The 230,686-nt window shown below is 68.5% G+C and carries 178 protein-coding genes, 1 other RNA gene and 16 pseudogenes; 111 read left to right on the forward strand and 84 right to left on the reverse strand.

Features of this window, described 5'->3' with window-relative positions:
* Positions 1–141: 141 nt before the first annotated feature.
* From P2L57_RS18315 to P2L57_RS18345, 7 genes are all read right to left on the reverse strand, one after another.
* Positions 142–585, reverse strand: a complete 444-nt coding sequence (locus P2L57_RS18315) for a hypothetical protein (protein ID WP_275815788.1) — start codon at positions 583–585, stop codon at positions 142–144.
* Between the two features lie 34 nt (positions 586–619).
* Positions 620–1,483 carry an ECF transporter S component gene (locus P2L57_RS18320; protein WP_275815790.1) on the reverse strand — a complete coding sequence of 288 codons (864 nt, stop codon included), beginning with the start codon at positions 1,481–1,483 and terminating at the stop codon, positions 620–622.
* Positions 1,480–3,099 (reverse strand): ABC transporter ATP-binding protein, encoded by a 1,620-nt coding sequence (locus tag P2L57_RS18325; protein WP_275815792.1) that lies wholly within the window; start codon positions 3,097–3,099, stop codon positions 1,480–1,482. The genes P2L57_RS18320 and P2L57_RS18325 overlap by 4 nt, the downstream gene beginning before the upstream one ends.
* On the reverse strand, positions 3,096–4,289 hold the full coding sequence (locus P2L57_RS18330) for an energy-coupling factor transporter transmembrane component T (protein ID WP_372515752.1): 1,194 nt from the start codon (positions 4,287–4,289) through the stop codon (positions 3,096–3,098). Before P2L57_RS18330 ends, P2L57_RS18325 begins: the two co-directional genes overlap by 4 nt.
* Positions 4,290–4,311: 22 nt before the next feature.
* Positions 4,312–5,028, reverse strand: a complete 717-nt coding sequence (locus tag P2L57_RS18335) for an SCO2322 family protein (protein ID WP_275815794.1) — start codon at positions 5,026–5,028, stop codon at positions 4,312–4,314.
* A complete protein-coding gene (locus tag P2L57_RS18340; RefSeq protein ID WP_275815796.1) occupies positions 5,028–6,323 on the reverse strand; it encodes an SCO2321 family membrane protein in 1,296 nt (431 codons plus the stop codon). Before P2L57_RS18340 ends, P2L57_RS18335 begins: the two co-directional genes overlap by 1 nt.
* A gap of 295 nt (positions 6,324–6,618) precedes the next feature.
* On the reverse strand, positions 6,619–7,671 hold the full coding sequence (locus P2L57_RS18345; protein ID WP_275815798.1) for a Strvi_7410 family MBL fold metallo-hydrolase: 1,053 nt from the start codon (positions 7,669–7,671) through the stop codon (positions 6,619–6,621).
* Between the two features lie 894 nt (positions 7,672–8,565).
* Between P2L57_RS18345 and P2L57_RS18350 the strand changes: the two genes are divergently transcribed.
* The 7 genes and pseudogenes from P2L57_RS18350 to P2L57_RS18380 form a co-directional block, all read left to right on the forward strand.
* Positions 8,566–10,062, forward strand: a complete 1,497-nt coding sequence (locus P2L57_RS18350; protein ID WP_275815800.1) for an FAD-binding oxidoreductase — start codon at positions 8,566–8,568, stop codon at positions 10,060–10,062.
* A gap of 389 nt (positions 10,063–10,451) precedes the next feature.
* Positions 10,452–11,909 (forward strand): aldehyde dehydrogenase, encoded by a 1,458-nt coding sequence (locus tag P2L57_RS18355; protein WP_275815802.1) that lies wholly within the window; start codon positions 10,452–10,454, stop codon positions 11,907–11,909.
* A 5-nt stretch (positions 11,910–11,914) separates the two neighbouring features.
* The gene (locus tag P2L57_RS18360; protein ID WP_275815805.1) at positions 11,915–12,148 is read left to right on the forward strand and encodes a ferredoxin; all 234 of its coding nucleotides are present in this window, start codon (positions 11,915–11,917) and stop codon (positions 12,146–12,148) included.
* Positions 12,149–12,297: 149 nt separating this feature from the next.
* Positions 12,298–14,889 (forward strand): class III lanthionine synthetase LanKC, encoded by a 2,592-nt coding sequence (gene lanKC / locus P2L57_RS18365; RefSeq protein ID WP_275815807.1) that lies wholly within the window; start codon positions 12,298–12,300, stop codon positions 14,887–14,889.
* 65 nt (positions 14,890–14,954) lie between these two features.
* Positions 14,955–15,071, forward strand: a complete 117-nt coding sequence (locus P2L57_RS18370) for a SapB/AmfS family lanthipeptide (protein ID WP_275815809.1) — start codon at positions 14,955–14,957, stop codon at positions 15,069–15,071.
* A 76-nt stretch (positions 15,072–15,147) separates the two neighbouring features.
* Entirely contained in the window at positions 15,148–16,881 is a 1,734-nt protein-coding gene (locus tag P2L57_RS18375; protein ID WP_372515772.1) for an ABC transporter ATP-binding protein, read from the forward strand.
* A gap of 910 nt (positions 16,882–17,791) precedes the next feature.
* Positions 17,792–18,373: pseudogene (locus P2L57_RS18380) on the forward strand (ATP-binding cassette domain-containing protein); the annotation flags it as partial.
* A gap of 237 nt (positions 18,374–18,610) precedes the next feature.
* Here P2L57_RS18380 and P2L57_RS18385 read toward each other — a convergent pair.
* Together P2L57_RS18385 and P2L57_RS18390 are read right to left on the reverse strand one after the other, a co-directional pair.
* Positions 18,611–19,228: a LuxR C-terminal-related transcriptional regulator gene (locus P2L57_RS18385; protein WP_275815813.1), complete on the reverse strand. Its 618-nt coding sequence runs from the start codon at positions 19,226–19,228 to the stop codon at positions 18,611–18,613.
* Positions 19,229–19,619: 391 nt separating this feature from the next.
* Positions 19,620–20,225, reverse strand: a complete 606-nt coding sequence (locus tag P2L57_RS18390) for a TetR family transcriptional regulator (RefSeq protein ID WP_275815815.1) — start codon at positions 20,223–20,225, stop codon at positions 19,620–19,622.
* A gap of 223 nt (positions 20,226–20,448) precedes the next feature.
* Here P2L57_RS18390 and P2L57_RS18395 point away from each other — a divergent pair, with 223 nt between their 5' ends.
* From P2L57_RS18395 to P2L57_RS18410, 4 genes are all read left to right on the forward strand, one after another.
* Positions 20,449–21,846 carry a glycosyltransferase family 4 protein gene (locus P2L57_RS18395; protein WP_372515756.1) on the forward strand — a complete coding sequence of 466 codons (1,398 nt, stop codon included), beginning with the start codon at positions 20,449–20,451 and terminating at the stop codon, positions 21,844–21,846.
* Between the two features lie 13 nt (positions 21,847–21,859).
* On the forward strand, positions 21,860–22,717 hold the full coding sequence (locus P2L57_RS18400) for a class I SAM-dependent methyltransferase (RefSeq protein ID WP_275815817.1): 858 nt from the start codon (positions 21,860–21,862) through the stop codon (positions 22,715–22,717).
* Positions 22,714–23,781, forward strand: coding sequence for a prenyltransferase (locus tag P2L57_RS18405; protein ID WP_275815819.1), 1,068 nt, complete (start codon positions 22,714–22,716; stop codon positions 23,779–23,781). The genes P2L57_RS18400 and P2L57_RS18405 overlap by 4 nt, the downstream gene beginning before the upstream one ends.
* A gap of 62 nt (positions 23,782–23,843) precedes the next feature.
* On the forward strand, positions 23,844–24,629 hold the full coding sequence (locus P2L57_RS18410; protein WP_275815821.1) for a maleylpyruvate isomerase family mycothiol-dependent enzyme: 786 nt from the start codon (positions 23,844–23,846) through the stop codon (positions 24,627–24,629).
* A gap of 17 nt (positions 24,630–24,646) precedes the next feature.
* On the opposite strand, the gene P2L57_RS18415 is transcribed toward P2L57_RS18410, so the two are convergent.
* From P2L57_RS18415 to P2L57_RS18425, 3 genes are all read right to left on the reverse strand, one after another.
* Complete coding sequence (locus P2L57_RS18415) at positions 24,647–25,657, reverse strand: LLM class F420-dependent oxidoreductase (RefSeq protein WP_275815823.1); 1,011 nt, start codon at positions 25,655–25,657, stop codon at positions 24,647–24,649.
* 123 nt (positions 25,658–25,780) lie between these two features.
* Positions 25,781–26,632 carry a DUF5336 domain-containing protein gene (locus tag P2L57_RS18420; RefSeq protein ID WP_275815825.1) on the reverse strand — a complete coding sequence of 284 codons (852 nt, stop codon included), beginning with the start codon at positions 26,630–26,632 and terminating at the stop codon, positions 25,781–25,783.
* A 209-nt stretch (positions 26,633–26,841) separates the two neighbouring features.
* Positions 26,842–27,570, reverse strand: coding sequence for a class I SAM-dependent methyltransferase (locus P2L57_RS18425; protein ID WP_372515758.1), 729 nt, complete (start codon positions 27,568–27,570; stop codon positions 26,842–26,844).
* A 309-nt stretch (positions 27,571–27,879) separates the two neighbouring features.
* On the opposite strand from P2L57_RS18425, the gene P2L57_RS18430 reads away from it, so the two are divergent.
* Positions 27,880–28,734 carry a CRISPR-associated endonuclease Cas1 gene (locus P2L57_RS18430; RefSeq protein ID WP_275815827.1) on the forward strand — a complete coding sequence of 285 codons (855 nt, stop codon included), beginning with the start codon at positions 27,880–27,882 and terminating at the stop codon, positions 28,732–28,734.
* A 51-nt stretch (positions 28,735–28,785) separates the two neighbouring features.
* Here P2L57_RS18430 and P2L57_RS18435 read toward each other — a convergent pair.
* Both P2L57_RS18435 and P2L57_RS41125 read right to left on the reverse strand, forming a co-directional pair.
* Positions 28,786–29,310, reverse strand: a pseudogene (locus tag P2L57_RS18435) (DUF5753 domain-containing protein); the annotation flags it as partial.
* 114 nt (positions 29,311–29,424) lie between these two features.
* Positions 29,425–29,523, reverse strand: coding sequence for a helix-turn-helix domain-containing protein (locus P2L57_RS41125; RefSeq protein WP_275815829.1), 99 nt, complete (start codon positions 29,521–29,523; stop codon positions 29,425–29,427).
* 163 nt (positions 29,524–29,686) lie between these two features.
* Here P2L57_RS41125 and P2L57_RS18445 point away from each other — a divergent pair, with 163 nt between their 5' ends.
* The 4 genes from P2L57_RS18445 (at position 29,687) to P2L57_RS18455 (ending at position 31,807) form a co-directional block, all read left to right on the forward strand.
* On the forward strand, positions 29,687–29,920 hold the full coding sequence (locus P2L57_RS18445; protein WP_275815831.1) for a hypothetical protein: 234 nt from the start codon (positions 29,687–29,689) through the stop codon (positions 29,918–29,920).
* Positions 29,917–30,105 carry a hypothetical protein gene (locus P2L57_RS18450; RefSeq protein ID WP_275815833.1) on the forward strand — a complete coding sequence of 63 codons (189 nt, stop codon included), beginning with the start codon at positions 29,917–29,919 and terminating at the stop codon, positions 30,103–30,105. Before P2L57_RS18445 ends, P2L57_RS18450 begins: the two co-directional genes overlap by 4 nt.
* Before the next feature lie 184 nt (positions 30,106–30,289).
* Positions 30,290–30,541: a DUF7848 domain-containing protein gene (locus P2L57_RS41130; protein ID WP_443732075.1), complete on the forward strand. Its 252-nt coding sequence runs from the start codon at positions 30,290–30,292 to the stop codon at positions 30,539–30,541.
* 486 nt (positions 30,542–31,027) lie between these two features.
* Entirely contained in the window at positions 31,028–31,807 is a 780-nt protein-coding gene (locus P2L57_RS18455) for a phosphotransferase (protein WP_275815836.1), read from the forward strand.
* An 876-nt stretch (positions 31,808–32,683) separates the two neighbouring features.
* Here the strand turns inward: P2L57_RS18455 and P2L57_RS18460 are convergent.
* From P2L57_RS18460 to P2L57_RS18470, 3 genes and pseudogenes are all read right to left on the reverse strand, one after another.
* Positions 32,684–32,866, reverse strand: a pseudogene (locus tag P2L57_RS18460) (response regulator); the annotation flags it as partial.
* A gap of 1 nt (position 32,867) precedes the next feature.
* The gene (locus P2L57_RS18465; RefSeq protein ID WP_275815837.1) at positions 32,868–33,944 is read right to left on the reverse strand and encodes a sensor histidine kinase; all 1,077 of its coding nucleotides are present in this window, start codon (positions 33,942–33,944) and stop codon (positions 32,868–32,870) included.
* A gap of 6 nt (positions 33,945–33,950) precedes the next feature.
* A complete protein-coding gene (locus P2L57_RS18470; RefSeq protein ID WP_275815839.1) occupies positions 33,951–34,148 on the reverse strand; it encodes a hypothetical protein in 198 nt (65 codons plus the stop codon).
* 350 nt (positions 34,149–34,498) lie between these two features.
* Between P2L57_RS18470 and chsH3 the strand changes: the two genes are divergently transcribed.
* From chsH3 to P2L57_RS18485, 3 genes are read left to right on the forward strand one after another with little or no spacing between them, the layout of a single operon-like run.
* On the forward strand, positions 34,499–35,353 hold the full coding sequence (chsH3, locus tag P2L57_RS18475) for an enoyl-CoA hydratase ChsH3 (RefSeq protein ID WP_275815841.1): 855 nt from the start codon (positions 34,499–34,501) through the stop codon (positions 35,351–35,353).
* Between the two features lie 14 nt (positions 35,354–35,367).
* On the forward strand, positions 35,368–36,444 hold the full coding sequence (locus P2L57_RS18480) for a Zn-dependent alcohol dehydrogenase (protein WP_275815843.1): 1,077 nt from the start codon (positions 35,368–35,370) through the stop codon (positions 36,442–36,444).
* A gap of 57 nt (positions 36,445–36,501) precedes the next feature.
* A complete protein-coding gene (locus tag P2L57_RS18485) occupies positions 36,502–37,446 on the forward strand; it encodes a 3-oxoacyl-ACP reductase (protein WP_275815845.1) in 945 nt (314 codons plus the stop codon).
* Positions 37,447–37,511: 65 nt separating this feature from the next.
* Here P2L57_RS18485 and P2L57_RS18490 read toward each other — a convergent pair whose 3' ends face one another.
* Positions 37,512–37,670: a hypothetical protein gene (locus P2L57_RS18490; RefSeq protein ID WP_275815847.1), complete on the reverse strand. Its 159-nt coding sequence runs from the start codon at positions 37,668–37,670 to the stop codon at positions 37,512–37,514.
* Between the two features lie 174 nt (positions 37,671–37,844).
* Positions 37,845–39,008 (reverse strand): hypothetical protein, encoded by a 1,164-nt coding sequence (locus P2L57_RS18495; protein WP_275815849.1) that lies wholly within the window; start codon positions 39,006–39,008, stop codon positions 37,845–37,847.
* Positions 39,009–39,259: 251 nt separating this feature from the next.
* Between P2L57_RS18495 and P2L57_RS18500 the strand changes: the two genes are divergently transcribed.
* Genes P2L57_RS18500 through P2L57_RS18510 form a run of 3 tightly spaced genes read left to right on the forward strand, consistent with a single transcriptional unit; the run spans position 39,260 to position 42,062 of the window.
* Positions 39,260–40,126 carry a Nif3-like dinuclear metal center hexameric protein gene (locus P2L57_RS18500; RefSeq protein ID WP_275815851.1) on the forward strand — a complete coding sequence of 289 codons (867 nt, stop codon included), beginning with the start codon at positions 39,260–39,262 and terminating at the stop codon, positions 40,124–40,126.
* Positions 40,123–40,866: a zinc ribbon domain-containing protein gene (locus tag P2L57_RS18505; RefSeq protein ID WP_275815853.1), complete on the forward strand. Its 744-nt coding sequence runs from the start codon at positions 40,123–40,125 to the stop codon at positions 40,864–40,866. Before P2L57_RS18500 ends, P2L57_RS18505 begins: the two co-directional genes overlap by 4 nt.
* Positions 40,867–40,874: 8 nt before the next feature.
* A complete protein-coding gene (locus tag P2L57_RS18510) occupies positions 40,875–42,062 on the forward strand; it encodes a bifunctional RNase H/acid phosphatase (RefSeq protein ID WP_275816119.1) in 1,188 nt (395 codons plus the stop codon).
* Here P2L57_RS18510 and eda read toward each other — a convergent pair.
* Positions 42,059–42,633 (reverse strand): annotated as a pseudogene (eda, locus tag P2L57_RS18515) (bifunctional 4-hydroxy-2-oxoglutarate aldolase/2-dehydro-3-deoxy-phosphogluconate aldolase). The gene P2L57_RS18510 and the pseudogene eda overlap by 4 nt on opposite strands.
* Between eda and P2L57_RS18520 the strand changes: the two are divergent.
* On the forward strand, positions 42,557–42,745 hold the full coding sequence (locus P2L57_RS18520; RefSeq protein ID WP_275816147.1) for a hypothetical protein: 189 nt from the start codon (positions 42,557–42,559) through the stop codon (positions 42,743–42,745). The pseudogene eda and the gene P2L57_RS18520 overlap by 77 nt on opposite strands.
* Here the strand turns inward: P2L57_RS18520 and yaaA are convergent.
* A complete protein-coding gene (gene yaaA / locus P2L57_RS18525; RefSeq protein WP_275815855.1) occupies positions 42,732–43,511 on the reverse strand; it encodes a peroxide stress protein YaaA in 780 nt (259 codons plus the stop codon). The genes P2L57_RS18520 and yaaA overlap by 14 nt on opposite strands.
* 101 nt (positions 43,512–43,612) lie before the next feature.
* On the opposite strand from yaaA, the gene rnpB reads away from it, so the two are divergent.
* The 5 genes from rnpB (at position 43,613) to P2L57_RS18550 (ending at position 51,044) form a co-directional block, all read left to right on the forward strand.
* Positions 43,613–44,019: RNase P RNA component class A (gene rnpB, locus P2L57_RS18530), an RNA gene on the forward strand.
* Positions 44,020–44,868: 849 nt separating this feature from the next.
* On the forward strand, positions 44,869–46,206 hold the full coding sequence (locus tag P2L57_RS18535; RefSeq protein ID WP_275815857.1) for an AAA family ATPase: 1,338 nt from the start codon (positions 44,869–44,871) through the stop codon (positions 46,204–46,206).
* Positions 46,203–47,042, forward strand: a complete 840-nt coding sequence (locus tag P2L57_RS18540) for an RloB family protein (protein ID WP_275815859.1) — start codon at positions 46,203–46,205, stop codon at positions 47,040–47,042. The genes P2L57_RS18535 and P2L57_RS18540 overlap by 4 nt, the downstream gene beginning before the upstream one ends.
* Before the next feature lie 83 nt (positions 47,043–47,125).
* Positions 47,126–49,726, forward strand: a complete 2,601-nt coding sequence (locus P2L57_RS18545) for a type I restriction-modification system subunit M (RefSeq protein WP_275815861.1) — start codon at positions 47,126–47,128, stop codon at positions 49,724–49,726.
* Entirely contained in the window at positions 49,716–51,044 is a 1,329-nt protein-coding gene (locus P2L57_RS18550) for a restriction endonuclease subunit S (RefSeq protein WP_275815863.1), read from the forward strand. Before P2L57_RS18545 ends, P2L57_RS18550 begins: the two co-directional genes overlap by 11 nt.
* On the opposite strand, the gene P2L57_RS40780 is transcribed toward P2L57_RS18550, so the two are convergent.
* A complete protein-coding gene (locus P2L57_RS40780; protein ID WP_372515759.1) occupies positions 51,031–51,129 on the reverse strand; it encodes a DUF397 domain-containing protein in 99 nt (32 codons plus the stop codon). The genes P2L57_RS18550 and P2L57_RS40780 overlap by 14 nt on opposite strands.
* Before the next feature lie 684 nt (positions 51,130–51,813).
* On the opposite strand from P2L57_RS40780, the gene P2L57_RS18555 reads away from it, so the two are divergent.
* The 3 genes from P2L57_RS18555 (at position 51,814) to P2L57_RS18565 (ending at position 57,517) form a co-directional block, all read left to right on the forward strand.
* On the forward strand, positions 51,814–55,452 hold the full coding sequence (locus P2L57_RS18555; protein ID WP_275815865.1) for a type I restriction endonuclease subunit R: 3,639 nt from the start codon (positions 51,814–51,816) through the stop codon (positions 55,450–55,452).
* A gap of 43 nt (positions 55,453–55,495) precedes the next feature.
* A complete protein-coding gene (locus tag P2L57_RS18560) occupies positions 55,496–56,230 on the forward strand; it encodes a M48 family metallopeptidase (RefSeq protein ID WP_275815867.1) in 735 nt (244 codons plus the stop codon).
* Positions 56,231–56,428: 198 nt separating this feature from the next.
* Positions 56,429–57,517, forward strand: a complete 1,089-nt coding sequence (locus P2L57_RS18565) for a hypothetical protein (RefSeq protein ID WP_275815869.1) — start codon at positions 56,429–56,431, stop codon at positions 57,515–57,517.
* A 492-nt stretch (positions 57,518–58,009) separates the two neighbouring features.
* Here P2L57_RS18565 and haaN read toward each other — a convergent pair whose 3' ends face one another.
* From haaN to P2L57_RS18595, 6 genes are all read right to left on the reverse strand, one after another.
* Positions 58,010–58,483: a cyclophane-containing RiPP N-acetyltransferase HaaN gene (gene haaN / locus P2L57_RS18570; protein WP_275815872.1), complete on the reverse strand. Its 474-nt coding sequence runs from the start codon at positions 58,481–58,483 to the stop codon at positions 58,010–58,012.
* Between the two features lie 75 nt (positions 58,484–58,558).
* Complete coding sequence (locus P2L57_RS18575) at positions 58,559–59,719, reverse strand: FxsB family cyclophane-forming radical SAM/SPASM peptide maturase (protein ID WP_275815874.1); 1,161 nt, start codon at positions 59,717–59,719, stop codon at positions 58,559–58,561.
* A 13-nt stretch (positions 59,720–59,732) separates the two neighbouring features.
* Complete coding sequence (gene haaA, locus P2L57_RS18580; RefSeq protein ID WP_275815876.1) at positions 59,733–59,933, reverse strand: HaaA family cyclophane-containing RiPP peptide; 201 nt, start codon at positions 59,931–59,933, stop codon at positions 59,733–59,735.
* A gap of 130 nt (positions 59,934–60,063) precedes the next feature.
* Positions 60,064–62,844, reverse strand: coding sequence for a cyclophane-containing RiPP biosynthesis TPR protein HaaT (haaT, locus tag P2L57_RS18585; protein WP_275815878.1), 2,781 nt, complete (start codon positions 62,842–62,844; stop codon positions 60,064–60,066).
* The gene (locus P2L57_RS18590) at positions 62,841–62,981 is read right to left on the reverse strand and encodes a hypothetical protein (RefSeq protein WP_275815880.1); all 141 of its coding nucleotides are present in this window, start codon (positions 62,979–62,981) and stop codon (positions 62,841–62,843) included. The genes haaT and P2L57_RS18590 overlap by 4 nt, the downstream gene beginning before the upstream one ends.
* A 107-nt stretch (positions 62,982–63,088) precedes the next feature.
* A complete protein-coding gene (locus tag P2L57_RS18595; protein ID WP_275815882.1) occupies positions 63,089–64,519 on the reverse strand; it encodes a DUF6177 family protein in 1,431 nt (476 codons plus the stop codon).
* A 148-nt stretch (positions 64,520–64,667) separates the two neighbouring features.
* On the opposite strand from P2L57_RS18595, the gene P2L57_RS18600 reads away from it, so the two are divergent.
* Complete coding sequence (locus P2L57_RS18600; RefSeq protein WP_275815884.1) at positions 64,668–65,522, forward strand: hypothetical protein; 855 nt, start codon at positions 64,668–64,670, stop codon at positions 65,520–65,522.
* A 184-nt stretch (positions 65,523–65,706) separates the two neighbouring features.
* Here P2L57_RS18600 and P2L57_RS18605 read toward each other — a convergent pair whose 3' ends face one another.
* The 7 genes from P2L57_RS18605 to P2L57_RS18635 form a co-directional block, all read right to left on the reverse strand.
* Positions 65,707–66,156, reverse strand: coding sequence for an HD domain-containing protein (locus P2L57_RS18605; RefSeq protein ID WP_275815887.1), 450 nt, complete (start codon positions 66,154–66,156; stop codon positions 65,707–65,709).
* A 15-nt stretch (positions 66,157–66,171) separates the two neighbouring features.
* A complete protein-coding gene (locus P2L57_RS18610; RefSeq protein ID WP_275815889.1) occupies positions 66,172–66,810 on the reverse strand; it encodes a hypothetical protein in 639 nt (212 codons plus the stop codon).
* Positions 66,811–66,824: 14 nt separating this feature from the next.
* Positions 66,825–69,728, reverse strand: coding sequence for a DUF8616 domain-containing protein (locus P2L57_RS18615; protein ID WP_275815891.1), 2,904 nt, complete (start codon positions 69,726–69,728; stop codon positions 66,825–66,827).
* Complete coding sequence (locus P2L57_RS18620) at positions 69,725–70,111, reverse strand: DUF6507 family protein (RefSeq protein ID WP_275815893.1); 387 nt, start codon at positions 70,109–70,111, stop codon at positions 69,725–69,727. Before P2L57_RS18620 ends, P2L57_RS18615 begins: the two co-directional genes overlap by 4 nt.
* 68 nt (positions 70,112–70,179) lie before the next feature.
* The gene (locus tag P2L57_RS18625) at positions 70,180–70,488 is read right to left on the reverse strand and encodes a pore-forming ESAT-6 family protein (RefSeq protein WP_275815895.1); all 309 of its coding nucleotides are present in this window, start codon (positions 70,486–70,488) and stop codon (positions 70,180–70,182) included.
* 20 nt (positions 70,489–70,508) lie between these two features.
* Positions 70,509–70,841 (reverse strand): hypothetical protein, encoded by a 333-nt coding sequence (locus P2L57_RS18630; RefSeq protein ID WP_275815897.1) that lies wholly within the window; start codon positions 70,839–70,841, stop codon positions 70,509–70,511.
* Positions 70,842–71,108: 267 nt separating this feature from the next.
* Entirely contained in the window at positions 71,109–71,552 is a 444-nt protein-coding gene (locus P2L57_RS18635) for a hypothetical protein (RefSeq protein WP_275815899.1), read from the reverse strand.
* Positions 71,553–71,726: 174 nt separating this feature from the next.
* Between P2L57_RS18635 and murC the strand changes: the two genes are divergently transcribed.
* Positions 71,727–73,199, forward strand: coding sequence for a UDP-N-acetylmuramate--L-alanine ligase (murC, locus tag P2L57_RS18640; RefSeq protein WP_275815901.1), 1,473 nt, complete (start codon positions 71,727–71,729; stop codon positions 73,197–73,199).
* Here the strand turns inward: murC and P2L57_RS18645 are convergent.
* The 5 genes from P2L57_RS18645 to P2L57_RS18665 form a co-directional block, all read right to left on the reverse strand.
* The gene (locus P2L57_RS18645; protein ID WP_275815902.1) at positions 73,196–74,590 is read right to left on the reverse strand and encodes a UDP-N-acetylmuramoyl-tripeptide--D-alanyl-D-alanine ligase; all 1,395 of its coding nucleotides are present in this window, start codon (positions 74,588–74,590) and stop codon (positions 73,196–73,198) included. The two genes, murC and P2L57_RS18645, sit on opposite strands and share 4 nt — an antisense overlap.
* Positions 74,591–74,638: 48 nt before the next feature.
* Positions 74,639–75,298 carry a cysteine peptidase family C39 domain-containing protein gene (locus P2L57_RS18650; RefSeq protein WP_275815904.1) on the reverse strand — a complete coding sequence of 220 codons (660 nt, stop codon included), beginning with the start codon at positions 75,296–75,298 and terminating at the stop codon, positions 74,639–74,641.
* Between the two features lie 4 nt (positions 75,299–75,302).
* Positions 75,303–76,337 carry a threonine ammonia-lyase gene (locus P2L57_RS18655; RefSeq protein WP_275815906.1) on the reverse strand — a complete coding sequence of 345 codons (1,035 nt, stop codon included), beginning with the start codon at positions 76,335–76,337 and terminating at the stop codon, positions 75,303–75,305.
* A 33-nt stretch (positions 76,338–76,370) separates the two neighbouring features.
* Positions 76,371–77,354 (reverse strand): D-alanine--D-alanine ligase family protein, encoded by a 984-nt coding sequence (locus P2L57_RS18660; protein ID WP_275815908.1) that lies wholly within the window; start codon positions 77,352–77,354, stop codon positions 76,371–76,373.
* Positions 77,355–78,110: 756 nt separating this feature from the next.
* On the reverse strand, positions 78,111–78,539 hold the full coding sequence (locus tag P2L57_RS18665; RefSeq protein ID WP_275815910.1) for an ATP-binding protein: 429 nt from the start codon (positions 78,537–78,539) through the stop codon (positions 78,111–78,113).
* A 232-nt stretch (positions 78,540–78,771) separates the two neighbouring features.
* Here P2L57_RS18665 and P2L57_RS18670 point away from each other — a divergent pair, with 232 nt between their 5' ends.
* From P2L57_RS18670 to P2L57_RS18785, 24 genes are all read left to right on the forward strand, one after another.
* Entirely contained in the window at positions 78,772–80,253 is a 1,482-nt protein-coding gene (locus tag P2L57_RS18670) for an NsdA family TPR-like regulatory protein (protein WP_275815912.1), read from the forward strand.
* A gap of 31 nt (positions 80,254–80,284) precedes the next feature.
* A complete protein-coding gene (locus P2L57_RS18675; protein ID WP_275815914.1) occupies positions 80,285–81,184 on the forward strand; it encodes a phosphotransferase in 900 nt (299 codons plus the stop codon).
* Positions 81,185–81,579: 395 nt separating this feature from the next.
* Positions 81,580–82,089: an ATP-binding protein gene (locus P2L57_RS18680; protein ID WP_275815916.1), complete on the forward strand. Its 510-nt coding sequence runs from the start codon at positions 81,580–81,582 to the stop codon at positions 82,087–82,089.
* 300 nt (positions 82,090–82,389) lie between these two features.
* Entirely contained in the window at positions 82,390–82,917 is a 528-nt protein-coding gene (locus P2L57_RS18685; protein ID WP_275815918.1) for a hypothetical protein, read from the forward strand.
* 1,109 nt (positions 82,918–84,026) lie between these two features.
* On the forward strand, positions 84,027–84,605 hold the full coding sequence (locus P2L57_RS18690; RefSeq protein WP_275815920.1) for an SAF domain-containing protein: 579 nt from the start codon (positions 84,027–84,029) through the stop codon (positions 84,603–84,605).
* Complete coding sequence (locus P2L57_RS18695; protein ID WP_275815922.1) at positions 84,602–85,435, forward strand: CpaE/TadZ family protein; 834 nt, start codon at positions 84,602–84,604, stop codon at positions 85,433–85,435. Before P2L57_RS18690 ends, P2L57_RS18695 begins: the two co-directional genes overlap by 4 nt.
* A 74-nt stretch (positions 85,436–85,509) precedes the next feature.
* Positions 85,510–86,796: a TadA family conjugal transfer-associated ATPase gene (locus P2L57_RS18700; protein WP_275816121.1), complete on the forward strand. Its 1,287-nt coding sequence runs from the start codon at positions 85,510–85,512 to the stop codon at positions 86,794–86,796.
* Positions 86,793–87,695, forward strand: coding sequence for a type II secretion system F family protein (locus tag P2L57_RS18705; protein WP_275815923.1), 903 nt, complete (start codon positions 86,793–86,795; stop codon positions 87,693–87,695). The genes P2L57_RS18700 and P2L57_RS18705 overlap by 4 nt, the downstream gene beginning before the upstream one ends.
* A gap of 5 nt (positions 87,696–87,700) precedes the next feature.
* Positions 87,701–88,594 (forward strand): type II secretion system F family protein, encoded by an 894-nt coding sequence (locus P2L57_RS18710; RefSeq protein ID WP_303656454.1) that lies wholly within the window; start codon positions 87,701–87,703, stop codon positions 88,592–88,594.
* A gap of 34 nt (positions 88,595–88,628) precedes the next feature.
* A complete protein-coding gene (locus tag P2L57_RS18715) occupies positions 88,629–88,826 on the forward strand; it encodes a hypothetical protein (protein ID WP_275815927.1) in 198 nt (65 codons plus the stop codon).
* Between the two features lie 53 nt (positions 88,827–88,879).
* Positions 88,880–89,275, forward strand: coding sequence for a TadE/TadG family type IV pilus assembly protein (locus P2L57_RS18720; RefSeq protein WP_275816123.1), 396 nt, complete (start codon positions 88,880–88,882; stop codon positions 89,273–89,275).
* The gene (locus P2L57_RS18725; protein WP_308292486.1) at positions 89,248–89,763 is read left to right on the forward strand and encodes a TadE/TadG family type IV pilus assembly protein; all 516 of its coding nucleotides are present in this window, start codon (positions 89,248–89,250) and stop codon (positions 89,761–89,763) included. The genes P2L57_RS18720 and P2L57_RS18725 overlap by 28 nt, the downstream gene beginning before the upstream one ends.
* Entirely contained in the window at positions 89,760–90,239 is a 480-nt protein-coding gene (locus P2L57_RS18730) for a hypothetical protein (protein WP_275815929.1), read from the forward strand. The genes P2L57_RS18725 and P2L57_RS18730 overlap by 4 nt, the downstream gene beginning before the upstream one ends.
* Positions 90,236–92,974: an AfsR/SARP family transcriptional regulator gene (locus P2L57_RS18735; protein ID WP_275815931.1), complete on the forward strand. Its 2,739-nt coding sequence runs from the start codon at positions 90,236–90,238 to the stop codon at positions 92,972–92,974. The genes P2L57_RS18730 and P2L57_RS18735 overlap by 4 nt, the downstream gene beginning before the upstream one ends.
* A gap of 788 nt (positions 92,975–93,762) precedes the next feature.
* Entirely contained in the window at positions 93,763–94,227 is a 465-nt protein-coding gene (locus tag P2L57_RS18740) for a hypothetical protein (RefSeq protein WP_275815933.1), read from the forward strand.
* A 7-nt stretch (positions 94,228–94,234) separates the two neighbouring features.
* Positions 94,235–94,417, forward strand: a complete 183-nt coding sequence (locus tag P2L57_RS18745; protein WP_275815936.1) for a hypothetical protein — start codon at positions 94,235–94,237, stop codon at positions 94,415–94,417.
* Between the two features lie 305 nt (positions 94,418–94,722).
* A complete protein-coding gene (locus tag P2L57_RS18750; protein ID WP_372515764.1) occupies positions 94,723–95,880 on the forward strand; it encodes an AAA family ATPase in 1,158 nt (385 codons plus the stop codon).
* A gap of 63 nt (positions 95,881–95,943) precedes the next feature.
* The gene (locus tag P2L57_RS18755) at positions 95,944–97,761 is read left to right on the forward strand and encodes a VWA domain-containing protein (protein WP_275815938.1); all 1,818 of its coding nucleotides are present in this window, start codon (positions 95,944–95,946) and stop codon (positions 97,759–97,761) included.
* Between the two features lie 61 nt (positions 97,762–97,822).
* Positions 97,823–98,002: a hypothetical protein gene (locus tag P2L57_RS18760; protein WP_275815940.1), complete on the forward strand. Its 180-nt coding sequence runs from the start codon at positions 97,823–97,825 to the stop codon at positions 98,000–98,002.
* 234 nt (positions 98,003–98,236) lie between these two features.
* On the forward strand, positions 98,237–98,986 hold the full coding sequence (locus P2L57_RS18765) for an SPDY domain-containing protein (protein ID WP_275815942.1): 750 nt from the start codon (positions 98,237–98,239) through the stop codon (positions 98,984–98,986).
* 98 nt (positions 98,987–99,084) lie between these two features.
* The gene (locus P2L57_RS18770; protein WP_275815944.1) at positions 99,085–99,792 is read left to right on the forward strand and encodes an SPDY domain-containing protein; all 708 of its coding nucleotides are present in this window, start codon (positions 99,085–99,087) and stop codon (positions 99,790–99,792) included.
* A gap of 143 nt (positions 99,793–99,935) precedes the next feature.
* Positions 99,936–100,190 carry a hypothetical protein gene (locus tag P2L57_RS18775; protein ID WP_275815946.1) on the forward strand — a complete coding sequence of 85 codons (255 nt, stop codon included), beginning with the start codon at positions 99,936–99,938 and terminating at the stop codon, positions 100,188–100,190.
* Positions 100,191–100,735: 545 nt separating this feature from the next.
* Complete coding sequence (locus P2L57_RS18780; RefSeq protein ID WP_372515765.1) at positions 100,736–101,176, forward strand: transposase; 441 nt, start codon at positions 100,736–100,738, stop codon at positions 101,174–101,176.
* Positions 101,177–101,269: 93 nt separating this feature from the next.
* Positions 101,270–102,181 carry an alpha/beta fold hydrolase gene (locus P2L57_RS18785; protein ID WP_275815947.1) on the forward strand — a complete coding sequence of 304 codons (912 nt, stop codon included), beginning with the start codon at positions 101,270–101,272 and terminating at the stop codon, positions 102,179–102,181.
* Positions 102,182–102,460: 279 nt separating this feature from the next.
* On the opposite strand, the gene P2L57_RS18790 is transcribed toward P2L57_RS18785, so the two are convergent.
* Positions 102,461–103,003 carry a GNAT family N-acetyltransferase gene (locus P2L57_RS18790; protein WP_275815949.1) on the reverse strand — a complete coding sequence of 181 codons (543 nt, stop codon included), beginning with the start codon at positions 103,001–103,003 and terminating at the stop codon, positions 102,461–102,463.
* A gap of 241 nt (positions 103,004–103,244) precedes the next feature.
* On the opposite strand from P2L57_RS18790, the gene P2L57_RS18795 reads away from it, so the two are divergent.
* On the forward strand, positions 103,245–103,775 hold the full coding sequence (locus tag P2L57_RS18795; protein WP_275815951.1) for a hypothetical protein: 531 nt from the start codon (positions 103,245–103,247) through the stop codon (positions 103,773–103,775).
* 496 nt (positions 103,776–104,271) lie between these two features.
* Here P2L57_RS18795 and P2L57_RS18800 read toward each other — a convergent pair whose 3' ends face one another.
* The 12 genes from P2L57_RS18800 to P2L57_RS18855 all read right to left on the reverse strand — a co-directional run bounded on the left by P2L57_RS18800 (position 104,272) and on the right by P2L57_RS18855 (position 118,115).
* Positions 104,272–105,141 carry an SCO4651 family lipoprotein gene (locus tag P2L57_RS18800; protein ID WP_275815953.1) on the reverse strand — a complete coding sequence of 290 codons (870 nt, stop codon included), beginning with the start codon at positions 105,139–105,141 and terminating at the stop codon, positions 104,272–104,274.
* Between the two features lie 320 nt (positions 105,142–105,461).
* Positions 105,462–105,656, reverse strand: coding sequence for a DUF4314 domain-containing protein (locus P2L57_RS18805; RefSeq protein WP_275815955.1), 195 nt, complete (start codon positions 105,654–105,656; stop codon positions 105,462–105,464).
* Positions 105,657–105,786: 130 nt separating this feature from the next.
* Complete coding sequence (locus tag P2L57_RS18810) at positions 105,787–106,569, reverse strand: helix-turn-helix domain-containing protein (protein ID WP_275815957.1); 783 nt, start codon at positions 106,567–106,569, stop codon at positions 105,787–105,789.
* Positions 106,570–106,734: 165 nt separating this feature from the next.
* Complete coding sequence (locus tag P2L57_RS18815; protein WP_275815959.1) at positions 106,735–107,670, reverse strand: hypothetical protein; 936 nt, start codon at positions 107,668–107,670, stop codon at positions 106,735–106,737.
* A complete protein-coding gene (locus P2L57_RS18820; RefSeq protein WP_275815961.1) occupies positions 107,667–108,629 on the reverse strand; it encodes a C40 family peptidase in 963 nt (320 codons plus the stop codon). Before P2L57_RS18820 ends, P2L57_RS18815 begins: the two co-directional genes overlap by 4 nt.
* Positions 108,629–109,648 (reverse strand): replication-relaxation family protein, encoded by a 1,020-nt coding sequence (locus tag P2L57_RS18825; protein ID WP_275815963.1) that lies wholly within the window; start codon positions 109,646–109,648, stop codon positions 108,629–108,631. Before P2L57_RS18825 ends, P2L57_RS18820 begins: the two co-directional genes overlap by 1 nt.
* A gap of 40 nt (positions 109,649–109,688) precedes the next feature.
* Positions 109,689–112,091, reverse strand: coding sequence for a type IV secretory system conjugative DNA transfer family protein (locus P2L57_RS18830; RefSeq protein ID WP_275815965.1), 2,403 nt, complete (start codon positions 112,089–112,091; stop codon positions 109,689–109,691).
* Complete coding sequence (locus tag P2L57_RS18835) at positions 112,088–113,947, reverse strand: VirB4 family type IV secretion system protein (RefSeq protein ID WP_275815967.1); 1,860 nt, start codon at positions 113,945–113,947, stop codon at positions 112,088–112,090. Before P2L57_RS18835 ends, P2L57_RS18830 begins: the two co-directional genes overlap by 4 nt.
* Positions 113,929–114,900 (reverse strand): PrgI family protein, encoded by a 972-nt coding sequence (locus P2L57_RS18840; protein WP_275815969.1) that lies wholly within the window; start codon positions 114,898–114,900, stop codon positions 113,929–113,931. The genes P2L57_RS18835 and P2L57_RS18840 overlap by 19 nt, the downstream gene beginning before the upstream one ends.
* 4 nt (positions 114,901–114,904) lie before the next feature.
* The gene (locus P2L57_RS18845) at positions 114,905–116,368 is read right to left on the reverse strand and encodes a TrbL/VirB6 family protein (protein ID WP_275815971.1); all 1,464 of its coding nucleotides are present in this window, start codon (positions 116,366–116,368) and stop codon (positions 114,905–114,907) included.
* A gap of 359 nt (positions 116,369–116,727) precedes the next feature.
* Positions 116,728–117,000 carry a pilin gene (locus P2L57_RS18850; RefSeq protein ID WP_372515767.1) on the reverse strand — a complete coding sequence of 91 codons (273 nt, stop codon included), beginning with the start codon at positions 116,998–117,000 and terminating at the stop codon, positions 116,728–116,730.
* 347 nt (positions 117,001–117,347) lie between these two features.
* Positions 117,348–118,115, reverse strand: a complete 768-nt coding sequence (locus P2L57_RS18855) for a hypothetical protein (protein WP_275815975.1) — start codon at positions 118,113–118,115, stop codon at positions 117,348–117,350.
* Positions 118,116–118,844: 729 nt separating this feature from the next.
* On the opposite strand from P2L57_RS18855, the gene P2L57_RS18860 reads away from it, so the two are divergent.
* The 4 genes from P2L57_RS18860 to P2L57_RS18875 all read left to right on the forward strand — a co-directional run bounded on the left by P2L57_RS18860 (position 118,845) and on the right by P2L57_RS18875 (position 122,713).
* Positions 118,845–119,582, forward strand: a complete 738-nt coding sequence (locus P2L57_RS18860) for a hypothetical protein (RefSeq protein WP_275815977.1) — start codon at positions 118,845–118,847, stop codon at positions 119,580–119,582.
* A 51-nt stretch (positions 119,583–119,633) separates the two neighbouring features.
* A complete protein-coding gene (locus tag P2L57_RS18865) occupies positions 119,634–120,563 on the forward strand; it encodes a TRM11 family SAM-dependent methyltransferase (protein WP_275815979.1) in 930 nt (309 codons plus the stop codon).
* 522 nt (positions 120,564–121,085) lie between these two features.
* Positions 121,086–121,301, forward strand: coding sequence for a helix-turn-helix transcriptional regulator (locus P2L57_RS18870; protein WP_275815981.1), 216 nt, complete (start codon positions 121,086–121,088; stop codon positions 121,299–121,301).
* A 323-nt stretch (positions 121,302–121,624) separates the two neighbouring features.
* Positions 121,625–122,713, forward strand: a complete 1,089-nt coding sequence (locus tag P2L57_RS18875; protein WP_275815983.1) for a tyrosine-type recombinase/integrase — start codon at positions 121,625–121,627, stop codon at positions 122,711–122,713.
* Positions 122,714–123,229: 516 nt separating this feature from the next.
* On the opposite strand, the gene P2L57_RS18880 is transcribed toward P2L57_RS18875, so the two are convergent.
* Complete coding sequence (locus P2L57_RS18880; protein ID WP_275815985.1) at positions 123,230–125,962, reverse strand: hypothetical protein; 2,733 nt, start codon at positions 125,960–125,962, stop codon at positions 123,230–123,232.
* A gap of 639 nt (positions 125,963–126,601) precedes the next feature.
* Between P2L57_RS18880 and P2L57_RS18885 the strand changes: the two genes are divergently transcribed.
* A complete protein-coding gene (locus P2L57_RS18885; RefSeq protein WP_275815987.1) occupies positions 126,602–126,928 on the forward strand; it encodes a hypothetical protein in 327 nt (108 codons plus the stop codon).
* A 741-nt stretch (positions 126,929–127,669) separates the two neighbouring features.
* Here P2L57_RS18885 and P2L57_RS18895 read toward each other — a convergent pair.
* From P2L57_RS18895 to P2L57_RS18905, 3 genes are all read right to left on the reverse strand, one after another.
* A complete protein-coding gene (locus P2L57_RS18895) occupies positions 127,670–128,860 on the reverse strand; it encodes a PDDEXK-like family protein (protein WP_275815990.1) in 1,191 nt (396 codons plus the stop codon).
* Positions 128,861–129,399: 539 nt separating this feature from the next.
* Entirely contained in the window at positions 129,400–129,627 is a 228-nt protein-coding gene (locus P2L57_RS18900) for a helix-turn-helix domain-containing protein (RefSeq protein ID WP_275815992.1), read from the reverse strand.
* 1,551 nt (positions 129,628–131,178) lie between these two features.
* Positions 131,179–131,835, reverse strand: a complete 657-nt coding sequence (locus P2L57_RS18905) for an HAD-IA family hydrolase (RefSeq protein WP_275815994.1) — start codon at positions 131,833–131,835, stop codon at positions 131,179–131,181.
* A gap of 660 nt (positions 131,836–132,495) precedes the next feature.
* On the opposite strand from P2L57_RS18905, the gene P2L57_RS18910 reads away from it, so the two are divergent.
* Together P2L57_RS18910 and P2L57_RS18915 are read left to right on the forward strand one after the other, a co-directional pair.
* Positions 132,496–133,062, forward strand: coding sequence for an ImmA/IrrE family metallo-endopeptidase (locus P2L57_RS18910; protein WP_275816129.1), 567 nt, complete (start codon positions 132,496–132,498; stop codon positions 133,060–133,062).
* A gap of 12 nt (positions 133,063–133,074) precedes the next feature.
* Positions 133,075–134,301 carry an MAB_1171c family putative transporter gene (locus tag P2L57_RS18915; protein ID WP_275815996.1) on the forward strand — a complete coding sequence of 409 codons (1,227 nt, stop codon included), beginning with the start codon at positions 133,075–133,077 and terminating at the stop codon, positions 134,299–134,301.
* A gap of 77 nt (positions 134,302–134,378) precedes the next feature.
* Here P2L57_RS18915 and P2L57_RS18920 read toward each other — a convergent pair whose 3' ends face one another.
* Positions 134,379–135,242: a helix-turn-helix domain-containing protein gene (locus tag P2L57_RS18920; RefSeq protein WP_275815998.1), complete on the reverse strand. Its 864-nt coding sequence runs from the start codon at positions 135,240–135,242 to the stop codon at positions 134,379–134,381.
* A 522-nt stretch (positions 135,243–135,764) separates the two neighbouring features.
* Here P2L57_RS18920 and P2L57_RS18925 point away from each other — a divergent pair.
* The 3 genes and pseudogenes from P2L57_RS18925 to P2L57_RS18935 all read left to right on the forward strand — a co-directional run.
* Positions 135,765–136,574, forward strand: coding sequence for a ParB/RepB/Spo0J family partition protein (locus tag P2L57_RS18925; RefSeq protein WP_443732076.1), 810 nt, complete (start codon positions 135,765–135,767; stop codon positions 136,572–136,574).
* Between the two features lie 390 nt (positions 136,575–136,964).
* Positions 136,965–137,546, forward strand: a complete 582-nt coding sequence (locus P2L57_RS18930; protein WP_275816000.1) for an IS110 family transposase — start codon at positions 136,965–136,967, stop codon at positions 137,544–137,546.
* Positions 137,547–137,723: 177 nt separating this feature from the next.
* A pseudogene (locus P2L57_RS18935) lies at positions 137,724–137,963 on the forward strand (IS110 family transposase); the annotation flags it as partial.
* Between the two features lie 21 nt (positions 137,964–137,984).
* On the opposite strand, the pseudogene P2L57_RS18940 reads toward P2L57_RS18935, so the two are convergent.
* Positions 137,985–138,343, reverse strand: a pseudogene (locus P2L57_RS18940) (IS5/IS1182 family transposase); the annotation flags it as partial.
* Here P2L57_RS18940 and tnpC point away from each other — a divergent pair.
* Positions 138,341–139,420 (forward strand): annotated as a pseudogene (gene tnpC / locus P2L57_RS18945) (IS66 family transposase); the annotation flags it as partial. The pseudogenes P2L57_RS18940 and tnpC overlap by 3 nt on opposite strands.
* A 112-nt stretch (positions 139,421–139,532) precedes the next feature.
* Positions 139,533–139,580: pseudogene (locus tag P2L57_RS40790) on the forward strand (hypothetical protein); the annotation flags it as partial.
* Between the two features lie 230 nt (positions 139,581–139,810).
* Here P2L57_RS40790 and P2L57_RS18950 read toward each other — a convergent pair.
* Together P2L57_RS18950 and P2L57_RS18955 are read right to left on the reverse strand one after the other, a co-directional pair.
* Positions 139,811–140,950 (reverse strand): cytochrome P450, encoded by a 1,140-nt coding sequence (locus P2L57_RS18950; RefSeq protein ID WP_275816003.1) that lies wholly within the window; start codon positions 140,948–140,950, stop codon positions 139,811–139,813.
* A gap of 61 nt (positions 140,951–141,011) precedes the next feature.
* Positions 141,012–142,151, reverse strand: coding sequence for a helix-turn-helix transcriptional regulator (locus P2L57_RS18955; RefSeq protein ID WP_308292487.1), 1,140 nt, complete (start codon positions 142,149–142,151; stop codon positions 141,012–141,014).
* Positions 142,152–142,197: 46 nt separating this feature from the next.
* Here P2L57_RS18955 and P2L57_RS18960 point away from each other — a divergent pair, with 46 nt between their 5' ends.
* The 13 genes and pseudogenes from P2L57_RS18960 to P2L57_RS19020 all read left to right on the forward strand — a co-directional run bounded on the left by P2L57_RS18960 (position 142,198) and on the right by P2L57_RS19020 (position 155,194).
* Positions 142,198–142,533 carry a hypothetical protein gene (locus tag P2L57_RS18960; protein ID WP_275816005.1) on the forward strand — a complete coding sequence of 112 codons (336 nt, stop codon included), beginning with the start codon at positions 142,198–142,200 and terminating at the stop codon, positions 142,531–142,533.
* 425 nt (positions 142,534–142,958) lie between these two features.
* Positions 142,959–143,978 (forward strand): amino acid--tRNA ligase-related protein, encoded by a 1,020-nt coding sequence (locus P2L57_RS18965; protein ID WP_372515768.1) that lies wholly within the window; start codon positions 142,959–142,961, stop codon positions 143,976–143,978.
* A gap of 74 nt (positions 143,979–144,052) precedes the next feature.
* Positions 144,053–144,898, forward strand: coding sequence for a class I SAM-dependent methyltransferase (locus tag P2L57_RS18970; protein ID WP_275816009.1), 846 nt, complete (start codon positions 144,053–144,055; stop codon positions 144,896–144,898).
* A gap of 17 nt (positions 144,899–144,915) precedes the next feature.
* Positions 144,916–145,674 (forward strand): class I SAM-dependent DNA methyltransferase, encoded by a 759-nt coding sequence (locus P2L57_RS18975; RefSeq protein WP_275816011.1) that lies wholly within the window; start codon positions 144,916–144,918, stop codon positions 145,672–145,674.
* 15 nt (positions 145,675–145,689) lie between these two features.
* Positions 145,690–146,778, forward strand: a complete 1,089-nt coding sequence (locus P2L57_RS18980) for a S66 peptidase family protein (RefSeq protein ID WP_275816013.1) — start codon at positions 145,690–145,692, stop codon at positions 146,776–146,778.
* 2 nt (positions 146,779–146,780) lie between these two features.
* Entirely contained in the window at positions 146,781–147,545 is a 765-nt protein-coding gene (locus P2L57_RS18985; protein WP_275816015.1) for an SDR family oxidoreductase, read from the forward strand.
* The gene (locus P2L57_RS18990; protein ID WP_275816017.1) at positions 147,542–148,852 is read left to right on the forward strand and encodes a phytanoyl-CoA dioxygenase family protein; all 1,311 of its coding nucleotides are present in this window, start codon (positions 147,542–147,544) and stop codon (positions 148,850–148,852) included. Before P2L57_RS18985 ends, P2L57_RS18990 begins: the two co-directional genes overlap by 4 nt.
* 47 nt (positions 148,853–148,899) lie before the next feature.
* Entirely contained in the window at positions 148,900–149,349 is a 450-nt protein-coding gene (locus tag P2L57_RS18995; RefSeq protein ID WP_275816019.1) for a hypothetical protein, read from the forward strand.
* Positions 149,346–150,596 (forward strand): hypothetical protein, encoded by a 1,251-nt coding sequence (locus P2L57_RS19000; protein WP_275816021.1) that lies wholly within the window; start codon positions 149,346–149,348, stop codon positions 150,594–150,596. Before P2L57_RS18995 ends, P2L57_RS19000 begins: the two co-directional genes overlap by 4 nt.
* A 1-nt stretch (position 150,597) precedes the next feature.
* The gene (locus tag P2L57_RS19005) at positions 150,598–151,572 is read left to right on the forward strand and encodes a phosphotransferase family protein (RefSeq protein WP_275816023.1); all 975 of its coding nucleotides are present in this window, start codon (positions 150,598–150,600) and stop codon (positions 151,570–151,572) included.
* Between the two features lie 241 nt (positions 151,573–151,813).
* The gene (gene metG, locus P2L57_RS19010) at positions 151,814–153,430 is read left to right on the forward strand and encodes a methionine--tRNA ligase (RefSeq protein ID WP_275816025.1); all 1,617 of its coding nucleotides are present in this window, start codon (positions 151,814–151,816) and stop codon (positions 153,428–153,430) included.
* Positions 153,431–153,550: 120 nt separating this feature from the next.
* A pseudogene (locus P2L57_RS19015) lies at positions 153,551–154,589 on the forward strand (transposase); the annotation flags it as partial.
* A gap of 131 nt (positions 154,590–154,720) precedes the next feature.
* Positions 154,721–155,194: a transposase family protein gene (locus P2L57_RS19020; RefSeq protein ID WP_275816027.1), complete on the forward strand. Its 474-nt coding sequence runs from the start codon at positions 154,721–154,723 to the stop codon at positions 155,192–155,194.
* Between the two features lie 53 nt (positions 155,195–155,247).
* Here the strand turns inward: P2L57_RS19020 and P2L57_RS19025 are convergent, their stop codons facing one another.
* Together P2L57_RS19025 and P2L57_RS19030 are read right to left on the reverse strand one after the other, a co-directional pair.
* A complete protein-coding gene (locus tag P2L57_RS19025; protein WP_275816029.1) occupies positions 155,248–156,045 on the reverse strand; it encodes an SDR family oxidoreductase in 798 nt (265 codons plus the stop codon).
* Complete coding sequence (locus P2L57_RS19030; protein WP_275816032.1) at positions 156,045–156,272, reverse strand: hypothetical protein; 228 nt, start codon at positions 156,270–156,272, stop codon at positions 156,045–156,047. The genes P2L57_RS19025 and P2L57_RS19030 overlap by 1 nt, the downstream gene beginning before the upstream one ends.
* 919 nt (positions 156,273–157,191) lie before the next feature.
* On the opposite strand from P2L57_RS19030, the gene P2L57_RS19035 reads away from it, so the two are divergent.
* The 18 genes and pseudogenes from P2L57_RS19035 (at position 157,192) to P2L57_RS40240 (ending at position 184,675) form a co-directional block, all read left to right on the forward strand.
* Positions 157,192–162,606 carry a type I polyketide synthase gene (locus tag P2L57_RS19035; RefSeq protein ID WP_275816034.1) on the forward strand — a complete coding sequence of 1,805 codons (5,415 nt, stop codon included), beginning with the start codon at positions 157,192–157,194 and terminating at the stop codon, positions 162,604–162,606.
* A gap of 424 nt (positions 162,607–163,030) precedes the next feature.
* Positions 163,031–163,990 (forward strand): ABC transporter ATP-binding protein, encoded by a 960-nt coding sequence (locus tag P2L57_RS19040; RefSeq protein ID WP_275816036.1) that lies wholly within the window; start codon positions 163,031–163,033, stop codon positions 163,988–163,990.
* A complete protein-coding gene (locus tag P2L57_RS19045; protein ID WP_275816038.1) occupies positions 163,987–164,760 on the forward strand; it encodes an ABC transporter permease in 774 nt (257 codons plus the stop codon). Before P2L57_RS19040 ends, P2L57_RS19045 begins: the two co-directional genes overlap by 4 nt.
* Before the next feature lie 5 nt (positions 164,761–164,765).
* Positions 164,766–165,584 carry an ABC transporter permease gene (locus tag P2L57_RS19050; protein ID WP_275816040.1) on the forward strand — a complete coding sequence of 273 codons (819 nt, stop codon included), beginning with the start codon at positions 164,766–164,768 and terminating at the stop codon, positions 165,582–165,584.
* Positions 165,585–165,620: 36 nt separating this feature from the next.
* Positions 165,621–167,957 (forward strand): amino acid adenylation domain-containing protein, encoded by a 2,337-nt coding sequence (locus P2L57_RS19055; protein WP_275816042.1) that lies wholly within the window; start codon positions 165,621–165,623, stop codon positions 167,955–167,957.
* Complete coding sequence (locus tag P2L57_RS19060) at positions 167,954–171,415, forward strand: condensation domain-containing protein (protein WP_275816044.1); 3,462 nt, start codon at positions 167,954–167,956, stop codon at positions 171,413–171,415. The genes P2L57_RS19055 and P2L57_RS19060 overlap by 4 nt, the downstream gene beginning before the upstream one ends.
* 172 nt (positions 171,416–171,587) lie before the next feature.
* Positions 171,588–172,965: pseudogene (locus P2L57_RS19065) on the forward strand (IS1380 family transposase).
* Positions 172,966–173,372: 407 nt separating this feature from the next.
* A pseudogene (locus P2L57_RS19070) lies at positions 173,373–174,065 on the forward strand (IS5 family transposase); the annotation flags it as partial.
* A gap of 536 nt (positions 174,066–174,601) precedes the next feature.
* Positions 174,602–176,383 (forward strand): reverse transcriptase/maturase family protein, encoded by a 1,782-nt coding sequence (locus P2L57_RS19075; protein ID WP_275816046.1) that lies wholly within the window; start codon positions 174,602–174,604, stop codon positions 176,381–176,383.
* Positions 176,384–176,490: 107 nt separating this feature from the next.
* Positions 176,491–176,664: pseudogene (locus P2L57_RS19080) on the forward strand (IS5 family transposase); the annotation flags it as partial.
* A 59-nt stretch (positions 176,665–176,723) separates the two neighbouring features.
* Positions 176,724–177,132, forward strand: a pseudogene (locus P2L57_RS19085) (ISAzo13-like element transposase-related protein); the annotation flags it as partial.
* 150 nt (positions 177,133–177,282) lie between these two features.
* A pseudogene (locus P2L57_RS19090) lies at positions 177,283–177,684 on the forward strand (IS30 family transposase); the annotation flags it as partial.
* A 359-nt stretch (positions 177,685–178,043) separates the two neighbouring features.
* The gene (locus P2L57_RS19095; RefSeq protein ID WP_275816048.1) at positions 178,044–178,295 is read left to right on the forward strand and encodes an acyl carrier protein; all 252 of its coding nucleotides are present in this window, start codon (positions 178,044–178,046) and stop codon (positions 178,293–178,295) included.
* A 172-nt stretch (positions 178,296–178,467) separates the two neighbouring features.
* On the forward strand, positions 178,468–179,538 hold the full coding sequence (locus tag P2L57_RS19100; protein ID WP_275816050.1) for a serine hydrolase domain-containing protein: 1,071 nt from the start codon (positions 178,468–178,470) through the stop codon (positions 179,536–179,538).
* A gap of 5 nt (positions 179,539–179,543) precedes the next feature.
* Positions 179,544–180,308: a thioesterase II family protein gene (locus tag P2L57_RS19105; protein WP_275816052.1), complete on the forward strand. Its 765-nt coding sequence runs from the start codon at positions 179,544–179,546 to the stop codon at positions 180,306–180,308.
* Between the two features lie 590 nt (positions 180,309–180,898).
* Positions 180,899–181,654 (forward strand): TauD/TfdA family dioxygenase, encoded by a 756-nt coding sequence (locus tag P2L57_RS19110; RefSeq protein WP_275816054.1) that lies wholly within the window; start codon positions 180,899–180,901, stop codon positions 181,652–181,654.
* 543 nt (positions 181,655–182,197) lie between these two features.
* Complete coding sequence (locus P2L57_RS19115) at positions 182,198–183,235, forward strand: cytochrome P450 (protein WP_275816056.1); 1,038 nt, start codon at positions 182,198–182,200, stop codon at positions 183,233–183,235.
* Between the two features lie 12 nt (positions 183,236–183,247).
* Positions 183,248–184,675: an arsenate reductase/protein-tyrosine-phosphatase family protein gene (locus P2L57_RS40240; protein ID WP_308292488.1), complete on the forward strand. Its 1,428-nt coding sequence runs from the start codon at positions 183,248–183,250 to the stop codon at positions 184,673–184,675.
* A 33-nt stretch (positions 184,676–184,708) separates the two neighbouring features.
* On the opposite strand, the gene P2L57_RS19130 is transcribed toward P2L57_RS40240, so the two are convergent.
* Positions 184,709–184,963: an integrase core domain-containing protein gene (locus tag P2L57_RS19130; RefSeq protein ID WP_308292490.1), complete on the reverse strand. Its 255-nt coding sequence runs from the start codon at positions 184,961–184,963 to the stop codon at positions 184,709–184,711.
* Here P2L57_RS19130 and P2L57_RS19135 point away from each other — a divergent pair.
* Complete coding sequence (locus tag P2L57_RS19135) at positions 184,847–185,203, forward strand: hypothetical protein (protein WP_275816058.1); 357 nt, start codon at positions 184,847–184,849, stop codon at positions 185,201–185,203. The genes P2L57_RS19130 and P2L57_RS19135 overlap by 117 nt on opposite strands.
* Positions 185,204–185,223: 20 nt before the next feature.
* Here the strand turns inward: P2L57_RS19135 and P2L57_RS19140 are convergent, their stop codons facing one another.
* Together P2L57_RS19140 and P2L57_RS19145 are read right to left on the reverse strand one after the other, a co-directional pair.
* The gene (locus P2L57_RS19140) at positions 185,224–185,364 is read right to left on the reverse strand and encodes a hypothetical protein (protein ID WP_275816060.1); all 141 of its coding nucleotides are present in this window, start codon (positions 185,362–185,364) and stop codon (positions 185,224–185,226) included.
* A 30-nt stretch (positions 185,365–185,394) separates the two neighbouring features.
* Positions 185,395–185,838, reverse strand: coding sequence for an integrase core domain-containing protein (locus P2L57_RS19145; RefSeq protein WP_275816062.1), 444 nt, complete (start codon positions 185,836–185,838; stop codon positions 185,395–185,397).
* 330 nt (positions 185,839–186,168) lie between these two features.
* Between P2L57_RS19145 and P2L57_RS19150 the strand changes: the two are divergent.
* Both P2L57_RS19150 and P2L57_RS40795 read left to right on the forward strand, forming a co-directional pair.
* A pseudogene (locus tag P2L57_RS19150) lies at positions 186,169–187,421 on the forward strand (IS110 family RNA-guided transposase).
* A 1,004-nt stretch (positions 187,422–188,425) separates the two neighbouring features.
* Positions 188,426–189,106 (forward strand): IS3 family transposase, encoded by a 681-nt coding sequence (locus P2L57_RS40795; RefSeq protein ID WP_372515770.1) that lies wholly within the window; start codon positions 188,426–188,428, stop codon positions 189,104–189,106.
* Positions 189,107–189,309: 203 nt separating this feature from the next.
* Here the strand turns inward: P2L57_RS40795 and P2L57_RS19170 are convergent, their stop codons facing one another.
* The 14 genes from P2L57_RS19170 to P2L57_RS19235 all read right to left on the reverse strand — a co-directional run bounded on the left by P2L57_RS19170 (position 189,310) and on the right by P2L57_RS19235 (position 218,522).
* A complete protein-coding gene (locus P2L57_RS19170; RefSeq protein ID WP_275816064.1) occupies positions 189,310–190,857 on the reverse strand; it encodes an MFS transporter in 1,548 nt (515 codons plus the stop codon).
* Positions 190,858–190,971: 114 nt separating this feature from the next.
* Positions 190,972–192,231 (reverse strand): metal-dependent hydrolase family protein, encoded by a 1,260-nt coding sequence (locus P2L57_RS19175; protein WP_275816066.1) that lies wholly within the window; start codon positions 192,229–192,231, stop codon positions 190,972–190,974.
* Between the two features lie 2 nt (positions 192,232–192,233).
* The gene (locus tag P2L57_RS19180; RefSeq protein WP_275816068.1) at positions 192,234–193,265 is read right to left on the reverse strand and encodes a methyltransferase; all 1,032 of its coding nucleotides are present in this window, start codon (positions 193,263–193,265) and stop codon (positions 192,234–192,236) included.
* Positions 193,262–194,032, reverse strand: coding sequence for a thioesterase II family protein (locus tag P2L57_RS19185; protein WP_275816070.1), 771 nt, complete (start codon positions 194,030–194,032; stop codon positions 193,262–193,264). The genes P2L57_RS19180 and P2L57_RS19185 overlap by 4 nt, the downstream gene beginning before the upstream one ends.
* Complete coding sequence (locus P2L57_RS19190) at positions 194,029–195,213, reverse strand: acyl-CoA dehydrogenase family protein (RefSeq protein WP_275816072.1); 1,185 nt, start codon at positions 195,211–195,213, stop codon at positions 194,029–194,031. The genes P2L57_RS19185 and P2L57_RS19190 overlap by 4 nt, the downstream gene beginning before the upstream one ends.
* On the reverse strand, positions 195,203–196,393 hold the full coding sequence (locus P2L57_RS19195; RefSeq protein ID WP_275816074.1) for an FAD-dependent monooxygenase: 1,191 nt from the start codon (positions 196,391–196,393) through the stop codon (positions 195,203–195,205). The genes P2L57_RS19190 and P2L57_RS19195 overlap by 11 nt, the downstream gene beginning before the upstream one ends.
* On the reverse strand, positions 196,386–199,502 hold the full coding sequence (locus tag P2L57_RS19200) for a non-ribosomal peptide synthetase (protein WP_275816076.1): 3,117 nt from the start codon (positions 199,500–199,502) through the stop codon (positions 196,386–196,388). Before P2L57_RS19200 ends, P2L57_RS19195 begins: the two co-directional genes overlap by 8 nt.
* A gap of 19 nt (positions 199,503–199,521) precedes the next feature.
* Positions 199,522–206,976: a hybrid non-ribosomal peptide synthetase/type I polyketide synthase gene (locus P2L57_RS19205; RefSeq protein WP_275816078.1), complete on the reverse strand. Its 7,455-nt coding sequence runs from the start codon at positions 206,974–206,976 to the stop codon at positions 199,522–199,524.
* A gap of 2 nt (positions 206,977–206,978) precedes the next feature.
* Positions 206,979–211,286, reverse strand: a complete 4,308-nt coding sequence (locus P2L57_RS19210) for a non-ribosomal peptide synthetase (RefSeq protein ID WP_275816080.1) — start codon at positions 211,284–211,286, stop codon at positions 206,979–206,981.
* 219 nt (positions 211,287–211,505) lie between these two features.
* Positions 211,506–212,555, reverse strand: a complete 1,050-nt coding sequence (locus tag P2L57_RS19215) for a ketoacyl-ACP synthase III family protein (protein WP_275816082.1) — start codon at positions 212,553–212,555, stop codon at positions 211,506–211,508.
* Between the two features lie 17 nt (positions 212,556–212,572).
* Complete coding sequence (locus P2L57_RS19220) at positions 212,573–215,383, reverse strand: ATP-binding protein (RefSeq protein WP_275816084.1); 2,811 nt, start codon at positions 215,381–215,383, stop codon at positions 212,573–212,575.
* A gap of 99 nt (positions 215,384–215,482) precedes the next feature.
* Positions 215,483–216,142 (reverse strand): O-methyltransferase, encoded by a 660-nt coding sequence (locus P2L57_RS19225; RefSeq protein ID WP_275816086.1) that lies wholly within the window; start codon positions 216,140–216,142, stop codon positions 215,483–215,485.
* A 92-nt stretch (positions 216,143–216,234) separates the two neighbouring features.
* A complete protein-coding gene (locus P2L57_RS19230) occupies positions 216,235–218,019 on the reverse strand; it encodes an FAD-dependent oxidoreductase (protein ID WP_275816088.1) in 1,785 nt (594 codons plus the stop codon).
* Between the two features lie 86 nt (positions 218,020–218,105).
* On the reverse strand, positions 218,106–218,522 hold the full coding sequence (locus P2L57_RS19235) for a MerR family transcriptional regulator (protein ID WP_275816090.1): 417 nt from the start codon (positions 218,520–218,522) through the stop codon (positions 218,106–218,108).
* 266 nt (positions 218,523–218,788) lie between these two features.
* Between P2L57_RS19235 and P2L57_RS19240 the strand changes: the two genes are divergently transcribed.
* From P2L57_RS19240 to P2L57_RS19260, 5 genes are all read left to right on the forward strand, one after another.
* Positions 218,789–218,935: a hypothetical protein gene (locus tag P2L57_RS19240; protein WP_275816092.1), complete on the forward strand. Its 147-nt coding sequence runs from the start codon at positions 218,789–218,791 to the stop codon at positions 218,933–218,935.
* Positions 218,936–220,258: 1,323 nt separating this feature from the next.
* Complete coding sequence (locus tag P2L57_RS19245; protein ID WP_275816094.1) at positions 220,259–222,412, forward strand: hypothetical protein; 2,154 nt, start codon at positions 220,259–220,261, stop codon at positions 222,410–222,412.
* Between the two features lie 23 nt (positions 222,413–222,435).
* Positions 222,436–223,350, forward strand: coding sequence for a helix-turn-helix domain-containing protein (locus P2L57_RS40245; RefSeq protein WP_275816096.1), 915 nt, complete (start codon positions 222,436–222,438; stop codon positions 223,348–223,350).
* A gap of 124 nt (positions 223,351–223,474) precedes the next feature.
* Complete coding sequence (locus P2L57_RS40250; protein WP_275816098.1) at positions 223,475–223,747, forward strand: hypothetical protein; 273 nt, start codon at positions 223,475–223,477, stop codon at positions 223,745–223,747.
* Complete coding sequence (locus P2L57_RS19260; protein WP_275816099.1) at positions 223,696–224,433, forward strand: Tn3 family transposase; 738 nt, start codon at positions 223,696–223,698, stop codon at positions 224,431–224,433. Before P2L57_RS40250 ends, P2L57_RS19260 begins: the two co-directional genes overlap by 52 nt.
* A gap of 33 nt (positions 224,434–224,466) precedes the next feature.
* On the opposite strand, the gene P2L57_RS19265 is transcribed toward P2L57_RS19260, so the two are convergent.
* From P2L57_RS19265 to P2L57_RS19280, 4 genes are all read right to left on the reverse strand, one after another.
* Positions 224,467–225,981, reverse strand: a complete 1,515-nt coding sequence (locus P2L57_RS19265) for a carboxylesterase/lipase family protein (RefSeq protein ID WP_275816101.1) — start codon at positions 225,979–225,981, stop codon at positions 224,467–224,469.
* 32 nt (positions 225,982–226,013) lie between these two features.
* Positions 226,014–226,910, reverse strand: coding sequence for an MBL fold metallo-hydrolase (locus P2L57_RS19270; RefSeq protein ID WP_275816145.1), 897 nt, complete (start codon positions 226,908–226,910; stop codon positions 226,014–226,016).
* A 128-nt stretch (positions 226,911–227,038) separates the two neighbouring features.
* Entirely contained in the window at positions 227,039–228,001 is a 963-nt protein-coding gene (locus P2L57_RS19275; RefSeq protein ID WP_275816103.1) for a hypothetical protein, read from the reverse strand.
* Between the two features lie 121 nt (positions 228,002–228,122).
* Entirely contained in the window at positions 228,123–229,007 is an 885-nt protein-coding gene (locus P2L57_RS19280; protein WP_275816105.1) for a helix-turn-helix domain-containing protein, read from the reverse strand.
* Between the two features lie 133 nt (positions 229,008–229,140).
* Here P2L57_RS19280 and P2L57_RS19285 point away from each other — a divergent pair, with 133 nt between their 5' ends.
* Together P2L57_RS19285 and P2L57_RS19290 are read left to right on the forward strand one after the other, a co-directional pair.
* Positions 229,141–229,665: an SRPBCC family protein gene (locus P2L57_RS19285; RefSeq protein WP_275816107.1), complete on the forward strand. Its 525-nt coding sequence runs from the start codon at positions 229,141–229,143 to the stop codon at positions 229,663–229,665.
* Between the two features lie 117 nt (positions 229,666–229,782).
* Positions 229,783–230,493, forward strand: a pseudogene (locus P2L57_RS19290) (IS30 family transposase); the annotation flags it as partial.
* Between the last annotated feature and the right edge of the window lie 193 nt (positions 230,494–230,686).

A 230,686-nucleotide genomic window follows, 5' to 3' on the forward strand; every position in this document is an offset into this window, starting at 1 on the left:
GCAGTCGACAACGCGGGCGGAGAGAGGAGACACCCCGGCGCGCCCCGACCCAAAGACAGCAGAGCGCAACGGCAAGCGAAAGGCCGACGGTAATCGGGCGGGCGGGTGGGAAAAACGCCGAACCCCAGCGGGAGCGAACCCTCACTCGCCGAGTACGGCCCGGAACGCCTCGATGTTGCGGCGGCGGAACGTCATGAACGCCAGCCAGGAGCCGTCCGCGTAGTGGACCCGGAAGCGGGCCATGAGCTGGAGGCGGGGTCGGCGTTCCACGCGGGCGACCCAGTTCCGGGGAACCTCCCATATCGGGGTGCCGTCCAGGCTGTTCACCAGGCCCACGCGTTGGTCGGTGACCCGTAGCACGAGACCGCGTGAGACGTCCGGGCAGGAGGCGGCGATGCTGCCGTGGCCGCCGCCTTGGGCGCCTACGTTCCGCATGATGGCGTTGCCGATCATGCCCCCGACATTCACGCTCACGCCGCGGGCGTTCTTCACCGGAACGACGAGAGCGTGGGAGAGCAGCCGCTCTCCGGGCGCCAACTGGCTTCCGGCGGCGCGCTCCCGCGCGGATGTGCCAGGCGTGGACATGGGATTCCCCCTGCTCGAATCGAACGACGAGGGATCATAGCGTCGGCCGGTCCACCTCGGAGAACGCCACCGGCGCCGCGAACGCCGCGCGGCGGGTGGCCCGGCGCAGGGCCTTGAGGATGGGGGAGCCCAGGGCCAGGGTGAGTACGGCGGTGACGGCGGCGCGCGGGAGGTCCCAGCCGAGTGACGTCGCCAGGCAGTACGCGGTGAAGTGGGCGAGGTTCTCCGGCAGCGGCGCACCGGGGACGTAGCCGATCCCCGAGGACAGGCCGCCGATGTACGGCCAGCCCTGGAGGTTCATGATCGTGCCGTAGAGAACGGAGGAGACGACCCCGTACCCCGCCAGCATCGTCAACTCGGCCCGGCCACGGGGCCGTTCGGGCAGCAGACCCGAGCCCATGCCGACCCAGCCCATGCTGAGCATCTGGAACGGCATCCACGGGCCGACCCCGCCGGTCAGCAGCGCGGAGGCGAACATCGCGAGCGCGCCGAGCACGAAGCCGAAGCCGGGGCCGAGGACCCGGCCCGCCAGCACGATCAGGAAGAACATCGGCTCGATGCCCGCCGTTCCCGCACCCAGTGGGCGCAGCGCCGCGCCCGCCGCCGCGAGTACGCCGAGCATCGCTATCGCCTTGGCGTCCAGGCCGGTGTCGGCGATCGTCGCGACGACCACCGCCAGCAGCAACGGCAGCAGCCCGGCGAACAGCCACGGCGCGTCGGCGCTGTGCGCCAGCCCGGAGCCGGGGTCGGCCAGCAGCGGCCAGCCGAAGGCGGCCAGGCCGATCGCCGAGAGGAGAGCGAGGGCGGCCGTCGACCGTGGACCGAGCCGAATCGGCCGCACCGGGCGGGTTGCCGACTCCGGCGGGGGCACGGGTCCGGTGCGCTCGGCGCCCCTCATGCCCTTGCCCCTTCCCCGAGCGCCGTCGCGACCTGCGGGACCGTCAGCCACGGGCCCGGCTGGAGGATCTTCGCCACCTGCGGGGCGAAGGCGGGCGAGGAGACGACCACCTCCGCCGTGCGGCCGTCGGCGACGATCTCACCGTCGGCGAGGATGACCACCCGGTGCGCGAGCTCCGCCGCCAACTCCACGTCATGCGTGGCCAGCACGATCGCATGGCCGTCCGCCGCGAGCGCGCGCAGATGCGCGACCAGCCGGGACTTGGCCGCGTAGTCCAGGCCGCGGGTCGGCTCGTCGAGCAGCAGGAGCGGCGGCCGGGCGGCCAGGACGACGGCCAGCGCCAGCGTCAGCCGCTGGCCCTCGGACAGATCACTCGGATGGGTATCGTCCGGTACGCCCGGCAGCAGCTCCGCGACCAGTGCCCGGCAGCTGCCCGGCGCGGCGCCCGCGTCCTCGTCGGCCGCCGCGCACTCGGCCGCGACCGTGTCCGCGTACAGCAGATCGCGCGGCTCCTGCGGTACCAGGCCCACGCAGCGCACCAGTTCGCGCGGCGGCGTCCGGTGCGGGAGCAGCCCGCCGACCCGTACGGTGCCGGAGGCGGGCTCGTGCAGACCGGTGAGCGTGCCCAACAGGGTTGACTTACCCGCCCCGTTGCGGCCCATCAGCGCGAGCGTCTCGCCAGGGCGGACGGTCAGGTCCACCGCGCGCAGCGCCTCGATACGGCCTCGTCGGACCGACAGCCCCGATGCCTCGGCGATCGCGGCGGTCTTCTGCGGCGGGAGCGCGGGCGTCGGCCTCCTGTCCGCCAGCCGCTCGCGCAACGGGCGCGCCGCACGCCGGGCGTCCCGTACCGACAGCGGCAGCGGTGACCAGCCCGCCAGCTTGCCGAGGCCGACGACCGGTGGGAAGACCGGGGAGGCCGCCATGATCGCGGCGGGGTCGCCGACCACCGGCGGCGCGCCGGGTTCGGGCAGCAGGATGACCTGGTCCGCGTACTGCACCACCCGCTCCAGGCGGTGCTCGGCGAGCAGGACCGTCGTACCCAGGTCGTGGACCAGGCGTTGCAGTACGGCGAGCACCTCCTCGGCGGCGCCCGGGTCGAGGGCCGAGGTGGGTTCGTCGAGGACCAGCACCTTGGGGTGGACGGTGAGCACCGAGCCGATCGCGACGCGCTGCCGCTGGCCGCCGGAGAGCGTGGCGATCGGCCGGTCCCGCAGCTCCGCCAGGCCCAGCAGGTCGAGTGTCTCCTCTACTCGCCGCCGCATCACATCGGACGGGACGCCCAACGACTCCATGCCGTAGGCGAGTTCGTCCTCGACAGTGTCGGTGACGAAGTGCGCCAGCGGGTCCTGGCCCACCGTGCCGACGACATCGGCGAGTTCACGCGGCTTGTGGACGTGGGTGTGGCGGCCCGCCACGGTGACGCGGCCGTGCAGTGTCCCGCCGGTGAAGTGCGGTACGAGACCGCTGACCGCGCCCAGCAGAGTCGACTTGCCGACACCGGACGGGCCGACCAGCAGGCACAGCTCGCCCTCGGGGACGGTCAGGTCGACACCGCGCAGGGCGGGTGCGGCCGCGCCCGGGTAGGTGACGGAGACGTTGTCGAAGCGGATCACCGCTCGGCTCCCTTCGAGTTCCGCGGGGCACTCCGGTGGGGCGCCGGGGCTGGGCCCGGTGCTGGTGCTGGGGTGGGTGCCGGTGCCGCGAACGCGGGCAGCAGGCCGAGCAGCACCGACACCGCCGGCCACAGCGGCAGCGTCGGCGCGCGCAGCGGTACGGCGGGCGGCGTCAGCGCACCAGGGTCGCTGACCGCCGCATGGATCATCAGCGCCGCGACCGCGACCCCCGAACCGGCGACCAGCCAGGCCCGCACCCCCCACCGGTCCGGCCGGTAGCGGGTGCGTACGCTGCGCCTGCCGCCCAGCCACAGCCCGGCGAGCGCCGCCGCGAGCCCCAACGCGAGCACCGGCAGGCCGAAGCCCGCGCCCTCGGCCGCCAGCAGCCCGTACGTCCCCGCGCACACCCCGAGCAACCCGCCGAGCGTGAGCGCGGCGGTCAACCGCCGTACGCCCGGCGGGACTTCGGCGGTACGGCCGTAGCCGCGCGCGTCCATCGCGGCCGCCAACGCCACCGACCGCTCCAACGCGCCCTCCAGCACCGGCAGTCCGACCTGGATCAGGGCGCGCACGCCCCGGTCACTGCGGCCGCGCATCCGCCGCGCGGTACGCAGCCGCTGTACATCGGCGACCAGATTCGGTGCGAACGTCATCGCCACGACCACCGCCACCCCGGCCTCGTAGAGCGCTCCGGGCAGCGACTTGAGCAGCCGGGCCGGGTTGGCCAGCGCATTCGCCGCACCCACGCAGACGAGCAGTGCGGCCAGCTTCAACCCGTCGCACAGGGCGAACACCACTCCCTCGGCCCCGACCGGCCCGCCGAGCCGCACGCCCTGCGCCCAGTGCGGCAACGGGAGTTCAGGCAGCCGGAACAGCACATGGGTGCCCGGGATCGGCGAGCCGAGCAGCACCGCGAAGACCAGCCGGAGGGCCAGCACCAGCAGCCCGAGCTTGAGGAACGCACCGTAAGAGCGCGCCCACGGCGCCTCGGTCCGGCGGGCCGCCACCACATAGCCCGCCACCGCGACCAGCAGCAGTAGCAGCAGCGGATTGCTGGTCCGCGACGCGGCCGTCGCCAGCCCCAGCGCCCAAAGCCACCACGCGCCCGCGTGCAGCGCGTTGGAGCGGCTGGCCGCCGGTTGCCGGATCCGGCCGCGCAGGCCGCCCCGCTCGCGCGCCCGAGCTGTCACCGAGCGCCCACCGGAAACCTCATCACCGCGATCGCCGCCTGCGGGTCTGCCAAAGCGCTGCCGCGCCCAGTACGACGACCGCGGCGATGCCCGCGAACACGCCGAGCGACGGGCCGTTGCCCGACTCACTCGGCTGGGCGGAAGCGGAAGGCGCTGGTGTGCGCCGGGAGTTCCCGCCGGAGGTGACCTGCTCGCCGCAACCCGACTGCGGGTAGCCGGCGATGGCGCACACCATTCCCGCCGAGTTGTAGCGCAGCGGCTTGGCCACCGCGGCCAGCGCGTCGGCGGCGCTGGCATCCTGCGGGACCTGTGCGCACGCGGTGTGCGCGGGCGGCGGGGTGCCGCCGCTCGGAGCGTCACCCTGGGTACCGAAGTCCAGTACCAGCGCGATGCGCTTCATGCCGTCCTTGGTCTCGGTGTTGGCGCAGATCCTGCTGAACTCCGCGTCGCCACGCGGCTTCGCCGCGCTCGCCGAGTCCGCGCTGACCGCGAACCGCCAGCCCTCGATATCGCCGTCGGACGGCTTGGTCGTCGCGGGCCCGGTCTGCGCATAGGTCCACTCGCTCCCGTCGCGCCCCCAGAACGACCAGTACCGGTAGCCATCCGCCTGCGCCGGGCCCGCGGTGAGCAGGACCGTCGCCGCGAGCAACGGCACGGCGAGCAGCGCCCACGCACGGGACTGCGGTGAGCCGGAGCCGGACGATCCGGCCACCGCCCGCCGTAGGGCGTACGCCGTCATCAGACCCGCTTCTTGTTGCGCATGCTGAACGCCCAGCCGATGCCGATGCCCGCGATCAGTCCGGCGCCGACGATCCACCACACCGACATACCGCCGCCGTCGTCCTTGTGGTCGGCGGACGGTGACGGTGTCGCGGTCTCGTCCGGGCGCGGACCGGTGTTGACCAGTTGCTGGACCAGGTCGGCGCCCGCGAAGTCATGCGGGTTGGCACCGGCCGCGCCGGACGCCAGGATGAGTGAACCCAGCGCGGCCGGGTCGCCCTTGGCCCAGCCGCCGGCGTTCTTCGTCAGCCACTGGTACGGCTTCTTCGCCGCATCCGCGTGACCGCCCGCGGCCAGGGCCAGTACCGCGTCGGCTGTGGTCCCGTAGTCCGGGGTCTTCTGCGACGAGCCGGGCTGGGCGGTGGTCAGATGGTCGCCGCCAGCGGAGAGCGTGGCGGCGAGGTATGCGGAGGCCGCGGCGGCGGCCGTGGTCGGATCGTTCGCCTTCTGCGTCGCCGAGCAGTCAAACGCCTTCGGGTCGGTGTTCTTCGCGGGCGCGCCGATCACATATCCCTTGCCGAGCGCCGCGAAGGCGGCGTCCGCGGTCGCCTTGTCGTTGGCGGTGAGCGTGCCGGACTTGTCCGGTTGATAGGCGAACGCCCCGCGCTGTGCGTCCTGCACACCCTTGGTTCCGCAGCCGAGCTGGAGCGAAAGCAGGGCGTCGTAGGGCGACTTGCCGCCCCTCGTCACGCTCGCCACGTCCTCGCCGGGAGCGGCCAGTGCGCCGATCGCCACGGCCGTGGAGTTGGCGTCGCTCGGCGTGTACGGCTGGTAGCCCCAGCCGCCGTCGCTGTTCTGCACCGACTTCAGCCAGTGCACGGCCTTGCTCACGGTGGTCCCGTGCCCGCCGACGGCCGCCAGCGCCTGGACGGCGACGGCCACCGAGTTGGTGTCCTCGGTCTTCGGCGCGCAGGCCTTGTCGGGATTGGCGCGGTAGGTGGTGAAGCCGCCGTCGGCGCACTGCTGCCCGACCAGCCAGTCCACCGCCTCCCTTGCCGGGGCGACCTTGACCGAGCTCAGCGCGAGCAGTGCGGTCGACTGCCGCCACACCCCGTTGTACGTGGGGTCCGCGGTGCCGTAGAGCCCGACGGGCAGGTTGGACGGCGACGGGGAGGGGGAGGCCGCGCTGGCGGTGGGGCCTGCGACCGCGCCGAGAAGTGTGACGGCGGCCAGCGCGGCGGCGCGTCGTGTCGCCGTGGCCGGGCGGTCGCGCAGCGGTCTTGAGGGGCGGTGGCCGAGTGGCGGGCGGGCCATGTGAGTCGGTTGCCTTTCGGTGAGCGGAGGGCAGCCGGGCGCACCGTCGCGTGCCCGGGCGTCAGGCGCGGGCACGGCACCGGGCTCCGGCTCCGTATACCTCGACGGTGCCGGTGATCGCACGGAGCGCCACCACCGGGAGCCGCTCGCGTACGAAAGGGTGCTCCGACTGATCCGGTGCCGTAGCGCCACCGGAATCACGGTTGCGGGTCAGTGCCGGAATTGCACCGGCTTTCCCCGTTCGTACGCGGATGGAATTGTCGCGGACACTTTACGCGGTGCGCGCCAGGCCTGTTCAGACGGCCGTGTACGCGACCGGGCGCGAGCCGGGCAGCGGTTCCGCGAGGCCCAGTTTGACGAGATGGCGCAGATGGGCCTCGGCCTCGGAGACCGCGATGTTGCGGGAGCGGTACGGAAGGTCCGCCCACGGCCGGTTCCACTTCATGGTCTCGGCCAACTGCCAGGGGGTCAGCGGCCGGGCGGCGACCAGGGCCCGCAGATCCGCCAGCCGGTCCGCGTGGTGCGCCAGCAGCTCCCGTACCCGGCCGGGTGCGTCGGTGAAGGCGTGCTGGTGGGCGGGGAGCACCTCGGCCGGGTCCAGGCGGGCGATGCGCTCCAGCGAGTCGAGGTAGTCACCGAGGGGGTCACCCCGGTCGAGCGGGTTCAACGCCGCGGGACCGTCGCCGGTGTTCTGCTGCTCGGGGTCCTCGTAGAGGCCGATGTGCGGGGTGATGCCGGGCAGCAGGTGGTCGCCGGAGAACAGTCGGCGGCTCTCCTCCAGGTGCAGGCAGACATGGCCCGGTGTGTGGCCCGGTGTCCAGATCGCACGCAGCCGTCGTCCTGGCACTTCGGTGAGTTCGCCGGGGACGATGTCCCGGTCCGGGAGCGCGGCGCGGGTGCCGGGGAGGACGCGTCCGCGTCCGGCGGCGCGCGCGGTGTGCAGCGGTGCGAGGTGGTCGTCGGGGGCGCCGGCCGCGGCGAGCTTGTCTATCAGGTAGTCAAGCCAGAGCTGGGGTGCGGCCTCACGGGTGCGCTGGACGACGGCGGTGTCCGCCGGATGCATCGCCAGCCATGCTCCGGACACCTCGCGCACCCGACCGGACAGCCCGTGGTGATCGGGGTGGTGGTGGGTGATCAGCACGCCGTGCACCTCGGCCGCGGAGGTGCCGCACTCGGCGAGACCGTTCACGAGTGCGTCCCAGGAGCCGGGATCGTCCCAGCCGGTGTCGATCAGCACCGGGCCGCGGTCGGTCTCCAGAACGTGGACGAGGGTGTGGCCGAGCGGGTTGTCCGGGATGGGGACGGGAATGCTCCACACTCCGCCGCCGTGAGCGGTGACTCGCGTCATGCGTCGATCCCCTCTCCGGTTGGGGGCGCCCTTCTTCGCCTGCGGCGGGACTTGGGCGCCCCAGGGGTTCGGTGGCTGAGCCCCCGAGAACGGGCGGGCGGGTGGGCGCACCCGCATTGCTCACTATAACTAGAACTGGTACTAGTTCCAGCCCTCAACGTACCCCCGGCGAACCACTGTTGAGGTGGCGGCGCGGCGTTCCGGGTGCCGTTGTCGGCGCAACGGGAGCTGGACAGACGTCGTCCCGATCGAACGACGCGGCCCGACCGTTACGTGACCCCCTGCGGCGCTGTCAGCCTGGGAAGCTGCGATCGTTCTTGGCCTGTTCCGGCGCTGACGTCGTTCCTTGCAGACCTGCGTGCTGGAAGCCTGGAGAAATTCCGTCACCACAGGGTAAAAGGCACCTTCTCGCTTTCGGAGATATTATCCACAGGCGTCAAGTTGGTGGATTCAGGCTAAAAAGATGGAAACGCTTCCGAGTTTCTGCTTAAGAGTATGCCTGGGACCGGGTGTGGAAGTGGCTGAGCGCGGACTTCACGGTCAAAACCGGGATCGAAGTGTACTGCTGCGACCCGCACTCACTCTGGCGGCGTGGCAGAGTCCAGCGCACGCATCGCGGTATCCGAAGCCACGACAGGATGACTACCACCGCTGACAACACGAATAACAAGCGCCGCTGGATCCACTCGGCTGGGCTAATTCATGCCCACCCGCATATTTCATCCTGCAGCATGTCGTCATCGTCCTCGATTGGCGTGTCGGGCAACACCGCCACGGTCGCTTCTGTTAGTCTCCGGGCCCAGTAATAGTCCACAGAGGAATGAATGCGCCAGCTGGCAAACAGAATTCGCCTCAGCTGAATACTGGCGTATCCCGGTCGAGAGGATACGGACCATGAATGATTTTTCCCGTCGTGGCCTGCTCAAGGCGACGGCGGCCGCTGGCGCCAGTGCGGTCGTTGTCCCGGGCGTCACGGCCGTAGGCGCTGCGAGCGCGAGTGCGGCGAGCAATGAGCCCAAAAGCGTGGATCACCAGCCGACGCAGCTGACCGGCCGCATCGTCCGCCCCAACGACCCCGGGTACACGGATGCGCGCCTCGGCTGGGACCAGCTCTTCTCTCACTATCCGCTGGTCATCGTCTTCGCCCAGAACACCCAGGACGTGGTCAACGCCCTCACATGGGCGCGGCAGAACAACGTCGCGCTGCGGGTGCGGAGCGGCCGCCACGCCCTTGAGGGCTGGTCGAACGTGGACAACGGCCTCGTGATCGACATCAGCGAGTTGAAGTCGGTCGACATCGACACCGCCTCTCATATCGCGACAGTCGGCTCCGGGCTCAACCAGTTGGAAGCGGTGACCACGCTCGCGAAGCAGGACCTCGCGGTGACGACGGGAACGGAGGGCAGCGTAGGCCTGGCCGGTGCGACGCTCGGCGGCGGCTTCGGCTTCCTCACCCGCTGGCTTGGCATGGCCTGCGACCGCCTTGTCGGGGCTGAGATCGTCGTCCCGTCGGGTAGCGATTGCGCCAAGGTGATCAGGGCGGACCTGAAGGACAACTCGGACCTGCTGTGGGCACTCCGCGGGGCGGGAAACGGCAATTTCGGGATCGTCACGTCACTCACCTACAAAGTGGCTCCGCTGAAGAGCGTCACTTATTTGCAAGCGACCTGGAACGGTCTCGGAGACCTGGAGGGGATCTTCGACGCATGGCAGCGTACGGCACCGTTCGCCGACGACCGGCTCGGAACCCAGCTTGAGATCCACAGAAAGCAGATCGTGCTGTTCGCGGTTCTCGCGGAAGGGACGCCGGAAGAGGCAAAGCAGATGCTGGCCCCGATCCTGTCGATCGACAGCCCCCAGGTATCGGCGCAGGTCGGCAACTGGGGCGACATTTATGCGGGATTCCAGACTCCGATCCAGAACGAACCTGCGAACTGGAAGTTCAACTCCCAGTTCACCAACAAGCCGTTCCCGAAGAAGGCGATCAGCGTGATCGCCTCGTTCATGCAAGACGCCCCCACGGATGACAGCAATTTCTTCACCCAGGCCTTCGGCGGGGCGGTCAGGAGGAGCCCCCGCGGCGGCACAGCGTTCCCGCATCGCAACGCGCTCTTCTACTCCGAGCCCGGCGCCGGCTGGGGGACTCGTGGAACACAACCAGGCGTCTGCGACCCGCTCACCTCGCAAGCCCAGGCCTGGATCGCCGAGTTCGCACAGGCGCTGCTGCCCTACGGCAACGGGGCCTACGTCAATGTGCCGAACGTCGGAATGCAGGAGTGGGAAACCGCCTACTGGGGATCCAACTTCGACCGGCTGCGCAGGATCAAGGCGAAGTACGACCCCCAGAACGTCTTCCAGTACGACCAGAGCATCCCGCCCGCGTCATGCTGACCGGCATTCACCCTCGGGAACCCGGTGCGCGTTGGGGCACGAGCGCGCGTGACCTACGTCAGCCCGGAGGCACAGTTCTGACCTGAGCCACCGAAAGTCAGCCACGATGGCGGGTGCGCCGACTGCGCACCCGTCACGTGCGTTTCCAGCCGCACCTGATGCCCAGCGGCGAGAGCCGCACCCGGAAAGCGGTCGACGGCACGCACCAGGGGGCCGGTGAAGGGCAGGACGGCCCAGAGACGGCCCAGGCGGCATGGCAAGGGCCCCCACCGGCGGAAAAACCGCTGGTGGGGGCCCACTTGTGTCGATCGCTGGCTTAGTTTGACCAGAACTGGTACTAGTCCTGAAACAGTGTCAGGAAATTGCCGACCCGCTGGAGGCATCAGGCGATGACCGACCTCATCGAGCACGGACAGCTGTTCATCGGCGGCGAGTTGGTGGCACCGCTGGGCACCGCGACCATCGACGTGATATCCCCGCACACCGAACAGCTCATCGGGCGCGTGCCGCACGCCTCGCGGGGTGATGTGGACCGGGCGGTCGCCGCCGCCCGTAAGGCGTTCGACGAGGGGCCCTGGCCGCGTACCCCGCTTGACGAGCGGATCGCGGTCGTCAGCCGGATCAAGGACGCGATCGCCGCGCGGCACGAGGAGATGGCCCGCCTCATCAGTGTGCAGAACGGCTCCCCGTATTCCTGGAGCGTGCTCGCGCAGGCGCTCGGCGCGATGATGGTCTGGGACGCGGCGATCACCGTCGCCCGCGACTTCCGCTACGAGGAGCGGCGCGCGGGTGTGCTGGGGCCGCTGCTGGTGCGCCGTGAGCCCGTTGGAGTGGTCGCCGCCGTCGTGCCGTGGAACGTTCCGCAGTTCGTGGCCGCCGCCAAGCTCGGCCCGGCGCTGCTCAGCGGCTGTACGGCCATCCTCAAGCCGTCCCCTGAATCACCGCTGGACGCCTACCTGTTGGCCGGGATCGCGGCCGAGGCGGGACTGCCCGAAGGGGTGCTGTCCGTGCTCCCGGCCGACCGCGAGGTCAGCGAGTACCTCGTCGGGCACCCCGGTGTCGACAAGGTCTCCTTCACCGGGTCGGTCGCCGCGGGCAAGCGGGTGATGGAGGTCGCCGCCCGCCATCTCACCCGCGTCACCCTGGAGTTGGGCGGAAAGTCGGCGGCCGTGATCCTGCCGGACGCGGATCTGGAGGCCGCCGTGGCCGGGATCGTTCCCAACGCCTGGATGAACAACGGCCAGGCGTGTGTGGCCCAGACCCGGATCCTCGCGCCCCGCGAGCACTACGACGAGATCGCCGAGCGCCTCGCGGCCGCGGCCGGCGCGCTCGTGGTCGGTGATCCGCTCGACCCCGGCACGCAGGTCGGACCGCTGGTCGCGCGACGCCAGCAGCAGCGCTCCCTCGACTACATCGCCCTCGGCCAGCGGGAGGGCGCCAAGGTGCTGACCGGCGGCGGCCGTCCGGCGTCGCAGCAGCACGGCTGGTACGTCGAGCCGACCCTCTTCGGCGAGGTCGGCAACACCATGCGCATCGCCCGCGAGGAGATCTTCGGTCCGGTCGTCTGCCTGCTGCCGTACACGGACGAGGACGACGCGGTACGCATCGCCAACGACTCCGACTACGGCCTGTCCGGCAGCGTATGGACCTCCGACGTGGCGCACGGCATCGACATCGCCCGCCGGGTGCGCACCGGTACGTACTCGGTGAACACCTTCAGCCTCGACATGCTGGGCCCGTTCGGCGGCTACAAGGACTCCGGCCTGGGACGGGAGTTCGGGCCCGAGGGGTACTCGGAGTACCTGGAGCACAAGATGATCCACCTTCCGGCCGGCTGGGAGGGGTGAGCGCGATGGGGCAGCGCTGGCACGTGGAGGTGGACCGCTCGGTGTGCATCGGCTCGGGCCTGTGCGCGGGCGCGGCGCCCGCCGGATTCGCCCTTGACGAGGCTCGGCAGTCCCATCCGGTGGCGGCCGAGACCGACGCCGACGAGTCGGTGCTGGCGGCGGCCGAGAGCTGTCCGGTGGAGGCGATCACTCTCACCCTCGCCGGGACCGGGCAGCCGGTCTTCCCACCGGAGGAGTAGCCCGCCGCCGGGTGCGCCGCGGGCGCAGGCGAATCGCCCCCTACCGTTGGTTACCCGTGTATTCCTCACGGCCGCTTCATGACAGACGTGACTGTCGCGGCCCTTGGTTCGCGTGGAAATCTCAACCCCACGCGGACCAAGGGGGAGTGATGGACAAGCGGTACGAGGTCTTCTGTCTCGCCGACAGACATTTCTACGAGACCACCGCCCGCCTGGCCAGCGACAGCACCGACACCGCCGCGCGCTTCGAGCCCGCCCAGCGCCCGGCACCGCGGGGCTGGCGGAGCTCCTTCCACGGAGACTGGCTCCATCTGCGCCCGGTGGACGCCGAAACCCCTGCGCAGGGATGGAAGATCCACGTCTCCGCCTGTCTGGACAACGCGGAGAAGACCGCCGCCAAGGTCTGGGAGTACTGCGTCCCCAGAGCGATCCCGTTCAAGTTCATACCGAGCAGACCGCAGCTGTTCCTGCGCAACTCCAAGTACGCCGCACGTGGCTCAAGCGGCAAGTTCGTCACCATCTACCCGGTCGACGAGGACCAACTCCGCACCGTGTTATCCGAGTTGGGCGACCTGCTGGCCGGTGAGCCGGGCCCGTACATCCTCACCGACCTGCGGTGGAACGACGGTCCGCTGTACGTGCGGTACGGAGGCTTCGCGCCCCGCTACTGTCCGGACCCGAACGGCACCCTCGTACCGGCGATCGAGAACGCCGAGGGGCAGCTCGTCCCCGACCCGAAGGACCCGGTCTTCCAGGTCCCGGAGTGGGTGACGCTCCCCGCCTTCCTGGAACCGCAGCTCGCCGCCCGATCCGCGACCACCACCACCGACCTGCCCTACCGCATCGACAGCGCCCTGCACTTCTCCAACGGCGGCGGGGTCTACCTGGGCACCGACAGCAGAACCGGCGAACAGGTAGTGCTGAAGGAGGCCCGCCCGCACGCCGGGCTCGCGGCCGACGGCGCCGACGCGGTCACCCGTCTGGAGCGTGAGAAGAAGGCACTGGAACAGGTGGCGGGACTGGGCGTCGCGCCAGAAGTACGCGACTGGTTCACCCTCGGCGACCACCAGTTCCTGGTGATGGACTTCCTGCCGGGACGCACCCTCAACTCCTTCTTCGCCGAGCGCCATCCGCTGATCGGCGCGCAACCCGACCCAGCCGCGCTCGCCGACTACACCCGCTGGGCGCTGCGCGTACACCGCGCCGTCGAGGAGGCGGTCGCCGCCGTACACAGCCGGGGCGTGGTCTTCAACGACCTGCACATGTTCAACATCATGGTCGGCCCGGACGAACAGTCCGTGGCGCTGCTGGACTTCGAGGCCGCCGCCCATGTCGACGAGCACCGGCGGCAGGTCGTCGCGCACCCCGGCTTCGTCGCCCCGGCCGACCGTACCGGCTTCGACATCGACCGCTACGCACTGGCCTGTCTGCGGCTGGCCCTGTTCATCCCGTTGACCACGCTGCTGGCCGTCGACCGGGACAAGGCCGCGCACCTGGCACGGACCGCCGCCGAGCAGTTCCCCGACCTGCCGGCGGAGTTCCTCGACGAGGCGGTCGCCGAGATCGTGGGCCGCGACCGGCCATCCCCGGCCGCGCCCCGCCCTGTCCCCGTCCCCGTGACGGTGGACGACTGGCCGCGCGGCCGCGCGTCGATGACCGCCGCCATCCTCGCCTCCGCGACCCCGGACCGCGCGGACCGGCTCTTCCCCGGCGACATCGCGCAGTTCGACGACGGCGGCGGCCTCGGCCTCGCGCACGGCGCGGCCGGTGTGCTGTACGCCCTCGCCGAGACCGGCGCCGACCGCTACGAAGAGGGCGAGCACTGGCTGCTGCGGCACGCCGCCGCACCCCCGCACGGCACACCGCCGGGCCTGTACGACGGGCTGCTGGGCGTCGCCTACGTGCTGGACCGGCTTGGACACACCGGGCCCGCGCTCGACCTCACCGGGCGGGTGCTCAGTGAGCAGTGGCAGCGCATCGGCCTCGGGCTGTACGGCGGACTCGCCGGAGTCGGCCTGGTCCTCGACCACCTCGCACACACCACCGGCGAGCGGGCGCTGCTCGCGCAGGCCATGAACGCCTCCCGGCTCGCCGCGCAGCGCCTGACCGAGCTCTCGCGCACCGTGCCACGTCGCGCCGGACTGCTGTACGGCGCCACCGGACCCGCACTGCTGTTCCTGCGGCTGTACGAGCGCACCGGCGAGACGGCGCTGCTCGATCTGGCCGCCGCCGCGCTCCGGCTCGACCTGGCGCGGTGCGTGCAGCGGGCGGACGGCACGCTGGCGGTCGACGACGGCCCCCGCACCCTGCCGTACGTCGGTGCCGGAAGCGTGGGCATCGCCATGGTGCTCGACGACTACCTCGCGCACCGCGCGGACCCGGAGTTCGAACGGGCCAGGGCCGCCATCCTGCCCGCCGCGCACTCCCGCTTCTACGCGCAGCCCGGCCTGTTCCGCGGGCGCGCGGGCATGCTGCTGCACCTCAGCCGCACCACGGCGCCGCAGGCCGATGCCGCGCAGCTGACCGCCCAGATCGCCGGCCTCGACTGGTACGCGATGGCCTACCGTGGTCAACTCGCCTTCCCCGGCGAGCAGATGATGCGGCTGTCCATGGACCTGGCCACCGGCACCGCGGGCTGTCTGCTGGCGCTCGGCGCGGCCCTGCACACCGAGCCCGTCGGGCTCCCCTTCCTGCCGCCGACGCGGCGGGACCACAAGCCGGCCCCGATCCAGGGGCCGTAGCGAGATATCTCGTGAATCCCGTCCCCACGGATGTTGCGGACGACTCTGAAGGAAAGGACATCACCATGGCACTGCTTGACCTGCAGAAGATGGAGACCCCCGAGCACGAGAACCACGGCGGCGGCAGCGAGGCCAGCCTGCTGCTGTGCGACAGCACGGCCAGCGTTCTGCTCTGCCTCTGACGATACGTCAGGTATTGGTGGCCCCGGGACGGCGTCGACTCGTCCCGGGGCCACCCCCTACCGGGAGGCCGTGAGCGTGCGCACCGACACCGCCCGTACCGCCAACCGGCTGCTGCTGGCCGCCGTACGGCACAGCGCTCCGCGTACCGCGGTCCTGTGTCTCACCAGCGCCGCCGGCTCCGCCGCCGCGCTGCTGCTGCCCACCGCCCTCGGCCGCGCACTCGACCTGCTCCTGAGGCACGGCACCGCAGCCCAGGCGGCCCGCTGGACGCTGCTGTGCGCGGCGCTGCTCGCCGCGTCCGTCGCTCTCGACGCGGCGCAGACACTGCTGTCCGGCACCACCGACGCCAGGACCACGGCATGGCTGCGCGACCGCCTGCTGCACCGCATCCTCGGCATCGGGCCGGACGCCGCCGCCCGGTTCACCCCCGGCGACCTGGTCGCCCGCTGCACCGGCAACGCCGCGACCGCGGGCACCGCGGCCACCGCGGTCGCCTCGCTGGTCGCCACGCTGATCACGCCGGTCGGCGCGCTGGTCGCGCTCACCCTCATCGACCCCTGGCTGTCCGCCGTCTTCCTCGCCGGAGGCCCGCTCCTCGCCCTGCTGCTGCGGACCTTCGCCCATGCCTCGTCCGACTGCGTCGCCCGCTACCAGCGCGCCCAAGGTGCGATGGCCGGACGGCTGGTGGAGGCGCTGACCGGCGCCCGGACCATCGCCGCGGCCGGTACCGCCGAATGGGAGGCCGCGCGGGTGCTGGAACCGCTGCCGGAGCTGAGCCGCCAGGGCCACCGGATGTGGCAGGTGCAGGGCCGGGCGACCGGACAGGCGGCAGTCCTCGTTCCGCTGCTGCAGACGGCCGTGCTCGCGGTCGGCGGCGTACGGCTGGGCACCGGGCACCTGAGCGTCGGAGAGCTGCTGGCCGCGTCGCGGTACGCGGTGCTGGCGACCGGCGTCGGCGTGTTCGTCGGCCGCCTGGCCGCCCTGGTGAGTGCCAGGGCCGCTGTCGCGCGGGCCGCGGAGGTGCTGGCCGTCCCGGCCATGCCGTACGGAGACCGAAAACCGCCGGGCGGGGACGGCGAGTTGGAACTGCGCGGGGTGACCGTGGTACGGGGTGGCGTGCCGGTGCTGGACGGGCTCGACCTAAGAGTCCCGGGCGGCAGCTCGGTCGCCGTGGTGGGCCGCTCCGGCGCGGGCAAGTCCGTACTGGCCGCGGTGGCCGGGCGGTTGACCGACCCGGACGCGGGAACGGTGCTGCTGGACGGTGTGCCGCTGCCGCGGATCGCCCGGCAGGAACTGCGGCGCGAGGTCGGCTACGCCTTCGAACGCCCGGCACTGTTCGGCACCACCATCGCCGACGCCATCGGCTACGGCGTCGACCGGCCCGCGCCCGAGCGGTGCGTGGCGGCGGCCCGGGCGGCGCACGCCGACGACTTCGTGCGGCTGCTGCCGGGCGCCTACCAGACCGAGCGCGCGCGGGCGCCGCTGTCCGGTGGCGAGATCCAACGCCTCGGCCTGGCCCGGGCGTTCGCCCACTGCGGACGGCTGCTGATCCTGGACGACGCCACCTCAAGCCTCGACTCGGTCACCGAGCTGCGGATCAGCGAGGCACTGGCACACCACGTGCCCGCCCGCACCCGGCTGCTGATCGCGCATCGCGCCTCCACCGCGGCCCGCGCGGACCTCGTCGTGTGGCTGGAGGACGGCAGGGTACGGGCGGTTGGACCGCATGGGCGGCTGTGGAAACTGGCCGAATACCGAGCCGTGTTCGGCGGTTCGCGGTCGGAGGGAGCGGCCGATGACGGGAGTTGAACTCGCCGCCCAGGGGCTGCGGTTCCTGCGGCGCCGGGTCCGGGTGCTGATCGCGCTCACCGGATGGTCGCTGCTGGAGGCCGGGCAGACCTTCCTCGGCGGGTACGCCTTCGCGCGGGCGCTGGACGACGGGTTCCTCGCGCACCGCACCGCGGTGGGCCTGTGGTGGCTGGCCGCTGGCGCCGTCGGCATCGCGGTCGGCGCGATCGGCACCGGCCGGTCCTTCCGGGGCGTCGCCGGGCTCGCCGAGCCACTACGGGACGCGCTGGTCAGACGGGTGGTGGTGGGCAGCCTGCGGGATGCCGTGGCGCATCCGCACCGGGCGGACACCGCGGTCGTCTCCCGGCTCACCCAGCAGGTGGAGATCGCCAGGGACAGTTTCGCGGGCCTGGTGATGGTCGCTCGGTCCTTCGCCTTCACGGCGTTGGGCGCGCTGGCCGGACTGCTCTCCCTCTCCGGTGCGCTGCTGCTCGTCGTCGGCCCGCCGCTCCTGCTGGGGCTGGCCGTCTTCGCGCTGTCGCTGCGCCCGCTGGCACGTGGGCAGCGGGCGTTCCTCGCCGCCGACGAGGCGTTCGCCGAGACGGTGGGGCAGACCGCGGCAGGACTGCGGGACGTTGTCGCGTGCGGCGCAGAGGATTACGCGGGCCGGCGGGTGCGGGCGCGCATCGATGCCGAGTACGCGGCGGCCCGGGTGCTGGCCCGCTGGGGCATGGTGCGCGTCGCGGCACTGGGCGTGGGCGGACGGCTGCCGGTCCTGCTGCTGCTGGTGCTGGCGCCCTGGCTGCTGGACCACGGGGTGACCGCGGGCGCGCTGGTGGGCGCGATGACGTATGTGACGCAGTCGCTGCTGCCCGCGCTGCAGAGCCTGGTGCAGGGCTTCGGCGGCGCCGGGACGCGCCTGACGGTGGTCATGCGGCGCCTGGCGGGAGACGGCGACGGGCAGGGGAGCGGGAAGCGGGCCGTTGACGGCCGCGCTGACAGCCTCGTGCGCGGCGAACCGACCACACCGGCCGTGGAACTGCGCGCGGTCACCTTCGGATACGGGGAGACCAGCCGCCCCGTCGTGCACGACCTCGACCTGGTGCTGCCCATGGGGTCCCACCTGGCCGTGGTGGGCCCGAGCGGCATCGGCAAGTCCACGCTGGCAGGGCTGATCTGCGGTCTGCTGAAGCCGCGCTCCGGCGAGGTACGGGTAGGCGGTGAGCCCGTGTCCGAGCGGGAACCCGGGCAACTGAACCGGCTGCGGGTACTCATCCCGCAGGAGGCGTACGTCTTCTCCGGCACCGTTGGCGACAACCTGCGCTATCTGTGTGCGGAGCCGGTGCCGGACGACGAGGTGTGGCGGGCGGCCGACGCGGTGGGGGCGGCCCAACTCGTCGGCCGGATCGGCGGGTTGGACGCGGTGGTCGACCCGGCCGCGCTGTCCGCGGGCGAGCGGCAGTTGCTGGCGCTGGCCCGCGCGTATGTGTCCCCGGCGCGGGTCGTACTGCTGGACGAGGCGACCTGCCACCTGGACGCGGCGGCCGAGGCCCGCGCCGAGCGGGCCTTCGCGGCACGGCCCGGCGGCACACTGGTGGTGATCGCACACCGCATCAGCTCGGCCCGCCGGGCGGAGCGGGTGCTGGTGATGGACGGTGCGCGGGCGCTGTGCGGCCGCCACGAGGAACTGCTGGAGCACTCCGGGCTCTACCGCGACCTGGTGGGCCACTGGGAGGCCGTCGGGCCCTCGTCACAGCCAGCCCGCGCCCTGCGATATCCGGATGGCGTCAACGCGGTTGCGGGCCCCGGTCTTGCGGTTGATCGCGGCCATGTAGTTGCGCACCGTGCCGTGACACAGATGCAGCCGGCGGGCGATCTCGGGCACCGAGGCGCCCTCGGCGGCGAGTGACAGCACGCTCAACTCCCGCCCGGTCAGTGGGATGTCGGCGGCCTGGAGGAAGTCCAGGGCGAGCGTGCTGTCGACGAAACGTTCCCCCTGAGCGACCTGCCGGATCGCCCGCAGCAGACTCTCCGGCGAGCCGTCCTTGTTGACGTACCCCCGGGCGCGGGCCTGCGACGCCCGGCGCAGCAGACCCGGCTTGCTGGCGGTGGCCAGCACCACTAACGCCGACAGGTCCGGCAGGCCGGGCCCGGTACACGAGCGGGCGGTACCGGCCGTCGTGGTGAGCGCGGCGGAGCCGGGGCAGTCCACGTCGACCACGCACACCTGTGGCAACGAGGTGCGGGCCACGGTTCTGAAGTCCGACCAACTCGTCGTCGTGACATCCAGATCGCCGTCCCGGCTGAGCAGTGCGGCGAGCGCCGACCGGAACAGGTGAGTGTCGTGCACCAGAAGAACGCGAATCACGGATTCCCCTCCCAAACGCCCGCGTCGGTACCCGCCCGGAAGCAACACCCGTCACCGAGCTCCGGGGCAGCCCCGGGATCCGGTCACCGTGCTGTCCGGGGGCAACGCCTGGTCCCCCGGCCACTGTGTGTCCCCGGGGGACACCCGCCGGGCCCCCGTGTCGAACGTGTGCGCCTCCCTCACGGCCGAACTTCTGCCCCCCAGCCGAAGCAGCACCCATTAGTACCGGGCATGGCTGCCGGCTTGGGTATGCGATTCGGCCAAGGCGAAGCGCCCCCGGCGCACGCTGCGCGCGCGAGCGCTCCCGCTGCGCTCCGCGCGGCTTCAGCGCGGGCTTCCCGCGTCGAGGAAACCGGGCTTCAGACGGTTGCCCCAGACTCGCCGGACGGGCTCAGGCGCGGCCGGTCAGGTCGATCAGACGGCAGACCATCTCGATGTCGATCTTCACCTGGGCGATGGACGCCCGCCCCGACAGCCAGGTGACCAGCGCCGAGTGCCAGGTGTGCTCGATGACCCGTACCGCCGAGAGTTGCTCGGCCGTCGCCGGACCCGGCAGCCGCATCGCGTCGAGGATGATCGCGGTGGTGAGCCGTGAGACGGTGTCCACCTCGGGGCTCACCGAGCGGTCGGCGAAGGTCAGCGCCCTGAGCATGGCGTCGGCCAACTGGGGCTCGCGCTGCAGTGCGCGGAAGGCCCGCATCAGCGTCTCGGCGACCCGTGCGGACGGGGCTTCCGCGGCGGGCGGGCGCTTGCGCAGCGTCTCGTGCATCTGCTGCAACTGGTCCTGCATGGTCGCGACCAGCAGGTGAACCTTGGACGGGAAGTAGCGGTACAGCGTGCCAAGTGCCACCTGGGAGTTCTCGGCGACCTCCCGCATCTGTACGGCGTCGAAGCCGCCCCGGCTGGCGAGTTGGGCGCTGGCGTGCAGTATGCGGCGACGGCGGGCTTCCTGACGTTCGGTCAGGGGCGGAGAGGCCGGCTTCGGTTCTGTGGCCATTTGTCCCATTCCGTGGAATCCGTCCGCGAGGCGCGGTGCACTGGGGTGGTGTGCGCATGATGGCAGCAGGCCGAGCCGTGGCGCGAATCACCTGATCCGCCCCTGGCGGTCGTACATGCTGCCGGTAGATTCGGGGTTCGTTGGACGAGTGGGTCTGAAACTTGTTCTAGATTAGCGCGACCGGTTACGCTCCGGCTGAACTGCAGTGAGAAGGGGGCCGTGAGTGACGACTGAGGCCACTCGGATAGTCGGGCCTGCGCCGCTTGCACCTCTCGCGCGGACCGCTGTCGAGGTCCCGCCCGCCACCCGCCACCGCCCTTCCACGGAAGCGCCGCACGCCCCAGACACCCTGCGGATCGCGCTGCTCACCTACAAGGGCAACCCCTTCTGCGGCGGCCAGGGCGTCTACGTACGCCATCTGTCCCGTGAGCTCGCCCGCCTCGGCCACACCGTCGAGGTCATCGGCGCGCAGCCGTACCCCGTACTCGACGAGGGCGTCACCCTCACCGAGCTCCCCAGCCTGGACCTCTACCGGCAGCCGGACCCGTTCCGCACCCCCAAGCGCGACGAGATGCGCGACTGGATCGACGCCCTTGAGGTCGGCACCATGTGGACCGGCGGGTTCCCCGAGCCGCTGACCTTCTCGCTGCGGGCGCGGCGTCATCTGGCCGCCCGCCGCGGCGATTTCGACGTCGTCCACGACAACCAGACGCTGGGTTACGGCCTGTTGGGCATGGAGCGGATCGGCGTTCCGCTGGTCACCACCATCCACCACCCGATCACCGTCGACCGCCGTCTGGAGCTGGCCGCCGCACAGACCTGGAAGCGGCGGCTGTCGGTCAGACGCTGGTACGGGTTCACCCAGATGCAGAAACGTGTCGCCCGGCGGCTGCCGTCCGTGGTCACCGTCTCCGGCTCCTCCCGCCGGGAGATCATCGACGACCTCGGGGTCGGCGAGGACCGCATCCATGTGGTGCCCATCGGCGCCGACACCCGGCTGTTCTCGCCGGATCCGTCCGTGCCCGAGATCCCCGGCCGCATCGTCACCACCTCCAGCGCCGACGTGCCGCTCAAGGGCCTGGTCCACCTCGTCGAGGCGCTCGCCACCGTCCGCCGCGAGCACCAGCACGCCCACCTCGTCGTCGTCGGCAAGCGCCCGGAGAAGGGCCCGGTGGCCGCCGCCATCGAGCGGCACGGGCTGGGCGGCGCCGTGGAGTTCGTCAAGGGCATCAGCGACGCCGAGCTGGTCGACCTGGTGCGCGGAGCGCAGGTGTCCTGTGTGCCCTCGCTCTACGAGGGGTTCTCGCTACCCGCCGCCGAGGCGATGGCCACCGGCACCCCGCTGGTCGCCACCACCGGCGGCGCGATCCCCGAGGTGGCCGGTACCGACGGAGAGACCTGCCTCGCCGTACCGCCCGGCGACGCGGACGCGCTGGCCGGTGCGCTGGCCAGACTGCTGGGCGACGCGCAACTGCGCGCACGTCTCGGCGCGGCCGGGCGAGAACGCGTGCTCGCCCGGTTCACCTGGGAACAGGCGGCGCGCGGCACGGTGGAGCGCTACCGCGCGGCGATCTCCCAAAGCAGGAGTTTTTCGGGGGCAAGTCCCCGTACCCCCAAGTGAAAGCAGAGTCCTCGTGCTGACCGTCGACTTCTCCCGCTTCCCGCTCGCCCCTGGCGACCGGGTACTCGATCTCGGATGCGGCGCGGGACGCCATGCCTTCGAGTGCTATCGGCGTGGCGCCGATGTCGTCGCCCTCGACCGCAACGGCGAGGAGATCCGCGAGGTCGCCAAGTGGTTCGCGGCCATGAAGGAGGCCGGAGAGGCACCGGCCGGCGCCTCGGCCGTCGCCATGGAGGGCGACGCGCTGCAACTGCCGTTCCCCGACGACAGTTTCGACGTCGTGATCATCTCCGAGGTCATGGAGCACATCCCGGACGACAAGGGCGTGCTCGCCGAGATGGTCCGGGTGCTGCGCCCCGGCGGCCGGATAGCCGTCACGGTGCCGCGCTGGCTGCCGGAGAAGATCTGCTGGGCGCTGTCCGACGCCTACCACGAGGTGGAGGGCGGACACATCCGCATCTACCGAGGCGACGAACTGCTGGACAAGATGCGCGAGGCCGGTCTCAAGCCGTACGGCACCCACCACGCGCACGGCCTGCACAGCCCGTACTGGTGGCTCAAGTGCGCGTTCGGCGTGGACAACGACCAGGCGCTGCCGGTCAAGGCGTACCACAAGCTGCTGGTCTGGGACATCATGAAGAAGCCGCTGGCCACCCGGCTCGCCGAACAGGCGCTCAACCCGCTGATCGGCAAGAGCTTCGTGGCCTACGCGACCAAGCCGCAGGCGCCGCGCGGTGCGTTGACCGATGACGGTGTGGTCCCGGCCGCCGGATCCCAAGCGGACGCGGTGGACGCCGAGGGCGTGAGCGGTGCCCAAAGCCGCCGCGCCAAGACCCGCTCCCGTACCGCTCCCCGCGAGGGGCAGGCGTGACGAGCCCTGGGCGCACCGAGCACCTGGTCCTGCCGGGTGTGCTCTCCGCCGAACAGGCTGCGCAGACGGTGGCCGGGATCCTCGCGGTCCAACGGCCGGACGGTTCCATACCGTGGTTCACCGGGGGACATCTGGACCCCTGGGACCACGTCGAGGCCGCCATGGCCCTGGACGCGGCAGGGGAACACACCAGCGCCGCCGCCGCGTACCGCTGGCTGGCCGACAACCAGAACTCCGACGGCTCCTGGTACGCCGCCTACGTCGACGGCAGTCCCACGGACCGCGGCCGGGAGACGAACTTCTGCGCCTACCTGGCGGTGGGCGTCTGGCACCACTACCTGACCACCGGCGACGAGGCGTTCCTCGACGAGATATGGCCGAACCTGTTCGCGGCTGTCGAGTTCGTGCTGGCGCTGCAGCTTCCCGGCGGCCAGATCGCGTGGCGGCGCGACGAGGACGGCAGCCATCCGCACGAGGCGCTGCTCACCGGCTGCTCGTCCATCTACCAGGCGTTGCGCTGCGCCCTCGCGGTGGCCGAACTACGCGAAGACCCGCAGCCCGACTGGGAGTTGGCGACCGGGCGGCTGGCGCACGCGATCCAGCACCACCCCGAGCGGTTCTTGGACAAGAACCACTACTCGATGGACTGGTACTACCCCATCCTGGGCGGCGCGGTGCGCGGCCCGGCCGCCAAGGAGCGGATCGAGGCCCGCTGGGACGACTTCGTGGTCCCGGGCCTCGGCGTGCGCTGCGTACTGCCCAATCCGTGGGTGACCGGTGGCGAGAGCGCCGAACTTGCCCTGGCCCTGTGGGCGATGGGGGAGTCCGACCGGGCGGTGGAGATCCTCAGGTCCATCCAGCATCTGCGCGCCGAGGACGGTATGTACTGGACCGGCTACGTCTTCCAGGACTCGGCGGTCTGGCCGGAGGAGAAGACCGCCTGGACCGCCGGGGCGCTGCTGCTCGCGGTGGCCGCGCTCGGCGGGGACGAGGCCACCACCGCGGTCTTCGACGGAGAAAGGCTTCCGGCCGGCTTCACCGAGCCCTCGGACGGCTGCTGCTGACGGGTCGATAGGCTGGTACCGCACTTGAGAACTCCGCGGACCTTCGAGAACGGGGCAGGCGCATGGCCGTACTGGACCACGAGACCTACTGTTCGCACATCATCGGCGAGACCGACCGGCTGCGGCAGACGCTGCACGGTGCCGATCTGGACGCCAACGTGCCGACGTGTCCTGAGTGGACGCTGCGGAAGCTGGTCGAACACCTCAGCGGCGCGCACCGCCTCGCGGAGGAGGTGGTGCGCACCCGGGTCGTCGAGCGCGACATCCAGCAGGTGATGTCCCGCAGCCACTCCGCTCCGGAGAGCGCCGAGGAGTTGGGCGACTGGCTCGGCGAGGGCGCCGAGCTGCTGGTGGCGGCGCTGCGAGAGGCGGGTGCCGACACCAAGGTGTGGACCTGGACCGCGCACCAGCGGTCCGGCTTCTGGGCCCGGCGGATGGCGTGCGAGACCCTGGTACACCGCGCGGACGCCTCGATCGCCGTCGGCGGTCCGTACCAGGCGTCGCCGGAACTGGCCGCCGACGCCGTCGACGAGTTCCTGGAAATCATCACCTCACCGGCGGCCATCGCCTTCCGCCCGGAGCTGGCCAAACTGCGCGGCAACGGTCAGACGATCCATCTGCACGCCACCGACACCCCTGCCGAGGTGGCCGCCGAGTGGCTGATCGAGCGGAAGCCGGACGGCGTCGTCTGGCGGCGCGAGCACGGCAAGGGCGATGTCGCGCTGCGCGGCCCGCTCACCGAGGTGCTGCTCGCGTACTACCGGCGGCTGCCGCTGGACGACGAGCGGCTTGAGGTGGTCGGCGACAGGGCGCTGCTCACCGACTGGCTGGAGTACACCGCCATCTGAGTCCGGAGCCTGCGGGCTCAGGAGTTCAACTCCGCGAGCACTTCGAGCGTCATGGGGTCCGGCGCCGTCACCAGCAGGTCGGTGACCGGACCCTTGCGCCACAACTCCAGCCGTTCGGCGATCCGTTGCCTCGGCCCGATGAGCGAGATCTCGTCGGCGAACACGTCCGGCACGGCCGCCACCGCTTCCTCGCGCCGCCCGGCGAGGAACAGCTCCTGGATCCGGCGGGCCTCCTCCTCGAAGCCCATGCGCGCCATCAAGTCGGCGTGGAAGTTGCGGGACTTGGCGCCCATGCCGCCGATGTAGAAGCCGAGCGCCAGCTTGACGGCGGCCAGTGCCTCCGCCGGGTCGTCGCAGACCTGGGCCCGCACCATCGGGGCGATCAGGAACCCCTCGGGTGCGTCCGCCAGCGAGCCCTGGTAGACGTCCGTACGCAGCGGCGACCAGTACAGCGGCAGCCAACCGTCCGCGATCCGTGCGGTCTGCGCGATGTTCTTCGGGCCCTCGGCGCCGAGCAGTACGGGCAGATCCGCGCGCAGCGGATGGGTGATGGACCGCAGCGGTCTCCCGAGACCGGTACCGTCCGGACCGCCGTAGGGGTGGCTGTGGTAGTCGCCGGCCAGTTCAACGGGGGCTTCGCGGCGCAGCACTTGGCGGATGACGTCGACGTACTCCCGGGTCGCGGTCAGTGGACTGCGCGGAAACGGGCGCCCGTACCATCCCTCGACCACCTGCGGACCGGACAGTCCGAGCCCCAGCATCATCCGGCCGCCCGACAGATGGTCCAGGGTGAGCGCGTGCATCGCGGTCGCGGTGGGGGAGCGGGCGGCCATCTGCGCCACCGCCGTGCCCAGTTTGATACGCGTGGTGCGGGCGGCTATCCAGGTGAGCGGGGTGAAGGCGTCCGAGCCCCAGGACTCCGCGGTCCACACCGAGTGGTAGCCGAGCCGCTCGGCCGCCACGGCGAGGTCCACATGCTGCGGGTTGGGGCCGCGCCCCCAGTAGCCGAGCGCCAGGCCGAGCCGCATCGCGGATTCTCCCTTTCCCGTATCTGACGTGGAGTCAGCCACGGTAAGGGCCGGGCACCGGACAGCGCAACGGCCCCTGCCGAACCGGAAGTTCGGCAGGGGCCGTTCGCTCGCGGAAGCGTTTCAGCCGCGCTGGATGCCCGTGGTGTCCTGGAGCACCCCGCGCCGGCCGTCCTGGGTCTGCGCGACCAGCGACGAACCGCGCTGGTCCACCGCGAGATACCAGGTGCCCGGCGTCAGTTCGGCGATCGGGTTCGGCGAACCGTCCTCCGGGTAGATCGGGCGCGGCACCGGCACCGCGAACCAGAACGGAGCGAAGTCCGCGGCACCGCCGACCGGCGCCTGCGCGGCGGCCGGGCCGGACGCCGCGGGGTGCGTGGCGCCACCGAGCGGAGCGCCCGGCTGCTGCGGCTGCGCGCCGTACGGCTGCTGTCCGCCGGGGTAGCCGTAACCGCTCCCGGGCTGCTCCGTGCCGTACGGCTGGGCGCCGTACGGCTGACCGCCGTAGGGCTGGGCCTGCACCGGCTTGGGGGCGCTGACCAGGGCGGCCTTCAGAGCCGGGACGCGGGGGGTGAGGATCGCGACGGCGGCCATCGCCACGGTGGCGACGAAGCCGAGGATGGCGCCGATGCCCGGGCTCACGCCCTGGCCGCCACCCATCAACGACCACAGCGAGCTCCACGCGGCGAACACCGCGAGAGCGGTCCCCCACTGGTCCAGGGTGAGCCCGGCGGCCTTACGGCCCTCGGGCAGGAAGCGCGCGCCGACGGTCAGGCCCGCGGCGATGATTCCGGCCAGGAAGATCGAAGGAAGCACGGGGAACAGTGACGACTTCCATGCGCTCGGCATGGTGACCTGGCCACAGAAGTTGCCGCAGTCGCTGGCCGAGTGGAAATCGAGGAATGACGCGATGAGCAGCAGCACCGCTGCACCGATCACCGCGCCGTCGCCTCGGGTGAGGGAGCGGATGTTCACGTAGTGGTCCTTTGTCAGTTCGGTGGACGTCGTCGCTGTCGCCGGTACGCGCAGCGCGCTCCGCTCAGCGGGGCGGAGTGCGGGGGTGGGCACCCATCGTACGGGTGTGAACGGCGGCGGGTGAGCCGGGTGGGACGGAATCCCTACCCTCCGGAACCCTCCGGGTATGTGCGGATGCCGTCCTGGATGCCCTGGCCCGCGACGTGTTGTCAGACGTGGGTCAACCCGCTGTGAACACCGCGTACCGCTCCTTGACTACCCACGCCGGTACGCCGTAGCACCCGCAGCGAGCCGGTCACCGAGATTTCGGTGAACGCGCCCGATTCCAGGGCGCGTTGGTGGATCCGGTACGGGGCCTGTCCGCCGTCGGCCGGGTCGGGGAACACATCGTGGATGACGAGCAGTCCGCCGGGGGCGACATGTGGCGCCCAGCCCTCGTAGTCCGCTGTGGCGTGCTCGTCGGTGTGACCGCCGTCGATGAAGACCAGCCCGAGGGGCGAGCGCCACAGCGCGGCCACCCGCGGTGAGCGGCCGACGACCGCGACCACATGCTCCTCCAGGCCCGCCGCGTGCAGTGTGCGGCGGAACGAGGGGAGGGTGTCCATCGCCTTGACCTCGGGGTCGACCAGCTCGGGGTCGTGGTACTCCCAGCCGGGCTGCTGCTCCTCGCTACCGCGGTGGTGGTCGACGGTCACCGCGGTGAGCCCGGCGTCGCGGGCCACGGCGGCGAGCAGGATCGTGGAGCGGCCGCAGTACGTGCCGATCTCCAGCAGCGGCAGGCCGAGCGCGGCGGCCTCGGTCGCGGCGGCGTGCAGGGCCAGGCCCTCGTCGAGCGGCATGAAGCCCTTGGCCGCCTCGAACGCGGCGATCGTTTCGGCCGGCGGGGGCGCCTGCGGGGGCGCCTGCGGCTGGGCGGGGGGTGGTGGGGCGGCGGTCATGGGGGCCATCGTGCACTATCGCCTGCGGCGGGCTTTGGGTGGGGGCTTGTCCTTCGCCTGCGGCGGGCGGGGGTTTTTGTCTTTCCACCCGCCCACCCTTTTTGTTCGCATCTGCATCCGTCTCGGTATCGTCCGCCGGTTCCGTGCGCGGATTCTTTGCCGATAAATTCTCGTGAGTTCACGGTGTGCTCTTCTCACGCGTGCTGGGTGTCTTCTCTGCGCGCCATCGCTACGGCATCGCTACACCTTGAAACAACCTTCGGGCCGCCCGGGTAATTCGGAGCACTCCCTACCCCTGACGCTCGGATCGTGCGCGCACAGGCCCTGTGCGGCGAAGGCAAGCCCCGCGAAGAGACCGGACTCGCCATCACCAAAACGTTGTTGGCTGTCAAGCTGTCTGGGCAGGCCGACATCGCCGAAACCCTCCTCCACCAGCCGACCCGCGCCGCCGCCATCCGCGCATGCGCCACCGCCGTGAACGCCGCCGACACCATCGCCACCGCCCGGGGATTCGAGGGCAAGGCGGCTGAGGAGTACTGGACCGCGTGGACCGGAACCGTCGAGATGGAATTCACCGGGAAGCGCGCCGCCACGCTCCCGGCCGAGTGGTCAGTGTTCATCGGCAGAGAATCCCGCATCGGCCGATCCCCGCGCCGCGCCACCGAACCGATCAACGCCCTGCTGAACTACGCCTACCGCGTCGCGGAATCCGCATGCGTCAGCGCCTGCCGCGCCTACGGCATCGATCCCGGCATGGGCATCTCCCACGCTGATAAGGACGGCCGCGACTCCTTCGCCCTGGACCTGTTGAAGGCCGTCCGCCCGACCGTGGACCCCCGCCGACGACTTCACCCAGACCCGCGACGGCATGTGCCGAGTGCTGGCGCCCCTCACCCACGAGATCGCCGAGCGGCTCTCCGACTGGTTCGCCGACGCAGCCCAGCACGCTGCCCACGTGCGCCGTACGCTGGCCGCCATCGCAACCGGCGACGTACCCGCCACACCCCGCCCGACCGGTCCCATCGGCCGCAGCCTGCCCACCGCAGCGCGAGGCCCCCGCCGCACCACCGCACCGCATCCCGCACGGCCCGCCAGCACGAGCAAGCCCGTGCGTGCGACGGTCGCGGCAACGTGCCCAACCGAGGGGTTGCCAGGGGGACTTGAACGGGCATCACGGCCCGCCTGCCTACCCGAGCACGCCAACAGGGCGTCAGCGCTTAGCCGGTCGTACGCCGCTCGTGCCTCGGCAACGGCTTCCGTCGAGTCGTGCACCTGCCCTTGCTCGTAAGTCTCCTCGTACAGGACTTCGGTTCCGTCCTGCCGTCTGATTACGATAAACGGAGTTGCACGCGCCTGGGATCCACTGAACGGGAACACCTGAACCGTGACGCGCGGATGCTCGGCTACCGCCACAAGGTGCCGAAGCTGGCTACGCATGATGTCCGGACCACCCACGCCGGACCATAGCGCCGCCTCATGCAGGATCACCCACAGCGATGGGGGGTTTGGTCCGTCGAGCAGTTCCCGGCGCGTCATGCGCTCTTCCACATGGGCCTTGATCTCGTCCGCTGAGTCTTGCGGGCGGGCGGACTGGTAGACGGCCGCAGCGTACGAGGGGGTTTGCAGGATGCCCGCAACCAAGGCGGGCGAGTAGTCACAGATGGCCGCTGCCTCGCGCTCCAACTGGAGGTACGGGATCATCCACGCGGGATTGCCCGCATCGGCGGCCCGCTGGCGCATGCGTGCGTAGACCCCCGGCGTACCAAACACCCGGTCGCAGCCTTCGGCAAACTGGGCGCTCGGTAGCTGCTGCCCCGTCTCCACCTTGCTGACGTAAGGCTGCTGACAACACAGCTAGTCCGCCAGCTCTGTTTGCGACCAGCCACGCGACTCCCGGGCGCGCTTGATCTCGTGGCCGAACTGAGCGGCGGGGGACTGCGGTTCCTCGCTCATGCGTTCAACTCCCCATATTCCAATGAGGTTTGGAATGGCCTAGCACCTGTTCAGCGTACGCGCGGAGGGCAACGCTGTGGAGACGCGCAGTAACAACGCGCAGACCCCGGCGACCGCCTGACACGGCCCCGGGGCATGGTCAACGCTGGTTAGGAGCGTCAACGTGGCACACACTATCGCCCGTTGGGGGCTTACCGGAGCCCGTCCACCAGGGCGTCACTCACGCAAGTACTTCGAACTGCCCGCCCATGTCCGGGCAGCCATGGGAGCACGCATCACCCCGCTTCACGATCTCCGCGCCATGAGCGACGCGGAACAGCACGTCCGCTTGCGCACCGTCCTGCAGGGGCTCATCGCGGTAGATCCCAGCATCAACGGGCACGGGGCGATCTGGTGAGCACCCCAGAGGTACGCGTCCCTGCCCTTGAGCCGGTGCCCGTCGAGGGCTGCCGGATCTGTGCTGCGGCGGCTCGACGGCGCGAAACGGCGCGCAAGACGGCCAGCGTGATCAGCGTTCGGGCGTGCGGCATCACCATCAGCCAGCACCCGCACGAGAACGCGCCGGAAAAGGGGGCCGCATGACTGCGGAACTCCCTGAAGGTGCTGACCCTGCGCCCTGCTCAGGGCTCACCTACCCGCCGTGTGAGTGCCCCGAGCACAGCCGGGCGGGCGACGCGGACGACAGCCCGATCCTTGCGCGACTTCGTGAGCGCGTACGGAAAGAGTCCTCAAAGCGGCGCGAGTTCGGCCAGTTGGGAAGGCTGCTATGAGCGCGTGGACGACCGTCCAATACCCAACTTCACGCATTTACGAGGCGGAATGCACCACCGATGGCCTTGATTGCACGGCTGCATCCGGCTCAATGCGCAGCATTGGCGACGTGGGGGCATGGACGAAGGCACACTGCCAAGAGACCGGCCACACCCGCTTTCTGAGGATCTTCTCTGATCACGCAATCGTGCAGTGCGAGGGTCACCCCTTGAGCCCGCGAAGCGCCGCCCGCACCTTACAGCAGTGAAGGACAACTGACATGCACTTACTCGGTCGCTTCGCGGACCCGCTGATGCTGGGTGTCATCTGGTTTGCTTGCGGCGTGATTGTCACGCTTGGTGCAACCGGCCATCTCTGAGGCTCCCGTCCCTGCCGGACAGAGTCAAACGGGCGTCCCACTGTTCGAGATCCCGGCAGGGGCAGGGTTGAACGCCCGTTCGTCTCACGTCCGCGAGTCGGACGGGTAAGCCCGCCCCGGTTGTTGGTACGGGATTCACGGGCCGGGGCGGGTCCTGCAAGGTTCATCAACTACATGAAGGGAAGTGCGGCCATGCGACCCAAGATCACGGCGCACATTGTGGGGAACGGCACTTGCCCAGCGGGCGGAGACCACCAGTACCAGATGTGGAGTTCCAAGGTGCGCTGCGTCAAGTGCGGTGCCACGCAGGGCTGATCACGTGAGTCTGGGGGGAACTCGGACGGGTTCCCTCCCTTTCGCCGAAGGGATCGAGGCATGGAACCTCACGTCAGCTGGAACGAACTTCCCGAAACCCTACGGACGGTAGTTGAGAAACGCGTGGGCAAGGTGCTCTCTGCCAGGACCGTACCGGAAGGGATCACCTGCCGAACGGCACTGGTCCTCTCAACAGCGACCGCAACGCTGTTTCTGAAAGGTGCGCCCGTCGCCGACCGCAGCAGCATGGAGGCACAGCGCACCGAAGCGGAGATCAATGAAGCGGTTCGTAAGGTCAGCCCGGCAATGCGCTGGGAAGCCGTCGCCGACGGGTGGCACCTAATCGCATTCGATTATGTGGACGGCCGACACGCTGATCTCACGCCCCAGTCGCGAGACGCGGCGATCGTTGCCGACGCGCTCAAACGCGCTCGTTCTTGCCGTGTGCCTACAGGCGGACTTGTCCCGCCACTGGCCGAACGGTACCGCCAGGTTCTTCGCCCCGGGGACTCCGAAACGCTCGAAGGCTCATCGCTGTTGCACACTGACACCAACCCTCACAACCTCTTGATTGCGTCTAAGCGCGGCTACCTTGTCGATTGGGCTATGCCCGCCACCGGCCCAGCGTGGGTGGACGCTGCACAGACGGCAGTTCGGCTCATGGGGTACGGCTGGAAGCCTCGGGACGCCCGTGCGTGGCTCAGCAGCTTTCCAGAGTGGGAGCATGCCAACGGGGCCGCCAAGGCTGTGTTCGTACGCGTGGTTAGCGATGACGCCACGGCCCATTTCGGCTCGTACGCCGAGGAAGAAAACGCCCGCTTCCACGCACTTTTGGAGTGATCGTCTTCTTTGAACGGCTCGGCCCCTACAGTCCACCAAAGCGGGCCCCGACTCCTGTGGGACGACCTGGCGCGTGTCCGTCGGCGTTGGGAGAGCGCAGGCAGGTTCCGCTACACCGGTTGGCCGTAAAGCTCACGCCAGGCAGCAGTACGCTCACTGCCCCGAACGGTTGGACGTTCAGAATCTGAGCAGCGCAGGCGGGGTGTTCGGTCTGTGGGCCTACCCGTGATGCAATACGGAGTCACCGCGTCCGTGCGCCAAACACCGAGGGTGCACGGGCGATAGCGGAAGCCCCGTTCGCATACCCACGCCGGGCGCGCGGACGGGGCTTTCCGCTGTCTAAGTCCTATCTTGGGCACGCTGCGCAGAGCTTCCCGAAGCGCCTCAAAAGCTGGTTGCTGGGCGCGCGAGAAAACCACCGCGTACGGATCGGTGTGTGCAGCCTGAGCACGTCTACGGTGCACGCGTGGCGGAGGAGTGCCAGGCCCCACAAACCGGATCCACCCGACGGCCAGCAGCCCCGCACCCGCCACCGCACAGACGCCCCGCACCCGACACCACCCGAAGACACCGAACCCCCGACACACAGCGTCGGGGGTTCCGTGCATCCAGCACACCACCGCCCCAGGCAGCAGAACAGCGCAACCGAACGAGAAAGACCACCGACACCCCCGCTCCCAGACCACCAGCCAACCCAGGGGCAACCACCCAGACCAGTCACCCCGAGTAGCGAGGACGCACGGACAGCATTTCTGAGTGTGCGTCAGGTCGGCTTGGATCAGTAATCGGGGCCTTCTCTCTTTACCCGCTGCGCCCCGGGCCCCCGTTTGGGGCTGCGCCCCGGGCCCCCGTTCGGGGCTGCGCCCCGGGCCCCCCGAGCAGGGCGACATCGGGCTGCGCCTCCTTCGCGGCGGGCACGATCGCGTCGCCGTCCGAGACCTGCGCGACGACCTCCATGTCGTCCTCACGTCCCAGCAGCAGCGCCAACGCACCACGCATCATGCGCTGATCCTCGGTGAGGAGGACTCTGGTCAGCTGGGCGTCCCGCGCCGCGGTCATGTCACCGCTCCTCTTCCACCGGCAGTTCAGCCGTCAGCTGGAACCCGCGCCGGGGTGCGGGACCGGCGGTCAGTGAGCCGCCCGCCATGGACATCCGCTCGGCCAGCCCCTTCAGACCGGTGCCCCCCGCCCGCCATCCGCCGCCCTGGGCGCAGGCGCCGGAACCCGCGCCGCTGCCGTCCCCGTCATCGGTGATCCGCAGAACGGCCCGGTCGCCATCGGTGTCCAGCTCTATCCGGCAGGACGATGCCCCGCTGTGCCGTACCACGTTCGTCACGCCTTCCCGTACCACCCATCCCACCAGGGCCTCGGTCTGCGACGCCAACGGCGGACCTGACTCCTGGACGGTCACCGCTATGCCGGAGGCGTCCAGCACGGAACGGGCGCGCTCCAACTCGGCCGTCAGGCTGCCGTTCCGGTAGCCGGAGACGGCCTCCCGTATCTCGGTGAGCGCCTGGCGGCTGACCGACTCGATGTCGGACGCGTGGCTCAGCGCGGCATCCAGGTCGCGGGGGGCCAGGCGGCGTACCGCCTCCGCTTTCACGGCCACGACGGACATGGTGTGCCCGAGGAGGTCATGAAGATCACGTGAGAAGCGTAGCCGTTCCTGGCTGACCGGGGCGCGGGCCAACTTCTGCCGGGTGGGCCGTAGTTGGCTGATGAGCTGGTGCAACGAAAGGATCGCGGCGGTCACCAGGCCGGACAGGAAGGTTCCGTACGCGGTGGCGGCCGAGGCCCAGACGCCTCCGCCGTGGAACCCGGAGATCGCCCCGTCCGATGAGGACAGCAGCAACAGGACGATGGCCAGCTGCTTGCCGCCGAGCAGTGCCCCGCAGGCCAGCGAGAGCAGGATGAACAGCAGGATCCAACTGTGGCCGAACGCGATGTTGGTCGCGTAGGTGAGCGCGGCGAGCGCCAGCAGCAGGTAGCGCGGTTGTCGGCCGTCCCTGAGGCTCTCGTCGAACTCCGCCCTGACCGTCATCACATAGATCACGCCGAAGGCGGCGAGCGCGGAACAGGCCAGCCATGCCGGTCCGACCCGGCCATGCGCCACATCGGCGCCCGGCGCCATCAGCATCGACAGTCAGGGCATCATCGCCTTGGCGGTGGGCGCCTTGAGCTTCTCTATGTACGTGTCCAGTTCGGCGCCGCGCAACTGTCGCATCTCATGCGCGTCGAGCAACCCCCGCTCGCGGCGGGCCTTGCCGCAGCGCCGTCGTTCCATGGCGGCCTGAAACCCTTCGGTGCCCCATGTCTCCTGCATCCCCCGTGCCCCCGTCATGCCTCTCGTCCGTTCGATCGTGCTGGTCGTGGTCCATCATGCGGTGCGCGGGGGCGGGCGGCCATCGAGGGATCGGCGGCCGATGGGCGCCGGTTGGCTGATCCGCGTCTCATCCGCGGAGCCGTCGAGGATCCACCGATCAGCTGACTATGCGTCAGCTATTCCCTGTGGCAGGGTGATGCGTTATACAAGGCCCATCGACTAGAACGCGTTCTACGTGCCGCTAGCGATTGCCCTGATCGACCCCGGCGCGGCCGACGGTGCGGACGGTCGCGTCGGGGTCCCGGCGTGACCGTCCGCGTTTCCTCCCGGAGGCGCTGCCCCCGGACCACCGACAAGGAGCCGTGCAGATGCCGATCGACGTCGCCAGGGCCATCGCCGCCGAAGCCCGCAGCACCGAACTGAGTTGGGGGCACAAGGACATCCAGCTCTACCACCTGGGAATCGGCGCGGGCGTCCCCGCCACGGACTCCGACGAACTGCGCTACACCCTGGAGAGCAGGCTGCACGTACTGCCCAGCTTCGCGACCGTCGCGGGCGGCGGAATGGCGGTCGCCGGAGGCATGTCCGCACCCGGTATCGACGTCGATCTGGCCGCCGTGCTGCACGGCGGCCAGCGCGTAGAGCTGCACCGGCCCATCCCGGTGACCGGCCGGGCCACCCAGAGCTCGAAGGTCGCCGCGGTGTACGACAAGGGGAAGGCCGCGATCATCGTGCTGCGCTCCGACGTGGCGGACCAGGACGGTCCGCTGTGGACGTGCGACACCCAGATCTTCGTCCGCGGCGAGGGCGGCTTCGGCGGCGACCGCGGCCCGTCCCCCCGCCTTGACCTGCCGCAACGTGCACCTGACCGGGTCGTCGAGCGTGCCACCAGAGAGGAGCAGGCGCTGCTCTACCGGCTGTCCGGCGACTGGAACCCGCTGCACGCCGACCCGGAGTTCGCCAAGCCGGCGGGCTTCGACCGGCCGATCCTGCACGGGCTGTGCTCCTACGGCATCGTGCTCAAGGCCGTCGTGGACACCGTGCTCGGCGGAGAGGTGGCCCGGGTGAACGCCTACTCCACCCGGTTCGCCGGGATCTTCTTCCCCGGCGAGACGCTGCGCATCCAGATGTGGACCGATGACGGACACGTCCAGGTCTCGGCCACCGCCGTGGAGCGGGACGACGCCCCGGTACTCGCCGACACCGTCATCCAGCACTCGTAGCGAAGGGACGCGTCATGCGCGCAGCCGTACAGCGGGAGATCGGGCAGGACAAGCTCGAAGTCGTGGACGACGCCCAGGCGGTGGGGTTCGGCCCGGGCAAGGTACGGCTGCGGATCAAGGCCACCGGGCTGTGCCACTCCGACCTGTCGGCGATGAACGGGGTGCTGCCGCAGCCCGCCCCGTTCGTCCCCGGACATGAGGGAGCGGGCGAGGTCGTGGAGGTCGGTGCGGAGGTCGGCCGACTCAAGTCCGGGGACCGGGTGCTGGTGTGCTGGCTGCCCGCCTGCGGCCAGTGTCCGTCCTGCAAGCGCGGTCAGACCCACCTGTGCCTGACCGGATTCCTGAACGCCGGAACCCCCAACTACCGCTGTGCCTCCGGCGATGTGTTCGGCTTCGCCGGGACCGGTACCTTCGCCGAGGAACTCGTGGTCGACGCCGCGTGCGCGGTGCCGATCCCGGACGACGTGCCGTACGAGATCGCCGCGCTGATCGGCTGCGGTGTCACCACCGGCATCGGCGCCGCGCTGAACACTGCGAAGGTGGCGGCCGGTTCGTCGGTCGCGGTGATCGGCTGTGGCGGCGTCGGCATCTCCGTCATCCAGGGCGCGCGGGCCGCCGGCGCCGCCGAGATCGTCGCCGTCGACCCGGTCGAGTCGCGCCGCGAGGCCGCTACGCGGTTCGGTGCCAGCGACGCGGTGTCCCCCGAGGAGCTGGCCGACGCCAAGAACCGGCTCACCGGTGGCGAGGGCTTCGACTACGTCTTCGAGGTCGTGGGCCGCTCGGACACCGCCCGTACCGCCTATGAGGCCACCCGGCGCGGCGGCACGCTGTGCGTTGTCGGGGCCGGTGCGATGGACGACTTCCTGAAGATCAACATGTTTGAGCTGTTCTTCGACGAGAAGCGGGTGCTGCCGTCGCTGTACGGGGGCGGCGATGTGCTGCGCTCCTACGAGCGGGTGATCAAGCTCTGGAGGGCCGGGCGCATCGATCTGGAGGGGCTGATCACCCATCGGGTGCGGCTGGAGGAGATCAACGACGCGGTGCACCAGATGCGCAGCGGCGAGGCACTCAGGACGTCCATCACCGTGTGAGCGGGACCGTCCCGCCCAACCGCCCCATTCGTTCAGCGCACATCGGAGGGTAGAGGTATGTCCGCGTTGCACGGCAGGACCGCGATCGTCACCGGTGCCGGGCGTGGTCTCGGCCGCGTCGAAGCGCTGGAGTTGGCCAGGCTCGGCGCCAGTGTCGTGGTCAACGACTTCGGCCAGCCCGGCCGGGACGGCACGGGCGAGGCCTCGCCGACCCCCGCGGAGGAGGTCGCCGCCGAGATCGTCGCGGCGGGCGGCGCGGCGGTGGCGCACCATGGCGATGTGGCCGACTTCGAGCAGGCCCGCGGACTGGTCCAACTCGCGCTCGACACCTATGGATCGCTGGACATCCTCGTCAACAACGCGGGCATTCTGCGGGACCGCATGGTCTTCTCGATGTCCGAGGACGAGTGGGACTCCGTGCTCAGGGTCCACCTCAAGGGCCACTTCAACACCACCCGCTTCGCGGCAGCGCACTGGCGGGAGCGCGCCAAGTCATCGGGCGGCCCGGTGTACGGGCGGATCGTGAACACCTCGTCGGAGGCCTTCGTGGCGGGGTCGGCCGGACAGCCCAACTACGCGGCCGCCAAGGGCGGCATCGTCGGGCTGACGACGTCGACCGCGCTCGCCCTGCGCAAGTACGGGGTGACGGCCAACGCGATCTGCCCGCGCGCCCGTACCCGGATGACGCGGGACGTGTTCGAGGGGTTCGCCGCCCCGGCCGAGGGGCTGGATCCGCTGGCACCGGAGCATGTCGCTCCGCTGGTCGGCTATCTGGCCGCCCCCGCCGCCGCACAGGTCAACGGCCAGGTGCTGGTGGTGCACGGCGGCATGGTCGCGGTCCTCGACCGGCCGCGGATCGCCGCGCAGTTCGACACCGCCAAGGAGGCCTTCGGCTACGAGGAGTTGGACGAGTTGCTCACCCCGTACTTCGCGGGGCGGGGCCCGAACGAGACGTTCGCCGCGACGGAGGTCCTCGGCCTCAAGCGCGCCCACCGGCCCTGACGGTCGACAAAGCGAACGGCGGCCACGGGGACGATTCCCGTGGCCGCCGTCGTACGCGGTGCCGCTCAGCGGTTGTCCTGCTCCGGTCGGCGGTGCTTGCCGTGCGCCGGAGTTCCGTCGTCTTCGAAGGCGGAGGCGGAACCGCGGTGCTTTCCCACCTCGGCGCCCAGGGCGGCCGCTTGCTGGGCGCGGTCGTCAGTGGTGTCGGTACGGGTCTCGGGCATCACAGGTCTCTCCGTCGGGATCGCTTGTGGGGATGGCGAATCGGGGCGGAGCGCGCATAACACGCCAATCGCGGCCGCCCGTTCACCTCCTGCTACCCATAGGTGGCCGGGTCGTCACGGCCGCGTGGCCCCTGATCAAGTCTAACGGCGAACAAGATCCGTGGGCCAAGGCCCCTACCGCACGCCCGCGAGCGGCGCCTGCCGTAGCGGGAGCACCCGGCTGACAGGTGTCATCGGCCGCGGCACGGACGGCGCGCCGACTGCTGGCCCCGGTGTACGCGTCGCCCGCGGGACCGGGTCGCTCAGCGCCGCGGATGTGATGTCACGCACCCCGTACGGCTGTTCAGGACGCGCGTACGGCAACCGCAGCGTGCCGTCCGCCGACCACCATGCGCTGCCGACCAGCCAGCCGGGCGGGGTGGGCAGCGGCCACAGTCCCCGGGCCGACGGCCGCCACAGCACCGCACGGCGGCCGATCCGCAGCACCACCGCGCAGGACTCCGGCATCAGCAACTGCCCCGGCTGGATGGCCAGCGGTTCGATCTGCGGTGCGGACGGTGTGGCGGCGTCGCTGCCGCCCGGCTCTCGCAGGCAGTCGGGGAACCGCACCGGCCGCCTGCTGTCCAGTACGCCCCAGCCCAGCCGGTGGGTGCCCGGTGCGTTGCTGCGGACCAGCAGCAGTTTGCTGTCCGGATCGGCGAGCAGCAGCCGGTCGTCGCTCTCCTCGGTGATCTGCAGCAGCGGGCTCGTCGCCCCCGTGCACAGGTCCACCGCGATGGTCTTGGTGCGTCCTTCGTGTTCGCGGTCGAGGGCGAGGAGCCGACCGGCGCGGTCCAGCCACACTCCGCCCGTGCAGCGGCCGTCGATCTCGGCGCGCTGCTCCAGGCCGGGTCCGCCGTGCACCAGCCAGACGGTGGATCTGCCGTTCGCGTAGCCCAGCGCGTAGGCGGTACCGCAGGGCAGCGCGGGCAGCAGCCGTACGGACTCGCCGTGCAGGAAGCCCACCGGCAGTTCGCCGGTGCCGGGGCCGGTCGGGTAGAGCAGCGCCAGATCATGGCGGTCGGCGGACCGGCGGCGGATCAGGACCCGGCCGTCCGGCAGCGGCAGGACCTGGGCGTCCACTGCCTCGGGCTGCCGCCCGGGCAGCGGCACCGTGTAGGGCTCGGGGCCGCTCAGCGTCCAGCGCTCCGGGTACCAGCCGGTGTCGTGCACGCTCCCGGTCGGCGGGCTTGCGCCCTGGGTGAGACAGGCGGCGTAGGAGCCGTCCGCCGCGATGCTGAATCCCGAGCGCCGTGCGGTACCGGACGCTGCTGCGGTCTTCGTGGCGCAGGCCGTCATGTTCCGCGTCACCTCCGGCTCAGAAGCTAGTTTTCGTACTTCCAGCCGAACAACGCGAGTTGAAATGCTTCACACGTAAGGGTGGCCGTCTTCCGGTTTGCTGGAGATCGTGGACTGTTGTGTGCTGCGTCCCGCGATGGCGTTAAGGTTAGGTTCCCCTTATTTCGTCGTGGGTCAGCCCCGGCGAAGCAGCAGATGAACGGACCCCTCGGGGGATCCGGGGAGCACGAGCGGGAGGTAACCTTCCACCCGTGCCCAAACTGTCCGATGTGATCGACGCCCTCGACGCCCTCTGGCCCCCGCAGCGGGCCGAGCAGTGGGACGCCGTGGGCCTGGTCTGCGGGGACCCGGACGCCGAGATACGACGGGTGCTGTTCGCCGTCGACCCGGTCCAGGAGGTCGCCGACGAGGCGGTACGCATCGGCGCCGACCTGCTGGTCACCCACCACCCGCTCTATCTGCGCGGCACCACGACGGTCGCCGCCACCGGGTTCAAGGGGCGTGTGGTACACGGCCTGATCAAGAACGACATCGCGCTGCACGTCGCGCACACCAACGCCGACCGGGCCGACCCCGGCGTCTCCGACGCGCTCGCCGCGGCCATCGGGCTGCACATCACCGGGCCGCTGGTCCCCGACCCCGAGGACCCGGCAGGCCGCCGGGGTCTCGGCCGGATCGGCGAGCTGCCGGGACCGCTGCCGCTGGCAGAATTCGCCGAACAGGCCGCCCGCGCGCTGCCCGGCACCGCCACCGGACTGCGGGTGGCCGGTGACCCGAAACGGGAGATCCGCACCGTCGCGGTCTGCGGCGGTTCCGGCGACAGCCTCTTCGACGAGGTCCGGCGCGCCGGAGTCGACGCCTACCTCACCGCCGACCTGCGTCACCACCCCGCCTCCGAAGCCCAACAGCACGGCGGGCCGGCGCTGTTGGACGCCGCGCACTGGGCCACCGAGTGGCCCTGGTGCGAGCAGGCCGCCGCGGAGCTCGACGAGATCTCCGACCGGCACGGCTGGGCGCTGCGTACGCATGTATCGCGCCAGGTCACCGACCCGTGGACGCTCCACGCGCCAAGCACTGACCCGACGTCCCCTATCACTAGCCCAGGAGCTTCCGCTTGAAAGCCGCGCCCGCCGACCAGATTCGACTTCTCGAAGTCCAGGCCCTCGACGCACGTCTCGGGCGGCTGGACCACAAGCGCAAGAACCTCCCAGAGCACGCCGAGATCGAGCGGCTGAGCGCCGACGCCGCGCAGGTACGCGACCTGCTCGTCGCCGCTCGGACCGAGGAGAGCGACACCGCACGCGAACAGGTCAAGGCCGAGCAGGACGTGGACCAGGTACGCCAGCGCGCCACCCGCGACCAGCAGCGCCTGGACTCCGGCGCGGTCACCTCGCCCAAGGACCTGGAGAACCTCCAGCGCGAGATCGCCTCGCTGGCCAAGCGCCAGGGCGACCTGGAGGACGTGGTGCTGGAGGTCATGGAGCGCCGCGAGGGTGCGCAGGCGCGGGCCGCCGAACTGGAGCAGCGACTGGCGGCCGTGCAGACCAAGGTCACCGAGGCGGAGGCGCGCCGCAACAGCACGCTGGAGGAGATCGACGCCGAGGGCTTCACGGCCGCCAAGGAGCGCGAGATCCTGGCCGGTTCCGTCCCCGGCGAGCTGCTGAAGCTCTACGACAAGCTGCGGGGCCAGTTCGCCGGCGTCGGTGCGGCCAAGCTCTACCAGAAGCGCTGCGAGGGCTGCCGCTTGGAGCTCAACATCACCGAGTTGAACGAGGTGCGGTCCGCCCCGGCCGACGAGGTCGTACGGTGCGAGAACTGCCGCCGGATCCTGGTGCGTACCCCGGATTCCGGTCTGTGACGGCCGAGATGGCCACGTTCATCGTCGAGGCCGACGGCGGGTCGCGGGGCAACCCGGGGCCCGCGGGCTACGGGGCGGTGGTCATCGACGCGGCCACCGGCGAGACGCTGGCCGAGCGGGCCGAGTACCTGGGCACCGCCACCAACAACGTCGCCGAGTACCGCGGTCTGATCGCGGGGCTGCGCGCCGCACGGGAGTTGGACCCCGAGGCGACGGTACGGGTACGGATGGACTCCAAGCTCGTCGTCGAGCAGATGTCGGGCCGCTGGCAGGTCAAGCACCCCGACATGCGCCCGCTCGCGGCGGAGGCCCGGACGATCTTCCCGCCCGACCGGGTGGCCTACGAGTGGATCCCCCGCTCGCAGAACAAGCGCGCGGACCGGCTCGCCAACGAGGCGATGGACGCGGGCAAGTCGGGCAGGCAGTGGGAGCCGAAGCCCTCGGCCGTGGGCACGCCCGCCCCGGTGGCGGGCACGTCCGCCGCTGCCGTGGGCGCCGCCGTGTCGGACGGGGAGCGTGCCGAAACCGCGGCGGCGGCCAAGCCGACGGTCGGCTGGTCCGCTGATCTCGGTACACCCACCACCTTCGTCCTGCTGCGGCACGGGGAGACCCCGCTCACCCCGGAGAAGCGGTTCTCCGGCAGCGGCGGCGCGGACCCGGAGCTGTCGGACAAGGGCCGCTGGCAGGCGGAGCGCTGCGCCGAGGCGCTGGCCGCGCGCGGCAGCATCCAGGCCGTCGTCACCTCGCCGTTGACCCGCGCCCGGCAGACCGCCGAGGTGGTGGCGGGCACGCTCGGTCTCGACGTACGGGTCGAGGAGGGGCTGCGCGAGGCCGACTTCGGGGCGTGGGAGGGCCTGACGTTCGGCGAGGCGCAGGAGCGCTATCCGGACGACCTCAACGCCTGGTTGGCCTCCACCAAGGCCCAACCGACCGGCGGCGGTGAGAGTTTCGCGACCGTGGCCCGCCGGGTGTCGGCCACCCGTGACCGGCTGATCGCCCGTTACCCGGGACGGACCGTACTGCTCGTCACCCATGTCACGCCGGTCAAGACGCTGGTGCGGCTGGCCCTCGGCGCCCCGCCGGAATCGCTGTTCCGGATGGAGCTGTCAGCGGCGTCGCTGTCCGCCGTGGCGTACTACTCGGACGGCAACGCCTCGGTGCGACTCCTCAACGACACGGGGCACCTGCGCGGTTAGGTGTTCCCGGCGCCACCCGGCACCTCGGTGCCCTGGAGGCGCACCGCCTCCAGGGCCAGACGCTCGATGCGTGCCCAGTCCTTCATCCGCAGAGCATCCGGCGGAATCATCCCAGTGCCGCCCGCACAGCCGACGTTGGGCAGCGCGAGATAGCGCGGGGCACGCTCGGCGTCGATACCCCCGGTCGGGCAGAAGCGGGCCCCGGGAAACGGTCGGCCAGCGACTTCAGATACGCGGCGCCCCCGGCCACCTCCGCGGGGAAGAACTTCATCTCGGTCACCCCGCGCTCCAGCAGCGCCACCACCTCTGACGTGGTGGACACCCCCGGCAGACACGGCACCCCCGGCTCCCGCAGGGCGGTCAGCAGCAGGTCGGTCCAGCCCGGGCTGACCAGAAAGCGTGCTCCGGCGGCCACCGCCGCTATGACGTGTTCCGGGGTGACAACGGTCCCCGCGCCGACCGTGGCCTCCGGCACCTCGGCGGCGATGTGCCGAATGGCCCGCAGCGCGGCGGTGCTCGCGGAGACCATCGAACGCGAGGACGCCGAGGTCGCGACCAGGATCGCGGAGATCCCCGGCGGCCTGGAGCGCATCAACATCGTGGAGTACGACTACCTGCGGACCATGCGCGCCGCCGAACTGGCCTGGCTACCGGACCTGATCGACGAACTCACACCTCGGTGACCAGCACGTCCAGCTTGCCCGGGGCCGGAGTCTCCACCGTGAACCCCAAATCCCGCAGCGCGACAGCGAGTTCCGCGGGATCGCGCGGCACCCCGCCGTCGGTGAGCAGCGCCCGGACCAGCCGCCCCTTCGTCGCCTTGTTGAAGTGGCTCACCACGCTTCGCTTCTCCACCCCGTCCACGGTGCGTACCTGAAGCACCCGGACGGTCGCCGTTCGCTTGGCCACCTCGCCCTTCGGCTTCCACGCGGCCGCGTACGCGGCGGAGCGCAGGTCGAGCACCAGCCCGTCGCCCGCCGCCTCCGGCATCACCTCGGCCATCGGGCCACGCCAGTACGCGCCCAGCGCACCGAGCGCGGGCAACTTCACGCCCATGGAGCAGCGGTATGACGGGATCCGGTCATCGAGCCGCACCGCACCCCACAGCCCAGAGGAGATCAACAACGTGCCGCGCGCCCGCAGCGCCGCGTCCGCGTCCAGAGTGGCCAGCCCCAGGGCGTCGTAGAGCACCCCGGTGTACAACTTCCCGGCGGGCAGCGTCGGGGCGGACCACAGCCCCGCGTTCTTCCCCACCTCACCGCGCAGCGTCTCGCCGAGACCCAGCACGTCCAGCGCCTTCTGCGGACTCCCCGAGCAGAGCCCGACCAGCTCGTCGAGCACCGTCCGCCGCGCCTCGCTCAGCCCCGGCAGCGACAACGACCCCAGCTCCAGCGCGGCTCCGGAGCCGTCCTGGGCCTTCCCCTCGGACGGCGGCAGCAGGACGAGCACGGTATTTCTCCCTCGTACGTCACGACGTCACATCCCGGTGCAGCATAAGCGCCCCTGGTCGGCGGCCCGGCCGTGCTCGACTACCATGTGGGTACGGCAGACGAGCCGAGCGGGCGGTCGCGTCGGAACCCCTTGGGGTTCCGCCGAGGAACGTCCGGGCTCCACAGGGCAAGGTGGTGGGTAACGCCCACCCGGGGTGACCCGCGGGACAGTGCCACAGAAAACAGACCGCCGGGAGCCGAAAGGCACCTGGTAAGGGTGAAACGGTGGTGTAAGAGACCACCAGCGTCCAGGGTGACCTGGACGGCTAGGTAAACCCCACCTGGAGCAAGGTCAAGATGGAGCCGCCGCCAGGCGGCTCTGCGCGGATGTTCGAGGGCGGCCCGCCCGAGTCCGCGGGTAGACCGCACGAGGCCGACGGCAACGCCGGCCCTAGATGGATGACCGCCTCCCGGCGGGCCGCGAGGCCCACCGGAGACAGAACCCGGCGTACAGCTCGACTCGTCTGCCGCTCGGGCCCTGACCTGGGCGTTTGGCCTGGTCTGGGCCCTTGGTCGTCTCGGCGGGGTCCCCACGTTTTCCTGCGGGTTCTCGGGAGTTCCGGCGCGGGTGTGCACTGGGTGTGCACGCGGTGCACGGGTGGGGACGGCGTTGGAGGCGCGGTAGGGGCGACGTCCGGAGCCTTGGTGGCTGGGGTCACCTGGCCGGGAGCTGCTGTATTCGAAGGACAGTGGACGGGCTGGCCTAGCACGACGCTCCCCGCTGCGCCGTAGCCGCAGGTTCGTGCCCCCGGCAGGAGCAGCAGAACATGGGAAGCCGGATCATCACGTGTCTACGCGGGGGCGCTGGTTGTCACTACGACCGTGTCGTCTTGAACTCAGAGTCCGTCGGGTGGTCGGGGGCGCTGCGCAGGTTCGAGCCCTCGGCGGAAGCAGCAAAGCATGGCTGGTTGTGCCGACGACGCTGAACTGGTCATTCGTGGCCGTGTGGCGGTGAAGGGGCGGGCGCGTCTGGTGCCGCTTCCTCATTGCGGGTGATGCGTGCCGCGGTGCGCAGGTTCGAATGTCCGACCGGGGCCCTTCGGCTCCGGCGGTGCGCTGATATGTGTGGACGATCGCGTGGTCGACCACGAGCGCTCAGTCTAGGTCGTCTTCGGTGCCCGCTTGGCCGAGCAGAGCGATGAAGACCCGCCCCGACGTGCGATCGATTGCCTAGCTCCTCAGCCGGTTGCAGGCGAATGCGCTGTCCTGGGCGCTGGCGCATCTCCTCGAGAGGTTCTAGGGTGTTTGGTACGGATTACCTGCACGAAAATGCCTAAGGCGGCGGTCCGCTAGCCCGCCTCATTGGGAGGTCGGTCATGCTGCTCAGTTTCCGGGTGGCCAATCACAGGTCGATCCGTGATGAGCAAGAGCTTTCGCTTGTGGCCACCGAGTTCAACGAGGGAACAGGGCGAGAGACCGGCACCCGCTCGGAAGGCAAGCCGGTACGTGTACTTCCGGCAATCGGCATCTTCGGTGCCAACGCTTCCGGCAAATCCAATGTTCTGTCGGCCATGCGCTTCATGCGCGAGGCGGTCATCGAGTCCCTTGCGACATGGGGAAAGGGCCAGGGCGTGCCCCGGCAGCCCTTCGAGCTCGCCGACGAGGCATCGGCGGACACCAGCCTGTTCGAGGTTGAGCTGCTGCTCGGCCGGGCGGATAACAAGACCAGGTACACGTACGGCTTCGAACTGTCAGACGACAGGGTCGAGAGCGAGTGGCTCCACGCCTATCCGTCTGGCCGCCGACAGGTGTGGTTCGAGAGGGAAGCCAACCGGCCGGAGACGGAAGGAGGCGAATTCCGATTCCCCGGCACAGGACTCAGTGGCCGCAAGGACCTCAAAGACCTCTTGGTCACCACTACCCGCTCCAACGCTCTCTTTTTGACGGTCGGGGCTGCCCTCAACCACCCCCAGCTCTCCGCCATTCACCGTTGGTTCCAGGACAACCTGTGGCTGGTCACCAGCGGCAGCGACGTGGAGGCCCGGACGGCTTGGACCCGAGAGCTACTGACCCGCAAAGAGGCGAAGGAGATGCGGGATCGGCTCGTCACCATGCTCGCTTCGGCCGACCTCGGCGTCACGGACGTCGACGTGGACGCGGAGAGCGGAGAGGTCCAGCTCTTGCACCGAGGCGCGGACGGCTCCTCCCGCCGGCTGGACTTCTGGGAGCAGGAGTCTCTAGGCACTCACGCTTGGTTTGCCTTCCTTGGCCCGTTGCTCCACCTGTTGGGCAGGAGGGGCGGCGGCGTGCTGCTCGCCGACGAGCTCGACTCCAGCCTGCATCCGGTCCTGGCGGCCGAGGTCGTGCGTTTCTTCCAGGACGCAGAAGCCAACCCCGAGCTCGCCCAACTGATCTTCACCACTCACGATGCCACGCTGCTCGGACCCTCCGTTGTGGAGCGTCCACTTGACCGTGACCAGGTGTGGCTCACGGTCAAGCAGAGAGAAGGGGAGTCGGCTCTCTATCCCCTCCTCGCGGCCCGCAAGGCCCGCAACGACGAGAACCTGGAGCGGCGGTACCTGCGGGGCTACTACGGCGGCGTGCCGCGCCTAACCACCGGGGAGGTGGCCCGCCAGCTCGCCGCGCTGGAACGGCGCCTGGAGGCGCAGCGGACGGAATCGGACCCGGAGCCGAAGGCAACGACGACAGCGTGAGTAGACCACCCGCGGAGAGCCGGCGCGTTAACCGGCGCAAGAACCGGCACGACACGCCCCGGCCCCTGCGGCGCGGCCTCGACTCGTACCCGGACGAGTCGTGCCGGGTCGTCTACATCGCGGCAGAAGGCGAGAAGACTGAGCCCGACTACGTCAATCTCCTCAACGACACCTACGGCCAGCGCCCCGGGCGGAAGTTCTTCCTGCACTTCTGCCATGCGGGCGAGGGGCTGCGGCCCAGCGAGGTGGTCAGCCATGTGATCGCCGCCGCGCCAAGCCCGAAGGACGAGAAGTGGGCTCTATTCGACCGGGACACAGCAGACAACCGTGATGACGACATCCGCGCCGCCATGCGTAAGGCGGCCAGGGAGGGGGTGCAAGTCGCCCTCTCACACCCCTCCTTCGAGCTGTGGCTGCTCCTCCATTTCCAGCCGTTCACCAGCCAGGAGGACGGCCTCAGCGACATGATCAAGGATCGGCTGCGCAAGCATCCAGGGGCCAAGGGCTTCGCCGAGTACGACAAGAAGTCGGGCGACCGGGGCAAGGGGCTGGTCGGTCAGCGAGGCCAGTCCCTGTTGGGCAAGGAGAAAGCCGCGGTCGATCACGCGCGCAACCTTGTTGCGAACTGCCCGTACGGCGGATGCTCGACGAAGGAGCTCAGCTTCGACAAGATCCCCGGGCCACGCACCGAGTCGTACGAGGAGTGGAACCGCCGGTCCGGGCACGTAGACGGCTGTGATCCGCTGAAGCGAGACCCGTCCACCGACGTGTGGCGGCTGCTCTACATGCTGGAGATCGGCACGGAACCATCCGGCTCGTCTGGCCACCGCCCCTGACCCGACGGTTTCCGTCAGGAGTGCCTCCCCGACTACGCTGCCGGAGTTCTCTCAAAACTCCATGGCGTACGAAGGACCGGTGCGTGGCCCGTCTCACACTGCCCCAGCTAGAGCGGCATCTCTTCTCGGCCGCCGACATCCTGCGTGGTCGGATGGACGCCTCGGAGTACCGTGACTACATCTTTGGAATGCTGTTCCTGAAGCGGTCCTCCGATGAGTTTCAGCCTGAATGGGAGCGCGTTCACAAGGATGCCCTGGAGCGGACCGGTGATCCGGCCAAGGCCTTGGCGCGAGCCAACGACCCGGACAAGTACCCCCGGATCTTCTACGTCCCGCCGCGCGCCCGCTGGTGGAAGGGCCCCCATGAGAACCTGGAGCAGCCGGACCATCCGCTCCCGGGACTGTCCATGCTCGTAGACCGCGTGGGTGAGAGCCTGGACCAGGCCCTCATGGCCCTCCAAGGAAGCCACAGCCGCCTCGCGGGTGTCGCCTCGCACATCTCCTTCAACGAGATCGTCGGCACCAAGCCCCGATTCACTAACGCCGAGTTGCGCTCGCTCATCCGCCATTTCAGTCTCTACCGGCTGCGCAACGAGGACTTCGAGTTCCCCGACATGCTGGGGGCGGCGTACGAATACTTGCTGGCCCGATTCGCCGACTCGGCAGGCCAGCGAGGCGGCGAGTTCTACACCCCGCGCGAGGTGGTCCGAATGATGGTCCGCCTCGTCGACCCGCAGCCCGGGGACAGCGTCTACGACCCCTGCGCCGGCTCCGGTGGCATGCTGATCGCAGCCCACGAGTACGTGGAGGAGCACGGCGGATCGCCTGACGACCTTTCCATCAACGGCCAGGACAAGAATGGCCCCTCCTGGTCCATGGCCAGCATGAACATGGTCCTTCACGGCATCCGCGAGTTCGATCTCCATCACGGCGACACGCTCACCGAGCCTCTGCATCTCACCCCGGCCGGCCGGCTGCGCACCTTTACCAAGGTCCTGTCGAACCCACCCTTCTCGCTGAACTACGACGCCGAGTTGGTCGAACTCGCCGATGGGAAACACGGCTGGCGCATGAAGTGGGGCGCCACTCCCGAGAATGGCAAAAAGGCGGACCTGATGTTCGTCCAGCACATGATCTCCGTGCTGGAGGCGCGGGGTGTGGCGGCCACAGTCATGCCGCACGGTGTGCTCTTCCGTAGCGGCAAGGAGCGCGACATCCGCTTCAAGCTGCTGGAGGACGATTGCATCGAGGCCGTGATCGGCCTAGGCCCCAATCTCTTCTACGGGACGGGCATCCCGGCCTGCATCCTGGTGCTGCGGCCGCCGCACCGCAAGCGAGGGCCGCGGGAAAAGTACGTCCTCTTCATCAACGCGGATCGAGACTTCCGGGCTGCCCGCAACCAGAACGAACTTGGCCCCGAGCACGTCGAGAAGATCGCCACGGTCTTTCGGCACTGGAGGCAGCAGCCGGGCTACTCGCGCGCGGTGAGTGTCAAGGAGCTTCTGGCCGCCGACGCCAACCTGAACATCCGCCGCTGGGTGGACAACTCGCCGCCAGCCGAACCGCAGGACGTACGGGCGCACCTGTACGGCGGAGTACCGAAGGCCGAGATCGAAGCGAAGGCAAAGCTGTTCGAGGCGTACGGCGTTGACGCCTCGGCTCTCTTCGCGCCGCGTGACGGAGACCCGGAGTACGTGGACTTCCTCCCGGAGGGCCCCGAGACGATGGCCGCCCGCGTGCCGGAGCTGGCGGCCGCGAAGGAAGCGGAGCTGCGTGAGACGTACGAGAAATGGTGGGCCGACCAGGCCGCCCACTTCACGGCACTCGCCGACAATCACCGTTTGATGGATCTGCGCGAGCACCTTGTGTCCGGTTTCACGGAGGCCGTGGGCTCGACAGGAGTCCTGGACGAATACACGAGTGCCGGGATCATGGCCGACTGGTGGACGGTGACGAGGTACGACCTCAAGGCCCTCGCGGCGGGCGGGTACGAGCGGGTTCTCGAAGGCTGGGTCGACTCGGTCGAGACGATGGTCGAACCGGTGGTCCCGGACACGGACGAGCCGGGTACCGGCTCAGGCTCCGAGCGTGGCAGGACTCGGACGAAGTCCTCCACAACGGCCGCCGACCGCCGCCGCGCGATGGACCAGCCGGTAGTCCGGGCGCTGATCCCGGACTTCGTGGCGGAGGTCGCCCGCGCAGACGAGGCGTATGCGGCGGCCGACGCCGCGTACAAGGCGGCCGTGGAGGAACTGGCCGCCGCGCAGCCGACCGCGCCAGGCGCGGTCGGGGACTCCGAGGAGGACTCCGAGGAGCGAACGCCTGTTGCGCCGGAGGACCTGGCCCGTCTGGAAGCGAAGGTCACTCGCCGCCGCAAGGAGCGCACGGCAGTATCGAAGAAGCGCTCGGCCTTGGACGCGCGTTTCCTACCGGAGCTGCACGCCTACTCCGAGCTGGCGAAGGCGGCGGATGGCGGTGCGCAGCGTGTTGTGCTGACCGTCCTGGACGAGGCTCTGTCCACCCGCCTGGACGCTGCGGTCGCTGCGGGGTGCCGCGAACTGGTGGCGTCCGTGCAGCGCTGGGCCGAGAAGTACGCGGTCTCGCTGGAGGAGCTGGAGGCGGAAGGTGCGGACGCGGCAGGGGAGTTCCGGGACTGGCTGAAGGAGCTCGGCTATGCACGGTGAGGCTCTGATGGCGCACCGGTCATCCTGGCCGACCGACTGGCGCAGGGTGGCGCTGTCGGATGTCGGTAAATGGCTGTCCGGTGGCACGCCCAGCACGTCCAACGATGCGTATTGGGACGGCGATATCCCGTGGATCAGCGCGGCAAGCCTGAAGACTTTTCGTCTCGCCGAGTCAGATCGGCGCGTAACAGCGCTCGGCGCGGAGAACGGATCACGTCTCGTTGGAGCGGGAACGGTGCTATTCGTTGTCCGAGGCATGAGTCTGAAGTCGGAGTTCCGGATCGGCGTCACCCAGCGGACAGTCGCCTTTGGCCAGGACTGCAAGGCTGTGCTTCCTGCCGAGGACATTGACCCGTACTTCTTGGCCTACGCGATCCAGACGAAGACACCAGAGATCCTGGCCATGGTCGAGGAAACCAGCCATGGGACGGGCCGTCTCGATACGATCCGGCTACAAGAGTTGGAGATCGGCGTGCCGCCGCTGCCTGAGCAGCGTCGAATCGTGGCCGCCTGCGAGGCGATCGAGCGTCGTATCGCCGCCATCAAGCGTGTGCGAGCCAAGCTTGCAGTGTTGAGGCGCACCGTGGTTGACGACTTGGTGACAGGCCCGCCGCTGGCACTGGGTACCCTGCTCGAACATCGGCCACGGAATGGCTTCTCACCGCTTGAGGTGCCTGAATGGACCGGATTGCTGACGCTCGGTCTCGGCTGTCTGACAACAGACGGATTTCGCCCGCGTCAGATGAAGCGCATTCCGGACAGTGACTCGGCACGACGCTTTCTGCTCGCGGACGGTGACCTTCTGATGAGCCGGGCCAATACCCGGGAACTCGTCGGGCTGGTAGGCATGTACAGGGACGTAGGCTACCCATGCATCTATCCGGATCTGATGATGAGGTTGCGTCCTGACCCCGGAAAGTGCCTACCGGAGTACCTGGCGCTGGTGCTCAGCACCCCCAGCGTTCGGCGCGCCATTCAGGCGGGTGCGCGTGGGACGAGCGAGTCCATGGTGAAGATCAGCGCAGAGTTCGCAGAGTCGCTTGATGTACCCCTACCGTCGGTCGAAGCGCAACGGCGTGCGGTGCTGGCAGTTGCCGCCGTCGACTCACGCATCGCCCAGCAGGGGGCGGTGATTGACAAACTCCGGTTGGTTCAGCGGGCGGTGACCGAAGACCTACTGGTGGGAAAAGCAGGCGTGGATGTCCTCCGCCATACGGTCCGTCAGCGGAGCGTGCCGCCGAGCGTAACTGTCCTTACCCCGGAGAGGAATGCTGCCAACGCGGCGGGGCTCCGACCCTCACCACTCAGTGAGGGATGAAGCTGTCTCGGATGCCTACGCCGTCAGGCTGTACGGGGACTTCCACACAGTCGTTGCCGCCCTCCTCCGTGTAGGACGCCTTCACCCATCACTTCGGGCAGCACTCAGCGCCTCTACAGATCTCGGGCGATGCGATAGGGCAGAACATGGCTCGCGCGTAGCCCTCCGTCAGAAACAGGCCCAGCGCGCCCCGGCAGGATGCGCCGTCTGTACCGTGCGCAACCACGGGGCGTCGTTTTTGAGCACGGAGACCGCGAGGAAGCTTGGCGGGGTCTTCCCCTGGTACTCATCCCACCAATGGGCTTTGCGCCCGCTGGCTATCCTCGGCCAGAGCATCGATGGGCGCCGTGTCCTCGCACTCGTAAATGCTCTTCAGGCGACTTTGCCGCTCCTCCTAATCCTGAAGCGTCCAGCTTCGATGTTCGAGATAGCCGTCTGGTCGGCGCCGAGCAAGGTTGCGGCGGTAGGTGCGGACATGCCTGCCGATTCAAGGAATCGGCGAAGCTCGGTGCCAAACCGGCGCTTACGGGTTGTCTGTGCGAACCTCGGGGCTCGTGCCACGAGCGGCTGTTCGAGACTGACGGCGAGCCCAGCGGCTTCGAACTGAAAGCGACCTGCGGCGGGCCGAGACACCTCCTCTAGCCCCCGGCCGACGCTCGCCGCCTGACTCCGCAGACCGGCCCCCTCCACGCCCGTGGGTAGAGTTGCCCTCACCTCTGTTCGATGGGGGGACGGGCGCGACGTACGGCTACGGGCGGGGAGTTCGGGGATGGGGCAGCCGGAATACGAGAAGGTCGAGAGGCCGCTCATCGACCAGCTGGTCGCCATGGGATGGCGACACCACGTCGGTGCGCCTCCCGCAGAGCCCGCAACTGACTCCGCGAAGCAGCACGGCGATGATCCGGCTCATGCTGGCCAGACAGCAGTTGCGGCTGTGTTCGCGGACCGGTTCCGTACTGCCGTTGCCCGTATCAACCCCGGTGCCGATGGCAATCCCTGGCTCACTGGCGATCAGCTGGAGTATCTCCTCGCGCTGCTTCTCGGCACCGTGGCGGGCCGAGGCCCGGCCGACCGCGGGGTCGCCGAGAATCTCCGCGTCACCAAGCTCCTGCGCGATGGGGTCAACGCGCGCACGCTCCCGGGATGGGCCAAGGGGGATCCCGAACACGTCCGGTTGGTCGACTGGGAAGTGGCGGATGGGCCGTTCGCCGAGCTCGGTGAGGCCGGGACCGGCAACGATCTGCTCGCCGTATCCCAGTTCAAGGCGGAACGCAGCAGTGGCGGTACTGCGATCCCCGACCTGGTGCTGTTCGTCAACGGCCTGCCCTGGGTGGTCATCGAGTGCAAGGCGCCCTTGTCGCGAGGTGGCGAGAAGCGATTCGCCATCGACTGGGCGGTCGAGGACGTCATCGGCTATACCGGCGCCGAAGCCGACGACCCGGTCCCCGAGTTAGTACGGTTCGCGCAGCTGCTCGTGGCCACTGACAGGGACCACGCGGAGCTCGGCACGGTTAGCTCGGAGGCCGAGCACTTCGCGCCCTGGCGTACCGTCTACCCGGCAGCCCGGGACAAGGTCCGGGGAGAGGCCGGGGTCCCCGAGCACCGGCAAGAACTTTACGCCCAGGAGACCTTGGTCGGCGGTGTACTCCGGCCCGCGCATCTGCTGACGCTCGTACGGGACTTCACCACCGCGGCCGGACGCGGCCCCCGTACGGTCAAGGTGGTCGGGCGGTACCAGCAGTTTAGGGCCGTACACAAGATCGCCAAGCGCCTGCGCGACCGCCGCGAGACGCAGGCCGCGGGCCAGGACGTCGATCAGCGCGGCGGTGTCACCTGGCACACCCAGGGTTCTGGCAAGTCCCTGACCATGGCCTTCCTCGTCCGCCACCTGCGCAGCAGCAGGGACCTGAAGGGACATAAGGTCGTCGTCGTAACCGACCGCAAGGATCTGGAGAGGCAGATCCGCACCAGCATGGCGGCGGCCGACGAGACGATCCACCGGGCGCCGTCGGTGCGCCACGCCCGCCGATTTCTGGGCCTGGACGTCCCGGACGTCGTGCTGGTCATGCTCCAGAAGGCCCGCCGGGACGACGCGGCGGACGATGGCCGTGACGAGCTGCTCGCGACCTCTCCCGACCATCGGGACCACGTCCATAACCGTGTGGCGAACGCGAGTTCCGACATCGTCGTCCTCGTCGACGAAGCGCACCGGGGGCAGAGCGCCTGGCAGCACGCCCGCCTGCGCGCCATGCTGCCCAATTCTGCCATGGTGGGCTTCACCGGCACCCCCATCCTCAGTGGGGCCCGCAAGACCACCGAGGATATCTTCGGCTCATACGCCGACACCTACACGCTGAAGGACGCCGAGCGCGACGGCTCTGTCGTCCCCGTGCGGTACGAGGCCCACCAGGCGGACCTGGAGATCATCGAAAAGGCGCATCTCGATGCCGGATTCGACGAGAAGGTACCCAGCGACCCCGAGAAGCGGACGCGTGTCCTCCGCAAGTTCGGGCGCAAGAAGGAAGTCCTCGAATCGCCGTCGGTGATCGCCTGGAAAGCCGATCACATGGTGCGCCACTGGGCACAGACCGCTCTACCGGACGGATTCGGCGCCCAAGTCGTCGCGGTCTCACGACGCGCCGCCGTGGCGTATCGCGACGCCCTGCGGAAGGCCCTGGCCGGGCTGGTGGCGGAACTGGACGCGCTCGGCGGCGACGCGCACGACCCGGCCGCGGGTCCCGCCCCCGACGGGCAGGTCGACCTGGTGAGCCTGCTGCGTTACCGCGATGTCCTCGCCTCGGTCGACGCGGCCGTGGTCATCTCGAAGTCTCAGAAGAAGGGGGAGAGCAAGGGGGCTAAAACTAACGATCCTAAGGAGTGGGATGCGTGGACTCGCCCGGGGAGCCAGATGGCGCACATCGAACGATTCCGGCGCGGCGTGCCCGTCCCCGATCCCTTCGAGGTGAGTGAGGATCCCTCGTGGGCCGCCCGGATCCACGGTCGGCCGCAAGGTGGTCCCCAGCCAGGGACAGAGGTCTCGGTTCATGATCCCTGGCACCGGGAGACCGCAGCCCAGCGCCACAAGGCTGCAGACCGGCCGGATGCCAAGAAGAACGAGCGCCCGCTCGGGTTCCTCGTCGTCACCAACATGCTGCTCACCGGTTTCGACGCCCCCGTCGAACAGGTCATGTACCTCGACCGTCCGATGTTCGGCGCCGGCCTGCTCCAGGCTATCGCCCGCACCAACCGCCCGTACCACAAGAAGCAGTGGGGGCAGGTGGTCGACTACGTGGGGATCGGCCCCGACCTGGCCAAGTCGATGAACGCGTACGAGGACGCGCACCTGCGCGCCGTACTTGGCTATGAGGACGTCTCCTTCGACCACCTTGACCCCGAAAGCGGAGCACCGCGGCCCGTCCGGGACCGGATGTGGCTCCAGACTGACGCGGCGGCCGACGCCCTCCTCGCCGACCTTTACAAGCGGCTTGGCGACTTCCTGGCGGAGCAGGGGATCAGTACGCTCACTGAGGAGTCGCAGCGGGAGGATCTGCTCGCCGCACTGGAGGATCCGCTGCTGCGGGGCGAGTTCGACGAACTGGCGCGGGATTTCCTCAACGCGCTCAACGCGGTCCTGCCCCGCCCAGGCGCACTCGTGTACGAGACGTTCGCCGCTCTGCTCGGCGAGGTGCAGTACCTGGCACGGGTGCGCTATCTCGACGGCCGGGATCAGTTCAGCCCGCGCCGCTACGGGGCCAAGGTGCGCGCGCTGATCGCCGCGCATCTGCGGGTGATCGACATCGTGGAACGGGTGCCGGGGATCGAGCTCGGTGCCCCCGACTTCATGGACCGGGTCAATGCCAACGCCGATGCGCGCGCCCGGATCTCATACCTCACCAGCCGTATCCATACGCACATCACGACGCGGCTGGATGGCGACCGCGATCGGTACGGGACGTTCAGCGAGCGCCTGGAGGCGGTCATCCAGCGGATGAACGCGGACTTCGACGCGGCTGCCGCAGCACTCGCGCGCCTTGCCGCCGACATCGTCGCCGCGGAGCGCGACGGGGGCCCGGAGGCCGAGGCCGGGCTGGAACCGTGGACCGAACGACCGGTGTACGCGGTGCTCGCCGGCCGGGTGACCGGAGCCGGCCCCGTTGTTCCCGCGGGAGTCGACCTGCACCAGGCGGCGCGCGACCTCACGTGGACTATCTCCGGACTCGTGCGTTCCCCGAACTTCACCACGTTGCCTGACGCCCGGGAGCGCGTGCGTAGGGAGCTGCGGAACCACTTGGAGGCTGAGCTGTTCATCGACTGGGGTGAGACGGGGCCGATCGCCAGCGTGCTGGTCGACCTCGCGTTTCACCGGCATAGCGACTTCCTGCACTATGCCGAACGTGGTGAACCCTGAGCTGTTCCGCCGGGCTGTCCGAGCCGGGTGGTAGGAATGCCGGGTGAGTACCACGGTTCAGCAGGCGATCGCCGCGCTGCCCCTTCCTGAGGGTTGGCGATGGCGCGTCGACTGTCGGCCCCGGCGCCGGACCCTGGGCATCGAGGTGACACCGGACGGTGAAGTGGTGTTCGCGGTCCCCATGAACGCCGATCCCGGGACGGTCGCCGCTGCGGTCCGCCGTAGGCTTCCTCGGCTCGGGGCCGTAGTGCGCCGTCGTACCACTCGGCCTGGAGAGCCGGTCAAGGAGCTCGTCGTTGGGAGCAGCTTTGCCTATCTCGGCCGACGGTACCGGCTCCGGCTGGTAGAGGCCGGCCCCCACTCCCGGGTCCGGCTGCGGGCTGGATGGCTGGAACTCCCCGAGCCCTCCTCACCGGTCGCTGGGGTGGCCAGCCTCGTGGGCTGGTATACCGAACGGGGGCGGCGTTGGCTTGCCGCCCGTACAGACTCTGTCGAAACGCGCATAGGCGTGCGATCCGAAGGAGTCACCGTGGGTGATCTGGGAGTGCGCTGGGGATCCTGCACCGCTGACGGCTCCATCTCCCTTCACTGGGCCGTCATGCAGCTCCCCCCCGACTTGATTGAATATGTTCTGGTTCACGAGCTCTGCCACTTGAAGGAGCCCGGGCATGGCCCTGCGTTCCGTCGGGAAATGACGCTAGCCCTCCCTGACTTCGCCCGGCGCGAGACGTGGTTCGAGCAAGAAGAACCATTCATGTGGCGCGGAAGCGTCAGGTAGCAATGGAGGGATGCCGTGCTCGCGCAGCGAAACCCGCAGGCCGGAATGATGTGCATCGAGAGACTGGCGTCTGGCCCTGGGAAGGTTTGCTGTGTGAGGGAGCGGGGTACCGTCGCAGCAATTGACGCTATACCGCACGGGGTGCGCCGGACGCAAATGCGTAGCCATTGATCCGCTGTCAGGGGAAAATCCCTGTGCATGAGCGAAGAAGCATCACCCGGCCGCCGCTTCGGCACGGAGTTCGTCCGTGCGCAGCGGGCTCAGCATGGAAAGAAGACTCCGGAACAGCGCGAGCTGTCGTACGACATCGCCGTCAATGACGAGTATGCGCCGTGGCGAGACTGGCTGGACGAGCAGCTTGCTCTTCTGTCGAAAGCCGAAGCGGACGCCTTGGCCGGAAAGCTTTGGTACGACGAGCACTTCTGGGCTGTCATCAACGAGCTTGCGGTCGGCTGCGGGCTTCGAGCCGCAGGCCTGGAGATCGTCTACGAGCAGCGTTGGGGGACCCAGACGCCGGATTGGACAGTGCTGGCACCGGATGGCCAACCGGCATGCCTAGTTGAGGTCCACACGGACAGCCCGACAAAAGAGACGTACGGTCAGATGCGGGCGTGGTCCGGTCTGGCGATGCGGCTGCGGACGATCCCGGTGCCGATAGTGTTGACGCTCGCCCCCATGGACACGCCGCCAGTGCCGCCGAGCCCACAGGAGGCAAAGAAGATAGCCCAGTACGTACGCCGGGAGATCATGCAGCCGTGGCGCCGGAATTACTTCACCTGCCTCAGCTACACCTTCCTGGTCATGGGCGACCGGCGGACCGGCAGCCTGGCGCAGTCCCCGCTGGGGATGGCGGCATGCTTCGAGCCGCCGAGTTGCCTGGCTGGCGAGGTGAGTGCGCATCGGGCTGCAGAGAAGGCCGAGGAGAAGGCCAAGAAGTACCGAACGCTTCAACAGGAGACAGGCCTGCCGCTGGTTGCCGCGATTGGTGCCCACCGCTTCACTGGCCTGGGTCTAGAGCAGCTCGATAACCTGCTGGCAGGTAATCCCACGATGACGCTCCAGTTCAATGCAGGAGATGCCTACCTCGGCAAGCCGATCCAGATTGACCTGAACAAGCCGCGGAAATGGCAGATGCCGTCGGATCTTGCGGGGGTGCTATGGGTTGGTAACCAGTTCCCGTTCGGCGACCTGGCCTGGCGCCCTAACCCGCGCGCTGTGCAGCGGGTGCCCGAGGCGATGAGCCAGCTATGGTTGTCGCGCGAGCGGCAGGCACCGAAGACTCCGTAAGGCAGCTCCAGTGTCCGCCCTGTTGGAGTCGACCTCGCATTGCTAGGCGTCGTCGTCGGGCAGAGGCGGAACCTGGTGGCGCTGCCGAGGGAATTCAAGTTCTTGTGAGACCTCGGGGCTTGCATCACCCCGACAACGTCGCCTGGCCCTCCTCGCACCGTCGTGTCGCCTGCCTTGCGGTGTTGCCTTCTACGACGATGGCTGTGTAGTTGTTACTCAGGCGGGTCCCAGAGCCCGGGCGGCGGGTCAGGTATCCAGCCCCAACGCGGGGCCCTCACGAACTCTTCGGTCACGCGGGTACAAGCCCCTGGTACGTGCGCGTACCGCGTGGGTGAGATCAGGGTCGTGTCTGCGGGGAAGCGCTGCCATTCCCGCCTCGGCCGTGACGTACGAAGTGCCTTCGACGTGGAGCCGTCGGTTGGGCGGTTACACCCGAGTCCAACGATGCGGCTGCATCTTGCGCAGCGCTCTTCTTCGCTACCGCGTTCATCATCATGCCGTATTGGTGTCGATGCGGTAGACGATCTTTCCGTCGAACTCGGCGAATCCGAGGGATCGGTAGAAGGATCGTGCGTCTGGGTTGTCGTGGTCGGTCATCCACTCGATACGGCTGCAGCCGGGGCGTGCGGCGGCGAGGGTGCGGAGTTGGTTCATGAGTTGGGCGCCGATGCCTTGTCGGCGGAGGGTGTCGCGGACGTAGAGCTCTTTGAGGAAGAGGGAGTGGGAGGAGCCTGCTGCTGGCCAGAGGAAGGAGTAGGCGGCGAGGCCGACGAGGTCGCCGGCTTCGTCTTCGACCAGGAGAGCGGATGCGAGCGGCGGTGATCCGAAGAGGGCTTCTTCCACTTGGGGCCGGCGTTCTTCGAGTGGCTGGATTTCGGTCGATCCGTAGAACCGTTCGATCTCCTCGATCAGTTCGGCCACGGCGAGGATGTCCCGCTTGTCGGCGGGGCGGATCGTCACGGTCATCGTCGTCTCCTGTCGTTCTCCGGTCGCTTTACTCGCTTGCTCCAACGCGTGATCCCCTGTGGGGGTGCGGCGTGGCTAGGGGGACGGTGCGGAGGGTGCGTGCGGATTCCAGCCGTGCTGCCGCAGGGAGTTGTGGACGTGGCGTATGAGGTGCTCGAGGTCACGGCAGTAGACGGAGGGATTCTGGTAGCCGCGGGTGGTGCTGAAGCGATGGGGGAGGTAGCCGCCGCCGCACACGTCCACGAGCGCGCAGCGCTGACATTTCTCGGCCAGCGCGGTAATGCCGTGTTCCCGGTGCTGAAGCTTGGGATGGCGAAGGGCGTCGTCGAAGGGGTGGTTGGCGACGTTGAGGCCTAGCCAGGAGGCGCCTTCCTCGACGGATCGCAGGGTGTCCACGCCTTCGATTGTTCCGTCGGACTCGATTACGACGCTGGTTGGCGGGGCGAGGCCGAGGGTTTCCACTGAGCCGTGTACGCCGGAGCTGAGCGCGACGATGTCTTCCAGCATTCGGACGCTGTGCCGGTGGTCGGGCCGGGCGAGCCAGGTGTCGTAGACGCGGCTCATCCACAGCCCGTATTCGGGCACGGTTGGGTCGTTGCGGTGGGGCGGTTGGTCGTGCGTTCCGTGTGGCAGGTTGAAGTCGATCACTGGGGGGTCGAATGATCCCAGGTAGTCGTGGACCTGCACCGGGTCGTTGGCCAGGTCTACGACGGCGAGCAGTCCGGCGAACAGGTGCGGTCGGGACCGCAGGAGTTCGATGCCGTGTACGGCTGAGGCGGCGCTCGATCGCGAGGCGTGAGTGAGCCGGTGTCGGTCGTTCGCGGCTGGTGGCCCGTCGAGGCTGACGCCCACGGCCACCTCGTACTGCTCGAAGAGGTTGAGCCACGCCGTCGTGAGGAGCGTCCCGTTGGTCTGGAGCTCGAAGCGGACTGCCGTATCCGCGGGTATCCCGTGACGGACAGTGCTGAGCAGGTTGGCCATGTGGCGGGGACCGGCGAGCAGTGGTTCGCCACCGTGCAGCACGATATGCACCGTAGGCAGGGCGTGCGCCGTGATGTGCTCACTGATCCGTCGACCTGCCGCTCGGGCTACGTCCAGGCTCATGCGGGCGGGAAGGTGCCGCCACGCCTGGTCCGTGGAGTTGAAGACGTAGCAGTAGTCGCAATCGATGTTGCAGCGGTTCGCGACCTTGAGGATGAACGTCTGAAAGGGTGCGGTGTCTTCCAGCGGTGTCATCGAGCGGTAGCGCTCACAGTGGCCAGGGCAAGATGATCGAGGCTGCGTGGGAGCCGTCGCCGACGCGGTTCGTCGCGGCCTGCTCGGCCGCTAGCCGCTGCCGGACACGGGCAGCGACACGGTCCAAGACCGCCGTGCCCTGTGCCGCCTGCGCGGGCTCGGGGCCGACGGTAGCCGAGGCCTGTGGCGCGGGAGCAGACGTGGGTGACGGCATTCAGCGCTCCTCGTGATGGGCACACCGTGGCAGACCGGCACAGTGCGACGGCGGTGGAGACGACAGCTGAGCTGGCAACGTAACAGCCGTACCGCCCGCGGCGGCATACGGAAACCGGTCACATGCCTGGCTATCCGGGCTGCGATGCCAGCAGTCGCTCGATGCCCTCGGCCGCCGGGCCTGCGCCCAACCTCCGGTATGTGGCCAGTGCTTCACGCAGCGAGCCTGCGGCCTGAATGGGCCTGTCGACCGCCCAGTCGCAGCGGCCGATGCCTTCCAGCGCCCGTGCTTCCTCCAGCGGGCAGCGGATGTCGCGGGCCACAGTCAGCGCTCGCTCGAAGTGTTCGCGGGCGGCGGTCTGGTCACCGCAGGTGCGCAGCAGCGATCCCCAGTGGTTCAACACCTCAGCTTCGCCGTACCGGTCACCCAACTCGCTGAGGATCTCCAGGCTGCGCTGGAACGCCTCCACAGCGCCGTCGCGCTCTCCGATGTTTCCGAGAGCCGCTCCAAGCTCGCTCAGCGAGGCGGCCTCGCCCCCGCGACTGCCCAGATCGCGATACGCGTCCAGGGCTTCTTCCAGCAGCCGGATCGCCTCCGTGGCGTTATGGGAGACGCGCTCCAGTGCCCCGAGATGACGGATGCTGTTCGTCCGCCCGAACCGGTCGCCGAACTCGGTGAAGAGCTCGAGTGCCTGGGCGTGGGCGTCCCGGGCACCGGCGAGATCACCGGTCAGTCGCCGCACCACGCCCAACTCGTTGAGGGCGTAGGCCTGGTGGTGCCGGTCGTCGAGCTCCCGGTAGATGTCGAGCGCTTCGCGGTGTTGTCGGGCGGCTCGGTCGTACTCGCCCAAGAAGCAGTGCACCGCGCCGAGGTCCCGCAGCGAGTTGGCCTCCCCGTAGCGGTCGTTCAGCTCGCGGTAGATTGACAGGGCTTCGCTTTGCGCCTCCACGGCTGCGTCGAACTGACTTGTTTGTCGGCGCACCATGCCGAGGTCCGCGAGGGCGTTGGCTTGGCCGAGCCGGTCGCCGAGCTCGCGGTAGATGGCGAGGGCCTCGCTCTGGGCTCGGGCCGCGGCCTCGTTGTCCGCGGTCAGGTACCAGACAATGCCCGCCTGGTTCAGGGCGTCCGCCTTTCCGCGCCGGTCGCCGACCGTCTCGTACTGTGTCACTGCCTCGTTTAGGGCTTCGGTCGCTTCGGGGTAGGCGGCCATGCAGCGTCGTACGACTCCGAGTTCGGCCAGCGCGCCGGCGAGGGCCCGCCGGTCGCCGGTGTGCCGAGCGGCTTCGGCTGCCGTCCGGTGCAGGCCGACGGCTTGGTCCCAGGGGCCGGCCTGCCGCAGGAAGGGAGCCATGGCCGCGGCCAGGCGGATCACCAGGTCGTGCAGGGCGAGGCTGTTCGCCCGCCGGATGCAGGACAGAATGTTGGGTCGCTCGTTCTCCAGCCAATTCAGCGCCGCTGTACGCGTCTGGATGGGTGGGGTCTCTACCGGCGAGGCGTTGTCTAGCGCGGGCGGAGTGACCGCGTCGCCGCGGGCGATGTGGTTGTTCGCTGCGGCGAGCGCGGCCAGGTAGTAGGTGCACACACGCTGGACGGCCTGAACGTGGTCCATGCTGGCTCCCTCGTCGGCGAAACCGCGGGCGTAGTCGCGTAAGAGATCATGAAGCCGGTAGCGGCTCCCTGGGTGTTCGTCGATCAGGTGGGCGTCGTAGAGCGCGTCGAGGTGGCTACGGGCCGCTGCCACCGGAACCAAGCCGAGCGCGGCCCCGACGTACGCGTCGAGGTCCGTACCAGGGTAGAAGCCGAGAGACTGGAAGAAACGTTGACGCTCTGGCGTGAGATCCCGAAAGGACAGATCGAACGTCGCGGTGACCGCGCGCTCCCCGGCGCGCAGTTCCCCCAGCCGATCCCGGGCCGCCACCAGCCGCTCCCGTAGGTCCTCGGCACTCCAGGACGGATGGTGCCGCAGTCGTGCCGCGAGCAGCGACACCCCCAGCGGCAGGTATCCGCACAGCCGCACCAACTCTTCCAGCACGCCCCGGTCGAGGGTGTCGGCCGACCGCCCGCTGAGCCGTACGAACAGGTTGACCGCGTCGTCCGGCGGCAGCGCATCCACCGGCAAGACCACCTCCTCGTGCGCCGCCAGCCGTTTACGACTGGTCACCAGCACCAGACAGCCACCGCCACCTGGAAGCAGGGGCTCCAGCTGCCGGTAGCTGGCCGCGTTGTCGAGGATGAGCAGCGCCTTCTTGTCCGCGAGCCGACTCCGCCATATGGCGGCCCGCGCCTCCGTGACCGCGTCCACGTCATCGCCGACCGGGATCTGCTGAGTCGGCACACCGGCAGCCGCCAGCAGCGAGGCCAGCGCTTCGACAGCCTGCACTGGGCTGCGCCCCGGCGTGTGCCCGTTGAGGTTCACAAAGAGCTGACCATCTGGAAACCGCTCCGAGAGCACATGCCCGGCGTGGACCGCGAAGCTGGTCTTCCCAACCCCTGCCATCCCGTCGATCACATGAACGGGCAGCGCCTCGCCCCTCTCCTGCGACGCCCGCACCGACACCTCCAGCCGCTCCAGCTCGGCGGACCGATCAGTGAACGCCGCAGAGTCGCGCGGCAGCGACCGCAGCACCAGCGCGGCACCTGGAGGACCCGAGTCATCCTTCGGTCGAGGCAACTGCTCGGGGCTCAGCGTCGGCCCACGGCTCTCGGACAACGCGGCGAGCAACGCGGTTAACCCGACTGTCGCCACGCCCAGCATGACGAACGAGAGCCAAGGGTGCCGCTGTATCCATCCCAGCCATCCGGGCCAACGCGACTGGCTGGACACCGCGTTCGTGACGAGCCCTACGAGCATTGTCGTCAGCGCGCCACCACCGGCGACGACGGCGATAGTGATGCCCTGGCGGAGCCTCATGCGCGCGCCGCCACGATGGTCACGAGCCTGTACATGTCCGCCTGGCCGCCGTCTGCCCGAAACAGCGCACGCAGATCCGATTTGATCACGAAGGCCACCCCCCAGTCCGACAAGTCGACTCCCAAGCGGAGCAGCATTCGCGGACCGTGGTCAAGGTCGACACCCAGGCAGGCCGCCGCTCGACACACCGTTCTGCACCAAGGGCCACGGCGCCAACAACAGGATGCTGCGTCGGATCAGCAGATCATCGGCCTTGCGTTTCGTTTGCGGGACGAAGATGGCGCATGAGCTGTTGCAGTGCTGTCCAGCTGGAGACGGACGGGCTCTCGCTGAGCGGGTAGTACAGGCCGGGGAGCTCGGCGCAGCCGAGCACCTGCACGGCGACCGGCACGGGCGCGTGGCGGGCGTGGTGGAAGCCGACTTCCTGGACTGGCTTGGGGCCGATGGCGAAGGCGAGGGGGATGGGAAGGTCTTCGAAGTGTCCGGGGGCAGTGAGGTCCCGGCGAGCTGCGCGGCGTTGCGCGAGCAGGGAGTGCAAGTTGTGCTCGGTGGCCAGTTGGGCAGCCAGGTCTGGTAGTCGGTCGAAGGGCGGCTGTTCTCCTTCGGCGTAGCCGAGGGCGATGGTGACGTCTTCTTCGACGCCTGCGGTGGTGCGGGCGATGCGCATGGTGGCGATGGCAGGGCGGTCGGGCGTTCCGACGGCGACGATCCAGGTGCCGTCGGGGACGCGCCTGCGGGCGAGGCGGGTGATGTCGGGGCGGGACCAGGGCAGGTTGGCGGGTTCAGCGGTGGCCCAACCCGATGGGGGCGTACCAGTCAGGGTGCGCCAAGCGGTCTCTAGTCCACCGCCGAGCAGGAGTTGTTCGTCGGCCGGGTGGCAGGTGCGGAGCGAGAGGAGGAGTTGGCTGTCCGCTGTGACGTCGACGTCGCAGAAGGCACGAGCTACTGGCACCTCTCCCGGTGGGTTCCCAACGGGTGTGAAGGCGCCATCGTGCCAGTGGAGTTCGGTTCCGAACAGTCCGTCGTAGTAGCCGCCCGCAGGGTTGCGTACCACCCAGCGGTTCGGTGGGCCCATGAGGGCGGTCCGGGTCGGCAGGCTGAGCCGTGTGCTCGGTGGGGTGACGATCTGCAGGGCGCGGTTGCTGACCAGGCAGGAGCGGAAGGTGTCGGACAGCCACGAGCTCATGGGGACCACAGGGCGGTCTTGGATGACGACGGCTGCACGGTCGGTGAGCACGTCGACGGCGGGCTGGACGGCGGCTGGTGTTGGCGCCGAGGTGGTCTTCGCGTCGACGGGCGTAAGGGCCTGTGGCGGGAGGGCGGTGTCTGGTGGCCAGACGGTGCCGTCGAGGTGGTCGGCGAGGTGGCTGGCGAAGGTGGCGGCCGCACGTCCGGCCTCGTCGACGGCGGTCGATGCGCGCGCTTCGACCCACCAGATGGGGATTGAGGTACAGGCTACGTCGGTGCCGAGGAGGCGCGTGGTCTCGCCAGGTACCTGGATGAGGATGGGCGCTTCGACCGATATCAGAGGTCGGCCGCCATCGTCGCAGAGTTGGAGGACGGCGCCGTCCGCGATGGACTGCAACCGAAGGTCTGGTCCCGCGGCCATGAGGGCGTTGATGATGCTGCGGGTGTCGGGCATGCGCGGGGTGAGGGCGATGACGTCCTTGGTCACGCGGAATTCTCCTGGGCTAGGGCGGTCCCGTGGGGCGATCTACATGTCTTGCGGGTGCTGCGTTGCCGACCGGGTGCCGCGCGACAATGGGCGGATCGGTGGACCAGGCGGATGGCCATGAGCGCCGTCCGGCTGGTAGGAACAAGCAATGACGGGTGCGGACAACCGGGTCGCTGCCGATGTGCGGGCGCTGATCGCCGACTTGCTGCCGCTGCTGGCCCCGCACGCAATGCTCGACGCCGACACCGGTCTGCTTGTCCTGCCCGTTGGCACGGCGCACGCCGACATCTCCCTCGACTCCATCACGGCAACCTGCGCGGCTACGCCTGCGCATACCTGGCCGACCCGCGTGCAGCTGTGGCTCGCCGAGAAGGCCGCTGAGGTGACTGCGGCACTGGCGGAACGGGAAGGGTACGGTCCGGTAGAGCAGTTGCTGCGTGCCCAGGTCACTCCCCGATTGCCGGACGGCGAGCGGGAGCGACTGATGTGCACGCCGTACGGGGATCTGCTGGACATCGTGATCGTCCTCGACCACCCAAACGGCGGCTGGCTCACCCGGGAACGTGCCGAGCAACTGGCTGTCACAGATCCCGGCACGCGCGCCCTCGCCAACACCCTCCCCGCCGAACTCTCCGCTTGCACCGTAACCGACCGTCAGTTGACCACGGGTGGGCCGGTCCGTGTCATCGGCCGACCGGGCAGTCCGTATGTCACCAGCGCGTTGCTGGACATCGAACGCTTCCTGCCCGGCCCATGCCCATCCGGTCTCCTGATCGCGCTTCCCCGCTACAGCGAGATCCTCCTGCACCCCGTCCATCCCGCAAGCTTTCGGTCAGCCGCTCGTGCACTCGCTGATCTCGCGCGGCGCACGTACGCGGACGCCAATGACCCTTGCAGCGACCGGCTGTTGTGGTGGGCGCAAGGGTCCCTGTATGCGCTCGACTTCAGTCGGCTCACACGACGGCCGAGAGTGCCACGACCGCTGCGCGCCTTGATTCACTAGCGGCACCACCTGCACAACCAGGTTCAAAAGCTCGGCTACTGACTCCGCCGTCGCGGACCCGGCGCTCAGCCCGAACGGCCTTGAAGGACCGTCGTTCCCCGCCGCCGCGACCTCACGCGCAGCGCGTCCCACCCCGCCGAAGTGCTGCCGACTTTCAGCAGCGGACCGTCGATATCCTGTGCTCTCAGCCCGTACCCAGACCGAGGAGCTGCCGTACCCGCGCGTACTTCGCCCTCAGCCGGTCGCCAGTAGCTTCGTCGAGAAGTGCGAGACGCTGCGGATCGGCATTATGCGCCAGGTCAGCTTCTTTGATCAGTAGAGCGCCTGGCGTGCTGAGGATCCGTGCCGTGTACGCCTCCAGTGACTCTCCCGGCCGTTTGGTCACAGCCAGGATCATGTCCTTGGTGCCCTGAGGCAACGCAGCCTCGGCCAGCTGCTCCCTGGACAACACCCCGTCCTCAACGGCGTCATGTAGCCATGCGGCTGCTATCTGCTCTTCTGAGCCGCGCCGCTCCGCCACGCCGCTTGCGACGGCGGCGAGGTGTTCTGCGTAGGGTCGGCCTGCCTTGTCAACTTGGGTGGCGTGAAGACGGCGAGCCAGGTCCTCAACCTCGGTCAAGGTCATATCAGTCATACGCGTAGCCTACGATCAGTGCTGGGTGCCGATTTCCCGGGTGACGGCTTCGACGAAGGCGTTCGCTTCCGACTCGGTAATCTCTACGTGATCCACTTCATTGTGGCCGAGCTCGTAGAGCCGGAGGTACTCCGTGGGTTCCCAACGCAGATTTCGCGTGAAGGCCTCATCGTATTCGACTCCATCGGCGACCCGGCGTCGGACGATTCCCCGCGGGTTGCCACGCGAGTAGCCTTCACCGATCTTCGCGTAGTATGTCACCTTTTCTTGTGGGAATTCGCGCATCAACTCTTCGTTAACGCGGTCAAATTCTTCCATCGGCAAGGTCACGGGGGTGAAGTTTGCTGCTCGAGCATGCGTGATGAAGTCGTCGGGGACCGATACCCCATATTCGCGAACGAAGTATCCCCAGTACGTAGGCCACGCCCATTCGCCGTCGGTGGAGAAACCGAACGGCACCACTGCCCCCTTCGAAGGGGCGAGCGGATCGGTGATGTTGGAAGTCGCAAACAGTGCTGTCGATCCGAGCATGTACTCGGACAGTGGCCCCCTCAAGTCGGCTGGGAGCCGGTCCAGCCGACTGCTCAGGGAGATCTGCTGGAACGCCGCCTGGTCCGCAGTCTGGATCTCTTCGAACGCTGGTAGTACACGCATGAGAGTTATGCCCTTTACTGATCGACAGCCCACTTGGAGCGCGGGAGCTCTTCGACGTACCCCCCGGGGTAATACCGGTAGAACGAACCGCGTAGTCCTGGTATATGGCGGGGCAAGAGGTTGAGCTCTCTTTCGACTCCAAGTCGCCCGTATGCGTCCACGTAAGCGTAACCATCTGGCGCTACGACCGGAACCCCGAGGTCCCGGGCAAGCTGTCCTGCAAAGGTTCCGTCCAGGTGGCCGGTGTTGCATGATATCAAGCGGATAGGAGTTCCAGGTTCGTAGTCGGCACGCCTGCGGATGACGTCGGCCAACTCTCTCGGAGAGAGTTCCCGCCCGCCTGCAGTGTCCATGATGGTGTTGTGCATCGTTCCGTGGGCGACCACGTCATAGTGGCCTTCCAAGGGTTTTGCCTTCAGGAAGCTCGTGTAGAAGCGGTCACCCTTGTCCATGATGGAAAATCCGGGATGGCCGTGTCCTAGCGAGTGCGTCTGGGGCGTCGGGGTAGGCGTTCCCCTGTTTTCCAGCCCGTCTGCCACGGCGTTACCACTGTCGTGCACGGCGTGCGCAGCGGAACCGTCATGGTGCTCCGCTCCTGTGTGTCCGGCGTGAGTGCCGTGATCGTCACCGGAACTGTGCCCACCGCTGGACGCGTCGGTGTGCTCATGGCGCAGACCGAACCCGCCATCGTGTCCGCGAGGTGCGGGGTTTCCGGCGTGACCAGTGGAACCTTCCGGGCCTCGGTCGGGATGCTCAAGGTGGATGTATCCAGCATCATGAGGGACGGGGACTCTCCCGAACACCTCTTGCTTTTCGGCCCTGATGGAGGTGAGCTCTTCGGGAGAGACGCCCGGGAGGCGCTCCCTCTCATAGAGGCCGTGGCTGTCCATCTTGGCGGCGAAGCTCTCGGGCGTGTGGAACTGCACCTCGAAGATCTGGCCCGTGGCTGGGTCGCGCCACGTGGAGTTGATCCCCTTGTACCCCGAGCTCTCCCACGTGTTCTTGAACGTAACGTTCTCAAAACCTCGGCCGTGGAGATCGCTTACGGCTTGCTCGACGCCATGAACGTAGTTGTCGGCGGGGATCTCCACGGTGTAGCGCAAGGAATCCTTGATGCTGGCCAGTGCCCGCTCTGGCGTGAGCCTCGGGTCTTCGAACATCGCCGTGGCGATCTTGCGCTTGAGTGACTCTTCGCCCTTCAGCCTGAATTCGAGACCGTTGAGCTTGCCATGGTGGATGTCGTGCGCGATCGACTGCACCGCACCGGTGACGTGCGGCTCGGTGGATATAGCCCGGCCAAGGAAATGGTCCGTTGCCGCATTGGCTTCCGGGCTCAACCTGAGCCCGTTCGGTCCTTCCCAGGAGCCATCCGGGAGGTTGCCCCGAGGCTCCGCAGATGCGGCGTGGATGCCCGGGTGATCGTGACCGGCCCCAGCTCCCCCTTCGTCCCATAGCGGGTCACTGGCATGATCGAAGGCTGCCCGGTCCGCCGAACTCGGCATGTCGTGGCTCGCAGGGGCGGGCGAGTGCGAGCTAGCGTGATCAATAGCCTGAGGGGCATCGTGTCCCGCATGGGTGATCGCCAGTTCGTGAGGGTTGACGGCCTCGATGGTCGTGCCGTCGGTGAAGTGCCATTCTCCGTTTGTATGGAGTACCGAGCCGTCTACGAACTTGAGTGAGCCATCGGGGAGTTCGACACCGTGAAGTTTGGTGAGCTCGTCGAGCCCTTGGACGTCGCCCATCCGGAAGTGGTCGATGGCGGCGGCGATGTCAGAAATCCTCGGGAGTGTGCCGACCACGTGACCGACGCCCTTGCTGATGTAGGTCATCGGGTCGATGATGCGACCGGCCTTCCCGAGGGCGGCGGCAGTCTTGGCGGCCATGGCGAATCGTCCGGCTTCGCCAGCCTCGCCGAATTTCGTCAGTGGCCCAGCGGCTATCGTCACGCCGTTGAAGAGCGTTGAGCCAGCCGCGCGGACTGGGTTTGTCTTCCACTCGTCCCAGGCGACCATGCTCTTGGCGAAGTTGAGCGCCACCTTCTTGTCGTCCTGCATCCATTGAGGCAGTTCCCCAGTAGGCAGACCGGAGACACCGCCGGGATCCATGCCGTTCGCGACGGAGTATGTGGCGGCCGCGGGGTTCGGGCCGAAGCGGGCGATAAATCCGATCGCTACGTGGCCGAGGCCGTCCCAGGACTGGGTGAAGGTATGCCAGCCCGCGAAGGGGGTCAGGTCGTACAGGCCTTTGAGTAGGGACCAGCCGCCGTCAATGACGAAGCCGTTCAGAAAGACCCCGCCCCAGTGCCAAACGTCGTAGCCGCGGTAGGTCTGCTCTACAGGACCGCCCCACGGCAGACCTTTGGCATGGTCGAGCATGTCAGCGCTGTAGCCGTACATGTTCGGCTTGTTGGAGCCGTCGTTGGCGATGAGGATCGTGCCGCCGAAGATCTTCTCAATCTTGTCCGTCGCCGTGCGCGCGGCGTCGTAATAGGCGGCAACGGCGGCGTTGACGTCGTCCCACAGGTCGTTGTGTTCCTTGACTCTGTCGTGGTTGGAGCGCCAGTGGGGATGGCCTTCGATGCTCTGGCGGAAGGCTGTCGCCTTGTGTCGGAGGTCCTCAAGTCTGCTCGCGATAGGTCGCACCGTCTGCGCGTACTCCACCAGCGCGTCCGACACCGTCGCCAGGCTGTCGCCGAACGTCTTGGCCGCCTCCGCAACCGGCTTGGTGGTGGCGAACAACTGCTCTGCTTCGGGAGCCTCGTAGTACGCCGACAGCCCTTGGAACTTGGCGTGAACGTCCCCGCCGGTCTTGGAGATGTTGCCGCCGTCAGTCTTCAAACCTCTGGCATCGGACTCTAATTGATCCAGATCCCCAGTAAATCTCGGGATATGGTCCGGATCGATCAGGTTCTGTGTCACTTCTTGTCCTGCGGAGCGAGATGGAACGGTGGAATGCGGGTGCCTTCCAGTGCCTTGCTCTGTGCCTCGGCAGCCATCTGCTCATCGCCGATCGCGTACTTGTTCGATGCGTTCTGGGCGCCGTCGATGGACTTGCCAGCGCGGGTGAACACGAACTTCAGCGCGGCCTCGGTAGCCAGAGCGAACTGGCCAAGGGCGGCCCCAACAGCCCCGATCGCGCCGTCCTCAGTGCTGAGCTTGCCAGCGTGGCCGGCGGCGTGCTCCAGATTCTTGGCGTAGGACTTCGCCTCGCCCTCGAGCCCTCCTGCTACCTCGCGTGTTGTCGCAAGGACCCCGTCCACCCCCGCGGAATCGATGTTCCACTTCCCCTGCGGATGCGACATGCCTGTGTCCGTCCCCTCCCCGTGCGTCCTCAGCGTCTCTATCCGAACCGGTGCTGTGCAGATCCGGGTCAGCCGATCGCGTCGACCGAGGCCTTCGCCTGCGACAGGGTCTGCTGCGCGGTGCCGTCGTTCTTCTCCAGCGTGGATCGCACGAGGTGGATGATCTGCCGCACCTCGGTGGCCGCGCGGTTCCAGCGCTGTTCCTTGGCGTGGTACTCGTCCGAGACGCCGTCGGCCTGGAAGTCGGCCATCGCCGCCTTCACCTGCCCGTCCCGCGCGTTGATCACCGTCTCCAGATGGGAGATGACACCCGCCAGGTTCGTCTGCGCCTCGCCGGACGCGGCGGTGTCGTAGCTGCGGCGGTCAGTGTTACCCATGAAAACAGTCCCCCTGCGTGTCAGCGGCCGGAGAACCGGGCCGCGTCGAAGTTGGCCGAGCTCATCGACGACCGGGCATCGTCCTGCATCTGGGTGTCACCCGTGGCGAACGACTTGTGCATACCGCCCTGACCACCCAGGATCGAACCCAGCGCACTGTTCAAATCCGCAGTGATCCGGTCAGACTGGGTCTTGAAGGCGTCGAACGCCGCCTTACCCGCGCCGTTGAACTTCCCCTCCAATGGCTGTGCCGCCGCGATCAGCTGCTTGATCAACGATCCCAGATCCTCGTTGGACCCCTGGGTCTGCTTGATCAGAGTCGACAGCGTGGTGTTGCCCATGTCGAACTTCACGTTTGCTTCCCCACTCCGCGCGAGTACTGGCCTCAACTTCCGTTCCTGCGAGGTTAGTTTGCCGCAGTCACAGGAGGGAGCAAGCCTATCTTCCAGCTCGGTGTGACCACGAGGCGTCTCCTCGCCGAACCGCGCATCCCGGCCTTTCGCTGCCTCTGAGAGGGCCTGCATGCGGGAGCTGCTGTTCTGGGCAGCGACGTTGGAGCGAAGCCAGCGTGGGCTGAAGCGCACCCTCAGAGGGGGTGACCGGGCTTTGGCCAGGTGCCGCTACGTGGGCAGTTCGGTGTCTGACGCTAGCGTGTTCAAGGGCCTGTGGGCGGAGGTTGTGTAAAGCACGAGTCGGATGATGGTGCGTAGGTAGTGCTCGGGCGTGGTGTCCTGCTCTGCGGCGCGGTGGGTGAGTGCGGTCAGTTCGGCGGGGGTCAGGAGTTGTCCCAGGGGCATGGTGTGCCAGGCGGTGGTCAGGCCGAGGTCCGAGGTGTTGATCGGCTGGCCGAGATGCTCGGTGAGCAACGTGGCGAGGATGTGCGGGATGGGGGGACGTGGGATCTCTCCGATGCGGATCCAGCGGCCGATGCGTGAGGTATCGACGGCGATTCCCCGGTAGCCCATGGTGCGGGCACCGTTGTTGATGGTCCGCGCGGTGTGGCTGTTGCTCCATTGGGCCAGGGCCAAGGCGTGCGCGAGGCGGTAGTTGGGTGTTCGGGCCACGGTTCACTCTCCTCGAAGGCAGCGGAGCGGGGGTTGCGAATGCTTCGCAACGGCGCAGGCCGTAGCGACAGGTCGGATGATGCCGCGACGGTGGAGGTGCGGCGGCCGCTCGTGGACGCCGACCTGTGGCGGCAGCCCGAGAAGTGCTGCCGACGACCTCAAGGAGCTGTCGTCATGACAGAGACCAAGTATGTGGAACTGCCAGGCCCGGAGCGTGACTTCGATTGGCGGCGGCCGTACTTCGTGGGGATCGGTGGCGTGGGGATGGCGCCACTGGCGGCGATGTGCCGGGCACACGGCTCTGCGGTGGCTGGGCACGACCGACGAGAAAGCCCGGCCATCGGAGCTCTGAAGGAACGCGGAGTACAGGTCACCATCGGGGATCGTAGGGAGGCCGCGTGGGCGGATCTGGGACGGTCGAGCGTGGTGGTGCGCTCCACGGCCGTCCGCGACGATGATCCGCTGCTGCAGGCGGCCCGTCAGGCTGGCATCCCGGTAGTGCACCGTTCCGATCTGCTCGCGGAGTTGATGGCCGGTCACCGGCCGGTCGCGGTCGCCGGAACGCACGGGAAGACGACGGCGTCGGCGATGCTGGCCCGAGCCTTGGAGGAGGCGGGCGGCGATCCGTCGTACGTCTTTGGCGGGGATACTGAAGGCCCTTTGTCGGGCGTCCGGGTATCTCCATATGAGTCGGTGTTCGTCGCGGAAGCGGACGAGAGCGACGGCAGCTTCACACGCTACGCCCCCAGTGTGGGGGTGGTGTTGAACGTGGACGACGATCATCCCGAGAGGTACGCCGGGGTGGACGACGCGGTGGAGGCGTTCATCGGCTTCGCGGCGACGGTGCGCGAGGGCGGGACGCTGGTGTGCTCGGCGGATGATGCCGGTGCCCGCCGCGTTGCTGAGGCCGCGTCCGCGCGAGGCTTGGTCAATGTGGTGCTGGTCGGTGAGGCGGATGACGCCCACTGGCGCGTCCTCGATGTGACCGCGGCCCGGGATGGGCTGTCCTCGCAGGTGGTCGTATGTGGTCCGGAGGAGAGCGTGCATTCGTTCACGGTGCACACGCCCGGTCGGCACAATGCGGGCAACGCGGTGGCCGCACTGGCCGCGGGCGTCGCGCTTGGGTTCACCGCGGCTGATCTGCTCCCTGGCTTGCAGGCGTTCGCCGGAGTGGAGCGTCGCCTGCAGGTGGTAGGGGATGCCCGAGGTGTGGTGTTGATTGATTCCTTCGCGCATCACCCGACGGCGATCACGGCGGATATCGCCGCCGCCCGTGCGGTGGCGGGCGACGGCGGCCGGGTGATCGTGGTGTGCCAGCCGTCCGGGTACGGCCGCGTGCAGGCCCTGGCGCGGGCGCTCGGACAGGCCTTGGCCGCGGCGGATGAAGTGTTTTTGCTGAAGTTGCACGACCTCGTGGGAGATCCGGTGCCAGGGGTCGACAGCGAACTGATCGCCGGGTGCTTGCGTGATTCGGCTCGTCATGCTGCTGTTCAGGTCCGCGAAGGGCTGGCGACGGTCCGTGCGTTGGACGCGGTGGTGAAGCCGGGTGACGTGGTCTTGACCACGGGGCCTGGGCAGGAGGTCACCCGTGTGGCCGAGGGCACGCTGTGTGCCCTCGCCAGCGCCGTCTTCGCCCCTGTGGTCTAGGCCGCGGGGCTGGGGTCGGTCTGCACCAGTGCCTCGGCCAAGGTCTGCAGACCGGCCCCACGCGACGCCTTGACCAGCACCACGTCGCCTGTCCGCAACGATGCGTTGAGGAGTTCGCGAGCGGCGCCCTGATCGGCCAGATGCGTCGCGGAGACGCCAGCGGCCGATACGGCATCGTGCAGCCATCGCGCTTCCTTCCCGCCGATGGTGATGACCAGGTCCAAGCCCAACTTCCCGGCTAGAGTGCCGACTTCCTCGTGCGCGCTGCGGGTGTCTTGGCCCAACTCGCGCATCTCACCGAGGACGGCGATGGCGCGCCGTCCGCCTCGTGCCATGGCGGCCAGGGCTTTGAGCGCGGCCGCCATGGAATCGGGGTTGGCGTTGTAGGCGTCGTTGACCACGGTGACACCGTCCGGCCGGTCGGTGGTCTCCATGCGCCAGCGCGACTGGGGGGTGGCGGTAGCGAGGCGTGCGGCGATCCGGTCCAGGCGCATGCCCGCCTCACGGGCAACGGCGGCAGCCGCCACCGCGTTGGAAACGTGGTGTTCGCCGACGAGTTGCAATGCGACTCGGGCGGCACCCTCAGGGGTGCACAGGGTGAAGTGCGGCTGGCCACTATCGCTGAGCTGGACTCTCTCAGCGCGGATAGTGGAGTTGGGAGCCTGGCCGAAGGTGACGAGCCGGGCTTGGGTGCGGGTGGCCATGGTGTGCACGAGGTCGTCGTCGGCGTTGAGCACGGCCAAGCCGCCAGGCGGGAGGGCTTCGACGAGTTCGCCCTTGGCCTGGGCGATGTTGTCGCGGCTGCCGAATTCTCCGACGTGGGCAGTGCCGACGTTCAGCACGACGGCGATCTGCGGGCGGGCGATGCGGGTGAGGTCGCGGATGTGGCCGATCCCGCGAGCGCCCATCTCCAGCACCAGATAGCGGGTGCTCTGCGTGGCGCGGCTGATAGTGACGGGCAGACCGATCTCATTGTTGAACGACTGGTGGGTGGCCACCGTCGGAGCAAGATCGGACAGCAGGTGGGCGATGAGGTCCTTGGTGCTGGTCTTGCCCGCGGACCCAGTGACGGCGACCACATCGGTGCGGTTGAGTTGGTGGACCAGGTGCTGCGCCAGACGGCCGAGCGCGGTCAGTACGTCGGGTACGACGATCGCGGGGACGCCGACCGGCCGGGTGACCAAGGCCGCTGCGGCACCGGAGGCGATCGCGTCGGGAGCGTAGGCGTGGCCGTCGGCCTGCTCGCCGCGCAGGGCGATGAACAGTGAGCCGGGCTGGGCTTCCCGGGAATCGAAGACCGCCGGGGCATCCACGATGGCCATGGGATCGGGTGCGTCGTGGAGGTTGCCGCCAACGATGTCGGCGATGCGGGTCAGGGGGATGGGCAGCACGGGGCCTTCTTCCTGTCTGGGGAGGGGGCGGACGAGGATTCGTGGGCGCTATCGGCGGTCGCCTGGTGTCTTGGCGTCGGTGCTTGAGGCAGCCGGGCGACGTGTGGCTGGTGCGGGATCGAGGGAGATGCCGCGATGGCCAAAGAACCGTGCGAACACCTCCGGCGGGTGCGCGGCGATCCGCGCCTGATGGGTGTGACCGGACGGATTGCGCCAGTGCAGGCGACCGCACTCGTCCTGGCCGATGACCAGGACGAGGTGGCCGCCCCGGCCTGGCGGATCGCGATCCGGGCGGCGGATCTCCTTGTGGACCGAAGCCATCACCATCCGCCCGGCTTGCAGGAGTTGGGACAGCTCGACCATCGACAGATCACGGTGCACGGTCGCGTTGATCTCGTGGGCCTCGTGAACGTAAGCGACGAACGGCGCGTAGATCAGACCCTTGATACTCCCGTCGCTCTCCTCGACATAAGCCCTATGGCGACGGGCCATGGCGGCCAGGTCGAACAGGCTAGGGGCGGTGCCGTCGCGGTGGGCGAGCAGCATGCGCAGGCATGCCATGCCGCACAGGTTCCGGCTCCACCTGGCGTACTCCTCGACGGTCGTGGCGCCGGTGCTCGCCCACGCCGGATCGGCGGCTGGATCAAGACCGTGGTAGGCGATGGCGGAGATGAGGTGCGAACTGGCGTACTGCGTGTGGGCGGGCACCGGATCATGTAGCCGGGGCTCCGGCAGCGGTGCGCTGGCGCAGGCCGGGCAGGGCGGCACGGGGGTTCTCCATTCGCGTCAGGGAACAGTTGAGCAACGTCCGGTAGGCGCTCCAGTCGACGTTTCCTCCGGACAGGACCACGGCTGCGGTCCCCGTCGGAAGGCGACCGGGCGCGGCGAGCAGACCAGCGAGGGCAACCGCGCCGGAGGGCTCGGCGACCTGGTGGAAGTAGTGGTATAGCAAGGCCATCGCATCGCTGATGGCCGATTCCGGGACCGTGATCACGTCGTCCAGCAGCCGGGCGTTGATCTCGTACGGGATCGGCGCGGGGGTGGTGTGGGTGAGCCCGTCGGCGATGGTGCGCGGCGCGGGTATGGCCACGCGCCGACCGGCTCGAAGGCTGCGTGCGGTGTCGTCAGCAAGATTCGGCTCGACCCCGATGACCTTGACCTTTGGGTGAAGCGCCTTGGTGATCAGGGCTGTTCCCGCAGCGAGTCCTCCTCCACCCAGTGGCACCAGCACGATGGAGGTCTCCGGGTGCTCACGCAGCAGCTCCCAGGCGACAGTCCCAGCCCCCGCGATGACCAACGGGTGGTTCGCCGACGGCACGATGGCCAGATCGCGGCGTTGCGCGTGGTCGGCCACGATCGCATCCCGGTCGTCGTGACCGCGCTGGTAGCGCACGATGCGCGCCCCGGCCGCAGCAATGCCTTCGAGCTTTATCCGCGGGGCATCCTGTGGGACGACGACGGTGGCCGGCACCCGAAGCAGTTGCGCCGCCAAGGCCAAAGCCTGCCCGTGATTGCCCGACGAGGCGCCGACCACGCCACGGGACCGCGCCTGTGGCCCGAGAGCGGACACGTAGTGATACGCCCCGCGGAACTTGAAGGAGCCACCGCGCTGCAGGTTCTCGGCCTTCACCAGGACCCTCCGCCCCAGCAGCCGGTCCAGCCCCGGCGAATGAAGGACCGGGGTGTGTACCGCGACCCCTTCCAGCGTGTGGATGGCGTTGCCGACGTTGTGCGCGGTGATCGACACCGGAGCCGCTCCTTCACAAGGGGTGAGCATCTATCAAACCTGGGCGCGACGATCGACCGCGGCACCGCGCGCGATGTGCGCGACCAGTTGGTCGTAGGACAGGCCGTCGGCGTCGGCCATGCGGGCGAGGTTCCCTTGCTCCGTCAGGCCTGGCAGCGTGTTGACCTCCAACCAGACCGCCTCGCCCGGACCGGTGACGACGAAGTCGTGCCGGGAGTACCCGGTGCAGTGCAGGGCTCGGTGCGCGGCCTGTGCCGCAGCCTGTAGCTGCTTCCGCATCGCCAGCGGCAAGCGGGCCGGGCAGTGGTAGACGCATGGTCGTTGGGCGCGCTTGGCGGCGTAGGTGTAGATCCCGCCAGGAACGTCGACCTCCAGCGGGGGCAGCACGTACAGCTCCTCGCCATCGACAGCCCGGGCTTCGAGCACGCCGACGCTCACCGGACGGCCAGGACTAAACTGCTCAGCCAGCAGCTCGGTATCACTCCTGCTGAGCTCGGACAGGTCCTCGGCAAGCTCCGCCAGGTCGCGAGCCACCCGCAGGCCGATGGACCCGCCTTCGTTGGCTGGCTTGAGGGCCACAGGCAACCCAAGGATTCCCACCAGTCGCTCGGCCTCGCCCAAACCACCGGCAGTCCGATCGACGATCAGCCCCTTCGGCACCCTTAGCCCAGCGTCAGCGACGAGCATCTTGGCAGTGGGCTTGTGCATCCCCGTCGCCGACGCTAAAACTCCCGAGCCCGTATAGGGGATATCGAGCGTGTCCAGCAATCCTTGCAGGCGCCCGTCCTCGCCGCCGCGCCCAGCGATAGCAAGGAACGCCATGCCAACTTGGGTGATCTGGTCGAGGAAGTTCTCGGTTTCCGGGTCCACCAGGATTGCCCGGGCCTGTTGGCGGCCTAGTGATTCCATGACAGCCCGAGCGGAGTTCAGAGAGCGGTCGCGCTCACGGCTCCAGCCGCCCGTGATCACGCCGATCGTCCCAGGAATCTCTCGCCGTGACAACAGCGGGAACTGCATCAGGTTTTCCTCCGGATCAACATGTCGCTAACGCATGACCGGCCGCCCTCCCAGCAATTCGGAGGACAAAGCGGGCCGTACCTGGTCCCCGTGCGAGGTCGCTAACCCTTGCCTGGCGTCGTGTAGAAGAACAGAGCGGCGAGAGCCGAGCCAAGACCGAGCACAACGAGGAACTGAACGGCGGCCTCGTACCACCACATCAACGGACGGGCTCGCACCACTGGGGGACGCCGCACAGTCTTCAGCGAGACCACGAGGGCCTCCTCCAATACCGCTCGCAATCGACCACAACGATCTCCCATTCGCCTCAGGCGACGCGCATTTCGGGTTCGCGAGAAGCGGCGTGCATTAAGGCCATCGGCGTCCGGGCTAGCTGGGACCACCGTTGAACCAGTACGGGTGGGCGGCGAGGGCCGCTTCATACGGGACGGACCTGTCATTGCCCTGTGCCTAGCAACTTGATCAGAGCAGCCGTAGCGTCAGCCAGTCGCATGTGATCGATGCAGCCTGATCTTGAGCCTCTCAGGGCCGCCTGGGCTCTCGTGATTGTCTCCATGGCCACGGAGGAAGCGGCTTCGTCACCCTCAAGGTCGGCCTGCCGTACTGCGGCGTACGCCAGAAGAGTCTGGAGGTGTCCAACCAACGCTGCGGTAAGTCCACGAGTCTGAAATCCGCTCGGCTGGCTGACCCGGAAACGGGCGTTCCAAATTGCCTCCTGGATCCGGTCAACATCGAGGCCGGAGTGCCCCACAGCGCTCACGGGACCGCGCTATGCACCGAGAGAGTGCACCAGGTCCGCCGACCATCGGCGCTGGTGCCCCAGCTACGGGCAAGGGAGTCCAGAATGAACACACCGCGCCCGCTCTCTCGACCCGTGTCCTGGTCAATGAGTTGTGGCCAACTGCCCGGAGTTCCGTCATCAACCTCGATGCGCACCTCACCCTGTGCGTACGAAAGGAAGAAACCCACTGATCTCGCCTTACCATGCACGACGGCGTTGGTCGCCATCTCGCTGATCAGCAGCTCGACGTCGTCGGCCAAGGCGCCGAGTCCCCAGGAGGTCATGTGCTCCCTCCCTACGCGGCGGAGCTGCCGTACTCGTCGCCGTTCACGTCTGATGGAAGTGGTGACTTGCTGGGGCTTGGCGATGCCGGAGGTGTCGGTATATGGAGCCTGGTCAGTCATGCGGAATCACTCGTTCCTTCTGGCGAAGGAGTCGCCGTCTGCGGTGGGGACGGAAGCGACGCTGATCCGCGCAGGGGATCTTGGTCCGGCATGGCCCTTAACCTCCTGCGGTGAGCCGACGTGTGCCGTCAGCTCCGCGGCAGCACCTGCGCACAGAGTGTTCGCGGACCACGGCCACCGCTCAACGCGCCTCGGTCACCGGTGAACTGAAACCGGTGACCGAGGTACGGGTATGACCGAAACCGGTGACGGCTTCACGACTTTCAACCCCCGGTGGCTCAGGGGCTGGTTACGTTTGATGGATCCCAAGTCACCTGCGGGAGACGTGAAGATGGTCAATGATCACGGGAAGCCGTGTGCTAGGCGATGGCGCCGTCTGGCTGACGAGCAGCAGTGGCCGATCAGCCGTCTCGTCTCCGAGATCAGCGAATGCTGCGGGGTCACCCGACTACGTGCTCACCGTCTTGCCCGAGGATGGACGCTCACTCAAGCCGTACAGCAGTTCCACAACCTGTGTGCTGCTGAGCAACTCGCCGGACCTCGCCTGGATGCCGACCAGTTGCGTACGTGGGAAACGAACCCTGAACGTCGGCCGCAACCGTCGACGATCGACCTACTCTGCCGTCTCTACCAATCGAACCCGATCGATCTGGGAATAGACGTACCTTGCGACTACACTCCGGCCGCACAGCGCACCATGACTGCGCCTACGAGGACAAGGGAATCGCCAGGCGACCAGCCGCAACGGAACTCTCCTGATTGGCTGGACAGCGTTCGGCTCTCTGTCGATCGCACCCTCGCCGCCGGTACCGTAACTGCCGGGCAGCTGGACCTGCTCGACGAGCGACTCTTCGTGCACCGGCAGCAGTACCTCCTCCTTCCACCGCAACTGATGCTGAGTGAACTGGTTGCCGATATCCAGGAAGTCCGCGTTCTCGCGGCCGATCGGCAACCAGCAGTGGTGCAGCTTCGGTTGTCGGAGATGACCGCGATCTTGGCGACCTTGATCGCCGATGCCCTCATGAAACTCGGGTGCTTGCGACACGCCAGCGCCTGGTACGCCACCGCCTGCACTGCCGCTGACGACAGCGGAAAGCGTGACCTGCGAGCACGCGTGCGCATCCAGGCTGCGATGCTGCCTTACTACTACGGTCCGCTGGAGAGCGCGCTCCGACTTGCCCAGGAGGCCCGCCTACTAGCACAGAACCGGCCCACTATTACTGGTTCGTTTGCCGCCGCGGCCGAAGGCCGCATCCGCGCCCGTCATGGCGACGCTACCGGGGCCGAGCAGGCCATGCACCTGGCCCGAGATCTCTTCGCGCGGGCTGAACGTCCGCCTGTGGACGACGCATGGTCCTTCCCCGAGCGGCGGCTGCTGCTTTATCTCAGCGGCACTCTCACGTATCTGGGGCAGACACGGCGGGCCAGAGCGGCCCAAACACAGGCGCACGCGCTCTATCGCGACCAGTCCGGCAGCATCGACCCCACCTTGCTCCGCATCGAGGAGGCGATCTGCCTGGCGCACGAGCGGCACCTCGCCGATGCGTGCCAGCTCGCGGTCGAGGCTTATCTGGCGGTGCCCTCGCAGCACCGTACCCAGATCCTTGACGCTCGGGCCCGAAACGTAATCGAAGCCGTACCCAAGCGCATGCGAGCTTCTCGCTGCGCACGCGAGCTGAATGAGATCTTGGCACTGCCTTCCCCAGAGATGTGACAGCGCCCAAGCGATCCGTCAGCCTGGTCACATGACTGCACCGATCCACGGCGGGTTCACCTACGACCAGATGCAGGATCTACTCAACCGCGCGTGCACAGCCGTCGGCCTCGATGCGACGGATGCAGAGTTGATGCGCGGCCAGACCAACGCTGTAATCCGACTGGCCAGCGAGCCGGTCGTCGTAAAGATCGCCCGGAACGGAACGAATCTACAGGAAGTTCACCGAACGGTGAGGTTCGTTCGCTGGTTGATGGACCTCGGCTTCCCTACCGTCCCCCTGTACCGCCCAGAGGCACAGCCCCTCGTGATCGACGGCCATCCCGTCACCTTGTGGACATATCTGCCGCAGCCTCGTTATCCAGTACCGGCCGGAGCCATCGCTAAGCCGCTGAATGTTCTCCACAGTCTCAGCCAACCCCCGGTCGCGCTAGATCCGTTGAACGTTTGCGCCGCCATCCGGCACTCGCTGGACAGCATCACCACCTTGAGACAAGACGAACTCGACTTCCTCAATAACCGTGTCGGATCACTGCAGCAGGCCCTTACCGGGGTCACGTACGAACTTGAAAGCGCGGTACTCCAGGGTGACCCACAGCACGGCAACGCACTCCACGACGGAGAACGCGCCGTGCTGTGCGACTGGGACAGCGTCGCCTTTGGGCAACCTGAATGGGATCTGGTCACGATAGAAGTGCACTGTCGGCGCTTCGGTTACGGAACCCGGCACTACAACCAATTCGCCGAAGCCTACGGCTGGGATGTCACCCAATGGCCCGGATACCCCGTCCTGCGAGATCTGCGCGAACTACGCATGATCACGACCAACGCAAGTAAAGCCACCCACGAGCCCGCAAAGCTCTCCGAGGTGCAACGCCGCATCGACGGGCTCCGCTGCGGAGATCTCGGGCAACGCTGGAACATCCTTTAGCAGGAGGCGCTCCCACCTGCTCCCTGCGTGCGGAATAGCTGGTGTCGAGCGTGCTTTTTGTCGATCGAAACGCCACTCATCGGCGGATCGGGATCCCATCTCGCCCGGGCTGAAGTTTTTGAACTCACCTCAAATAAATTTCCGGTGAAAATGTCGCCACCGTAGGGTTCCCCTCTCCAAGAGAGTCGGGGTGTCGTGGTCGCGTTCCCAAATCGCGATCACGATGGAGGCGCGATGATGCCGCCCGTCCTGCTGACCACGGCCCTGCTGTTGGGCATGTGGCCAACTACCGCGCCATTTGCTCTCAACGAAGCGCGCGCGATGGCCCGCCCTGGCCGAGGCCGACACCGACGTGCCGCACTGCGAGCTCGGCACGCCGCCCGCGGAGGTGCCCAATGACCCGGCGCGGCCGGCCCCGGAGCCTGGTACGCCTGTGCAAGTGGACGAGCCGTACGCCCGGAGCCACGGCGCAAGCACGTAGGACCCTGCGTCGGAGCTTGGAAGCCCGGGGGCTACCGGACGAGACGGCCAGCGATGCCGTCCTGGCTGTCTCCGAACTCGTAGCCAACGCTACCGAGCACGCTAACGGCCCGTACGAGTTGTGGCTGCGCGGCACGCCTGTCTATCTCGTATGCGAGGTGCACGACCGGGATCCGCGCGTCCCGCAACTCCCTGTGAGCCCCGCTACGATGCCGTTTGCCCCAGTCCTCAAAGATCGCGGAGGCGGACTGAGCGCGCTGTGCGTGTTGCTGGCCGAACGCGGACGCGGGTTGCAGATCGTTCACCATCTCTCGCGTGGACTCTGGGGTTACCGGCTGTCGGGAAACGGGACCAAGGTCGCCTGGATTGCAATCCCGGCGGAATGGTCGGGGCCGCCCTGCGCGATGGACGGGTGGCGGCAATGACTGCCAGCACCACCTGAGCGGTTGTGGGGCACCTGTGTGCTGACTGCTGATGTTTACATGGGCCGCTGTCGTAGTGCACTCACGGGCAGCTTGTACCGCTTGGGCTCTTGAGCGGGGGTGTCCCTCGAACGAGGGATAGTCGTGGTCTAGAGGGATTTCCTCCTTCTTGCCGGGTTGGCTTCCGTCACGCTGGGGAACGAGCGTGTAACTTGGTGTTGCTGACGGTTGCTGTCCGTATGCGACAGGGCGGTGAGAAGGCGGGAGCGGATGGGCGCAAATGGCCGATGTGGTGTCACTGCGATGACGCTGCTTGCGGCACTGAGTCTGGGGGCGGCCGGTTGCACTGGCGAAGCGCCGTCACCTGCTCGCGATAACGGTGGAGCGCCCCCGGCCCCGGCCCCGGCGTCGAGTAGCCAACCGGTTGCCGGGGTTGAAGATGCGGTTGCCGCCTACCGCGCCATGTGGAAGGACCTTGAAGCGGCTGGCCGGACCGCCGATCCGAACGCACCACAGCTCGGCGACCACGCGGCTGGTGGTGCACTGCGGTTGCTGAAATACGGCTTGGCTAAGGACCGTCAAGACGGAGTGATCGCCAAGGGCGAGGTCATCCTGTCTCCCCAAGTGGAATCGGCCACGCCTGCAGCGGCGCCCAAGCAGGTAAAGATTGTGGACTGCTCCGATGGCTCTCATTGGCTGGTGTATAAGCACGATGGGGCATTGGAAAACGATGTTCCCGGTGGCCATCACGAGACCAAGGCGACAGTGCAGCATTTCGGGACTGAGTGGAAGGTCGTAGACCTGACGATGGGCGAGGTCGGCTCATGCTGATCAGCCGATCAGGCAGATATGCGCCACGCTTGCTTACCACTGGATCTTGGGCAGTCCTGATTGTGCTTCTTGCCGTTCAACAAGCCGTCGCTGGTGACGACTTTGGGCGTTTTTCAGCTATGCACTGTGCGGAAGCCAGTTGCCAGTTGCAGGCCGGAATCACTAGGAGATCGACGGATCTTGGCCACCCCGAAGTCGCTCCTCACTCAGCGAGCCAGGCGCCCGGAGTACAAGGCGGCCAGTCGGTCCCTTCCCCCGCTGTCCCAGCGAACTGCTGGTTGTCAAACCTCGACGGTACCTGTCTGGCCACAGGCTGGCAGGGGCCTCAGCCGGATGCCCATGCGGCTCAACACCAGACGAAGCCAGAGGAAGTTGCTCGACAAGCCGTAAGCCAATTGCAGTTGCCCTCGCCGCAAGTCCGGATGAGCCCGGATGCCGGGGCGACGCAGGTAGTGCGGGTGCCGACGTGGATGTGGATCGATCGCGCGGGTTGGCGGCCGGTATCGAAGACGGCTGCAGTTCCCGGTGTTGCGGTGACAGCGACGGCCACGCCGCAGCGGGTGGTGTGGTCGATGGGGAACGGCGAGTCGGTGACGTGCGCGGGGCCGGGGACGCCGTACTCGTCGCGGTACTCGGCGAGTACGGCGTCCCCGGATTGCGGCTATGTCTATCGGCGGTCGTCGGCCGGGCAGCCTGGCGAGGCGTTCACTGTGACGGCCACCGTTGTATGGGATGTGGTGTGGCAGGGCGGGGGCCGAGGCGGAACGATCCGGGGGCTGGAGAGTCGGTCTGAGGTTCCGGTGCGGGTCACGGAGGTGCAGGGCGTGGTCGTCGCCAGGTCCGGCTCCATATAGCCAGCGGTCGGCGGTTCCGTAGCCGTCACGAGTGGGCGGATGGCGCGTCCTGATAGGTGAACCCCCCTATATGCAAGGTGATCTGTGGGTACCTCCATGTCTTCTTCGTCTTCCTCGACTCGACTACGCGACGGTGGCCTGTTCGCTCGGCCGCGGTCTGGCCCCTCACAGGAGCCTGCAGAGAAAAGCCCGCTGGGGGTGGTGGGCGGGCGGCTTCGCCGCAGACCGGCGTTGGTGTGGGTCGGGGTGGCTGTGGTGATCGCCTCGTCCGTGGGATTCACCGCGGTACTCACGCATGTGGGACGGCGTGTGCCGGTGCTGGCTGTGGCGCGGTCGTTGCCCGCCGGGGCGGTGGTCAGGGCTGAGGACCTGCGGGAGGTTCGGCTGGGGGTGGATGGCCCGGCCGAGTACGTGGTGCGGGCGGCGGATGAGGACGTGGTGGTGGGCAAGACGGCGGTGGTCCCGCTGGTAGCCGGGGCGTTGTTGACACCCCAAGAGGTGGGCAACCGCGCGGGGTATCCGCCTACGGGTAAAGCACAGGTGTCATTCGCGGTCGAACCCGGCGGGCTGCCTGCGGGACTGGGTGCGGGCCAGCGGGTAGCTGTCTTTCCTGGTGCGCCTTCAGCGGGGCCTGCGGAGCAGCCGGGCGATGGTGCGAAGGACAGCTCCGGTGCTGGTCTGGTGGGGACGGTGACGGATGTGATGGCACCGGACCATGATTCTGCGGCTTCGGTGGTGACGGTGTTGGTGGATACCGCTGCGGTGGGGCGGGCGGCGCGGATGGACAAGCCGCATGTGGTGGTGCTCAGCCCGGCGGGTCGGGAGGTGCCGTGAGTCGGGCGCTGGTGGTGATCGGGTCGGCGAAGGGCTCGCCGGGGGCAACGACGCTGACGCTGGGGTTGGCGGCGTGTTGGCCGACCTCCGCGCGGCGGCCTCGGCCGTTGGTGGTGGAGGCGGACCCGTCCGGCGGTGATGTGGCGGCGCGGTTTGAGCTGTCGGATTCCCCGGGGCTGATGGAGTTGGCTGCCGCTGCGCGGCGCGCTGTCTCTGCTCGGGTGTTGGGGGAGTGTGTGCAGCTGCTCCCGGGCGGGGTGCATGTGGTCGTTGGCCCGACGGGTGCGCAGCAGGCGGCTGCGGCGGTGGGGTTGTTCGCGGGCAACGGTGCAGGGTTGTTGAGGGCGGGGATGGGCAGCGGCGGCTCGGTCCTGGTGGACGTCGGACGGCTCCAGGCGGAGACCAGCGGGCTGGTCGCGGCGGCTGATCGGCTGCTACTGGTAACCCGGGGCGAGGTGGACGCCCTGGCCCATGCCGCTGCACAGGTAGCGCAGTTGAGCCTGCCGCGGGGAAGGGTGGAGCTGGCGCTGGTCGGGCCCAGCCCGTATCCATTGGCCGAGATCCGCAAGTCGCTCGGTGTGCAGCGGGTGCATCAGGTGCCGTGGGATTCACGGACCGCCCACTGCCTGGCGGGCCGTACTGCGGCGTCGCCGCGCAGGTGGCGCACGGCCCCGCTGGTGCGCACCGTCACCGACCTGGCCTGGCACCTGGAAGCCCTCGTCGCACAGAACAGCGAAGCCGCAGGCCGGGATCTGACCAAGCCCACCGCCACCAGTGGGGTGCCCGGGCAGGCGGCCGAAAAATCGTGGGAGGGAGGTGGAGTGCGGTGAGCGCGGTGACGGACGCGGCCGGGCTGCCCTGGACACCGGTCGCCGGGGCAAGCGGAAAGCAGCTAGTGGACCTGATGCGCGAGCAGGTCGCCGACCGGATGGCCCGCTACGCCCACGCGCGGGAACAGGCTGGGCTGCCCCTGGAGGACGCCGAACAGCGCCGTCAGGTCGTGCGACGCCTGCTGGCCGAGGAACTCAACGCCTACGCGGCGGCTGAGTTGGCCGCCGGGCGCCAGGCGCTCGATGCGGGGGAGGAGCAGCGGATCGAGCAGGCGGTGCTGGACGCACTGTTCGGGCTGGGGCCGCTGGAGGCGTTGTTGGCGGATGAGCGGGTGGAGAACATCGCGGTCAACGGAGCCGACACCGTGTGGGTGCGCTACGCGGACGGCACCGAGCACCGAGCCGCCCCACTGGCCGCGTCCGACGAGGAACTGGTCGAGGCGGTGCGGCAGATCGCCGCGCGCGCCGGGTTGGAGGAGCGGCGCTTTGACCGCGCGGTCCCGAGGCTGAACATCTGCCTGCCGGATGGCTCTCGGCTGTTCGCGGTCATGGCGGTCACCGGACGAGTGTCGCTGTCGATTCGCCGCCATCGCTTCCGCACTGCCACCTTGGCAGATCTGGTGCGGCTGGGGGTGTGCGAGGAGCCGATGGCGGACTTCCTGGGTGCGCTGGTTCGAGCCCGCCGCAATGTGATCGTTGCCGGTGGCACCAACGTCGGCAAGACCACGGTGCTGCGCGCCCTGGCCTCGGCCATCCCTGCCCGTGAGCGGTTGGTGACGATCGAGGACACCTTCGAACTCGGCCTGGATGCCGACCGGGTGGCCCATCCGAATGTGGTGGCGATGCAGGCCCGCGAGGCGAACATCGAAGGCGAGGGTGCCATCGACCAAGCAGAGCTGGTCCGCTGGGGGCTGCGGATGTCTCCGGACCGGGTGATCGTCGGCGAGATCCGCGGGGCCGAGGTCGTGCCGATGTGCAACGCGATGTCCCAGGGCAACGACGGCTCGCTGTCCACGATCCACGCCTCCACCTCTCGCGGCGTGTTCACCAAGCTCGCTGCCTACGCAGCCCAGGCGCCGGAGCGGTTGTCGTTGGAAGCGACGAACCTGCTGGTGGCCTCAGCCGTCCACTTCGTGGTCCACCTGGTCTGGGATGCCGATGGCTGTCGGGTGATTGATTCGGTGCGCGAGATCGTCGACGCCGACGGTCCCCAGGTGATCTCGAACGAGGTCTACCAGCCAGGGCCCAATGGTCGGGCGGTACCGGCCACACCGCTGCGCGGCGAGACCCTTGCCGACCTGCTGGCAGCGGGCCTGGACGAGCGGGCCCTGCACGGGCAGTGGTGGGGGCGCAGTACATGACCACCACCATGCTGTACGCAGTTGTTTTCGGTGCCGCTGCGGGCGGCGGGCTGTGGCTGAGCGTGCACGGCGCCCTGCCCCACGAGCACCGTGTACCTGGGCCAAGCGTGGCGTGGCGTAGTTGGGCGGCGAGGTTCGGTTGGCGTCGCGGGTGCGCCGCGCTGCTGTCAGGGCTGGCCGTGGGTGCGGTGACCGGGTGGCCGGTCGGGGCGTTGCTCGCCGCGGTGGCCGCTGGATGCCTGCCACAGCTACTGGGCCGGAACAAGGCTGCCCAGGCGCGGACCGAGCGGCTGGAGGCGGTGGCGGTGTGGGCGGAGATGCTGCGCGACACCCTGTCGGCCGCTGCCGGGCTGGAGCAGGCCATCCTCGCCACCGCACAGTTGGCGCCACCGGCATTGCGCCCCCACACCACCGCGCTCGGCGGACGGATCGAGCGCGGCCAACCGCTGGGCGCGAGCTTGAGGATCTTCGCCGACGAGGTAGCCGATCCGGTCGTCGACACCGTGGTCGCGGCGTTGGTGATGGCAGCCGAGCGCCAGGCCCGCAAGCTGGCCGACCTGCTCGGCTCCCTGGCCACCTCCACGCGCGAGCAGATGGCGATGCGGCTGCGGATCGACGCGGGCCGCGCCCGCGTACGCACCTCCGTGCGCGTCATCACCGCCACCACCCTGGCGATGGCCACCGGACTCGTCCTCCTCAACCGCCCCTATCTCCAGCCTTTCTCCGGTCTTCAAGGACAGCTGGTGCTGGGCTTGGTGGGCGCTTTGTTCACTGCCGGGTTCGCCTGGCTGCTGAAGGTCGCCCAGTTCACCGAAGAACCACGAATCCTCGCCCTGACCCCAACAGAAGCGGCGGGATTGGCCGTGATGCCCGCCCAGGGAAAGGCAGGCGGCACGTGATCACCATGGTGCTTGGCGCGCTCTTCGGCAGCGGCCTGCTGGCCATCGTCCTCGGCTTGCGCCCATCCCGCCCGCCCCTGGCCACGGCGTTGGCAGCCTTGCACCGCCCTGCCTCCCGTCCCCGGGAGGCACTCGCACAGCCGGAGACTGCGCACGGGTGGGCCGCACGGTGGGGACGGCGGGGCGTGCCACTGCTGCGCGCGGCTGGTCTGCCCACCGCGGCCTTGCGCGCAGACCTTGATCTGGTCGGCATCGGCGTGGAACGGCACTTGGCCGAGAAGACCGCCTCGGCCACCGCCGGACTCATCACGCCGCCCGCCCTCATCGTCGTGGCAGAGGTAGCGGCCGGAACCGGGCTCGGATGGTGGACGCCGACCTGGACGGCGCTGGCAGGCGCTGCGGTGATGTTCTGCGCACCGGACCTTGCCGTGCGAGCCCAGGCCACCAGGCGACGAGCCGAAATGCGGCACGCGCTGGCGGTCTTCCTCGACCTGGTGGTCATCGCCCTAGCCGGAGGAGCCGGTGTTGAACAGGCGCTTGGCGATGCTGCCGCTGCGCCGCAGGGCTGGGCGGCGTCCTGTATCCGGCGGGCGTTGGCCACCGCGCAGCTGGCCCGCACCAGCGTCTGGGACGAACTCGCCGCCCTCGGGGAGCAGACCGGCGTGCCCGAGTTGGTGGAACTGGCCGCCACTGTCGGCCTGGCTGGCGCCGAGGGCGCGAAGATCCGCCACTCGCTTCAGACCAAAGCCGCAGCCATGCGCGGCCGTCGCCTGGCCGAGGCCGACGGTGCCGCCCAATCCGCCACCGAACGCATGTCACTGCCAGTGGTGTTGCTGTTCGCCGCGTTCTTGCTGTTCATCGGCTATCCGGCCATGGCTCACGTGCTGATCGGCCTGTAGGACTCACCCGTTCACGTAGAAAGACCCATCGATTATGGAATTCTTCCTCTCCCTTCTGGTTGGTGAACTCCGCGGCCGTGCGGCCTGGTTGCGCGAGCATGCCCGGGACGATGCCGGGTACTCCACCGAGACCGTGATCATCACCGCGCTGCTCGCCGCACTGGGGATCGCGGCCGTGGCGGTCATCACGGCGAAGGTGATGGCCAAAGCCCACGGCATCAACCTCGGCTAGTGCTCCCCGACCACGAGCAGCAAGGTAACCGCGGGGCGAAGCAGGCCCGCAGTCTGGCGCCTGCAGAGCGTGAGGATCGTGGTGCTGTAGCGGCCGAGACGGTCATCGCTACACCCCTGCTGTTGCTCCTGCTGTTGCTGATCGTGCAGTTCGCCCTCGCCTGGCATGCCCAACACATCGCCCAGACCGCAGCCTCCCGTGCACTGGCGATCACACGTGCTCAGGGCAGCAGCGCCGCTGCCGGGCGCACTCAGGCAGCCGCGACGCTGAGCGCCTTGGGGCACAGCGTGCTGCTCGACCCGCACATCACCGTCGCCCGCACCAACCGCACCGCCACCATCGAGGTACGCGGTTGGGCCGAACCGGTCGTACCAGGCTTCCATGTGCCGATCTCCGCCCGCGACGCAGGCGCGATCGATCGATGGTCGACACCCGTGGAGAAGGGGTGACCAGCATGCCCCACCTTGGCCCCGAGATGACCAAGCGTCCCCGACCTTCTACCAGTGGTATCCACAGGCGGGTTGTGTGGCTGTGGAAGCCGGATCGTGGCTCAGCTTCGACCGAACTGGTCCTGGCCACCCCGCTGCTGGTGCTGGTGTTGTTGGTTGCGGTGGCTTTGGGGCGGATGGCCTCGGCTCGTCTGCGTGTTGATGATGCCGCGCACCAGGCCGCCCGTGCGGCCTCGTTGGCCCGCACTGCAGGCGACGCTCAGCAGCGGGCACAGGCCACTGCCCGCGCGGCGCTAGCCGCCTCGGGCGCCTCGTGCGCGCGCTTCACGGTTACCGCCGATGTCGGCGCCATGACCCCCGGCACGGTAGTGCGCGTCAGCGTGGCCTGTACCGCCGACCTCGGCGTATCCGCACTGCCCGCACATGTCACCGTCACCCGCAACGCCGTCTCCGTCATCGACTCCTACCGGGGGACAAAAGAGGCATGACGCAACCACTGCGCCGTAATGGGCAGGTACCGGCGGTGAGACGCGGGGGATGGAGGGCGGATGCCGGGCAGACCACGGCGTTCGTCGTGGTGGTGATCGCGGGGTTGTTCCTGTTCGCTGGGCTGGTCTTGGATGGTGGCCTCGCGCTGGCGGGGAAGGTGGCCGCGGCCGATGACGCGCAGGAAGCCGCACGCGCCGCCACCCAGCAACTCGACCTGACCCAGCTGCGATCCACCAGGCGCGTCCGCCTGGACCGCCACCGCGCCGTTGCCGCCGCACTCGACTACATCAAGGCCACCGGGGACACCGGCCACGCCGAAGCCACCGCTGATACGGCAACGGTCTTCGTCACGCACCGTCAGCGGACCCAGATCCTGTCCCTCGTCGGTATCGACCACCTGGTCACCACGGCGCACGCGACCGCACGCGCCGAGCAGGGCATCAACGCCCCTTGGCTGCAAGGAAAAAAGCCATGAATGCAGCCGTCACCACCGCGTGGGGGCGCGTGTGCGCCTTCATCCAGTTGCTGCTCTCTGCGACCGGTTTGGCAGCCGTCACCGTCGGCATCCCGTACGCGCTGGCCGTCTCGGCGGGGGTGCCGTGGCCTGCCCCAGTCACGTCACTTGGCGACCTTGCTTCTCGGTTGGCGCAGCCGGTCAGCGACCCGTTCGTCACCCGGCTGTTGGCGTTGGCCGGGTGGGTGTGCTGGGCCGCCTTCATGCTCTGTCTCCTGCGTGAAGCTGCCTGGGCGACACGGCAACTGCGTACCCTCCTCGGCGATGTCACCTTGCTGCGCACCCGCCTGCATACGCTCCCGGCCCACCGGGCGGCTGCCGGGTTCCTGGTCGCCACGCTGCTGCTCGCCCTGGCCGCGATGTGGCGCCCTGTCGCGGCGCACGCTGCCTCCGGCATGGGCACGGCCAGGCCGGTTGTCTCTGTGGCGGCGCCGACCGCGGGGACAGGTCAGGCGGCCCGCTCTCAACGAGCTGAGGAGCCCGCGACCGTGGCATACACGGTCCAGCCTGGCGACACCTTGTGGGACATCGCCCGGGCCCACCTGGGCGATCCGCTGCGCTGGCCGGTGATCTACCAACTCAACTGCAACCGGATCCAGCCTGATGGTCAGCGGCTGCGCGACCCCGACCTGCTCCTGCCCGGCTGGACCCTCCACCTCCCCACCCACTCCGACACGGGTACCGCTCACGCCCCGCGGCCTCAGCCTGCTCCGGCGGCCCCCATGCCGCACCACGACGCGGTCGCTCCACCCCACCAGCACCCCACAACGCCGCCACATGCCAGCATTCCCGCGCAGCACCGCGAGCAGGCTGCAGCACCCCGGCTGAACACGCACCCGGCAATCCCCGCCCCCAGCTATCAACGGCACCAAAGGGCCGTGGACATCAGCGTGGGCACCGCGTCCACCATCGGCATCACCACGGCTGCGGGCATCGCCGCTGCAGTCTCCTTCGCGCGCGCCCACGCCCGCCGACGCCGCCAACCCGACCTCACCGCAGCCGCACCGCCACCTCTGGCTGATGCGGTGCGGGCCGCCACCACCGCCCACCTGGCTGCCTGTCAGGAGCGGCACGAGTCGGCCGAACAGGACGAGACCACACTGCACCACCCGTCCCCGGCCAAGCCGACACCACCGGGCACCGTGGCCTGCGCGACTCGCGATGGCCACGAACTGATTGCTGATCTGCTGGCTGTTCCTGGTGGCATCACCTTGACCGGCCCCGGCGCTGATCCGGGCGCCCGCGCCTTGGCCATCGCCGTCCTCAGCGCGGCCGAACGCCTGCGGCCCGTCCAGCCGAAGGTTCGCCTGATCACCCCCACCGCGACCGCACAGCGCCTCCTCCTGCACGCCACCGGGTCCCTGCCCGCCTGGGCCATCACAGGCGACTGCGCACAGGCCCTCTCCCTGATCGAGCAGAGCCTTCTGCACCGCGCCCGCCTCGCCGACAGCGACGAGGCCGACATCGTCTCGGCGGCCGACGAGCCGCCAATGGACCTGCTGATCACCGACCTCGACCCGCGGTCCGTCGAACGGTTGAAGGCCACCGCTCATCGGGCAGCCCCTGGCCAACTCGCCGTCGTCATCCTGGGCGCCGACGACTGGCCCTGCCACGTCCAGCTCGCCGCAGAAGGAACCGTCACCGCGGCCACCGGTCCCGCAGTCCAACACCTGAGCGCTGCCCGGATGTTCACCCTCGCCTCCGAACCCGCACACGAACTCCTCGACACCCTCTACGCCGCCCACGGCCACACCGCTCCCGCCGCAACCACTGCACCACCACCGCCATGTGCTGAAGCTCCCGTCCCACCGGCGCACCGGCCACCGAGCACACCGACGCCAGCGCTACAGCAACGCCGCACCCACGAGAACAATCAACCGCTGGACCAGCAGAACCCCAAAAGCACCGAAGCGGAGATTTGCGAAAATCAGCGGCCGTCTGCGCCGGTGACCGTGCACATCCTCGGGAGATTTCGTATCAGAGCCCGCGGGAAAGGCGAAGAATTCGGCCACGGCATGCGGGCGGAAACCCGTGAATTCTTGTGCCTGCTCGCCGCTCACCCGAAGGGAATCCGCGGCGAGGAGATCACCGAAGCCCTGCGCACGGTCACCGACCCCGAGCAGGCGGGGCGTGAACTCGCCAATCTACGTCGCGCTGTGCGACGCAGCCTGCGCCAGGCGACCGGCGCCCAGCAGGCAGCCTTCGTCGTGCGTGCCGGCGACCGGCACCTGCTGGACCACAATCTCATCGCCACCGACATCGCCGCCTTCACCGCCGCCGTCCAGCAGGCATCCACCGCCCGCGACGACACAGTCCGGGCAACCGCGTTGCGGGCGGCCGTCACCGCGTATGGGGGCCAGCTGTGTGAGGGCGCCGACTACCCGTGGGCCGATGAGCTGAGGGAAGCTGTGCACCGCAAGGCCGTCGACGCCCTGGTGCTGCTCGCCGACCACACGGCCAAGAGCCACCCGGATCCCGACGAGGCGCTCGCGCTCCTCGACCAAGCCGCCGAGTGGGACCCGTACAACGAAGCGGTCTACCAGCGCACCATCCGCCTGCAACGCACAGCCGGGCGAGACGACGCCGCCCACCGCACATACGCCCTGCTCAAACGCCGACTCGCCGACCTGGACGCCACCCCGGACCCCGCTACCACCGCACTGGTGCAGCGCCAGCAGGCCGTCGCCGCGCGCTGACGCTGGCGCCTGCTGGCAGGCGGATGGCTCGCTGGCCCACGGCCCGTCCCAGCCGCAGGCCGATGCGTCATCCATCCCGGTGTCCTGCTTGCACAGGACCCCCCGCCCCGCGCAACGCGGCAGGTCAGCGGCCGATCCGCCACCGCTAGCCAGGTGCGACTGCATATAGGTGCACATCGATGCCCCAATCTGCACACCACCGGCGCGCGGGCCCCCAACACCATGCGTACGACCTCCAGCCGTCCGCTACCCGACACTCCCCCTCCTCCTGTCCCTCCCTCATCACCTGGTCACTATGACCAGTTCGTAAGGACGGCCAGTAACTGCCGAAGGCGCGGCAGGCGCCCAGGCGAAGCCGAGGGTGCCGCCGCGCTGCCGGGGCCGCGCTGCCGGGGCCGCGCTGCCGGGGCCGCGCTGCCGGGGCCGCGCTGCCGGGGCCGCGCTGCCGGGGCCGCGCTGCCGGGGCCGCGCTGCCGGGGCCGCGCTGCCGGGGCCGCGCCGCCGGGGCCGCGCCGCCGGGGCCGCGCCGCCGGGGTGTGGCTGTGATCCGGTCGTGGCCAACCGCGCCCACGACCGTTCCGGTCGAGCACCTGTGAATTCACCAGATAAAGCGTCGTGAATTAGCGAGAATTCCAGCATTATCCAGCCGAATTATGGCCCCGCGCCCCCCGCGACCAGAGCTATATTTGAATTGTCCCCAGGGAACGGGGAAAGGGGAAAACCGCTAACGCCTTTGCGGATGATATCCGCGCACGGGTGAAGTGCGGCCAAAAATAGAAGGAGTCTGCATGAATGTAGAGTGCGTGATGAATGCGACCCGATTGCGGCCGGTGCACGCCGGGAACGTGATCGAGTTCGAGACCGTAGCCACCCCCGAAATGCAATGGGCGGGCCTGGGCAGACTCGGCAGACCGGTCGTGCTCCACGGTGAACTCGCCAGCGTCGAGACCGACGTGGCCTGCGGCCGGGCGTACGCGCATGTGACGCTCATGGCCGAGGTGGCCACAGGCGACGTGGCACGCCGGATCGGCATCGAGGCGGTCCTGGGGGCACACCGCACCGTCACCTTGACCGGCGAGGTGGGATTCCTCGCGGGCTGGCCGGTGATCTGCACCGGAGTTGCCCTCACATGCGGCGGTCTGACGTTCATGCCCGGCGCGTACCGCGCCATGCGAGACCCATCCGACCTCGACACGTACGGCATCCGGTTTCGCGGCACCACCTACCGGCTGCCCGATCTGAGCGGGGTGTGAGGCGGTCATGTATCCCGACACCGTGTTGCGCGTACTGCGCCAACTGATCAGCCGCATCGACGAGATTCACGCCCACCGCGACCGCGACTGGTCCGGCGTTGCCATCGAGGCCCTGGAAGGCATCGACGCCCTCGATCGGTGGCTCACCCGGGGCGGCAAGCCGCCAACCGACTGGCACACCGGCAGCTGATCACCGCCCTTGGCCCGCCATCAAGGATCAACTCGCGCCGCCCGCAAGCCCCAGCCCAGCCCGGTGCGGGCGGCGCCAGCCCCCCCAACCTGCGCGCCCCCTTTTGTAGACGGAGAGCCCCATGCGCGACGCGTCTGACGACAACGCCCCGGTCATCCCTCGGATCCCTCGGCCCAGATCACCGCTGGAGCCCATGCCCCGACCGCCCAAACCGCCGCAGCGGCCCCGCATCCCGCCGCCCACGCCGCCCGCTGAAAAGTAGCCGATTCCGCCCCTCGCGACGCACACGATCGGAGCCATCTTTTATGACCACGCCGCCCTCACCTGCCCAAGGCACTCCGGCAAGTTCGAAGGCACGCCCGGGAGAACTGCGAGCCCGGATCGCCGCAATGCTCGCCACCGATCCGAGCAGGTCGTTCACCGTGACTGAACTGGCCAACCAGCTTGGGCATTCCGGCGGTGCGGTCGGCAACGCGCTGGAGACCCTCGTCGCCCGGGGGCAGGCCGACCGGATCGGCACCCAGCCCCGCACCTACCGGGCGACCGCCACCACGACCGCCGCTGCGGCACACCGCGCAGCCACCACACCACCCAGTCAAGGCAGCACCACCCCCAACTCAGCCCCGCCGACGACGGCAAAGCCGTACGCGACCCCGCCACCGGGAAGATCAGTACCGATCACACGGCCCAACGGTCAGCGCTACCACCCCAGAGCCTTGGCCAACCTGCCTGACGTGGAGGCACTGCGGCGGCTGCGCGACGCGAACGTCCCCGTCCTGCTCTACGGCCCCCCGGGCACGGGAAAGACCTCGCTGATCGAGGCGGCGTTCGGCGACTTGATCACGGTGGCCGGGGACGGCGACACCACGGTCGGCGACCTGATCGGCGAGTACACCCAAAACGCCAGCGGCGGCTATGAGTTTATCCACGGGCCCTTGGTCACGGCGATGCAAGAAGGCCGGGCCCTACTGCTGGATGACGCCACGTTGATCTCGCCAAAGGTTTTGGCCGCGCTGTATCCGGCGATGGACGGCCGCAGGCAGATCCAGGTCAAGGCCCACAAAGGCGAGACGATCACCGCCGCCGACGGCTTCTACGTGATCGCCGGTCACAACCCGGGCGTCCACGGCGCGATCCTCACCGAAGCCCTCGCCTCCCGGTTCAGCGTGCAGATCCAGGTGGGCTCCGACTACGACCTGGCCGCCGCCTTGAAAATCAACGGCACAGCGGTACGCATCGCCCGCAACATCGCCACCCGCCAACAGACCGGCGAGGTCGGCTGGGCCCCACAACTGCGCGAACTGATCGCCTTCCAAAAGATCGCCGACGTGCTCGGAACCGAGGCCGCCTTCGCCAACCTGGTCGGCATCGCACCGGTAGAGGACCGCGACACGATCGCCGAGATCGTCACCAAAGCCACCGGCAAACCCGTCACCGCCCTCACCCTCGGCCGCCAACTCTGACACCGGCCACACCACACCCCCGGCCACCGGCTGACACCTCAACGAAAGCGACACCGATCTGCCATGCCCGCGTACACCCACATCCACCACGCCCCGCCGCCGGTGAGCGAGACAGAGCTGGCCACCGCCCGCTGGGAGGACGACGGCGGCCCGGCCATCGAACCCCGCTCAACGTCACAGGCCAAGCACTGGCTGCGCATCTCGGCAGCGCTGACCGAGCGACTCCCCGACCTCGCAGGACGCGGCGACGTGATCGTCACCTGCGAGGCAGACGGCACCCTCTCCGGAGCCCCCGCCGCGTTCTTCCCGGACCTGGCCACGATCGAGATCGACACCACCGTCTTCGCCCCGCACCACCCCGCCACCCTCGACCCCAACCGGCCCGGGGACGAGGAACGCTACCCGGCAGCCTGGGGAGCACTCGTGCACGAGGCCGCACACGCCGCCCACAGCACCTGGACCACCCCACCAACTTTGCGCGGGACGGCGGTTGATACGGCGGCGCAGTTGCTGGAGGAGTCCCGGGCCGAACGCGCCCATCTCGCCCGACGCCCCGCAGACCGCCGATTTCTCCGGGCAACCGTCGGCACCCTGGTCATGCCGGACTTCACCGACCAGGCACCGGCCGATGCCTGGCAGGCCGCCTGCGCCGCAGCACTGATCCTCGCCCGCCGCGACGCCGGAATCCTCGATGCGGACGAGACCAAACCCGTCGAGGACACCGTCACCAGCATCCTCGGCGAAGACCTCCTGGCCACCCTCGCCGCCATCTGGCAAGCCGCCCACCACACCGCCGACAACGACGGGACGGCGATGCTGGAACATGCCCGCGCCTGGTGCACCGCACTGGGCGCGGACCCCGACCAGCCCGAAGCCACCCCCACACCCGACAGCGGACAAGTGGGCGTGCTGGCCGGGGCGATCGGCAAGGTCGTTGGAGGCGTGGCTGCGCACGAGGCCGTGCTGGCTGCCGCGCAGGCGGCGATCGCAGCCGCAGCTTCCGCCCGCCGAAAAGCGAAGGCCACCAAGGGGGGGCACGAGCGGCAAGCCGCCCAGATCGCTGCCCGCGTCTTTGCACCCGGCGCGCGACCCTTCACGCCCGGACAGCCACATCCCAGCTCGCGCACCCGCTCGCCGATCACCGGCACCCGCCCCCCAACCCCGGCTGAGAAGGCAGCTGCCGGACAACTGGCCCGTGCGTTGCGGGCCGCCGCCTACCGCGAACGAACCGAGACCGTCACCGCCTCGGCCGCCCCGCCCGGACGCCTGAACATGCGCGGCGCCCTCGCGCGCGACGCGCAAAAGGCGGCAGGCGCCACTCCGACCGCGCTGCCCTGGATCCACACCCAGCGCCGCCCAACCCCCAGCCCACCGCTGCGAGTCGGGATCGCGGTCGATGTCTCCGGATCGATGAAGGCCGCCACCAGCCCGATCGCCTCGGCCGCCTGGATCGTCGCCAAAGCCACGGCGCTCACCGACCCCGACTCACGCGCCGCCACCATCGCCTACGACACCTCACTCACCGCGATCACCGCACCCGGCCGCACCCCGAACCAGGTCACCGAGTTCACCGCAAAGGGCGGCGGCCACAGCCTCGCCGAGGCCACCGACGCCCTGTCGGCTGGGCTAGGCCTGACGGCACCAGGGGCGGGGCGACTGCTGGTGATCGCCTCCGACGGCAAGTACACCGCAGAGCAGGCAGCGAGAGCCACCGACCGCATCCATGCCCTGCGTGACGCCGGATGCGCGGTGCTGTGGCTGGCCTTCGCCCCCGCCCCCCGGCCGCTGCCCGGCACCACCCTGCTCGAACTGGCCGACCCAGCCTGCGCCGCCGCCGCGATCGCCAAGGCCGCGACCACCGCAATCACCACCACCCGCTAACCCCACTCTCCACGAATGAGGAGACCGGCATGCCTGTATCCCCCAAGACCCTCCACGCCATGTGGCGGGCCTGGAAACCGACCAGATCATCCGCGTGACCGCCCGCCATAGCACACCACTCCACGCCTTCGACGGCCATCTCCTCGGGGTGAGTACCGAAGGGCTCCACGTGCTGGCGTACGACGACGGCGAGATGCACTGGGTCGATGCCGAGTGCGTCGAACACGCCGAAGTCCGCTAGCCATCCAACAGGCCCAATCGCAGCCACGGATGGGACGTCGCTGACTTGATGCACGCCGGGCACCGCCTGCACGGCATCACGCTCCCGAGACACCCCGGACCGCGCCGCCGACCACCACCGCCCGCAAAGCCCGGCGACCCGCCGCCCACATACCGCCTCAGCCCGTGGCTGAGGGCGGGCACCGGCCCCGCAATCCACGCCAATCGCCTCCACCCCGACCCAAAGGAGATGTTCATGAACAGCCCACGGCCCGTACGGTCGTTTGAACAGTGGTACGCGTCGCTGCCGAAGGTGACACCGCGCTACCTGGCGGGAAACCACGGCTGTTACGGCACACCAGGCCTGGCCCCACTGGAGGAGGCCGGGTGGCCGCACTTGGCCGACGAGCTCGGCACCAGCCGGTACTTCGCCGCCGACGGACGGCGGTGCGTCACGTTCCGCCCTGACGAACAGCACCTCCTCGAGTGCGCGTTGCACCCCCTGTGGGAGGCATGGGCGCGCCCGGACGGCCTGCGCAGCCCGGCCTGGATCGCGCAGTTCACCACCGACACCCCACCCGAGATCATCGGCGGCTTCACCGCAGCACTCGCCGCCGACCACACCACGCCACAGGGCACACCGCACTACCTGACCAGCCCCGGCGAACACGAGCACGCCCTCCACCCCTTGGCCGCAGCCGGGTGGCAGCCCGCCCACCGCGCAGAGCAGTGGGGCTTCCGCGCCCCAGACCGACAAGCCGAAGCCCACTACCGCCCCGCACACGAACGCCGCCACCCGTTCGAAGAGCTGCGGTGCGGACCGGTATGGATCATCGCCGCCCAGCCGCGCACCAGCCCATTCGCCTTGTGGCGGGCGACCCTCACCTCCGCCACTCCCGCCCACCTGATCGCCGCATTCCTGACCGCACTCGCCGAACCGACAGGGCTGCCCCGCGACCCCGATGACCTCCCCGACACGCTGCGCGACCACCTCACCCTCACCTGACCCGCACAGCGCACCGCTCCCGGCACCGCCACGCAGGCTTGGCACGCCCCCAGACGCACGTCAACTGATTGCCTGTCACCCCCGGAGGAGTTGCACCCATGCACCCGGAACCGCACGCCCGTGCCCGGCATTTGATCGCACCCCGCTACCTCGCGGGCCCCAGCACGTCCGCCACGCAGCACGTGGTGGACACCCTGCACCGGGCCGGATGGACCACCACCCGAAACCGCACTTCCACGCTCTACACCTCGCCCGACAAACTGCGCCACGCCACCTTCCATGCCAAAGGCGCCAGGAGGCTCCTGGGCGGCCCGCTCATCGGGTGGGAGTTCGCCGCCCGAGGAGAACCAGACAAAGCGCTGGTATGGACGGCCGCGTTCACCCCGGCAACCCCACCGGAAATCGTCGCCGACTTCGCCCACGCCCTCGCCAACGACACCTCACACGACACGGGTAGCACCCCGCACTTCCTTCAACGCCCCAGCCAACCAGAGGCCGCCCGCAAGCCGTTGGCAGACGCGGGATGGATCCGCGACGTCGACGACGCCGACACCGCTTGGTACGCCCCCACCGACCAAGCCGTCGTCGTCGGCACCTCAAGGCCCCAACCAGACAGCCGCAACTGGCTCGCAGCAGTGCGGGAGGCCACCAGCTTGGACGTGCTGTGGCTGGCCGTACTCACCCCCACCACCCCCGACTCGCTGATCACAGCCCTCTGTCTCGCGATCACAGACCCCGAACCCGTCACCAGGACCAACACCCCCGCGCCCAACCTCGGCCCCGTCACCATCACCCCGCTGCACTGACGCCTCCTCCAGCACACCGGGCACAGCGTCTGACGCGCCCAACCAACCTCACCGAGCTGAGGCCGCCCCCCGCACCCGCTCCCGCCCCGCCGGGGGCGGCACCGGTCCCACCACCGGCGCTCCGCACTAACGCAAGGAAGACCATGAACGGCAAGGACATCATCGAGTCCCTGGAATCCGGCGACATCGGCCCGAACGAACCCGTGGTGGCCTTCGGCAAGCTCCAATGCCGCAGCTGCCTGTCACAGAGTGACTGGTTCCGCACGGACGACAACACGCCGCACTCCCCGTGGGATGCCAAGCACACGGAACACACCGGCCACAGCCGGTACTACCTCTGGACCGTCACACGGCAGACGGCACAGGTATTCAACCTGGGGAAGCCGAGCCGGAGGTAAGGCGGGGACCGGTGATGCCTGACCCGAAGTTCCCAGCCAATAGCCCGGGCACTCAAAAGCCCACCGCGAGCCCCCAGCTCGCCACCGTCCACGCCTCAACAAACGGCCCGATGCGACAACTGGCCTGGGGGCGCTGCTCCGCAGTGCGACCGATGAGACCCAATAAGGAAGGAAGGCAGGCTCGATGAGCATCAACGATGACGTGGAAGACGAGAACGAGGAAGCCAACGAGGTGGCCGACCCGGTCACTGGCCAGATCCGCGTGTGCGCTTTTCCCTGTCCCACGTGCGTGTTCCACCCGGGAAACCTAATGAACCTACTCCCAGGTCGGCTGTCGAACATGATGCGCGAAACCGCGCGAAGAGCTCATAACGCGATCTTGTGGAGTTCGGCTGGTCGGCCGTGACGTTGGCGGTGTTCCGCCTGTTTGTGGGGGTGTGGGGAACAGGCCGTGGATCGTGGATGACGAGTTGTGGCGCTGATCGAGCCGTTGTTGCCGCCTTGGCTCAGGAGGCGCCCGGCCCTCGGCCGCTGGACGACCGGCTGTGCCTGCAGGGCATCCTGTACGTGCTCTACGGCGACGTCAGCTGGCAACTGCTGCCACGGGAAGGGCACCCGCTCGAGGTCATCACTACGATGTCACCCAGACGCTGGCGCTCGTGGAGGGCATCCCGCCCGTGGCCGGGAAGCCCGGCCGGCCCCGTAGGCGGTCCGACGCCCTCCTCGGAGACAAGGGATATGACAGCAATTCCAACCGCCGCGAGCTCCGCAAGCGACACATCCTGCCGGTGATCTCCCGCAAGGGCGCCCCGAGCATCAAGGGCCTGGGCAAGCTCCGCTACGTCGTCGAGCAGACCTTCTCGTTGCTGCACCACTTCAAATGCCTGGCCGTCGGCTGGGAAAGACGCCTTGACCTGCACGACGCGCTTGTCTCCCTCGCCTGCGGCCTCATCTGCTGGCGACGCCTCCCCAAGCATCGGCCGTGATTTCATCACCGCTTATTATATCAGGGAATTGACGTTAATTCACGTGGAATGGATGGGTGAAAATGGCCGTTTGATTCGCTAGTCTTTGCGGCCATGGTTGAACGCGAAGAATTGATTGTCAGGTCCAATGAACTGCAACTGTGGACTGAGCGGTTCGGTGGCCCGAACGACCCGGCGGTGCTGCTCATCATGGGCACCTCCGCGCAGGGCATCGGATGGCCGGATGAGCTTGTGAAGGCGATCGTGGCCGGTGGACGACAGGTCATCCGCTTCGATCACCGGGACACCGGCCGGTCTACCTGCGTGGATTTCGCGACCACTCCGTACACGCTGGCGGACATCGCATCCGATGTGACGGCAGTGCTTGACGGTCATGGACTCACCGCCGCACACATCGTCGGAGCGTCCCTCGGTGGGGCGGTCGCCCAGTGGCTGGCCGTACATCGCCCTGAGCGCGTGCTGACGCTCACCTCGATCATGTCCGGCCCGATGGGCTGTGACGCGGGACCCGCCTGGGCGCGTGCCATGACCGGCCAAGCCCCCGACCCCGACGATCTGCCGCCGCCTGCGCCCAGCTTCCTGCGGCACCTGGCGCACCGGGCGACGTTGCCCCAGGCCACCCGGGACGAGCATGTCGCTGCGAACCTGGAGACCTGGCGCGTACTGAACGGTGACGTCCTGCCCTTCGACGAGGTTGCCGCTCGCCGTTTCGTCGAAGCCTCCTACGACCGGGCAACTGATCGCGCCGCGGCCCTCAACCACGACCTGGCCGGACGCCGCATGACCGACGACCGACGTGCCCCTCTGTCCTCGATCAAGGCCCCGACACTCGTCATCCATGGCACCGAAGACCCCCTGCGCCCGCTGCCTCACGGCGAGGCTCTCGCCGAGCAGATCCCGCACGCCCGCCTGCAGGTGATTTCCGGCATGGGACATGCGTTCTTCTCCCCGGAACTGCCTCGACAGATCGGTGAAATCATCCTCAAGCACACCGCGTCCGCGTGAACGCATCGAACTCAGCCAAGCCCAATCAGCTACACAACTGAGATCGTGTTACGAGCTCAAAACGAGGGCCGCATGTTTGCCACAAGACCCTGGGCACGGGCGCGGCGGCTATCTGCCGCGGATTTGCCGACGCCGACCGGGGCACAAGCCTTGCCTGCGGTTCGGACGCGCGCTGGGCACTCTCCGCGAGGTCGCACCACCCGGGACACACGCCGCACCGCCCCGGTGACCTGTCTGGATTCCGTCCGATCGGCACCGCAAAGGGACGGAGGCTGAGGGTCAGAGGAGATTCAGGCCCCATGTCTGCAGGGCATAGGGCCGTCCCTTCTCCTCCCCCTTGATCAGCGGCACGTCGATCAGACTGAAGCCCGCCTTGGTGGCCACGGCGACGCTGGCGGCGTTTTCGGCCTCCAGCTCCAGGACCACTTGTTCCACGCCCAACTGCTCGAAGGCATACGCAGCCATCACCCGCACCGCCCGCGCAGCCAGCCCCTGGCCGCGGTGCGCCGGGCCGACCGCGTAGCCGAGCTCTGCGCCCTCGGGGGCACGCCGCAGCATCACCTCGCCGAGCGGTGCGCGGCCGTCAACGGTGATGGCGAGCAGAATGGTTGTGCCCTCCGCCCGCAGCTGCCGGTCCCGGTCTAGTCGTGCTCGCGCGGCCGCTTCGTCGAAGGGTGAGACGATCGGCGTCCAGTACGCGATGTCGGGGTGGTCGAACAAATCCGGCATCGCGGCCAGGTCCGCTTCCGTCCAGTCGCGCAGGACGAGACCTTCCCCCGTGAGCTCGATCCGATCGGGAAAGGGCAACGTGGTGCTGCTCATGGTGAGGGACCTCCCTGGCCTGTTCAGGACAAGGCAGGATAACCGGGGACTCCCACAGCCGGCCGTGGTGGTGACCAACGCAAGACGGGCACGATCACACCTGAGCGCCCGCCACACCACCACGCTCCTGCGGGTCCTGCTCGTGCTGACATCAACGCCCTCTCCACGATGAACCGTATGCTCGACGGCGACCCCGTCTACGTGAAGATCACTCCCTAGTCACCACGCTGGAGCGACAAACATGGAGCCCATCGCGCAGTTCCGGACTGCGGCTCTACCAGATCGTGGCGTCATCCAGATCTACGATGCCGACGCCTACCTCGGAGACAGCAGCGCACTTGACGAGGCCGAGGCGAAGGTGGTCGCTGGCAACGGTTACCACCTCTACATCCTCAGCCTGCAGCCGGCCGTCGAGGTCGAAGTCGTCATCCGTGTCTGGGAAGCTGCCCAGGACCCGATCAAGGAAGCCGAGGGATGCGTCCCGGTGACCTTGGAATCGGAGACCGGCGTGCTCGTCGTCAACCAGTTCACACTGGGACCGGCCGGAACCATGGACCTGCCCAAGCCCGGTGTCTACGACGGACACGTCTCGTGGACCGCGCGGGAGGCCGTAGGCGCCTACTACGGCAGCACCATCGCGCAAGGCGCTGACGAGGAGTGGGGCCCGGACCAATTCGGGGAAGCCTGGCAACGATGCCCAGTCACTGAGCGATACATCCTTGATCTGTGGTTCGTCGGCGAGCCGGAACCCGTTGACGAGGACGACGAGTAGAGGAGGACTAACGGCGCTTCGTAGCGCCGTCCTCCCGTCGATCAGGAACGCGCCCTGCCAGTTGGGACGGTAGGGCGCGTTCTCTCGTTCGGATGCGGTGACGCTGCGACATCGCTGTGAGCAGGCCATAGGCTTTCCTCGTAGCCTCTGCCCTTGCATCACCGACTTGGTGAACCGGTCACCACGGCCGGTATGGGCCGCCGAGGCCTCGAGTCCCGACCGTCTGGCAGTGTCGGTCCAGCCCGCCCCGGGCTGAATCCGGCAGCCACAGGGCCCGCTACAGCTTGCGTACCTGGTTTCCTTCGTCGAGCAGCATCGCGAGTTTCGATCGAACAGCGCGACGACACAACTGAGGTTGCAAAAGGCTCAATGTGGTTTACCGGTTGGCCGCCGGTGTGGCGGGGTACCCGGAGCAGGCGCCGCTCCGGGTTGGGTATTGAGGGCGGTGGGTCGCGGGGCGGGCGGTGTTGAGGACTGCCCGGTTTATCCGCTTGGGTCAGGCCGCGCCGGATGTGTTGCCGCCGGTTACCGAGTGGAGGGTGAAGGTATCCGATTCTGCCGGAGCCGACAGGTCGACCGCGACGCCGTAGTTGGAGTAGTCGGTGGTCGAGGTGATCTTGGCGGTGTTCGTCTGTATCTGCTCCTGTGTCTTCACCGGGAGATTGTCGTTGTTGATCCAGAGGTCGATGTGGTCCTCGGCAGCGCCTTGTGCCGCGACTTCCTTCTGGAGGAACTTCACGTCATCGGGCGTCAGGCCTTGCTTGCTGGCAATTAGCTTGGCCAGGTTCAACGTGCCTGTGTAGTGGGTGGCGGCCGTCCCGCTTACGGTCTCCGGGCCCACTTTGTGCAGATCGCCACTGGCGATCAGCATCCGTACCTCCATGGCTGGGTTGGCCTGCCTGAGCTGGTCGGTCTCGGCCTTGCCGCCGTCACCTTGCGCGGCGAGGAGGGCGAGTGGTTCCTTGACCCAGTGCTTGCCGCCCACCTTGGCTACCTTCTGCGGGGGCACTTGCACGTACATGGCGTCGCTGCGGATCTCAATCCGCAAGGGTGGGACCGGCGTCGGAGCGGAAGACTTCACCGAGAACGTGACGTTGCCCTGCAGACCGTTGGTCCAGTCGTTGTCGCCCGCGATGCGCATCTCGTGCAAGGTGCCGACGGTGACGGTACGGTCTATTTCGGCCGAGTGCACCTTGGCCGTGGCGTCCTCAACCTTGAGCAGGTAGGCCATGGGTGAGACGGCGACCGGTGACGGTGACGAGGGTGCGTGCTTGCCCGTCGCTGAGACGGGTTTGCTGCCGCAGGCGGAGACCGTGCCCAAAGCCGCCGTGGCGGCCGCGACCGCCAGAACCTTACGGAATCGCATGCCACGCATGGTGCGCCCCCCATTTTCTGTTGTACGAGTAGTTGGATGTTCAAATGGTGGGGGCACAGTAGCGCATCGTGGAACTGGCCGGTCAGCGCCTCTGCTCGGCTTTGCTCGGTCGTCTCCTTGCGGACGAGAGCACCTTTCTTCGGGGTCGGCGCCGACTCCTACCGGACACACCGCAGCGCGTGAACCGATCCACCCAACCGGTCAAAGATCAATGGCAATCGGCCAAGGTTCCCTATGCCCAGGACATCCGTCCGCTCCCTGCGGTGCCGGGGTATCGAGCATTCCCCGGCTCGGGGGTGTCACAGGGTGTGTTACAGCTTGTGTACCTGGTCTCCTTCGTCGAGCAGCATCGCGAGTGTCGATCCCGAGTCCCAGTTGATGTTCAAGCGTGTGCCCAGCCGTTCGTCCGGCTGATATGCCGTCACAGTGCCTTGTTCACCGGGGCGTAGGTGGGTGTACGGATCGGTGGTGTGGACCAGGACAATCCGGTCTCCGGGCTGGTACATCGTGCGCCTCCTCACCGTCGCAGCCGCAAGGGGGCGGGGGGACCGTCCGCCTTTCGCGGTGGTTGTTGTAGTCATCGGTCGGGGTGGCGGACGTCTTGCGGCCTGCCACCCCGGCGGGTGTGTGGGATGGCTACTGTTCGATGCTTGTGCGTAGTTGGTACCGGCGCGGGTGGTCGTTGACCTGCCGGGCTTGTCCGTGCTTTTCGAGGGTGACGAGGGCGTTGGCGATGGCCCCGGAGCTCTTGCCGATGACGCGGCTGAGGGCGGTGGCGGTGAACTCCCCATCGGGGTGGGCCTGTAGGTGGTCCAGCACCATCTGGCGCAGCCCGCCGGGTGCGAGCCGCTGCTTGCTACCGCCGGTCACCACAGTCAGTTTCGGCGCTGCGGACTCCTCCCGGGCGGCCGAGGCGGATTCCGCCGTCTCACAAGGGGCATCTTCCGCAGTCGCGCTATCGATCTGAGCAGGCTCGGTGCTCTCCTTGGACCGGATGCTGGTCTCGGTCTCGGCGGGGGCTTCGTGCGCGCTGTCCTCGTCCGGGGCTGGGCTGGTGGGTGTGTCGGGTGCTGCCGTCGGGAGTTCCTGGCTGTCGTGTGGATCCGAGGTCTGAGCTTCGGGGGTGTTGGTGTGGAGCGGTGCGGGGTGGGTGGGGTACCAGTGGCTTGCGACGCGGCGGTTGCCGTCGGGTGTGCCGGGATCGCGGCGGACGCGGCCGTCCTTTTCCAGACGGGCGAGGGCTTTGGCAGCGGTGGAGCGTCCGATTCCGGTGGCTTCGGCGAGGGCGGCGGCGGTGGTTCCGGGCTGCTGGGTGAGGGCGTCCCACACGGTGGTGTGGGTGCCGGTGAGCGCTGTGGTGTCGGGTGCGGGCTTTTCGGCGGTGGGCTGTTGGTCGGTTTGGCCGGGCTGGGTGGTCATGGTGGGACCTCCACGAAGATCGGGGTGGCTGTGGTGGGGTCCCCGGCCGGGGTGCGGCGTGGTGCCGCTGGGTGCCGTCGGGTGCGTGCGCATCGCGGTGGTCCGGTCGGCGACGACCATGGAGCCGTGGATGCGCCGACAAGTCAAGCGGTCCAATGTGCCTGGTCAGGAGCGCGTTTGAGGAGCGCTCCCGTGGGTGCTCCTGGCGCCCGGGAGCGGTCCGGGGAGCGGGTGGTGAGTGGCGGTGGCGGTGCGGGTTTCGAGTTGGGTGCGCAGGGACTTGGCGCGGGGGTGCCCGATGCGTAGGGCCCGCTTGAGTTGGCGGATGCTCATCGGTCGTCCGGTGCGGGAGCGGTGTTCGGCGTCGAGCCGCAGTGCGCGGGCGAACACGCCGCCGTGTGCGGGATCACCACGATGGGTCGGGGAGGGCTGGCCGGGTAGGGCGGTTCCGGCCGGTTGTGGGCCGCGGCCGGCCGTACACGGCCCAACGTGCACCGGGTGCAGGGCAGTTGTGCCCGGGTGCGGGTGCGGGTGCGGGTGCGGGTGCGGGAGCGGGGGCGGCCCTGGCGGGATGGTGTCCGGGGTGGCCGTAGGGGAGACGGTGCTCGGGGGGAGCGGTGCGGGGGCGGGGTGCTCCTGCGGGTGGTCGTGCGGGGGCAGGGGAGGGGTGGTGATGCGGTGGCGGTAGGCGGCGACGGTCTCGGTGAGCAGGATCAGGAGCACCGGTGGCACCGTGTGCAGGAGCACTCCTGTGGGATCGGCGTGGCGTGGCCAGCCGATACGGTCGTCGGGCCAGATCGAGGTCCAGGTGTTCATCACCGTGGCGGTGCATCCGGTGAACCAGCGCAGGGCTGCGGACCAGCCCGGTGGTGGCACGCCCCAGGAGGCGAGGCGGGCGTCGGCGAGGAGCACCGTGGCCAGCGCCAGGACGACCATGGGGTCCAGGAGCGCCGCGGTCAGAGGGGGGATCTTGTGGGTGGTGGCGAAACCGGTGACGTTGACCGCGGTGAAGACGGCCGCCAAAACAGCGACGCTGGCCAACGCCCTGGTCAGCGCTCGCAGGAGCGCCTCGGCCTCTTGCCGACTCGGGCGGCTGTTCACGGGCGGGCCGATACTCGTACCGCGCCGAGGTATTGGTCCCCGGCGTAGCGGATGGGCTCCTCGCGGATGACTTCATGCGGGCGTGGGGCGTCGATCATGCGTCCTGCGCCTACGTAGAGCCCGACGTGGTGTACGTGGGTCGGTGTGCCGTAGAAGACGAGATCCCCGGGCCGCAGCGGTGTGCGGTCGGGGACGTGGGGTCCGGCGTTGTACTGGTCTTGGGCGACGCGCTGTAGGCGGATGCCGGCGGCGGCGTAGGCGGCTTGGGTCAGGCCCGAGCAATCGAAGCCGACGCTATCGTGAGTAGGGCCTTCTCCGCCCCAGATGTAGGGGCGGCCGAGCTGGGCGCGGGCGTACGCGATCGCGATGGCAGCTTGTGGAGTTGGGGCGTGGAACGCGCCGTCGGGGTTGGTGGGTTGGTCGCTGACCGCGTAGGTGGCGGCGGTGTGCAGCACGTCGTTGACGTAGGCGGTGTCGTGGTTGTAGGCGAAGATCGCGCCGCGTAGGTTGCGGCCATCTCGGGCCCCGTTGGTGCATAGCAGGCGGGCTGCTGCGTAGACGGCGTCGACTGGATCCCACGGGGTGGGCGGTGTCTTCCCGCCGGGCGGGACTGGGGTGGCGTAGGTGGCGAAGGTGCTGGGGAGGAATTGCATGGGGCCGACGGCTCCGGCGGTGGAGATCATGTGCGGGTTGCGGGCGTGGTCGGTCTCTGTCTTGCCGATCGCTGCGAGTACGGTCCACGGCAGGCCGGGGCAGGTAGCGGCGGCCTGCTGGTAGAGGGTCAGCATTCGGGCGGGGATGTCGGCGAGCGCTGCCCGGGTGGGCAGCAGCGTGGCACCGGTGGCTGTGATGCCGGAGGTGGTGCTGCCCGCGATGCCAGCGATCCCGACGACGGCGATGACCGCGAGGAACAGCAGCCCGGCGGTGGTGCCGACCGCTGCCTTGACGGCTGTCCCCATCAGCGGACACCGCCGTCGGGCGGTAGCGGAGTGATGGGCCGCCACGGCCGTGTGTCTGCCTCGCCCGGGGACAGGGCTGGGTCTTGCGTGGTCAACGCCGGGGTGAGGCCTGGCCAGTGGGCGGCGAGGGCGGCCAGCGGGAGCCTGCCGCCCGCCGTGTCACCCAGCGGCAGCCAGACGGGTCCGGCCAGCCCAGCAGGGGACATGAGGTCGGCGCTGGTGGTGGCGACGGGCAGCTGCGCCTGGTGGGCGGTGTCGGTGAGCCGGGTGCGCAGGGCTGCTTCCCGGCGGGTGGTGCTGGTGTGGATCAACAGGGCGGTGCGGGTGCCGGTGGTGGCGGCGAGGCTGGCGTAGCCGGGGAGTTTGGCCTCGAGCCGGGCGAGGGGGCGTTCGGTGCCGGTGTCGTATTCGAAGAAGAATGGCACCATGGTCGGGCCGCTTTGCCAGTGTGCGTAGGCATCGGGGCGGATCCAGTCACCCCACAGTCGTTTCGCCGAGCGGGGGGAGAGCCACAGCGCCAGGTGCTCGTTGCTGCGTTGGCGGTGGGTGGCGGCGAGGGTGACGAGGTGGGTGTTGACGTCGAGGTCGTGGTCGAGGGTGGGGGAGAAGGCGGTGCGGGCGCACAGGTCCTTGCGCCAGCCGATCGAGGCCAGGTCGGTGCCGCGGGTGGCGGCCAGTACTTCGGCTCCGGTGCGGCCGAGGGTGTAGTGCTCGGGGGCGGAGCCGGTCTGCAAAAGGGGCCGGAAGGAGTCCACGACGCCGAGGAAGTACAGGTCGCGTAGGCGGCGGTTGGCGCAGCGGTGGCTGGTGAACGCCAACGCGCTGATGTGGTGGGAGGTGAGGACTCGGTGCTCGTGGAGCATGGCGGTCAGCCAGAGGTCGCGTGGGGTGAGTCGGGCGGCGAGGGTGGCCAGGTCGGTGCGGGCCCGGAGTGGGTGGTTGGGGCGGCGGCGACTGGTGGCGGCACGCGGCACGTATGCCGAGCGAGAGTGAGTGGCGAAGCGGTGGGCAGCGGGCATGGCAAAACCCCTGTTTTCGGTGGGCAGTGCGACGGGGTGGCTACAGCGGTAGGTAGGGGGAGCGGGAGGTGGTGGCGCCGACGCGGGCTGCGGCTGCTGCCCGCAAGTGCGCTGAGCGGCCGGGCACTGGCGGTGGCAGGGGGCGGGTGGTGAGGGTGAAGGCGGCGGTCTCCGAGCCGTCTGCGAGCAGGTGGGCGGCAGCCTGGTAGGGGCCGAGGTGGGCGAGGTCGTGGGCGGCCATGGTGGGCAGGGTGTGGCGTTCGAGGGCGTGGGCGTCTTCGGGGGAGGCATTGAAGAAGACCTTGTTACGAGCGTTGGCGGAGATGCCCTCGCGTAGGTCACGGGGGAGTTGGGCGAGGTGCTGGTGGGCCAGGGTGAGGGAGAGCCGGTGTCCGCGGGCCTCGGCCAGCATGTCCTCCAACGGGTAGGGGATCGTGAGGAAGTTGTGGCATTCGTCCAGGAACAAAGCCGCGTCGATGCGGGTGTGTTCGGGGGTGCGGGCGCGGGCTGCTGCGGCCTGCCACGTCTTCGCCACCACGAAGGAGCCCAGCAGACGGGCGGTCTCCTCACCGAGCGCGCCCTTGGGCAGGCGGGCCAGCAGAATGCCGCCGTCGAGGACATCGTCGAGGTGGAAGGTCGACTTGCCGCCGGCGATAGCGCGGCGGGGGTAGGAGCGTAGGAGGAAAGCACGGAGCTTGTTCATCACCGGGCCGACCACCGCTGCCCGTGACGGCTCGGACAAGCTCTCGTACCAGGCCCAAAAGCCGCGCAGGACGGGGTCTTTGATGCCGGGCAGGATCCGCAGCCGGTAGGCGGACTCGCCCAGCAGCCGGGGGATGTCGGCGAGCGTGACGATCTGATGGCTCTTGCGGGCGTGCAGCAGCAGCGTCAGGCAGGCGGCGCGCATCACGTCGTCGGTGCGCGGGCCCCAGAACGCGGAGAAGATGCGGCGGAAGATGCCGGTGATGTTGTCGACGACGACGTCGATGTCCTCGCCTTCCAGCACGTTCAGGCACGGCGGGGCATGGGGGTCGTCGGGATCGAGGAGCACCAGCCGGTCCGCGCACTGCTCGGGTAGCCGCTGCAGCAGGTCGGTGACGAGGTCGCCCTTGGGGTCGACGACGATCGCCCCGCGGCCCGCTGCGACATCGTCGAGGACCATGTTGGCGATCAGCGTGGACTTGCCCGACCCGGTCGCGCCCATAACGTGCAGGTGGTGTCGGGCGTCGGCGACCTTCAGGCCGACGCCGCGGCGTCGGCCGGTATCGGTCTGCCCGAGCGGCTTGACCCCGGCGCCGGGTGTCGGGATGGCCGGTGGCGGGAGTACGGAGCGGGCTCCGGCCCGTGCGAGGCCGGGGGCGTCGGCGTCGACGGGCAGGTGAGCCAAGGCTGCCAGTTCCGGTACGGACAGCAGATTCCCGCGACGCGGAAACCACCGGCCCGACACCACCTCATCCGCCTGGAAGAGCCGGGCTCGGGCCAACCAGTTGCGGGCCGCGAACAACGAGAACGCCGAAGCGAGGGCGTGCGCCCGGCCGCGGAGCCGGGCCTGCGGGTTGCCGGTGTCGGGGCAGAGAGTGACCGCGTAGCGGATGTCGACTTCCCATTGTGGGCCGGTGAGTTTGGTGACGGTCTGCCGAACTTCGGCGCCGTGGGATGGGTCCAGCGAGGTGACATGGGTGCGCTGCGGGGCGTGGGTGATCAGGTCGAAGATCGCGCTGAGCCGCCGTGGATTCGCGCCCGCCTTCAACCGCCGTGCCGCGCGGCGGGCGCGGCGCAGGCGGGCTCCGGTGGCGGGACGGGCGAGGATCTGTACCACCGCGGCTTCGCCCGTGTCCATGCCGGTGGCGGCCTGCAGCAGGGCGCGCAGCGGGTCGGTGTCGTGATCGGTGCGCAGTGGCAGCACCTCGGGCCGGGCCAACCGCAACCTGCCCGCCGTGCTGATATGCCCACGGGGGATCGGCGGTGGTGGTTCGGTCAGGCGGGTGTGGGCGCCGGGCCAGGCGGCCTCAACCGCTCGGCGTGCCAGCGCGGTCGGCACGGCCTGGGGCAGCCACAGGCGCACGGTGAGCCCGTCGCTGTTCCAGGCGTACTCGAACGCCAGGTGCGGTTGGCCGCTGGTCATGCGCCGCCACCAGGGGCGTAGCAGCCCTGCGAGTTGGCTCCACAGCACCTGGCCGCCGTGTTCGGCGACCTTGGGTGGGGCGAGGATCGTGATACAGCGCGCCGAGTCGGCCAGGGCGGTGTTACGCCTTCGGTGCCATCCGGCGCGCCCCACGGGGATGGCGGTGGCGATGAGGAGCACGCCGGGGGTCAGCCACGGCCAGGCGGTGGCGGCGAAGCCGGTGATGGTGTGGGCGAGCTCGGTCCACACCGCTTCGGGGTCGGTGAGGTAGCGGCCCAAAAGCCCGCCAACCGGGGTGGGCGCCATCGGGCCGGTCACCGGACGTCCTGCAGGGCGGGTGTGGGGGTGTCGTCGTACGGGTCGAGGGCATCGACATCGGGGCTAGTGGTGCTGGTTTCGCAGGTGGCGGCGAGTTCGGCCGGGTCAGTGGTGACGACCTGATGCTCCGACGGAGAGGCAACTGCATAGAACGCTGCTTTATGGCGCCCGGCGAGCAGCAGCGCGGAACCTCGTTCGGCCGTGAGCAAGAACTCTTGTTCACCACGGGATAGATGAAAGGCGGAGGCGACCTGGTCGATGGCCTGTGGGGCTTGCCGCAGCAGGATCTGTGTGGCGGCGTTCGCCACGATTGCCCGCCCGAGCTCGCTGGACAGGACGTCGTCAGCGTCTTGGGTGACCACCGCGAGCCCAGCCCAGTACTTGCGGGCGGCCTTGGCCATCCGGAACAAGAACCTTGCCCCGTCGCCGTGGCGCATCAACAACCACGCCTCATCCACCACGACCAGACGCCTGCGCCGCTGCTTAGCGTCAGCGACCTGCCGCCAGATCGCATCCAACGCCAACAGCATGGCGGCGGTAACCACTTCGGCTGGCAGCTGGCGTAGGGAGAAGACGACCAGATGGCCGCGCGGCGGCGTGGTCGTGGGGCCGTCGAAGAGACCGGCGTGGCTGCCGGTGATATACGGGGCCAGGCGGTCGGCCAGCCCGATCCCCTGCGCGCCGTGCTCGCGCAGCACCACGGCGAGGTCACCCAGCAGTGGTGCCGGGCGGTTCCAGGTGCGTGGATCGCCGGTGATCCCGGCGCGTTCGTAGGTGGTCAGGATCGCGGCATCCAGCACGGCTCTCTCGCTCGAGGCCAGCTCGGCGCCCAGCAGGACGGTCAGGAAGGTGTGCAGGAACAGCGCGCGCCGGGTCAGCACATCGCGGCTGTTGTGGGCGCCTTCGGGCAGGTCGAAGGGGTTCAGCCGCACCCCGGGTGCGCCGAGCCGGATCACGGTGCCGCCGACCTGCTCGGCGAGGCGGAGGTATTCGTCTTCCGGGTCGATGACGAGGGCTTCGGTGCCGGTGAACAGCTGTCGCAGCAGCTCGAGTTTGGTCAGGTAGGACTTGCCCGCCCCCGAGCGGGCCAGGGTGATGGAGTTGTAGTTGTCCTGGGCGAACCGGTCCCACAACAGCAACGAGGAGCTGGCCGCATTGACGCCGTACAACACCGGCGAGTCGGAGGGGGTTTGGTCGGCGGCGGGCAGGTCGGGGGAGGTGAAGGGGAAGCAGGCGGCGAGTGCTGCGGTGTCGAAGGTGCGGCGTACTTTGAGGGTGTCGATGCCGAAGGGGAGGGTGGCGATCCATCCGGGCAGGGCTCGGAAGGTGGCCGGTGCGGTGGTGATGAGCAGGGATTCAGCGATCGCCCGGACCGAGGCGACCTGCTCGGCGAGGCTTTCCTCATCGCCAGCGTGGATGGTCAGGTACAGGCCGACGTGGAAGAGTTTTCCTTCGCCGCGGGCGATTCGGTAGGCGAGTTCGGCGGCATCGGCGGCTGCGGCTTCGGTGTCGGGGTCATCCAGCTTGCCCTTGTCGAATCCGGTGCGTCGTCCGGACTCCAGCCGGGCTCGCTGCTTACGCAAGGATGCGGCGGCTACGGTGGTGGGGATCGGTTCGATGTGCAGCGCCACGTCCAGACGGCCGGGGTAGGTCAACAACGGTTGCAGCCAGCCGGGGTGGACCTCGGCCGGGTAGCCGGTGACGACCAGCGTCGCCGCGAGATGACCGCCAACCTGCAGATACCGGGCCCGCACTTCCACGGCCTCTGGCCCCAGCCCGGCGAGCAACTCACGGCCCGAGACAACAGGTTGCTCTGCGCGCTCGCGGTGCCGCTTGATCAGCGCATGGATGGCCATACCCTTCCTTCTCCTTGTGCCTGGCCGGCTGTGATGTGCTCAGTGGTCTCGGGGGAGGTGGCCTCGGTGATGGCTGCCGCGGTCTGACCCGGGTCCAGGGCGGTCGTGGTGATCTCAGCGGCGGCCAGCGCCCGGGTGGCCTCCGTGATGCGGTGTCTGACCCGGGCCGCAGCGGCGCTGGCGCGGCTGGTTGCGGGGTCGGGCTCGCGCACGACCAGCAGGGCTTGGCGGGTCAGCAGATCGCTGTGGGCCGCGAGGTCGTGCAAGAAGGTGGCGTGGGCGAGCGCCGCGTGCTCCAGAGCAGGGTGCGGCAAGGCCGGCGCGGTCTGAGCGAGCTGGTCGACCAGGGGATGGATGTTCAGCCGATGGGCGCGGATGAGGATCTGCGCTGGTCCGGTCAGGGAGTTCAGCCACCGCGCGAACGCGCCGGTCAGGGCCTGCTGCTCGGCTCCGGTTCGCAGGTCGAAGTTGACGGTCGAACAGGACGCCACCGCCGCGTACCCGTCCCGGCCCAGATCCACCACACCTGAGTCGAGGACCTGCTGGCACGGCATCCGCAACACCGCAGGCGTCGGCCCCACCCGGGCCGCAAGCTCTTGCGGCACGACGTCGGGAAGGCCAGGGACGCCCTCAGGAGCGTGGAGGCGCCGCTTAGGGGAGCGCCGATACGCGAGCGCGGCTAGGGCGAAGCGGTCCATGCCGATCCCGTCGCGGCGCCCGAGCGACACGGCGGTCATCACCGCGGCGATCGGTGCCACCAACGCCACGTAGACGAGCGGGGCAAGAAACGGACGGGTGGCCACGTAGCCGAGCCACAAGGCTCCTGCGGTACCGGTAAGGATCGCGGACTGACGTGCGGTCAGGGGGCCGAGGATGCGGTCAGGGCATCCGATGTCAGCGGGAATCCGGGTGGAGTACGAAACCTCATCGTTCTCGGTACGGTCGCGCGTCATGTATTCACCTCCTGCGGCGCGGAGTCGAGAGCCCTTCCAGGGGGAGGCGCATCTGCATCGGTCGTGGCGGGCGCAGACGACTTCGCTCGACGCGGATCGGCAGCGCCGTCTGCCGCCCCCGTGCGCCCTGTGGCGGTGCCATGGATGCTGGCGGCGGCGCGGTGCTGGCGCGCGGATGGCGGGTGGCGGTGATCGGCAGCCACGTCTGTACCGGGCGAGCAGGCCGTCCCGGGGTTTTCGTGGCGGGAATGGGCAGCGTCAACTGCTGCCTGCGCCGGGCCGCGGCCGGATGCGGTACCCCGCCCGACGGGGGCGGGGTCGAGTCGCGAGGGCTTGAAGTGCCCGGGGGCGATGGGGACTGCACGGTGGTGCCTCCTGAAGTCGGTGTCGCACCGCCCGGACCATGTGGCGTGGGCGGACCGATAGATGGCAAGGCGGGGGGAGGGCAAGTGCCGGGGCCCGGACCTGCCGTGCCCGGTGTGCCTCGCCCGGCCGGGCCGCCAGGGCCGGGGCGCGGGCCTGGACGGTTGCCGGATCCCGGCGGTGCCGACCCTGGGCCGGGACGGGCGGGCGGGGTACGGGCAGGTCTCATGCCGCGGAAAGCGCCGCGCATGACGTAGGCCAGGGCGACCGATCGCAGGATCCGAAGCGGCAGTGGCATGCTGGGCATGGTGATGGGGGTGGAGCGGAAGACGACGCGGGCGGTCCAGCCGGGAATCTTCACCAGCACCCAGAACAGGCACAATCCGGCCAGCAGGTTGCTCAACTGCGACGGGTTGGGAACACCCCAGATGGTGTTGTCGGGGGTGAAGTACAGCTTCAGTCCAACGACGAAGACGGTGGACTGGGCGAGTTGGATGACCAGGCACCCGGCGATCGCGCGCCACCACAGGCGGGCGATGCCGTCAGTGACCGGCAGCGCGTGGCACGACAACGCCAGCGGCGCACACGCGGCCAGGACCGCGACCAGCGCGACGCGCACCGTGTAGCCGACCAATACCCCGAAGATCAAGGCAAGCACGATCAGGCCGAGGATCAGCCCGTACAGCGCCCCGCTGGACGGCAGGAGCACCTGGCCGATCAACTGCTGAGCGACGCCCTTGCCGGACACGGTGGTGCTGCCCAAGATCGCCTGAGAGGCGGCGTTCGCCAGCTCGATGGCTTTGCCGAGGATGGCCAGTGAACTGGCCGCGGCGGCCAGGCCGATGACCAGGCGGGGTGCGATCTGCTTGAGCGTGTAGCGGGTCTGCACGGTCTCGTGCCCCATGACCAGGATCCCGCCGATCAGGATGAACAGCACATATGCGGCGCCGGCGGTGGCTAATGAGGTGGTCCACAACTCGACCAGGGCCGGATTGCCAGTCACATCCGGTGTGGCCAGCAGCGTGTCGCTCAACAGCGCGAACAGGGGCTTTTCCGCCTGCTCGATGAGCGCCCCCAGCAATGAGGCGATCGCATCCGAGACCATCTTCGGCACATCGAACAGATCCCCGACCCACCCCCAACCCCTCACGCCAGGACCCGGGTACGGGCCGGGAGACGGCGACGGGCCCGGGGAGGGCTCAGGCAGCTGGTGCTCGTGGTTGCCGGGCGGTTGGGGTAGCGAGGTGGCGGGTGGTGTCAGCCCCGGTGACGGCTGTACGGGGGCTGGGGCTGGTGCGGCGGTTGCGGGGCCGCCGACGGGGCGGGGCTGGGGCTGGGGGTCGGTTGGGGCGCTGGCTGGTGCTGCGGCAGCGGCCCGGGGTAGCTCGCCATCGACGGCGACAGCGACGGTGATGGCGAGGAAGACTGCGAGGAGCAGTCTGGGCCCCGCGGTGCGATGTGTGGTCACGGGGCACCGACGAGGGACTTGAGAACTTCGACGATGACCGGCGCGAGCGCCGCCAAGCCATAACCAGTGGCCGCCGCCCTCAAGGCGCGCTTGGCGGACTCGACTTCCCCCGGGTCACCGCCGGCCATCAGGTACCGCAGGCCCCCAACGGTCAAGAACAGGGTGGCAAGTCCCGCGAGCAGCCCCACGAGCCAGTTCCGCAGGTTGCCGATGACCTGCGGGATCGTGTCAGCTGCGGTTGCGGGGTCTGCGGCGAGGAAGAGCGTCACGCACGCCGCGATGGTTGGGCCGAGGAAGATGTGGCCCTGCCGGAGCGGGCGAGGGGCGGTTGGGTGTTGGCCTGGTGGCGACATGCGGGACCTCCGGCACGACGAAGCAGACGAGCGAAGCGGCAAGGGGCGTCCAGGCTCCTGGGGCCCGAGCGCGAGGGCTCTGCGGCGCGGCACCTCCCTTTGGGGTGTGCGGCACAAGGGCCTTGCTCGGGTGTCAGCGCGAGATGGTGCGCTCGGGCCCACAGGAGTTGCCTGGCCAGCGAGGTGAGGGACCGTCAACGGCGTGGGGCCGGCGAAGTGCCTCACTATCTATGGACGGATTCGGGCCGATCAGTGCCAGCCCGTCACCTCTGCGGCGGAATGGAGACCCGATGGCGCAGGGCCTCACCCAGGCTCTTCTCGGCAGCAGCGCGCTGCCTAAAGATCGTTCGCCTGCTCACCCCTCGCTCCATGGCCATGTCATCAACCGAGGTCAGGTCCAGCCGGGTACGGGCGATCAGGTCGGCCTCGTCGGGCGTGACGATCTGATCGCGCACGGCCTGCCACAACACGGTGTACTCATCGCCGCATGACCCAGCGGAGGGCAGGGCCGGGGTGATGGGCGGCAGGTCGGTGGTGACTACCCGGACGCGGCGCGGACGGTCTGCCCGGATCAGATGGTGGGCGGCGCGATCGGCCGCCCGCAGCAGGCGGCGTGCCAGGAGCGGGTCGCCCAGCTCCACGTCCGCGAGTTCGGCCACCAGTCCCGCCAGGGCCTCCTGCTCGATCTCACCGCGGTCGAGGTGCGCACCCTTGGGAAGTCGGGCCAGCATCCTGCGCAGCCCCGGCACGGCGAACCCGCACACCACCGTCGTCCACGGCTCGCCCTCCCGGCGAGCCCGAGAGGTGACCTCACTCCAGATGCGTTCCCGCACCTCGGGGCGGCACGAGGGGTGGACGATGCGGGCGCGAACCTGATCGACCGGCACCGGCCGGTCGACGAGCGGGTCAGCGAGCAGCGCGGCGGGCAGGGACAGCGGGCGAATCCCGCGGGCCAGGGACACGAACGCGGCATCCACCACGGCCAACGGCGACGAGGCGGGCGTGGGGGAGGTGGTGCGGTTGGGGTTCATCGTGCGGCTCCTTCAACGAGAGCGGCCAACGTGCGGACAGCCGCCATCGCGCCAGGCGCCCTTGCCACCACCGCGCCATCCAGGAACCACCTGCCAGCCCCTTGCGGACCATCGGTCTGCCACCGGTCTGCCACATGCACCGGCTCGCCGCTGGCGAATCCGCCCCTGGCCTGCCGTGATCTGCCGCTGAGTCGAACCGGCGGAGACGAGAAAAATTTCCTGAAAAAAATCCTGGCCCGCACACTGGCTCAGCGACAGCATGCCGTGTGGCAGGCAACTGGCGAACACGCCGCGGACCAGCGCTTTCGTCCCTGATGATCGACCCGGCGACCACCCCAGACTCACCCGGATCCGATGCTGTGTCACCTGGAACGCGGTCGGCCAAGCGCTGTGACCTGAGCGGCAATTCATTGGGCGGGAGGTCGCGGCGGGCTCGGGAAGCGCCGTAGACCTGGACCGTGATCGCCCGCGTGATCCAAGCGGTAATCGGTCCGGATACGCCGAGGCGATCGCAAGTGGCTGCGGCTGCTCCGGTCCGGTGAACCTGCTCCCAGATCTCAACCCCTTCGATACCAGCCCGCACCGCGGACAGCGGACGGCAGACAAGGGAGGCTGGCGACTGGCAAACAAGTCGCTGACCAGCATTTTTACGGAGCGATCAGATCCATAAAACGCCGGGCATCGCGGTCGCCCAACTTCACTGCGGCAAAAGACCTGGATCTGACCGCCGTGGCACTGAAGGACCCGGATTCGTCCATAGAAGGGTGTCAGCACGAGACGGCAGGCCGCCTGCAGCGCACCGCCGCGATGAACCTGAACCGCCGCCCAACCTCACCCCGCACCCGACCGCACGTCCCCACACCGCCAGCCGCCATCTGGCTCCCCACCCACCCCACTTCCCTCCCCGCCCCACGACCTGACGAGCCGCCCGCGTCAGCCGTACTGCCCAACTGGGCGGTGGACCGCATCCGCACCGAGTTCACCCGCCCCCGCCACGCCGACCAGCCGCGACTGCCGCTGCTGCGCTTGGCCATTCCCGACTGCCGCCCAGGAATGGACACGCGCACCCGCTGCACCGCCGACGGCGTGCCTCCGGCGCCGCGCCGGGCGGTCATCCTCGCCGAACTCCACCCCGACGCCCTGCCCGCCACCCACGGCGCCACGCACCCCGAGGCGGCGAAGTACGACGAGTGGCCCCACTTCTTCCACCGCACCCACCGCCTCCTTGCCCGCGGCGGATTCCTCCTGGCCGCCGCACGCCAGCAACGCCTCGCCGGACGCCTGACCGACCCCCTCGGCACCCTGGTCGCCACCGCCCGCGCAGCGGGCTTCACCTACCTGCAGCACATCGTCGTCGTCCACGGCCGCTTGGTCGGCGACCGCATCGAATCCACCCGTCCGCCGGAGATGCCGCCGGGGCTGCTCCACAGCGACCTGCTGGTGTTCGAACGAATCACGCGCCCGTGACGGTCGCCCGCCCCGCACGCGAGACACCCGCAGAACAAGAGGAGAGCTGTCATGCCTGACTCCGTGTGGCCGACCGCCCAAAGGCCCGCACCGGCCCAGCGCGCCGGACGCTACCTGCCCGTATCCGCCGCCCATCCCGCCAAAATGCTGCCCGCTATCGCCGCCCAGGCCATCGCCCGCTACACCAGCCCGGGTGACCTCGTCCTGGACCCGATGTGCGGCATCGGCACCACCCTCGTCGAAGCCGTCCACCAAGGCCGCCACGCGATCGGCGTCGAATACGAGCCCCGCTGGGCGCACATCGCCCGCAGCAACCTCGACCACGCCACCGAACACGGGGCTACCGGCCAGGGGGCCGTCTTCCGCGGCGACGCCCGCAACCTGCTCGAGTTGATCCCGCAGGGACACCACGGACGCGTCGCGTTGGTGGTCACCTCACCGCCGTACGGCAGCTCTTTGCACGGTCAGGTCCGCTCCAGCCGCGAGACCGGCCAACCCGGCGTCGCCAAGCACGACTACCGCTATGGCACCGACCCGGCCAACCTCGCCCACGCAAGTACCGACCACCTCCTGGCCGCCTTTACCCGCATCCTCACCCAGTGCCGTCACCTGCTCCGCCCCGGCGGCACGGTGGCCATCACGACCCGACCCTGGCGCGAACGCGGCGAACTGATCGACCTGCCCTCCGCCGTTCTCGCCGCAGGCGAAGCCGCCGGACTCATTCCCACCGAACGCTGCGTCGCGCTGCTGGCCGGAATCCGCGATGGGCAACTGGTCACCCGCCCTTCGTTCTTCCAGATGAAAAACGTCCGTGACGCTCGCCGAGCAGGTCACCCGCTGCACTTGATCGCGCATGAGGATCTGCTCATCCTCAAATACGGACTAACTTCCTGCAGTTCCTCGCACGTACGCCCAGCAGAAACTCGCGCGCTGCAACGTCGCTGCACATCTTCCCAGCCAACGGACGCAATTCGGGCTTGACGACGGGCGCCAAGCAGAGCGTCCATCGGTGCGGGCACCCCCAACCGGGTCTGACGGCTCAGCCACCGCGCTACCGAGCCCGAGTTGAACGTGCCCGTGACAGTACGCCCACGAACCGGACGGTGCTGCTCTGCACCGACGTCAAACGGCAGCCGCTCCGCTGCATTTCACGCTCAGCGTGGCTTCAGCGGAGCCGCTGGGACGTGTCGCAAAACCGGCCGGTCAACTGGATCAGGAGTGGAAATGAAGCTGGACGCGACGGCGGCGGAGCCGCCCTGGGCCGTGCCCGCTCCGGCACGGCCCATGTCATTGATATCTGCGGACCTGGGTGCAGCCCCGGCCGCCGCGGCCATTGCCTAACTCAGTGCAGGCCGTGACAGCGAATCCGGCCGCGAAGAGCTCATCGATTGCGGTGCAGCAAGCTTCCGCCTGCTTGGCCAGGCGAAAGCGTGCACCAACGGGGGCCGAACCGATTTAACCCGCTCCCTCCCATGCGGAGCGCCAGAGCCTTGGAGATTCCCGTTGTCGAAGACCCGCCCATCCCATGAGTACCTGCTCACGGCGCAGGAGACGGCCGACCGCCTCCGGTTGAAGCGCAAAACGCTCTACAACTGGGCCAGCACATGGGAGGTCGAGCGGCGAGGGCCGGAGCCGCTGCGCATGGAGGGCCGGTCGCTCCGATATCGGGAATCGGAGGTGGCTCGGTACATCAAGGACCTGTCGTCGACGGCAGGTTGAAACATCCATGGCCAGAGACGGGAGAGACACACGTGGCCAAGGAGGAGCCGTACGACCGCTGGCACAAATCCCGGCCGGAACCGGGCGAGCCGGAATGCCCCGAGCATCCAGGCTTGGTGCCGAGCGCCGATCACGGTTGTGAAAAACGGTGGCAAGCACGCTGGAGGGACAAGAACGGTCACCAGCGGTCCAGGAACTTTCCAAAGAACAAGAAGACAGCGGCCGTCGCCTTCCAACGCAGCCAGCGCGCCGCCGTCGAGGAGGGACGGGACCCTTTCCCACACCGGGGCCGGAAGAACACGGCCGGGACACCGACCATCAGCATGTACGTGGAGACGTTCCTCTCCCGGCACGAAGGCCGAGAAGGCACCGTCAAGTCGTACGGATACCGCCTGCGAGGGCACGTGGTCCCGGCACTGGGCGAACGGCGGGTGGACGACGTGAAGCGCGGCGAGTACCGGGACTTCTTCACCGCACTGAAGGCGAAAGGGATGCCGGACACCACCCGCTCCGGGGTGAAGAAGTCGCTGTCCGCGATGCTCTCGATGGCCGTGGAGGACGGCTACCTGGAGGGCAACCCCGTCGCGGGCATCCGCCTACCAAAAGGCAAGAGCCGAGGCGTGCGGTTGACATGGCAGCACGTGGTCGCGCTGGCCGAGGAGATCAACCCTCGTTACGAGCTGCTGATCTGGTACGGCGCGCTCCAGGCCCTACGTTCCATGGAAGCAACCGGGGTGCGGCGTACGGACATGGAGACCATCCCCGGCAAACAACTGGTGGAGGAGCAGCGGCAACGCGGGAAAGCGGTGCCCCTGAAAACCGAAGCCAGCCAAGCCCCTCTGGCCGTCGGATCCTTCCTGATGGACAAGTACAAGGCACACATGGCACGTTGGCGGGCGCCCTTGCCGAGCGCAGTGCTGCGTAGACGGGAGCGGCGAGGCCTGCCGCCCATTCCGGAGGAGTACGCCGACCTGGTCACACTGACCCGGTACTGGTCTCCGGTGCGAGAGAACACGCTGTGCCAGGCGTTCGATCTCGCGAAGGAACGGGCTCGGGCGAGGGGGATCAAGGTTCCGGCGGAGGCTACATTCCGGGACTTGCGGCACTTCGCCGACGCCGTGCTGGTGGCGTCGGGCCTGGAGCCGCGCAAAGTCCAGGCCCGCATGCGGCACGCCCGCCTCGCCGAGACACTGGATACCTATGGCTACCTCGTCTGGGAAGTCGACTGGGAGAACGCCCCCGCCTCTTTCGAGGAGCTGTATGGGATTCTCGCGCCGCCCGGCCTGCCGGAGGCCGCCCTGGTGCCCCGCCCTGAGCGAGGGGGCCAGGTCGCCAACCGCGTTGCGGGGGAGAGCGGGTCACGGCAGGGAGTCCGCACCGACGTCGGGCGGGGAGGATCGCGGGTATCGTGATCGTTCAAGGCCGTTCCCAAGCCACGGCATCCGACAGCACCATGTGGCTGTGCACGCGGTGTGCATGGCGGCGAGTGCACGCGGGGTGTATCAGCAGGTCAGAGCGGCTTTCGGCAAAGCGTTGAGCCTGCCCGGCGTACAGCTCGACTCGTCTGCCGCCGCCTGCGGCTTTGCTGTGGAAAGGGCCTCTGACTTGTGTCGGAGGCCCTTTCCGATCTTTCAGGGGCTTGCTGGGTTAGGCGGCGAAAAGTCCCTCGGGAGTCCCTGGTACAGAGCTGAAAGTCCCTGAAAAGTCCCAGCGATGGACGGCCGCGATGGGCCTTTGAGCAGGCTGTTCGGGGTGGGGGGGCGGGCTGATGCCAGCTTCCTCACTCGACGGGTTTGACTACGTCTCGGTCCCTGCGATGTCACTGCCACGCGCAGTCGCTCGCCTGCCGTCGAAGTCGAGTAGTCCGAGACACGCGTCTGCCCGCCCGACTTTGGTCGGGCGGGCTGGAGGGTTCCGCGAGGGGTGACTCAGGAGGCGGTGCTCCAGGTGTTACTGGCCCACAACGCGCCACCGGAGCTCGGCCCTCCACCGCTCTTGTAGATCACCAGGTTTCCGTCGTCCTGCATGATCGCGTACGCGTCGGCATGGCCGTAGGTACGGCTTGCCCACAGCGCCCCGCCGGTGCTCGACCCGCCACCGGAGCGGTAGATCACCAGGTTCCCGTCGTTCTGCATTACCGCGTACGCGCCCGGGTGCCCGTAGGTGCCACTGGACCAGATCGCCTTGCCATCGCGCTTGCGGTACATCACCAGGTTGCCGTCCCGCTGCATCACCAGGAAGGTGCGCTGACCCTGCGTCCACCACCCGGGCTTGATGACCTGGCCCGCGGCGATGGTCTGCGACGGTGCGTATGAGCCGGTGGCCCACAGGGAGTTGCCCGGGTCGCTGGTGCCCTGGCGGTAGATGACCAGGTTTCCGTCGTCCTGGAGGGTGGCGTGGGCGCCGGGGTTCCCGGGGGTGCCGCTGGACCACAGCATGCCGCCGATGCCGGGGCCGCCGTTCTGGCTGTAGACCACCAGATTGCCGTCGGTTTGCATGACCGCGTAGGCACCGGGATGGCCCGAGGTCCCGCTGGCCCACTCCGCGGGGGCGGCGCTGCCGCCTGCCTTCAAATACGCCACCAGGTTGCCGTCGGACTGCATCACCAGCCGCATGCTGCCGCTGGTCAGACTGTCGCCCGGGTTGAGTCGCTGACCGGGCAGCAAGCGGTAGCCGGCTGCGGGCGAGGCGGGGATGTGTGGGTCGACGATGTGGACGTTCTCCTGGGCGTCGACGTACGCGATGCCGCCGGCGTACTTGTCGACCGCCCAGGCCACCTGTCGGTCATCGGTGGGCAGCCATGTCAGCGGCGGCAGGGCGGCCAGGTCGCTGGTGACCGTGGTGCCGGTGTGGACGTCGGTCAGCATCAACTTTCCGGCGGTCATGTCGTGTTCGACGACGAAGCCGTCACCGAGTTCGGACGGCCCGGGCGGTACGGAGACGTCCTTGCCTGTCGCCAGGTCGTGGACCCCGGCCGGGCCGGAGGCGCCGCATGACCAGTAAATCCATCGGCCTGCGGCCGCCTGCACCTCGCTCGGCACGCACGGCGCACCGAGGGGGACGGTCCCGGTGGTCTGCTGCGTTGCCAGGTCGGTGGAACTGATCGATCCTGTCGTCGAGTTGGCCGTCCACAGGGTCTCGCCGGAGAGCGCCGCCCCGGTGATCGGGCGGGTGAACAGCACATTGGTGCTGGTCTTCAGCGTGGTGTCGCCGATGTACTGCTTGCCCGTGGAGGTGTTGTCGTAGATCACGAAGCGGCCGTCGGAGTCGACGACCGTTCCACCGCTCATCCCCGGGTCCACGTCGGCCGAGCCGGTGGGACCCTCCACGACCGCCCCGTAGCCGTTCGACGCCTGCTGCACGATCCGGCCGTCGCCGGTGCCGATCTCCGGGCAGCCCGTGTTCATGCAGTCGCTCACGCTGAGGGCGGGGAACGACGTGCGCGCGTCGTAGGACGGCGGGTTGCCTAGCTGGACGGTGCGGGCGAAGGTGTTCGCGCCCTTGACGTTGCTGAACTCAAGGGTGACCAGTCGGCCGCCGGCCAGTGAGACTCCCGAGATGGGCGAGGGCATGGGCGGGTCGGAGTCCACGGCCGCCAGTGTCGGCGTTCCGCTCGCGTCGATGGTGACGCGGCGGGCCGCCCAGTCGTTGAGAGATGTTCCACCGACCACGATGGCGCCGCCCGGGTACGGGCTCAGCGTGTCGTGGTCCCCGTGGTCGAGGATCGGGGCCACCGTTCCGCCGGTCAGCGGCATGGCGGCCAGCGGGTCGCCGAACTGGTCGTTGGCGGCCGAGTAGCCCTGGACCCAGTCGTAGGTGAAGACCGCCGAGTCCCCGACGATGGCGAAGTAGCGGACCGCGGTCTCGGTGGTGCCGTTCAACGGCACCTGGAGAGTGGTTTCGGGGGCGCTGAGATCGGAACGCTTGAGCACATGGAGGGTCCCGTCCATGTCGGAGGCGTACCAGCCGACGTACTTGTCCGTCACCACCGCGGACGGGGGGCTGGCCATGGGTCCGAAGACGGGCGTCACCTGGCCGGTGGCCAAGTTCAGCAGGGCCAGCCGCCTGCCGGTGCTGTCGGTGTACTCCAGCACCGCGGAGTTCGCGTTGCCCGCCAGCGCCCCGCTGAGCGTCGCGCCAGCGGGCCACCCGCTGACCAGGGTGTCGGTCTGCTGCCCGCCGACCATCGTCAGGACGTGAATTGACGCGGTGGTTCCATCGGCAGCCCTCATGTACGTAAGGACGCTTGTCCCGAAGGTCCCGATGTAGCGCTGTCCGCTCGGCGGGACGATGGTGGCCGTCGTGCCGGCGTCCATGTCCTGAAGCTGGACGCCTCCGTTGGCCAAGGTGGCCACAACGTCCGAGCCCGCTCCCGAGGATCCGGCCCCGCGGCCGTGCAACCCGGGCACCGGAATGTCGGGACCGCCCGAATACTTCGTCCAGACCCATTCGGGCGGCCCCTCATGCCGGTGCAGGAACCCGCCGGGCCCTGCGAACGCAACCTCGTCCCGGGGCGGTTGATAACGCGGGGCAGCCGGGATGACCGTCTCGGTGGGGGCATCCGCGAGAGCGGACGGCGCGGTGGCGCAGGCGAAGCCCGATGCCATGGCGCAAGTCGCGGCTACCGCGATAGAGCCGCGTATGAGGGCACGCTGAGCCACCCATTCCTCCCCTGAAGGCGATGAAGACACGGGGAGGGTGAAGACCGGTCACAGCTTGCGCTTGCCGCCCCGGTCAGCCCGTAGTGTGAAAGCCCCCCGGCAACTGCAACCCAACCCCGTACGAGTGGCCGGAGATTAGCACCATCTTCAACTACTGAGGAAGGTACGGCAGTGGCCGCTCGGTCCGGATGGTCTTACCCGAGTTGCATCCCTGCCCCTCTCGGGAGGCGATGCTGAGCCCGCGGCCTGGTCAGCGGAGGCTTGCAAGCGGCTTCCTCGCACTTCCCTAATCAGGGAAACCCATTGCTTGGGCGGCTCAACCCTGCCATTGGGCCGCGTCTCGTGGCGTTGGGATGCGACCTGGTGTGGGCCACGACGTGGATGGACGACGCGAACCAGTCTGTCACTCCAGCAGCGGCCTCGGCTCGTCTGCGAAGCACAGCCGCGCGTCCTAATCGCTGCGCGACCAGTGTGGCGCCGCCCCTTGCGTAAGTAACTCGGCGACCTTGAACCGCACTTGCTCCGCTGAGCCCGCTGCTTCACAGTCAGGCCGTCGCCATCGGGATACCGGATGACAGCGTGATGCCCACCACCGAGACCACCATCACCTCGGACGGAAAATCTCAGTAGCATCAATACATGTGTGATCAAAGGGCAGTTGTCGCAGTCAGCGTCAAACCATGGTTCGTCGCGGCTTGGTTCCACTACCTGTTGACGAATCCAGTCATCGAGGCGGACGGCCGGGAGCACGTCGCAGAGTGGGGCCTCAACGAGATCCCCCTCGCTCCCGGTGCCCACTGCATAAGTGTGTACTTCCGGTACCGAGGACAGAGAAGCGCGCGTCTCGCCGAGGCTAGCAAGGGGTTCATGATAGGCGGAGCGGAGCGCCGTGTGGAGATCACGGCCAAGCTTGGCCCGCGTAACGGGGCCAGGTTCCGAATCAGCGATCTGATGACACGGGAGTAGAGCCGCGCACTTGACGCAGGGCGTCCTGTCGTGCGCGGAAGAAGGAGGATCTGCTGCGGCATCATCCTGTGCCGCTCGAAAAGTCGTCGCTGCAGGTCACGTGGTGTATCTGTACTCGTTGATGAGGCCGCCGAGGACACGGGTGCGGAGCAGTCTGTAGGCGCCAACGTCCATGTTGGTGAGCTGAATCTGGGCATCGGGTGGTAGCTGGTTGCGCGTCTGGTGGGGCCGGTGCTCGTTGTAATGGCACTGTAGGCCGTGAGGACCTGTTGGGCATGCACTTCGCCCAGGATGAGGACGTGGTCGAGGGCTTCGCGGCGGATGCTGCCGATGATGCGCTCGCAGCTGAAGGCTCGTACCGTACTCGCCCTTGTAGCTGGCGTCGTAGTACCGCATTTTCGTGGCGCGGGACGAGAAGTTCAGCCTCCTTGGCGGTATCCCGCCGAAGCAGTCCTGCTGAGACGGAGAGAAGACGCCGAGTCACCTGGTATCCGAGCGACACGATCACCCGAGCATGTTCGCAGAGCTGCGCATGGGTCGGAGGCGCTTTGAACAGCAACGATGAATAACCGAGCCCCACAGGATGCGCCGTCGGTATCAGCACCTCGCCGGCCGCGTCCTGAAGGACACCGCCGACAAAGTGGGCGGGCTTTTGCGGAGAGCCGGGAAGGCCCACTGAGAACGGCCGGGACGGGCCTCCACTGGTGATCCGGTCAAGGCACCCGTCCGCGTGGTCAACATTCAGGAGGCAGGCGGATCTAAGACCTGGTTGAGAACACCTACGTCCTGTTTCCAGCTCACGCGGACCAGTTGAGCGACGTCGCGAGCGTAGTGAGTGAGCAAGTCACTGCGGTCGGCTGGCGGCTCGAGGTCCAGGTATTTCCACCAAACCCATCCAGCCCACGGCTTGTTGTTCAGCTTCCACGTGTCGCGTAGACGGCCAACGGCATCCAGGTCGGCGGCATACACTCCCCACCACGGCCTCTGATACGGCCTGTCCGGGTTTACGTCAACGCGCTGGCCGAGACCTATGCCGAGCCGGGCCTTTCCGTTGGTCAGCCATCGCTTTCGCGAGAGCAGTACGGCTTGTTCCTCGAACTCATCACCTATTTTCCTTTGGCTCGGGGCCATGTAATGGAATGAGGAGACCACGAGGTCATCGCCGAGTTCTCCGGCCAAAGATTCGAGGATCTTGGCGACATACTCAGGTAGATGAGTAAGAAGCCGCTGGGCGGCCTGCTGTGCCTCGGGCAGGCTCTTCCTGTGGCTGAGCCAGAAGCGTGCAGCCTCCTGATCTGCTGGGTCCATTCCAAGCATCCTCTCCAAGGTGGCTAGGTAGTTGTCGGCCGTGGCTCGTCCCCTAGCAGCAGCGTAAGAAGCCGGTTTCAGCACCTCGGACAGGGCTTGGCGCAGGTCTTCGGCGAAACTCCGTAGCCCCATCGCTCGAAAGCGTCCGTCGGTGGGCTGCTGATGGTGAAGAGTGAGGAAGACCAGGACGGCGTTTGGTACGTTCGCGTGATCGTCGGCCTGTCGGGTGGTTTGCCCGGCCCCTTCTTCTGAGTTGATCTTCAGTTCGATCACCAGGGTATGACTCGGCATCAGCACGACGATGTCGGGACGACTGGTCGCTCGGACCACCTGCTTTTTGACCCGGGCACGGACGAGTTCCTCCGGCGGTGGGGCGTCAGAGACGCCAGAGCGGTACAACATGGCGCCCAGGAGAGCAGGGCCGAGACCGTGAGCAGCGAGAGGGTCCAGCAACCAGGCGATGAGGCGCTCATGATCGACCTCGACACCGGACCGCCCGATCACCTCCAGGGTGGTAGCAGGGCCTGGCAGCCATCGGCCATCCGCCCTCAGAGCATCCACCTCGTCAGCAAGAGCAGACCAGTAAGCCGCGCTGAGCTGCTTCGGATCCTTCTCGGTGCTCACCGGTGCCCCTTCAGCGGATGCGAGGCTGGAGAGGCTAACACTGCAGTGATCGCTTCGGAGGTCACTTGGGGCTTCTGGCATGGGTGCCAGGTGCGGACGACCGAGCCGCTCGGCGCTCATGGCGACTGACGCCGACACGGCGGCCTGACCGTGGCAACTGCAACCAAAAATGCACCAGACGCCGACGAGGCCCCAGACCGAAGATCGGTCCGGGGCCTCGCTTTGCCTGTTCAGGCGGTGCGGAGGATACGAGATTCGAACTCGTGAGGGGTTGCCCCAACACGCTTTCCAAACGTGCGCCCAGCCGTTTGCCTGGCTGATATATCGTCACCGTGCCTTGGTCGCCCAGGCGTAGGCGGGTGTATGGATCGGTGGTGTGGACCAGGGCGATCCGGTCTCCGAGCTGGATCATCGTGCGCCTCCTCGCTTCGAAGCCGCAGGCGGGCGGGGTGACTGTCCGCCCTTCGCGGTGGTTGTTGTAGTGACTGGTCGGGGTGGCAGGCGTCCTGCGGCCTGACACCCCGCAGGGTGTGGGACGGCTACTGCTCGATGCTTGTACGCAGTTGGTACCGGCGCGGGTGGTCGTTGACCTGCTGGGCTTGGCCGTGCTGTTCGAGGGTGACGAGGGCGTTGGCGATGGCCCCGTAGCTCTTGCCGGTGACGCGGCTGAGGGCGGTGGCGGTGAACTCCCCACGGGGGTGAGCCTGTAGGTGGTCGAGCACCATCTGGCGCAGCGCGCCGGGGGGCGAGTCGCTGCTTGCTACCACCGGTCACCACAGTCAGTTTCGGCGCTGCGGACTCCTCTTGGGCGGCCGAGGCGGTTGCCGTCCTAGGGGCATCTTCCGCAGCCGCGCTGTCGATCTGTGCAGGCTCAGTGCCCTCTTCGGTCTGGACGCTGGTCTTGGTCTGGGCGGGGGCTTCGTGTGCGTTGTCCTGCGCGTCCGGGGCTGGGGTGATAGGTGTTTTGTGTGCGGTCGTTGGCGGCTCTTGGCTGTCGTGTGAAACAGAGGGCTGGGCTTCGGTGGTGTTGTCGGGGTGGTTGGTGTGGGGCGGGGTGGGGGTACCAGTAACTGGCGACGCGGCGGTTGCCGTCGAGTGTGCCGGGTTTGGGCGGACGTGGCCGTCCATTTCCAGGCTGGCGATGGCTTTGGTGGCGGTGGAGCGGCCGTTTCCGGTGGCTTCAGCGAGGGCGGCGGCGGTGGTTCCGGGCTGCTGGGTGAGGGCCTCCCACACGGTGGCATGGGTGCCGGTGAGCGCTGTGGTGTCGGGTGTGGGCGGTTCGGGGGTGGGGTGTTGATGGGTTTGGCGGGGCTGGGTGGTCATGGTGGGACCTGCACGTAGATCGGGGTGGGTGCGGTGGGGTAGGTCCCCGGCCGGGGGTGCGGTGTGGTGCCGCTGGGTGCCGTCGGGTGCGTCCGCATCGCGGTGGTTCCGTTGGCGACGACCATGGATGCGGTGGATGCGCTGACAAGTCAAGCGGTCCAACGGGCCTGGTCAAGAGCGTGTTTGAAGAGCGCCGCCCCCCGCCTCCTTCGAGGAGCTGTACGGCATCCCGGCGCGCCCCGGCCTGCCGGATGCAGCCCTGGCGCCCCGAGCCGAGCGAGGGGCCCAGACCGTCGGCCGCGTTGCGGGGGAGAGCGGGTCACGGCAGGGAGTCCGCACCGACGTCGGGCGGGGAGCATCACGGGTATCGTGATCGTTCAAGACCGTTCCCAAGCCACCGCATCCGGCAGCACCACGCGGCTGTGCACGCGGTGTGCACGACGGCGAGTGCACGCGCGGCGTATCCGCAGGTCAGAACCGCTCTCGGCAAAGCGTTGAGGGTGCCCGGCGTACAGCTCGACTCGTCTGCCGCTTTGGGCCTTCGGCCTGGGCGTTTGGCCTGGTCAGGGCCCTTGGGCTGGCTGCCGGAGTTCCCGGGATTTGCTGCGGGTTCTCGGGAGTTCCGGCAGGGGTGTGCACGGGATGCACGGGTGGGGACGGCGTTGGAAGGCATCGGCAGCGGCGACGCTCGGCGCCTTGCTGGCTGGGGCCACCTTCCCGGGAGCTGCTGTGCCCGGAGGGCAGTGGATGGGCTGGCCCAGCACTACGCCCCCAGCCGCGCCGTAGCCGCAGGTTTGTGCGCCCGGCGGGAGCCGCAAAACATGGGATCCCAGGACTTACACAAAAATGCTTTCACGCATCCGGGCGTCGGCGATTACCGCTGACGTCACCGTGCCGTACTTGGAGGGTTTTCGGTGCGACAGTGTGTCCTGTCGCGATGTGCAAGGAGTGGCTTGCTGTGGCTCTGCGGTTTCGAAACCCTCATCCGAGCCGCATCATGCGGTGATCGTAATCTGCACGCCGCTGTCCGTGTCGCGTACAGATACCGAGGAGAGGTCGGAAATGATCATGTCTGCGGCATGCTCAAGCTCCTGGGCACTGCACGTGGTTGTCAATGCCACGGTCGTCATGCCGGCTGCTCGTCCTGCGGTGAGTCCGGCAGGCGCGTCCTCAAACACCACGCAGCGGGCCGGATCCACGCCCAGTCGCTGAGCGGCAAGCAAGAAGGGCTCGGGGTCCGGCTTGTGGCGCGTGACGTCGTCCACAGTTATCAGGTGCTTGGGGTAGACGCCGATCTGGGCGAGTCGGATCTCGGCGACCCGTCGAGTGCCGGAAGTGACCACTGCCCAGCGATGGGCCGGAAGCGCAGCGAGGAGCTCCTGAGCGCCAGGCACCGGTGTGACACCGCCGGCAGCTGCATCATCGATCTCGGCTTGTTCGAGGCGGGCCACCGCTTCGGCGACCTTCTCGGCTGGCAACAGATCAGCGACGATCGCGGAGGCCGGCCGACCGTGGACTTCGACACTGGTCACGTCGGCCAGGGTTAGTCCGTATCCCTCGGCCCAGCGGGTCCAGCAGCGGACCAGCGATTTCAGCGTGGAGAGCAGTGTTTCGTCGCTGTCGAACAGGAGCGCGTCGGCCGAGATGTTCATGAGAGTGGAGGGTACATGGAACCCGGGCACGCAGGGACGCCGGACCGAGGGCTTGCTTCATTTCGCCTTGCCAGGCGACGAGACAGGCGAGTGCTGCTGACCCGCCGGTGGATGCCTCAACGCATCGCTGCCGCGCAGACCATGTTTGCCAGCGCTTACCGGCGAGGCATGGGACAGTTGCTGACGGTTGCGGCAAAGCGCAGCGTGAGTTGTAGAACACATTTTCAGCCACTGGAATGGGCTTCCACGGGAGGCTGTGGAGCCCCTTGAAGGCTGTTGGGGCAGGTCACCGCGTGCGTGGGCCTCTTGGCGGCCTGCCGGGCGATGGAGGTAGGGGCGCATCCGCTTACGGAAGCCGCTTTCGTGGTCCTGATCTGGCCTCTAGAGTCTCGCTCTGAGGCGGCGCGTCTAGCACGGCTAGGGTTGCCAGCACCGGGGGATTCTCCATGGCGCGTTTCGTTTGGGTGCCTTGCGGGTCCGCGGAGTTGACCTCGCTGTAGCTTGAGGGGAGTGCCGGAGTAGTCCGAGTCGTGGCCACTGCTGAGGGCGCGTCAGCTCGGTCTGCCAGTGCACTCTGCTGTCGGCATCGGGAGTAGGGCTCCGGCAGAGCCCATGTTCCACGGGGGGTGCAAGACACCGGAGGAAGGTACGGAGTTGGAGGTGATTCGGCGGCTCCTCCATGGCAGCGAGATGCGTCGGCTGAGCAAACGCTGCGAACAGCAGCTGAGCGACTTTCCGGTACCTGACCCGTTCAGTCTCCAAGCTCTGATTAGCAATCTCGAGGCCGCGCGGAACTGCTCCATCCATCTGGTTCCGGTTCGCGGCATGATGACAGATCTGCGCACGGCCTGTGGCCTGCGCGTCTGTGTCGGCTCGAAGAACTTCATCCTTTACCGCCCTCGCCCTACGCCGAACCAGACCCAGCACACGATCTTCCACGAGTTGGCACACCTGTGGTTCGACCATGGGCAGGACCTGTCCGCCGCGGAGGAAGGCTACCTCGTACCAATCTTTCAGGGCCTCTTGGCCGAGCACCTCGGTGCCGATGTGGTGATCCAAGCGCGTGCGCACTACGCGAGTGTTGAAGAACGCGAAGCCGAGCTGTCCGCCTGCCTGATTAAACACCTCATACGTCGGCGGTCGGCGCTCGGAGCGGACCTGGTCAGCGTTATGGAAGCAAGCCTTAGCCACCCTCTCGCCCCGCTACGGACACACCGCCAGCCGTAAGGAAAATTCGCATTGGACGTTCTCGTCCTCGTTGCTTGCATCGAGATGACCCTTGTGGCGCTATGGCGGCTACCAGCCATCCGCCACGGCGACCCCCTTCGTCGCGCCCTGTGGGGCTGCAGCTCAGGTTTTGCTGTCGCTTTGTGGGCGCGCTTCCCCCCGTTCAAACACGCTCTCGACCAGGTGGGGATCGTCGACTTCGACGCTCTGGTGAAATACCTTGTATCGATGGGCGCATGCCTTGCGCTGCTCAGCTACGCCGTCACTAGCTATGGTGTTGCAGCTGACGATGTGCCCAGGCGTATCGCGATCTGCCGCAAGGTGGCTCGCGTTTCATGGCGGGCCACCATCTTTATAGTCCCGCTGATGACACTGTTGTTCTTCACTGCTGTGAACCGTGCCCGCCCGAGTCATGACTTCGCTGCCAGCCATGCCGGGGAGTGGGGTGCAGCGGCCTTCATGACCTGCTTCTACCTGTATTTGGGGTCGGCGGCCGTGACCTGCGCCTATCAGTGGACCTTCGTCAGCCGACACGCGGAGTCGGTCGTGCTCCGTACCGGCCTGACCCTGGGAGCGGCTGCAACATGGCTGTACACCCTGTACTCGGTGCTGCGTGTGAGCTACATGTGGGTCGCGGTGTTCGTACCCATTGGAGCGGCACTGGACGGAAGGGTTGCTTCTATCGGCGACGGCCTAAACGTACTGGCAGCAGTGCTTTTCGCCACAGGGGCGAGTCTGCCGACGACGGGTGTGGCCGCCCAGCGCTGGACGGCCTGGCGGATGCTGTGGCGCCTTTATCCTCTACGGCACGACCTGACCAGGCAGTTCCCTGGTGTCACGTTTCATCCGGCTGTTGGCCGTCTGTCGGAAGTCACGCGAGTGTGGCCTTCGTTGGATGTACGTCTCGACCGGGTGATCCAAGAGTTGGGCGACGCCGTTGAACAACTGCGCCACCATGCAACGCCTCAACTCTGGCCGGTTGTTGAGGAGGCCACGGCCGAGCATTCTGATCCGGGGCCAGCTGCCGAGGCGTACTGGATCGCGGCTGCGTTGAAATCCGCTGTGAACGGACGACATTCCCCGCTTCCAGTAGAGGCTCTGCCGGATAAGCCCTTCGCTACCAGCCAAGCCGAGGCCTGGTGGCTAGCCCGTGTGCAGGCCGTCTACGCGGGAATCTCGGCAGGGGAGATAGCGGACATCCTTAAGAGGGCGGGAGAACCTCCGCTCCATTCGGAGTGAGTGCACCAAGCCCACGGCGCGCGGCGTCAACGCTCAGCGGCCGCCGCACGGCTGGCTATCGCACTTGTCAGTACACGTCACTGCCTGTCGGTATTGGGCTCGGTCGTCTCGCGCAGAATTAGCTCGCTGACGGTAGCCAGCATGTCGCTGCTAATTCCCTTGTGGGCGCCGCGGGCCGCCACGCGCACGCCTTCGCTGCGTATCAAGGACAAGAAGCGCAGGCGCTCCATCAGTTGGGCCTCGATCTCCTCGCCTGATTGGAAGAAGAACGGAGGCACCCCGAACGCTTCACTCAACCCTTCGAAAACCGCGGCTGTCGGCAAGCCCTCAAGAGCCTTGCCCGCGGCCAGATCCTCGGTCCGTAGGGCCTTGACCGTCGCCGGTTTGATGACCTCAGCGCGTGCTTTGTCGTTGATGGCGGACGCGATGGCTTCGTCCGTCACCTGCCGACGGTTGTCCAGAAGGAAGCGGATCTTCTCCGGTAGCGTGCGGGGCGTTTGGTCGGTGATGTGGGGAGTGGAGGTCAGGATGCCGAAGGATCTGTCTTGGGCGGCTTCCATCTCCTCAAGACTCACTTCGTAGAGGTCGGCCACGCGTGGCATGAGGTCTGCGGGGAGCCGACGCTTGCCATTCTCGGCGTTGCTCAGTGGCGGCCGATGGATACCCAAGGCTTTGGCGGCTTGGGCCTGTGTGTATCCAGCGTCGGCGCGTAGGTCGCTGAGGTCGGGAGGGCTGAGTCGCGGGAACAGTGTGTCGATGTCCTGCTTGAGGGCCTTTGCGACGGCAGGCAGGCGGTCCGGGTGAGGAGCCGCCTTGCCGTCCTCCCAATCGACGATTGGAGTCTTGCTGAGCCCGAGAGCGCTGGCGAGGTCTGCCTGTCTGAGGCCAGCCGCTCGGCGTACGGCGCGTACGCGATGACCGTCGAACTGACGTGGCGGCACCAGAAACTCCTGAAACTGCGAGGGCGAACCTAGTAATTGTAGCCATCGGCTTGATACCGAGACCTACCTGAAGTAGGGTCTGGTAACAGATCTTGCTGCGCGGTCTCCATGCTGCGGTCGAGAGGCTCACGGAATAACAGCGACACTCTCGTGAACATGCCGGTGGCCGCAAGAGAGAGGAAGTAAGGCGGCGTGGATATCAGCGGTGCTCGCAGTGGTGCAGTTGATCGCAGTTCCGACTCATGGGGCAAGCGTAGTGTCGACTCGGGAACTGGCCTCGCTCGCGTCCCACTCCCGAGCAACGGCAACGCTGCGGTGGCCGCCCACAGCTATTCGTCCGCAGCCGACATGTCTTGCGCCGATGAACCCCACCCTGAGGGGCATCGGCAGCGAGCCAGGCTGCCTCTTTCCTCCCTCCTGCCTTCCGACTCCCCGCGGATCGAAGGCGAGAGCGAGGAGCATATAGATTTGCTCGTCAAACTAGATACCACGTTACCGCCCGTCATCGTGCACCGGGAGACGATGCGTATCGTCGACGGGATGCACCGCCTACGTGCGGCTCAACTGCGCGGTGACGAGAGCATCGAGGTGGAGTTCTTTGATGGTGAAGCAGAAGATGCCTTCGTCTTAGCCGTCCAACAGAACATCACTCATGGCCTTCCGCTTTCACGCGCCGACCGGACTGCGGCCGCGAAGCGCATCCTCGCAGATCACCCTGACTGGGCCGACCGCCGAATCGCCCACAGTACGGGCTTGGCTCCTGGTACTGTTGCGGCCCTTCGACAGTGTTCAACTGATCGAAACGAACAGTTGAACACCAGGGTTGGGAGCGATGGGCGTATCCGACCGCTCCGCGCGACTGAAGGGCGCCTGCGGGCGAGTCAACTCATAGCCGACAATCCTGGCGCCTCGCTGAGGGAGATCGCCACGAGCGCTGGTATTGCCCTGGCAACAGCCAAAGACGTGCGGGACCGCTTGCGCCAAGGAATAGATCCCGTGTCGGCGAAAGTTAGTAAGACCTCATCGAACTCTACTGTTCGTGCGAATGTGAAATCGGCGCACGGTCCGGCTGCCAGCCGAGCCGCATTAGTTCCGCCTGTAGCCGCCGATGGTGTCTTGCCTAGCCTGCGCAACGATCCGTCGCTTCGTACGGAGGCCGGGCGTATGCTCCTGCAATTGCTGATTGCTCACTCGCTCGATGACGAGGTCAAGTGGCGACAGCTTGCAGCAGGTGTGCCGGGCCATCGCGTAGCCGTGGTGGCGCAAATCGCACGCCAATGCGCGGAAAAGTGGCGCCATTTGGCGTGTGAACTCGATAGGCGCGGGTTATAGGCGGCCCCGGAAGCGTTGAGGTCCATCATCAGGTTGCGAACCTGTTGGGTCGCCCAGTCCGGTTCGGGTGTGCGGTGATGCCCAGGATGTGCACCCGGTGCGATGCGACCTCCATGCCGAACAGCACGTACAGCCGTCGGCAGAAGGCGGTATCGGGGCCTGTTGGCCGCACCCTGACGGATGGAAAATATGGTCGGCGGCTGCCCGGCTGACGTCGTGATTTCTTGGCGCGGTCCAGCCCGTGTGGAAGTTTGCCGCTGGGATCCGATCTCCTTTTCAGGTATCCGTCACTGTTGCTTCGAGCACGCAGACCAGAATCTTGACTCCTGCTGGATCCCGCCGGGCGGTCGTCGTTGGTGTTGGCCGCTGGTATGGGTTGGGGTGGTGGGGATGGATGTGGTGCATCCGCGGTGCGCGGGCATCGATATTGGCAAGGCGGATATGAAGGTGTGCGTGCGGGTTCCCGGGACCGGCGGTCACCGGCACAGTGAGGTGGGCACCTTCTCGAGGATGGCGGCCGGGGTGCTCCAAGCTCGCGATTGGCTGGCGGAGTTGGGTGTTGCCCTGGTGGCGATGGAGGCGACTGGGTCGTATGGGAAGCCGGTGTTCTACGGCCTGGAGCAGCACTTCGAGTGCTGGCTGCTCAAGGCTCGGCATATGCGCAATCTGCCGGGCCGCAAGACGGATGTCGCGAATTCGGTGTGGATTGCTCAGCTGGTCGAACATGGCCTTGTCCGGCCCAGTTTCGTTCCGCCCGAGCCGGTCCGTCATCTCCGTGACCTGACGCGTTATCGGGCCGAGTTGACCGCCGAGCGTACGCGGGAGGCCGTACGGCTGGAGAAGCTGGTGGTGGACTCCGGGGTGAAGGTGTCGGTGGTGGCTTCGCACATCCTGACCAAGTCGGTTCGCGCGATGACTCGAGGCGCTGATCGAGGGGGAGCGGGACCCGCAGGTGTTGGCCGATCTGGCTAGGGGCCTGATGCGCCGGAAGATCGTGGAGCTTCGGGAGGCGCTGGCCGGTGATTGGAGCGCCCACCATGGCTTCCTGGCTCGGATCATGCTCGACCGCATCGATGCGTGTACCGCTCAGATCGAGGCGGTGACCGGGCAGATCGAGGTGGAGCTGAGCGAACACCGCGGCGTCGAAGGGTGTTCCGGGCCGGTGGAGCGGTTGTCCACCATTCTGGGGTTTCCACCCTGCTGGCCCAGGTCATCATCGCTGAAGTGGGCCTGGATATGGCCCGGTTCCCCACTCCCGGACACCTCGCCTCGTGGGCGGGGAGGTGTCCGGGCAACAACGAATCGACGGGCCGACGGGGGCCGGGGCGCACCCGGCATAGCAATGTCCACCTACGGGCTGCTCTGGGACAGGCCGCGATCACCGCCGCGCGTGCGAAGAACACCTATCTTCGCTCCGGCCGAGACCAAGCGGAGCGGGACGCCGCGTGCCTCGGTGGCCACCGAGCGCTTCAGGCCCTGCTTGCCGCGGTCCACGGGGAGCGCCCGGCTGTCTCTCCTCCGCATGGGGCCTTGGTGATGCAGCCGTCCACGGACAGCTCACCGAGCTCCAGGCCGATCATGCGGTCGTACGCCTGCAGTGCCAGCGCATGCACCTGCTCGAATATACCGATCTGTGCCCAGTACTTGATGCGGCGACGCATAGTGCGGTCGGAGCAGCCGGGAGTGGCAATCCGCTCGTACCCAGAGCCGTGTACCATCGCGGCGATGACGTGCTCAAAGACGGTCCGGTCGGCGGTGCGCGGGTTGTGCTTCTGGCCCTCGTCGGCGAGTTGCGCAGCGAGCTGACGGCGACCCGGGCGGAACTGGCGGCGGCGCGCGCTGCGATCGCCGAGTTGCGGGCGGAGAACGCCGAGCTGAAGCGCCGCTTGGGGATGAACCCGAAGAACTCCTCCAAGCCGCCCTCCAGCGACGGACTGGCGAAGCCGGTCTCGCTGCGCAAGTCGTCGGGCCGGGGGCCGGGCAAGGCCAAGGGCGGTGCCGGGGGTGCGTTGCTGCAGGTGGAGGGCCCCGATGTGGTCCAGGTTCACCTCCCGGCCGCGTGTGGCGGCTGCGCGGGCGACCTCGCGGAGGCCGAGGTGGTCTCGGTGGAACGACGGCAGGTCTTCGACCTGCCCGCCACGCGGCTGCGGGTGACCGAGCACCGGCTGGAGCACCGGCGCTGCGCCTGCGGCCAGGTCACGGTGGCTGCCGCGCCGGACGGGGCGGCAGCTCTGGCCCAGTACGGGCCGCAGATCAAGAGTCTGGCCGTATACCTGCTCACCCGTCAGCACCTGCCGTACGAGCGGTGCGCGTTACTGCTCGCCGATGTGCACGGCGCCGAGGTGGCCACCTGCACCCTGCTGGAATGGGCCGGGCAGGCCGCGCAGGCGGTGGCGCCGCGCACCGAGGTAGTGCGCGAGCAACTGATCGAGTGCGACGTGGTCGGCTTCGACGAGACCGGCACCCGGATCGCCGGCCGGACCTGCTGGGTGCACACCGCCTGTACCCCCTCCCTGACCATGTATCACGTACACGCCAAGCGCGGGGTGGCCGCGATCGAGTCCATGGGCGTGCTGCCCGCCTTCGCCGGCATCGCTGTCCACGATCGCTGGAAGCCCTACAAGACCTACACCGGCGCCCAGCATGCCCTGTGGGCCGCGCACCACCTGCGCGAGTTGACCGCCGTCGCGGAGAACGCGGCGGCGCAGCGCCCCGAGGCGTGGGCGGCGGAGCTCGCGAAGCTGCTGGTGGACACCTGGGACGAGATCAAGGAGATCCGCGCCGCCCACCCGGAGGCGACCGGCTTCACCGTCGACGCCCTGGAGCGTCTCACCGCCCGCTACGAGGAGATCTTCACCGTGGGACGGATGCTGCACCCACCCCGGGACCCGGCAGCCCCGGATCACACGACCAAAAGCGGCGAACCTGCTGGACCGCCTGGACGCCGAGCGCGATCAAGTGCTCCGGTTCGCGTTCGACTGGCACGTGCCGTTCGACAACAACGGCAGCGAGCAGATGATCAGAATGGCGAAGATCCAGCAGAAGATCTCCGGAGGCTGGCGCACGGTACCGAGCGTTTCTTCGCCGTGCGCGGCTGCCTGTCCACCGCCGCCAAGCAGAGCGAGAACCTGCTCGACGCCATCACCCTGCTCTTCGACGGCCGAGGCGCCTGGATCCCCACCCCGGCAAGTTGAGCACCAAACCAGTCACCAAAAGAGAAAATTGGGGGAACCAGCTCAGCGGACGGCCGGCTCGAACCGCTCCGCGGCCCTCATCCCCCGGCCGACGTTCCACACCACACGCAACGGTGACAGCGGCTCGGACCGTCCTTCGAGCACGGCCGTCAGTGCCACCGTCATCAACTGCCTGGTCATGGCGGCTCCCAGGCAGGCATAGCGGCCGCGGGCGAACGCCACGTGCGGGGGCTGGCCCCGGCCCATACGAAACGACAGGGGATCCGGGAAACGCCGTGGGTCACGGTTCGCCGAGACCAGAAGAAGGACGATCCGCTCGCCGGCGGGAATCACCTCATCGTCGATATCGACGTCGACCAGTGTGCGGCGCGGGGCGAAGTGGAAGGGCGTCGTGAGGCGGATCGCCTCGGAAACGAAGGTGCCGGGATCGGACTGAAAGTATTCACGGTATTCGGCACCGCGCGAGACCAGTTCCACAGCGGTCGCCAGCGTACTCATCGTCGGCTGCAGGATCCCCGTGACCATCTGTCCGTAGATGGCCACCACGTCCGACGCCGCGATGTCTCCCCGCGATATCGCCCCGTCCAGCTGGGCGCTCAGCGCGCTTCGTCCCTTCCGAGCGCTGGTGAGGACGAATTCGGAGAACTCGGCGAGGGCGCGAGCGGCCCTCGGCATGACCTCCGGGTGGTATTCCGTCTGCGCCGCGAACTGCATGATCTGGGCGGCCCACGCGGGTACCTGGTCGAACTCCCTCAGATCCATGCCGAGGAACTCGGCCAACGCCGCCTCGCAAGCGGGACGTACGAGTCCCTCGAAGAGCTCGGACGGCTTCCTGTCACCGCTTCCTAGCCGATCGAGCTCCACGCGGACCGCGTCCGTGACCCGTTCGACCTCGGCGGCGGAGAAGGCCGGCAGGATGAGGCGACGGATGTCCGTGTGGCGGGGCGGATCGGAGAAGACGGGCCACTTGGCGATGAAGTCGATGACGGGAGCGCAGACTTCACGCTGCTCGGGAGTCATCTTCCTGATGAAGGTGTCCTTGGAGCGGGCACCCAGGTCCGGGCTCACCAGAAGGTTCCAGACGTCTTCGAACCGCGTCACATACCAGGAGGACGTCTCCGGGTGCCAGAGCACCCGATGTTCCTCACGTATCCGGTCGTACCAGTCAATCGGGTTCTTCATCCCGGCTCCTCCATGCTCGCCTGTGTGCGTGACGGGTTCACGCTCTCCCCGCCCCGTCTGCCTACTGATCCCGATCGGATCCGACCGGCGCCGCCTGGTCGGGCACCTGCTCCAGCGGTATCCAGCCCCGCTGGACCGCCCGCACACCGGCCTCGAACCGGCTACGCGCGTTGAGTCGCTCCATGAGTTCCGCCGCGATCCGACGGGCCGTACGGTCGGACACACCCAGCCGTTTGGCGATGGCCTGGTCGGTCAGTCCCTCCGCCAACAGTCGGATCACTTCGGCCTCCTGGACGGACAGCCCGCGGTCGTCGACCGTGGGTCCGCTGCCGAAGGGCGTGGCCTTCTCCCACTTGGCTTCGAAGAGAGCGCACAGCGCCGCGACCGTCGCCTCACTGCGGATCACCACCGCTCCGACCCGTGCGTCGGCGCTTCGCATCGGAAGAACAGCCTGGCACCGGTCGACTATGACCATGCGAACCGGCAGGCTGGCCGCCGTTCGCACCTCCGCCCCGCGGTCGCTGAGCCATCGCATGTGGTGGAGCGTCGGCTGGTGGTTGCGCAGGCTGTCGAGATAGAGGGTCCGCATGCGGATACCGCGCTCGAGCAGCATGACGTTGGGTGTGCGGCTGGCCACCAGTTCCTCTTCCGGATGCGCGCCTCCGTGCGCGAAGGTCATTACCTCCGTCTCCGCTAAGGCGGCGAAGCCGGCGAGGTGCCGACCTATCTCCTCCGGGCCGACCAACCGCTCGAAGTCCCGGTCGTCGTATGGCGGGCAGAGACTCGAGTACGCCGCTACCAGCTTGACGGCAGCGGCCTTCGTCGCGTCCAGCCGCATCTGCGCGACCGTGAGCTCCGACTGCTGCTGGGCCAGCAGGAGTTCCATCGCCGTCTCCGGATTGAGCGCCCGAAAACCGCTCAGGTCCTGTTCCGATGTCGAGACGAGAGACAGTTCACTGAGGCACTCCAGCGCTCGACGGACTTGTGCCTCGGTGGTGCCCACGAGATCGGCGAGACCCTCGACTCCCTTATCAGGGTGAGTCAGCATCAGTCTGTATATCTCTTCAGACAGCGCATCAAGCCCAAAGATGTCGAGCATCGCAACCTTCCGTCTTCCGTCCTGTCCACGGATCGCCGTAATACTACGATGACAGCAACCGACCGGCGCTGGACAGTTTATGTCGTGGCCGATTCTGTCCATTGTGGGAGTCTATGCAACGCCTTTACCGCCGCTGACTATTGTGGGTATGTATCTTGTCCACGCCCGGCTGGAATCGGACGAGCACACCGAACTCCCCGCAGACACCTCCGGCCTGGTGACGCAGAGTGCTCGACCCGGCGAGCGCCTCCAACACGCGGTAATGCACACGAGCCGTGTCACCGGCTCTGTCCTGGGGCTCTTCCTGCTTGCTGCCACCCTCGAGGAGGCGGAGCGCACCGCGGCGACGCTATGCCAACGCGTGCTGGACGAGAATCCCGAGCTACGGCGGTTCCGGTTGGCGTCGTGCGGTGTGGCCATGCCGTCGAGCTATTACGAGCGCATGCTCCGGTCAGCAGGCACGGAGCGGCCGCCCGAGGAATAGCGAGAGGCCCACCGACATCCGGATCGCGTCACTCCGCTTCACTGGACGCAATATGCCGAGGCCGGAATCGGCCACCAACAGGACTGTGCCCGCCATTGCCTGGATGGCAGAGTTGAGCGCCGAAGGAACGACCTGTCATTGGCGCACCTCCGGAATTCTTGGTTAATTCCATGGGGGGAGCGGCTCGACAATAAAAGGGGGAATCGATCGTGCTCGATGAAGGAGCTTTTGCTGACCATCGCCGCCGTCGGATGTCTGCTGCCGTGGTCGACCGGTTTCCATGACCAGGAGTAGAAATCGACCGACACCACTGCGGTGCGGGCGACACCGACCGACGTCACCTGAGGCCCTTGATCATCGCACCGCGGAGCTCAGCCCCGATGCCACATTCATGTGAGGCACCACCAGAAACACGGGAGCATTCTTTGATAGTTGCGCAGAAGACATCGCACGGCGGCTGGCGTCCGGCTTCCGACCGGTTCATCAAGATCATGGATGATCCCTTCTACCGCGTCCTCGTCGACCTCCAGGATCTGCTGACCACCCGCACGACCGAGTTCTGGGCGGCCCGGCGCGTGAAGGCCCTCCATCTGCCGATCACCACGAGCAGCATCTCCAGCCCCATGGGGCTGGGCAGTGACTCCACGCCGGTCGAGATCGATCTCTTCGGTGACCGCACGTTCCTCGCGGACTCGATGCAGTTCATGCTGGAGTACGGCTGTCGGTTCAATGCCGAGGGTGCCTGGTACCTCATGCCGAGCTTCCGCGGAGAGGACGCCGACGAGACGCATCTGAACCAGTTCTTCCACAGCGAGGCCGAAATCGTGGGCGGCCTCGACGACGTAATGGCAACCGTTCAGGAGTACGTGCAGGCCCTGGCTTGGTCAGTCCTCGACCGCATGGCCGACGAGGTGGGCGACGTCGCCGGCGGAGTCGGCCACCTGGAGCACATGGCCGATCTGGACTCCTTCCCCCGCCTCACGCTCGACGAGGCGGTCGACCATCTCGGCTCCGACCCGGATGCCGTCCACCACGCGGACGGCTGGCGCACCCTGACCCGGCACGGTGAGCGGCGGCTGATGGATGAGATCAGCCCGATCCTGTGGGTCACCCACTTCGACCACCTGTCGGTGCCGTTCTACCAGGCGTACGCGGACCCCGAGCAGCGCAGCTCCCTCAGCGCGGACCTGCTGTTCGGCGTCGGGGAGGTCGTCGGCTCCGGCGAGCGTCACGCCACCGGAGCGGAGGTCAGGAAGGCGCTCGCCCAGCACCAGGTGTCCGGGGAGGCCTACCGCTGGTACGTCGACATGAAAGACGTCCGGCCCCTGCGCACGTCCGGTTTCGGCATGGGCGTGGAGCGCTGGCTCATGTGGGTCCTCAACCACCGCGACATCCGTGAACTGCAGCTCGCGCCGCGCCTGAACGGTATCGCCATCGCGCCGTGAGCCTCCTGCGGGAATCCTCTGTTCCCGCCCCGCCGTATCTCGTACCCGCCCCGATTCAACGAATGGACACCTGCATGTCTCTCATGACCGACGAGCAGTTCAAGGACTTCTTCGAGCCCTACGCCGGCAACGTAGAGGGCTTCTACGAGGTCGCGTACTGGAAGCTCTCCGACGCCCTGATCCAGGAGCTCTTCCGCCGTCACCTCTCCGCCGAGCCCGGCGCGCACATCCTCGACGCGGGCGGGGGGACCGGCCGCTGGGGCCTGTGGTGTGCCGACGCGCTCGGTGTCGAGGTGACGGTGGCCGACAAGTCCTCCCGCATGTTGGCGGAGGCCAAGGAGAACGTCGCCCGTGCCGGTGCGACGGACAAGGTCCACCTAGTTGAGTGTGACCTGGAGAATGCCCCGCAGCTCAAGGACGAGCAGTTCGACGCCGTCATCAGCACCTATGGTGTGCTCAGCTTCCTCTCCGACCCGGCGGCCGCCTTCTCGACGCTGTACCGGGTGATGCGCCCCGGCGCCCACGCGCTGCTGATGAGCCACTCGCTGTCGAACGCCGTGCACTCCAAGATCAACCGCGACGGCGCCGACGCTGAAGAGCTCCGCGCGCTCATGCGGGACAGGATCGTCAGGTGGGCGCCGCACGTGCCCCCGCTGCGTGTCTACGACTCGGCCGAGCTGCGCACACTGGGCTCGGAGGTCGGCTTCGAGGTCCAGGGCGTCTACGGCGTGACGTCCCTGGCGATGCCCGGTGCCGACGACTTCGGCTACCCGTACACGAACATCAGCGACATCTCCCGCGCGCTGGAAGACGAGGAGTACTTCCGCACCGTTCTGGACCTGGAGCTGCAGGCGTCCGAGCAGCCCGAGTGGGCCGACCGCGGCGTCAACCTCATGGTCCACGTCCGGCGCCCCTTCTGACCCCGGAGTTGCGCGAGATGACTGGTCAACTCAAGCCCTACGAGGCCTTGGCCGCTGTGTACGACGCCTGGACGGCGGAGAACAAGTACGACGCCTGGGCGGATTTCATCCACGAGCAGCTCCGTTCGGCGCTCGGCGACGAGTCGGCGAGCGTGCTGGACGTGTGCTGCGGGACGGGAGCCCTCACCCGGCGGCTCCAGGAGCGCGGTCACCGGGTCACGGGGGTGGACGCCTCGGAACGGATGCTCGAGCAGGCGCGTGTCAACACCGCTGAGGGGACCGAGTTCATCAGTGCTGTGCTGCCCGCAGCCGAACTGCCCGGTGGATTCCAGGCGGCCATATGCACCTTCGACAGCGTGAATTACATGTCCGGCCCCGGCGACCTGTCGCTTTTCCTGACGGCGGTCGGCAACGCCCTTGAGCCGTCAGGCGTGTTCGTCTTCGACGTCAACACCCGCCACAAGCTGGAGAACGTCTTCGGCTCCAGCCACTACGGCGACGACTGCGGTGACTACGCGTACGTCTGGCGCAACCGCTACGCCCCCGACGCCAGGTGCGTCGACTTCCTCATCACGCTCTTCCTGCGTGAACAGGGCGTCTTCACACGCCATGAGGAGCGGCACCGGCAGCGGTGGTTCTCGCACGAGGAGATCCGCGCGGCGGCGGCAGCGGCCGGCTTCAAGGTGTCCCTGGTCGTCGACGACTACGGGGACGCGCAGGCCCACGAGGCGAGTCTCCGTGAAACGTGGGTGCTCGTGAAGCCGGGGACGAGCTGATCCATGGTGTCACCGATGGAAGATCACGGGACGAAGCTCGTCGGCCCGCGGGCCCCCTCCCTCCCCCCTGCCCTGCGGCCCGGCGATCTGGTCGGGGTCTGCACGCCGTCCGGTCCGGTGGCCGGCATCGCGGGTGAACGGTTCAGGCGCGGCGTGCGGGCCCTGGAGGGGTTCGAGTGGCGCGTCGTGGTGGGGCCGCAGGCGCAAGTGAGAGGGTACAGCGCGGGTTCCGCACGGGCCCGGGCCGAGGAGATTAACGCGTTTCTGCGTGATGAGCGGGTGCGGGCGATCTTCACCACGATCGGCGGGTTCAACGCCAACGGCGTCCTGCCGCACCTGGACTATGACGCGCTGCGCAGCGATCCGAAGATCATCGTCGGGTACAGCGACATCACGGCGATCCTGCTCGGCGTCCACGCGCGGACCGGGGTCACCACCTTCCACGGCCCCACCTTGATGCCCGAGTTCGCTGAGTACCCCGAGATGCTGTCCTACAGCGCGGACTCGCTCCTGTCCGTGGTTACCGGACCAGGCCCATGCAACCCGCTGCGCCCACCCGCCTCCTGGACCGAGGAGTTCCTGCTCTGGGACGAGGAGGACAAGAGGGCCCGCCGGCTGGAAGGGCACCCCGGGTGGAAGTGGGTGGGCAGCATGAGCGGCAGGGGGCCGCTGCTGGGCGGGAACCTGGAGACCCTGTGCTGCCTGCTTGGCACTCCCTACCTGCCCTCCTTCGAGGAGGCGGTGCTGTTCTGGGAGACCTGCGACACCTCCATGGCGAGGCTGGACCGGTCCCTGTGCCAGCTCGACGCGGCAGGAGTCACCTCCGGGCTGGCCGGAATGGTAGTCGGCAGGTCCTTCCGCGGCGGCGAGGCGTTCGAGAACGAGCTGCGGACTCATGTCACCCAGCGCTACGCGGACCACGGCTTCCCTCTCGTCATGAACGTGGACATAGGACACACCGATCCCATGCTCACGCTGCCCGTGGGCGCCATCGCAGCGCTGGACGCGTCGTCGAGAACCTTCCGTCTCACGACTTCGGGCGTCCGGGCCGGAGACAGCAGCGGCCTGCCACAGGCGGCTACCCAAGGGCGGGCAGAGCGGTGAGCGTGCAGGACGCCACTGAGCGGGACGCCCGGCACGAGGCCGACGGCGGCGAACGCACAGCCCTGGTCATCGGCGGAAGCAGCGGCATCGGAAGAGCCGCGGCCATCGCATTGGCCCGTGACGCCTACGCGGTCCACGCGGCCAGTCGCTCCGCGGACGCCGACACCCCCGCACCAGGGCCGGGCATCCAGCAGACGGCGGTCGACATCTGCGACGAAGGATCGGTCGCCGGTCTCGCTCGGCGTCTCGATTCCACGATCCACGGTCTGGACGTGCTGGTCATCACCGCCGGCAGTGCCCGGACGGGCCGACTGGCAGAGCTCTCACCGGCCGATCTCGAACGCATGCTGCTGGAGCATGTCGTGGGCGCCTTCCGGGCCGTGAAGGCGTTCCGTAGCATGCTGGCCGCCCGACAGGGGCACGTCATCCTCGTGCTCTCCAGGATGGGACGGCGTCCACGGCTGCACGGTCACGCTTACGGAACCGCCAAGGCCGCCCTCGAACATCTTGCGGGCTGTCTGGCACTGGACTTGGCGGAGGACGGGATACGCGTGAACTGTGTCAGCCCCGGAGCCGTCGACACCCCTCAGTTCCGGGCGAACCTACCCTTCCGTGATCCGGCCGACGCCATGCGCCCGGAGGAGGTCGCCGATGTGATCGTGGAGCTCGCAGGGCCGCGTTTCCTGGGGGTCAACGACACCGTGATCGACATCCCGGGGCCTTCGGCACGCGGACGACTCGGCAATACGCCTGGGGGAGCGCAATGACGGAGTACGGCGAGCTCAGCGGAAAAGTGGTGGCAGTCGATTTCGACGGCGTCCTCCACTCGTACACCTCAGGCTGGACCGGATACGTCCCCGTCGATCCGCCGGAGCCCGGCGCCCTGAGGTTCGTTCACTGGCTGATCGGCCAGGGAGCCGAAGTCGTGATCGTGTCGTCCCGCGCGAACCGGCCCGAGGGCACGGAGGCCATCCGCACGTGGTTGCGGACCCACGGCTTTCCGGAACTGGAGGTCACGCAAACGAAGGTCCGGGCGGTGGCCTACGTGGACGATCGGGCCGTGCCGTACGCCCAAGGCGACTGGGACGACTGCCAAGCCCGCGTATCCCTGCTGTCCGGCTCCAACCGAAACGAGAGAAGAGGCCCACACGTGAAGACCCTGTTCCCGTCGGCGGACGCCGCCGAGGACATCAACGAACTGACCTCCCGGCTGGTCCGGGACGGCTACGTGTATCTACCCGGGTTCCTGCCGGCGGACACGGTGGAGGCGGTCACCGGACAATTGCGGCAGGCGCTGCACAAGATCGGCTGGCTGGCCGGGCCCGATACGTCAAAGGTCGCGCCGGGAGCCGAACCGAAGTTCACCGGCGATTCCTTCCGCCAGGTCTATCCGGTCATCCAGCAGCTCGAGGAGTTCCACCAGCTCGCCCACGACGACAGGATCCTGCGTCTCATGGCCGGCCTGCTGGGCGGGGACATCTTCTGCCACCCGGCGAAGGTGTGCCGGATCTCCACACCGTCCGCCGGAGCCGGTGCCTACTTCACACGGGCGCACCAGGACTTCGTGGTGCTTCACACGTGTTCGGACGTGCTGACCGCGTGGATTCCCTTCACGCCGTGCACTCCCGAGAGCCAGGGGTTGCGCATTCTCGCCGACTCGCATCGGGACGGCTTCCTGCCGACCGACGCTTCGGTGGGCGGTGCCCGGCCGCTCTACCTGCCAGTGGCCGCAGACGACCCGCGCTGGATGACCGCGGACTACGCCGTGGGCGACCTGGTGGTGTTCCACAGCCTCACCGTGCACGGCGCAGGCCCAAACGCGTCCGACACAGTACGGCTGTCCGCCGACGTCCGATACCAGCGGACCGGCGACGAGCCCATGCGCGCCGAGTTCGCGCATCCGCACGGATGGCCGCGGACCCCCGACTGGGACGAGCTCTGCGCGGGCTGGTCCACCCGTGCCTGGGTGGACACACCGGACACCGTCCCGCTGGAGCCGATGCCCACAGACGTCTCGTACGGGGAATACCTCTCCACCCTCGTGACGCCACCTTCCCGGCTGCTGGGCCTTTGATCCCAGCTGTGCGGCACCGGCGAAGGGCTCACGAGGCCTAGTTGGAGGTGAGTGAACTGCTGTTCGGAAGTGAGCGCTCGGAGCGCGTGACGGAAGTCCTAGACGGGATGGGATACATGCGCCTCCTCGACCTCCCGGCGATACCGGAATCCAATTCCATGGGACTCCGGTACCAGAAGGCCTTCGAGGTCGCACCGGCCGGGAACCCTTGGTATGTGCGTTCCTACGGCCTGCGATTCGATCTAGCAAGCCCCAGATGGCTGCGGTCGAGCAGGAAATGGTATTCGCTGGGCTGGGGCCTGGACCCTGTAGGAGAACAGCGTGAAATTCTTCTGGTCCAGGAATGGGGGAATCCCTCCGACCGCCTCGGCCTGCGATCGAACACCGAACTCATGGAGAACCTCGACGGTTATGCGGAAGCCGTCGAAGTCACCGAGGCCGGTTACTGCCTGCGCGCTGCCGCGCTGATCGACTCGCCGGGAGACAGCGCACGATGAAGTACACCGGGTATGCGAGGGCACTGGAGCGCGGGGCGTTCATCATGGGAGCGCCGCGCAGCAAGGGCATCGTGGTATGGGCCCGGCCCGGGATGCAAGCCGTGAAGCTTCTGATCGAGCGATTCAGACAGCTCACAGCGCAGCGCTTCACGCCGCATGTGGTCGAGCACGGCTTCCTCATGGAGGCCGGCCAGTACCGTGCCGTCTTCGGCGACTACGCGAATGTGTACGGGTTGTCCGCCCCGCTGAGCGGCGTGGACTATCTGCTGCGCCCGGACAATCTCGTCAATACCGTGGGCGGATTGCGGGACGCCGAGGCAGCGGGCCCTGCGATCGCGGTGGGCGGGTTGCTCAGGGATTCCCCCGGAAAGACACCTCCCCTGTTCCGTGACCGCTACATCTGGCCGGCTGTACAGCTGAACCAGCGGGTCCCCGAGGCGACGGCTGAAGACACCCTCGACTTCTACCGGGGCGTGGTCGAGGAGCTGCTGTCGGCCCTCGCCCTTCCGGTCGTCACGGTCCGCACGGGGCCCATCGCCGACTACGGCCGCCTCACCTACCTCGCCGTCAGCGTGCTGCCGGACGGCCGGCCCACCGTGCTGGCCACGCTCTACGTGCTCTCGTCCCAGCTGAAGAAGGCACTCGGCGATCCCCTGGACATCGTCGATATCGGCTTCACGGGCAAGCTGATCGCCCTGTGCGCGATGTTCCACACCGACAGCCGCGGGCTTGCCCTGCCCAGCATGCTGGCTCCGCTGCAGGTGGGCGTCACCGTCGGGGACGCGACGGACCAGGGGAAGCTGGCGGCCTGGCTGGCGAACCTGAAGGACGCGGGCGTCCGCTACCAGGTGGCACCACCGTGTTCGGCGCTGCGGGACCGTAACCGCTGGGAGAAGCGCTGGCACCGCCAAGGCACCCCCCTGGCCATCGGCCTCGACCGCCGTCCTGGTTCGGTGATCTGCGCGAGCCGCCTCCCCCTGCGGCGCCGTGAACTGCCCGGGCTGCCCTCCCCGGACGACATACGCGCGCTGCTCTCCGACCACGACCGGCGGCTGGCCTCCAGCACGGCGGAGCTCTTCGAAAAGAGCCTGGGCGACGGCGGACACCTGCGCACGGCCTGCCCGTCGTGTGCCGCAGATCTACCCGTCTTCGGGGAGGTCGTGCCGGTCCGCCGAGGCCGCTGCGAGTTCTGCCGCTCCGCCGAGGGCACCTGGCTCTTCACCAGCGATCAGGGAAGGTTCTACTGACGTGTCCCGCGAAATCCGGGCACATGCCGATCCACCGGCAGCCGTGCCCCGTCCCAGACGGCCGGATCTGCACGAGCTGCCGCTCCACATCCAGCGCTGGGTGGTCGACACGCTCGGCAGTGGGATCGCTCACTCCAGCACGCAGGCGGGCGGTTTCTCGCCCGGAGCCGCCTGCCGGCTGGTGCTGGACAACGGTGAACGGGCCTTCCTCAAAGCCGTCTCGGCGACGGCCAACCGGAAGGCGGCCGCCCTCCATCGCCGCGAGGCCGTGACCGCGGGCTCGCTACCGCCGGACATCGGTGCCCCGACGCTGCTGTCGGTGTTCGACGACGGCGAGTGGGTCGGCCTGCTCATGTCGGACATCGACGGACGGCATCCCGCGCAGCCGTGGCGAGCCGACGAGGTGGAGCGAGTCATGTCGAGCCTATCCCGGCTCCACGAGAACGTGACCCCGGCCCCGACGTCCGCCGTCCGTACGTTCGTCGAGACCCATGCCGAGCAGTTGGGCGGGTGGCGCAGGCTGGCTGCCGCACCACCCGAGGAACTCGACGCCTGGTCTCGCCGGCACCTAGACCGGCTCGCCGGGCTGGAACGTCTGTGGCCGGCGGCGGTGGACGGCACCACGCTGCTTCACGCCGACCTGCGTGCGGACAACATGCTCCTCGTCGGGAACGACGTGGTCTTCGTCGACTGGGCCTGGGCATGCGTGGGAGCCGCCTGGGTGGATGCCGTGGCGTTCGCTCCCAGCGTCGCCATGCAGGGTGGGCCGCCCCCGCAGTGGCTGCTGGACAGGTGCCCCCGGGCTGCGACCGCCGATCCGGAAGCCGTCACCGCGGTCGTCGCCGCCGTCGCCGGCTACTTCACCGAGCAGGCCTTGCTCCCGAGCCCGGCGAGCCTTCCCTCGTTGCGCGACGTCCAGGCCCGGCAGGGCCATCAGGCCCGGGCCTGGCTGCGGGAACGGACCCGGTGGCGATGAGCCGACGCACGCCCACGCCGAGAATCGGCACGTTGGCCGCCGGCAGCGACATACCCGAAACCATCACCCAACGCGCTCCAGCTGAATGTTTACCAGTGCACCACTGCGAAGGGCGTCGGCAAGAAGCAGTCAAATTGCCATCAAAAAACTACTAAATAACGACTCGCGCCCCCAGCGGCTGCCCATCCTCCCTCTCTATATCGAAGTGAATGCCCGTCAGACAGTCAGTAGTATTTCGACCATGGCGACTACTGGATCCGAAAAGCAGGGCACGAAGGCCTACTACGTCACGACGCCCATTTACTACGTCAATGACGCCCCTCATCTAGGCCACGCCTACACGACCGTCGCAGGCGACGTGCTCACGCGTTGGCACCGTCAGCGCGGCGAACAGGTGTGGTACCTCACCGGCACGGACGAGCACGGCCAAAAGATCCTGCGTTCCGCCGATGCCAACGGAGTCTCACCGCAGGAGTGGTGCGACAAGCTTGTGGACGGGGCCTGGAAGCCCCTCTGGGAGCACCTGGAGATCGCAAATGACGACTTCATCCGCACCACCCAGAAGCGGCACACCGAGCGCGTCCAGGAGTTCGTGCAGGACCTCTACGACAAGGGCGAGATCTACAAGGGCGGCTACGAAGGCCCGTACTGTGTCGGCTGCGAGGAGTACAAGCTCCCAGGCGAGCTACTCGATGGTGACGGTGAACTCGCAGGTCAGAAACTGTGCCCTGTCCACAAGAAGCCCGTGGAGATCCTCAGCGAGGAGAACTACTTCTTCCGTCTGGGCGAGTACGGCGACAAGCTCCTGGCTCACTACGAGGCGAACCCCGGCTTCATCCAGCCCGAGTCCGCGCGCAACGAGGTCGTGAACTTCGTCCGGCAGGGCCTGCAGGACCTCTCCATCTCTCGCTCGACCTTCGACTGGGGCATCCCGATCCCCTGGGACGACAAGCACGTCATCTACGTCTGGGTCGACGCGCTGCTGAACTACGCCACGGCGGTCGGATATAACGAGAACCCGGAGAAGTTCGAGAGTACCTTCCCGGCAGACATCCACCTGGTCGGCAAGGACATTCTCCGCTTCCACGCGGTGATCTGGCCGGCGATGCTGATGGCCCAGGGCCTGCCGCTGCCGCGCAAGATCGCCGCGAACGGCTGGTTGATGGTCGGCGGCGAGAAGATGTCCAAGTCCAATCTGACCGGCATCAAGCCGCAGGACCTGACCTCGCACTTCGGCGTGGACGCGTACCGCTGGTACTTCCTGCGCGCGATCGCCTTCGGCCAGGACGGCTCGTTCTCCTGGGAGGACTTCTCCGCCCGCTACACCAGCGAGCTGGCCAACGACTACGGCAACCTCGCCTCCCGCGTGGCCGCCATGGTCGGAAAGTACTTCGGCGGCGCGCTGCCCCAGGCCGCGGCCGACGGCGAGGCCGAGCAGGCAGTCCACGACGGCTTGGCGAAGGCGGTCACCGAAGCCGACCGAAAAATCGGCGACGAACTGGACTTCCAGGGTGGCATCCTCGCCGTCTTCAACTTCATCAAGCAGGTCAACGGCTACATCACTGAGCAGGAGCCCTGGAAGGTCGTCAAGGACGACGCCGAGGAGGGCCGGGCCCGCCTCGCCACCATCCTCTACACCGCCGCGGAGTCGCTGCGCGCAATCGCCGTCCTGCTCAACCCGATTATGCCCGAGACCTCTCAGAAGGTGTGGGCCTCGCTTGGCGCCGAGGTCTCTCTCGGTGCCCTCGCCGACCAGCGGGTCCAGGAGGCCGGCGAGTGGGGCAAGCTGCCGACAGGCTCCACTGTCACCAAGGGCGCGATCCTCTTCCCCCGCCTGGAGGAAAAGCCCAGCGCCTAGCCTCCCCGTTTCGCTCGGGGATGGCTGACTCTGGGACGAAAATATGAAAGTGCCTTCCTGGCCTGGGACGATGAACCTTGCCGAGGGGTTCTGTCGGTCTAAGCGGAGGGCACTTTCTACGTGCAGGCTATCGGATTGCGTCCCAAGGTTCAGGTCAGTGCCGATGGTTCGGGGGCGGTCGGGCATGCTGGGGCACAGTTGCTGGCGGATCTCGCTGATGCCACCGGGCTGACCTCCGCGTACTCACCGCGCTCAGACCGCTGCGGCCTCGCGGGACCGGACACGATCCTGGACGCATCGCCACCGACCTGGCGGTGATGCTCGCCGACGGCGGCGGGACCATCGCGGACCTGGCCGTGCTGCGGGACCAGACCGAAGTGTTCGGCTCGGTCGCCTCGACACCAACGGCCTGGCGGCTGCTCGCCGACATCGACGAGCGGACACTGGCTTCTGTGCGCTCGGCCGGCGCCCATGCCCGGGAAGCCGCCTGGCTGCAGGCCGCCGAACACGGTGAGGGCATACCCGCAATCCGGGCTGCGGGACGCATGCTGCCCGGCCTCGTCCTGGACCTCGACGCCATGCTGATCACCTGCCACTCCGAGAAGGAGCAGGCCGCACCGACCTACAAGGGCGGTTTCGGGTTCCACCCGCTGCTGTGCTTCCTGCCCAACACCGGCGAGGCGCTGTCCGGCCGTCTGCGGCCCGGCAACGCCGGCGCCAACACCGCGAGCGACCACATCACGGTGCTCGACCAGGCACTCGCACAGCTACCCGACGCCCACCGGCACGGCACCGACATCCTCGTCCGCACCGACAGCGCTGGATCCGCGAAAGCCTTCCTTGCCCACGTCCGTGGCCTGCGGGAACGAGGAATCCACACCTTCTTCTCGGTCGGACACGCCATCACCGAGCCGGTCCGCCGCGCCATCCGGGCCCTGCCCGACTGCCTATGGCATCCGGCCTGGACCAAGACTGGACGCTGCGCGATGGCGCTGAGGTCGCCGAATTGACCGGCATGGTCGATCTGGACGGCTACCCGCCAGACACCCGCATCATCGTGCGCCGCGAGCGGCCGCACCCCGGAGCCCAGCTGTCCCTGTTCGACCAGGTTGAGGGGCTGCGGCATCAGGTATTCCTCACCAACACCCCGCGGCCATCACCCCAGGGCCCCGGAGTGTTCCCGGGATGGCCGGTTTGACCTGGTGATCGTCGGCGAGGCCCCAACGTGAAACGAGCACGGCCGCCTGTGGATCATGGAGTTGTCTACGCTTCAAGATCCGCAAGGTTGCCGTGCTCGTCGCTCCATCATCGCTCATCTCGCCGGCGTCCAGCGCCGCCCCCTCCCTCACATCCGCCCTGCCGCCGCGGCCTGTCGTGCCGGAGGGACTGCTCGGCCGCCTGGCCCAGGTGCCCGATCCCCGGGATCCGCGCGGGGTGCGCTACCGGCTGGCCACCCTGCTCGCGATCGGGGTGTGCGCACTGACGTCGGCAGGCCACAACTCCCTTGCCGCAGTGGCGGAATGGGCACGCCGGCTGGGTCCGGCCGAGCTGCAGCGGCTCGGCTGCCCCTTCAACCCGATCACCGGCCGCTACCGGGTGCCCGACGAAGGCACCCTGCGCGAGGCCTACGCGAAGGTCGACCCGGCCGCGCTCACCGCGGCGGGATACGAGCGCTTGGCCCCATGGCTCGTGCTTGCTTTCCTGCCCGCTGGACCGATTCGTCGCACGGGCCGGCGGGACGGATCTCTGGAGTCCTCTTGGTGACAGTACGGCATCCCCTCGCAGTGGAGCAGGTTCCGCACCCGACACCCCCGGAATCACGGGAGACTGAACCCACCGTCTACGTGCAGATGCACCCCGGTGATCCAACTGGCGGCCCGGCTGCTGAGAAACAGCGCCGCATCTGCCACATCCTTTGGAGTGCCCAGTCTCCGCAGCGGAACTTCGTCCGTGAAATCACGGAACGCCATGCTGCCGTCGGACATCCCCAGCATGTTCCTGGCAACCCCCTCGGTAGGCACAGGCCCCGGCCCCAGGGAGTTGACTCGGATTCCGTATTCGCCCCACTCGCGTGCCCAACTGCGGGTCAGTGAAAGAATGCCCGCCTTCGCGGCGCCAGCATGGGAGTACTGCGGGAAGCCGCGCTCAGGGTCCGGCACGGTGATGTTCAGGATGGATCCTCCACCCGCCGCCTTCAGTTCTCCCACACACGCCCGGGTGACATTAAAGGTTCCTGTAAGGTCAATATCAACGACCGTGGAGAACGCCCTCAGCGTCATCCTGTCCGCGGCCATCCGAAAATTCGCGGCCGCATTGTTCACCACGATCGTGAGTTTCCCAAAGAGGTCAAGCAGACGCTCACGCGCGCTGTCGACGGCAGAGGGATCCCTTACGTCGCAGCCGAATGTGGCACACGGGCGCCCCGTCCGCTGTGCGACCAGGGAACTGGCGGCTTTCAGTCGTTCTTCGGAGCGCGCGGCGATGAGGACTTGGCATCCATGTGTTGCGAACTTCTCCGCGATCGCCAGCCCGAGCCCAGAGGACCCCCCAGTGACCAACGCGACTTCGCCAGCCAACGCCTGACGTGAGAAGATCGGTTGCGATTGGGCGTCCATCAACCACCGGCCACGGGGGACTCAGGGACTGCCGACAGCGGCACCGTCGCCACCAGGTTCCGAATGGTCGCCTCCTCGTAGAGGATGCGGGGCTTCACTTCGGCACCCCACTCCTCGCGAATCCAGTTCATCACCTCAGCCGCGATGCCCTGTTCGGGGTAAGTAATTGGCCTGACTTCACCCGTCACCTCTACCGCGTCAGTGCGGAAGGCACAAACGGCCGTCATCAGGTGAGGTAACGAAACTAACGGGACAGTTATCGAAGTAGCAGCCATGTGGGTGACCTTTACACGCAGTACCAGACCGAACAAGATAAAGGCGGGAGTTGACGGTGTAGGGAGTTGTGTCCGATTGATCCGCTTATGCTGGCTGTCGCTAAGGTACGGCATATTCGCACGCCTCTGCATGAACGACTGCCTATGGTTGCGCGCCGGAGCTCGCAAAGGGGCCTCGGATGGCCGGTGATCGGAGGCTGCCCAATCAGGCGGTGTTTGTCAACTCCTATTCATCGTTGACTAGTTGCAGGTGGGCGGACGCCGGGGCTTCTCGCAAGAAGATCGTTGACTCTCCCTCGACGGCCACGTACGTTGAACCGGGCCAGGTAACGGGGAGCGCTTAGCGTTGCCAACTGCTCATATGGAGACGGGGCGGCAACGGGCATGCGCTTGAGGCGGCTTGCTCCTTGGGGCTCTGGAATCAATTCGTGTTGATGGTTGAGGGTTCATCCATCGAGCAGGCGACTTCACGGCAAGTCAGGGGGAACACGTGCCAAAGCAAACATTCACCAGGTAATCGAAGGGTGATGGCCAGGGCCCCGGAGCGTTCCCGGGATGTCCGGTTTGACCTGGTGATCGTCGGCGAGGTCCCGACGTGAAACGAATACTAGAGCCGGAGATCTTGAAGTGAGTGGGTGGCGGGGGGTCGGGCCCAGTTGCGGAGGTCGGCTGGCAGGGGGTCGCCGCGTCAGCGGTAGTGGCTGACCAGGGCTCTCGTCTGATGCAGGCGAGCGTCCCCCCTCTGGCCGACCCGGTGCTCCCACGACATCCTGGGCCGCGCCCCTCGCCCGTCCGAAGAACAACGCCTGCGGGTGACCGCGCACCGCAGGGCGACATGTCGGCAGCTCGACCGCCAGGACTGAGGTACACCATGAACGATCTCGTAGAACCCATCGCGGTTATAGGCATGGCCGGTCGATTCCCCGGCGCTCACAACATCGAGCAGTACTGGCAGAACCTGTGCGAAGGACGGGAGTCCATCCACTTCCTCGCCGATGACGAGCTGCGGGCGGCCAGAGTGCCCGCCGCCGCGATCGCCGACCCCGACTACGTGAAGGCCGTGGCGCTCGCCCCGGACGTCGACAAGTTCGACGCCGACTTCTTCGGGTTCACGCCGCGGGAGGCCGCCGTGTGCGGGCCACAGATCAGGCTGTTTGTTGAGGCGGCACACGGTGCCCTGGAGAACGCGGGCTACGACCCGCAGCGTCTCACCGACGTGGGGGTCTTCGGCTCGGCCGGCGTCAACCGTTATGCCGACCAGGCCGGCCCGAGCCACCCCGGCGAACTGCGCAGCGCCTCCGGCATGTCGATCGATGTACTCAACAACCCGGACTACGTCGCCACGCTTACGTCCTACACCCTGGGCCTGCGCGGCCCGAGCATGTCAGTGCAGACGGCCTGCTCCAGTTCCATGGTCGCCACCCACCTCGCCGTCCAGGCACTGCGCAACGGCGAGTGCACGCTGGCCCTGGCAGGCGGCGCCGACGTGGAGTTCCCCCTGGGACACGGGCACTGGTGGGCACCTGGCAGCCCGCTCACCAGGGACGGCCACTGCCGCCCCTTCGACCGGGCCGCCAGCGGCACCATCTTCGGCAGCGGCGTCGGCGTCGTCACGCTCAAGCGGCTGGAGGACGCCGTAGCTGACGGAGACCCGATCCGGGCAGTGATCCGCAGCATCGCAGTGAACAATGATGGCTCCGACAAGGTCGGGTTCAGCGCTCCCAGTGTCTCCGGCCAGGCAGCCGCGATCGTCGAGGCCATGATGCTGGCGGGCGTGACGCCCCAGCAGATCTCCTATGTGGAGGCGCACGCCACGGGCACGCCGCTGGGCGACCCGATCGAAGTGGCGGCGCTTCACCAGGCATATCGCGACCTCGGCCACGACGGTGGGGAGACGGCGAGTTGTGCGCTGGCCTCCGTCAAGGGCAACATCGGACACCTCGGCCACGCAGCCGGAACCGCCGCTCTCATCAAGGCCGTGCTCAGCCTGGAGAACGAGCAGATACCGCCGAGCATCAACGTCACCGACCTGAACCCGAAACTGGGTTTGGAGCAGTCCCCCTTCTACGTCAACGACGTGCTGCGCCGATGGGACCGCGTGCTCGGCCGCCCGCGCATGGCAGCCGTCAACTCTCTCGGTATCGGCGGCACCAACGTACACGCGGTTTTGGAGGAAGCGCCCGCCCGGCAGCCGACCACTGCCGAGGACCGTGCCCGCATCGTGGTGTGGTCTGCCCGGACCGGCCAGGCCGAGCGTGCCTACCGGGCCAGGCTGGCGGACCATCTCGGTCGGCAGAACGGGGAGGGCTTCGCGGACACTGCGGCTACCCTGCAGCATGGTAGGTCGCCGCACGGGGTGCGTGCTGCTGTCGTCGCCTCGCGCCCCGACCAGGCTGCGGCCGCCCTCACAGGCACCGCCAATGCCCCACGCGTGATCACCGGACCCGGAACCGCCCGGACCCCACGCCCCGTCACCTACGTGTTCCCCGGCCAGGGATCCCAGCATGCCGGGATGGCCGCGGGGCTGCACGGCTCCGAGGCAGCCTTCACCCGTGCCTTTGACGAATGCCTCGACCTGCTCGACACGCACGGGCTCACTGTGCGGACCACGTGGCTGAACGCGACAGACGACGAGCAACTGCAGGACACGGCCATCGCCCAGCCCCTGCTGTTCGCCACGGGATACGCGCTCGCCCAGATGTGGTCGGCCTGGGGCGTGACGCCGCACCAGTTACTCGGCCACAGCGTCGGGGAACTGACGGCGGCGACCATCGCCGGTGTCCTCGACCTGCCCGACGCGGCCCGTCTCGTCGCCGCGCGCGCCCAGGCTGCAGCGGCCGCCCCGCCTGGCGGGATGCTCGCAGTGACGGCCGCGGCGGAGGCCCTCGTGCCGCTGCTCCCCGAGGCGCTGCAAGTCGCCGTTGTCAACGGCCCCCGACAGACGGTCGTTTCCGGGCCGGAGGACGTGCTGCAGGAGTTCGGCGTGGCGCTTGCGGAGCGTGGCATCAACGCCCGACCTGTGCTCACCTCCCACGCCTTCCACAGCCGGTCCATGGCCGCCGCCGCTGACTGCTTCGAGGCCGCGTTCTCTGGTGTCGCGCTGCGCGCGCCCCGTATTCCGGTGCGATCGGCGATGACGGGCCGCCTGGTGACTGACGAGGAGGCCACCAGCCCCGGGTTCTGGGCGGGGCAGCTCGCCCAACCTGTGCTCTTCGGCAAGGCTATCGACGAGGCGCTCGCCGACCAGGACCAGATCCTTCTGGAAGTCGGGCCGGGCCGGACGCTGACCAGCGTGGCGGCTCAGCACCCGAGCGTCGCATCCGGGAGGAGCCTGGCGCTTGCCACCCTGCCGCACCGCGGCGAGCGGCGACGGGACGAGTGGGAGTGCGCGCTGAACGCGGTCGGCGTCCTGTGGACCGAGGGCCACACGATCGACTGGGATGCAGTCGACCAGCAACGGCCGGTGCGGCGGACTGCGATACCCGGATATCCGTACGAACGCGTCCGCCACTGGCTGGAGACACCCGCCCCGACAGAACACGGAGATGCACGGGACACGGAGGCGATCGTCCACGCCGGCGCAGACCGCTCGGAACCGTCCAGGCACGACGACACACCCCCGACGGCTGACGTGTCCCCGTTCACGACCCTGGCCTGGGTTGAGGACCCACGCGAATCCGTGCCCGCTGACCGCCGGGACGAGCCAGCCCTCGTCCTGCTCCCGCCGGATGACGGGCGGGCACTCGACCTGATGGCAGCCTGTCAACGAGCAGGCCTCCGCGTCCTCCCGGTGCGCGCCGGGGAGGCGTACGAGGAGTCCGCTTCCGGCTTCCGCGTCCGCCTCGACGAAACAACCGATATGGATCGGCTGTTCACCACGCTGGCCGGACGAGGCGTCTGTCCCCGCATCCTCGTCCATGCCTCGACGATGGGGCCTTGGGAGGCTCCGACCACAGCCAACGCCGCCCACCAGCTTCGCGAGACCTTCCACAGCGCGCTGTCCCTCGTCCAGCACGCAGCCCGGCGTTCCGGGGCCCAGGGCGCGCCCCACCTGCTCGTGGTCACCGACCGCTCTGTCGATGTTACAGGCGGGGAGTCGACCGACCCGGTCAAGGCAACCCTGCACGGCTTTGCGAGAACGCTGGCTCTGGAGGAGCCCGCCGCCGCGTGCAGGGTGATCGACCTCGGGGCGAACGTGCCCGAGGACGAACTCGTCGAGGAGATCAGCCGGTTCGACCGGAGCGAGATCTTGGCGCTGCGCGGAAGCAGGCGCTGGATCCGCACGGAGCGGCCGTACACCCCGAAGACCGCCGCAGCCGGCCAGGTGCTGCGGCGAAACGGCGTCTACCTAATCACGGGAGGCCTCGGAGGGCTCGGCCTGGAGACGGCCAAGGGCCTGGCACGCACCGGGCTGCGCCCGCGCCTGGTGCTGGTCGGCAGGACGGCCGTACCCACGGGCGAGACGTGGCAGCAAATGCTGTCCGACGGGGACAATACAGCGATCCGGCTGCGTGATGGTCTCCAGGAGCTAACGGCAATGGGCGCGAACGTCAAGACGGTGGCCGCCGACGTCGCCGACCCCGCAGCAGCGCGCCGCGCCGTGGCCGAGGCCGTCGCGGCATTCGGCCCCGTCAACGGAGTGTTCCACCTCGCGGGTGTCCCCGGGGACGGCATGCTCCACTTCCGCACCGCAGCGGAAGCCGACGCAGTGTTCGCGCCGAAGGTGCTCGGCACCCTGGCACTGGCCGAGGCCCTTGCCGACCAGCAGCCCCTGGACCTGTTCGTGGCGTTCTCTAGCACTGCGGCGCTGCGCGGGCTGCGTGGGAGCGGCGATTATGCGGCGGCCAACGCTTTCCTCGACGCCTGGGCCGGGTCGCCGGCGCCCTCCAGCACCCGTTTCCTAAGCATCAACTGGCCGGCTTGGCACACCGTCGGCATGGCTGTGCCGGGAATGGCCCGCTCCGGCCCGACTCCGAGCGGCCAGAGGACCTGGACCACGGTGCTGACACCACAGACCTGCCCGCTGCTGGACGAGCACCGGCTCCGGGGCGATGCGGTGTTGCCCGGCACAGCCTTCCTCGACTTCGTCATCCGGGCGTTCCGATCCCAGGTGCTGGGCGGTGAGGCGGGGCCGGTACGCCTGGACGAGGTCGCGTTCCTGCGACCGCTGCTGGTCAGGGAGCAGCGCACCATGGAGATCGGCTTCGTTCCCGCGGACGGTCACTGGGAGTTCGTGGTGCGTTCCTGCGACCCGGCCGAGCCGGACGGCTCATTCTTGACCCATGCTATGGGCAGGGCGACGCGTGGCTCCGCCGCGGGCCGCACCGTCGATATGGCCGGCCTGAAAGCACGGTTTGCCGGGCCACAGCCACGTCCAAAACCCGGGATTGCTCGGCAGTTGTTCACCTGGGGGCCGAGATGGGACAACATCACCGAGATTCGGAACGCGGACGCGGGCAACGAGAAGCTGCTGCGTCTCGGGCTGCCGGCGGAGTTCGCCGGGGAGGAGACCGAATACGAGGTGCATCCGGCACTGCTTGACACCGCGACGTCCTTCGCGCGCACCCCGGAACACGACGAGCCCCACATACCGTTCCTCTACGGCTCCATGACGGTACATCAGCCACCGGTCGGCGAGTCCTACAGCCACGTCAGGCTCCAGGAGAGCACAGCGGAGGGGCTGCTCAAGGCAGACGTGGACCTCTTGGCCCCGGACGGCCGGATCCTGGTGGAGGTCACAGGATTCACCATGCGGCGCGTGGATCCGCACGCCGATCTCCTCGAGGGCCACACCGGGCTACAGGCCGAGCCGGGCCGGACGCAGAACGATCCGCCTCCCACGGACGACGTCCCGGCCACCAGCGTGGAGGGGATCGCCCCCGAGGCGGGGGTGCGACTGCTGATGGACCTTCTGGGATCCCGGACCTCGAACCAGGTGGCCGTGGCTCACCACCGCAACGGCCAGCCGGTGCACATGACTGCCAGCGCCGCGGCCCCAGCTGCGCCCTCCCAGCCGAGTGTCGCGAGCGCCGTGACCGCGCCGCCAGCTGGCAAGACCCTATCGGTCGAGGAAGAGCTGCAGACGCTGTGGACCGGTGCCCTGGGAATGCCAGAGATCGGTCTCGACGATGACTTCTTCGACCTCGGCGGGAGCTCCTTGACGGCTGTGGAGCTCATGACCTGGATCCGGGACCGCTTTGCGGTCGAACTCAGCATCGCCACGCTCTTCGAGTACCCGACGCTGAGGATGCTCGCGGACCACCTACACTCGCTGGGGGCCTGGTGACCGCCACTCTGAACTGCGACGTACTCGCATCCGTGATCGAACTACCCTGCCCGGAGTGGAACCGGCTGGCGAGGCAGGACGTCTTCTACGCCTCCCACGAGTGGCTGACCATGGCCGAGACAGAGGCCATCGGCGAGCGTGCCTACGTGGTGTTCAGCGGCGGCTTACGCCTCGTCGCTGCGGTGCGTGCTCGGCGCCGACGAGGACTGGCTAGCCCCGGAGCCCTCGCCGCGGGACTGGTCGGCACTGACCGACCGGCCACCGTTGCACGCGCGGGTGCCGGGTGGACATCCCACCATCGATACCAATTCGGACTTGGTCGGACGGCCGTTTGGCGACTGCTCGGGCAGGGGGGCACGGGCGGCTGGGAGGACCGACGGGGTGCAGGAATGAAAGAGGTTGAGAAGCAGATGGGAGTTGCCGGATGACCGACCTGGCGGTGGAGGTACGCGGACTGCGGCGGGTGTACCAAGCACGACGGGGTGCGCCCGAGGCACGGACCGCACTCGATGGGATCGACCTTGATGTCGTTCCCGGCCAGATCCACGGCTTGCTGGGTCCGAACGGTGCAGGCAAGACCACCCTGGTCAAGATCCTTTCCACGGTGTTACTTCCCACCGAAGGCACGGCGCGGGTGCTCGGCTATGACGTGGTGGAGCACCGGCAGGACGTGCGCACCAGGATCGGTACCGTGTTCGGCAGTGAACGCGGCCTATACGCACGGGTTAGCGTGCGCCGTAACCTACTGTTCTGGGCCAGCCTGTACGGTCTCAGCGGCCGCGTGGGGCGGCACCGCACCGAGCAGCTGATCGAACGGGTCGGCCTCGCCGAACGGGCCGACGACCGGGTGGAGGAGCTCTCCAAGGGCATGGTGCAGCGGGTACACCTGGCCCGTGGCCTGATCGGCGACCCGCGGATGGTGTTCCTCGACGAGCCGACCACCGGCCTCGATCCGGTGGCTGCGCTGGACTTCCGCGCGCTGCTTGGCGAACTGCTCGCCGAGGGCCGCACCTTCCTGCTCACCACCCACGACCTCGACGAGGCGGCCGCGCTATGCGCCGAGGTAACCGTTATCGACCGCGGCACGCTGCTGATGACCTCGAACGTCCGAGATGTCGGCCGCAGGCTGGCCGCCCCTGACCGGGTCGACTTCGATGCCGAAGACAATATGGTGCTGGAGAAGCTGCGCGGCAGCGGACTGGTGAACGGGGTGAGCGAGCTCGACAAGCCGGGCCGCTACCGTGCGGAGGCGACCTCGAAGGAGTCGCTCACCTCCGTGATTAGGCTGCTCGCCGACGAGGGGATCACCTCACTGAGCACCTCGCCGCCGACGCTGGAAGAGGTCTACCTGCAGTTGGTCGGTGACCGGGGGATGGCGGTATGAACATCCTTCGAGTGATCGCGGCGTCCTGCCGGATGCAGGTAGCAGAGACGCGCAGGGTACCGGCGCAGATGCTCATCCTGGCGACCAGCCCACTGTTCGCCGCGATGTTCCTGTCCGTCATGAAGCGCAACGGCGACCCCACCGTGCTGACCAATGCGGTGTTCGCGCCGGCGCTGATCTCGCTGTGGTTCATGTCCCTTGATCTCGGCGGCGGGATGATCAGCAACGAGCGCTGGCAGGCCACTTTGGAAGGTCTGATCGGCTCCCCGTCGCGACTGGGCGCCGTGGTGTTCGGCCGGATCATCGCGGTAGTTGGGCTGGCCGCGTTGACCTTCGTTGAGTCCTATGTCATGGCCAGGCTGGTATTCCGGATGGACGTGCGGATCGTGCACCCGCTGGTATTTGTGCTGACTCTCGTGGTCACGCTGTTCGCGATGGCGGGTACCGCGACCGCGCTGGCTGGGCTGTTCGTGCTGTCACGCAACGTGCTTCTGTTCCAGAACTCGATGACTTACCCGTTCTACATCTTGGGCGGGGTGTTGGTGCCGGTGTCGCTGCTGCCGTTCTGGGCGCAGCCGGTCACCAGGGTGTTCTTCCTGTCTTGGTCCTCGGACCTAGTACGGGCTTCGATGCGGACCGACGCACCTGGGTGGGCATGGCAGTTGGCGGTGGTAGCTGTGCTGGGTGCGGCTGGACTGGTCGGAGGTCTGGTGCTGATCGAACGGGTGGTACGCCGGGTCACCGCGACCGGATCGGCGGCGATGGCGTGAGCGGGATGAATCAAGCGCCGACACACAGATTCTGGCTGCCCAACCGCGGGGTGCTTGTCCAGTCGATCGCGCTCGGCATCGCCGAGTTCCGCACCTTCTACACCTTGCGCGCGTGGCTGGCGGGCTGGTTCGTGCGGGTGCTTGCCCAAGTGGCGTTCTTCGCGTCCATCGGGCTGCTGTTGCATTCTAAGGATCAGGTGCGATACCTGCTGGTCGGCAATGCAGTGGCACTGGTCTGCCTGGAAGCCACCGTCGTGGTGCTCACGATGGCAGCCGAGCGCTTCCAGGGCACCCTGGAACTACTGGCGACCAGCCCCGTGGGCCCGGTCACGGTGTTGCTTGGGCGCGGACTGAACTGGGTGCTGACCGGTGTTGTCTCCTCTGCGCTGACGCTCACTCTGCTGTTGTTGGTGTTCGGGCAGACACTGTCGGTGCCCGGGCTACTCGGCTGTCTGCCAGTACTGCTGCTTATCGGGCTCACATCACACTTCTACGGCAGCGCGCTCGGCGCCATCACGCTGCGCTTCCCCCGCGTGGAGTGGATGGTACTGAACGTCGGCTTCATGATGCCGATGACGCTGTCTGGGGTGAACGTGCCGGTGTCGTTCTGGCCGACGCCGCTGGCGGCACTGGCTCAAGTATTTCCGGTCACCCACGGGCTTGCAGCGATCCGCACCATCCTGAGCGGCGGCAGCATGTCCCACGCGCTCGGCCAGGCTGCTCTCGAGCCGATGGTCGGGATGGGCTGGCTAGTGATCGGCGCACTGCTGTACCGACGGATGGTGGAGAGCTCGCGTCGGCGCGGGTCTCTCGGCCTGTTCTGACTCTCCAACCACCCGCGACCAGAGAGGAGCATGCGCGTGCAGCCACCTGTCGCCTGGAACGAAACCAGCGTGCCGTTCCGCAAGAACGCGGTGGCCACCGACCTGATCGCCGAGGCAGTGGCACGCACCCCGGACGCGGTAGCGATCATCTCGCCGGAGGGGGCGGCACAGACCTACGCACAGGTGTGGGACGCGGCCACTCGGATTGCCGGGCTGCTGGCCGAGGAGGGCGCCGGGCCCGGCCAGTACGTTGGCGTGGTCGGCCACCAAACCGAGCACACTGTGATCGGCATCCTCGGCGTCACGTTGTCCGGCGCTGCCTATGTTCCGGTCGATCCTGGCTGGCCAGTGCGAAGGCAGGCGAAGGTACTCGCCGCGGTCGGTGCCCGATGGCTGCTGGCGGGAGAGGCCGACTTGTCCCTGCTGCGAACCCTGACTCAGTACGCGCCGACGCTGCGAGACGTCTTGTTACTCGATGTTCCGGACGAGCAGGCCCCTTACGGGCTGCCCCGCGAGGACGTGCGCGCCATGTGGGACTCCGTGAGCCGATCCTCCGACCCGCTGCAAGCGGCCGGGTTCAACTTGGACGGCGGCCGGACGTACTCCACAGAGGAGGTGGACGCCTACGCCGACCACGTCGCTGGGCTCGTACTGCGTGACAAGCCGGACAGTGTGCTGGAGGTCGGGTTTGGCTCCGGCCTCGTGCTGCGGCGGGTGGCTCCCGAGGTGGGCTTCTACGCCGGGGTCGATCCGGCGCCCTCCGCGGTGGACGCCGGGCTGGTGCTCGCCGAGGAGCAGTCGCTCCTGGTGGACCTGGTGGCTGGGTTCGCCGACGACGTGGCCGCGCTCGGCTTCGGCCCGGTGGACGCCGCAGTCCTCGCTTCCACTGTTCAGTACTTCCCCGACCGCCGCTACCTCACCGCTGTGCTAGCGCAGTTGGCCTGCGCGGTGCGTCCCGGCGGCCAGGTCACGCTGGCCGACCTACTACCTACCACTGCGGACGCTGGCGCGCCCGCCGAACTGCTGCGATTGGACCCGGACTGGCTTCGCGGTCTTGCTGGTACCGGAGGCTGGGCCGAGGTGGAGGTGTTGGAGCGTACGGAGGTGCCGGGGCTGCCCGCAGAACTGGCCGAGCGCTACGACGTGGTACTCCACCGAGCCTCCGACGGCGCCGAAATCCACGAGACCGCCGCCCCGGTCGCTGGACCGGACGGACCCCGGCTATGGACTGGTCACCACGTGGCCGCGCGGCGGGCTGAGCCGCTGGGCCAAAAGGCAGGCCCGGACGACATCGCTTACGTGATCTTCACGTCCGGCTCGACTGGCCAGCCGAAGGGTGTGGTGGTCGGCCACCGGTCACTGGTGAATCTGATCGAGTGGGTGAACCGTGAGTTCGGGGTCGGGCCAGGTGATCTGCTGCTGCACGTCACTTCGTTCGCGTTCGATCTCTCGGTATACGACGTGTTCGGGGTGCTTGCGGCGGGTGGCACGCTGCGGATGCCGGGAGACGTGGCGGTGGGCGAGCCCGCCCGGCTGGCCGCGATCCTTCGGGAGGAGCCAATCACGTTCTGGAACTCCGCCCCTGCCGCGCTGTCCTGGGTGTTGCCGTTCGTTCCGGTGGCCCAGGCGGAAAGCCCCGCTCTGCAGAGGATTTTCCTGTCCGGCGACTGGATCCCATTGTCAATGCCGGACGAGATCAGGGCACGGTTCCCCGCATCGTCGCAAATCATCTCGTTGGGCGGGGCGACCGAGGCGACGGTGTGGTCGAACTACTACCGGATCGACGAGGTGGACCCAGCCTGGCCAAGCATTCCTTACGGCAAGCCGATGCAGAACGCGCGTTACTACATGCTGGATGAGCAGTTACGCGAGGCTCCGATCGACGAGCCAGGCGACCTGTACATCGCCGGTGACTGCCTCGCCCTCGGCTATCACGACGATCCGGACCTGACCGCAACCAAGTTCTTGCCCGATCCGCTGGCGGACGACCCTGCCGCGCGGATGTATGCCACCGGCGACCGGGCTCGCTGGCGGCCGGACGGCGAGATGCAGTTCCTGGGCAGGCTCGACCATCAGGTGAAGATCAATGGATACCGGGTGGAACTCGGTGAGATTGAGGCCGCCATGGCCGCGCATCCCGAGGTGCGGGCTGCAGTTGTGGTGGCGGTGGACGCGACAGGAGGGCGGACATTGGCTGGCTTCTACACCTGCAGGGCGGCTGAGTTACCCGCCGCCGCACTGCACGCCGACCTCGCAAACCGGCTGCCCCCGTACCTGGTGCCCGCCACACTGCGGCCGCTCGCCGCGTTGCCGCTGACCTCCAACGGCAAGGTTGACCGAGCCGCGCTTGCCGCCATGGCGGTGGAACGATGAGGGCGGGCAAGGTAGTCCGGGCAGCCTGGGCGGCAGCGACGGGCCAAACCGGCACACCGGACGACACCCGTTTCCTGTCCGCAGGCGGCCATTCGCTTGCGGCGGCGCGGCTGGTGGCCCGGCTGCAGGAGGAGCTCGGTGTCGAGTTGCCCCTCGCGGTGTTGCTGCGCGACGACCCGACCCTCACCGAACTGGTCGAGCTAGTCGAGACACGGGCATCGGAGGGAAATGCACGCCTCGTCGCCGCGGCCGGGCGTGTAATGGCCAACGGGCAGCCAGGCGAGGCTCGTTCAGCTCCGGCGGGGCCAACGTTGGGCAGGTTGTGGGTGTGGCACCAGCTGCACCCGGAATCCCCTGCCTACAACGTGGTCCGGGTGATCGAGGTAGCCGATCAGATACGGCCCGCCGCACTGCGGGCGGCGCTCGCCGATCTTGTCGAGCGGCACGAGGCGCTGCGCTGTGCAGTCATCCAGCCGACGCCGGGGCGGCTCGAGGTGCTGGTCGGTGCGCCAGTGCCGGTGCCGCTATCGGTACAGGTGGTGCGGTCGCCGGACCCCGCGGCACTGGACTCGGCACTACGGAAGGTCACCGAGCAGGCGCTGCCGATGGACCAGGCTCCGCTGTGGCGGGCCGGCATGGTTTACGTGCCGGAACTCAGCCGAAGCTGGCTCGTCCTAGTGCTGCATCACGTGATCAGCGATCTGCGCGCAACCGATGTGCTGCTGACCGAGCTGGCCGCAGCGTATGACGCCAGGCTGGCGGGCAGCGTGCCCGATCTAAGCGATCCGGCACCGAGTTTGCTCGCACACCTAGAGCATGAGGCCGCCCAGGTCGGGTCGGCGCGCTGGCGGGCCGACCTGGCCTGGTGGGCGGGCCAGCTCGCGGGTGCGGAACCTCCCGCCCCGCTGCCGCTGTGCACCCCGCCGGACCCACCGACCTACCAGGGACAGGCCGACGCTGTAGAGCTGTCCTCGGCCGAGACTGCGAAGGTGGCGGCCACGCTGCTGGCCACGCAGCTCACTCCAGCTGCGTTCTTCCTCGCCGCCTCAGTCGCGGTGTTGTCCGCCTGGACCGGAGGCGAGAGGCCAGAAGTGGTCGGTCTGCCGAGCGTGCGTCGAACGCGCCCTTCCGAGGAACGACTGGTCGGCTTCCTTCTCGACACGCTGCCGTTGCGGCTGGCCACTCCCGCCGAGCTGGCGTTCACCGGCCTCTGCGAGCAGATCCGCACCGGCTACCTGGAGGCAGCCGAGCACAGCCTGCCGCCTTATAACGAGGTGCTTCGTGTGCTCAACCTGCCGAGGACAGGCGAGGCGAGCCCGCTGATCCGATTGTGGTTCAACGATCTCACCACGGCGAGCTGCCCGGAGGCATTCGGCGGCGCGCCTGCCGTCGAGTACGACCTGCCGCCGTCCGCTGCGCTGTTCGAGGTGAACCTGTACCTGCGGCTGACCTCGGACGGGCGCTACCGGCTGCACCTGGTAACCCCGGCTGGCGCGATGGAGCGGGCGGACGCCACCGCATTGCTCGACCAGGTGCGGGCCGCCGTACTGCGGGCCGCTGCTGATCCGGCCGCCCCGCTGCACGAGGTGCTCGCCACCGCGCCGCGCCCCGTGGAAGGGGCACCCCCTGCCAGCACCGCGCTACCCGCAACGACCAGCGAGCTGCTGCGGCGGTGGGCCGACCGGGCTCCGAACTCGGCTGCACTGGCCGACTCGGCCGGCGTGCTTGACTACCGGGCCCTGGACGCCGAGGTAGACCGAGTGGCAGACACGCTCCCCGCCGGTGCGAGGATTGCCGTGCCAGCCCGGCGAGATCGCGTGTTCGTAACCCGGTTGCTCGCCTGCTGGCGGGCCGAGGCCGTGCCGGTCCTGGTGGACGCGGGCTGGCCGCAGCAGCGCAGGGCCGCCGCACTCGCCGCTGCGGGCGCGACCTCGGCGTTCGACTGGACCGGAGACGGCAGCGCACAACCACTGCCCGGCGCGGCTACAGAGCGAGAGCCGGTGGGACACGTATTGTTCACCTCGGGCAGCACCGGCACGCCGCTCGCCGTCGCGGTGCCGCCAGGAGCAGCCGAGTATGAGCTGGACGTGCTGCGCGAGCGGTACACGATCGGGCCGGGCGACCGGGTGTCATTCCTGTCCGGCGCCGCGCACGACGTGGCGCTGCGCGACGTAGTCCTTCCTCTGCGAGCCGGTGCGACCGTGTGTATCCCGCCCCAAGAAGTGTCCGCCGACGCGGCCGCCGTGCCAGATTGGCTCGCCAAGAACAGCGTGACCGTCGCCAACGCGACCCCGCTTCTGCTCGGCCTCGCGTTCGGGCTCACGCCTCGGCGGCTAGATGCGCTTCGCCTTGTGGTGTGCGGCGGCGCGCCGCTGTCCCGCACCACCGCCGAACTCGTCCGCACTTGCGCACCGGCGGCCACCCTGGTCAACGGCTACGGCTGCACCGAGACCCCGCAGCTTGTCACAGCTGAGGAGTTCACCCCTGGCCAGCCGCTTCCCGCCGGTGGCATACCGGTCGGAACGACGATCAGCGACCGCAGGGTGGCACTTCGCTCCGACCCCGCCGACGCCTCCGAGCAACCAGTGGGTAGGCCGGGCGAGGTCTGGGTAGCCGGGCCAAGGATAGCGTCCGGCTATCTCGGCACCGAGCTGTCGCGGCGGTACACGGTGGACAAGGCTGGGGTGCGCTGGTTTCGCACCGGCGACCTGGCCAGGAGGGATGCCGAGGGGCGGCTGCACCTCGCTGGCCGGACCGACCGGCAGGTGCTGGTCAATGGGCACCGGCTCGCGCTCGACGAGGTCGAGCTTATGGCCCGCGCGCTGCCGGGCGTGTCCGACGCCGTGGCCGCCGTAGTCGGCATGCGAACCAATGGCGGGGACAACGTTGGTGAGAGCCTGCGGCTGTGGGTGCGCCCTGGCCCTGCCACCCGGCTGACTGGTGACGATCTGCGCAGGGCGTTGCAGCAGCGGCTGCCAGCCGCCGCGGTACCGGCACGGGTGCTCGTGGTGGACCGGCTACCAACCACCACCAACCTCAAGGCCGCGGTCCCGGACGAACTGCCCGCACTGCCACAAGACGCCGCCCCCGACGAGCGGCTCCGGCTGATCGCCGAGTCGATCGCCGGTGGCCCGCTTGACCCGACGATGACGTTCTTCGCGGCAGGCTTCACCTCAGTGTCGCTGCTACAACTCACGGCCGAACTGGCTGCGGCGATCGGACGGCCGGTGCCTCCTGTGGTCCCGTTCCGCTACCCCACCTTGCGAGCACTGTCCAACTGGTTGACAGGCAACGTTCCCGTGCCCGCACGGACCACCCAGGACCGGCCGCCTGCCGAGGTGCCATCGGCACCGTCGGTACGGCATCGGCTGCGGCAAGGCTCGGCACAGGCCTTGCGCGCCGCCCGGCTGGCGGCGCGAGCCCGGTTGTCCGCTCCATCCGACGAGGAGCACGGATGATGCGTCAGGGCAGGTGGTTGGTAGAAAGCGCATCCTGAGTGTGTGTCTAACCTCGTGCTTTCACGAGGCGGCCTGTCCGAGACTTGATCACAAAGGTGAGAAGTGCTCCTGACCTGCAACGATAGGACTTTTCGAGGGTCCTGTCCGTTGCTGTCGAGGGAGCACTTCTCAAGTGAAGAAGCGTATCGGGTCGTACCCGCGTATCTGTGTAGAGGGCGGTGGTCGCGGGGTGGTCTCGCAGGCCGGGGCCGTGCTGCTGATTGAGACGGTGCGCAAGACCGGGCTGGATCAAGCGATATCGGCGGCGCTGACGCCGTGGCGTAAGACTCGGGCGGTGCATGAGCCGGACAAGATCCTGCTGGATGTGGCGCTTACGGTCGCCCTCGGCGGGGACTGCCTGGCGCATGTCGGGCTGCTGCGGGCTGAGTCGGCCGTGTTCGGGCCGGTGGCCTCCGACCCGATCGTCTCCCGGCTGATCGATATGCTCGCCGCGAGCGGGACGCGAGCCCTGGACGCACTGCGCACGGCCCGTGCCGAAGTCCGTGTATATCTGTGGCAGTTGGCGGGTGACCGGGCACCGGATGCCGGCGGACAGGTGATCGTGGACATCGACGGGGTGCTGGTAGTCGCGCACTCCGACAAGCAGGATGCGGCCGCGACCTGGAAGAAGACCTTCGGCCATCACCCGCTGATGGGCTTCGTCGACCACGGCAGGGGTGGCAGCGGTGAGCCGGTGGTCGGGTTGCTGCGGCCCGGCAACGCAGGCTCCAACACCGCCGCCGACCACATCACCGCTGCTCAACTGGCCCTGCCTCAGTTGCCGAAGAGGTATCGGCGTGGACGAAAGACGCTGATCCGTACTGATTCCGGCGGCGGCACGCACGAGTTCGTTGCCTGGCTCGCCCAGCGCGGGCCGGTGGCTGTCGTACTCGGTCGGCATGACTATCACCGACGCCATCCACCACGCCGTCTTGAAGGTCCCCGCCTCGGCCTGGGCACCGGCTATCGAGCCGGACGGCGAGATCTGCGACGCCGCCTGGGTCGCCGAACTCGACGCCGATGTCCTGAAAGGCTGGCCGAAGGGCATGCGGCTGATCGTCCGCAAAGAACGACCTCATCCCGGTGCCCAGTTGCGTTTCACCGACGCCGAGGGACTGCGGCTGACCGCGTTCGCCACCAACACCACCCACGCGCCGATCGCCGCGCTCGTGCTGCGGCACCGCCAGCGCGCCAGAGCCGAGGACCGCATCCGCGCTGCCCGCGTCACCGGTCTGCGCAACCTGGCCCTCCGCGACGCCACACAGAACCAGATCTGGTTGGAGATCGTTCAGATCGCTCGTGACCTGCTCGCCTGGATGCCAATGCTCGCCCTCACCGACACAGCCCGGCTCTGGGAACCGCGCCGGCCGCGACTGCGGCTGTTCTGCACCGCCGCCCAGCTCGTCACCACGGCACGGCGCCGCATTCTCCGCCTCGCCGCCCACTGGCCCTGGACCGACGTGATCACCAGTGCGATTCAGCGACTGGCAGCCCTACCGCAGCCCGGCTGACCAGCAACATCCCTGTCCCGACGAGCCTGATCACCCTGCCGGAGCCGTGGAAGCCGGAGCTCACCCGGCGCGACAGCCGGGCCCCAGCCACACCCACCTGCCGAAAACCCCGACCCCAACAAGGCAGAAAGGGTCCGTCAACAAGCTGACGAACCCTCACGCAAGATCGAGGCTAAGAGGATGTTTTTCGCCTTCAACGCCCCCTTATTTCCCGGGTTTTGCGGTGTAGGGACGCGGTGTTGGTGGGATTGCCGGTGTGGTTGAGTCTCATTGGTCGCGTGGAGTGACAGGTGGGGTGGGATGAGGCTTGCACCTGTCTCATCCCGAACTGCCCGGCGTGGGACCGTGCCTCCATGGTCGTATCCCCACGCCTGGGCGCACTCGCACACCGGCGGTACGTCCAGGTCATGGCTGAGCGTGGCTGCTATCCAAGTGATCTGTCCGATGCTCGTTGGGAGTTGATCGAGCCGGTGCTGGCTGCCTGGCGGGCCGAGCGTCGGCGGCATGCCCTGGACATCGGCCGCCCGCCCGAGCACGAGCTGCGCGAGATCATGAACGCGATCTTGTACGTAGACCGAACCGGCGTGCAGTGGCGCTACCTGTCCCACGACTTCCCTCCCTGGGAAACCGTGTACGGCTACTTCGCCAAGTGGCAAAAGGACGGCGTGTTCGCCCAGCTCAACGGCCTGCTCAGGGAGTTGGTGCGGCAGAAGGGCGGGCGGAGTGCGAGCCCGTCGGCCTGTGTGATCGACGCGCAGAGCGTCAAGGCCTCCACCAGTGCCCCCGCCACGAGTCAGGGCACGGATGCGGGCAAGAAGATCGTGGGCAGGAAACGCAGCATCGTCACCGACACCCTCGGCCTCCTGCTCGCGGTCCTGGTCACCGCCGCCAGCGTCCAGGACTCCGTGGCCGGCACCCAGCTGCTCGATCAGGTCGCCGCCGCCCACCCCACGATCCGCAAGGTATGGGTCGACGGCGGCTACCGCCAGCACCTCGTCGAGCACGCCGCCACCCTCGGCATCGACCTGGAAATCGTCCAACGCCCACTCGGGACCAGGGGATTCACCCCGATCCCGAAACGCTGGGCGGTGGAGCGGACCTAGTGCGCCACGAGGCGCTCTGTTTGTATCCCCGGCTCAGCCGGGAGGAACGCGGAAGGAGGTTCCTGGGCCAGATGACTTACCTGGATCCGAAAGGTGAAGGGGACAACAGCATGTCAGAAAACCAGTGACCGGGACCAGTTGTCAGGGACGGTGTGCTGGGGGGCCCGCGCGATATGGCGAAGACTGGATTGTTTGAAGCCCAATCTCCAGAAGATGCAAGTTCCCATCCGCCGGAAAGACGACTGAAACCGGCGCCGCGCTCTGCACTGGACTCGTGGGTTGTCCGGTGCACTTCCGGGGCTCGGAGCGATGCCCAACGAGGGCATTCAAGGAGATGAGTGGGACGCCTAAGTCGCGCTAGAACGTGCGAACAGAGACGAACGTGGGATCGCCTACGGGACGTGAGTCCTATGGCGACGGAGGCCCCGTAGTAGTCGCCGGAGTAACGCCCGGCCAAGGGGGACGGGAAAGCCGTCCGCATCGGGAGAAGGGGGCCAGGTGATTCGGACACCGAGACTCGGGAGGTATGCGAAATGCAGAGCGCCGAAACGGTGCTGGGTGTCCTGCGTGATCGCGGCAGGCGTGGCCTGCCGTGTGATGAACTGTATCGACAGATGTCCAACCCGCAGTTATATCTGCTGGCTTATGGGCGCATCTACGCCAACCACGGCGCGATGACGCCCGGAGTCACGAAGGAAACAGTGGACGGCATGTCTCAGCGGAAGATCGGACGCATCATCGATGCGATGCGCCACGAGCGATACCGATTCCGTCCAGCACGCCGCGTGAACATCCCGAAGAAGAACGGGGCAACGCGGCCACTGGGGTTGCCGACATGGTCGGACAAGCTTGTCGGCGAAGTGGTACGCCTTCTACTGGAAGCGTATTACGAGCCGACATTCTCCGACCACTCCCACGGGTTCCGGCCCAGGAAGGGATGCCACACCGCCCTGCGCGAGGTGGCTCACACCTGGACCGGAACTTCTTGGTTTGTTGAGGGTGATATCGCCGACTGTTTCGGGAGTTTGGATCATCAGGTCCTGCTCTCGATTCTTGGCGAGAAGATCCACGACAACCGGTTCCTGAGGTTGGTGCGCAACATGCTGACGGCCGGATACGTGGAGGACTGGAGGTGGGGAGCCACGCTCTCCGGAGCACCACAAGGCGGAGTGGCCTCCCCGGTCCTGTCCAACATCTACCTGCACAAGTTGGACGAGTTCGTCGAGGAAGTTCTGACTCCGGAATACACCCGAGGGGAACGCCGGGCTCGCAACCCGGAGTACCTCGCGGTGGCCAACACGCTGGCAAGGGCACGCCGGCGCGGTGACAGGGCTGAGTCCCGCAGACTGCGCCAGCGGATGCACAGTCCGCCGAGCTCCGATCCTGATGATCCGGGGTTCAGGCGGCTTCGCTATGTCCGCTATGCAGATGACCACCTGCTCGGGTTCACCGGGCCGAAGGTCGAGGCCGAAGAAATCAAACAGCGACTGGCGACGTTCCTGCGCGAAGAACTCAAGCTGGAACTCTCCGAGAAAAAGACGCTGATTACCCATGCCCGCACCCAGGCGGCACTGTTCCTCGGCTACGAGATCACGACTCAGCAGAACAGCAGCAAAGTCACCCGCGGCCGTCGTGTGGTCAACGGGCAGATCGCGCTGCGTGTCCCACTGGATGTGATCAAGGCCAAGTGTTCCCCCTACCTTGCTCACGGAAAACCCGCGAAGCAACCGGCCCTGATGAACAGCAGCGACCACGCTATCGTCGCCACCTTCGGGACCGTCTACCGGGGAATCATCCAGTATTACCTGCTTGCCGGTGACGTCTACCGGCTGCACCGCCTGCGATGGGTCATGGAGACCTCGATGCTCAAGACCCTTGCGGGCAAGCACCGTTCAACGGTGTCGAAGATGGCAGCGAAGTATAAAACCACCTTCGAAACGCCAAGCGGACCACGTATCGCTTTCGAGGCCCACATTGAACGGAAGAACAGGAAACCACTGGTAGCACGGTTCGGTGGTATTCCACTCCAACGACAGCGGGCGGCGGAACTTGCCGACCGCGAGCCGGTCCGAGTGGACTATCCGCAGAAGGAACTCATCGCGAGACTTCTGGCGGATTCCTGCGAGATCTGCGGAAGCAAGGGCAATGTGCAAGTGCACCATGTCCGCGCGCTCGCCGACCTCGCACATGCCGGATGGCAGCCTTCTGACTGGGCGCGCGTCGTGCTTCACCGGCGACGCAAAACCGTCGTGGCCTGCGACACCTGCCACGACCGAATCCACTCAGAACAGCCTGCCAAATCACTCACGCAGTAGTCACTGGAGAGCCGGATGACAGGGAAACCGTCATGTCCGGTTCGGCGGGAGGCCGCGCGGAAAAGGACCCGTCCCGACGGGCACCTCGCCGCGCGGCCCACCCATCCGGATGGCTCATGCTTCACCGCCGCCTGGCCCGCGACTACGAGACGCTTCCGGCCTGCTCCGAAGCCATGATCCACGTCGCGATGACCGACCTCATGGCCCGCCGCCTCACCGGCGAGAACACCATCTCCTGGCGAGACCCTGCAAAACCGCATCAACCACAGATTCCGGGATGAAACAACGGGAGAAAACGACCTCTAAGGGTGCGCAGATAATCAAGGTGTTGCTTCCGTGGATCTGGCTCCTTGATGGAGACTCTCGTGATCAACTCGCCTTGAAAATTCGCGGTGTTGTTCCCGTACCTGGACGAGCGTCAGCGCCGTCTGCTGATGGGGGCCGAGGCTCGGATCCTGAGGCATGGCGGGATCCGGGTTGTCGCGCAGGCGGCCGAGGTCAGCGAGACCACGGTCCGCAAGGGCGTCGTCGAGCTGGAAGCCGGTGCGGAGCCTTTGGGCCGGGTCCGCCGCCCCGGCGACGGGCGTAAGAGGGCTGCTGCGGTGGATCCGGGGTTGCGACCTGCACTGTTGGCGTTGGTCGAGCCGGACATGCGCGGGGACTCGACCTTTCCGCTGCGCTGGACGACAAAGTCGACGCGCAAACTCGCCGAAGAACTCACCCGGCAAGGCCACCGCGTCTCCGCGGACAAACCGACGCCGAGGGCGCCACCGCCATCGCGGACCGGGCCAGGATGCACCGGGACCTGAGGATCCTGCGTCCGGACGACGAGCACGCCACGGAGTCGGCGCGCCCCCGGCGGCGGACCACCGGGAGTGGCGGCGGCATTGAGCCGCGGGAACGTCCCCTCGCTGGCCGGCCGCGGCGCCGAGGCCGTGAAGGACGCGATCGCCGCCACGATCGCCAAACTGCCCGAAGCCGCTGCGCGGGTCGTTGACCTGGGACCGCGGTAAGGAGCTGGCCCAGCATTGCCCAACTCCTCATCGAAAACGGCTGCCTGTCTACTTCGCCGACCTGCACAGCCCTGGCAACGTGGCGCGAACGAGAACACGAACGGATTGCTGCGCCAGTACTTCCCGAAGGGCACCGATCTGTCGCGCTGGGACGCCGGTAAGCTCGTGGCGGTGGCTCTCTCACTCAACAACAAGCCCCGCAAAACCGTCGGTTGGAGGACGCCCGCCGAAGCTCTGTATGAGCATCTACTATCGGTCCAGGACGACGTTGTTGCGACGACCGGTTGAGTCCGGGATCGCTGCCGCGGTCAGTGTGAAAGATGACCCCGTCGACGTACCCGCCGCGGGTGACGGCGGCCATCTGCAGCGACGCGACGGCCGGGGCCGCGTCGCGGTGGCGGTCGTGCGGCCAAGCATCCGGCGGGAGAACAGGTCCCCGACGGTGGCGAGGTGGAGCGACCCCTCCTCGGTGTCGATCTGCGTGACGTCCCCGCACCACAGCACGTCGGGGGCGACGGCGGTGAAATCCCAGTGCACCAGTTCCCGGGCCGCGGGCCGAGCCCCCGGCCGGGTCAGCCCCCGCCGCCGCGCTTCCCCTCCCCGGACGACTCTTGCCCGTCCCCTGCCGTTCATGATCTGCTGACTCCATGCGGCCTGAATTCGATAAGGCGAAGATGCGGCAACTTGTCACGGAGCAGGTGGAGGCATTAGTAGGGAAGCCCGTCAGGCAAAGCGACGACCTGTTCGATCTCGGCCTCACGTCGGTCAATGCGGCTCGGCTCATCACCTGGATTCAAGAGACATTCGGCGTGGCAGTGGGCCTGCGAACCGTCTTCGAAAGGCCTGAAATCGGATTGCTCGTCGCGGCCATCACGCAGCGTCACTGCTCGGGAGATTAGTCATGCACCATGCCATCAATGTCGAGGGATTAACCCGGATCTACATCAGAAGATCCCGGACCGGCGTCTTCTGCACGTCGGAGAAAGATTCCTTCGGGGCGGCGAGCGCCGCCGAGGAACGATTGAGCTGTCGGGCTGACATGACCAGTTCCCACCCATCGGGAGATGACAGATGAACCCTGTTGACCGAGCGATCGACCGCATACGATCAGCCATCGCGAACGATCGCCACCTGGGAATACAACTCTACGCTTCCGTTGACGGCGAGACAGTCGTCGACGATGTCTTCGGGGAAGCATCCCCGGGGACGCCCTTGCTCCGGAACGACGCCGTCCCGTGGATCTGTTCGACGAAGCTGCTCGGTGCGATGGCCGTGGGCCAGCTGATGAGGGAGCACGAGTTAAGCTCACAAACGCCGATCGTAGACGTGGTACCTGAATTCGCCCAGAACGGAAAGCACGACGTCACACTCGCACACGTGATGTCGCACGCGGTGCCCTACGCGATACACAGCGAGGCGCCCTTTTACACGACCGACCGCGAGAATGCCCTCGCCCTCCTGTGCGAGACCTCTTTGTCCGCCCCGCCGGGTTCCCGTGCGCAGTACAGCGCCATCGGTTCCTGGATCGTGGTCGCCGAACTAGTCAGCCGTCTGTCAGGGGTTCCCTATGAGCAATACGTGCACCGGCACATCCTGTCGCCCCTGGGCCTGGGGCGTACGCTGCTCGGCGCCCCGGGGTCCGCAGGCCAGCGCGCTGTGGTTCCGCTTCCCGTGTACGGCTGGGGGAAGGACACGATCGGGGAGAACGGCGAGCTGCCCGATCCTGTCCCCACCTATTTGCTGACGCCGCACCCGAGCGTGGGTGCGCACGGGCCAGCACGCGAGCTGGCACGGTTGGTGGAGTCCCTGGTCCGAGGCGGAAAGGCGAACGGCCACAGAGTGCTGGAGCCCAAGGTGGTGGAAGTGATCACGACCGCCCACCGAAGCGGAGTGGTGGACGACTATTTCGGCGGCCTGGACGTCTCCTGGGGCCTCGGAGCCTGCGTCGACCCCGTACTCTTCGGCGCGCCCCCCGGCTCCCGCGTCGTAGGACACACCGGTTCCAACTGTGGGCTAGCGGTGGGCGACCTGGACCGTGGGCTCGTCGTGTGCCACCTGGCGTCGAACGAGTCGTTCCAAGGGCTCGGCCCCGGCCGCCTCGAAAGCCGTGTGGTGCGGGATCTCTACGGACTCGTGCGGTGACGCCCATGCAGCCTTACAAGCCCCGGTCGGTACTGGTGAACTTCGGCTCACCGGACCTCGGCCCTCAGGGGCTGCGCCTTGTGTGCATTGCCCATGCCGGAGCTGGCGCCGCGCCCTTCCGCCTCTGGAGCGAACTGGTCCCTGACTGGATCTCGGTCGTCGGCGTGCGGCTGCCCGGGCGGGAGAGCCGGCTGCGGGAGCCTCTTCTCACGTCGATGGAAGACATCGCCCGGCACGTCGCTGCACAGCTCGAAGGATATCCTGGCCGTGTGGCTCTCTTCGGGCATTGCTTCGGAGGACCGGTGGCCTTCCGGATTGCGCAACTCCTGGAAGAGACGAAGGAGTGCGAGGTCGTCCGACTGGTCACGGCCAGCGCGCCGGTGCCGGGTCGGGTGCCGCCCAGGCAGCTTACTCATGAGCTGCCGTCCGACGAGCTGTATGCCTCGTTGGTCGGCGCGGGCGCCATGAGCGACGGACAACAGGGTCGATCAATCTTCGAGCTCACCGAGAGTGCGATTCGGGCCGACTTCCAGGCGTTCGAGACCTGGCGCGCCGAGGACTTCGGCCGGATCAAGGCCCCGATCCTTGCCATCAGAGGAGACGACGACCACGTTCTCGGCCAGGGCAGCGAGGACGAATGGGTGCACCTCACCGAAGGCCGGTTCACAACCCGGTCGGTACGTGGCGGCCATTTCCTCCTCGGTGGCGAAATGCCCGGGCTCGTCGCGGTCATCGCGTGTCAGCTCGCGGACGACCACGCCAGTCTCTGAAACACACAGAATCGCGCGCGTCACCGGCTCACCGGCACCACTGGTACCCGGGGAACCGGTGACGGCCTTTCCGGGGCCCGTCATCAGCCCGCATCTGGGACTCCGACAGTTCGGTCAACGGCGCGCCGTGAGGCTGTGGATGCCGGAAAGTGCATCCACGCTGGTCACGCGGCATGTCGGTACTCGTGGACGGTTCCGTCGAATCGGTCGTGGCGACGTATGTTTCCCCATCCTTGGCCACTCGGCTGCGCAGCACGACAGCGGGCACTGTGATCAGATTTCGTACCAGCACGGCGAGGTCCGACAGTGACATCCGCGGATCGTCGCAGGCCAGTCGAGGCCGCGTGGCCAGGACGGGCAAACGTGCAGGCCACTGCCGCGAACCGTATTTTCGAGCGGTACAGGCTCCAGGGCCGCCATCACGGCCGATGCGCTTCTGGACGACGATGGGAAGCTCTGCCTCATGTCGCGAAACGGTGATTTCCGGAAAATCGAATAAACGAGACGCTATCGCATCGCCCCCTTGACTGGACGGCCGTGCTAAACTTAGGGTCATTTGATAGTGGCGTCACAAGAACGGGGGAATTGGCGTGACACGGCATTTATCTTCGACTATCACGATAAGTCGGAATGCTTCGGCGAGCTCCTGCTCTGCGGGCGAGTTGCGTGAAATTCGGGAGTGCCTCGACCGAAATGGATACTCCTACATCAATGGCATCTCAATGGGTGAGTTCGACTACATGGCCTTTGCTGCTTCTTTGGGGAATCCGATTCCCCATCACAACGGCGAGGTCGTTTGGGACATACGCCGCGATCTGGCGATAGATTCGATTTACCACTCAGGAAACATGGGAGCTCTCCTCCCGCACACTGAAGCTGTTGAGCATCCCGGTTTGCCTCCGCGTTACATCATGCTCTGGTGCGTCAGGGAGGCGCGTGGAGTGGGCGGAGAGACGACGCTCGCAGACGGATACGAGTGGATAAAGAATCTTTCAGGCGAGACGAAGAGGTCGCTGCGCGATAATCGCTACAAGTGGAACTCGTCCGATGGCATTAATCGATCGGGATATTACTCCAGTGCCATCCACCCTATCCTTGAAGAGTTCGGTGATCGTCGCATCCTGAGATATGATTACATCGACGTGGAGAGGAAAGGCGACGGCTTCCTTGACTCCGCACTCGATGGTGCGAAGGAGTTTTTTAGCGAGCAGCATATCGCCATCGAGATCGAGCCCGGCTGCATCCTGGTCTGGGACAACTGGAGGATGTTGCACGGCAGAAATGCATTCTCCGATCCCGAGCGGCACCTCAAGCGCGTGCTCCTTTCGGCGCATGCCAGGAGTTGACGGCAACTTCGACGCAAGTCGGCAGGCCGTCCCACATCCTGTTGCCCTTTCGCAGACCCTCGCCGGAGGCGCAGTGCCCCCACGTCGCGGCGTACGCCCCGCGTCCGCGCCGGGCGCCTCGCCGGGAACAAGCTCGCGAGGCCGTATGCCCCACTTTCCCCACACGAGTCTCTGACCGTGGTCGCGCGCGGGTCCACGGCCCGTGGGCGCAAGCGGTGATGCTTCCCCTGGACAGGACGTGATCGTGACATTCCTCGTGGTCCCGGCATCCGGATTAAAGTGCAACTTCCTCACGTACGAGGCGATCAGGCAGCCTACGAATCACTCCTGGATCGAGGCCGGAACCGTCTTCGAGGGTGGCCGCCGATGAGCCGAGCGAGACCGAGCCGCCGGAAGGTGGACCCGGAGGAGATGGTCAACGAGGCCTTCCTGAAGGATCCCTACCCGTTCTTCGCCGATCCGCGGCGGAATGACCCTGTCCACTGGAATGCCCCTACAGGCGCCTGGTACATCACCCGGTACGCCGATGTCTTCGACCTGTTGGTGGACCGCCGGCTGTCCGCCTCGGCCGAGGGTGAGACGATCACCCGTACTCCGGCAGAGGGCCAGGTCGCTGCCCTGGTGCACGACTTCTTCGGTCGCTGGATGGTGTTCTCGGACCCTCCTCATCAGGCGCGCGTACGTGAGACGCTGCATCACGTCTTCACATCGTCCTCCATGGCCTCCTTCCAGAGCGAGGTGGCCCGGATCAGCGCCGATGCCGTGGCTGCGTTCCGCTCCTCCGGGCAGGACCTGATGACGGACCTCACGATCCCGTTCGCACAAGCGACCGTGAGCGCGCTGCTCGGGGTCGCATCGGAGGAGTTTGACGAAGTGGCCCGGTGGTCCGGGGAGTTGATGGGGTTTCTCAACCGCTCCAGCCTTGAGCCGTACGACGTGCGCTCCACCCTTCAGGCCATCCAGGACCTGACGGACTACGTCGTCGCGACCGTGCTGCCACGCGGCTATGGCTTGGCGGTACCAATACTGCAATCAGCCTTGCGTGACGGCGGCTGGGATCCGGTGACCGTCAGCGCTACCTTCGCACAGCTCCTCACCGGCGCCCTGGAACCTGTGTCCAACGCGCTGGGCATTGCGGTGACCGCCCTCCAGCGCCATCCGGACCAGCGCCGAGCAGTGCGTGAGGGGCATGTGCTTCACACGGACGTCGTCGAGGAGGCAGTGCGTTTCGACGCTCCGTTTCACTTTGCCGCACGCCGAGCCGTGGCGGACATCACCGTCGGCGGTGCGACGATCCACCGCGGTGACCGCGTGATGCTGGTCCTCGCGTCCGCCAATCGGGACGAGCACCGCTTCGTGGCGGCGGACAGCTTTGATGTGAGGCGGGGACCGGTGCGTCATGTGTCCTTCGGCCGCGGTGGTCACTACTGCCTTGGGTCCTTCCTCGCCAGGCAGGAGATGGCCGTGCTGCTGAGTGAGCTCGACCGCCAATGGCCCGAGCTGCAGGTGAATCTTGCCCGCACGGGTCGCTCTCCGGCCTTCGGAGCCACGCAACTGCGACCGGCCCCCATCCTTGCCTGAACGGGAGACGTTATGCATGTGTGTTTTGTGTGCAAGGGCAATATCTGCCGATCGCCCATGGCAGCGCTGGTCTTTCGGGAGTATGTGCGGCGTGCCGGCTTCTCCGACAGGGTCCGGGTGACCAGCGCCGGAACCATGGCCTACTACGCAGGAGAGCCGGCCGATCCCAGGACCACGGCACTGCTGAAGGAGCACGGCTATTCGACCGATCACACGGCAGCGGTACTCGACGACCTCCACCTGTCGGCGGACCTGCTTGTAGCCATGGACGCGCACCAGGCGAGCGTCTTGCGGGACAAGCTGGAGGACCAGTCCAAGGTCTATATGCTGCGTTCGTTCGACCCGACAGCGGGCCTGGATCAGAACGTACCCGATCCGTTCTACGGCGAGGAGTCCGACTTCCGGGAGGTGCTGCGCATCATCGAATCCGCCATGCCCGGGCTGCTGGAGTGGGTGCGCACGGCCACCGTCGAGGAGGAGACGAGGACCCCCTCGGTGACCCGCAGTACACCAAGGCGCCGGCGCCTCACTGAGCAGCGCAGGCACGCCGACCAACGGGGCGAGAAGGACCCGGCCGAGGCGGTCCGTCTCTTCGGTGAACTCGTCCCCGCATACGAGAGGGAGTACGGCGCCGAACACATTGAAACGCTCACCACGCGCGACATCCACGTCCACTGGATCGGTGAGGCCGGCGATCCGCTGAAGGCGTTGTCACTTTTTCGCCGCTACGTGCCACAGTGGGAGCACGCCGTCGGCCCCGAGCACCCCGGCACCATGCACAGCCGGCAGAACCTGTCCTTCTGGACCGGAGAGGCCGGGGACCCGGTGATGGCCGCAGAGCTCTGCCAATCGCTCCTGCCGGTCCGGCAACGTGTGCTCGGTCCCGAGCATGTTGACACATTGACCACCCGGCATCGATACGCCTACTGGCTTGCGGAAGCCGGTGACACTGCCACGGCGCTCCTCTTGCTCCAGCAGTTGCTCCAGATGAAGGAGCGGTGCCTGGGCGCCGACCATCCCGACACATTGACCACCCGGCACGAAGTCGCGAGACGGGTCGGCGAGGCCGGTGAACCGGCCCGAGCCGTCGCCCTGTTCACCGAACTCCTCCCGTTAAGAGAGCAGGTCTTGGGCAGCAGGCACTGCAGTTTCCTCACCTCCCGCCATGAGTTCGCACGGTGGACCGGCGAGGCCGGGGACGGTGAGAGCGCGGTGCAGATGCTGCGTGAGTTGCTTCCACTGCGCAGGGCCGTTCAGGGGCCGTACCGTCCACGGACGCTGACGACCTGGCATGAGCTCGCGCGGTGGTCCGCTCACTGCGGAGACGTCGGGAGTGCGGTCGAGATGCTACGGGAGCTGCTTTCCGTCCGTGAGACCGTATTGGGAGCCAGGCATCCGCACACCGGTGAAACCCGAGAGCTGCTCTCGCGGCTGACATGATGGCGGCCTGTGCGTGCCGGTCATCCCGTCACCCTATGCGACCTGCGTGTATTCGTGGATGAGGCCGCCGAGGAGGTCACGCCGGAGGATGCGCGATGGGCCGTCTACGGCGGGTGGTTCGGTCGCGCCGACGCCGTTGGGGCATCGCTGTCCGAGTGATCGGTGAGGTCGATGTTCATTGTGGTGGTCGGCGTACTCCTCGACGACGAGCCGCAGGTGACGTTCGCTGGTGATGAGGATCCGGTCGGTGGCTTCGCGGCGGCACGAGCCGACCCAGCGCTCAACGATCCGGGCACGCCCGGCAGGACGGGCACCACGCGGGCACCGACAGCGGTGAAGACCGCGTCGAAGCCCTCGGTGAAATATCCGGCGTTGTCGCGAATCAGATACCGGATGCCTGCGGTGCGTGTGTCATCCAGGCTTATCAGGAGGTTGCGGGCCTGCTGGGCCGCCCACTGGGCGGTGACATTGCGAGTGACGCCAGCGATGTGCACCCTGTGCCGCTCGAAAATACGATTCGTGCTGTGACCTGTGCTGCTGTCGTTGGGTCAGGCGGCGCGTTGGTACTCGATGGCCAGGCCGTCGAGGACGGGCCGTCGTCGGATCCGGTGGCCCTGGAAGTCGGTGACGGCGGCCGGGGTGGGCGGTTGGTCGCTGTCCGGGGGTCGTACGGCGTCAGAATGATTCACAGGGTCTGATCTGGGGTTTCCCTCTTCTGATCAACTCGCTGGACAGTACTCGTTGATCAGGCCTGTGACGGCTTGTCGGCGCTTGACGCGCGCGGTGGGGAAGGGGATGACGTCGGGGTTGTCGAGGGGTGCGAGCTGGCCTCGGCCTTGGTGGGGCCGGTGCGCGTTGAAGTGTCGGGTGTAGTCGTGGAGGATCTTCTCGGCGTGGCCGTGGTCGTAGATCAACAGCCTGTCGGTGCACTCCTCGCGTACGGAGCGGACGAACCGTTCGGCATGCGGGTTGCAGTTCGGCGATTGGGGCGGGATCTTGACGACCTCGATGCCCTCGCTGGCGAAGACGGCGTCGAAGGCGTGGGTGAACTTCGCGTCCCGGTCGCGGACGAGGTGTGTGAACTGATGTGCGCGGCTTTCGAGTTGCCAAAGAAGCTGACGTGCCTGCTGGGTGGCCCAGGCGGCGGTCGGGTGGGCGGTCACGCCGAGGATGTGCACGGTTCGGGTGCGGACCTCCAGGACGAACAGCGCGTAGAAGCGTTGCAGACTGATGAGTCGATGTGGAAGTCACCCCGGGGCCTGTCGGCCGCACCCTGACGGGTGGAAAATGTGGTCGGCGGCTGCCCGGCTGACGTCGTGATTTCTTGGCGCGGCTCAGCCCGTGTGGAAGTCTGCCGCTGGGATCCGATCCGCCTTTCAGGTATCCGTCACTGTTGCTTCGAGCACGCAGACCAGAATCTTGACTCCTGCTGGATCCCGCCGGGTGGTCGCCGTCAGTGTCGGCCAACGCTGGTGTGGATTGGGGTGGTTGGGATGGATGTGGTGCACCCGCGGTGCGCGGGCATAGATATCGGCAAGGCGGACATGAAGGTGTGCGTGCGAGTTCCCGGGGCCGGAGGTAGGCGGCACAGCGAGGTGCGCACGTTCTCGACGATGGCTGCCGGGGTGTTCGAGGCCCGCGATTGGTTGTCTGGCTTGGGCGTGACGTTGGTGGCGATGGAGGCGACCGGATCGTATTGGAAGCCGGTGTTCTACGTCCTGGAGCAGGATTTCGAGACCTGGCTGCTCAATGCCCGGCACATGCGCAATCTGCCCGGCCGCAAGACTGATGTCGCGGATTCGGTGTGGATCGCGCAGTTGGTCGAGCATGGTCTTGTCAGGCCCAGTTTCGTGCCGCCCGAGCCGATCCGTCATCTGCGTGATCTAACCCGTTATCGGGCGGAGTTAACTGCCGAGCGGACGCGTGAGGCGGTGCGGCTGGAAAGGCTGCTGGAGGACTCCGGGGTCAAGGTGCCGGTCGTGGCTTCGCACATTTTGACCAAGTCGGTGCGTGCGATGCTCGAGGCGCTGATCGAAGAGAGCGTGATCCTGCGGTGCTGGCCGATCTGGCCAGGGGCCCGATGCGCCGGAAGATCGGGGAGCTGCGGGAAGCCCTGGCTGGCAACTGGAGTGCCCACCACGGCTTCCTGGCCCGGATCATGCTCGACCGCATCGATGCTTGCACTGCCCAGATCGAGGCGGTGACCGGGCAGATCGAGGCGCAGCTGGGCGAACACCGCAGTGCCGAGGGGTCTTTGGGGCCGGTGGAGCGGCTGGCCACGATCCCCGGGGCCTCCGCTGTGCTGGCCCAGGTCATCATTGCCGAGGTAGGCCTGGACATGGCCCGCTTCCCGACTCCGGGTCACCTCGCCTCATGGGCGGGGATGTGTCCGGGCAACAACGAATCGGCGGGCCGGCGGGGTCCGGGACGCACCCGGCATGGCGATGTTCACTTGAGGGCTGCTTTGGGCCAGGCCGCGATTACCGCCGCGCGTGCGAAGAACACGTATCTCAGTGCTCGCTACCGGCGGTTGGTCGGACACACGGGGCGCAAGCGTGCCGTGGTCGCAGTCGGGCACAAGATCTTGATCGCCGTATGGCATGTTCTGCACGATGGCGTGGTCTACCAGGAACTCGGAGCGGACTACTACGACCGGCGGCTCAGCAACGCGCGCAAGAAGCGCCGGGCCGTCAACGACCTGCACCGGCTCGGCTACCAGGTCACCCTCTGGCCCCAGAACGCATAACCAACCCCGTGGCTGGGTGATTTACAGACCAGAAGTCGGTGGCGAGAAGCCCGTCGGCCTGGGCCTTGAGGAATGCTGCCCATTCGTCGCGGGCTTGTCGGCGTCGTGGGGCCGGGCCGAGGCCGGCGCTGCGTAGGACGCGCCTCACGGTGGCCGCGCTGATGCGGTGGCCGAGACGGCGCAGTTCGCCGTGCACGCGCTTGTGGCCCCTCCGGCAGTTCTCGGCGCCGAGGCGGATGATCAGCCCGCGCAACTCGTCGGGTATTGGTGGTCGGCCCAAGGATGGTGGCTGGCTCTACTTCTGGCTGATCATCTTCTGGTGCCAGGAAAGCAGGGTGCGCGGAGAGGCGAGTCGGTGGGCACGTAGAGGCCGGGGCAGCAGGCGGGTGAGGATGGCGAACAGTGCGCGTTCTCCGCGACAGCCAGCCGGATTCGGCAGGTCGGCAGAATCGGGCGACAGAGTCCCACAGGTCACGGCAGGACGCCCGCGCCGAAGTCGGACGGGGAGGACTACAGTAGTCGTGATCGTCCAAGGCTGTTCCAATGCCACCGCATCCGCCAACATCGCGCGCCCATGCACGCCGTGTGCACGGCGCTGGTGCACATGTGGCGTATCCGCAGGTCAGAGCCGCTCTCGGCGAAGCGCTGAGTGTGCCCGGCGTACAGCTCGACTCGTCTGCCGCCGCCTGCGGCTTTGCCGTGGAAAGGCCCTCTGACCTGCGGTGATGTCTCTTTCTGGTCTTTCAGGGGCTTGCCGCCTTTGGCGGTAAAAAGTCCCTGAGAAGTCCCTGGGACAGAGCAGAAAGTCCCTGAAAAATCCCAGGGATGGACAGTCGGGATGGGCCTGTGAGCAGGCTGTTCCGGGTTGGGGAGTTGAGCTGAGGCCACCCCCGACTCGACGGGTTTGCCCACACGTCGGTCCCGGCGGATGTCACTGTCACCCGCAGCCGCTCACGAGGCGAGGATCTTTCCCGGAAGGTGATCTTCTTCGCTGTCGCAGGGGAGTGCGCGACGAGTCGTGGTTCTACAAGCACCGCAACCGCCGGCCTACCGGCCGTGAGGTGCGCCGACAGGCGCTGGCCGAGGCGGTGAAAGAGACCTTCACCAAGTCCGGCGGCACGTATGGCTCCCCGAAGATCTGGATCACGCTGATCCGGCAGGGCTGGCGCGTGTCGGTGAACACCGTCGCCAAGCTCATGGCCGAACTCGGCCTGGTCGCACGGAAGGTCCGCAGACGCAGCGGGCTGACCCGGCCGGGCAAACGGCCCGCCGCCCCGGACTTCGTGAAGCGGGACTTCACCGCCGAACGGACCGATCTCGTCTGGTGTGGGGACATGACGCAGATCGAGACCGGGGAGGGCCAGCTGTATGGCCACGGTCATCGACCTGTTCTCCCGCCGTCTGCTCGGCTATGCGATGGGCGCCCATCACGACGCTGGCCTGGTCGGGTCGCGTCGGATCGTGCTTCGACCGCGCCGCCAGCGAGGCGTTCAACAGCGTCCTCAAGGTCGAATACGTCCACCGGCACACTTTCGCCACCCGCGCCGAAGCCCGGATCAGGATCGCCACCTGGATCACCGACTTCTACAACGCGCGGCCGGCTACACAGCGTGTGCGGCTTCAAGAGCCCGATCGACTACGAACACGACCACCGAGCCAGCCTCACCGAAGAACTGGCTGCATAGGAAGATCTCCACGTTCGGGGGGATTGACATGGTGAGCGCGTTCGTCACGCTGAGGTGCGCCAGGCGTCAGCACGGCCGGTCATGATGCCGGTCGCCCGCTGCCCGGTTGAAGACAGCGGGTGACCGGCATCCTGTCGAGTACCGCCGATCACCGCCGTGAACTCGGCAGACGATTCATCTGCACCGGCGGAGCCGCCGCTCACTCAGCGCACGGTTTGGCCTCCCTCCCGGGCTCCTTGGATGGGCTGGGGCGGTGCCGGCGTCGGGCCTGGTACGCGGAGCCGGAAGAGCACCGCGAGTGTGGCGACGGCGGTCGCCACACCGGCCACCAGGAGGCTGGTGTGCAGCCCGTCGACGAACCCCGACGCGAAGTACCGCAGCACCGCTTGGCCGTCCAGACCCAGCCCGGAGGGTGCCGCACCGTGCTGGGAGACGATGACGTGGGCCGCGGCACGCGACGAGGCGGAGTCGCCCAGTTTTCCCGCGACCGTGGTTTCGGCACGGGCGTTGAGCAGGGAGCCGAGGACGGCGATGCCGAGCGCGGTACCCACCTGGCGGGTGGCGTTGATGGTGGAGGCGGCGGCGCCCGAACGCTCCCGGGGAACGGCGGCCATGGCGGCGGCGTTGGTGGGGGCGATGCCCAGCCCCATGCCCAGGCCCAGGATCGCGAAGAGCACCGCCACCTGCGCGTACCCGGTGGTGGGGGTGAGCGTGAGCAGCCCCAGCAGGCCGAGGCTGACCAGGCCGTAGCCGGCGACCATGACACCGCGCGGGCCGAACCGGGCGGTCAACCTGCCTGCCTGGGTCGAGCCCAGGGCGATGGCCGCCGAGTACGGCAGGAACTTCACACCGGTCATCGCGGCGCTGGTGCCCTGCACCTGCTGCAGGTACAGGGACAGCAGGTAGAAGGTGCCGTAGGCGCCGAATCCCAGCATGAAAGAAGCGATGTTGGTGATGACGAAACGCCCGTTGCCGAAGAGCGACACCGGCAGCATCGCCCGCGGGACGCGGCGCTCGACCGCGATGAAGGCGACGAGGGCGACGGCCGCGACGACGAACAGGACGAGGATCTCGGTGGACGTCCAGCCCTTCCGGCCGGCCTCGTTCACCGCGTAGGTGAGCGACGCCAGCCAGACGATGCCGAGGATCTGACCGACCGGATCGGTGGCCGCGTGCTCGGGGTCGGCGGTCTCGGTGATGCCCTTGGCGCCCGCGAACAGCGCGATGATGCCCAGCGGTACGTTGATCAGGAAGATCGCGGGCCAGCCGACCGAGTCGGTCAGCACCCCGCCGAGCAGCGGGCCCAGGACGACGGCGAGCGCGCCGCAGGCGCCCCACAGACCAATCATCTTCGCCCGCTTGGCCTGGTCCGGGAAGCCCTGGGCCAGCAGCGACAGCGCTCCAGGAGTGACCGTGGAGGCGCCGGTGCCCTGGAGCAGGCGGCCGATTACCAGGGTCGCGGTGTTGGGCGCCACCGCGCACAGCACCGAGCTGAGGGTGAACAGGGCGAGACCGAACAGGAACAGCCTCTTGCGGCCGAACCGGTCGCCCAGCGCCCCACCGGTGAGCATGAAGGCGGACAGGCACAACGTGTAGCCGTCCACCACCCACTGGATGTCGGTGATCCTGGCGTGCAGATGGGTTTGCATGGCGGGAAGCGCCACGTTGACCACGCTCATGTCGAGCAGGGCCATGAAGGTTCCGAGGAAGATCGCTGTGATAAGCCCGACGGGTTTGCGTGGTGTGGACACGCGTACTCCTGCTTCGGCGGTGATGACGGAGGCTTGGAATGTTGCCGCCCGGGCCTACGGGGGCGGGGCCCGGACGGCGGCAGTTGTACCGTTTCACCTCAAGCCGACTTGAAGTCAAACACCTCTTCCCGACGGCGTCGGGTGTTTGACGAGTTCGCCGTGCTTCCAGACATGGGTGATCCGCCGCGGGTCGCCGAGCACGGTGATGTCCGCCAAGGGGTCGGCCGACAGCGCGAGCACGTCGGCCTGGTAACCGGCCGCCAGCTGACCGGACTTCGGCGCCTGCGGCCCCAGCGTCAGCGGCCCGTTCGCGGTGCAGGCCTCGATCGCCTCCAGCGGGGTGAGCCCGGCGGCGACGAGGTGTCCCGCCTCCATGCCGTTGCGGCCCCAGGAGAGCGGGGTGCCCGGTCTGCTGGTGCCCAGGTCGGTGCCGGCGGAGATGCGCACGCCCGCACGGTGGGCGATGGCGATCGCTTCGAGGTGGCGGTCGGCCATCGCGGCGGCCTTGGCGTAGGACTCGTCGTTGAGCAGATGCCGTTCGGCGAGGATGCCCTCGAAGATCGTCCTGGTGGGGACGAGGGCGGCGTCCTGCTCCCGCATCAGTGAGGCGGCCTCCTCGTCCAGGCAACTGCCGTGCTCGATGGTCCGGCATCCGGCGGCGAGCGCCGCCATGATGCCGTCCTTGCCATGGCAGTGGGCGGCCACGATCCGGCCGGCCCGCTGGGCCTCCTCGACGACGGCCCGCAGCTCCGCGGGCGAGAACTGCCGGTGCAGCGGATGGTCGAGGTCGCTGATGACGCCACCGGACGCACAGACCTTGATCACCCGTGCGCCGCGCCGCAGTTGCAACCGCACGGCCCGCAGGCATTCGTCGACACCGTCGGCGGTCTGCAGGATCCCCCCGTGGGTCGCGCAGTCGCGGACCCATGGATAGGGGACCCGATGGGCGTCCCCGTGCCCGCCCGTGGGGCTGATGGCGGCACCGGCCGCGTACACGTCGGGGCCGATGACGCTCCCTTCGGTGACCGCCTGTGCCAACTCCGGTCCATGGCCGCCGAGTTCGCGTACGCTCGTGATGCCCGCCCGCAACGCGGCGGCCAGGTCGCCCACCGATCTGGCCGCGGCCACCGCGGGCGGGGTGAGCAGCACGGTGTCGAGACCGAATCCCGCCCGGGTGCCGACGAGATGGGTGTGGCAGTCCCACATGCCGGGCATCACGACCGGGACGTGGAGCACGTCGTCGGAGCCGACGGGTGCGGGGGCGTCAGGACGGGGACCGGCGTACCGGATGGTCCCCTCCGCCATGACCACGACCGCGTCGGTCACCGGCTCGCCGCTGCCCGGGATGAGCAGATCCGCCGAGAGGTACGTCATCGCTACTCGGCCACCGCCTCGATGACGGCTTCGGCGTCCAGGTCGGTGACGGCGGTGCGGATCTCCTCGACGCGGAACCCGGCGGCGCCGAGCAGCTCGCGGTGTTCGCTCTCGGTCCGGTCCCGGCCGCGGACCAGGACGAGCATCAGCAGGTCGTCGATCTTCGCCGGGTGGAAGACAGGCTCGTCCGGGATGACCTTCTCGAACAGCAGCAGCCGGGCGCCCGCATGGCAGGCGCGGCGGATGCCCGAGAGCAGGGCCAGCGCCCGCTCGTCGTCCCAGTTCCGCACGATCCGCGCGAGCACGTAGGCGTCCGCGGCCGGAACGGAGGTGAAGAAGTCGCCCTCGACGACCTCGCAGCGATCGGCCACGCCCGCTTCGGTCAGTACCTGCCGGGCATGCCGTGCCGCTTCCGGGAGTTCCATCAGTATGCCGTGCAACTGTGGTTGGACCGTGAGGAGTTGGGCGAGCAGGGCGCCGTTCCCTCCACCGATGTCGGCGACCGTGCGCGCCCCGTCGAGCCGGCAGGTGGCCACCATGGCGGGGGCCCTGCGGGAGGCGGCGAGGCCGGAGGTCATCGAGCGGTTCCGTTCGGGATTGGCCGCCAGATAGTCGTAGAACGGCTTCCCGTAGACCTTCTCGAAGGCTGGCTCGCCGGTGCGGACGGTGTGCGTGAGCTCGTCGAACAGCCCCATCACCTCGTCACGGATCATGGAGACGACGGGCAGCAGCGACCCTCGCGCGTCGGAACGCAGCAGCGAACCGGCAGCGGTGAGGGCGAAACTCCGTCCGGGCAGTTCGGTGACGATGTCGACCGTGGTCAGCGCACGCAGTACGCGGTAGAGCGTCTCGGTGTCGGCTCCGGCCTCGGCGGCGATCTCGGCCACCGGGCGGTCGTGTTCGCCGAGGATGTCCGGGACGCCGAGTTCCGTGAGGGCGCAGCAGGCATGTGCCAGCCAGGCTCCCTTCAACAGGCCCATGACGAGCAGGCGTTCCGAGGCCCCGGGTGCGGCCGGGCGGGTAGGCGACGTCATCGGTTCATCCCTCCGTGGAGCGCGGTGACGGTGGAGCGGGGCGCCAGATCGGCGGCCGGCGTGTGGAGTTCCTCTCGGACGGCTTCGATGAGCGCGGCCTGGGCGGCGGTGATGAAGAAGTGGTCGCCGTCGAACATCCGCACCGGGCAGCGGTCGTTGGTGTGCTGCTGCCATGCGCTGAGCTCCGCCACGTTCACATCCGGGTCGTGCGTGCCGCCGAAGGCGGTGATGGGGCAGTCCAGCGGGTCTCCGACGGGGTGCCCGAAGCTCTCGGAGAGGGCGAAGTCCGCGCGCAGTACGGGCAGCAGCAGACGCATCAACTCCGGGCTGTCGAACACCTCCGCGGGCGTACCGCCGAGTTCGCGCAGGTGGTTGGTGAACTCGTCGTCCGACAGGTGCGTGATCCGCCGCTCCCGCAGCGGCAGATGGGGTGCGCGGTGCGCGGAGACGTACAGCCGCAGCGGCTGCAGGCCGTGGCGCTCGCGCAGCCTGTGGCACAGCTCGTAGCCGATCGCCGCCCCGAGGCTGTGGCCGAACAGCGCGAAGGGCCCATCGGCGCGGGAGACGACGCGCGGGAGCAGGTCGTCGAGGAGCGCCGGCAGCCGGTCGCAGGGGAGTTCACGGATCCGTTCGCCCCTGCCGGGCAGTTCGAGCGGGACGACTTCCGCGACGTCCGCGAGTGGCCGGGACCAGGGCAGGTAGGAGCGGGCCGAACCCCCGGCGTATGGCAGGCAGAAGAGCCGTACGCGCCGCTGGGCGCCGGTCATGAGGCCGCTCCGATCAGGATCGCGGCGATGCTCCGGAGCAGCATGTTGCTCGTTCCTTCGTAGATCTTGCCGACCTTGGCGTCCCGGTAGAACCGTTCCACCGGGTGTTCGCGGGTGTAGCCGTTGCCGCCGAGCACCTCGACGGCTAGCGATGCGGTGCGTTCGGCGACCTCGGAGGCGAAGTACTTGGCCATCGCCGCCTGCTTCGTGCGTTCCAGGCGGTCCGCGCCGGCCTCGAAGACCCGGGTGGCGTTGTAGAGCAGGACCCGGGCGGCCTCGACGTCGACGTGCATCCGCGCCAGGGTGAACTGGACTCCCTGGTAGCCGGAGATCCGCTGGCCGAACTGCTCGCGCGTCCTGCTGTACTCCACGGCGTGTTCGAGGGCGCCCTGGGCCAGCCCGACGAGCTGTGCGGCGATTCCCAGCCGGCCGACGTCCAGGGCGTCGGCGGCGAGGGCGCGGCCACCGCCCACGCCTCCCAGGCACTGTCCGGCGCGTACCCGTACACCACGCAGGACCAGATCACCGGTGGACGCGGCGCGCACCCCCAGTTGTTCGGTGCGGTGCACGACGGACAGACCCGGGGTGTCGCGGTCCACCAGGAAGGCGGAGACGCCCGAGCCGTCAGGGCCGTTGGCGAACACCAGGAAGACGTCCGCCTGGTCGGCGTTGCTGGTCCACTTCTTGCGCCCGTCCAGGACGTACCCGCCCGGCACGCTGCGTGCCGTGGTCGTCAGGGCGAAGGCGTCACTGCCCGCCTGCTCCTCGGAGATGGCGAAGGCGCCGACCTTCGTGGCGGCCAGCAGCGGAAGGTAACGCCTGTGCTGGTCGCCGCTGGCGGCACGCAGCAGCGTGGCCACGACGAGCGCGTTGTGCACATCGACGCCCACCGCCACCCCCGCGTCCACCCGGGCGACCTCCTCGATCGCCTGGACCACGTGGAAGAGGCCACCGCCCAACCCGCCGTAGGCCGCCGGTATCGCGATGGACATCAGCCCCGAGTCGAACAACCGCTGCCGCAGCCCCGGGTCGAGCGCACCGGTCCGGTCCATCTCGGCCGACAACGGCCGGATCTCCTTCTCTGCGAAGGCGCGTACATGGTCCCGCCAGCGCTCGTCGGCCTCGGTGAGGCGGGTCAGCGCGGGCGCCGCCGGATCGGGTACGAGAGGGTCAGGCCGCATCACGGTTCTCCGCGCTTCCGTCGTCGAAGGTGAGGAGCGTCTGCCAGGTGCGCTCGGTCGCCTCCGCGGGCAGCGCCCGCATGGTGGCGTCGCGCAGGGCTATCAGCAGGGGCAGTTCCCAGCCCTGGTAGCGGCTGAGTTGGAAGGTGCGCTGTCTGATCCAGCCGACCCGGCCGTCGCGGCGGCGCGCGTAGTCCTGGATCCCCTGCTCGGGGGTCTGCGCGGCGGACAGGGCGTCGGCGAACACCACCGCGTCCTCGATCGCCTGGCAGGCGCCCTGGCCGTAGACGGTCGGCATGGCGTGGCTGGCGTCCCCGACCAGAGCGACCCGGCCGTCGCCCCACACGACCTCGGGGCGTCCGAACAGGTCCGTGCGCAGGATCCGCGGGGCCGGGGTGGCGCTGATGACCGCCGTGACCGGCTCGGGGAACCCGGCGGTCATCGCCAGCAGCGCCCGTTTGATCTCCTGCGGGTCCGCGCTCTCGCCGTATTCGGGCGGGCCGTTGCGGCTGACCGACCAGCACACGGCGTCCGGACCGACCGGCCAGGCCACCGAGCGGGCGCCGTCCTTGCCGTAGACCATGTAGGAGGTGTGTTCGGGGAACCCGGCGTGGCTGTCGCTGATGCCTCGCCAGATCATGTGGCCCTCAGGCTCCGGCGGCGCGTCGTCACCGAGCAGCGATCGGGTGCGGGAGCGCAGCCCGTCGGCGCCCACGAGGAGGGCGGCGGTGATCTCCTCCCCGTTCTCCAGCCGCACACGCACCCCGTCGGCGTTCTGGTCGAGGTCCACCAGGCGGGCGCGGTAGCGCACCTCGACATCGGCGCAGCCCTCCAACAGCAGCCCGAGCAGGGCCTGTCGGCGGATCCCGACGCCCTGGCGGCCGATGGCCGCGCCGATCCGCCCCACGGGTACCTGGTGGATCGGCTCGCCGGCGGCGGAGTGCAGCCGCTGCCAGTCCAGCCGCATCCCCCGCCGTACCGCCTCGTCGGCCAGACCGATCCGGTCCAGGGCGGTCAGGGCGTTGGTCCAGATGGTCAGCCCCGACCCGGCCAGTCCGCGGGTCTCGTCGGCGCGCTCGATGACGATCACCTGGTAGCCGCGCAGGCGCAGCGCCCGTGCGACGGCCAGCCCGCCGATGCCCGCTCCGGCGACGAGAACGGGACCGTTCAGTTCAGCCATGATGGCCTCCGTTGCTCGTGGTGGTGGCGTCCACGGCGCGGGCCAGGGACTCCAGGGTCGGCGCCTCCAGCAGGGCCCTGAGCGGGAGTTGGGTACGGGTCTCGTCACGCAGGCGCGCCGCCAGCCGCATGGCCGCGAGCGAGTGCATGCCGAGTTCGGCCAGGCGGTCGTACACACCGACCCGCTCGGTGTTGAGGATGTCGGCCAGCAACTCGGCAAGGTGTCGTTCGGATGCCGTGCGCGGCGCGACGAACTCGGCGTCGTCAGGCCGCTCCAGCCGCGGCAGGGCCGCCGTGTCCACCTTCCCGCCCACGGTGGTCGGGATGCGGTCGAGCCAGCCCACGGCGGCGGGGACCATGTAGTCGGGCAGCCGCTCCGCGGCGTACTCGTGCACGGCGGTGCCCGGCACCTGCTCGCCGGCGGGCACCAGGTACGCCGCGAGGTGTTGGTTCTGCCGCACCACCAGGGCGGTGCGCACGGCCGGGTGCTCGCGCAGCACCGCCTCGATCTCGCCGAGTTCGATCCTGAAGCCGCGCACCTTGACCTGGGCGTCCGAGCGCCCGAGGAACTCGATCGCGCCGTCGGCCCGCAGCCGCGCCAGGTCCCCGGTGCGGTAGAGCGGGTCGGGTGCCGCCGTGAAGCGTTCGGCGGTGAGCTCCGGACGGGCGAGGTAGCCGCGTGCCACCGCCGGGCCGATCAGGCAGAGTTCGCCGCGTGCCCCCATCGGCACCGGGCGTCCATGGGAGTCGAGCAGTGCCACCCGCTGGTTCGGCAGCGGAGTGCCGATCGGGACGGGGGTTCGTGCCGCGAGGGTCTCCTGGGTGACCTGGTGGCTGGTGGAGACCACGGTCGCCTCGGTGACGCCGTAGAGGTTGTGGATGGTCGGGTGGTCCAGTCCGAACCGCTCGGCCCAGGGCCGCAGCACCTCGGGCTCCAGGCGGTCGCCGCCCAGGAACACCTGCCGCAGCCGTCCGGTGTCCGTCGCGGGGTCGGCGAGTGCCGCTCCGGCGAAGTGTTCGAACACGGCCGGGGTGAGGCTCAGTACGGTGACCGCCTCCTGCCGGACCAGGGCCAGGAGTTCCTCGGGGGAGCGGGCCGTCCAGTGCGGCACGACCACCAGTCGGCCGCCATGGGCGAGCGCGCCCCAGATCTCCCAGACCGAGTAGTCGAAGGTGTGGGAGTGGGTGAAGGTCCAGGTGTCGTCGGCGGTGAAGCCGAACTCGTCGCGTCCCGCGGCGAGCAGGCTCTGCACATTGGCGTGGGTGACGATCACCCCCTTGGGGCGGCCGGTGGAGCCGGAGGTGTACAGCACATACGCGGCGTCGTCCGGGGTGGCCGCCTCGGGGGAGCCGTCCGCGCGAGGAGCGGGCACCGGTTCCGTGTCGACGAGCACCGTGCGGCCGGTGAACCCGGGCAGCCGGTCCGCCAGTTCCTGGACGGTGGCGACGACGTTCACTTCCGCGTCCGCGAGGATCTCGGCCAGTCGGTCGGCCGGGTGCTCAGGGTCCAGCGGCACGTATGCGGCGCCGACCTTGAAGGCCGCCACCATGGTGGCGATCAGTTCCGCGGACCGGCCCAGGCACAGCCCGACCCGGCTGCCCCGGCGGGCTCCCGCCGCCCGCAGCCGCGATGCGATGTCGTCGGCGAGCACGTCGAGGTGACGATATGTCAGTTCCTTGCCGTCGCACCGCACGGCCACCGCGTCCGGGCGCTCGCGCACCTGCCGGGCGAAGGACTCGGCGAGAGTCTCGGCCGGTCCGGTGAGCGGCTCCCGCTCGGGCTCCGTCGGACCGCCGGTGCTCAACCGCACCTCGCCCAGGGTCAGTTCGGGCCGCTGGACCATCTGGCGGAGCACCGACACGAGGTGGTCGGCGATCCGCTGCGCCGCGTCGGGAGCGAAGCGGCGCAGGTCGTACACGATGCGCAGCGGCATCTCCTCGCCCGGCATGATCACCATGGTGATCGGGAAGTGCGGGCGGCCGTCGTAGAAGATGTCACGCACCGCAAGGCCGACGTCGTCCAGGGCCAGGTCGGGCATGGGGACGTTCTCGAAGGAGACGCTGGTCTCCAGTAGCGGGGCGTCGGGTGACTGGCCCGCCAGCCGCTGGATCTCCACCAGGGGAAGCCGACTGTGCTCACGGACGGCTGCCATGTGGGTCTGGAAGTCCGCGAGCCAGGGGAGCAGGGCCCGGTGCGGATCGAGCCGCTCCCGGACCGGGAGGGTGACGATCATCGGGCCGAGAATGGACTGACCGGCCGCCAGATCGGCGGGACGGTGGGCGATGGTCGCGCCGCACGCCACGTCCTGATGGCCGTGGTAGCGGCTGAGCACGAGCAACCAGGCGCCCTGCACCAGGGTGTTGAGGGTCAACTGGCGCTCGCGGGCGAGGGTGCGCAGCCCCGGTGCCAGTTCGCTCAGCTCCAGTTCGAGGAACGCGTGCGTGGCGGTGTTCTCCGGCACGGGCGCACCGTCGAGGTGCAGCGGCTCGGGTTGGACATACCCAGCCAGTTCGCCGCGCCAGAACTCGGCGTCCTTGGCCGGGTCCTGGGCCTGCCACCAGGCGAGGTAGTTGCGGTAGCCGGGGGCCTGGGGGAGCTCGGGCCGCTCACCGCGGCACAGTGCGCGGTAGCAGTGGGCGAACTCCTGCATCGCGAGCCCGAAGGACCAGCCGTCCATCAGCAGATGGGAGAAGCGCCACGCGAAGGTCCACTCGGTCTCCGACCGCCGGATGACGGTGTTGCGCATCAACGGGGCCCGGTCCAGGGCGAAGCCCTCGATCCGCTCCCGGGTCAGCCAACTCTTCAGGCGCTGTTCCTGTTCCTCCGCCGGGAGTTCTCTCCAGTCCAGCACCTCAAGCGGCAGCCGCGCCGACCGGTGCACCACCTGCAGGGCCCGGTCCCCCTGCCAGTGGAAGGTGGTGCGCAGGATCGGGTGGCGGTCCACGACCGCCTGCCAGGCCTGCTCGAACCGCGCCGGGTCGAGTCGGCCTTCCCAGCCGATCAGCAGGTGCTCGATGTAGATGCCCGTGCCGCTGCGGTACAACTGCTCGAACATCAGGCCCTGCTGGATGGGCGACAGGGGATAGATGTCTTCGATGTCCTTGGCCATGTCTGTCTCCCGACAAGCGCTAGTGGTCACCCAGGCCGGATATGAACTGCTCGAGATCCGCGTCGGTCAGGTCGACGAGCGGGAAGTCGGAGGCGTGGAACATGCCGTCCGGGTTCTCCTCGAAGTGCGCGGTAAGCCGGGCCAGTTGCCGTGGCAGTTCCGCCGCGGCGACACGTACGGCTTCCTCCGCTTCCGGCGCGTACCACCAGCGCAGGCGCAGCGCGCCGTCGACGAGTGACGGGGCGATCTCGACCAGCCGGTCCGCCGGCCGGTCCCGCGGGCCGTCGGGCCAGGGCATTTTCGCGGCGGCGGGACCGGCGTCGGCCCACCGGGCCGTCTCGCGTACCAGGACCTGGGGACCGGAGGGCAGGCTGACCGCGGGTGCGCGGTAGCCGTCCTTGACGGCCAGGGCGGTCTCCGTGTGGTCACCGGACCCGGTGTGCCCCGCGAGGACCACCAGGTCGGTGAACCGACCGAGAGCAGAGGCGAGTTGGTGGTCGGCCCCGTCGAGGGGGCGCGGACTGCGCTCCGCGACGACCGCCGCCCGGGCCAGGGCGCCGTCGCCTTGGCCCAGCGCCCGCGTGAGGGCGGTGAGCAGCACCTCCTGCGGTTCTAGCCGGTATGCGCGGTGCGCGTGGTGCGCGGCGCGCTGGAGTTCCTCGGCGGTGAGCTCGGTCAGCAGCTCACCGTCCAGGGCATGGACCTCTCTGGTGGCCGGTTCGACGGCCCCAACCGGAGCCGCGGTGTCCACCCAGTCCAGGAAGTCCCCTGCCGTACCCTCCCATCGCACCGCTTCGTCGGTTGCCAACTGGGCATAGGCGAAGTGGAATTCGCGGATCAGCCGCGGCCAGGAGGCGTCGTCCAGCAGCGCCCGGGAAGCGACCCACACCAGGAGTCCGCGGTCGTCGCCCGCCTTGATCAGGGCCAGCTTGACCACCGGCCCGGTGGCCAGGTCCAGTTCGCCGGCCATGTCGGCCACCATGGACCGGATCGTGGCCTGCCGCGTCTCCTCCGGGAGGGACCGCAGGTCGATGTCGGGCACGTAGCAGTCCTGGCTGTCACCCACCCACTGCACCGGGCCCTGCGGTCCGTCGCCGACGCGCAGCCGCAGCGCGGGATGGCGGCGCATCAGCTCGCCCAGCGCCGCCTCCGCAAGCGCCGGGTCGAAGTCGCCGTCGACCTCGTACCGCAACCAGGCCGGTACCGGATCCGCTCCGGTGCCGTCGGCGCGCACAGCGAGCGCGTACTGATGGGCGGTCAGGTGTGCCCGGCGCCCGGTGGCGTCCGCCTCGCCGGTCCCATGGCACGCGGCGGCGAGCTCCGCGATGGTGTTGGCTTCAAAGACGTCCTGCGGGGTGAGGGCTAGCCCCTGCGCGTTGGCCCTGGCCACCAGTTGGATGCCCAGGATCGAGTCGCCGCCGAGCTCGAAGAAGTTGTCACCGGGGCCGACCTGTTCCATCCCGAGGAGTTCGGCGGCGATGGCGGCCAGCCGGGTCGCGGTCTCCCGCAGCGCCTCGTCGGCCTCGTCCAGGGTGTCCCGGCGCCCGCCGTGCCGTTCGGGCTCGGGCAGCGCCGCCCGGTCCACCTTGCCGTTGGAACTGAGCGGCAGGGCCTCCAGGGCGACGTAGTCGGAGGGGTACATGTACGACGGCAGTGTCTCGGCCAGCCGCTGCCGGGCCCGCTCGACGAGATCGCCCTCCGCCGCGGGCTCGGGCACCAGGTAGGCCACGAGCCGTTGCTGGTGACGGGGGCCCAGGGCGGCTACCGCGCTCTGCCGTACACCCGCCACCTCGGCCAGCGCCTGTTCGATCTCGCCGAGCTCGATGCGGAAGCCGCCGACCTTGACCTGGAAGTCCTCGCGTCCCAGGAACTCCAGGGTGCCGTCGGGCAGATAGCGACCCAGGTCGCCCGTGCGGTAGAGCCGCTCTCCGGTCACTGGGTGGGGGAAGAACGATTCGGCGGTGCGTTCCGCGTCGTTCCAGTAGCCGCACGCGAGCCCGTCACCGGCGATGTAGAGCTGGCCGGGGACCCAGACCGGTGCGGGTTCCATGCGTTCGTTGAGGACGTGGAACCGCTGGTTGCCCAGTGGCCGGCCGTACGGAATGGAGGCCCATTCCAGGGCCACCTCCCCGATGGGGTAGGTGATCGACCAGATGGACGCCTCGGTGGCGCCGCCGAGACTGTTCACCTCGGCCGCGGCCGTCCCCCGGATCCGGTCGGGCAGGGTGGTCGGGATCCAGTCGCCGCTCAACAACACCTGGCGCAGCGGCAGTTCGGTGGCCTCGACCGCCTCGGCGTGCTCGACGAACATCTGCATCAGGGCGGGGACGGAGTTCCACAGGGTGATGCCGTGGGTGCGTACCAGGTCCAGCCACCGGGCGGGGTCGCGCCGCGCCTCCGGCTCGGGCAGCACCAGTGCGCCGCCCGCCCCGAGCACCCCGAAGACGTCGTAGACGGACAGGTCGAAGCTGAGCGACGACAGGCCGAGGACCGCGTCGTCCGGTCCTACCCGGAACCGCTCGTTGATGTCGTCGATGGTGTTGAGGGCGGCCTGGTGGGTGACCGCGACGCCCTTGGGCGTTCCGGTGGAGCCGGAGGTGTAGATGACATAGGCGACGTCGTCGGCCTCGGCGGGGCACCGCCAGTCGGCGATATCCTCCGGTGCCGCGACGGCGTCCGGGACGGCGATCGTGTCCACCTCGGCGACCGGTGCGCCCTCCTCCTCGGTGAGCAGGCAGGTGACTCCGGCATGCTCGATGAGCCAGCGCCGGCGCGCCTCGGGAAGGTCTGGGTCGATGGGGACGTACAGCGCCCCGGCCGCCGAGGCGCCGAGCGCGGCGACGATCTGCGGCCAGCCCTTGGCGAGGCTGACGCCGATGACGTCGTGCCGTCCGTAACCCCGGGACGCCAACTGCCGGGCGAGTGCGACGGCCCGCCCCGCCAGTTCGGCGTGGGTCAGCGTCCGGTCCGGGGCGATCACCGCCGGGCGCTGGGCCGAAGCGGGGTCGTCGGCCCGGCGCAGGATGGTGTCGGTGAGCAGCCCGCGCGGCGCGGGCCGCGCCGTCCGGTTGGCCTCGGCACGGGATTCAGCCTGGTACGCCGGGAGTTCGGGGCAGGGCGCGGCCGACCACCGGTCGGGGTCGGCGAGGCCGACGACGAGCTCACGGTAGGCATCGAACATGTCGGCGAGCATGCCCTCGGGGAAGTAGCCCTCCAGGGCGTGCCAGGCGAGTTCCAGGCTGCCGTCCACCTCCATGATGAAGTGGTCGAGGGTGACCTGCGGCGTCTGGGAGATGAAGTAGGTCTGCTTCCCGAGCCAGGCGAAGCCGTTGTCGCCCCGGTCCTCGCCCTCGGTCAGCGAACTGGTGACCACGACGGGCATGGCGGCACCGCCGCTCCCGCCGCGTTCCCGGGCCAGTTCGCGCAGCACCCGGACACCGCTGACATGCCGGTGCTCGAAGTCCTCCCAACTGCGCTGCTGGACCTGGCGTGCGAGGACGGCGAAGTCCCCAGCGCCGCGCAGGTCGACTTCGAGCAGGTCGAAGGAGGCGAACTCGCCGACGATGTCCCTGACTTGGTCGTGGACCGGCAGCCGGTCGACAGCGGTGAGGTTGAGGGTGAAGTGCTGGCTCTTGCTCCAGGTGCCGATCACGGCCGCGTACGCCGCGATGAGGGCGGTGGACGCGGTGATGCCGTGTTCGGTGGCCAGGGCCCGGATCCGCTGCCAGATCGCGGGCGGTACCGAAGCGTGCCAGCGGGCGAACCGGGGGTGCGCGGCGCGGCCCGAGGCCAGGACGGGGAGTTCCGGCGCTGGCGGCAGCTCGGCGACCCGGCGGCGCCAGTACTCCAGGGCGCGCTCGTAGTCGGCGGTCTTCCGCATCTGCTGTTCGGCGAGGACGTAGTCGCGGAAGCCGAGTTCCAGCGGCTTCGGCGGCGCGTCCGGGTCCGCGTAGCGGGCACCCCATTCGGGGAGCAGTTGGAAGAAGAACCCGGCCACGTCAGCGACGATCAGGTCGAAACTGATGTGCAGTCGGGTCCGCTCGCCGGGCAGCCGGGTGGCGCGGATCTCCCACAGCGGCCAGGTGTCCGCAGGCCGTACCTCCGCCTCCATCTCGCCACGGATCGCAGCCAGTTGCTCGTCGGCGGTGCCGACGTCGGCCTCCCGCAGATCGAGGGTGGGGAACCGGTAGGGGATCACCGTCTCCACGACGCGCTGGCGTCCGTCGGGCAGGACCACCACGCGGAGCATGTCGTGCCGGTCTACCACCTGCTGCCAGGCGCGCTCGGCGCGGGGCAGGTCCAGGCCCTCGCTGTCGAACTCCAGGTAGACGTGGGCGGCCACCCCGCCCAGGTCGAAGTTGCCGAGTCGGCCGATCCACTGCGCCTGCTGCATCTCGGTCAGCGGGAACGGGTCGAAGCGGTGCTTCAGGTCCGGTACCACCTGCGGCACCGACGGTCCGTCGCCCGCCGTGCCGGCGGTGGCCACCATGCCGGCGACGGTCGGCGCGGCCAGCAGCTCCGACAGGGTGAGGGAGCGGCCGGTCAGCTCGCGGTACCGGCCCAGCATCCTGGTCGCGAGCAGCGAATGGCCGCCGAGCTCGAAGAAGTTGTCGTGGATGCCCAGCTCGGCGAAGCCGAACAGTTCCTCCCACAACGCCAGGGCTACCCGCTCGTCCTCGTTGCGCGCCGGAGCGTGGGCGGTGAGCACCTGGGGACGTGCCGCGAGTTCGGCTGCTTCCGTGCCGGACGGTTCCGTGGGAGCGATGACGTCCAGCTCCGCCGCGGCGCCGGTGCCGCGCGGCTCGACCCAGTAGCGCTGGCGCTGGAAGGGGTAGGTGGGCAGCGGAACCCGGCCCCGTGGGCCGCCGTGCAGCGCCCGCCAGTCCAGCTCGATGCCGGCCAGCCACAGACCGCCGAGACCGGCCAGCAGGACCTCGCTGTCCGGGCGCTTCTCGTCCGGACGCGGCAGCGTGGTCAGCACGGCGGCCCGTGAATCGGCCGGGACGGTCTGCCGGGTGAGCGAGGCGAGGGTGTTGCCCGGTCCCACCTCGATGAACACGGCGCGCCCGGGGGCCGCGGTGGCCACCGCGTCGGCGAAGCGGACCGGCTTGCGGGCGTGCGAGCCCCAGTACGCGGGGTCGGTGGCCTGCTCGTCGGAGATCCAGGTGCCGGTCACGTCGGAGGTGAACGGCTGTCGCGGCGGCACCAGGCGGGTCCGGCGGACCTCTTCGGTGAACGGACCAACGATCGGGTCCATCATCGTGGAGTGGAAGGCGTGGGAGGTGTGCAGTCTGCGGTGGCTGATGTCCTGTCCGGCGAGCGTCCGCTCCAGAAAGGCGATCACTTCTTCCGGGCCGGAGGCCACGCACAGCGACGGCGCGTTGACCGCCGCGATGTCCACTCCGGGCGGGAGCAGGGCGCGGACCTTCTCCTCCGGCGCCGCCACCGAGAGCATCGCGCCCGACGGCTGCTCCTGCATCATGCGGCCCCGGACGGCCACCAGGCGGAGCGCGTCCGGAAGCTCCAGTACGCCCGCCAGTGCGGCGGCGGTCAGCTCGCCGACGCTGTGGCCGACCATGGCGGTCGGCTGCACACCCAGGTCCGACAGCAGCCCCGCCAGGGCGTACTCGACGCAGAACAGGGCCGGTTGGGCCAGGCTGGTGGCGGTGATCCGCGCCGCGCCTTCGGTACCGGAGTCATCGGCGTACAGCGCCTCCCGCAGGTCCAGGCCGAGGTGGGGGAGCAGCAGCTCGGCGCATTCGTCGAGCCTGCCGCGGAAACCGGTCTCGCTGTTGTACAGGCCGCGGCTCATGCCGGCGTACTGGGCGCCCTGGCCGGGGAAGAGGAACACCACGTCGGACGGCGGGTTTCCGGCGTCGGCGGTGGCCACCAGCTCGGGGCGCTCGCCACCCAGCAGGGCGGCGGCTTCGGCGCAGCCGTCGGCGACCACGGTCCGGCGGAACCGGAACGGATGGCGCCCGGTCTGCAGCGTGTACACGGCGTCGGCGAACCGCTCCGCCTCACGCGGTGCGGTGTCGAGCGAGGCGAAGTGCGCCGCGAGGCGTTGCGCCGCCTCGTCCAGTGCCTGCGGAGTCCGCGCCGAAACGCAGATCAACTGCCGTTCGCGGACAGGCGGGTTGGCCGGTACGGGCTCAGGTGGCTCCTCCAGGACGAGGTGGGCGTTGGTGCCGCCGATACCGAACGAGCTCACGCCGATCCGCAGCGGCGTGCCGGTGGTGGTCCAGTCGGTCAGCTTCTCGGTGATCCGGAACGGGGTTTTCGCGATGCCGAGTTGCGGGTTCGGACGGTGGAAGTTGGCGGTGGGCGCGAGCTGCCGGTGCTGGAGCTGGAGCACTGCCTTGATCAGGCTGGCCATGCCGGCGGCTGCTTCCAGGTGCCCCACGTTGCCCTTCACCGAACTCAGCGCGCAGAAGTCGGTGTCCTCGGTGTGGGCGCGAAACGCGCGGGTGAGGGCGGTCACTTCGATCGGGTCGCCGATCGGGGTGCCCGTGCCGTGCGCCTCGACGGCCGAGACCGTCCTGGCGTCGATGTCGGCGAGTTCGAGTGCTGTGGTGATGACCTCTGCCTGGCCGTCCACGCTGGGCGCGGTGAATCCGACCTTGGCCGTTCCGTCGTTGTTGGTCGCGGTGGCCTTGATGACGGCGAGCACGGTGTCGCCGTCGGCGAGGGCGTCCGCCAGCCGGCGCAGTGCGACCACGCCGACACCGCTGCCGAACACCGTGCCGGCCGCGTCGGCGTCGAAGGGGCGGCAGGATCCGTCCGGCGAGAACATCAGGCCCGCCTCGTACAGGTAGCCGACACGGTGCGGCACCCGGACGCAGGCGGCGCCGGCGAGCGCGGTCTCGCACTCGTAGCCTTGCAGTGCCTGGCACGCCTGGTGGACGGCGACCAGTGAACTGGAGCACGCGGTCTGCACGTTGACCGCGGGGCCGGTCAGTCCGAGCTTGTAGGCGGTACGGCTCGACAGGTAGTCCTTGTCGTTGTGGATCTGCAGCTCGAAGCCGGAGGCGCTCATCAACAGCCGCCCTCCGCCGAGCAGGTTGGACATCAGGTAGGCGGACATCCCGGCGCCGGCGTAGACACCCACCCGGCCCGCTCGCGCGGGATCGAACCCCGCACCCTCCAGGGCCTCCCACGCGCACTCCAGGAACAGCCGCTGCTGAGGGTCGAGCAGGGCGGCCTCCCGGCCGGTGAACCCGAAGAACGGAGCGTCGAAGCGGTCGATGCCGTCGAGCGCCGGGGCCGCCCTGACGTACTCCGGCCGTTCGAACAGGTCGCGCGACACTCCTTCGGCCAGCAGGTCCGCCTCGTCCAGCGGGGCGATGGACACCACGCCGTCGCGAAGGTTCCGCCAGTACGACTCCGGGTCCGTGGCGCCCGGCAAGCGGCACGCCATGCCCACCACTGCGATGTCGGACGAGTCCGGGACGAACTCCGATGTTGGGGTGCTCATGTCTACTCCTCCGTTCCGGTCGTCCGTCGGGTGGTCCGCTTCCTGGCGGCGCGCTGCTGTTGGGCGCGGGCTCGGCCTGCCGCGACGGCGGCCGTGTCGTCGACGTTGCCGCGCAGCCATTCGGCCAGGGCCCGCGGGCTGGGGTGCTCGAAGAGCGCGAGCAGTGCGAACTCCTGGGGCAGGCGGTCTCTGAGGAGTCCGTACATCCGGGTCAGATGCACCGACCCGGCACCGATCTCCATGAAGTTGTCGGTGGCACCGGCGCTTTCCAGGCCCAGCACCTCGCAGACCACCTCGATGATCACCCGCTCGGTGTCGTCACGGGGCGCCTGGCGCACGCGGCTGCCGGTCTCGACCAGTTCGGCGCGGCGGATCAGCGCCTGCCGGTCGACCTTGCCGCGGTGGCTGAGTGGTAGTTGGTCCAGCGCGACCAGCAGGCTCGGCACGAGATAGGACGGCAGGCGTTCGGCCAGCCTGCGGCGCAGTACGTCGACGAGCGCCTCCCGGTCGTCGACCGGGGGGGAGGTCTCCTCCTCGCCGGGCAGGCCGCCGACCAGGGTGTGCAGCAGCTCGTGCCCCTCGTCGAGGCGGAACGCCGCGCGCAGGGCGGGGGCGTCGGCGGTGGCGCCCAACTGGCAGGTGCCCAGGCCGCTGCGGGGCGCCGCGGTCTCCAGCAACTGGGTGATCAGCCCGGTCTCCAGCAGACAGAAGTCGCGCGCGACCCTGCCGTAGAGCGGGTCGATGGCCTTCCGCTGGGCCACGAGGAAGGCGGCGAAGGCCGCGTTCCCGGCCACCTCCCGGTTCCCGGCCGCGAAGAGCTCCTCCGGCAGGGAGGTCTCGGACGAGCAGAGCGCCAGGGCGTGGTGGCGCGGATCGTAGTAGTAGCTGCCCCCGGCCACGCCCTCCACCCGGCCGGGACGGATCTGCAGATAGACCTGGACCGGGTAGAGCGCGCCGGGGGAGCCGTACGCGTACCGGGGGAGGAAGTGGCCGTCCTGCTCGACCGCGCGCAGCGTGCCCAGCATCTCGGCGAATGCCCGCTGGGGCACTGGCTCGGCGCGGAAGACACGGCGGCTGCGGCGCTGCACGGCGGTCGATGGGTCGCCCGGCAGAGCGACGACCGGTCCGTCGAGTTCTCGCAGGCCGGGACGGGAGAGCTTGAACCGCAGCCGGGCCATCGGGTCCCGTTCGATGTCCCCGAAGTCGTCGCCCACGGGGTCGGCCTGGTCCGCGGTCGCGGCGGGCACCACGAAGCCGACCAGTCGGCGCTGGTCTCCCGAGGCGGCGGCGACCACGACCGCCTGCTCCACCTCGGGCTGGTCCGTGAGCGCGTGCTCGATCTCGCCGAGCTCGATCCGGAACCCGCCGATCTTCACCTGGAAGTCCTCGCGGCCCAGGATCTCAAGGCAGCCGTCGGGGCGGTAGCGGGCCAGGTCACCGGTGCGGTAGAGGCGTTCGCCGGTGACCGGGTGGCTGATGAACGACTGCGCGGTCCGTTCGGGGTCCCGGTGGTAGCCGGCGGCGAGCCCCGCGCCGCTGACGTACAGCGGACCGGGAACCCACACGGGCGCCGGGGCCAACCGCTCGTTGAGCACGTGCAGCGTGTGGTTGCGCAGCGGGAATCCGTACGGGACCGACGCCCAGTCGCCGTCGACCTCCCCGACCTCGTAGGCGTTCGACCACACCGAGGTCTCGGTCGGGCCGCCCGCCGCGATGACCCGGATGCCGTTGCCCAGGGCGCGGATCCGGTCGGGCAGCGGCACCGGGATCCGGTCTCCGCTCATCAGCACCAGGCGCAGTGGGAGGGCCTCGGCGGCGTCGTGGGCCTCGCAGTAGGCGACCAGCATGTCCATCAGGGCCGGGACGCTGTTCCACAAGGTGACGCGGTGACTGCGCATCAACTCAAGCCAGCGGCCCGGGTCTCGTGTCGCGTCCGGCTCGGGCAGCACGAGCGCCCCGCCCGCCCCGAGGACGCCGAAGGTGTCGTAGAGGGAGAGGTCGAAGCTGAGCGAGGACAGTCCGAGGACGCGGTCGTCCGGCCCGACGTCGAAGCGCCGGTTCACCTCCAAGAGGGTGTTGAGCACCGAACGGTGGCTGACGGCCACCCCCTTGGGAGTGCCCGTGGAGCCGGAGGTGTACAGGAGGTAGGCGGTGTCCTCCGGTTCCGCCGGGCACCGCCACTCGGCCAGCTCCTCGGCGGTGGCCGGTGCGATATCGTCCACGGCGAGGCACGGCAGCCCCACGGGCCACTCGTACCCCGGTGCCCCGTCGGTGACCAGCAGTTCGACGCCCGCGTGCTCGGCCATCCAGGCGCGGCGGGTGAGCGGCAGCGCCGGGTCGACGGGCACATAGGTGCAGCCGGCCGCCGTCACGCCGAGTACGGCCGCTATCTGCCGCCAGCCCTTGAGGGCGCCGACGCCGACGAGTGCCCCTCGGCCGAGTCCCCTGGAGTGCAGCTCCCGGGCGATGCCGACGGCCCGTCGGCCGAGTTCTCCGAAGGTGAGTGTGCGCTCGGCGGTGATGACCGCGGGGGCCTGCGCCGACTCCGCCGCCGCGGCCTGTTCGAGGACGCGCGTGGCGAGGACGCCGGAGAGGAGTGGGCCGGAGGTGTCGTTGACGTGTGCGCGTATCTCGCTTTGCCAGGTGGGCAGTTCGAGCTCGGGCGGACGGGTCCATGCCTCCGCTTCGGCGAGCGAGAGCACCAGCCGCTGGTAGGCGTCGAACATGTCCTCCAGAACGCCCTCGGGCAGTACGCCGTCCCGGGTGTCCCAGACCAGGACGGCCTCGCCGTACTCCTCGAAGACCTGGTGGTCGAGGTAGAGCTGCGGGGTCTGTGTGATGGCGTGGACGGGGGTCCCGAAGCCGCCGAACAGGGAGGAGAATCCGTCGTCGTCTCCGCCCAGCGCGCTGGTGAAGACCACCGGGGCCAGCGCCGCGGTGCCCGTGCCCCGCCTGGCCGCCAGCTCCCGCAACGACTGCACGCCCCCGGCCGCCGCGTGCTGCAGGTCGGCCCACAGACGTTGCTGCACCGCGTCGGCCAGGTCCTGGAAGGTGTCCGTGTCGACGAGGTCGACGGCGAGCAGGTCGACGTTGGTGAAGTCGCCGACGAGGTCGTTGATCTGCGGATGCACGGGTGGCCGGTTGAAGAGCGTGACGTCGACCGTGAACCGCTGGGTGGAGCTCCAGGCTCCCACCACCAGCGAGTACGCGGCGAGCAGCACCCCGGACGGGGTGACTCCGCGGAACGCCGCGAGCTCTTTCACCCTGGACCACACGGGAGCCGGCACGCGTGCCATGCGCCGGGTGAAGTGCCGTGTCGCCGCAGCGGTGTTGGCCGGCAGTTGCGGAGCCGGCGGGAGCTCGTCGAGCCGCTCGTCCCAGTAGCGCCGGGCCGCCTGGTACGCGTCGGAGCCGCGGGCGGCGTGCTCGGCCAGCACCACGTCTCGGAAGGTGAGGTCGAGCTTGGGCAGTTCGGCGTCCGGGTCCTCGTACAGCCGCCACCAGTCGCCCAGCAGGACGCGCAGTGCCCACAGGTCGGCGATGAACAGGTCGATGCTGAAGTGCACATGAGCCGCGCCATCCGGCATCCGGGTCACGGCGATGTGGAAGAGTGGCCACTGCTGCAGCGCGAAGACCTCGTGCGACAGCTTCGCCCGGACTTCCTCCAGGCGCTCGACGGCCTTCTCCATGGGTTCACCGCGCAGGTCGAGCACCTCGAACCGGTACGGCGGCACGCTGGCGGCCACCTGCTGCCTGCCGTCCGGCAGAACCGTCATACGCAGTGCCCCGTGCCGCTCGACCACGAGCTGCCAGGCACGCTCCAGGCGTGCGACATCCAGATCGGGAGGGATGAGTTCGAAGTACGCGTGGCCGCCGAGCGAGCCGAGTTCGAAGGCGTCGCTGCGGCCCATGAGGTAGGCGTGCTGAAGGTCGGTCAACGGAAAGGGCTCGAACCGGCCACCCGGGTCCGCCGCGAGCTGGAACTCGTCCGGTTCGCCGCCCCCCTCCCGGTGCTCTTCCAGCGCGTCCGCCACCCAGCTCGCCAGCTCGTCCAGCGAGGAGACACGCATCGGCGGTGTCACACCGAAGCGGCGGCCCAACTGCGCCCGCAGCCGTAGCAGTCGCAAGGAGCTGATGCCCGCTGCGGTGAGGGGTGCCGAACCGTCGATCTCCTCCGCGGAGGCCGCGCCGAGGCGGCTGATCCGCTCGCGCAGCCATCCGGCCACCACGGCTCTCCGCTCGTCGGGGGCGAGCCCCCGTATCTCCTCCACCGCGGTCCCATCCATCGGGCTGTCTGCCGGGACAGTCATCGGTGAGTTCCCCTTCCCCCTGACTAGGCGAACCGGTTTTGATCTTTGTGAGGGAACCTAGTTCGCGGGGTGCGCAGACTCATTACGGTGCGACCGATGCTCCTACCGAAGGAGCGGACGGGGGCGTCACTACGGGTGCGGGCTTCGGTCGATGGTCACCGCGATGTGCGACGGCCCGGCAACGGGGTGCGCTGCCGGGCCGTTGGGTCTTCCGCGTGATCAGATCGGACGCCGATCGGTGCCGCTCCACGCGGGCACCGACTCGATCTCCACCACCGCGCTGGTCCAGTTGAAGCCGATGCCCACGCCGACCAGCAGGACGCGGTCACCTGGGTGGACCCGGCCGCTCACCACGAGGTGGTCGAGGCCGGCGAACTGGTCGCCCGGTCCCAGGTGCGACACATGGCGTCCCCACTCCCAGACGGTCCGCTCCAGGGGGATTCCCAACGGCTCCAGAAACTCCCATTCCAGCAGCGTGCGGCCCAGGTTGGGCAGCACCACCCGGGCGATGCCGTCGAGATCCGACTCCGCAGCCGCCAAGGTGCGCCGTACGTTCGCGCGGGCACCGTCGGAGAGCCGTTCCAGCAGCTCTTCGTAGCCGTGGTCCTTGACGTAGCGCTTCTTGCGCCCGCGCAGGTCCAGTGGCTTGCCGTCCTGATGCGGTACGGCAGAGAAGCCCTCGGTGTCGCGGCACACCTCTTCGAGTTCCGGATCGGAGGTCGACACCATGGCCCGCAGCCGGGCGAATCCGGCGCGGCGGGACAGCAGTACGGCGGTCGCCCCGTCGGAGTAGACCTGGCCGGTGTCGCTGTTCCACCGGTCGAATCCGGGCAGGCAGTACTTGTCCGCGGTGGTGACCAGCGCCGCCGTACGGCCCGGTGCCGACGCCAGGTAGGCCGCGGCCATCTCAAGGGCGGCCATTCCTCCGTTGGACCCCTGCTGGATCTGTATCGCCAGTCCGTTTCCGCCCACCGTGAAACGCTGGACGTAGGAGGCGGGCGTCCAGAAGTCCTGTCCCTGGTGGTAGATGTTCGCGTGCAGGGTCAGGACGACGTCGGACGGCGCGCGACCGGACCGTTCCAGCGCCTGTCGTCCCGCTGCCACGGCCATCTCGGGGGCGGACCGCTCGTCGGCCACCAGCGCCGCGGCGAGTTCGTCCTCCTCCGCGTCCTCCTGGGCGTACCAGCCCTGTTCGACCGCTGTCGCGGTGGATATCGGTGGCGGAAGACAGACTCCCGTTCCCGCGATGTAGAGATCGTCCCAACGCATCCTCGCCTCATGCCTTCTCACATCACCCAGCCGGCTCCCGGCAGCGCGGCCATGGGCCGTGGACCGCCGCCGAACGTGCGCATCTCGACGGCGGACCTGCGGAGCAGATCGGACAGTTCACTGCGCCCGGTCACGCCCAACTTCCGGTACGTATGGGTGAGATGTGCTTCGATGTTCCGCAAACTCACTTTGAGCCGCCGGGCGATGGCCTGATTGGTCATGCCGGAGACCGCCATCTCCGCGACCCTCAGCTCGCTGACGGTCAGCAGATCGATGCCCCGTTGCGCGGGTTGGGCGATACGCCCACCGGCCTGCGTCAACTCCTCCTGAATCCGGCGCGCCACTCCCTTTCCGCCACAGGAGACGGCCAGTTCGTAGGCGTGGCGCAGGGTGCGCCGCGCCGCGACGGGATGCTTCTCCCGGGTGGTGGTGCCGATGGCCATGAAGGTCCGGGCCAGTTCCAGCCGGGCGCCGCACGACTCGAGCAGTGCCGCGCTCTCGGTGAGCAACTCGGTCCGTCGGGGCCCGTTCAGCGACATGCCCATCGTCCGCAGGGCCCGGCCGAGCAGCCGCGGGCTCCCCCAGCGCCGGGCGGCGGCCAGGCCCTGCGCCGCAAACCGCTCTGCCTCACCGGGGGCTTGCAGCCCCTGATGGCATTCGGCGGCGGTCAGCTGCCACGGCACCACGGCCGGATTGCTCATCCGCCAGCGGCGGCACGCCTCGCCGACGGTGGTCGCGTCGGCCAGTCCACCGCGGTGATCGCCGGCCCGCACCCGCAGGACCGCACGAGCGTGCGCGAGCATGACGTGCTGCCAGTGCGTCAGGGGGATGTCCCGCCACCCTCGCTCCGCGATCAGGTTCGCCGCGGTGTCCCACTCGTCCAGTTCGACGAGGACCGTGATGTAGTGGGCGAGCGCGCCCGCGGCCATCGCCTGATCACCGATGCCCAGGCGGTCGAGCATGTCGAGTGCCTCGCCCCCGCACTGCCGTGCCTGCTCCAGGCGGTCCAGTCCGTGCAGTGCCTGCGTCCTCAGGAGCAGCGCGCGCACTCGGCGCAGCAGTGTTGCCGCGTTTGTCGCCCGCAGTTCGTCCTCCGCGTACCGCGAAGCGAGTTCGTGCTCTTCGCTCCAGACCAGGCTGACGGCAGCCGCGTACCACGCGTTGGTGCCCTGCACGGCGTGGCCGCACGCCAGTAAGTCCCGTGCGCGCCGTTGGACTTGTGCGGCCGAGGACCCGACCCATGCCCGCACGAGCGCTTTCAGGGTGCCGGGGCAGCGTCCGAGCCATCCCCGATCGCCCTCGTCGGCACCGAGCAGGGCGAATACCGTATCGAGGGTCGACCCGCACTCGGTGCCCACCAGGACCAGTTGCTCCACGATGCGCTGTGCCGACTCCCCTTTCTCCAGGCCCCCCTTTGCCAGCACGTCGATCAGCCGGGCGACCGCCTCCTCATGGCGGTCGGTGACGGCCAGGCCGCAAGAGAGCCCGAGGGCGATCTGGGCGCGCTCGTCCGGTGCGGCGGCCAGCTCCATGGCGGCCTCCAGATGCCGCACGGACGCTGGCACATCGGCGTCGAGCTGCGCCGTTCCCAGGCGTGCCAGGACCTCGCGTCGCCGCTCGCCGGTCACCGGCTCCTGGAGCACCCGCTCGTAGATGCGGGCCGCTTCTTTCGGGCAGGTGGCCGCCAGGGACTCCCCGCCCTTGAGGAGTACCTGCTCGGCCCAGGGCTCGTCGAAGGCACCGGCCTCCACCACATGCATGCTGGTCCACTCCGGTGCCGCACCCCGCTGGTACAGCGCCCGCGCCGCCCTGCTGTGCAACTCGGGGCGCTTCGCGACAGGGATCGCGCTGACCAGAAGTTCGCCGACGAGCGGGTAGCGAACGGTTGCCGCGTTGCGCTGGAGGATGCCGAGTTCTTCGAGCCGCACCCTGACGTCGGCGAACTCGGACCTGGTCAGGCCCGAGACCACCGTGGTCAGGTCGTCGTCCGCCGCGCTGCCCAGCAGGGCGGCGGCGCAGGCGACGGACAGCGCGTGCGGTGACGCCCGCTGCAACTGGGCGAGCAGGCGGTCCCGCAGCAGGGTGAGACCGGGCAGCAGATCCACCGTGCTGGGAACCACCGGGCAGCCCGCCTCGCCGGGGGATCCCAGCAGCCGGGCCGCCTGGGCGACCCGCAGGCATTCCCGTAGCAGTACTGGATTGCCATCCGTGACCTGGTGATAACGCTCCGCCACGCGTGCGGAGACGGGGGAACCCGCGAACTCGGCCAGCAGTTCCGCCGTTTCCTTCGGTCTCAGGTCCGGAAGCCGCCGCCGTTCACGACACAGGCGGCTCAGCAGCAGACCCGGTAGCAGTCGCGGATCCTGGGGCTGTTCACCGGGGTTGAGCGTGGCGATGATGGCCACCGGTATGTTCTGCGACCGGCGGACCACGAAATCGAGCCAGCGGATCGACGGCTCGTCGATGAACTCCAGATTGTCCACCAAGATCAACACCGGGGCGTCTCTGGAGAGTTCTGCCAGTTTTCGGTAGAGACCGTGCAGTACCCGGAACGAATCACTGTCGGCTCCGGTGTCGGTGAACTCGTCGCCCAGTGACTCGAAGAGCTGTTGGACGACTCCGAACCGGAATAACCGTTCCGGGAAGTCGGCGGATGCCGAGAGCACATGAAAGCCCTGCTGCCGGGCGCGCTCACCCGCTTCCCGCAGCAACTCCGTCTTACCGCTGCCGAAGACGCCCTCGAACACCACGAGACCGCCGCCGTTGGATTGCACGTCGACCAGGAGATCACTGACGCCAGCGAGCTCCGCGGACCGACCAAATATCACGTCGCCTCCTCTGCGGAGCTCGTGCCGCAACTCCGCGATCCCCCGTCCGGCTGCTTACGCGACGGACCCCGTGCACTTCGTGGCCGATCGATTTCCTGCTCAGAGCAGTTTGCGGGCGAGCGTCACCCCGTCATGGATCGGCAGCATGACGACCTCGACGCGCTGGTCGGCGGCGAGCCGTTCGTTGAAGGCATGCACCAGCCGAGCGCTCTCGTGCTCCGTGTCGGGATTGATGACCTCGCCTTGGAAAAGGGTGTTGTCGATGATGATCAGGCCGTTCGGGCGGACACGGAGCAGGAGTTCCTCGAAGTACGCCCAGTAGTTGAGCTTGTCCGCGTCGAGAAACGCGATGTCCACGTCGGCCTCCTGCGGCAGGCTCCGCAGGGTTTCCAGGGCGGGGCCGAGCGCCAGCTGGATCCGGTCGGTCAGACCCGCCTTCTCCCAGGCGTCCCGGGCGACCCGCGTCCATTCCTCGCTCACGTCGCAGCAGAGCAGCTGCCCGTCCTTCGGCAGGCCTCGGCCGATGCACACCGATGAATATCCGGTGAACGTGCCCACCTCGATCGCCTTGCGTGCGCCGACGAGCTTGGTGAGCATGTGCAGCAGTGCCCCCTGCTCGGGGACGCATTGCATGATCTGGTAGTGGCCGAACTCCTTGGTCCGCTCCTCGATTTCCTGGAGGACGGCATCCGGCGGTGTGCCGTGGGCGACCACGTAGTCGTAGAGCTCCGTCGTCAGCGCGACATGCTTGAGTGGCAAGGTTCCTCCAAGCTGGGTGAACACCTTGAAATGCGAATCTGTTTGGCGCGTACAAGTGCCGCACGAGTGTGCGAGTTCATTCCGGCTTGAAGTCAACCCTCAGGCGGCAGATCGAGCCAATCTTGTGCCGAGGGCGCATCCTTTGAGTCGCGTGCCGGTTCCGGACCGCTGGTGCAGGTCACCTGGTTGAGCACGCTGACGAGGAGGCGTAGCAGCGCCTCCTCGTCGGCTGCGGCGGCCGACACCCGCTTGCGCCAGGCCACGTGCCCGTCCGGCCGCACCAGCACGGCGTCGGCCGGTCCGACGCCGTAGACCACGGTCCAGCGCCCGCAGGGATCCTCCAGCGGCCCGCCACCGCCGACGGCGAAGGCCGCCAGCGGTACCCCGCACGAGGCGCTCGCCCGGCGGGCGGCACGTACCCAGGCGTGTCCTCGCGGCCCTGTCAGCAGGGTGAACCTGCCCTGGAACAGGTCGAGCGAGGAGACCGGCCGACCGTCCAGCAGCAGCCAGACATGCGGGGCGCGCACTCCCGCGTGTGTATGCGGAACGTATCGGTCGAGTGGCCACTGATGCGCTGGCTCTTCTTCCTCGTCCGCCACCAGGGCCCCCGCCGGGTAGGCGTACCCGAAAGTGACTGAGTCCGCCGAGTAGTTGCGGCCGGTGCGTGCGACGAGGCCGGCCAGCGTGCGACGGAACTCTCGCCCTCGTCGGCTGTCCGATTCCACCCGGCCGGGTAGCCGGCCGACGCGTTCGAGTACCGTGAGCATTGACCGGAAATGGCGCACGGCCATACGTGAGGTGGCCAGGGCGAGCGGGCGGCGTTCCCGCTCGTAGCTGTCAAGCAGCTCCTCGGCGGCCCACCCGCACATGACCGCGTCCAGTTTCCACGTGAGGTTGTGCGCCTCCGCCAGCCCGGTGTTGAGCCCCAGGCCTCCCGTGGGAGGGAACCGGTGTGCCGAGTCACCGAGGAAGAAGACCCGCTCCCGGCGGTAGGTGTCGGCCACGTCATGAACGATCTTCCACCGCTCAGCCGCCTCAACGGAGACCTCCAGGTCCGGAACGCCCAACGCCACGCGTACCAGCTCGACTAGCCGCCCCCGCGGAGGTGTTGCGGCACTGGTCTCCATCCGGGCCGGGGGGTCGAGCACGTTCAGGACGGCGAAGTCCGGGGAGACCAGGGTCACCATGCCGACGAGCCTGGCGTTGGCCACCCAGTAGAAGGCGTTCTCCAGCTGCGCCAGGGCCGCCAGATCGGCATGGAAGGCGATGCTGAGCGATGTCCCGAGAACCCCGTCGCCGCCAGCGCCGACCCCAAGCCGACGGCGAGTGACGGCTCTTGACCCGTCAGCCGCCAGGGCATAGCGCGCCCTGGCCCACTGCCGCCGCGATCCGCCGTCGTCCGCCGACCGGTCCAACCGCACCCGGACACCGCGGTCGTCCTGCTCCTCGACCACCGCCTCCACTCCCTGCCAGAACCGCACATTGGGCAGTCGCCCGACCGCGTCATGGAGGACCTCCTCGACGGCGTACTGGGGCACGTTGAGCCAGGTCTGCGGACTCGTCCCCAGCGCCGACTGCACATCCGCCGCATCCCCCAGCTGGGGAAGGGAGACGATGTGCCGCCCGTTCGCCACCGAGGTGCGCCAGTCGATGTTGCGGCTGCGCCATGGGGGCAACCCCCGGGCGCGCAGGGCACGGTCACATCCCCACTGCCGCAGGAGTTCCATCGACCGGGCGCTGACGGCCATCGCCTTCGGAAGCCGGGCAACCTCGGTACGCCGCTCGACGAGCAGCACTTCGGCACCCAGGCGCCCCAGATCGAGCGCGGCTGCCAGACCGACCGGGCCTGCCCCGATGACCACAGCGTCACATGCCAACACCCCAGGCTCCTTTCGCTCGTTCGCCGACAGAATGGATCCTCAAGTCGACTTGAAGTCAATCGGAGCAAAAGGTGGGAAAAGGGTCAGGGGAGGTGTCCGAAGTGGGCTTCGACCTCCTCGCTCACCATCGGGCAGTCGTCGGCGGGATGGTCCCGTGGACAGTTCAGGTAGTGAGCGAGATAGGCCTTCGCCTGGGTGAGGCGGTCGATCTGCCCGTCGATCGCGGCCATCCGGCCGCGTACGGTGTCCCGCCAGTGGCCCGTCTCGGTACGTCCGGCCAGCACGATGGCTATCTCGTCCAGGCTCATCGTGCCGCTGCCCTGCCAGATCTGGATGAGAGCGATCCGGCGGAGCTCCTCCGGCCCGTACAGCCGCCGCCCCGAACGGCGCGCTGCCGGCTGAAGTACCCCCCGTTCCTCCCAGTAGCGCAGTGTCGAGGTCGTCAGGCCCAAGCGGGCAGCGACTTCGCCGATGGTCAGGAGTTTCTCTCGCGTCTGCATGAACAAATCATGCGTCGGGTTTCACCCTCCCCACGTGTGAGGAAGGTCATCGACTCACCGCCGCGGGCCGGGGCGGCCTCCGCTACCGCGCCAACCACCTCATCGGGCTCGGCTCCCGGGTGCTCGACCAGGCTCTCGGACCATGAACGTCGTAGCAATTGGCGGCAGTTCGCCGGAAGGCGCGCCGAGTCATTCTCGCGGATCCGGGAACTGACCCCGTTCGGGACTGTAAGACGTTCGGCCCTGTCTCACTCGTCCTCGGCGCCATGTACTTCTACGACACCGGAGAGGTGAAGATGCTCACCTGGCTGGCCAACCCCAACGGCAAGTTCAACGACCCCGTCGGCAGCTGGGAAGCACCAACCGGACAGTGGTACAAGCCCAGCGCGCGCTTCCTGGGCACCAGCGCCTGACCCAGCATTGCCAGCGTGGGACCGCGAGCTCCTAGCGGCGGTCCCACGCCCCTGGGAAGGCAAGCTGGCAGAAAGTCCCCGAGAAGTCCCAGGCCCCGCCGTGGATCTCTAAAGTCGCAGGTCAGCGACCCGGTCGCGGCGAGGGTAGGCATACCCGGCGTACAGCTCGGTCTCGTCTGTCGCTTGGCCCTGACCAGGGCGTTTGACCTGGTCAGGGCCCTTGGCCGGGTCGGCGGAGTTCCCACGTTTCCCTGCGGGTTCTCGGGAGTTCCGGCGCGGGTGTGCACTGGGTGTGCACGCGGTGGACGGGTCGGGAGGCACGGTAGGGCGACGTTCGGCGCCTTCGCGGCTGGGGCCACCTGCCCGGGAGCCGCTGAGTCCGAAGGGCGGTGGATGGGGCCCAGCACTACGCCCCCCGGCGCGCCGTATGCGGTGCGGCGTATGCGGTGCGGCGTAGCCGCAGGTTCGTGCCCCCGGCGGGAGCCGCAATCAAGGGCTGGTCGCGCGAACGGCCCTGTGACCAGCGGAAACGCGCTGATCGTAGAGCAAACGCTTCACCTACCGAAGACCCGGGTCAGGTGACGGGCCGCCAAGCGGTTCTTCGATGCGCAGGTTTGAACCCTGCGTAGGGCGCCAGCCAGATGGGAACGGGTGCGGGCCGTGGATACCCGGATCACGGATCACGGATCACCATCGAGTCTCTCTTGCCCATCTGATGTGGCCAGCGCGTTTACCGCAGGTTCGAGTCCCCGACGGCGACGGTACCGCTCTGAACGCGGAGCCCATATGGGCCCACGCCGCTGCGCGGGGTCGAATGCCCCGCCGCCGTTCCTTCGGGTCGATTGGTAGTGGTCGGTGCATCGATGGCGGTGGACCTGGTCCACGCGGGTCGGGGCCGTGCAGGGGCCGTGACCCCTGGCTGGTCGACGGCGGGAACCTACCCGGCCCGCCGGGACGCGAGAGATCGAAGATGACCTGTGACGACAGCCGTCTCGTACGGTTTGAGTCGACCACGGCCTGCCGGACCCCGCCGGTCTGGCAGGAGGCTGATCGCCGGTACTGCAAAGAGGAGAAGCCACATTGCCGGCCTGCTCCACGCTCGACGGCGACTTTCGCCGCGCTGATTAAGAGTCAGCTCGTCGGCCGTCCGGATGGTGCCAACGTGGGCCGAGAAGAAGCGCTTTCGGCGAGCACATACAGGCTACCAGCGTGTCGGACTGGGGCAGTGACGTGGAAGGGATTCAGATGCTGGTCACTCGAACGAGCGACTCGGTGGTTACGGGGGTTGGGCTCGGGGTTGTGGTGCTCCTACCTTCGGTCGTCGTGGCCGTCGAGTATCTGAGTCATGGTCTGCCGTTGGATGAGTACGTCCTGACGAAGGCTGATGAGCGTCGTCAGCGTGAGTCCGAGGCGTGTTGGGAGTGGGCCCGGGAGCAGGCGGCGAAGGCGCCGCGGTGGTCGAAGGAGAAGTGGGAGAAGATGAACGCGCTGCTGAGCGCGGGAAGTGACGTTCCGCGTGAGGTGATGCGTTGGCGTGTGCGGCTCTACTGCGGCCATCTCGCGGAAGTCACCCGCAACGTCGGGGCTCAACGGCCCACTGGGTATGACGAGCGGTGTCCCGAGTGTGGATTCGCCCGCGCGACGATAGTCGCCTATGAGCCGGTCGGCCGGGAGGTGCAGCAGCCGCGTAGTACGCGGACCCGCCGGCTGAGTCAGGAACGTGGGCGGCGCGATGTGATCGCGGTCGACGATCCGGTTCTTCCCGTTGCTTCCCCGACCGCGAGGCAGGCGGCCGCAGGCCGGCGCGGGCGGGATGAGGCGCCGGTTGGCAGGGACGACGCCATCGTGGAGCGCCCGGCTGCGCTCTCCGGTACGCGGCGTCGGCGGGGCGAGGCTGCGCAGGATGGGGTGCTGCCGGCGGCTTGGCGAGTGCTGGCCATGCTGGATGACCTCCCGGAGGCCGCCCAGGCGAGCGTCGCAGAGATGCTGGTGGCCCACGGTACGCCGCCGCAGCGTGCGGCCTTCTGCGCCCGGGAAGATGTGGCTGATTCGGTACGCACGGGCATGCTGCGCGCTGTCGACGCGTCAGAGGCCACACGGCTTGTGCGCTGCGTGCCACGGTTGAACGCCGAGTTGGCGCTGACGGCATTTCAGACACACGGCGCCAGCGCGGATCTGCTGTTGGCCTGCTCGGCCCACCTCGAGTCGGATGACCTCGCTGTGCGAATCGCCGGCGAACTGCGGGCGGCGGGGGCCATCGAGGCCGCGCGGCGCTGGCCGCGCAGTCGACCGTTACCCCTGCAGGTGCACAGCGCCCTGATCGACGCAATGCTCAACGATGTTCCGCCGCGTACCGGTTGCAATGGGCCGGACAAGGAGGAGAACGACCGCAACTTGAAGGCCCAGATGGCAGCGGAGGGCGAATGGGAAGACCAGCTATGGGAGTTGATCGAGCATGTCCCGCAGTGGTGGGCGGACCTGGCGGCTCGGGACGGCCGGGCCGGGCGGCATGTTCAATGGGTGCTGCTGAGCCGCGTGGACCCTATGCCGGATCCGGTGCTACGGGTGTGCCTCCCGGCTATCACCCATGAGTGGCTGAGCACGCGCCCGGGCACGCCCGACTTGCATGCGAAGATTCGGCTGTGCGCTCTACGCGACTATGTACGTCAGCATCCGCGGTTACGCGAGATCGCCCAGGACCGGATCGACCGGACCATCGCCGAGGCGCTCGCTGCTGGGTGGGAGATCCGGCCGAGATTCTGCTGGGCCAGTGACTGGGAACCGGTGGACGCGGCGGCTGAGCTCAGCCACGACGCCAAGGTTCTCGCGAGAATTGCCCGAGCTGTTGTCGTAGGGGACTTCCCGACGAGCGGGGTCGGGTTGGAGTCGACAAGTGAGCGGGACCGCTGCCGCTCTCACGTCGCGAACCGACTCGCGCACAACCCGTACACCCCGAACGGCGCCCTGCGCGAGATCCTGCCCCACCTCGACGAGGCAGGTCTTGGCATGGCGGCGCAGCGCCACCAGCAGGCCCTGCGCTCGCGCTGCGCGCACGAACTCACTACGCGCCAAGCGGCGAGTACCGCCCAGGGAGGGAGCGGCACGCGAGGACCTCGACGATGGGCCTCGGTGCCGACCGATCGTCAGCTGGCGGCTCAACCGGACCCGGCCGCGGCTCTCGGTGAACGATTGCCGCTGCCTGATGTCCGTTCAGTGGAACGGGAGTTGGCCATCGCTGCGCTACTCGCGTCACGGTTCAGCGACGCGGCCGTCCTCGATGCGCTCCCGGCCGAGCGCGTGCTGGCCTGTGACGTGCAGGCGGCGCAGGTCGCAGCGCGGATTGTCGAGATGTTCGGGCTGGACCCAGCGGCCTGGCGGCGCTTGGCCCTATGGTCCCGAACGGCGGGTGAAGACCCGGCAGACGCGGATGTCGAGTTCGGCCGACTTCTGCGAGCCATACGGGACGACACCTTGTGACGGGCGTCAGCGTGGGTGATCGAGTGAGTCGGGAGCGGATCGTGGAGGACCGGCGGCAGACACCGATGGAGCGGATGCGGGCGCTGGATCATCTCAGTCCGAGGGATGCGGCGAAGGCTTGGGGTGTGCCGCCGCAGGGGCTGAGGAACGCGGCGGAGCAGATCAGTCAGATCCGGTCGGGCAGTCATCGGTCGCTGGCCAAGGACCGCCCGGGCTGCCCGGAGCCGGTGACCTCGTTCTACGGCTTCCCGTGCAAGTACCCGGTGGAGGAGGGGATGGACGTCTGCGCGATGCACCGGCGGGCCAAGGCGCATCCGGATACGGACAGCACCTCCTATGCCCTCGCTGCGGTTCAGATGCACGAGGGCTGGGAGGAACTCCGCGCGCGGATCTGGAACTTGGACAAGCGGGCGTTGCAGAGCGAGCGACTGCGCTTGTTCCGAGCGCTCGAGGCGCGGGCCACGCTGAGCGAGGAGGACTACCGCCTGACAGCGCTGCTCCTGCCCTCCGACGATCCGGCGACGCAGGAGCGTCGCGCGCTCGGCCTGCCGGGCCCGAACGATGGTATCGGCGACGGCGACCGGCTGCGCGGCCTCGGTGTGTTGCTGGCGGCGGCGGAGTCGGCCGCGCTCGCCCTCAACGGGGAGCTCGCGGCACTGGGTGGGGCGACCGGCACGCCGGCGGAGAAGGAGAAGAAGTCGGGGCCGATGCTCTACTCCGTCGCCGAAGCAGCCGAGCGACTCGGCGTCGGGGCCTCGTGGCTGCGCTCCGAGTCCAGTGCAGGCCGGGTTCCCCACCGGATGATCGGCAGCCGACGGATGTTCAGCGAGGAGGACTTGGAGCAGATCGTCAAGGACGCCTATCAGCACCCGTCGACAGGCAGGACAGCGCGCCCCCAGATCCTCGCCCCCCGGCCGCCGCGTCGAACCCGACGCTGAATCGACCAGGGCAAGCTGAAAACCCTGTAGGAACGCGCTCGCAGTTCTCAGGGTCTGCCGGGAAGCAACGACTTGGTTCCCGGCAGACCCTTAAAAGCAGAGCCTGCCGCTCGCCTCCGGCCTGGTGAAGGGTGTCTTTACTGCCGTACAGCGACTGACAGACTTCCTCACCGGCTTCACCGACGAGTTCTGCTCGGTGGCCGCCTACGAGCGCATCGACCGCGCCACCCTTCAGTGCCGTCTCCTGTTGGCGCTGTTCGCGCTGGGCACCAACATGGGCATCCGTGCCATCGTGGCCACCGGCGAGCACGGCACTGCACGGACGCCGAGATCGAGTCGAACTACGTGGACACCCACGGCGCCTCGGTGGTCGGGTTCGCCTTCACCGAGCTGCTGAACTTCCGCCTGCTGCCCCGTTTGAAGAACATCGGCAGCATCCGCCTGTACCGGCCCGACGACGACCCGCCCGGCTGGCCGGCGCTCGGCGGCTCACTGACCCGCGCGATCAAGTGGTACCTGATCGCCCAGCAGTACGACCAGATGGTCAAGTACGCCGCCCTGCGGCTGGGCACGGCCGAGGCCGAGCAGGTGCTGCGGCGCTTCACCCGCGGCGGCCCCAAGCACCCGACCTACCAGGCTCTCGAAGAACTCGGCCGCGCCGTGCGCACGATCTTCGCCTGCGACTACCTGGCCAGTTCCGAGCTGCGGCGCGAGATCCACGGAGGGCTTCAGGTCGTGGAGAACTGGAACAGCGCGAACACGGTCCTGCACTACGGCAAGGACGGCGCGCTGACCGGCCCCGACAAGGAGCACGCCGAGACCTCGATGCTCGCCCTGCACCTGCTCCAGTCCGCGCTTGTGCACATCAACACCATGCTGCTGCAGCAGGTCCTCACCGAACCGCAGTGGGCATTGCGACTGTCGGACAAGGACCGGCGCGGGCTGACCGCCCTGTTCTGGTCGAACATCGACCCGTACGGCACCTTCCGCCTCGACATGAACACCCGCCTCGACCTGTCCACGGTGACCATCCCCGGCCAGCGCGCTCGCGCGACGGAGCGTGTAGCCGCGACTGGTGCTTGACCGGAGCCCGCACCGGGCCGGAAGTCCCGCCGGTCAGTGGTGCCAGGCCGGGCGTTCTGCGGCGCGGGAATCGTAGGTGAGGGTCCAGTCCTGGGCGATGCGCATGGTGGCGCGCCGCTCGGTGTCGTACTCGTCCCAACCGGGGTCGCCGATGCGGGCGAAGGAGGTCCAGGCCGCGTGCATCCGCAGCGCCAGGTCTGGGGGTGGGCTGCCGGTTCCCAGCAGTGCGCGGGGTCCGTGGAGCTGTGGCAGGTGGGTGGTGTGGAAGACGAAGGGGAGTTCCATGGTGTGGGTGGCGCCCAGTTGTCCGTGCAGGGCGTTTGAGCGCCAGGCGAACTCGTAGGCGTATGTGCGCGCGCCCCTTGCGGTGGCGGTGGCGGTGGCGGTGGCGTGGGCGTCGGCGAGGCGGCGGGTGCCGTTGCCGAACAGCGCGTCGCCCAGGATGGCGGAGCGCAGTTCGCCGTCGGTGGCCTGCGGGTGCCGGGCGCGGTAGGCCGCGACGAGGTCGGCGGGGGCGGGGTGGGTGCGGGCGGCGGTGGCGTTCACGTCAGCGGGGGTGGAGGCGGTCAGGAGCCCCAGTGGGGCGAGGTAGAGGTTTCCTTCCTCGGAGTTGCCGCCCACCAGCAGGTCGATGCCGTGGCCGTGGCCGGCCGAGAGGGCGTGGGCGGGTTGCCGGTCCGCGACGACGCTGAACGGGGTGATCCCGGCCAGGGGGTCGAAGTGGGTGGGGGTGGTGAGGTCGAGGCCCGCAAGCTCGGGCATGATCCCGACGAACCGTTCGTCGCTCACGGCCGCGAACGCGTCGAGGCGGGGCCAGATGCCCAGGGCGCGGGCGGCTGCGTGGGTGGTGCGGGCAGCCTGCTCGGGCGTGAAGGCTCCCTCAATGTTGCCGCTTTGGACGATCGCACGCCGGAAGAGACCGGCGGCGGGTGCGGCGGCCAGGACGGCGCCGACGATGATCGCCCCGGCGGACTGGCCGCACAGGGTCACGTTGCCCGGGTCGCCGCCGAACGCGCCGATGTTCTGCTGGACCCAGCGCAGTGCGGCGATGACATCGAGCAGGCCGCGGTTGTCCAGTGCTCCGGGCAGGTGGAGGAACCCGGGTATGCCCAGGCGGTAGTTGACGGTGACGAGCACGACGCCGTCGCGGGCGAAGGCCCTGCCGTCGTACAGCGGTGCGCGGGTGGAGCCGGCGGTGAAGCCGCCGCCGTGGACGAAGACCATGACCGGCAGGTCTGGGGCCGCGTCGTCGGGTGCCCGGACGGTGACGGTGAGGTAGTCCTCCCCCTTGATCCATCCGGGGCCGAAGAACGGGGACATGTCCAGGGTCCCGAAGGCGTCGCGCTTGGCCTGCGGGGCGGTGGGCCCCGGCTCGGTGGCGTCGCGCACTCCGGGCCACGGGGCGTGGGGGCGGGGTGCCTGGAAGCGGGCACGGCCCGTGGGGGGTGCGGCGTAGGGGATGTTGAAGAAGACGGTCGTGCCCAGGTGGCGCCGTCCGCGGACGGCGCCACCGATGGTGGTCACGACGGGCTCGGCGGGGGGTTGCATGGTCGGCCCGTGCTTTCGGTCGGAGGCGGGGGTCAGAGCCGGCTGAAGGGGGCCCACTGCTTAATGGCGAAGGTGCCGGCGTCGCGCTGGACTTCCAGTGCGCTGTGGCCGACGAGGTGTGCGGGTAGTACCAGGGCGTTGTGGTCGGCGGCCCAACCGAGGATCTTTTGGCGGGTGGCGCGGGAGGCGGCCGGGTCCTCGCAGAAGCAGCTGTTGTGCTCGGACTCCATGATCTGCAGCGGGGTGTGCAGCAGGTCGCCGGCGAACACCGCGCGGTCGCTGCCGGAGGCCAGGGTGATCACGCTGGAGCCGGGGGTGTGCCCGGGCGCTGCCTCCAGGCGCAGGTTGGCGTCGATGGTGTGGCTGTCCTCCCACAGCAGAACCTGGCCCGCGGCGTGGACGGGGGCGACGCTGTCCTCGAAGACGTTCTCGTTGACGCCGCCGGCGATGTCCGGGTGGGTCGCCGGGTTCCAGCGCTCGAAGTCGGCCCGGGGCATCAGGTAGGTGGCGTTGGGGAAGGTCGGCACCCAGGCGCCGTCGACCAGGCGGGTGTTCCAGCCGACGTGGTCGACGTGCAGGTGGGTGTTGACCACTAGGTCGACGTCCTCGGGCCGGACCCCGGCGCGGGCGAGGCTGCCGAGGTAGTCCAGCTGCAGGTGGTCCCAGGCGGCCACGGCCGGGCGGGACTTGTCGTTGCCGACGCCGGTGTCGACCAGGATGGTGCGGCCCTCGCAGCGCAGCAGCCAGGTCTGCATGGCGACGTGGACCATGGCGTCGTCCGTGCCCAGGTGGTCGGGCACGAGCATCTCGCGGTGGTCCTTCCATGCCTGCTCGGGCAGGTCGGGGAAGAACTGGTCGGCGGGCATGATCGGCCCGTGCATCTCCTCGATCCGGGTGACGGTGACGTCGCCCAGGGTGATCTCGTGCATGTCGCGCATGGGGTTCTCCGAAAGGTGCGGGTCTGTCGGGACGGTGCCGGTGTGTCGGGGCCGGCCGGGGAGCCGGTGCGCTCCTCCCCGGCCGGTGTGCGCCTGCGGGCGCCGCGCTGAGCTGAGGCTCAGTCGCCCAGGTGGGCGAGGATGAGGTTGGGGTCCTTGGCGGTGAGGTAGGCGGCGCTCATGACGTAGACGGTGTCGCCACGCAGCGCGATGGAGGTCGGGCCTTCGAGGCCGTCGGCGGCGGTCAGGACGATGGTGTGGGTGCCGTCGGGCTGGACGAGGGCGACCTCGTTGACGGTGTCGAGGGCGGCGATGATCTGGTCGCCGTGGCCGGTGAAGGCGAAGTCGTCGATCCCGGTCAGGCCGGTGGCGGTGACCTGGGCGGTGCCGGCGGTTCCGTCGGAGAGGATCGGGATGCGGACGATGGTGCCCTTGTCGAGGTTGGTGGCCCACACCGCGCCGTTATGGATCTTCAGGCCGTTGGCGCCGAGGAATCCGGCCGGGGCCAGTGTGGGGTCGGTGGACCAGGCGGTGGCGGTGCCGCCGGAGGCGGGCACGCTCCAGACGGCGCCCTCGGAGTCGGTGACGTAGAGGGTGCGGGTGCGGGCGTCCAGGGCCAGGCCGTTGGGCAGGCTGTCCGCGGGCAGCGCGGCGATGCGCTCGGGCCGGCCGCCGGGGCGCAGGCGCCACACGCCGGTCAGGTCCGCGGTGCCGGTGGCGTAAAGGAAGTACAGGGTGCCGTCGTGGGCGCGGACGATGCCGACGGTCAGCGGGAAGCCCAGGGCCGGGGTGTGGACGCCGCCGTCGGCGGGCAGGGGCAGGGTGGCCAGGATCCGGACGGCACCGCTGCGGGAGACCGCGGCGACCTGGCGGGCCTTGGCGAAGGTGACGTACGCGGTGCCGCCCGGGGCCAGGGCGATGTTCTCCGGCGTCTGGCCCTTGGCCAGGTCGAAGTGCACGGCGGTGCGCGCGTGGCTGAGCGGTGCGGAGACGGCGGATGCCGGGACCGCAGCGGCCATCGCGACCGCGGCGGCCGACAGGACGGCGGCCGACACGGCGGCCTTGGAGAGCTTGGTGAACACGGGGTTCCTTCACTGTTTTCGGGCATGCGGCAGCGACACGCCGACGCACAAGGGTGGATGGATGTCCGGCCGGGATCCGCGTGCGCAGGTGCGGGCCGACCGGAGGAGAGTTGAGACTGGGTCAGCTGGTGCTGAGCCGGTTGTCCGAACGGGTTCGGGCGGCCTGGGTGATGGCCTGGGCAAGGAGGTCCAGGGCGGCTCGCGAGGGTGAGCCCGCCGCCGTGGTGGCGACCACGATGCTGGGACCCGGCCCCTGGCTCAGGGTCTGCTGCATGACGGTCAGTGAACCGACCAGCGGGTGCCGCATCTCGTAGTCGGCGACCGCGCAGGCCTTGACCCGGTGGTCGGCCCACATCGACGCGAAGTCCTCGCTCTTCGCGCTCAGCTCACCCACCAGCGTGTGCAACGCGGGGTCCTCCGGGTACTGGCCCGCCACCAGGCGAAGATTCCCCACCACCGCCCTGGCCTTGCTCGGCCAGTCCGCGTACAGGTCGCGGGTATGGGCGTCGAGGAACACCAGCCTGGCCATGTTGGGGCGCTCCGTCGGCACGTCCGGGGCAGCGGGGTCGAGGTGCCCGGCGAACAGCGCGTGGCCCAGTTGGTTCCATGCCAGGACATCACTGCGCCGGCCGATCACGATCGCGGGGACGTCCCCGAGCGCGTCCAGCAGTTGGGCGGTCGGCTCCGTCACGCGCTCCGGCGCGGGGCGCCGCCGGCTGCGGGGCTTGGCCGATCGGGCCAGGTCGTGCAGGTACCGGCGCTCGGACTCGTCCAGCCGCAGGGCCCGGGCGATCGCGTCCAGCACCTCTGGCGAGGCGTTCAGCGAGTGCCCCTGTTCCAACCGGGCGTAGTAGGAGGCGCTCACCCCGGCCAGCAGCGCCAGCTCCTCACGGCGAAGACCCGGCACACGCCGGCGCTCCCCGTAGGTGGGCACCCCGACCTCGTCGGGTCGCAGCTGGGAGCGCCGCGTCTGCAGGAAGTCCCCGAGCTGTGATTTCCCGTTCATGGCTCCGAGTATGGGTCGACCCGCAACGCACAGCCTCTCCCTGCCGAGGATAGGCACCAGCGGGTCTGGCTCCCTGGTCCGAGCAGCGATGAGGTGGGTCTCACCGCATCCCGCACTCATCCAGGAGGACCCTTTGAGCACCGCTACCCGCGAAGACGACCCCGTCGAGACCCTGAACGCGGCGGATTTCGCCTTCACCAGGCGCGCCTGGGTCGACGCCGCCCCCACACGGGTCTACGACCTGGTCAGTGACGTGTCCGCGATCCGCCGGTGGAGCCCCAACGCCACCGACGTCGCCTTCGACCAGGACGCCGGACCCCGAGTCGGCGCCTGGTTCAGCGGCCGCAACCACAGGGACGGCAAGCAGTGGACCACCCGCTCCCAGATCACGCAGGCCGACCCCGCCACCTTCACCTTCGTCGTCGGCGGCGCCGAGGACGGCATCGTGCGATGGAGCTGGACCTTCCAACCCCAAGGACGCGGAACCGTCGTCCAGCAGTCCTGGCAACTCCTGCGCCTCGACCCGGTGCTGGGCACCACCCGCAGCGACCTCGACGCACTGCGCGACTACATGGCGGACAGCGCCGAAACCACACTGGCCTCCCTCGCCCAATGGATCGCCGAAGAACGCCACCGCCACACCACCCGCAGCCAATGACCGGATCTCCAGCTGATCCGCTGTCGCGGCAGGCCGACGTTCAGTGTCGGAAAACGATGGCACCCTCAAGTGATCAACGCACCACCCACGGATGATCATGTGTTCGTGGAGGAACAGGTGCGTGACTACGGCTTTTCAGCAGCTCAACAGGATGAGATCTGGGGACGCTGGCGTGAGGGACAGTCGTTTAGCTTGATGGGGCGGGCGCTCGGGGCGCCGATGCACCATGTCCGGCGGTTCTTGTACCAGAGCGGCGGCGTCCGTCAGGCCCCGCAGCAGCGGTCACGGCGGCATCTGACCGGCAGCGAGCGCGAGGAGATATCCCGCGGTATCGCCGCTGGAGAGTCTGCCCGGCAACTGGCCCGGCGGCTGGGCAGATCGCCGTCGACCGTCTCTCGCGAGATTGCCCGCAACGGCGGTCGGGGCCGCTACCGAGCAGCATCCGCAGATGCGGCCGCCTACGAACGCGGGCGCCGCCCCAAGTCGGCCAAGCTGGCCCAACGTCCTGTTCTGCGCGCCTTGGTGGAGGCCAAGCTGGCGCTGTGTTGGTCACCCGAGCAGATCGCGGGCTGGTTGCGACGTCAGTTCCCCACCGATGCCTCCATGCAGATCTCGCACGAGGCGATCTACCTCTCGCTCTACGACCCTCGTCGGCGCCAGGCGATCGACCGCAGCCTCACCCAGCGACTGCGGTCAGCCAGGCCCATGCGTCGCCCGAAGATCGCCCGCCGACCCACCGGGCGGGGCATCATCCGCGGCATGGTGTCCATCACTGCCCGCCCCGCCGAGGTCGAGGACCGCAAGATCCCGGGCCATTGGGAGGGGGATCGTGCGACACGAAGCTGCACGAAGGTGAGTGGACTGACCGGTTGGAGGGGCGGCTGATGAGGCCGTAGGTGTAGTCACGGGTCCGTGTCCGTATGACCCGTCCCCGCCCTTGACGTGCGATGCCGGTAACGGCGTGGTGCGAAGCTCAGGGGAAAGCCCAAGGGCTCCCGTTCCATCCGGGAGTTACCGGCAA

This window comes from Streptantibioticus ferralitis (assembly GCF_029223525.1).
GTDB lineage: Bacteria > Actinomycetota > Actinomycetes > Streptomycetales > Streptomycetaceae > Streptantibioticus_A > Streptantibioticus_A ferralitis.

Excerpts from the sequence above, each read along its gene's own strand:
- P2L57_RS18495 (WP_275815849.1), bottom strand. The coding sequence starts at position 39,008 with ATGACGGCCTGCGCCACGAAGACCGCAGCAGCGTCCGGTACCGCACGG.
- P2L57_RS18520 (WP_275816147.1), top strand. The coding sequence starts at position 42,557 with ATGGCCCGCAGCGCGGCGGTGCTCGCGGAGACCATCGAACGCGAGGAC.
- P2L57_RS18425 (WP_372515758.1), bottom strand. The coding sequence starts at position 27,570 with ATGACCGCCGCCCCACCACCCCCCGCCCAGCCGCAGGCGCCCCCGCAG.
- P2L57_RS18735 (WP_275815931.1), top strand. The coding sequence starts at position 90,236 with ATGAATGCAGCCGTCACCACCGCGTGGGGGCGCGTGTGCGCCTTCATC.
- P2L57_RS18335 (WP_275815794.1), bottom strand. The coding sequence starts at position 5,028 with ATGACGGCGTACGCCCTACGGCGGGCGGTGGCCGGATCGTCCGGCTCC.
- P2L57_RS19040 (WP_275816036.1), top strand. The coding sequence starts at position 163,031 with ATGACCGACCTGGCGGTGGAGGTACGCGGACTGCGGCGGGTGTACCAA.
- P2L57_RS18715 (WP_275815927.1), top strand. The coding sequence starts at position 88,629 with ATGGAATTCTTCCTCTCCCTTCTGGTTGGTGAACTCCGCGGCCGTGCG.
- lanKC (WP_275815807.1), top strand. The coding sequence starts at position 12,298 with ATGGACAAGCGGTACGAGGTCTTCTGTCTCGCCGACAGACATTTCTAC.
- P2L57_RS18885 (WP_275815987.1), top strand. The coding sequence starts at position 126,602 with ATGTGTGATCAAAGGGCAGTTGTCGCAGTCAGCGTCAAACCATGGTTC.
- P2L57_RS18755 (WP_275815938.1), top strand. The coding sequence starts at position 95,944 with ATGCCCGCGTACACCCACATCCACCACGCCCCGCCGCCGGTGAGCGAG.
- P2L57_RS18835 (WP_275815967.1), bottom strand. The coding sequence starts at position 113,947 with ATGGCCATCCATGCGCTGATCAAGCGGCACCGCGAGCGCGCAGAGCAA.
- P2L57_RS18930 (WP_275816000.1), top strand. The coding sequence starts at position 136,965 with ATGGATGTGGTGCATCCGCGGTGCGCGGGCATCGATATTGGCAAGGCG.
- P2L57_RS18665 (WP_275815910.1), bottom strand. The coding sequence starts at position 78,539 with ATGACTGACCAGGCTCCATATACCGACACCTCCGGCATCGCCAAGCCC.
- P2L57_RS18845 (WP_275815971.1), bottom strand. The coding sequence starts at position 116,368 with ATGGTCTCGGATGCGATCGCCTCATTGCTGGGGGCGCTCATCGAGCAG.
- P2L57_RS18490 (WP_275815847.1), bottom strand. The coding sequence starts at position 37,670 with ATGCCCGAGACCCGTACCGACACCACTGACGACCGCGCCCAGCAAGCG.
- chsH3 (WP_275815841.1), top strand. The coding sequence starts at position 34,499 with ATGCCGATCGACGTCGCCAGGGCCATCGCCGCCGAAGCCCGCAGCACC.
- P2L57_RS18770 (WP_275815944.1), top strand. The coding sequence starts at position 99,085 with ATGCACCCGGAACCGCACGCCCGTGCCCGGCATTTGATCGCACCCCGC.
- P2L57_RS18470 (WP_275815839.1), bottom strand. The coding sequence starts at position 34,148 with ATGACGGGGGCACGGGGGATGCAGGAGACATGGGGCACCGAAGGGTTT.
- P2L57_RS18795 (WP_275815951.1), top strand. The coding sequence starts at position 103,245 with ATGGAGCCCATCGCGCAGTTCCGGACTGCGGCTCTACCAGATCGTGGC.
- P2L57_RS19135 (WP_275816058.1), top strand. The coding sequence starts at position 184,847 with ATGTTCATTGTGGTGGTCGGCGTACTCCTCGACGACGAGCCGCAGGTG.
- P2L57_RS18970 (WP_275816009.1), top strand. The coding sequence starts at position 144,053 with ATGTCTCTCATGACCGACGAGCAGTTCAAGGACTTCTTCGAGCCCTAC.
- P2L57_RS19025 (WP_275816029.1), bottom strand. The coding sequence starts at position 156,045 with ATGGACGCCCAATCGCAACCGATCTTCTCACGTCAGGCGTTGGCTGGC.
- P2L57_RS18350 (WP_275815800.1), top strand. The coding sequence starts at position 8,566 with ATGAATGATTTTTCCCGTCGTGGCCTGCTCAAGGCGACGGCGGCCGCT.
- P2L57_RS18810 (WP_275815957.1), bottom strand. The coding sequence starts at position 106,569 with ATGACCACCCAGCCCGGCCAAACCGACCAACAGCCCACCGCCGAAAAG.
- P2L57_RS18865 (WP_275815979.1), top strand. The coding sequence starts at position 119,634 with ATGCCTGACTCCGTGTGGCCGACCGCCCAAAGGCCCGCACCGGCCCAG.
- P2L57_RS19105 (WP_275816052.1), top strand. The coding sequence starts at position 179,544 with ATGCAGCCTTACAAGCCCCGGTCGGTACTGGTGAACTTCGGCTCACCG.
- P2L57_RS18820 (WP_275815961.1), bottom strand. The coding sequence starts at position 108,629 with ATGGGGACAGCCGTCAAGGCAGCGGTCGGCACCACCGCCGGGCTGCTG.
- P2L57_RS18605 (WP_275815887.1), bottom strand. The coding sequence starts at position 66,156 with ATGACTGATATGACCTTGACCGAGGTTGAGGACCTGGCTCGCCGTCTT.
- P2L57_RS18950 (WP_275816003.1), bottom strand. The coding sequence starts at position 140,950 with ATGAAGAACCCGATTGACTGGTACGACCGGATACGTGAGGAACATCGG.
- P2L57_RS19210 (WP_275816080.1), bottom strand. The coding sequence starts at position 211,286 with ATGACTGTCCCGGCAGACAGCCCGATGGATGGGACCGCGGTGGAGGAG.
- P2L57_RS19205 (WP_275816078.1), bottom strand. The coding sequence starts at position 206,976 with ATGAGCACCCCAACATCGGAGTTCGTCCCGGACTCGTCCGACATCGCA.
- P2L57_RS18340 (WP_275815796.1), bottom strand. The coding sequence starts at position 6,323 with ATGGCCCGCCCGCCACTCGGCCACCGCCCCTCAAGACCGCTGCGCGAC.
- P2L57_RS18320 (WP_275815790.1), bottom strand. The coding sequence starts at position 1,483 with ATGAGGGGCGCCGAGCGCACCGGACCCGTGCCCCCGCCGGAGTCGGCA.
- P2L57_RS18360 (WP_275815805.1), top strand. The coding sequence starts at position 11,915 with ATGGGGCAGCGCTGGCACGTGGAGGTGGACCGCTCGGTGTGCATCGGC.
- P2L57_RS18480 (WP_275815843.1), top strand. The coding sequence starts at position 35,368 with ATGCGCGCAGCCGTACAGCGGGAGATCGGGCAGGACAAGCTCGAAGTC.
- P2L57_RS19195 (WP_275816074.1), bottom strand. The coding sequence starts at position 196,393 with ATGGCTGAACTGAACGGTCCCGTTCTCGTCGCCGGAGCGGGCATCGGC.
- P2L57_RS41125 (WP_275815829.1), bottom strand. The coding sequence starts at position 29,523 with ATGAGCGAGGAACCGCAGTCCCCCGCCGCTCAGTTCGGCCACGAGATC.
- P2L57_RS19100 (WP_275816050.1), top strand. The coding sequence starts at position 178,468 with ATGAACCCTGTTGACCGAGCGATCGACCGCATACGATCAGCCATCGCG.
- P2L57_RS18660 (WP_275815908.1), bottom strand. The coding sequence starts at position 77,354 with ATGCAGTTCCCGCTGTTGTCACGGCGAGAGATTCCTGGGACGATCGGC.
- P2L57_RS18740 (WP_275815933.1), top strand. The coding sequence starts at position 93,763 with ATGAATGTAGAGTGCGTGATGAATGCGACCCGATTGCGGCCGGTGCAC.
- P2L57_RS18975 (WP_275816011.1), top strand. The coding sequence starts at position 144,916 with ATGACTGGTCAACTCAAGCCCTACGAGGCCTTGGCCGCTGTGTACGAC.
- P2L57_RS18805 (WP_275815955.1), bottom strand. The coding sequence starts at position 105,656 with ATGTACCAGCCCGGAGACCGGATTGTCCTGGTCCACACCACCGATCCG.
- P2L57_RS19265 (WP_275816101.1), bottom strand. The coding sequence starts at position 225,981 with ATGCAACCCCCCGCCGAGCCCGTCGTGACCACCATCGGTGGCGCCGTC.
- P2L57_RS18855 (WP_275815975.1), bottom strand. The coding sequence starts at position 118,115 with ATGAACCCCAACCGCACCACCTCCCCCACGCCCGCCTCGTCGCCGTTG.
- P2L57_RS18455 (WP_275815836.1), top strand. The coding sequence starts at position 31,028 with ATGGAACCTCACGTCAGCTGGAACGAACTTCCCGAAACCCTACGGACG.
- P2L57_RS19075 (WP_275816046.1), top strand. The coding sequence starts at position 174,602 with ATGCAGAGCGCCGAAACGGTGCTGGGTGTCCTGCGTGATCGCGGCAGG.
- murC (WP_275815901.1), top strand. The coding sequence starts at position 71,727 with ATGACAGAGACCAAGTATGTGGAACTGCCAGGCCCGGAGCGTGACTTC.
- P2L57_RS18565 (WP_275815869.1), top strand. The coding sequence starts at position 56,429 with ATGAGCGAAGAAGCATCACCCGGCCGCCGCTTCGGCACGGAGTTCGTC.
- P2L57_RS41130 (WP_443732075.1), top strand. The coding sequence starts at position 30,290 with ATGAGCGCGTGGACGACCGTCCAATACCCAACTTCACGCATTTACGAG.
- P2L57_RS19190 (WP_275816072.1), bottom strand. The coding sequence starts at position 195,213 with ATGCGGCCTGACCCTCTCGTACCCGATCCGGCGGCGCCCGCGCTGACC.
- P2L57_RS18980 (WP_275816013.1), top strand. The coding sequence starts at position 145,690 with ATGGAAGATCACGGGACGAAGCTCGTCGGCCCGCGGGCCCCCTCCCTC.
- P2L57_RS18620 (WP_275815893.1), bottom strand. The coding sequence starts at position 70,111 with ATGTCGCATCCGCAGGGGAAGTGGAACATCGATTCCGCGGGGGTGGAC.
- P2L57_RS19270 (WP_275816145.1), bottom strand. The coding sequence starts at position 226,910 with ATGCACGAGATCACCCTGGGCGACGTCACCGTCACCCGGATCGAGGAG.
- P2L57_RS18590 (WP_275815880.1), bottom strand. The coding sequence starts at position 62,981 with ATGCTGCTCCGCTTGGGAGTCGACTTGTCGGACTGGGGGGTGGCCTTC.
- P2L57_RS18345 (WP_275815798.1), bottom strand. The coding sequence starts at position 7,671 with ATGACGCGAGTCACCGCTCACGGCGGCGGAGTGTGGAGCATTCCCGTC.
- P2L57_RS18990 (WP_275816017.1), top strand. The coding sequence starts at position 147,542 with ATGACGGAGTACGGCGAGCTCAGCGGAAAAGTGGTGGCAGTCGATTTC.
- P2L57_RS19030 (WP_275816032.1), bottom strand. The coding sequence starts at position 156,272 with ATGACGGCCGTTTGTGCCTTCCGCACTGACGCGGTAGAGGTGACGGGT.
- P2L57_RS18510 (WP_275816119.1), top strand. The coding sequence starts at position 40,875 with ATGGCCACGTTCATCGTCGAGGCCGACGGCGGGTCGCGGGGCAACCCG.
- P2L57_RS19050 (WP_275816040.1), top strand. The coding sequence starts at position 164,766 with ATGAATCAAGCGCCGACACACAGATTCTGGCTGCCCAACCGCGGGGTG.
- P2L57_RS18750 (WP_372515764.1), top strand. The coding sequence starts at position 94,723 with ATGACCACGCCGCCCTCACCTGCCCAAGGCACTCCGGCAAGTTCGAAG.
- P2L57_RS18315 (WP_275815788.1), bottom strand. The coding sequence starts at position 585 with ATGTCCACGCCTGGCACATCCGCGCGGGAGCGCGCCGCCGGAAGCCAG.
- P2L57_RS19060 (WP_275816044.1), top strand. The coding sequence starts at position 167,954 with ATGAGGGCGGGCAAGGTAGTCCGGGCAGCCTGGGCGGCAGCGACGGGC.
- P2L57_RS18670 (WP_275815912.1), top strand. The coding sequence starts at position 78,772 with ATGACCGAAACCGGTGACGGCTTCACGACTTTCAACCCCCGGTGGCTC.
- P2L57_RS18785 (WP_275815947.1), top strand. The coding sequence starts at position 101,270 with ATGGTTGAACGCGAAGAATTGATTGTCAGGTCCAATGAACTGCAACTG.
- P2L57_RS19280 (WP_275816105.1), bottom strand. The coding sequence starts at position 229,007 with ATGAACGGGAAATCACAGCTCGGGGACTTCCTGCAGACGCGGCGCTCC.
- P2L57_RS19000 (WP_275816021.1), top strand. The coding sequence starts at position 149,346 with ATGAAGTACACCGGGTATGCGAGGGCACTGGAGCGCGGGGCGTTCATC.
- P2L57_RS18550 (WP_275815863.1), top strand. The coding sequence starts at position 49,716 with ATGCACGGTGAGGCTCTGATGGCGCACCGGTCATCCTGGCCGACCGAC.
- P2L57_RS18775 (WP_275815946.1), top strand. The coding sequence starts at position 99,936 with ATGAACGGCAAGGACATCATCGAGTCCCTGGAATCCGGCGACATCGGC.
- P2L57_RS19235 (WP_275816090.1), bottom strand. The coding sequence starts at position 218,522 with ATGCAGACGCGAGAGAAACTCCTGACCATCGGCGAAGTCGCTGCCCGC.
- P2L57_RS18925 (WP_443732076.1), top strand. The coding sequence starts at position 135,765 with ATGCGTATCGTCGACGGGATGCACCGCCTACGTGCGGCTCAACTGCGC.
- P2L57_RS18825 (WP_275815963.1), bottom strand. The coding sequence starts at position 109,648 with ATGCCCGCTGCCCACCGCTTCGCCACTCACTCTCGCTCGGCATACGTG.
- P2L57_RS18370 (WP_275815809.1), top strand. The coding sequence starts at position 14,955 with ATGGCACTGCTTGACCTGCAGAAGATGGAGACCCCCGAGCACGAGAAC.
- P2L57_RS18800 (WP_275815953.1), bottom strand. The coding sequence starts at position 105,141 with ATGCGATTCCGTAAGGTTCTGGCGGTCGCGGCCGCCACGGCGGCTTTG.
- P2L57_RS19215 (WP_275816082.1), bottom strand. The coding sequence starts at position 212,555 with ATGCGTTGGGACGATCTCTACATCGCGGGAACGGGAGTCTGTCTTCCG.
- haaA (WP_275815876.1), bottom strand. The coding sequence starts at position 59,933 with ATGCCGTCACCCACGTCTGCTCCCGCGCCACAGGCCTCGGCTACCGTC.
- P2L57_RS18410 (WP_275815821.1), top strand. The coding sequence starts at position 23,844 with ATGGCCGTACTGGACCACGAGACCTACTGTTCGCACATCATCGGCGAG.
- P2L57_RS18705 (WP_275815923.1), top strand. The coding sequence starts at position 86,793 with ATGACCACCACCATGCTGTACGCAGTTGTTTTCGGTGCCGCTGCGGGC.
- P2L57_RS18905 (WP_275815994.1), bottom strand. The coding sequence starts at position 131,835 with ATGAACATCTCGGCCGACGCGCTCCTGTTCGACAGCGACGAAACACTG.
- P2L57_RS18415 (WP_275815823.1), bottom strand. The coding sequence starts at position 25,657 with ATGCGGCTCGGCCTGGCGCTCGGCTACTGGGGGCGCGGCCCCAACCCG.
- P2L57_RS18465 (WP_275815837.1), bottom strand. The coding sequence starts at position 33,944 with ATGCTGATGGCGCCGGGCGCCGATGTGGCGCATGGCCGGGTCGGACCG.
- P2L57_RS18875 (WP_275815983.1), top strand. The coding sequence starts at position 121,625 with ATGTACGTGGAGACGTTCCTCTCCCGGCACGAAGGCCGAGAAGGCACC.
- P2L57_RS18610 (WP_275815889.1), bottom strand. The coding sequence starts at position 66,810 with ATGCGTGTACTACCAGCGTTCGAAGAGATCCAGACTGCGGACCAGGCG.
- P2L57_RS18390 (WP_275815815.1), bottom strand. The coding sequence starts at position 20,225 with ATGGCCACAGAACCGAAGCCGGCCTCTCCGCCCCTGACCGAACGTCAG.
- P2L57_RS18625 (WP_275815895.1), bottom strand. The coding sequence starts at position 70,488 with ATGGGTAACACTGACCGCCGCAGCTACGACACCGCCGCGTCCGGCGAG.
- P2L57_RS19185 (WP_275816070.1), bottom strand. The coding sequence starts at position 194,032 with ATGACCGGCGCCCAGCGGCGCGTACGGCTCTTCTGCCTGCCATACGCC.
- P2L57_RS19045 (WP_275816038.1), top strand. The coding sequence starts at position 163,987 with ATGAACATCCTTCGAGTGATCGCGGCGTCCTGCCGGATGCAGGTAGCA.
- P2L57_RS18685 (WP_275815918.1), top strand. The coding sequence starts at position 82,390 with ATGACGCTGCTTGCGGCACTGAGTCTGGGGGCGGCCGGTTGCACTGGC.
- P2L57_RS19240 (WP_275816092.1), top strand. The coding sequence starts at position 218,789 with ATGTACTTCTACGACACCGGAGAGGTGAAGATGCTCACCTGGCTGGCC.
- P2L57_RS19035 (WP_275816034.1), top strand. The coding sequence starts at position 157,192 with ATGAACGATCTCGTAGAACCCATCGCGGTTATAGGCATGGCCGGTCGA.
- haaT (WP_275815878.1), bottom strand. The coding sequence starts at position 62,844 with ATGAGGCTCCGCCAGGGCATCACTATCGCCGTCGTCGCCGGTGGTGGC.
- P2L57_RS18675 (WP_275815914.1), top strand. The coding sequence starts at position 80,285 with ATGACTGCACCGATCCACGGCGGGTTCACCTACGACCAGATGCAGGAT.
- P2L57_RS40240 (WP_308292488.1), top strand. The coding sequence starts at position 183,248 with ATGCATGTGTGTTTTGTGTGCAAGGGCAATATCTGCCGATCGCCCATG.
- P2L57_RS19095 (WP_275816048.1), top strand. The coding sequence starts at position 178,044 with ATGCGGCCTGAATTCGATAAGGCGAAGATGCGGCAACTTGTCACGGAG.
- P2L57_RS19180 (WP_275816068.1), bottom strand. The coding sequence starts at position 193,265 with ATGACGTCGCCTACCCGCCCGGCCGCACCCGGGGCCTCGGAACGCCTG.
- P2L57_RS18535 (WP_275815857.1), top strand. The coding sequence starts at position 44,869 with ATGCTGCTCAGTTTCCGGGTGGCCAATCACAGGTCGATCCGTGATGAG.
- haaN (WP_275815872.1), bottom strand. The coding sequence starts at position 58,483 with ATGACCGTGACGATCCGCCCCGCCGACAAGCGGGACATCCTCGCCGTG.
- P2L57_RS18600 (WP_275815884.1), top strand. The coding sequence starts at position 64,668 with ATGACGGGTGCGGACAACCGGGTCGCTGCCGATGTGCGGGCGCTGATC.
- P2L57_RS18485 (WP_275815845.1), top strand. The coding sequence starts at position 36,502 with ATGTCCGCGTTGCACGGCAGGACCGCGATCGTCACCGGTGCCGGGCGT.
- P2L57_RS18730 (WP_275815929.1), top strand. The coding sequence starts at position 89,760 with ATGACGCAACCACTGCGCCGTAATGGGCAGGTACCGGCGGTGAGACGC.
- P2L57_RS18790 (WP_275815949.1), bottom strand. The coding sequence starts at position 103,003 with ATGAGCAGCACCACGTTGCCCTTTCCCGATCGGATCGAGCTCACGGGG.
- P2L57_RS19175 (WP_275816066.1), bottom strand. The coding sequence starts at position 192,231 with ATGACGTACCTCTCGGCGGATCTGCTCATCCCGGGCAGCGGCGAGCCG.
- metG (WP_275816025.1), top strand. The coding sequence starts at position 151,814 with ATGGCGACTACTGGATCCGAAAAGCAGGGCACGAAGGCCTACTACGTC.
- P2L57_RS18680 (WP_275815916.1), top strand. The coding sequence starts at position 81,580 with ATGACCCGGCGCGGCCGGCCCCGGAGCCTGGTACGCCTGTGCAAGTGG.
- P2L57_RS18355 (WP_275815802.1), top strand. The coding sequence starts at position 10,452 with ATGACCGACCTCATCGAGCACGGACAGCTGTTCATCGGCGGCGAGTTG.
- P2L57_RS18725 (WP_308292486.1), top strand. The coding sequence starts at position 89,248 with ATGGTCGACACCCGTGGAGAAGGGGTGACCAGCATGCCCCACCTTGGC.
- P2L57_RS18555 (WP_275815865.1), top strand. The coding sequence starts at position 51,814 with ATGGGGCAGCCGGAATACGAGAAGGTCGAGAGGCCGCTCATCGACCAG.
- P2L57_RS18960 (WP_275816005.1), top strand. The coding sequence starts at position 142,198 with ATGTATCTTGTCCACGCCCGGCTGGAATCGGACGAGCACACCGAACTC.
- P2L57_RS18840 (WP_275815969.1), bottom strand. The coding sequence starts at position 114,900 with ATGACGCGCGACCGTACCGAGAACGATGAGGTTTCGTACTCCACCCGG.
- P2L57_RS18955 (WP_308292487.1), bottom strand. The coding sequence starts at position 142,151 with ATGGACAGAATCGGCCACGACATAAACTGTCCAGCGCCGGTCGGTTGC.
- P2L57_RS18710 (WP_303656454.1), top strand. The coding sequence starts at position 87,701 with ATGGTGCTTGGCGCGCTCTTCGGCAGCGGCCTGCTGGCCATCGTCCTC.
- P2L57_RS18745 (WP_275815936.1), top strand. The coding sequence starts at position 94,235 with ATGTATCCCGACACCGTGTTGCGCGTACTGCGCCAACTGATCAGCCGC.
- P2L57_RS19200 (WP_275816076.1), bottom strand. The coding sequence starts at position 199,502 with ATGGCCAAGGACATCGAAGACATCTATCCCCTGTCGCCCATCCAGCAG.
- P2L57_RS18765 (WP_275815942.1), top strand. The coding sequence starts at position 98,237 with ATGAACAGCCCACGGCCCGTACGGTCGTTTGAACAGTGGTACGCGTCG.
- P2L57_RS18575 (WP_275815874.1), bottom strand. The coding sequence starts at position 59,719 with ATGACACCGCTGGAAGACACCGCACCCTTTCAGACGTTCATCCTCAAG.
- P2L57_RS18700 (WP_275816121.1), top strand. The coding sequence starts at position 85,510 with ATGCGCGAGCAGGTCGCCGACCGGATGGCCCGCTACGCCCACGCGCGG.